Raw genomic sequence first — 202802 nt, 5'->3', positions numbered from 1 at the left:
ACTGGGAAAAGCGTAGTCGTCGACTGTTCCACCTCGCCGCTGAAGCCATGCAAGCAAACTTGCCCTGACGTCGGCCGTGATCTCGAACTGCACAGGGCGACCGGTCTTTTGCTGGATCACAATGGCGCGAGCTCGAATTTCTTGACCTGTGACGAGGGTTCCGATTTTGATCTTAACAAGATCGCAGCCGCGGAGCTTGCTGTCGATCGCGAGATCAAACAGCGCGCTGGAAATGCCATTTCTGCCGTAACTTCGACCGGGTGGAACTGGCCATCGCGCGCTCCCTGGCTTGCTGAATGAGAAGTGCTATGGCCTGTCGCAGTCCGCCGGGCTGCCCTTTTGCCTCGCGACGTCACGCCTTTCCGCTGCGTGGCGGCGCGCTAAGGCAAGAAATTCCTTCATGCCAACTGCGGGGTTCCGACGGTTGGGATAGTAGAGACAAAGACCGGGGAAGGCCGGTGTCCAGTCATCCAACACACGGGTCAGACGACCTGCTTCCAGGTCGGCCATCACGTTCTGCTCCATGAAGTAGCCAATGCCCACGTTCTCCATCACGGCAGCACGCGCGAGATTTGCCTCGTCCAGAATGACGGGGCCTTCGACGTCGAGCTGCACCGTCTCGCCGTCCTTTTCGAAACGCCATTTGAACAATGCGCCGCCTGGAAGACGGACCTGGATGCAATTGTGATTGAGCAGGTCCGGAGGCACCAAGGGCTTCGGGTGACTGGCGAAATAGTCGGGAGAGCCCACGACCGCATATCGTTGCGGCCGACCGAGCGACACCGAAATCATGTCGCTCGGAACCAATCCCGCCACGCGTACACCCAGATCGAAACCATCGGCCACGATATCGACGAGCCGCCCTTCGGTGACCAGGTCCACCGTCATGTCTGGATAGCGGCGAAGAAACTCGAACACGAGCGTGGCGATCTCTTGCGCTGCAAAAGGGGCTGCATTGATACGCAACGTGCCGGAGGGGGTGTCGCGCTCGGATCGAACAGCGTCCAATGCGCCGCGAACGTCTTGAAGAGCCGGCCCCACCTGCTCGACGAAGATTTTTCCGGCACTCGTCAACGAGAGGCTGCGGGTTGTCCGGTTGAACAATCGCACCCCCAGGTACGCCTCCAGCCGTGCGATCGTGTGGCTGAGGGCTGTCGTCGACATGTTGAGCTCAACCGCTGCGGCTCGGAAGGTCCCTTTACGCGCGATGGTTATAACGGCGGTCAGATCTGCCAGCGAGGCGCGTTCCATTGTCCCGATTTCCGACATGCGTCATGCAAATTTGTCCCGGTTATTTTCATTATCGTCAAGCGCTAAATTGGCTGGACAACATAAAGAGAAGGACGAAACCGATGAATTTGCCAGATGCTGTAAGAGCCTATTTCGATGCCGATCAGTCCGCCGATGCCAAGGCTTTGATCGGTGCATTCTCCGAGACCGCTGTCGTGCGCGACGAAGGTGCCACATATGAAGGCCTGGAGCCGATCCGCCTTTGGTGGCTCGAGGCAAAGCGCAAGTACAGTCATAGGGCTGAGCCGATCAGTGTCACCGGCGATGGCAACGGGATCTCCGTGCTGGCCACTGTCAGCGGCAACTTTCCCAACAGTCCGGCTCAGCTTGGTTTCCGCTTCGTACTTGAAAAGGGCACGATCTCAGAACTGGAGATTGGCTGATGACCGGGTTTTTGACACTGGATGGAAAACGCGCGCTGGTCACCGGCGGGACCAAGGGTACCGGAGGGGCCACGGCGGAGCTGTTTCGCAGACTCGGGGCACGCGTGCTTGTCACAGCACGTTCGCGCCCCGACGCTTTGCCGGAGGAACAGTTCGTCGCCGCCGACCTGAAAACGGTGGGAGGTGCCATCGCAGTTTCGAACGCGGTACGCGATCGATTTGGTGGCGTCGACATTATCGTTCACATGTTGGGCGGCTCCTCAGCGCCCGGCGGTGGTTTTGCCGCACTCGATGATGCAGATTGGGAGAACGAGCTCAACTTGAACCTGTTTCCCGCCGTGCGCCTCGACAGAGAACTCGTGCCGCAGATGGTGGCTCAAGGGCATGGGGTCGTCATTCATGTGTCGTCCATCCAGCGAGTTCTTCCGCTGCCCGAATCGACGACTGCCTATGCAGCTGCCAAAGCTGCCCTTTCGACCTACAGCAAATCTCTTTCGAAGGAGGTCTCGCCGCGCGGTGTTCGGGTAGTGCGCGTCTCTCCAGGCTGGATCGAGACTGAAGGATCGGTGCATCTCGCGGAGCGCTTGGCCGCGCAGGCGAACACCGACTACGAAGGTGGCAAGAAGATCATCATGGACAGCCTCGGGGGCATACCCCTCGGCCGCCCCGCCAAACCGGAGGAAGTGGCCAACCTGATCGCCTTCCTTTCTTCGGACCTGGCGGCATCGATCACCGGCGCGGAATATCTGGTCGATGGCGGCACCGTTCCGACCGTATAAGAACCTGGCGGTAGCCGGTGCGAAGGCTCTTCCGTTGGGGGCTTCGTTCTACCGGCCTACAGAAACTTGCAGAACCTGGCGACTCCGTCGCCGGGCTAAAGTGCGAGCAGCCAAATGTGAAGAGCTGAAACCGAGGTCGTTAAACCTCGCGCCGGTATGTCGCTCGGTTCTCGCGTCCCGTCAGACAGAATTCCCGTCGGCGTTTCGACTTTAGGCGGCGTCACCTCAGCTTTCTGACCGGTCTCCGAGAGCGAGTGTTAGTCGCGTCCTTTGCGCTGCGCTGTTTCAGCGCCCGAACCCCGAACTTCCGAGCTTCGGGATATCGTGACCCGCCTCGTTGCGGACGCCCAACGAGCCGCCGGTGTCATCGCGCGTGTTCGCAACATGGCCTCCCGACCGCCTTCGTTCCATTCGTAAGCGGTTTCCCCTGTCCTGAAACAATCCTGCGCGATGCGCCACGCATCGTCGTGTCTAGTTCACCGGCAAGAGCCTATCCAACTGGATGCAAGTGCTATCAACGCGTGAGGCAGGGATGATCGAAAATCTGCGACAATTGCTTATTCGGCCGGCATACCGGCCAGGTGAAAATGTGTACAGGGGAGATTTCTTCGGCCGGTTTACCCGCTGGCGCCAGAAACGGAAGGAGATTGAGTTGCTCCTGAGCATGCCAGACTACCTCTTGAAGGATATCGGCATCTCCAGGGGCGAGATACTCCTCCACCGCCGTCTGCCAATGCGCTCATAGCGTCATCGACGAGCTCATCTGAGCGAATTCCGGGCGCGGCGCTTCCTGTAAGAATTGAATTGCGAATTTCCCTCGACCCCGTGTTGCGCGGCCACCGCTGCCGAGACGTCCTAGTTGGCTGATACCATCGGATGCCCGGGCGAGACGGAAAGGCCGATATCCGGCGCACGGGATGCCTGCAATTCTACAGATGCTGATTGACGGCCTCATGTCCCTCCCAAGCAGACTCCTTCAGCGACCTCCGGCCGGGCAACGGTTCTCCCGCCGGTTGCGCGGCATGGAGGCAGATTTCAACCGCCAACGAACAACCTAAAGAAGAACACGACCAGGGAACTGACCCAGCTCACCCTCACCGTGGCAAGCACGAGCACTATGGCGCTTGCGACCTTCACCCCTGCCATTGCCAATACTGCACCCGTGAAGAACGTCGTTCTTGTGCTTGGTGCCTTCGCCGACGGAGCCGGATGGCGCGGCGTCTACGAGGAACTCACAAAACGCGGCTATCACGTCCAGACCTGCTCACGTCGCTCGAAGACGACGTCGCTTCGACCAATCGGCTGCTCGACCTCCAGAGCGGCCCGACGATCCTTGTCGGCCACTCGTGGGACGGTACGGTGATCACGGAAGCCGGAGTGCTTCCCTAGGTGGCCTGGTCTATGTTTCGGCTCTGGCTCCAGACGCCGGCGAAACGACCGCTCAACAGTATGAAGGCTTTGCACCGACGCCGGAATTCGTGCTCGAAATCGGCGACGAGGGTTTCGGTTTCGTCAGGCCGGAGATGTTCAACAAGGCTTCAGCGACGAGCAGGCAGCCTTCGTGCGGGACTCCCAGGTCCCGATCAATATGTCGGCCTCCGGCACGAAGCTCAAGAATGCCGCATGGCGCAGCAAGCCCAGCTCGGCCGTGATCGCGACGGAAGACAAGGCTTTCGACCAGGCGATGCTGATGCATATGGCGGAACGCATGGGTGCCAAGATCACCAAGGTTTCAGGCAGCCACGCTCTCCTCATCACTCGCGCCAAGGAGATTGCGGACACCATCGACGAAGCGGCCAAGACGCTGGCCGCCACGTGACACGACGTCCTGCAGCGGGATAGCGACGCGACAGTCCCGCTGCAGCGGTTACGTTCTCGAAACGCCCTCGGCCCCATGCCAGGTGCAGCCTGGCATGGGGCCGAGGGCGGCTCACTGAACGCTGCGATCGAACCGTCCTTCTCAAATTGGTTTCGCTTCTTGCAAATTTTCTAATTTTTACTACATTTGTTCCCACTGTCGTGGGGCGAATAATGAAAGATATCCTAACGACGGCGAATGCCGCAGAATTGCTTGGCGTTTCCATCCGCACGGCCCAGCTATGGGTCGAAAGCGGTCGACTCCCTTCGTGGAAGACACCGGGTGGGCATCGAAGAATTCCACGACAGGCCGTCCTCGATCTCATCGAAGAGACGGTACAGGAGCCGGTGGATCTCGGTGCAAACGCCGTCATTCTCGCCGGCAAGGGGCGGGCTTCGGATTGGGTCGAGGTCGGTCTTCCCGGCTCTGGCTTGCTCATTGATGCCGCGGAAGACGTGGGCACATTGCGGAAGCTTCTTGAACCTGCACCGCCTACGTTGCTGATCGTGGAGAACGCCGAGGATGCTGAGCGAAAGAAGTTCGTGACCGCCATCAGCGGCGATCCCCGCTACAGACAGACTCTGGTCTTCACGATGACGGAGAAGGGAGCAGGCTCGCCGGCTGCGCGGGGCGACAAGCGCATCCAGATGCAGATGCTTGCCAGCGTGTCGGCCATGAGTGCGGCGGTCATCGACCATCTGAAAGCGCGACTGCTCGATAACGGCGACGGCCCATCTTTCGCTAGGCCATTGAACGAGAAGGCACGTCTGGAAGCCGTCCGGCGATCTGCGCTGGTCGGGTCCGGCGCGGACAGCCGCTTCGACCGTCTCGTGCGTCTCGCTGCCTATGTCACCCGTGCTCCAATCGCGATGTTCACCCTTATTACGAAGGATCAGCAGTGGTTCAAATCCCGAGTGGGTTTCGACGGTGAAGGTACATCTCGGGACTGGGCTTTCTGCAACGAGACGCTCGTTGCGAACGAGATAACTGTCATTGAGGATCTGAGCCGAGACAAAACATTCGAGACCAACCCTACCTTGGAAGAACCTTACGGTTTCCGATTCTATGCCGGCGCTCCGGTTCGGGATCCGCTGGGTTTCGCTCTAGGATCGGTGTGCGTTATCGACACCGTGCCGCGGTCTCTGGAACGCGAGGAACGTGACGCCTTGATCACGATCGCGGAAGCGATCTCCAACTTGATCCGTCTGACTCTGACGGGGAAGCAGGATCCGTCAAAATCCCCGCCTGCATTGGAGCCGGCTCGGCTCGGGGGCTGAGCCCCGGGTCCGGCTCAGGCACCGATCGGCGCTCTGCGGTCTGTTCATCTCGGTTCCGATCCGGTGCCGGCAAGCGACCTGATGAAGTTGGCTTCAGCCAGGCGTGACCCCGGCCATGAGCGCTTCAGTTCGATTTGTAACGAAGCACGCTCGCTTTGAAATCAAGCAACCACCTCAACTGAATATCGAGGAAGGAGTAGTCCATAACTTAAAGGCTTCTCCTCATGACTTTGGTCCATGCCGATGCAATGCCGGTCCCGTTTCTTGGCCGTCCGGCTCATTCCACCGTCGCCTGTCGAGATTTGCGAGACTTAAGTCCATTCTGAGTGCTGCAGCACTCTACCTCGCATGTGGGTCAATGGGGACCTATGCGGCCGAGATTGGCGAGACGTTTGAAAAGCCCTGCCCGTTTGGCGATTGCTCCGCGGGGATCGCCTTCACCTATCTCGGTCAAACGGTGATCCCGACAGGCTATAGCGAAGCGGGTGTCGAGTTCGGCGGGATTTCCGGCCTCGATTTCGATACGGCGACCGGGCGCTTCATTGCGCTCAGCGACGATCGGGCAGAGCGGGGACCCGTGCGGGTCTACGAGCTCGACGTCGATGTCAGTGCACATGGCCTGCAAGGCGTGTCCGTTCTCCGGCACATTCCGTTGCGTGACGTCGGTGACAAGCCGTTCACCCCTCAGTCTGTTGATCCCGAGGCACTCCGGCTCGGCGCGGAAGGCCTCTACTGGACGAGCGAAGAGGGCGGGAAGGCGCGACTGCCGCCTTCCGTTCGCGTCAGCTCTTCCGACGGCGTCCATCTCAGGGAATTCTCCCTGCTGGATGATTTCGCCCCCACAGCCGACGGCTCCTCGGGCATCCGGGACCACCTGGCCTTCGAGTCTCTCGCAATTCTGCCATCCGGTGATGTCCTTGTTGCGCTGGAGGCTGCTCTCCAACAGGACGGCCCCAAGCCGAGCCTTACAGAGAGCAGCCCAGCACGGGTGGTTCAGTTCGACGCGATCTCCGGCAAGCCGAAGGCACAGTATGTCTATATGATCTCACCGATTCCCCAGGCCGGTGCCGAGGGAGAGAAGGCGATGACCGGGTTGTCGGAGATGCTGTCCCTGGGCGATGGCCGGGTTCTCATGATCGAGCGGAGTTTTGCTGAAGGCGCTGGCAACACAATCAAGATCTTCATGGTGGATCTCGCCAGTGGTACCGACGTCTCCGACATCGATTCCCTCGCCGAGCATGACGGGCATGTGGTTCCGTTTCTGAAGACTGAGGTTCTGGACCTCAATGGCATCGGCCTGAGCCCTGACAACATCGAGGCAATGGCGATCGGCAAGGCCCGCGACGGAACCGAGATCCTGTTGCTCGCCGCCGACAACAATTTTTCCCCGAGGCAGAAGACCCAATTTTTTGCCTTCAAGATTGTCCGGCGAGGACAGTAGACCCGCAGGGCACGGCATCGACACGGTTCTCGCTGGCGGTTCAGCGAGAACCGACGATGGTCAATCCGCAGGGAACATCCCACGCAGACCCACAGCCCGACGTTCGCAAGAGACATCGTCAGCTCTCGGTGAACTGGTCTGAATAAGCTCTCCATTAAGTCCCCGGTTGTCAGGAGCACTCGTTACATGCATTCGCAAAGGCAGGAAATACGCACCTCTCACGGCATCATGGCCGTTGAAATGACGGCGGGCGATGGACCTGACGTCGTCTTCATTCACGGGAATTCGTCGTCGCGACAGGTTTTCCATCGGCAGGTCAGCAATAAGACATTCAAGAATTATCGATTGATCAGCTTCGACTTGCCTGGGCACGGGGAGTCGAGCGACGCCTTGGAGAAGACTCGGACCTATCCGCTGCCTGGTCTCGCGGAAGCAACGATCGAACTTCTCGAACATGTCGTGGCCAACTCTCCCGTACTGGTCGGATGGTCTCTCGGCGGACATGTCGCCATGGAAATGCTGGCACAATCCTATGCCGCATCAGGTCTTTTCATCACAGGTGCGCCACCTGTCGGGCCGGTGATAGCTGAGGGCTTCCGTGGCAATCTGATGAGCGGGCTGGCCAGCCGTGGCAGGATGTCTGCCGAGGATGCAGCCGCCTTTGTCCAGAGCGTATTCGGAGCGTCTGCCGAACCGTTCATGGAACGAGCCGCTGCGCGGACCGACCATGAGTTCCGCAGCACACTGTTCTCCGCCCACCGCCTGGACGAGAAGAGCAACCAGCGTGACATCGTCAGTGATACGACGGTGAAAACCGCTGTCGTGAATGGCCGCGACGACCGTGTCGTCAATCTCGACTATGTCGATGGCGTGCCCTTCTCCCGGCTTTGGAGGGAAACATGCTTTCGAATTCCGGACGCTGGCCACGCCCCCTTCCTCCAGGCTCCGATCGCTTTCAACGCCCTTCTTTCGGCGTTTCTTGCCGATGTCGCCTGGGATGCCGCTCTCTAGGCGCTCTTCCTGCCTTTCCTAGGCAATTGTCGCCCGCGTCCGCGCTCATCGCTGAGCCGCGGGCCGTGCCTCTCATGCTGCGCCTCGACGGCGGTATCTGATTCACCGGATCTCCAGGCGCTCTGTTAGGCTTCCGCTGCCCATCCTGCCTTTTTGCGATCTCGTTGGCTGGGCTCAACCGGGCTTGCTCCCGCGTCGGAAGGCGAGAGACACAACCCTTGCCCCTAAACGAAAACAGCACCGGCGTTCCCACCGGCGCTGCAATCTCTAGGCTTTGCGCGAAATCAGGCAGCGCTCTTGGCGTAGTCATCCGTCGGCACTTCCGAGATCGTCTTCAGGACCTGCAAGGCGATCGCATAGGGGGCGCCCTGCGAGTTCGGACGGCGGTCTTCGAGGTGCCTCTTGTAGCCGTTGTTGACGAAGGAGTGCGGAACGCGAATCGAGGCGCCACGGTCGGCAACGCCGTAGGAGAACTTGTTCCACGGAGCCGTCCCGTGCTTGCCGGTCAGGCGCAGGTGGTTCTCCGGACCGTAGACGTCGATGTGCTCCTTCCAGTTCTTCGCAAACACCGCCATGCCCGCGCTTCCTGGTCGCGCCTAATCCAACGAACTACCATCGCAGTCAGCCCACTGCCGTTTCCTGTCAGTGGGTATATCAGGGTTTGGTCAGGGCGGGTTCTCGTCCGGATCCCAAGTATTACAATCGCAATCGTAGCGGGTCGCCGCGAAATTCTGAGGAAATGCCAGCCCCGCATCCATTCGGGAAATCAAATGGTTGCAATCATGATTGATTACAAAGAAGAAGAGTCCTCGCCGATTTTGAACAATATCGAAGACGGACCGCGAAACCGTGGTGTCGTCGTGTGTCTGTCTTCACACCGTCGATGGCGATCCCGCAACCTGTGGGATCGTACCTGTGATCTCGCGGACGAGGCTGACCCGCTCCGCGGCGAGGAGAGTTGGTCACCTCGGCCGGCGGTCGTGGAGAACGAAACGGAGATCTTGCCGATTGGGGAGCCCAGCCTTTGGCTAGCGGGATTGGTCGCGCTCATATCGTTTGCATCGATCATCGGTTTTTACTGGGCGCTCACGGCGACGATCAAAGTGGGGATCACACTCTCCCTCGCTCATTTTTGAATTCAAATTGTCCCACGCAACTGCTGGCGCCACATCGAAAAAGGTTGGTGGCTCTGCCCTCGTGTCGGCGGGGACGTCGGGGTTTTACACCGAACTCCCACAGTCACGCGTTGTTGACGAAATAGATAATTGATAAATATGATATTTATGATGAAAATATAACCTACATGGGCGGCCCGTATGGGTTGCTCGCAATCACCACATGCACAGGCAGGGGCTTGATGGGACGGACGACAGGCATCTCGCTGGTGCCGGGAAACAAGATTGGGGCAATCCTGCTGATCGCTGCGATTGCATGGGTCAGCATCGCCTTTGCCGGCGATGGCGCCTTGCCAAAGTCTGCCTCTGGATCCGCGCTCTCGCCTTTGCCGCCGCCCGCAAGTCTTCCGCCTGCCAAAGTTGCGCTGGGAGAGCGCCTATTCCACGATCCTATGCTCTCGGGTCGGGAGAAGCTCTCCTGCAGCGCCTGCCACAACCTTGAGACAGGAGGAACGGTCCCATTGCCGAGAACGATCGGCTATGACGGTCAGGTCCATGCCTTCAACGCGCCCACGATCTTTAACGTCGGTAACAATTACCGGCTCGGATGGCGAGGAAGGTTCACATCGCTGGCGGTGCAAAACGAGGCCGTCCTGAATGATCGCGGTCTGATGGCTGCGAACTGGACAATGCTTCTGTCGCGCTTGACCCGCGACCAAAGTTACCTTGCTGCATTCAGGCGACTCTATGGGGCGCCCCCTAGTCGAGAGACCGTGTTAGATGCCCTGGTCACCTTTCAAATGTCGCTGACGACGCCCAACGCGCCATTCGATCGCTTTCTCATGGGTGACAAGGCTGCACTCACTCCGGTGGAGAAAGACGGATTCCGGCTGTTCATCGAGTATGGCTGCGTCTCATGCCACCAGGGTGCAAACATTGGGGGAAACATGTTCCAGATCTTCGGCGTGTTCGGTTCACCCGACGCCGAAGGGCTGCCAAAACCGTCGGACCTCGACAAACGTCTGCAGGCAACGGAGGGTGAAGATTCGGTCTTCCGGGTCCCTAGCCTCCGGAATGTCGAGGTGACGGCACCCTACTTTCACGATGGGAGCGCAGCCACGCTCCGAGATGCCATTGCGGTCATGGGCCGAAGCCAGTTGGGCCGCGAACTCTCTCAAAGCGACATCGCCAATCTTGAAGCTTTCTTGAAAAGTCTGACCGGGGAATACAATGGGAAGCGTCTTTTGGCGGTTGTCACTGAAACGGCTCGGTGAAGCCCTGCCGCTTGCTGCACTGATCGTATTTGCCGTCGTCGTGGCGTTCGTCGCAGCGAGAAAGGACCTGGATCGATCGGTTCATGAAGCCATCATGATGAACCTTAGGGCGGTCGACGTGAACCACGCGGCATTGCAGCGTGACGTCCTTCGGGCGCGAGCCGGCCTCCTTCCTTCCTATGATGGCCTCGTCACTTCCGTCGTCAATCTTCGCAGTGCCCTTAACGGCTTGAGCGACCTGTTTGATGGTCCCCAGTTTGCCGGAGAATTCAACCTGAACAAGCTTCTCACTGAACTCAGGACCGCAATTGATCGGGACGAGATGCTGGTGGAAAGTTTCAAGACAAGAAACGCTCTCTTGCAGAACTCCATCGGGGTCTTTGGGCAGACACTGACCTCACTCCACGAAACCGAGGATCTGGGTGTCGCTCGCGCTTTGGCGCGTGTAGGTGATCTGAGCAATCTGATGATGCGCTTCTCCATCAGCCACGACGACCTACTGAAAAGCAAGATTCTCAGTAAGCTTGAGCAACTCGGGCGATACGATACGCAAGCGCAAAGACTTGAAAGCTTCGGAACGGTTATCATCCATGCGAAGATGGTCCTTGCGGTCTTGCCGCGGGTCGATTCGAAGATTTCGGCCATCCAGGCCTCGGCCACGCCGACGCGGGCCGGAGAATTGCAGTCGGAATATCTGAGGCTTGCTGCGGATGCTGCCTCGCTCGCGCATTTTAGCCGGGTCGTGTTGGGCATCACCGCGGCGCTGCTCTCCATCTACATCTGCATCTTGATCTATCGGCTGCGCCAACAAACGCAGCGTCTCAAGCGACGACTGCACTACGAGCAGATTGTCGCCGACATGAAGGCGGATCTCGTTGCCTGGGGCCTGGACAATTTTCCGACCTTCATGAGCAATGCGCTGCAGACAGCTTCCTGCTTTTTCGGAGCCCGCTGCAGCGGTTTCGTGATGTATGACGCCCATGAGGAACTGAAGGATGCCTACCGGGTCGAGGGCGGAGACCTGTTGATGCAGCGTCTTATCGTCTTCGCACAGGATCTCTATCGCGAGAAGGAACCGGCACCCACTGGCGTGCTCGGAGGACCGGCCCGTTGCGCCGCGATCCGCCACTGCAATTTAATGGATGCACACGGGACCTGTCCCAGTCTGCTGGTTGGGGCAAAGTTGGCATGTGGAGATGTCGCCGCTCTCGTTCTGCAATTCGACACCTACCAGCCAAAGGTAAGCTCCGACGAAACGCAGTTGCTTCAATCCATTCTCAAGACATTCATCGAGTTCGTCGAAGCCGACAAAGGTCGCCAGGAGAAACATGGGCTAGAACGACGGCTGGAACATGCGCAGCGCCTGGAAGCAGTCGGCACGCTTGCGGGCGGTATCGCACATGAATTCAACAATGTGCTTGGGGCAATACTCGGTTACGGCGAAATGGCAGTCCAGCTGCTTCGGAAACCCACACCGATCCGCCATTATGTCGAAGAGATTCTGAAGAGCGGTGCCCGCGCTAAACACATCGTCGACCAGATTCTCACCTTCAGCCGCAAGCGAGAGCGGATCGTCAAGCCGTTCGATGTCAGAGATGCCGTTGCAGATATCCTGCCCCTTTTGCAGGTTACGCTCGGCAATCACGTCGTGATCGAATCCAGCCTCTGTCGAGGACCAGCCGTTGTGGAAGGCAATCCGGTCGAGGTGCACCAGCTGGCAATGAACCTCTGCAAGAATGCGAGCCAGGCGTCGGCCCGCGGCCAGGCGGTGAAGATTGAGGTTAATGCCATCCATGTTCAGCGCCGGAGAGTTCTCTCTCATGGTGAAATCTCCCCTGGCTCACACGTCCGCCTCGCCGTTACGGACGAAGGCCCCGGCATTCCGCCTCATATCCTGCCGCACATCTTCGAGCCGTTCTTCACCACAAATTCTCGGGCAGGTGGGTCGGGATTGGGCTTGTCCGCAGTCCATGGCATCGTCAGTTCCTTGAACGGCGGCATCAATGTCAGAAGTGCTCCAGCCGTGGGCACGACGTTCGAGATCTTCCTCCCCTCCACCAATCTGGCACCGCTGCCGATCGACAGCTTCTTCAACGAAAGAGCAGTAGCGACGGGGAACGGCCAATGCATCATGATCGTGGAAAATGACAAGACACTGCTGGAGCTCTACGAGGAGAAGGTTGCTGCACTCGGTTACGAGCCGATCGGCTGCAGAAGCATTGGGTGCCTGCGGGAATTGCTCGGCTCGGAGCGTGATGCCGACATGTTGATTGTTAACCGGAAGTGCTTGGGTTCAACGGAGGATCTCGCTGTTGTCGAGGACATGTTCGGGCAGCAGAAGATGCTGCTGCTGTCCGAGCGCAGCTCCGATCTTCAACCCGCCTTCCTGCCGTCTGGCGCCCGAGTCCTCAGGACGCCTTTCAGTTCGGCAGCGTTGGCGAACGCGATCTTCGACAATCTGAACAGGCCCTCACTGGTCCGCACGGAGGTTGTCTCGTTTACACCGGTTGCCTGATCGGAACTCCGGGAGCCTCCGATGCCGGGGTTTATCTGCACTCTGGCCGTGCGCGTCGAGATGCCGAGCGCCGCCGTCAGCGATCATGGGCCGCCTGGACCCGGGAGAGACCGTTTTCTCAATCAACCTTCCGATGACTTGTTGCAGGCCCTTTCACATGTCCCGGGCACTTCTGCGCCCATTCCACGAGAGAAGCGAGGCTTGGTCTCAACGCTCGACCCCAGTCCGTTAGCTGATACTCGACCCGCGTTGCGGTACCGTCCAAAATGAGGCGACGGACCAGACCGTCGGCCTGCATCTGCTTCAGCTGCTGGGTAAGCATCCTCTTCGAAATGTTGGGTATCGAGCGAGCAAGGTCTGAGAATCGCATTGCTCCCGACCTGCTCAGTTGAAGAAGAATGGGAAGTTTCCATCGTCCTTCAAGAACCTTGATCATATGGTCCGGACTCGCGGCTATCGCGTCTAGCGCAGGTCTCATTTTCTGGTTCATAGCCTGTACCTCAATGTGTGAAGCTGTTGCAGGGACCGCCAGCTGGTCCGCCAACTCGTGTTCTCCCCTCCTCAAAGCGCCTTTTCGTGCATTGGCGCGTCGCCTGGCCCAGCCCACGTGACGAAGCGCAGAACGTCAATCGGACCGTCAAGTTAACGAAGATTTTCAGCTTCGCCCGCCGTGGCTACGGTTGAAACGACTGGTGCTTTCTGGTGCCGGAGTACGACCGACAGCGCCCGGCGGCTGCCGGCGCAGGAGTATTGTTGGCGCCCACGTCCTCGGCCAGACTGCTGGCCTACATAAGTGCGGGCTCCGTCCCCACGGCCATGCGATCATAAAAAAATGATAAAATTGATAAAAATATTGCAAAATGGAATTTTGAAAGCTAAGAGCTCGTGCCTCAGTAACAGTTCAAAGAGGTATCCCCATGCGACCAACTCCGCACGAAACAGACATTCGCGAAGGGCACATCCCGGTCGGTCGGGTTGGCGAGGAATTCGATTTCATTATCTGCGGTGCCGGCTCCAGCGGGTCTGTCGTGGCGGGCCGACTCGCCGAGTGCGGTGGCGCGCGCGTCCTGCTGCTCGAAGCAGGAGAGCACGATAATGCCGACAGCGTGCGGGAGCCGGCGCAGTGGCCGCTCAATCTCGGTTCGCCGCGTGACTGGGGCTTCGTTGGACAGCCTGCCGCCAACCTCGAAGGTCGGCGGCTACCCTTGAGCATGGGGAAAGGTCTAGGAGGTGGCTCGAGCATCAATGTCATGGTCTGGGCCAGGGGGCACAGGGAGGACTGGAACCATTTCGCGGCAGAAGCCGGCGACGATGCCTGGGGCTATGAATCGGTTCTCGGCTACTATCGTCGTATCGAAGACTGGCGCGGGGCGCCTGATCCGATCCGTCGAGGCGTAGGAGGCCCGGCCCACGTCGCTCAACCCGATGCGCCGCAGCCGGTTGCACAGGCTATGCTCCAGTCGGCTGAGGCGCTCGGCATTCCGGTGTTCGACAGTCCGAATGGCGCGATGATGGAAGGCGACGGCGGCGCGGCGATCGCCGAGCTCAGGATCCTCAACGGCAAGCGGCAATCCGTTTTCCAGTCCTACGTCACGCCTCTTACAGCCAGACGTAACCTGACCATCATCACGGGTGCGCTGGTTTCCCGCCTGCTCTTCGATGGCAAGAGGGTGATCGGCGTTGAGGTTCTGCTCGACGGACAACGCCGGCAGTTCAAGGCCCAGTTCGAGACGATCCTTTCGCTTGGAGCCGTCAACACGCCGAAGGTCCTGATGCAGTCAGGCATCGGTCCGGAGGACGAGCTCTCTGCACATGGCATTTCTGTCGTCCAGCATCTTTCTGGCGTAGGAAGAAATCACCAGGACCATCTCGCCTTCGGCTGCACCTGGGCGTACCGGAAGCCCGAAGGCGTGGGAGGCGGAGGCTGCGAGGCCACACTCTACTGGAAGAGCGATTCCCGTCTGCCGCAGCCGGACATCCTTCAGTGCCAGCTGGAATTCCCGGTTCCGTCACCCGCTGAAACCGGATTGGAAACGCCCGAACATGGTTGGACCATGTTTGCAGGACTGGCGCAGCCGAAAAGCCGGGGGCGTCTGAGGCTTTCTGGGCCGGGCGTGAACGATGCCGTTCTGATCGAGCCCAATTCCCTGAGCGAGCCGGAGGATATGGCGACGGCCATTGCGGCTGTCGAACTCTGCCGGGAGCTGGGCAATGGTGCAGCTTTCACGCCGCTCGTGAGTGGCGAGACCGCGCCTGGAGCACGGGGTCGGAACGGCCTTGTCGACTTCATCCGCCGGTCGGCGGCCACCTATTGGCACCAGTCCTGTACGGCAAAAATGGGCCGAGACAGCATGTCGGTCGTCGACCACGAACTGAAGGTCTACGGCATCAAGGGTCTGCGTATCGCGGATGCGTCCATCATGCCACGGATCACCACGGGCAACACCATGGCGCCGTGCGTCGTGATCGGCGAAAGGGCGGCAGACATGATCCGCGCCCAGCATGAATTCTGAAACGGTTGTCGCCGGGTCCACCGATCGATGCCGCTCGATATCGCAGTCAGCGCCAGTCTGCGGGAGGCCAATGCCTCTCGCAGCTGAAGTCAAAGACGGCGCTTGAGTGGGGCGGTCGAGCTCTCGCCGGGCAATCCCAGCGAGGGGCCGCGTCCCATCCCACTGATTTTGTGATCCCTATGAAGGAATTTCACATGTTGGATAGCATTCGCACTGTCCCTGTCGTTGCATCGTCCGGTCTGGACGCGGACGTCCACGCCACTTTTGCTCGATATCGCCAGGCCTTTCCCTTCATTGCCCTCGATACAGGCGGCTACGTCGTTCTGCGGCATGACGATGTCGTGCGGCTGATGAGTGATCCGCGATTGCAGGCAACGGAAATCGCGATGCCGGCGCAGGCTGGGGTCACGGAGGGCGCGCTCTTTGACATCTTCGCGCATGGGATGCTGACGGCCAATGGCGAGGTTCATGTTCGCCGCCGGTCTGCAATATCCGGAGCGCTCGCAAACCAGGTGTCGGAGCCGTTTCGACAGCATCTGAGGCAGGCGGCTATCGCGTTGATCGACGCGAGCTATGACAGCGGCAGGCTTGAACTCGCCTCCGGTTATGCGGCGAAGCTCCCCATACTCGCCTTGGCCCGCCTTTTTGAAATTCCCGAGGCGGACATCCCGCCTTTCGCCCAGGATGTCCATGCCATGAACGCATTCTTCCGGCCGGATCCAACGGAAGATGCCGTCGCAAATGCCGAGACGGCAGCGCTTCGGGTCCGAAACTACCTTGATGGCCTTCTCACAGAGGCCGAGGCCGGTCGGTCACACGGGTTTCTCGCGCAATATCTGCGGTTCGCCGAAGAGAACGAACTGGCCAGGGTGGAAGTGCTCGTCCAGATCATCCAGCTGATCATCGGTGGAACGGAATCGGTGCGGACCGCGCTGATTGCGCAGGCGGCGCAGTTGCTCTCACATCCCGAACAATGGCGAGCTGTCTGTGCAGATCCGACACTGGTCACAAACGCCGTTGCCGAAGGCATGCGCTTTGAACCGGGCATCGCGGGCGTCATCCGGGTCTCCCTTCAAGACATCGAGATCGACGGCTGGACTTTGCCGGCAGGCCAACCGGTTCTGCTGTCGTTTATATCCGCGTTGCGGGATGAACGTGTTTTCGATCAGCCGAATGTCTTCGACATATCGCGTTCAAACCTGAACCTGGCGCGACTGGCCTTTGGTGGCGGCGCGCATAAATGTGTCGCCGACGCGATGGGGCGGGCCGAGCTCGAGGAGGGGCTCTCGGTCCTCGTCGAGCGTCTCCCAAAGCTTCAACTCGAAAATCTACCGGCATTCCACGGGCATTTATTTGTCCGGAAGACCGGCGAGTGCTGGGTGAGGTGGGAACGGTGAGACGGACAAAAAGGGCATGGCGAAACTCTGGGCGTGCAGCTCAGGCGATCAGTCCTGAAGGTGCAAACAATGGTTTCAACGAAAGACAGGTCGTTCCATGCGCGTTCTCATCGTAGGGGCCGGCGTCGCGGGTCTGGCAGCCCGACGGGCTTTGGTCCGACGCGGTTTCACCGTCAAGGTTATTGAACGAAACCGCTCGGCCGGAGCGGGCGGGGCAGGGCTGTTCCTGCCCGGAAATGGCGTCAGAGCGCTCTGCGACCTTGGGCTGCGGGAAGGCCTGTTCCGGCTGTCCCATGCCGTCAACTCCCAACGGTTCTATAATGAGAGGGGACGGCTGCTTTTATCGGTCGACACCAATGAGTACTGGCGCGATGTCGCGTCGTGCCGGTCGATCAGGAGATCCGACCTGTGGCAATTGCTCAACGACGGCATGGATCCCGACGACATCGAGTTCCGCCAGATTGTCGATATCTCGAGCAACAACCAAGGTTGCCATGTCTACTTCGCAGACGGATGCATGGACGATTTCGACCTCGTGATCGGAGCCGACGGGGTCAATTCCGCTGTGCGAGGATTGACCTTCAAGCAGGCGGCCAGTCCTGAATATGTCGGGAATGTCTGCTGGCGTTTCATCGTTCCAAATACCTGCTCCGTTGACGAATGGTCCGTCATGCTGGGAGCCGATCGCAGCCTGTTGGCGAAGCCGATTTCGAAGACTGAACTCTACATCTACGCGGACATGTCCGTCGACCAGGCCTCGGCTGGGGACTATTCTTACGAGACGCCATTGCTGCCGCTGTTTGAGGCGATAGCAGGTCCGCTGCGACCTGCTCTCGAGCTGTCGTCTGAAGCCGTCGTCCATTTTGCAGAGTTGGTGCGACTGTGGATGGGGACATGGTATCAGAACCGTGTCGCGTTGGTGGGAGACGCTGCCCATGCATCTCCTCCGAGCATGGCACAGGGCGCTTGCCTGGCAATCGAGGATGCTCTTGTTCTCGCCGAGGAACTTGCCGCAACGCCCGGCATCGAGATTGCATTGGGTCGCTATCAGAGCAGACAAAAAGTCAGGGCGGACTGGGTTCACAGGCAATGCGCGGCACGCGACAAGATGCGCCGTTTGCCACCGGCGGTCAGAAATGGGCTTCTGCGGTTTGCCGGAGGAGCGATCTATCGCAGATCCTACAGCCTCCTGAAAAAACCGCTTTGAACGCTGCCGTCTTACAGTTGAAATCGTATCCCCCGATCCTGAAAGAATGGTGCCGCTAGCATGAAGGATAACGGAGTCACTCAACAAGAGAGGCTTCCGTACCATGTCGCTGCCAGGCAAGACTTCCATTTCCCCGCCGACGCTGAGCTTTGCATCGCTCAACGCGGCACCACACGAATTCTACAGGGAACTTCGTCCCGAGTTCCCTTTCGCGCGAAGGGAAGATGGCGCGTTTCTCGTTCTGCGCGCCAATGACGTGCAGACGCTGGTCAGCGACCCGAGGACCCGGCAGATCGAAACCGAACTGGTCAGGGCCCGCGGGATTTTCGGTGGTCCCGTGATGGATCTTGTCTCGAATAGCCTGCTCTTCTCGAATGGCGATACCCATCGCCGTCGCCGGCAGCCCCTTTCGCGATGCTTCGCCTTCCGAATGATGGAGAGCCTTCGTCCCAATGTCCGATCTCTGGCGGAGGAGCTGGTGACGCTCAAGCTGGGGGATGGGGTGATGAAGCTGCGTGATGACTATGCTGCTGCCATCCCTGCCATCACCATTGCGGGTATCCTCGGGATCCCGCGTTGCGATGTGCCGCTCTTCACCTCCCTGGCCTACAGGGTCTCGAAGGTCCTCACCACGTCCTGGACGCAGGACGACCTGCCCGATATCGAAGCGGCGATTAACGAGCTCTCCTCCTATGTATCGAGCGTTATCGACGATCGTCGAAAGCGCCCGCGGGCGGATTTTCTGTCCGACTATGTCGCAAGCGGCGACGAGGCCGCCGGAATGTCTGCCCTCGAAGCCGTCATGCAGATCGTCTCGGTCGTGCTGGGCGGCACGGACACTACGCGAGCGGCAATCGTCATCATGGTCGGCTTGCTCCTCGATCGGCAGGACGGCCTGTGGCGCGCGCTGCGCCATCAGCCTGCGATGGTAGCCGCGGCCGTGTCGGAATCCTTGAGGTTTGAGCCGGCCGTCGCCTCGATCCCGCGCCTGGCGGTCGAGGACATCAGCCTGGACGGATATGTGATCCCGAGGGGCAGTCCGGTGCTCCTGTCCACCATGTCGGCTCTGAGGGACCCTGAGGTTTTCGTGGATCCCGACCATTTCAACCTCACACGGCCGCTGGGCAAGTGGCACCCCGTGTTCGGTGGCGGCGAGCACAGGTGTCTGGGGGAGGCTCTGGCACGGATCGAGATGGAAGAAGCCCTCGCAGCTCTCCTCAGTTCGCCTCTGTCCCTGGAGCTGGGCGATCAGCAGCTCAGTATCTACGGGCATGCAGGAATTCGCCAGGTCGACGAGCTCCTCGTCCGGTGGCGATAGGGCAATCGCGGTCTTTTGCCTGGGATCGTGGCAAGGGTCGACGGCGCAAGACGGCAACAGACGGGCCGTTCAAACTGCGCCGCTTCTGCCGATGTCCTTGCCGCGCCCAATGCGACCCCCGCGGGAGCGGCCGTCGGTATTTCGAGACCGCGCCCCTCGCTCCTCACCTGAAAAATAAAACTACAATGGATGCCATGTCATGTTTCGATTGATTGTCTGCGTGTTCCGGTTGCCTGTCGTCATCTACAACAAGTTCAGCGAACTTGATTGTAGAGGCGCAGCGTCCACTCTTTTACAGGCCTTTGGATCGGCTACAGCGGCTTCCATCTATTGCTCTCCCTATTATCCTCTGCCGGAGGACCTTGTGTTGATGGAGAAAGAGCAATTCGACGAGGAACGTGGGAGGGCGAGTTCGTACCTCGACGGCTCTGTCTCGGCGCAAGTCGCTGGAGTCGCCAAAAAATGATATAATTGATAAAAATGCTTCTTGTGGTAGATTGGCCTGCCGCTTATGATCCGCCTTCTTCGGATGAAAGAAGGAAGGTTTCAATGAGTGAAGCGCTCGCAGACCCAGCCTGTTTACGTTGCCATCTCCAGGCAATGAGAAGGCAAACAGGCACTCGCAAAGCCAGTATGCGAATTCTTGGCGTTCAAGTTTCGTCAAAGGCAGGCCCCGGTCTGCGGTCAGGGGACCTGCCCGGTGGGCATTCGATCGGTCGTCGCGCACATGTCGGGGCGCCGTCGTGAAGCATGTTCTGGTCATCGATGACGACCTCGCCATCCGCAGCTTGCTGACGGACTATCTTTCCCAGCATGCCCTGAGAGTGACCGGGCTGAGCGGCAGCCAGGACCTGCAGAGGGTGCTCAGCACGGACGAGGTCGACCTTCTGATCGTCGATCTCAATCTGGGGCGCGAGGACGGTCTCGACATTGTCAGGAAGCTTTCCAGCACCTCGGATTGTCCGATCATCATCATCAGTGGAGATCGCCTCGAGGAGGCGGACAAGGTTGTGGGTCTGGAACTCGGTGCCGTCGACTACATAACCAAGCCCTTCGGAACGAGGGAATTGCTGGCCCGCGTCCGCTCCTCACTGCGCGAACGTCCCATTATCAGCACGAAAAAAGACAAGACCATCTACGGCTTTGATGACTGGGAGCTCAACATCAAGCTCCGAAGGCTGGTTCACGACGGCCAGGAGGTGAAGCTGACCGCTGGCGAGTTCAACCTGCTGACAGCATTCCTTCGTTCTCCACGCCAGATCTTGTCACGAGAGCAGCTTCTTTCGGCAAGTCGCGTCCACGATGAGGAAGTCTTTGATCGAAGCATAGATGTGCTCATCCTTCGCTTGCGAAGAAAGCTCGAGACCGATCCCTCCAAGCCGTCCCTGATCAAGACGGAGAGGGGAGCCGGCTACCTGTTCGATGCCGACGTCAAGGTCATCCATCGGAACAAGGGCTGAGGAACGCGTCCCATGCCTTCGCCGTGGTCCGATACGGCGACGGTCTGCCTTCGGGAATTTGGTGGGAGCCCTCGGGGCGCAGCCGCGCCGGTCGTGCATGCGGCGTCCGGTATCGTTTCAAACGCAACCAAATTCGTTTCCCTGAAATCCGGGCAGAAAACCAATGCCCCATAGATGAGCTCGGCACGCGTGCTGTCGTCATCATGGAGAAGCGCTTTGGCAAGACTCGTCGCGACCCTCGCATCCACCCACCATCCGTTTTACCTCAAGGCGACAACGGCTCCGCCCGAGGAGCAAATGCCGCAGGCGCCCGAGTGGAAGCGAAAGGTAGAGGCCTATCGCGAAACACTGACCGGCGCGCGACCGGATATCCTGGTGATGATCGGTTCGGATCATTTCCATCAGATCTTCCTGGACAACTATCCGCAGTTCCTGATCGGAAAGGCATCCTGGTACGATGCCACCTTCTACAACGAGGAACGTGAGTTCGGCATTCCGAGCTACAAGCTCTCCGGCGACGAGGACATGTCACGCTTCCTGCATCAATCGCTTCTGGCGCAGGATTTCGACCTCGCGTTCTCGAACGAGTTGAAGATCGATCACTCGATCGTTTGTCCGATCATCACAGTTCGGCCGCAAAACGATCTGCCGATCGTGCCGATTTACACCAATATCTTTGCCCCGCCCCTGCCGTCTCCAAGACGCTTCCTCGAATTGGGACGCGCGATCCGCAAAGCGATCGAGGACTATCCGTCCGACAAGAGGGTTGCGGCCATCGGGACAGGCCATCTGTCGCTCGAGCTTGGTGGCCCTCGACAATTCATGGAAGCCGGCCCGGACCCCGAATTCGATCGACAGGCGATCGATTGGCTGCGAACCGGAAACATCGGGGCCATCCTCGCTTCGGTCACGCATGAGAGCCTGGAGGCCAGCGGCAATGCAACGCACGGCTTTCTGAATTTCATACTCATGCTCGGCGTGGCCGGAGCGGCCGAGGCCGACTACGTCGATTACCTCGATCTCTTTCACACGATGGAAGCGTATTTCACCTGGTTCCCGAAGGAGGCGGTGCGATGAGCAAGTACTACGTCAACAAGTTCCTCTTCACCGTGGATCGCGATCCTCGCCTGCTCGCGCGCTATACCGAAGAGCCTCGCAGCTTCGTCTCGGTATGGGAGCAATCCATCGGACCCAAGCTGATCGGAAACGAGGTCGAAGCGTCGACGGCGCACGCCTTCACGGATGCAGAGCGCAAGGCGCTGGTCGAGCATGACTTCGTCAGCCTGTTCGAGATGGGTGCTCACTTCTTTCTCAACCTCACCCTCTTCATCGGCATCTATGACGAGCCGTACAGGCAAAGACTCGGTCCCTTGGCCTTTCAGAGAGAGTTCGCCGAGAAGCTGCGGCACTGGCGCGGCAGGGACTACCCTTCGATCATGACCTAGACGCCAATCGTCAGATGTCCAAGCGCCCCATCCCCCCACAATCGAGAGTGTCCCAATGAGCGTTTCCCAGCCCGCCGTCAACCACGACTTGCCAGCCGATGTCACGGAATGGCGGAGGCATCTCCATCAAAATCCCGAGCTTCTTTACGAGGTCCACGAGACGGCAAGATTCGTGGCCGACAAGCTGTCCGCTTTTGGCTGCGATCTCGTCGAGACCGGTATTGGCAGAACTGGCGTCGTTGCGCTGATCAGGGGCGATCTCGGCCAAGGTCCGGTCATAGGCTTGCGTGCCGACATGGATGCCCTGCCCATATTAGAGAGCGGAAGCCGTGCCTGGGTTTCAAAGGTGGACGGCAGAGCCCATTCCTGCGGTCATGACGGGCACATGGCGATGCTGCTCGGCGCCGCGCGACTGTTGGCGCAGACTCGCAAATTCCGGGGCACCGTCGCAGTCATTTTCCAACCGGCAGAGGAGGGTGGTGCGGGCGCCCTGGCCATGGTCGAAGATGGATTGATGGAGCGGTTCGGCATTGCTCAGGTGTTCGGCATGCACAATGAGCCGGGGATCCCGATCGGCGAATTTGCGATCCGCGAGGGAGCAATTCTTGCGGCTGTGGATACATTCGAAATTACGATCAGGGGGCGAGGCAGTCACGCGGGGCAGCCTCACCTTTCGATTGACCCTGTCGTCGCGGCCTCGCATGTCGTCGTCGCGCTTCAAAGTCTAGTTGCTCGGGAAACCGACCCCCTGCAGTCGGTCGTGATAACGGTCGCGACGATCAACGGCGGCCATTCGCCCAACGTCATCCCGGCCGAAGTCCGGTTGTCTGGCACCGTGCGAACCCTGCGTCCCGATACGCGTGATTGGGCACAGCGCCGGCTCTTCGAGGTCGCAAGTTCAATCGCGTTGGCCCATGGGGCGGCCGCAACGGTCGATTACACGCGCGGCTATCCGGCCACCTTCAACCATCGTGAGCAGACCGGGCGCGCTATTGAGGTCGCGCAGTCGGTCGTTGGCCCCGAATTCGTTCGCGTGGGTATCGAGCCGCGAATGGCCGCAGAGGATTTCTCCTACATGCTGGAAGCCCGGCCCGGGGCCTTCATCATCATCGGGAACGGGAACACCGCGAATCTTCACAGCCCGAGTTATGATTTCAACGACGAGGCCATCCCCTATGGCATCGCCTATTGGGTCAAGCTCGCCGAGACACTTCTCGCCGATTAAGTTGCCGTTTGCTCTCTCCATCCCTCGATATCTGACAGAGGCGAGCACGGCTTCGGCACCGTTATGTCTGTAATCAGATTGTCGAGGATGAGATTGAAGAGAAATCGTGCGGGACGAGTAATGAAGACGGAAACAAAAACAGCGCCGGGTTGCGATTCCCCGTTCCCGCCAACGTGGTATTTGGAAGAGAAGAAACATGTCGTTCATCTCGGTTACCATCACCTCACGCTGAGCACCGACGCTGCGCAGGAAGACTATGATTTCTACACGAAGACACTCGGCCTGCTCGATCAAGCGCACGGTGTCTTTCGACGGGGTGATCCCGGTCTATCATCTCTACTACGGCGCCAAGAACGGCGATCCCTCGACCATCGTCACGACCTTCCTCTTCAAAAAGCCCGGCATCTGCGGCAAGCGCGGCACCAACCAGTCGAAGATCATCCAGCTTCCATCCCGGTTGGTGCGGCCGACTTCTGAGTCGATCGAGTAAAAACGGATTGAACGTCCGCTTTAGGCCATGCGCATGCGCCTTGCGAACGGCGGGAGCGGGGCGCAATGCTGCCTTCACAGCTTAAGCGTGAACGTCGCCTTGGGGGCGGACAGAATCGCGCTCCCGCGAGCCTTGCACGGCTTGTTGCTGTGATGTTCACCTCTTGGGCCACCCATGAGCTTGACGATACGCCCATGATGTTCCGCGATCTTCGGTCCAATCAGGTCAGTGCGCAGCGACTTGAGCGCCGCGAGTGTCCCGTCCTCATCAGTCCGGATCAGACGCGAGTAGCCAACTACGTCAGCGGCCATAATGGCGGCGAGGCGGCGTTCCAAACCGATTTCCTCCCGCCTGAGAGAGTAGTGGATCGCGAGCCGAGAATCCACGAAAGTATTGCGCCGGCACGTTCCGGAGACCCAAAGCGGCGCGTCTCGGTGAAGCGCTGCTCGTTGGCCCTGGGTGAAGGCCAAAGTCGACCCAGTGGGGTCACTCGTCGACAGCGAAGGGAATTTCCGGTGCTGACCCTACGACGTCGTCGCCCAAGCAACTGGCAAAGGCTGCAAAGCGCTTTCTTTATTAGTCGTCGGCTCTGCCTTCTATGTTTCGGTCAACCTTACGCCGAGCAGCGAAGCTCTTGCTTATCGGTGGGGCGTACGCAGGGACGCCGCGAGCCAATCAGTAGTGCGCGGCGCCAGGATGCGGCTGGCCGAGTTCCGTCCCTAGCTGTCGCTAACGCCTTCCAAATAGGGTTGGAGAGCGGCATGTATGCTGAAGAAGAGCCGCTCGCGGCCGGGTTTGTCGGCGAGACCGGGGCCCGGCCGTAGTCGAGCACATCCGGATTCAATCCTGCCAGCCACACCGTGATGCCCTGTGCGGTGAGGCGCCGTTCGCTCTCGATCATCATCTGAATGGCGGAATACTCGATGTCAAAGACGCCGCTCATATCGAGCGCGAGCACATGCGGCTTATGCTCAGGCACCAGCGACTGGATCTGATCCGCAACCTGCTGAATGTTAGCAAAGAAGAGCCGGCCGTCCGGACGGAGGATCAGCAAGCCCTCGAGCGTGTCATCGTCGGGATGCTCATGTGATAGCGGCCGGAGCACATCGGTGTCCCGCTGCGGCCGATGACGTGGACCCTCGGTTTTGCCGACTGACTGGCCAGCCCGATCAGCGAAAGGGCGATCGCGACCACGATGCCTTGAAGCGTGCCGAAGACCAGCACTCCGAGGAACGCCGCCAGCGCCCAGCGGAACTCCATCCGCCGAACCCTGCGGATGGACGCAAACTCGGCCGGGGCGATGAGTCCGACGGAGTAAATGATGGACGGGAGCTGCGGTACGCCAGAATTATCAAGAAACGCCGCTTGTTAAGTGTGCGAATACCAGAAAAGCTGTTCGGCGAAAAATAGGATTGCGGCGATTTAGTAAGGCCGGTAAAATAACCTGCGGCTAATGTATGTATAGCTAAAATTCGTTGCCTGCTGATCTTGAATCAGCAGAAAGAGGGAGGGGCGCGCTTGGTGGCATGAGGGGTCAACCTGAGGCCCGTCGGCGCGCTTGCCGTGAAATGTTGCACATCCAGAATAGCGCCAGGACGCACGGCACGATTGCGGCGCTCGTGTTCAAAATTCCCGGATACTTTGATTGACAGCTACTTGAGCACGGCAAGGCCTTCGGGTCGATGCGTGCAATCCGATTCGCGGGAGCTGGGGGTAGAGCGATGGCAGTGGGAGAACTCATTTCATCGGCTGGAACGGCCGTCCCGCCAACCGCCGTGGCAATTGCCAACCGGCACGAAATCGCGAGCGCCGGACTGGGGGCCTTATTGGAAGCGGGTGGCCATCGCGTCGTCGCGCGCTGCTCGTGCGAGAGTGACCTCCTGCATTCCGTGGAAACCTCTCGCCCGGACATCATCATTTTGGCGGATAACATCGTATGTCAGGAACCCGCCAAAACGGTCTTGCAACTGCGCGCGAGGTACCGTTCGGTGGCAATCATCTTAATGCTAGATGAGCACGACGCCGTCACGGCAGCGGGTCTGGTGAGTCTTGGCGTAGAGGGCATTCTGTTGAGCGCGGGTCGCGCCAGGAGCGTCATCGATTGTGTCGAGAGCGTGTATCGGGGCCGCAGGTGGATCGATCCCGACCTGTTGTGCCATCTCGCGGTCGCGGAACAGCGTACACAGAATGGGACGTGCCTCACATGTCGGGAAGCTGAAATAGCCCAGTTCGTGTCGCGAGGTCTGAGTAACAAGGAAATCGCGCGCGAACTCAATTTGTGTGAGGGCACAGTGAAGATGCATTTGCACCATATCTACGAAAGGCTTCATCTCAGCGGCAGAACGCATTTGGCGCGTCGGTGGCTGGAGGATGCGGAGATGGCCAGTTTGAAAGGACGGCGGAATAAGGAGGCGATCGGTTCCGACGCCGTGATCGGAGCACGGTTCGCGGCCGGGCACACCTGAAGAATTGCGGTGTCAAATCGGGTATTGGAGGCAGAGCGGCGGTAACATCTTTGGACACAGCTACATCCCGTTCGGGGGGCACTGAAGGTATTTGCCTGCGCGCTGTAGCACCTCGTCAAACGTCGGTTGTCCGATCAAGTGCGTTGAGCATCACACCGCAATCGCTGGGCCTAACGTGCTCGGCCATGCCCGCAGGAGAGGCTTCCATGCCGTCTCTGTTTTCACCCGACCGTTTGCGCAGGGACTCCCAAGTCGGCGCGTCGCCGCCGACCACGCCCGCCCATCAATGTCGAAGCGCGATGCCAACACGGCGACGGCCGGAACGGTATATCCATCGGTTACTATCGAATGAAACCTCAAACACTATCGAAGCGCAAATAGACACGCGCGCCCACTAGTCGGATACAGGAGGCTTAATTCTTCGGCCGCCGGACATTGCGACGATGGGAGAATCGTAAGGCGGCCGCAACGGCGGTTGCGTGGAAAATAGTGCTGCCGCATCCGCCATAGCTGGAGGAGTGAAGCAGATGAAGAAAATCCTACTCGCCGTTTCGATGTTCGCGGCCACAACCGGCGTCGCCTTTGCAGCTTGGGTACCAGTACAAATTGGTTCGGTGACAGAGACCCAATTCCGAGCACAGACTGCGGGCAACAGCGGTAATGTGAAAGCATGTTTCCAATCCACGGTAACCATCACCACTTTCCAGTGGACTCACACACAGACAGGAAACACCCGCGGTACATTCACTCAAACTACTACGACAGATGAAGTGCAGGTTGATGATAGCCTGTGTGAACCGGCGTAACACTGCGTAATACCCCGACGAGCGTTCAAATCGCCTCTCCTGTATTCGGGAGCAACTCATGGGGATGAACGAGTATGGGCAGATGGGTGTTGTTAGGCGCTTTCGTCTCGATCGGATCGTTGTCCGCTGCCGCCGTGGTGCCCAACGCAGGCGTCAGTGAGTGGATAACCGAGCAGCAATCTGCGGTTCAGGCCAGACTTGCACAAGTCTCTCCGGAGTGGGTCGCCGATGAGTTGTCGGCGGTCCACTCGAAGCTTGCGGCGGCGGCGGCATCCGTCACCCGGGTGTCCGATGCTTCGCGGACGCAAGAGGAGGTCTATCGTTTCGCCACCGTCGAACGCGGTGATCTTGTTTCCACCGTCACCGCCACCGGGCAGCTTACGCCTGTTGCCACGGTGGTCGTCAGTACGCAGATTTCCGGGCAGATCGATCAGATACAAGCCGATTTCAATGCGCCCGTCCGGCGCGGCGATGTCATCGCCACGTTGGACGCAACCACTTTCCGAATCGCTGTCGAGCAGGCCCGGGCGGAAGTCGATATGGCCGCCGCTGCGCTTCTGAAGGCAGAGGTCGCAGCTCAAGAATCCGCGGCGGAGCTCAAGCGCCGCGACAGTCTCCACCGGAGCGGGGCGGGCTCCCTTGTCGAACGCGACAAGGCGGAAACTGCGAAGCGCCTGGCGGACGCGCAATTGCTGGAAGCCCGTTCGGGTGTTCAACGGACGAATGCGGCGCTGAAACAAGCGCGAACCAATCTGGAGCGTACGCGCATCCACTCGCCCGTCGATGGGGTGGTCGTCGACAGAAGCATCGAAGTCGGCCAGATTGTCGCCGCGAGCCTGCAGGCTCCGACGCTGTTCACAATCGCCAAGGACCTGCGCGACATGCAGGTCAACATGCTGATCGACGAGTCGGCGATCGGCCGCATCAGCCCTGGCCTACGCGTCGAATTCACCGTCGATGCCTACCCTGGACGGAACTTCGGCGGCAGCGTGGAGCAGGTCCGTCTCTCTCCCACCACGTCGCAAAATGTGGTTACCTACACCGTTGTCGTGAAGGCACCGAATCCCGAACTCATGCTGCTGCCGGGCATGACCGCTACCGCCCGCGTCATCGTCACCGAGCGCAACGAAGTCCTCAAGACGCCGACCGCCGCCATCCGCTTCCGGCAGTCAGGACCAAGGCTTGTGCCGGACGCTGCGGTACTGTGGCTCGAAAGGGCCGGCGAGTTGAAGCCCGTTGACGTGAAGCTGGGGGTGACCGACGGCGACATGGTCGAAATCATCGGCGCGGAGGTTGCGCCGGGAGACCTGGTTGCGGTCGGTGTTCGCCCCGTCGCGCGCAAAGAGTCGGCGGCAAAACGCCTCATCGGGGTGTTCCAGTGAGGCCGCTGATCGCAACCTCCCGGTTGTCGCGACTGTACCCAATGGGAGGCAGCGATGTGAACGCGCTGATCGACATCACTCTCCGCGTGGAGCAGGGCGAAGCGGTCGCGATCATGGGGCCGTCCGGTTCCGGCAAATCGACGCTGCTGAACATCCTCGGCTGCCTCGACGTGCCGTCCTCAGGCACTTACATGCTGGACAACACCGACGTCAGCAGCCTGTCCATGTCGCAGTTGGCCGCCCTGCGCGGACAGGTCTTCGGTTTCGTCTTCCAGAATTTCAACCTCTTGGCGCGGGCGACAGCCTTCGAGAATGTTGAACTACCGCTGATCTATGCTGGCGGCTGGAGCCGCGCGGCCCGGCGCGACCGTGCCATGCAGTTGCTCGAACTCGTCGGCCTCATCCACAGGGCCAGTCACCTTCCCTCGCAGTTGTCTGGCGGCGAGCAACAGCGGGTCGCTATTGCCCGCGCGCTCGCCAACAAGCCGAAAATTGTCATGGCCGACGAGCCAACAGGCGCGCTCGACACCGCGGTCAGCCGAACGATCCTGAACATGCTCTACGAGATCAACGAAACTGGCGTGACGCTGCTGCTTGTCACGCATGACCCTGCGGTCGCCTCTTCCATGCACCGCATTATCACGTTGAAGGATGGACGGATCATCTCTGATGCGTCATCAACGAGCGGTCAGCTCGAGGCGGCCCAATGAGAACCACCCTCAATGTCCGCGAAGCCTGGCGCGCCATCCGAGCCAACACAATGCGCAGCATCCTGACGACGCTCGGGATCGTCTTTGGCACCGCCTCGGTGATTGTCATGATTGCGATCGGGGCCGGGACACAGCAGAGGATTAGGGAGGACATCGAAAAACTAGGCCCGACCAATTTCACCATCAACCCGGCTTCCGCTGTCGTCAGCGGCGTCAGCATGGGTGCCGGCACGAGGCTGTCGCTGACAGACGAAGACGCCGCTGCGCTCGCCCGCGAGTTCCCGCATATTAAGGCCACGCCTTTTGTCCGTTTGCGGGCGCAATTGGTGCAGGGCGGCCGGAACTGGTCGACTTCGGTGCTCGGGGTCACCGGCGATTTCGAGAACGTGAAGAATTGGGACATCGCCAGCGGTCGGTCGTTTGGCTTCGACGAAATGGAAGACGCCTCCAGAGCGGCCATCCTCGGTCACACCGTGGCGACCAAGCTTTTCTCCGGGATTGATCCGGTAGGCCACGACATCCGCGTCAATCATCTGAGCTTTCGAGTGATCGGTGTGCTCCAATCGAAGGGCGAGATGGTGGACGGCTCGGACCTTGACGACATTGTCCTCGTGCCGCTGAAGGCTGCGCGCAATCATCTGCTCGGCCGCCGAGCCGGTCGGTGGCAGTCTGTGAGCGGCATCGCCGTGAAGGTCGAACCCGAGATTGCGCTAGAGCCAGTAAAAGAAGAAATCAGCGAAGCTCTGCGGTTTCGCCACCGTTTGGCGGCCGGGCAGGAGGACAGTTTCCGCATAACTGACTTGGCGGAGTTCCGCAAACTGCAGGAGGCTTCCTCATCGGCACTTACGATCCTGCTCGCTTCTGTCGCGTCGATCTCGCTGCTGACCGGGGGCATCGGCATCATGAACATCATGCTCGTATCGGTCGCCGAGCGGACGCGCGAGATCGGCATTCGTGCCGCAATCGGAGCCGCGCCGAGGGATATCCTCTCGCAGTTTCTCGTGGAAGCGATGACGCTTGCGATGCTCGGCGGCATTATCGGCATTCTCGTAGGTGTCACGGGCGCGACCCTCGTCGACACCGTGTTCGGCGTGCGAACGGCGTTGAGGATCGAACCCATCCTGCTGGCTAGCGGCTTCGCGGCTCTGGTTGGTGTCTTGTTCGGGTTTTATCCGGCTCTCCAGGCGTCTCGACTGCCGCCCATTGATGCCCTCCGTTATGAATAAAGTTCGGGCGGTTTCCTTGGCGGAGAGGTCGCACTCGGTCGCAGGAAATTCGAGGCGAGACGGACTTGATTGAATACCTCACTAAGATAGCACGCTCATCAGCTCGATTGTCCGCTTGCTCCCCGTTGCTGACATTCATTCACAGCGTCCGAAACTACGGTGTCGGCCATTGCGGCACACCTTAACGAATTGAATCTCGCGAGGGGGAAGCCGCCTCGCGGATGAAATTCGCTTGGGCGCTACGTCACTGAATCCGGTGTTAGGGGTGGGTTTTTAACCGACGCAGGATATTGTCGGCCAACAGAGCTGCTTCCTCCGCGATTGCCAATATTGTGCCCGACCGTCGCGAGATCGCGAAAGGCAGGCCGGCAAAATACACACCAGGGACGCTCGACGACCCGTTTTCGTACGATGGCTGACCTTGCGCATTGAGCACATTGGGGACGCGCACCCACTCGAAGTCCCCTTTGAAACCGGTGCACCAGATCACGGCACCAGAATGGCTGGTATCTTCAGTGCCGAGACATTCAAGGTGAACAGCCTTCATCGGGAGGCAATCGTCGAAATGTCCAGTGACGTGGTTGTTACGGCCCGGGGGCCAGACGGAGTAGTCGAAGCGATAGAGCTGAGTTCGCGATCTTTTGCCATGGGCTTACAGTGGCATCCAGAACTGCTCGATGCCGAAAGCCACCCCGGCGCTCGAATATTCGACGCATTTGTGAAAGCTGCCGGCGACTGAACAGAATGCGCCATGAAGACCTCGGAGGGCGGCGGTAGCTGCGTTGTGTCGCATCTCTAAACTGCCGCTACAACAGAAGATCGCATAATCTATCTTATGGAACTGCAAGGCGTCGGCGCACCGGGCGCCTTCTTCAACCCGCTCTGTCCCGAAGCAGTCGACGCACGGTCGTCTCCACCGAAGGCTGCCAGGCACGCATGGTCCAGCCGAATGTCTCTGCGAATCTGGCGCAACACAAAGACGAATTAGCGGGACGACGCGCGGGCGCCGGGAAATCTGTTGTCGGAACGTTCCGCACGCGCGCCGACGGGCCGCCATGAGTGCCGCTCACGGAGAGAACATGGCGGGCAAGATCGGCGCGGCTTGCAATGCCGGTCCCCGACAAGTGGTAAATGCCGGATACTTGATCACGGTTGCGTTGGGTCATCAGACCGGCTGCGCTAAGGATCGCGTCCGCCAGATCCAGCGCCGAAGATGGGTTGCCCCATTGGTCGGCAACGACGGCGATCTCCTCGTGATCCTCGGCGAGCCGCAACATGGTTTTCACGAAATTCTTGCCAACGGGGCTATAGACCCAACCGGTCCGCAGGACGAGGTGGAAGGGATTCGCCGTGATCACGGCCCTCTCGCCAGCCAGTTTCGAAGCGCCGTAGAGGCTGAGTGGAGCAGCTGCGTCGTCTTCGCAATAGCTGCCTTCCTTTGTCCCGTCGAAGACATAGTCGGTGGAAAGGTGGATGACTGGCACATCGAGGGCTGCCGCCGCTTCGGCAACCGCCCCGGCGCCGAGGGCGTTGATCGCGAAGGCCTTTTCCGCCTCGCTCTCGGCCTGGTCCACGGCGGTGTACGCTGCAGCCGAAACGACCAAATCAGGCCGACAGCGTTCGATCGCGGGTAGGATCGTTTCCATGCGGGCCAAGTCGAGATCCGGCCTCCCGACCGCGACAATCTCGATATCCGGCCAGCCATGCGCCCGTTCGACGAGGCTCTGCGCCAGTTGCCCCTTGCAGCCTGTCACGACAATTCTCACGCAACGCTCCGATGGCGTCCACCAAGGCGTGCGCCGTTGTAGCGCTCGCGTCGGATTGGCTCCCACCACCAGCTGTTGGCAAGATACCAATCGATCGTGTCGCTCAGACCTGCCTCGAAACCCTGCTTTGGCCGCCAGCCGAGTTCGCGCTCGATCTTGGAGGGATCGATCGCATAGCGCCGGTCGTGGCCGGGCCGGTCGGCGACAAGCGTGATGAGGTCCCGATAACTTTTTCCCTCCTTGCGCGGCAGGCGGATGTCGAGCAGGTCGCAGATGCTCTCCACCACCGACAGATTGTTGCGCGCGGCCCGGGCACCGATGTTGTAGCTCTCCCCCGGCCTTCCCGCCCTCATCACCAGCTCCAGCGCGCGTGCATGGTCGTCGACGTGGAGCCAATCGCGAACGTTCGCACCCGATCCATAGAGCGGCAGCGGCCTTTCCTCGATCGCATTGACGATCGTCAGGGGGATCAGCTTCTCAGGAAAATGAAACGGTCCGTAGTTGTTGGACGAGTTCGAAAGCACCACCGGTAGCCCGTAGGTCTGGTGCCAGGAACGAACGAAATGGTCCGCTGCCGCCTTCGAGGCCGCATAAGGCGACGACGGCGCGTAGCGCGTCTCTTCGACGAAAACACCGCCGGAGAAAGGAAGATCCCCGAACACTTCGTCGGTGGAGACATGGTGAAAGCGAAACCGGTCGCGCGCTGTTGGGCCGAGCTCCGACCAATAGGCCAGCGCCGCGCAAAGCAGACGGACCGTGCCGAGAACGTTCGTTTCCGCAAATGCGCCAGGCCCGTCGATCGATCGATCGACATGGCTCTCGGCAGCGAGATGCATGACAGCGTCGACGCGCTCGAGGCGCATGATGTCCAGCAGAGATTGCTCGTTGCGGATATCCGCACGGTAGAAAGCATAGTTCGGGTGATTGTCCACCGCGCGCAGGGACTGAAGATTGCCGGCATAGGTGAGCTTGTCGACATTGACGACCCGCTCGGCGCCATTCGCAACCAGATGCCGGCAGACCGCAGAGCCGATGAAGCCCGCGCCACCTGTAACGAGAACACGCATGATTGCCCCTCACCCACGAGTTTCGAAGAGGCTGGCATCGGCCAGCAGCGGCGCGCCCCTGTCTTTCGCGGACAGCAGCAGATGGTCGACGGCCACGGGCCACCTTATGCCGATCTGTGGATCGTCGAAGCGGATCGCACGTTCATGTTCTGCGGAATAGTGCTCACTCACCTTGTATTGAACCTCCGTGTCCGGCTCGAGGGTGACAAAACCATGGGCGAATCCTGCGGGTACCAGAACCTGGTTCCACCTTTCGGCCGAGAGTTCGACCGCAATCCATTGCGCGAATGTCGGCGAACCCTTGCGGATATCGACGACCACATCGAACGCCCTCCCCCGAACGACGCGGACGAGCTTGACCTGAGCGCGTGGCGGAAGCTGGTAATGCAGGCCGCGTAGCGTGCCCGCCATTGCGGAATAGGAGTGGTTGTCCTGCACGAAGGTCAACGAGATGCCATGCGCAGAGAGAACCTCGGCATTGTAGGTATCCGAAAAGAAGCCCCGCTCGTCACCGAACTTGCGTGGCACGATTTCCAGGACGCCATCGAGGCCCAGGGCTCTTACCTCAAGCATCGGCAAGCTCCCTGATGCGCCGCTGCAGGTAGGTCGCGTACTCGTTCTTGCCGAGCAAGGCGGCGCGTTCGAGCACCTGTTCGGCAGAGACATAGCCGAGCTCGAAGGCGATCTCTTCCGGGCACATGATCTTTACGCCCTGGCGATGCTCGATCGTACGCACGAAGGAGGCGGCATCGTGCAGGCTGTCATGAGTGCCGGTATCGAGCCAGGCAAAACCCCGGCCAAGCCGGCAGACGTGAAGGTCGCCGCGGTCAAGATAGGCGCGGTTGACGTCGGTGATTTCCAGCTCGCCGCGGGCGGACGGTCTGATCGAGGCAGCGACATCGAGTACGCTGTTCTCGTAGAAATAGAGGCCCGTGACGGCCCAGCTCGAGTTCGGCCGTTGCGGCTTTTCCTCGATGGTCTCGGCGCGACCGTTGCGGCCATTGAAGCTCACCACGCCATAGCGCTCGGGATCGTCCACGCGATAGGCAAAGATCGTAGCGCCACTTTTGCGAGCTGCGGCCTCGCGGCAGAGTTCGGGAAGACCCGCGCCATAGAAGATATTGTCTCCAAGGATCAGCGCGACGGGACTGTTCCCGACAAATTCTCGGCCGATGATGAAAGCTTCCGCAAGGCCATTCGGCTCGGATTGCTCGGCATAGGAGATCGAAAGGCCGAGCTGACTTCCGTCGCCAAGCAGCTCTTCGAAAAGCGGCTTGTCCCTCGGCATGGTGATGACCAGAATGTCGCGAATTCCCGCCAGCATGAGCGTGCCGAGCGGGTAATAGATCATCGGCTTGTCGTGGACCGGAAGCAATTGCTTCGACACCGAGATCGTCACCGGGTAGAGCCTGGTCCCTCTGCCGCCTGCGAGAATGATTCCCTTCATGCGGTGCCTCCCGCCCCTGTCAAACTTCGCGCATGGCCGCTGAACGTCCCCCTCATCTCGCCCGCGCCCCTTGGTTTTCGGCCGGTCGGATCGCTGCAGCACCGGCGGGGCTCAACTTGCCGCAGCGCCAGAGGCTGTAGGACGGTTCAGAGTCCCAGTCGTAGTAATACGCTGCCGCCAGCCGCCCTGCCTCCATCTGTTCACCGAGGGTCGTGCGCATGAAGCGCACCGCTCCCTCTCGCGCCCGATCATCGACCGGGCAGGAACGTGCGGTATTGGCAATACCCCATTCCGTCACCCAGCACGGCGTGCCCTGATCGGCAGGTCGGCAGAGGTCGAGCAGGTTCCTTACATGAGTGGCTAATACGGCCGGCGTCTTCCGCCCGGGATAAAGGTGGACGCCGTAGGCATCGACGAGACTGTCGGCACCACGCTGGCGAAGAGCCGCGACGAACACGCGCGGATCGAGCCGCTCCATTCCGCGCTTGTCGGCCTCCTCGGCGCTCATATCGGAAAGGCCGGCGGAAACGACGGTTGCGTTGTGGCTGTGCACAGTGGCACGCACTTCGCCGCGGCTGATCTCCAGGACACGGACATACTTGTCCAGACCCCGCTCGAACGCCAGCTGGTCCTTGAGATCGGCGATGCCGCGCGGCGTCGAAGCGCCCGGCTTCCGGTAGACGGCAAGGTCGCCGTTGTAGCCGGCATGGTTGATCTCGTTTCCGGGTTCGATCGCTTCGAGGCGCACGCCGAGCGCATCGATGTGTTGAAGCGCCTCGCGCAAACCGTTGCGGTAGCGATCGAGATCGAGATCGGAGAGCCGATAGATGTCCCATATACGGCCGAAGCCTGTGCGCGGGCGGGCGCTCTCGGGGTAGTAGCTCTTATTCGCAAGCTGGATTTCGAGAAGGATCCTCAGACCGAGCCGACTGGCGATCGCCAGCGCCTCGATGCTCTTGTCCACCGGTCGCGACAGGGAGAGACGCACGTCGGTCGCTCCACTCGCGGCGATATCATTGAGTATTCTCTCCTGCTCGCCATGGGATAGCCATCCGAGGTTTACCCGGTTTATGCCGATGCGAGCAGCAGGAGCGTCATCGGGATAGGCAGGCTGGGCGAGCGCAAGCCATCCGCACAAGGCGACTGCCGCCGCCCCTTTCCACAGCCTAGAGGCCGACATGCGTGAGAGCAGTGCGGAAGTTGGCTTCACAAGCCGAATACCGGTCGATGACGGCCTGTGAGTCGATCTTGGAAAGGAAATTCGCGAGATAGGCCTTCCTGTCCGCCTCGCGGTTCCAGATCGCGGCCTCCATATAGGGGAAGCCGATGAACTCCAGCATCTCCCGCATGCGATCATCGACTGCAATCATGAGCGAGGGTACCCCCGCCTGCATACCGATGATGCAACCATGGAACCGGCGGCCGAAGCAGAGATCGCGGGAACTGACCCAGCTTCGCCAATGGTTCGTGTCGAAGAAGACCAGCAGTTCGTGCTTCCTCTGCCACTTCTCGGAATGCTTGTATTCGGTCTGCCCGGTGATGCGTCCGCTAGCCCGGTCGTAGACAGGCACGTCGTCCTCGCCGGGCAGAGAGAGATTATAGGCAACCACTTCGTCCTGGACGACGTAGCTTGCCACGCTGTCAGGCTTCAGGAGCGCATGCGCATCGACGATCGTATCGGCGACGCTGCCGAGGTAGCCGCCGAAGGCGATTTTCTGGGCCGTGGCCAACTCCGGATTGGCAAGAGCGGTGAGTGAGCGCTTCATCTCGTTCGGGGCAAAGAAAAGCGATGGGCAGCCCGTCGGCCTCACCGATTTCATGCCTTGCTCCCGTAGGAATTCGGCGGTGAAATAACCGCGCGTCAGGAAGAAGCTCTCTTTCTTTTTGAGCACGTCCAGGAATTTGAGAGTGCCGGCCGGAAGCTTTTCCTTCAGCCCCTCTCTCCGCTGTATGCCGATACCCATCACAACCACGGGCATCTTCAGTTTTTCGAATACCTCCGCTTCGAGGTCCGCGGAGTAACCGGGCCGCAACAGATTGGCCGAGGCGAAGACACAGATGTCGAACTCCTCGTTGAAGCGCGCGTAAACCTCGTCCGAGTTGCGGCTGTTGGCGAGATGCCAGAACGGCACATAGGTGACGTCATGTCCGCGCAGGGCGTGGGCGGCACCTTCGCCGATCAGATAGTTGCCCGTATTGGCGATCTTCCGCACCTGGTCGATGAGGTCTTTCTTTGTCCTCACCTCATCGAAATAGGGCCTGTGGCGGACCTCCGACCCGGATACGCCCGCTACGGTACGCTGCAGATACGACGGGATTCCTGTAAGCAAGACACGCATCGAAACACCTGATTTCTGAAGTGCGGGACCGCGCCCGCGAAGGATTATTGGCCGATGCCGATTTCGCGCAGCGCCGAGCGGAAGGTGCGCTCGCGATCGGAATATCTGTCGGTGAGTTCGGATGCGTTGAGCCCGGCCAGGTGATCGGCAACGAACTCGGCCCGGTTTTCCGCCTTGTCCACATCAGTCGCATCCACGGCGGGCAGGCCCGTATAGCCGAGCATTTCGCGCATCCGGTCGTCCACCGCCACCATCAGGCTTGGGACGCCCGCCTGCATGGCGATGATCGAGCCGTGGAAGCGCCGCCCGAAATTGAAGTCCATGGACGAAGCCCAGGCACGCCACTGGTTCGTATCGAAGAAGGTGCGGATGTCGAAGGCTGTCTTCAGCCGGTCCGTGCCCGGATAGCTGAGCTCGCCGAGCATCGAACCCGAGGCGGAATCATAGACGCGCCCGTCGCCACTCGCCTCCACCTTCATGTCGAAGTGCAGGAACTCGTCCTGGATCACGTATTGGGGGCGCGAGCCCTCGGGCGCCAGAGCATGGGCATCGACGATCGTGTCGTGATTGGCGCCGAGATAGCCGGAGAAGATCGTCCGCGCCTTGCCGACTTTCACATGCGGCAGCTTCTTCAGCGACGCGCGCATGTTGTGTGGCATGAAATAGACGGAGGGGCAGCCCGTCGGCTGGACGTAGGAAAATCCCTGGTCCTTCAGGAAGCCTGCCGTCTCGAACCCGCGCGTGAGGAAATAGTGCTCTCGCTGCTTGAGCACGTCCAGGAGCCGCTTCGTGCCCTCAGGCAGGCTGTTCTCGAGATCCCGGCGGTTCTGAAGACCGATGCCGAGCATGACGATCGGCATCTTCAGTTTGCTTAACACTTCGGCTTCCGCGTCGGCGGAGAGACCCTTGCGCAGAAGGTTCGCGCAAGTGAACACGCAGATGTCGAAATTGGCGTTGAACTCTTCCAGACCAACACCATTCTTGCTGCAGTTGTAAAGATGCCAGAACGGCACCTGCTTCGCATGCGGCGCGATCGCGCGGAGCGCCCCTTCGCCGATCAGGTAGTTTCCTGTATTGCTGATATTGCGAAGCTCTTGAAGAAACTCCTCTTTCGTCTCCGGCTGTTTCTGCCGCTCCGAATAGGACACCGACAGGCCGTGAGCGCCGTTGGCAAGGCGCGTGTAGTGGCCAGGAATTCCCGTCACGAGGATTCTTGGACGCATGCAATAGACCCTTCTTCTTGAAACCGGCGCGGACTTGTCAGCCCACCGCCGCAACTCCGGGATTGGACGTCTCGCGCCCGCGAATGACCGTCGCGCGCGAGAGGGATGAATTGTTCACTGAGCGGTCGCACCAACCGAGGAACTCGGAAAAGGAGGATGCCCACGAGCGGCGTGCAGCGGTTCTCAGGCACCCCTCCATGAGAGGCGCGAGCTTCTCGCGATTGTGAGCCACCTCGGCGATGACTTTCGCCATGTCCCGCACCACCTGTGGGTCGGCTGCGGCGTCGATCAGGATGCCGTCCTCCCCATCCGTTATGAGCTCGTCGACGGCGCCGACGGCTGTGGCGATTGGCACGCAACCGAGTTGCTGCGCCTCGGCGATCATCAATGGTGCCCCTTCCCAACGCGATGGCATCAGTAGGACATCCGCCCAACCAAGGGCCTTGACGAGATCCTTGCTCGCGAAGACCGGCGGGTGCACGTCAACACCGAGGTCCTTGAGCCGATCCGTCCACGATACGGTAGCGTCCGCAAGGATCTCGCCACCAATCGCCCGGGCGTCGAAGGGTACACGCGAGGCCCTGAGCTCCGCGATTGCGGCAGCCAGGCGGTCGATCCCCTTCTGCTGGTCGAGCCGGCCCATATAGAGCACCCGCAGCCGGTCGTCCTTGCGCTCTATCCGCCTGACTGAAAGCACTTCGGCCAAGATTTTGGGCGGTACGGAGAAGCTCGCGCCGTTGGGCACGGCAAAGGTCTTCTCGTGCGGGACGCCGAAGCTGTGCAGATAGATTTTGAGCTGTTCCGAGCAGGTGAGGAACGCGTCATAGCAATGTTCATGGGCGATTGCCGCGAACGGCTGTCCAGCCGGCCTTTTGAACCCCGTATTGTCGACGACGTGAAGATAGCATGCCGTACGGGTTCCCTCGGCTCGCAGGCGGGCGATGAGCGGATGCACCGCCATGACATGATTGTTGATTATGAGGTCGAAACCGGAAAGCTGCCCTTTGAGCGCCGCCCAATCGACCTCATGGCCCTCGGCTATGAAGTCCTGCCCCAGGAACGAGCCGGAACCGCCCCAGGCGGGAATGCCCTGCTCCCAGAAGTGAATATAGTCGAAGCTCGCATCGAACTCGTCGATCACGTCCATCCTCGACGTTCCGAGCACGAACAGGTGGGTCTCGTACCCGTTCGCCTTCAATTCACGCGCCGCCGCATAGACGACTTTTTCGGCGCCGCCGAACGATGCGTTCGGAACGAGCAGCGCCGCAGTGCGCTTGCCGCCCTCGCTATGCCCGAGCGGCAGGACGGGCGAGCCGCCGAGCTCGTGGCGAAGCGCCTTGTGGAGTTCCGCATAGGGCACGAGCCGCGCCGGGCGCCAGGTCCAGCGGCGGCCGGCCGTGCGCCGCAACGGGCTGGTCGCGATGGCGTTGATGCAGTTGATCATCACCTGCTGGGGCGTGATCAGCGAACGGCGCGGCAAGGTTCTCGGGAAGGGAAAGCGCACCTTCAGGACCGCCGATGTGGGCCATACCTGCTGGTTGCCGATCGAGGCGAACCAGTCGAGTGCATTGTTCTGGATCACGTCGCGCACGAGCGAGGTCGGCAGGAAGATGAGATCGGCGTGCCCGACATGCGCCCCCGCCTCATGAAAGACCGGCTCGATCTTGCGTTGCGCGGCATCATTGCCGAGCTGGACGAAGACCACATTGGCCCTCTCGCTCAAGCGCTCCAGATGCGCAAGCACATTCGGCAGCATGCGCGAGCGCAGCAGCAGGTCGAGGGTGGCGCCGCTTCCGGCGATCAGGAACGGCGGGAAATGCACGTTATCCGGCTCGCCGACGCTCGCCCAGAAGGCTGGAATGATATCGTCTAGACGAAGCTTGTGAGGTGTCTTTGTCGGATCGGTGAAGAAGGAGATCGCGGCATCTTCCGTCCGCGCGAAGAGATAGCGCGGGCATTCCTCATGCTCGAAATCAACGAGCATCGGACGCTGGAAAAGTGCCCTATGGCGTTTTCTGAGGAAGCTCACCGAGGCGGCACGGTCACGGTTGGCTTCCTTGAAGCGGCTTTCTGCCCGCAGCCGGTATTCGAACGTCGTGTCGTGGCACGGCGTTCCGACAAATCCATGCTCGATACAGGACAGCCAGAACTCCCAGTCTTCGAAGCCGTTCTGCCTGTCGTCGTTGAAGCGGACACCGGCGCGGAATACGTCGATCGAGATCATCGAGCCCGTGTCGCAGATATTGTCGGTAATGCAGTGGACAAGCCGCGAGTAGCGGTTGCCGTAGTGGGCACGCCAGCTCACCGAGAAAGTGTCGATATTGGTGTAGACCCAGCCACAGCCACTCAAGGCGAGCTGCCGATAGAGAGTTTCGATCGTGCCCGGCAGGACGCGGTTATCGGCATCGAGGAAGTAGACGGCTCGTGCCTCCGGCAGGTTTTCGAGCACATAGTCGATCGCGCGGTTGCGCGCGCCACCCGGCCCGGCATTCACTCCGAACAGGACATGAACCGCCGGATGTGCCGCGGCATAGAGGAGCAACTGGTCGAAGGTCTCCTGCCGAGGATCGCCGTCGACCGATACGACCACCGCAATCCTGCATTCGGAAACGGTCGATGCCAGCACCGATTCGATCGCCTCCAGGACGAGCGCGGCATGGCCGTAGAGCGGCATGGCGACTGCGATAAGGTCCGAAACGTCCCTATTGCCGGACATGTGACGCCCCTGCGGACTGCTTGACCAACCGGAAGCCGGACACCTTGAGCCACGAAAAATCGACCGTGTCCGTTACCGCGCGGCTGAGGATCATGAGATCCATGGGCTCGCGCACCGGTTTATCCAGTTGAAAGTTGATGTTGATCGCCTGCTGGGCGGTAACTTCACGCCAGCCGCTGAAGAATGCCGAAGGCTTGGCTGCTCCCTTGCGCGCCAGCTCCGCCACCTCGGATCGCGCATTCGAATTGGTCGGCGCGAGCAGAAAGCTCACGGCCGCGGGGGCGCCCTGCGGGTGGTCGATGACGGCGCTCGCCGAGAAGGAAATCGTGCCCGGCTCGACGGCGCGACCGATGGTGCCGGCCGAAATTCCGCTTGGCAGCGGATGACACACCACAGCATGCTCGTGTTCGAGGAAGCGGACGGTCTGGAACTCCGGAACCACAGGCGTGACGGACACATCGACAATCTGGCTCAAGAGCTCGACCGCCAGACGATAGTCTTCGATGAAATGCCCTTCGAGCAAGGTGGTCGGAGCGATCATGTTCGGCACGCGCGCCGGCCTGACGCCGGCCAGGCCCGTAAACACCCGGAATGCAAGGGGTCGGAGATCGAGATCTGCATGCGCGGCGTCGGACCGGGCCGTATAACGCTCGCTTGCAATCGGATAACCGAGCGAGAGCCCCACCGTTTCCGTACCCGTCGTGGAGACCCTGAGCCGCAGCGTCCTTGCCCCGCCTCCGCAAGCCCGCGGCAGCGCGAAGAAATTCCAGCCTGCGGCGACCTGTCCATAAGGCACGGTCCACTCGGCCACGCCCTCCCCGCTCTCGACATAGCCCAGCATCACGACCAGTTCACCGCCATCCCTTGGGACAGAGTGGATGTGCAGCGCGACGCCCGCCACGCCATGGCTGGAGACCGGCAGGAGTTGCTCGACATACCCGGTTGCAAGCAACTGCCCTATGCCCTCGTCCTTCGGATCGACATAAGGATCGTGTGCGAAAATTTCGGTGACCGGCTCCCAGTTGCGAGCCTGGAACGCGTCCTCGAGCGCGCGGTAGTTCTCAAGCAGCGCTTCGCGCTCGCGCCGGAGGATGGCGAGCTCGGACGTTACCGAGGCTGCGAAGCCGGCAAGCCGCCCCACCCCGCCTTCTACCAGCACACGAACGAGTGCCAGACTCTCCTCCCTGCTCGTCGCATCGACGCGTTGAAGAGGTATTTCGGGAACCGTTCCCAAGGCGCGCAGCGCCGCAAGCCTCTCGCTCAGGTCGGCCTCTCCTTCATTCGAGAAGGCCAGCGCAATCAGCGGGAATGCGTTTTGCAGAGGAGATTGGGATTGCGTACCCGTCTCCAGGAAATGGACCAGGTGCTCGATGTCGCTGCCTTCAACATCTGCCCGGTCCCGATTGGATGCCACAACCAATCTGCGCTTAGCCGGTATTTGCCTCACGCCAGCAGACATCAACTCTTGCACGCAGCAACCCCAGAAGAAATCGAATTATTCGGTAGATGGCCTCTAGGAGACTAACTATCTTCTCCAAAAAAACTCATCGCAAAAAACATATCTTCGATTTTTGCGGTGCACAACAATGAAATTTTGGGGCTTTGATCTTTAATTATACTTCAAAACTTGAAGCAACATCTGCGCTCGGCGCTTTTGGTGAAGAAATTGTCCGTTGCGCGGTCACATTTCCGATCAATGTCATTTGCCGTGCGAGACAATCGTCCAGCCGGAATCTCTGCTCGACTGTTCTACGCGCGGCGGCACGCATGACGCGGAAATTATCTGGACGCTCCAGCACGTCGAGAATGGCATCGGCAAGCGCAGCGGTATCGAAGAAGGGTACGAGAAGTCCGTTGCGGCCCGAGCGGATGACCTCTTGGACGGGAGGTGTGTCCGATCCGATAATGAAAGCACCGCACGCCATTGCCTCAAGAGCCGACCACGACAGGACGAAGGGATAGGTCAGGTAGAGGTGAGCGGCTGAGACCTGAAAAAGCTGGCGAAGTGTGGAATGCGCCACGACGCCCGGAAAAATAAGCCTGTCGCGTGGGACATCCAATGACGCGAGAAGGTGATCCTTCCACGATCCCCCACCGGGGGGTGGCGCTCCATAACTTACGCCATCGCCGCCGACAAAGACGAACAGCGCGTCCGGATGCCGCCGGACGACTGTTGCGGCCGCCTCGAGCGCCTGTGGAAAGCCACGATAAGGCTCGAGATCGCGGGCGACGAAGGTGATGACTGGGTCACCGGCTTTGAGCACGCGCCCATCGGGAAGCCTGAGCGAAGCTGCAGGGTCGGGACGAAAGCGTCGCGTGTCTATCCCCTCGTGGCAGACCGCAATGCGTTGCTGCGCGTCGGCCGGATAAAGGCTTCTCTGCCAATTGGTCGGGCTGATGCCGCCCTCGATCGCCTCCAGTGACAGGAGTTGCGCGACGTTGCGCAGACGCAATCGCTTGCGGGTTTCCGAATCGGGCTCGTCATCCGGCGCGAAGCCGACATCCGCCCCTTCGGCACGATAGAAGAACTCGCAATATCCAAGAGCGGGTACGCGTGGCAGCACATCCTTGACGAACATCATGCTGCCCCAGCCCGTGTGGCCGAGAATAACGTCGGGGACCTGACCGAGGCGTGCCATCGTGTCGAAGGTCTCCGCGACCCGATGGCCGATCCGCACATGGTGGTCGGGCGCGCTGAGGTGCCGCCCCATTTGCGGATATGTCCGCGGCCCCGGTTCCGCCCGATGCCGGACCACCCGGACCGAAGGGATCCGTTGATCCACGGTTTCGGTCACGAGGGTCACTTCGTTGCCCGCCTGCGCGAGATGGTGAGCGAGGGCCGCGAACTGGCCGAAGCCGCGCCGGTGCACAAATGCTACATGCATGTTCTCAAGCCAACCGCAAAACAGGGACCAGTCTTCTAAGGCGCGTCAAATGCCGTAACGAGCGGCATTTCCCCAGACCAATTCGAGACGGTGCAGGGTTTGGAACGCGGTCTCGAGGTTCTGCCGGTCCTGTTCGCCATGGGTGAGGGCGCGTTCATAGGACCTCGCCGCTTCGCGCAGGCTGGCGCAGAGCTTTCTGCCTTTTTCCGAAAGCCGGATGCGGGCCGACCGCTTGTCGCGCTGCGAAGCGATTCGGTCGATGTAATCGCCGTCGCCGAGTTGCTTCAGATAGTAGGAGATGTTGGACCCCATATAGTAGCCGCGGTCCAGGAGTTCCCCCACCGAGAGTTCCGCCTCTCCGATGGCGAGAAGCACCATCGCCTGCGCGGGCCCGATGTCATCCACACCGATTTTGGAAAGTTCCGTGCGCAACAGGCCGGAAAACCGTCGGCTGGCCCGCTCCATGACCCGAGCCAGCTCAAAATACGTGATCAGAGGACCGTCTGCGTCACGGTCACTCTCAGGGTTGTCGGGCATCCTCCTCATCGTGTCACTGGCGGGCAGGACTGCCACCGTGTCTGCGAAGTTTGCGAACGGATAGTGAATCTTATGATTCATCCCTCTCTCCATTGGGGAATTTACTTCAAAATTCGGGAATTTACTTCAAAAATTGAAGCAAATTTCGTGACGCCCCTGCCCCCGAATTCCTGATCTTGAGCAAGCGATCTTTATTGTGCCACACTGATCGCAGCAATACTGTGATTTGAGTGAATCTGACCCAGATCGCGACCTCGCATACACCTCTTATCCGGAAAATCGCCGATGCGTAATACTGTTCCGAATCAAATGATTAGCAAGGGCCAAATCAGTGCAAATCCGGTGCAAAACGGAACAATCAACCCAAGGCTGCTAGTCTTGCGAGCTCGTCGCGTTTTCGTTGTGACGCTTATTTATGCAGCTTTGCTAAGCGCCTGTATCAACCTCCTGCAACTAACGATGCCCCTCTACATGATGCAGGTACATGACAGGGTGTTGAATAGCCAGAGCATGGACTCGCTGGTGATGCTGACGATCCTGGCACTCGGCGCACTTGTCGTTCTCGGCGTGCTCGATTTTATCCGTGCCCTGACCTTTCAGGCCATGGGCAGTGCCGTGGTGCGCTGGCTCAACCTGCCGGTGCTCACCGCGGCGGTGCAAGCCTCTGCCGATCAAGGGCTTGCGCGGGCGACGCAGTCGCTTAGGGACCTGACCGAGCTGCGCGGTTTTCTGACCTCGTCGGCGGTCAGCGCTCCCCTGGACGCTGCCTGGTCACCCATATTTCTGGGCGTTCTTTTTCTGCTGCACCCACTCTTCGGGGTGGTTGGCGCGATTTCGGTGACGGTGCTTCTCTGCTGCGGCCTCCTGAACGACCTTCTGACCCGGCGGCTCATGAAAGAGGCAGGCCAGGCTAATATTGAGGCAGTCTCGAAGATAGGTGCGACATTACGCCACGCCGAGGCGATAGAGGCGATGGGGATGTTGCCAGCGCTCGCGAAAAAGTGGCGCTCCGCACAGCTGCACGCGCTCAGCGTGCTGGAAGCCAGCGGAATCAGAAGCAGGGCGATGGCCTCGATCACCCGTAGCCTGCGCTTTGCCATTCAGATGATATCGCTCGCCGCGGGCGCCCTGCTCGTGATGAAGCAGGAGATCTCCCCCGGCGCGATGATGGCGACCACCATTCTTGTCGGGCGCCTTCTCCTGCCTTTCGATTCCGTCATCGAGAACTGGCGACAATGGGTCCTGGCCATCGCCGGCTGGCGCCGGATCGAGGCTGCGCTCAATGAAAACCTCGCGATCCGCCAGACCATGCCGACGCCGCGCTCCGAAGGCGACCTGGTCGTGGACAAGTTGGTCTACGCCGCTCCCGGCATCGACGTGCCGATCATCAAGGGCATCTCCTTTGCGCTCTCACCCGGGGAGGTCCTGGGGATCGTTGGCCCCTCCGCCGCCGGCAAGTCCACCCTGGCGCGGCTGCTCGTCGGCATCCTGAGGCCCACGGCGGGTGGCGTCTTCCTGGACGGCAACAATGTCTATCTCTGGGAGCGCAGTTCATTTGGAAAGGTAGCGGGCTATCTTCCGCAGTCCGTTTCCCTCCTCGAGGGGACGATCCGGGAAAACATCGCCCGCATGGAAGAAAGTGATCCTTACAAGGTGCTGGAGGCGTCACGGCTCGCCGACGTCCACGACATGATCGGGCGCCTGCCGCTCGGCTATGATACGCCGGTGGGCGAAGGCCAGTTGACCCTTTCCGGAGGACAAAGGCAGCGCATCGCGCTCGCCCGGTGCCTTTACGGCCGCCCACGCCTCATCGTCCTCGACGAGCCCAATGCCAATCTCGATGCGATCGGCGAGCGGGCGCTCATCCGCGCGGTCGAAGACGCGCGCCGCGACGGCGCCATCGTCATCCTCATCGCTCACAGGCCGGCCATCATGCAGGTCGCCGACAAATTGCTGGTGCTGGAAGGCGGCCGGATCAGCCAGTTCGGCCCGCGCACCGACGTTGTCGCTTCCATGATGCCAGGCGAAACACGACGCGAAGGTACTGCCTGATGATGAAAGAACCGATCCTGCCCGTTCGCCTGGATGCGCAGTTCCCCGTCAAGACCGACAATCCGGAACGCCGCCTGCCGGTCCGCGCAGGCACGCCGCCTTCCCCGGCCGCGACGGAACCCGACCTGTCGGAGGACCATCCCCGTTCGCCCATTCGGCGCCTCGTCATTGCGGGGCTGACAACGATCCTGGTCGCGTTCGGCGGATTTTTCGGCTGGGCGTTCTCGACCGAGCTCAGCAGCGCCTCGGTGAGCAGCGGCACCATCGTCGTCGACTCCAAGCGCAAGACGATCAGCCATTTCGAAGGCGGCGTCCTGAGCCGCGTCCTGGTTCAGGAGGGCGATCACGTTGCTGCCGGGCAACCGGTCATCAAGCTCGAGGACACGCGTGCCCGCTCCGATCTCCAGGCGCTGCAAAGCCGGCGCGTCGGCCTGGTAGCAAAGCTCGCGCGCCTCCGGTCCGAGCAGGCGGAGGCAACGAAGATCAACTTCCCGGTCGAACTCGTCCGCACGGGCGACACGGCCGCCCACGACGCCGTCATGGCGGAAACAGCGTTCTTCGAGAAACGCCGCGAAGCCAAGAAGGGAAAGATAGAGATCCAGCGCAAGACCATCGAGGAATATTCCGAGAAGGCCAAGTCGCTCGCCGCGCAGCTCCAGGCGACCGAGCGCCAGATCGAGCTTATGAACGAGCAGCGCACAGCAATCGCAACCCTCGTCGATAAGGCATTTGCCCAGCGCTCGAAGCTCATCGAGATCGACGCAAGGCTCAGCGAACTTGCCGCAACGCGCGGCGAAGTTGCCGGTGACAAGGCCCAGGCGGAAAAAGCGATGGCCGGCGCCGAGCTCGCGCTGACCGGGATAGAAAGCGACTTCCAGGCGGAGATCGCCGGGGAGATCACCACGGCACGGCTCGAACTCGCGGACGTCGAGGAGCGAATGATCGCTGCGGAGGACGTCCTGCGCCGCCTCGAGATCCGCTCTCCCCAGCCAGGCGTCATTGCCAACATCCAACTGCGGACGCCCGGCAGCGCAGTCACCCCCGGCCAGCCCCTGCTCGACATCGTCCCCGAGGATGAGCCATTGCTTGTGGAAATGCACGTCAGCACGCGCGACATCGACAGCATAACCATCGGCTCGAAGACACAGATCCGCCTGACGGCCTATAATCAGCGTACCCATCTGCCGCTCGACGGCAAGATCACCTATATCGCGGCCGACCAATCGGTGGATGAGAAGTCCGACGTCTCCTACTTCGTGGCGCGTGCCGAGGTTGCGCCGGAGTCCCTCGCCGCCAATCCCGATATCCGCCTCTATCCCGGCATGCCCGCCGAGGTGCTGATCGTGCACAGGCCCCGTTCGGCAATCGACTATCTCGTTTCTCCGGTCACCGACAGCTTCAACCGGGCATTCCGGGAAGATTGACGGACATTCCGATCGCGACGATTGCATCGCACAAATTACTTGGAATTTTGAACCGATTTACAGGCATTGCGATAATAATAACTCCTAAAAATATATTGTGCCAATATTGGCACATGCTCCAACTCTTCAAAAAAAATACGAAAATAGTGTCGAAACCACATGGATTTATTGGTGTTCTGGATGTTGCCTTCCCGTTTTTTGCGATGCACACTCCGGCACGCAATCTCGGCTCCCTGCCGATGATGCATGCATCAAACGACGAAGAGGAGTAAGCAGATGGCCACTTTGGAAGGCGGCGCATACGACGACGCCCTGTTTGGCTCTCGCTTTGACGATTTCATTCGCGCCCACGGCGGTGATGATTTCGTCAACGGAGGCAAGGGGCACGACATCATCTTCGGTGACGGAGGTGACGACTTGCTGTTCGGCGGCGACGGAAACGACACAGTTTTCGGCGGCGAAGGCACAGATCTTCTCTATGGTGAGAAGGGCAACGACAACCTGGTAGGCGGAGCGGGCGACGACCTGCTCGACGGCGACAAGGGCAACGACATCCTTCTCGGCGGCGAAGGCAACGACTTCCTCGTCGGCGGCAAGGGCAGCGACCTGCTCTACGGTGGCGCCGGCAACGACATCATCAATGGCGGCGAAGGCAACGACCTCCTGGTCGGCGGTCAGGGCAGCGATGTCTTCGTTTTCGATGGCGGTGGCGGCAACGACGTCATCCTCGACTTCACCCCCGGCGAGGACGTGCTGCAGATCGCCAAGGGCATCAACGGGCTAGACGTCACCGCGCCCGAGGACCTGGCTTCGCGCATCACCCAGGTCGGCGGCAATGTCGTGATCGACCTCGGCCATGGCGACACGTTGACGCTGGTGAACGCGGACGCCGAAGACATTCAGGCTCATCCCGGAAACTATTTCACCATCCACTGAGTTTGAACGGGCGCGCCCTGCCTCCTCCCGCGGGGCGTGCCATCTTCTGCAATCCGTCCAGAGGAGTGGCGTGTGACGTTCGACGACCGCACGAAAGGCGCCAGCGTTGTTTACGACGACGCGAAGGCCTTTCGGCTCGGCTCCGATGTAGCCGTATTGATCCTTGATGTTCCTGCCAGGTTGCTGTCCGCAGCCAAGTGCACGCTCGTCATGCATGACCAACCGGTCCCGCTTGTGAGCACCACCCTTTCGCTTGTCACCGGCGGCCATCGCATCCTCTGGGCCATGCGCCCCGGCAAGCAACCGGCCCCCGCGCAGATCTCAACCGAGAGCGGCCGCCTTCAAACGGTTATGCTGAGGCCCATCGGTGAACTGCCCCCCTTCGACGTCGAGGCCCTTTTTGCCGACATTGCGCCGGAGGGCTGCATCAAGTTCCTGAGCAATCTTCTAACGGCCTGGCGAAGTGCGTTCCGACTTTCCGGGGACCCGCTTTTCGTCGGCGTCGTTGAGGACGCACTTCACGCGCTCGCCTCACGGCCGAGGCTCGCCAAGGTCGCCTGCCCCGTCGCTGAAGGCCGATACCTTGTCGAGACCGCAATCAGTCCTGATTTCGGCGAGATCAGCGCGGTCTATGGCTTGGGCCCGAACGCCGTGCTGCCGCTGACCTCGCAGTTTCTTGTCAGCGGCCGAGGGGACAAGAACCTGCGGCCGTGCCACTTGATCGTCGAATGTGCGAGGCTTCCCCACTCCTTGGTCCTGCAGGGCAAAAGGGGCATTGCGGTCCGGGAAGTGGCACGCGGCAACCCCCGCTATCCGAACCTCCAAGCCTGGTGGAGCGAAGGCGGCCGCGCACCCGATCTTCGGGAGTTTGTCGTACGCTCACTGTCAGGCATGCCGGAGGGCGGTGCGGCGATGGCAGTCGACCTGCAGCTTCGAGCCCCGCTGCCTTCGCGGCAGGTCGGCAAATCCCCGATGCATCCCGCCGCGGAGGTCGATCTTGCTCTCGCCCTTTCAGGCGGCCTGCTCGCGGGCGGCTGGTCACGAGACCCGACAGGTATTCTCGCCGGAGTCGATTACCTGAAAGAGGACGGCACGGTGATGCCGCTCGACGGCAATTGGTATGAGTTTCCCGCCTGGGCGCGTGGAACCGACGAGAACTCGAGAACCGACGTGACCGGTTTTGTCGCCTGGCTGCCGCTCAATGAGCCGTTGGGCGCCCTCCTCCAGCCGCGCTTCCAGATGCGCCTCGCCTCCGGCGCAGTGAAACCCCTCGTGCCGAAGCCACAGCCCTTCGAGCCTACGACGCAACGCAATCGCATCCTGCGCGCAGTCCCGCCGCAGCACGCCATCGACCAAGCCTTCCGCACGATACTTGCGCCCGCTCTGCAGGATGTGGAACGGAGGTTGGGCAGGACAATAGACGTCGACTACACGAAGGACTACGGCCTGCCGCAGCAGGCACCGATGGTCTCGATTGTCGTGCCGCTTTACCGGGTTCTCGATTTCCTGCGCTTTCAGCTCTCCGGCATGGCGACCGATCCCTGGCTCGCGCGCAACGCGGAAATCATCTACGTGCTGGATTCCCCCGAGATCCAGGACGAGACGGAACATCTGCTTGGCGGCTTCCATCTCCTCCACGGCCTACCGATGAAGCTCGTGGTCATGAACCGCAATGGCGGCTATGCACGAGCCTGCAACGCCGGTGCGCGCTTCGCGCGAGGCACGATGCTCGTGATGCTCAATTCCGACGTCGTGCCCACGGCAACCGGTTGGTTGCAGGCGCTCATACGGCCGCTCATGGAACAGAAAGGGCTCGGCGCCGTCGGTCCGAAGCTCCTCTTCGAGGACGGTTCGCTGCAGCATGCCGGGCTTTACTTTGCGCGCGACCGGCACGGCGTGTGGCTCAACCACCACTTCCACAAGGGCATGCCGGGTGACTATGCGCCGGCGCAGGTCCGCCGCTCCGTTCCCGGCGTTACCGGCGCGTGCCTGGTCACACGGCGGGATATCTACGAACGCGTTGGCGGATACACCGAGGACTATGTCATCGGCGATTACGAGGACAGCGATCTGTGCCTCAAGATCCGTCGGTGCGGCTACGACATCGGCTATGAGCCATCGGCGTGCCTTTATCATTTTGAGCGCCGCTCGATCCGCCGCAGCCAGGATTACATGCGCGGTGTCGCCAGCCAATACAATTCGTGGCTGCACACCGAGCGCTGGAACGACGACATCGCCGACCTGATGGCTGCCGGCAGCGGCAATGACACAATCGCGTCCCTCAGCGGCGACGCGGAAGCAAGGAGTGCCGCATGAGCGAGATCGCCCTACGTCGACAGAGCGTGCCGGCATCGGCGATTCCCGCCAGTGAGGATCGGGTTCAGTGGTTACTGGGCAGCATCCTCAGCAACCGCTTCCTGCCGCAACCGGCCCCCAACAGCGTCTTCGTCGGCGATGGTGACTTCAAGGCGGTGGGTGCCGAATTCCTGGGCCACTTCATCCGGATGGGCGGATTGCAACCGGAAAGCCGCGTGCTCGACATCGGTTGTGGTATCGGTCGGATGGCGGTTCCGCTCACCCAGTATCTGGACTTCGAGAAGGGGCGCTACAGCGGCATCGACCCCGTCGAAGGCGGTATCGCCTGGTGCCGGCGTTTCATCACTCCCGCCTATCCCAACTTCGTGTTCCAGCGGGTCGACATCGCGCATGACCTCTACAATCCGCAAGGCAAGATCAGCGGCAAGGCACTGAGACTACCCTACGCCGATCGTCACTTCGATTTCGTCATCATGACATCGATCGTGACTCACCTGCCACCGGACGAGGTCCTCGTCTATCTGAGCGAGATCGGCAGGCTCTTGCGGCCGGGCGGACGCCTGTTCATGACCGCCTTCGTTGTCGACTCGGTTGCCGCCGCGAATGAAACAGGCAGGCGCGATCCGCGCCTGGGGTTTCAGCGCGATGGCGACGGGCCCTGCTGGTTCGTGCCCGATCTGCCGCAGCTTGCCGCGGTGGGTTTCGACGACGGCTTCCTCGACGGTGCCCTCAGCCGGGCCGGCCTCACAGCCGTCACAAAATCGCTCGGCTCCTGGCGCGGGCAGGCAGCGGATCATTATCAGGACGTCTTCGTTGCCGAGCACCGGGGGAACGGCGCTTGAGCATGCGTGTTCTCGTTGCCGCCCATAACCATCCGGCACTCCATCCCGGAGGCACCGAGATCTTCGCGCACGACCTGTTCCGCGCCTATCGGCGGGCGGGCTGCGAAACGCTTTTTCTCGGCGCCACGAACCAGATCCATCGCCAAGCGCGTCCCGGTACGAGCTTTCAGGGGATCGGCCCGGCAGGCGATGAAGTGTTGTTGTGGTCCGGTCACTTCGACCGGCTCTTCATGAGCCAGATCGATCTCTATGGCGTGGTTCCCGATCTCGCGGAATTGCTGCGTGAGTTCCGGCCGGACGTGGTGCACATCCACCACCTGCTCCTGCTCGGCGCGGAGTTCCCGCATATCGTCCGCCGCACACTGCCTGAATGCCGGATCGTCATGACACTGCACGACTATTATCCCATCTGTCACCACGATGGCCTGATGGTGCGCACGTCCGGCAAGGAACTCTGCCACAAAGCAACCCCCGACCGCTGCCACGCCTGTTTCAAGGACATCGCCCTCGACCGGTTCGTGCTGCGCGAAAGTCATCTGAAGGCTCTGCTTCGCGAAGTGGACCGTTTCGTTGCACCGAGCCGCTTCCTTCGGCAGCGTTTCATTGAATGGGGGCTCGATGAAGATGCGATCAGCGTCATTCCGAACGGTTTGCCACGCAGAGACGCACGCGCCAGCGCGCCTCCGATCAATGGAGACCGACCCGTCTTCGGTTATTTCGGCAATCTCAATCCGTGGAAGGGCGTGCCGGCGCTGCTGGAGGCGGCGAGACAGCTCATTGCCGAACGCGTACCGTTCGAGCTGCGCGTTCACGGTGGTGCTCCCTTCCAGAGCGAAAGGTTCACGGAAGAGCTTGCACGCTTATTCGGCGAAACGGCACCGGTGGTGCAGCAGCGCGGTCCCTATCGCCGCGAAGATGTCGCCGACCTCATCGCCGCGGTCGACTGCACGATCGTTCCCTCGATCTGGTGGGAGAACGCGCCACTGGTCATCCAGGAGGCGCAGGCCCTTGGTCGTCCGGTCATCGTCAGCAACATCGGCGGCATGGCCGAGATGATCGAGGACGGCGTCAATGGTCTCACAGTCGCACCCAACGATCCGCGCGCGCTGGCATCCGCCATTCGACGCTTCGCGGAAGACCCGGCCCTGGGCCAGCGCCTTTCCGCAAACGCCCGCCAGCCCGACGACATCGATACGACGGCACGACGCTATCTCGAGCTGATCGACGCGATCGAGCCCGCGCGTATCGAAGCGGCATAGGGGAAAGTCGATGTCTGTTGTTGCCGAAAAATCAACTGCCGCCCCGGAACAGGACAATGCGAGGCCCATGAATGGCCGCGTGGACGCGATCGACCAGGGCCGCGTCTTCGGTTGGGCATTTGATCCGGCGGCGCCCAACCAGCGGCTCACCATCCGAGTGATCCTCGATGGCAGCGTGATTGCCGAGGCGGTCGCCGACCGCAATCGCCCCGACCTCAAGCGCAACGGCATCGGGGACGGCAGCCACGCCTTCGAGATCGCGCTGCCGGAGGCGGCTGCCGCGCGTACGGGCGACCTCGTCGTGACGGCCCTGGATGGGCGAGGCTCGGAGCAGAGGCTGCGTGTTCCCCGCCCCGACGAGCAGGCCGCCGAAGCTCTCATTGCCGCGCCGCTGACAAAGGTTCTCGACAAGCTCGACATCCTGATGGCAGCGCAGCGACAATTGCAGGTGTCACAACGCTCTCTTCTGCGCACGCCGAACGATGTGAGCGGCGAGATCGAGACACAGGGATTAACCGCCATCGGCGACGCCGTTGCAAACCTCCGCGCAGAGGTCGCGCAGCGGCTGGACGACCTCGATGTCCACCTCATGCGCCTCGACGGCGTCGTGGCGGCAATGGAGAAGAACCTCGGCGGCTTGCAGAAGCGTTCGAACACTGAGTTGAAACCCTTGCTGCTTTTGCTTTTCGTTCTCGTGGGCTTCGCCGCCGGCGCTGCCCTCGCGCTTTTCACCGGCGCGTAAGGGCTCGACATGGTCGCGGTAGAACAAGCACTTCCTTTGGCTTCGCAGCTTGCCACCAGGATCATGAAGGGCGGACGAGTCCTCGCTTGCCCCATCGACGAAGGATTTCTGCTCGTCATCGGTACCGGCGAACCAATGGCCGGAACACTGTTGGCGGAGATCAACGACGACGTCACCCGAGTGACTGCCTCTATCATCGGCTGGCGCTTGGCCTCGCCTGCGAGATCGGCAACGCATGGGTTCGCGGCGCTGCTGCAGATGCAAGACACCGATAGCCCGCTCACGACGCTTCGCCTCGGAGAGGACGAGGCCGGCAGCAAGCGATACATCTTCGCCCCGCGGCCAATCCCGGTGCGCGATGCCGCCGCGCTCCTGGCGGAGCTCGCCGGGGAGCAACTCGGAGGATTACTCGATTCGCTGGTCGACGGGCTTATGCAAGGACCCATAGGACCGCGAAGGCTCGCCGCGATAATCGCTCTTTTGCAGTCCCGCAAGGGGAGCGACGGTTTCGTAGAACTCGTTGGCGAAACCCACGACGGAGTTATTTTCGTCAAGGGATGGGGCCGCATCATCGAACCCGGCGTTTGCCGCGTGGCGGTGAACAGCGGCAAGCCTGTCGTTTGCGACTGTGGGATTGCAACCTTTCTCCGTCAGGACGTTCCGGCGGGAGGCTCGGGTTTCGTCGGACTGCTATCGACAAAAGAACCGCTTCGGGTCCGTGACATCGAGGGACTCGTCTATCGCGGGCGTGGAGGCTGGCGGTACGCGCCGCTTCATGAGCACCGCCAGATCGCCGGGCCTTCGGAGACACCCGGGCATATTCGCGCCCTGCTGCTTCAGACCCGCGGCTCGCCGCAGGTTCTCCTGCAACTGCGCTCGGCCGCAAACAGCTTTGAGGGCCGCGAAACGGTCTCCGCGCTTCCCGTCCCGGTTCGGATGGGAATAGACAGCGCCTTTCAGGTGAGCCGAGGCGCATTCCTGATCTCGGGCTGGCTGCTTGACCCCGAAGCGCACGTGCAAAGCGTCAAGCTCTGTGGCGAACGGGCAGCAACGCGGCTCGACGATCACTGGAGCCGGCTGGAGCGCTCCGACGTGACGGACGCGTTCACCGATGAGCCGGCGTTCCGGAGCGCATTCGGACATGGAAGCCATCCCCACGGGTTCATCGCCTTTGCGAGCGGTTGGGATTCGGCGACAGCCCTCCATCTGGAGCTGACGCTGACGGATTCTCGTCGCGCCTTCATGCCGCTCACACCGATCCGCGTTCCGCCCCGCTTGGCCGTCCTTCGCCAGATCAGTGCCATCGATCCGCAACACTGGGGGATCGCAGAAATTGTCGATCGCCAGATCGTTCCCTTCCTGTGCGCATCAGAGAGGACTTCTCCATCGATCGGTGCCTCCGTCGACGCGGGTCCGTTCGAGCAGGCAGGAGGTCCGCCGATCATCATAGCCCCTGAGGACTCCGAAGACGGAGATATGGCTCCCATCCTCGGACTCCTGGCCCTCGATCCCGAAACCCGCCTTGCGCCTATCGCGCTCGTCCTGCCCGCAGAACGCTTTCGGCGACAGGCCGGCCGCATCAAAGAACTCGCGCAATTCTACCGGCTGTCGCTCAAGCTTATGGCGGCTGAGGAGAGCGGCGATCTCTACGACCTTCTGGAAGCGGGGGTCCGGGCGCTGTCGCATGAGACGGTGGTTCTGCTTGCCGGCTCGCTGTTGCCGCTCCGGGCCGGATGGTACGGCAAGCTCGTCGCCGCCCATGGCACGCAGGGGGGCGTCATTTCCCCCACGCTTGCCTATGAGGATCACTCGGTTCGCTGGGCCGGAAGCTGGCCGGCCGAGCAATCCGAATATCCGGCGTCGAGCCGCTATGCCGGCTACCCCTTAAGCGCCGTGACCGGCCTCAACTTGACCCAGGTCGCGGCGGCATCTTTCGAGTGCTGCATCATGCCACGCGAGGCCTTCCTCATCGCCGGAGGCTTTTCCGGCGGCTACCTCGGTTCTCAGCAAAAGGGCCTGGATCTTGGCCTGAGGCTCAGCCGCTCCGGAATACCCTCGTACTGGCTGCCATTGGTGCAGATGCTGGGGGCTGATGAATCGTCCGGCGCAGCGACGGCGGCACTCGCTCCCCTCGTGGAGCGGATCGATCGAAGAATATTCGCTTCCCGCTGGGCTCCGGCTCGCCACGACAGTTGGTTCGAAGAGGTCTCCGCATGAGCGATCGGCTCCGTGTTCTCGTTGTTTCACATGGTCATCCGACAATGTCGCTTGGCGGGGCGGAGACGGCGTCCCATAGCCTTCACAAGGGCCTCAACACGTTGCCGGGGGTTGAATCGATCTATCTGGCGCGCGTCGGCCATCCTTTCCCGCGCCACGGTGCGTCGGCGCTCATGAGCCACCGTCTCGCGCCGGATGAAGTCCTCTTCCACGCCGACGACTACGACCACTTCTTCCTCTCCAACGGCGATACCGAAGCAATCCGTCGCGACCTCCTGCGCTTTGTCGGCGATCTCACCCCCCATGTGGTTCACTTCCATCACCTGATCGGCATGGGGGTGGAGGCCCTCTACGCCCTTCGCCAGGCACTGCCGGAAGCGATCATCGTGGTGACCTTCCACGAATATCTTTCGATCTGCCACAATCACGGGCAAATGGTGAAGCGGCCTTCCGGCCAACTCTGCAGCAGGGCTTCGCCCATCGGCTGCCACGGATGCTTTCCCGAAATCCCGGTGTCCCGTTTCCTGAAGCGCGAACAGTTCCTGCGCGGCATGCTCGGTCTTGCCGACGCCTTCGTCTCGCCCAGCATGTTCCTCGCCACGCGGTATGTCGAATGGGGAATCGACGCGGAGAAACTCTCCGTCGTCGACAACGGGATAGTGACTGGCGAGATCGCGCCGGTGCGAGACCTACCGGCCCAGACCGCCAGACGAAACCGCTTCGCCTATTTCGGGCAGATGACACCTTTCAAAGGCATCGATGTGCTCATCGATGCCGTTTCACGCGTGCCGCAGGAGGTTTGGGGCGAGGATTCCTGCCTGACGATATTCGGCGGCAACCTTGAACGCCAGCCAACCGAATTCCAGGACCGGGTCAAGAAGCTCATCGATGAGGCCGGCCGCAGGGTGCGCTTTTACGGTGCCTATCAAAACGGGGACATGCCGCGGCTGATGCGTTCCGTCGACTGGGTGGTACTGCCGTCCACCTGGTGGGAGAACTCGCCGATGGTCATCCAGGAAGCGTTGCACCACCGTCGGCCGATCATCTGCTCCGACATCGGCGGAATGGCCGAAAAAGTTCGGGACGGGAAGGACGGCCTGCATTTCCGCGCCGGCAGCGCGCAGGACCTGGCCGATCGCCTCATCGAAGCGGTGCGCGGGCCACAGGCTTGGGATCGGCTGCATGCAACCCTGCGGCCGCCGGCGAGCCATGTCGACGCCGCTCGCGCCCACGCGGACCTCTATCGCCGGCTACTCAGAGAAAAACGGAGCGCGATGAATGGCGGACACTACGATCCGGTCCCACTGACCGCCTGAAACCTTTGGGAGCAAGCGCGTCATGTTTCCCGAAGGGTGAAGCACAACGAGTTCGCGGAGCGGCCCAAATTGTCCCGGAGACTCCACATGCTCATCTATTCCGACGAAAACCTCGAGGTGATACATCGCCCCGGATCGTCGGCGTATCTTCTCGTCACCTTCAATGAAATGGAAATGCAGGCGAACGGCAGTCGCTTCTGGGGTCAGCGGTTCTGCGAAAAGGCAGACATCGCCGCGCTCGGTTTCATCAGCAGGCGACCGAACTGGTTCCCGGCGGCAAGCGTCGTGAAGGCGGCGAGCGCGGCGGCATCGATACTTCGCACAGCGTCGGAGCGCATCCTCTACGGCCATTCGCAAGGCGGCTATGCGGCACTGCGCTACCGGCGGCGCTTCAACGCCACGGTCGCCATCGCCTTTTGTCCGCAACTTTCGATAGACCCCACGTCTGTGCCTTTCGACAACCGGTTCACCCGCCATCACGTGCCCGACCTCCACGCCAACATGCCAATTGCCGCCGACCAAACCGCCGGCCGGGCCTATATTTTCTACGACCCCTTCCATGCCGTCGATCGCCGCCACGCGGAGCGGATTGCCACGCTGCAACGGGATACGCGCCTCATTCCCGTGCATATGACGGGACATGGCACTGTCCGGGCATTCACCGGAACGACGCGCGCCCTTTCGCTTATCGAGGCCTGCCGTGCCGACGACACCCCGGGCCTGCGCATCCTCGCTCGCTCGGCCCGGGTCGATGCGCCCATGCGTCCCTATCAGATAGCAGTCATGGCGATCGCCCGGCATCCCGCCTGGGCAGACCGGCTTCATCGGCGCTTCGGTAGCGGCTTTTCGCCTGTCGAACGGGTGAACTTTCTCTATCATCGCGCCAACCGCCATATCCGCGACGGCGAACTCAGCGTTGCACGCGACAAGCTGGCCGAGGTCGTCGCGCTGCGGCCGGGTGATCCAGGCTTCGCGTGGCGCCTACAGGAGCTCGAAAGCCGCATGGCTCGCGCACTCTAAGAACTCTCAAGTCGCTTCGGCTGCCGCAGCTCTTGAGCAGACGACAGGAACTTCAGGTCCTGCGGACTGCACACCCTTCCATCATCCGGCGCCCTTCGAACAGCTCGCGCTCGCGGGCCAGGCCCTCGCCAACAAGATCGAAGAAGGCGCGCACGCGGGCTGCGCCTTTGATATCGGCGTGCGTGACGATCCAAAGCTCGCCCGACAGGTCCGACAGTGGCTCGGACAGCGCATGCATGAGGCCGCGTTCGTTGTCGCCAAGGTAACAGGGCAGAAGCGCGAGACCGATGCCGGCCTTGGCAGCGACGAGCTGGTTGACGAGGCTGTTCGTGCGATAGACGAAGGCTTCAGGGGGCACTACGCGCCCAAGCCAATCGGCCGCTTCAATTCCCACCGTCGTCTCCTCCCAGCCGATAATGGCGTGACGACATAGATCGCCCGGCCCGGCGATGGCACCACCATGGGCTTCGAAATAGGTCGGCGCCCCATAGAGCGCCCATGCCACATCGGCGAGCTTGCGACCCCACAGATCGCCCTCCCTTGGCCGGATCGGCCTGAGCGCGATGTCGGCTTCGCGACGCGACAGGCTGAGCACGCGGTTGTCGATGACCAATTCGACGACGATGCCGGGATGGGCCCGCCGGAACACCGCGATGTGGCGTGTCAGCGCGCGGTAGGCGAGCGTTTCGGATGACGTTACGCGCAAGAGACCGGAAAGCCGGTGATCGCGGCCGGTTATGTCGCGGTCAAGCGAGAGTGCCTCATCCTCCATGCGCTCCGCCGCAGCGGCCATTCGCTCGCCGGCCATCGTCGGTCGATAGGCCCCGCCGGGCAGCCGCTCGAACAGCCGCACGCCGATGCTCGCCTCCAGCGCGTTAAGGCGCCGGAACGCGGTCGAATGATCGATGCCGAGCCTTTTCGCGACGGCCGTCAGGCTGCCTTCCCGCTGCAGGGCCAGCACCAGCCGGAGCGCATTCCAGTCATCCATGATCCATTTGTAACACTGGTGGTACTTGCGGTCACGCAAGCGCCATCGGCGAAATCACGGACCGGACGTCGCTGCCGCCTTAGAGACGACCTGCCAAGAGCTCGAAGCCGTCGGCCCCGTTAGCACGCGGCTATCGATCAGCGAGGAACTGCCCCTTCCCTCTTGCAATCCTGCAAGCGAGACTGGTGGAATACCAACGGGCTTTGCACCGATGTTGCGGCTATCCTCGTTGCGACAGGCAACTGAATTCGAACCAAAGGAGGCTTTCCATGGGCGCTCCCTCCCCTGAACTCTGCAATCTTTGGCTCGCTCGCGCCTTCAACGCGCAGGATGTCGAGGCTGCGGCAGCAATGTATCATCCGGACGCCTCGATCGTGCAGGTCGATGCGGTCCACGGCGGGACCAGGGTCGCTCGCGGGGCCGACGGCATCCGCGAGACAATGGCGGCCTATATAGGCCTCAAGCCACACATGGATGTGGTCACCCACCATACGACGGTCGCAGGCGATTTCGCGATGACCCGTTCTCAATGGCTGATCAAGGGGGTCGACAGGCACGGCCAACCGACCGAAGTGCATCACCACGGCATGGAGGTTCATCGCCGACTTCCCGATGGAACCTGGGTCTTTTTCATGGACCATCCGTCCGGAGCCGATCCTAGCTGGGCGATCGAGGCGCCCCCGCACACCGAGTAGCGATGCCGATTGAAGGCGAGTCGGTAACGGATCGCGCAGCAGGATAATCTCAGTAGTCCACCGGCTTCGCGACCAGGACCGCCGTGAAAGCGTTGGCGATCATTGCGACAGCGCGCCTTGGGCCAGGTCGTTGCGAATATGCGAAGAGCTTTCGCGAGGCGGCTCGCCTGTCGCCGGTGAAGCCGGGAGCCCTGCGGCACGCGTTCGATCTACCAGGCCCGCGGTTATCGCAGCATCCTCAAAAAGCTCCTGGTTGCGCAAATACTCGACGGAGAGCATCGGGTCGAGCGCAAGGGCCTGCGAGACGAGTTGCTTGGCCCGATCGAGGTCGGAACAGGCCATGCGCGCTGCAATCCGGTAGACATAGGTGCGTCGAGTCTGGAATGGCAGCTTGTGAGAGACCTCGAACATCTCCTGGTAACGTCCGAGCGCGTAAAGCGACGCGACGCGCTCCTCTGTTATCCAAACCGGAAGAAACGGGTCGAGTGTTTCCGCACGATCGAGCAGTTGCAGGGCTCGTTCGGGCTCGCCCGCAAAGAGATAAAACGCGGCGCATCGCCCGATCGTGTAAGCGTCGTTGGGCGCCATCTCGATGGCTTTCTCGTGATGAAAGCGCGAGGCAGCGAAATCGCCCCTCTTCATTTTGATCGCGCCCATGACGCGGTGCGCCTCCGGGTCCGTCGGGTCGAGTTCCAGCGCATGACCCGTCTGCAGTTCGCCGAGACGGAGATCGAAACTCGGCAGCGAACTCCAAGAGCAGACATGCATGGCGAAGGGCCGGCCGAAGCTCGGATCCGCCTTCATCGCCTTCTCGAACCAGTGCATCGCTTCGTGAAGGTGAAAGTCGGCTACTCCCGCTAGCCGATGGTGGTCGAGGCCGCGGAGATAATGTTCGTAGGCGGACATGCTTTCCGGCCGCTTCAGACGGGCCGCAGCGAGTTCGGACTGTTCGATCCGACCAGAAACGGTTGCTGCAACGCGGGCGGTGATCTCGTCCATGACGTCGAGAATTTCCTCGAAGGGGCGTTGAATGCGATCCGACCACATCAGATGCCCCTGCTCCGTCTCTGCGAGCGAGATGTTGAGCCGGATATAGCCGCCGGCCTTACGTACGGAGCCTGCCACAACATAGCGCACGCCAAGCGATCTACCGATTTCCACCGGATCGGTCGTTCGCAACACCGTCGAGGCTGAGCGCGAGGTGACGAAAAGGCTCTTCAGCCGGCTGAGTTCGAGCGTCAGATCATCGGTCATCCCTTCCGCGAGAAAGGTTTGGTTCTGATCTGCGATCGATGCGGTCGTGAACGGTGCGACCGCCACCGAGTTCGGCCTGACCAATGAAGGCGACGGTGCCTTGGTCGGCGCGACCTGGAAACGGTGGCGGTCCATGGCCGCGCCGACGCGGTAGATTTGGATCGGCTCCGACACGCCCTTCAGATGCCGTTCACCGATCGCTTCAAAAGCGCAGGGTGATACGCGGCGGACCTGATCGTAGAGCGCCTCTGAGACCTCGATCTCGCCCGGTTCGGCGGAGGCTTCGATACGCGAGGCAATATTCACACCGTCGCCACGCAAGTCGTCGCCGACGATCGCGACATCGGCGAGATGCAGGCCGAAGCGCATGTCATGCACGCAAGTGCGCGGCACCGACCCGATCGCCAGACGCGCTTCCATCGCCGCCCTCAGCGCATTCACGGGGCTCGAGAATTCGGCAAGGATCGCGTCTCCTGCGGTGCTGAAGACCCTGCCGCCAAAACTCGTCACGACTTCGCCGATGAGGCTCATGCAGTCCACGACACGCGCGATCGTCTGCTCCTCGTCGAGCTCCATCGCCGACGTGGAAGCCACAAAGTCCCCAACCAGAATTGCAGCCAGCTTCCGATGCATGCGCCGCCCGGCCTGATGAAACGCCGAATGGTACCACACGGATTCGCCGAAGGCATTATCGGCCTCAATCATGCGCGGCTACGCGTCGAGCCAGAACGGGGGAGACTCGGCGAAGCCTGGGTGGACTCGCCGAGCGACAACATCAACGGTTTCCCACAGTTGAACAAGGCGGCGCCAAGCGCGTATAAATATCATGGACTTCGGTTGGACGAACGCCTCATGTCCCGAAGGCCTGCGTTTCGGGAACGTCCGTGCGCCCGGAACGTTTCGGATATGCAGTATCCGGCGAGGCGCCGCCGAGCCGAGCATCCGGGAACAACCTGGAGTGAGGGCCATGGAACAAACAAACGCTTGCAAATTGGCAGAGGAATATCTGCGCCTTGGCGGTCATCGCCGCGTGGTGATCGACGATAATCAGACCTCGGTCAGAAACTGGGAGCCTGAGCCTGCGGCAGCCGAGGCGTTCTGGAGGAAAAACGTCGAAAGTCTCGGGCCGGAGAGACAGCGCGAGGTGCAACTCCTGCTGCCGACGATCAATCGCGCATAAGGCAAGGCCCGGCTGAGTCCGCACCAGTGCCAGCGTGTGCCGCTCCGGCGGGTGAATTTTTGCGCCCACGCGCGGAACAGAAAACTTCGTTTCTGAATTGTAGCCATGTCACCGATACGCGGAATGCGGCTGCGAAAGCGTCAAGATGAATAGATGGGATTGCCCCAGCAAGGTGTTGACGGCGTCTCTCGACGACGAATGGTGGACTCAGCATCGCGGTGACTCGCCGATTGTCGCCACGGCCATTCACAATGGCCACGCGGTGCGCGGCGAGGTCGAATGTCTTCTTGCTCTCTCGGCCGCGGAACGACAGCGCGAGGAGGATCCGTTCACCGAGTTCATCATCCGTGATTTCCCGAACCGGATTGTCGTTCATCGGTCGCGATTCGAGGTCGATATCAATCGCCCCCGCGATGGTGCGATATATGTGCGGCCGGAGCAGGCCTGGGGTCTCAATGTCTGGACCGTCAAGCCCCCGCAAGATTTGGTCGAAGCGTCGCTGGCGATGCATGACGAATATTACGCCATGCTGGAGGCCATGCTCGCGGGCGTCGAGCGGCGCCATGGACGCTTCGTCGTTCTCGACGTCCATAGCTACAACCACCGGCGCGGCGGTCCTCAAGCGGAAGCAATGCGGGCGGAAGCGGCGCCGGAGGTCAACATCGGCACATTTTCGATGGATCGCGTGAAATGGGCCCGGGTCGTGGATGCTTTCGTCGAGGCCTTGGGCACCGTTGACTGGCAAGGACGACGCCTCGACATACGCGAAAATATCGCGTTTCAGGGCAGAGGTGAACAAACGCGCTTCATCCATGAGCGCTTCCCCGACACAGGCTGCGCGATTGCCGTCGAATTCAAGAAGTTCTTCATGGACGAGTGGACGGGCGAACCGAACATGGAGGCGCTTGCGGCGCTGAGGGAGCTTGTCGCATCGACACTGCCGTCACTGATCAACGCTTTGGGAGCGGGCCGATGAAACGTTCCGCCGCGCCCGCCCCCAGGGATACGGCAGATACGCCCGACTGGCTCGCCGAGGCGCTGGCGAGCATCAAAGCCGACAAGGCTGTACGAAAAGACCTTCCGGATGGCGGACGGCTGCATATCGATCGCGCGCTGCCCTTTCTTTGCCTGCACATCTCCGGCGACGACGAAGGTCCGGTTGCCCGCGAGATCGCCCAGGCGAATGCCTCCTACCTCGTTGCGCCAGATGCCAACGTTGCTGCCTTGGTCATCGAAGCTGTCGGCGGGCTGCTCAAGCGGCGTCTTGGCGCATTCATGGTCCTCGAAATCGGCGAACTCGCCCGCGACGAACTGTTGACCGACGACGCGCCGTACCTTCCGCCGTTCAAGATCGAGGTCACGGCAACCCCGCAAGGACCGGCGCGGATTGCCGCCAAGGCATTCGCCAATGCCGCCGAGGCGACCGAAGCGAAGTTCCGTACGCCACGTGTCGAGATTCGTGAAGCCGAAGGACTGGACCTGCCGTTTCCCCGTCTTCGCGTGCGGTTTGCGCCGATCTATCGGCAGCGTGAGTCCGGCAACATCTATCCGCAGCTTCGTGAACGCCTGATCGCGAGCATCTTCGATGCCGGCCTGCAAGCCTTCGCGGCTTTCGTCAGGGCTACCAAAAGCATGAACATCTCGACGCATCGGGCGCTCGGCAGGAAGGCCTTCATCGACGCCGTGGTGCGCACAGACCGCAGTATCGACGAAGTTGCTTCGACCTTCGATTTCCTGCTCGCCGTGACCCCCATCAACGCCGAAGCAGCCTGGAGCGAGTTTGCCGCAAGCGAGTATCGGCGACCTCCGCGTTTTCTCTATCGGCCGTTGACGCTGCAGGTCGAGAAGGCAAAGAAAAAGCTCTTCTCGATCACCTTCGACCACCTCGAAGATCCGGTGCTTTATCATCTCTACCGCGAAAAGCAGCAGGAGCTCGACCTTCAGCTTTCGTTGCTCTCGGCCCGGGAGCGCGCAACATTCATCGAGTTCGGCCGCGCCCTCTACGGTCCCGTCGAGCCGGAACTGTTGCGGACAGCGCAGGATATCCTTGCACGAACCCGCGACGGCGCCACCGATACAGCCCCCGAATCGCGCGTTGCGGAGCGACATGCCGATTGTTATTCCGTCGAGCAACAGGCGCGCGCGATGATTGCCGAATACCGTCGCCGCTATGCCGGTTTCGACGCCACCGTCGAGGTGCGGGACGATCTTCCCACCGGCCTTCTGGTGTCGGGCAGCCGCCTCCTCATTGCACGCAGCACCGCCATGGACGCGGAGCGTGTCGAACCGATCTTGAGCCACGAGGTCGGCGTCCATCTGCTGACCTATTTCAATGGCTCGGCGCAAGGCTTGCGCCTGTTCCGCTCCGGCCTCGCCGGGTACGAAGGCATGCAAGAGGGATTGGCGGTCTTTGCGGAGTTTCTGACAGGTGGCATGAGCCACGAGCGGCTGCGCCTCATCGCAGCCCGCGTGGTTGCCTGCGCCGCAATGCTCGATGGCGCATCGCTGCCGGAAGCCTATAGACTGCTGGTTCAAGATCACGGGTTCTTGAAGGCCGATGCCTTCAACGTCGTCTTGCGCGTTTATCGCAGCGGGGGGCTCGCCAAGGATGCGATCTACCTGCGCGGCCTTCTGCAACTCCTCGCCCATTTGGCGGCTGATGGCGCCCTGGAGCCCTTCTGGATGGGAAAGATCGCCGCTTCGCATTTCGGCGTGATGCAGGAACTAAGCGCCCGCGGCCTGCTTGGTGTGCCAGCCGTGCGCCCTATATTTCTTGACAATCCGGAAGCGTCGTCGCGCCTGGCCAAGGCACGCGCGGGAATGTCACCACTCGACATGGTCGAACGTTAGGAGCCGGACATGCGCATCGCCTTTTTCGTCAATTCCATCGAAGGCGAGGCTACCTATTACGCGACGACCTGGCTTGCACTCGCGGCACTCGCCCGCGGTCACGATGTTTGCTACGTCGCCCCCGGGGACTTCGTGCTGCGTTCCGACGACAGCCTGATTGTTCGCGCGACGACCCTGCATGGCCCGAAACCAAAGAAGCCGGAGACGTTGCTCAATGCGCTCAAGGACGAGCGAGCGAAGGTCAGGACGATCGACATCAAGGAAATCGACGTGCTCTTGCTGCGCAACGATCCTTCGGAAGACGCCGAAAGGCGGTCTTGGGCAGCCTATGCCGGCGTGAATTTTGGCCATTTGGCGGCCGATCGTGGCGTGATCGTCGTCAACGATCCGGCCGGCTTGGCGGGAGCGCAGAACAAGCTCTATTTGCAAGGTTTTCCGGAAGTTGTTCGCCCCATCACGCTGATCTCCCGGAGCATCGAGGAAATCCGGGGCTTCATCGATGCGCATCCTGACGGCGTGATCCTAAAGCCTTTGCAGGGATCAGGCGGCAAGAACGTTTTCAAGATCAGCTCCCGGGAAGAAGCCAACCTCAATCAGATATTTGAAGCTGCCAGCGGCGAAGGGTATCTGATCGCCCAGACCTACCTGCCCGAAGCGACCGCCGGTGATATCCGCCTTTTTCTCATGAATGGACGACCTCTGGAGCGCGACGGTGTACATGCCGCTCTCCGCAGGGTGCCTGCCAAGGGTGATGTGCGCTCGAACATGCACGCGAGCGGTACGCCCGAAGCAGCAACGGTCACGCCGGAAATCCTGGCCCTGGCGGAAAAGCTCCGGCCGAAGCTGATTGAAGACGGCATGTTTTTGGTAGGCCTCGACATCGTCGGTGACAAGATACTGGAGATCAATGTCTTCAGTCCCGGAGCCCTCCCGGAGATCGCCGCGCTTTATGGCGTGGATTTCAGCGAGGACATCATCATCGCGCTGGAAAACAAGCAGAGCATTCGGCAACTCTATGGGGAAACATTGTCGAACCGCACGCTAGCGACGCTCTGACGTCATCACCGAAGCGACATGACCCGCCAATGAATTTGGCGCGAATTCGCTTAATGATCTCAAACGTGAGTTTACAAAAGTAATATTATATGATTTTTTCTCGGCAGCTGCATGGAGAGCAGCTTTCTTTGGGAGGAAATCATGAAATTTGCGAAGGCACTCGCGAGTGCAACGATCCTTGCTGCCTGCACCTTCGGCAGCGCATCGGCCGCGGACCTCGTCGTCGGCTTTTCCCAGATCGGATCGGAATCCGGCTGGCGGGCAGCTGAAACGACGCTGACGAAGCAGCAGGCCGAGCAGCGCGGAATCGACCTCAAATTCGCCGATGCGCAGCAGAAGCAGGAAAACCAGATCAAGGCTATCCGCTCCTTCATCGCGCAGGGCGTGAACGCAATCCTGGTTGCTCCGGTGGTCGCAACCGGCTGGGACGAAGTCCTGCAGGAGGCGAAGGATGCAGAGATTCCTGTCATCCTGCTCGACCGGACCGTGGATGCATCCGACGATCTCTATTTGACCGCCGTGACCTCCGACCTCGTTCACGAAGGCAATGTCGCCGGCAAGTGGCTTGCCGACACGGTTGCCGGCAAGCCCTGCAACGTCGTCGAGCTTCAGGGCACGACCGGTTCGTCTCCGGCGATCGACCGTAAGAAAGGCTTCGAACAGGCTCTCTCCGGTCACGACAACCTGAAGATTATTCGCAGCCAGACCGGCGATTTCACCCGCACCAAGGGCAAGGAAGTCATGGAAAGCTTCCTGAAGGCGGAAGGCGGTGGCAAGAACATCTGCGCGCTCTACGCCCATAACGACGACATGGCCGTCGGCGCGATCCAGGCCATCAAGGAAGCCGGCTTGAAGCCGGGTACGGACATCCTCGTCGTCTCGATCGATGCCGTTCCGGATATCTTCCAGGCCATGGCCGCCGGCGAAGCCAACGCCACGGTCGAACTGACCCCGAACATGGCCGGTCCCGCCTTCGACGCGCTTGCCGCCTACCTGAAGGATAAAAAGGCGCCGGGAAAATGGATCCAGACGGAATCGAAGCTTTATACCCAGGCTGACGATCCGATGAAGGTCTACGAGGAGAAGAAGGGCCTCGGCTACTGATCTCGCTTGCGGCCCGCCCGGCAGAACCGGTGCGGGCCGCTTCTGCCCTTCTGCAAAGAAGGTCCGATCGGAAACGGGAGCAGATGTCCCCAAAGCGCGGCATAGTCGTCTCCGGTCTCGACCTTCCTGAGACGGTATCCATGCAAGCCAGCAGCGACAACATTCTTTCGGCGGTCCGGATCGACAAGGGCTTTCCCGGAACCAAGGCCTTGGACAAGGTCGACTTCCATCTCCAGCGAGGCGAGGTTCACGCGCTTCTCGGAGAGAACGGCGCCGGCAAATCGACGCTCATCAAATGCCTGACCGGTGCCTACCGCCGGGATGGCGGCAGCATCCTGCTCGACGGGGTCGACGTTGACCCGCGCGACACCTTCGACGCCCAGCGAATGGGCATCGGGACCGTCTATCAGGAGGTGAACCTGTTGCCGAACCTCAGCGTCGCCGAGAACCTGTTCCTCGGACGGCAACCACGCCGCTTCGGCATGGTCGACAACCGAGCGATGAACCGCAAGGCACACGAGCTTCTATCGCAATACGAGCTCGAACTCGACGTCACCCGTGCGCTGGCAAGCTATTCGGTCGCCATCCAGCAGGTCGTGGCCATCGCCCGCGCCGTCGACCTTTCGGGCAAGGTGTTGATCCTCGACGAGCCGACTGCGAGCCTCGATGCGCATGAGGTCGCAATGCTCTTTCGCATCGTCAGGCGCCTCAAGGCGCGCGGCCTGGGCATCATCTTCATCACCCACTTCCTCGAGCAGGTCTACGAAATTTCTGACCGCATTACGGTGCTCAGGAACGGGCGGCTTGTCGGAACCCGCAGCACGGCCGACCTCGACCGCCGCGATCTGATCGCGATGATGATCGGCCGAGAACTTGCGGCCGAGATCCGTGCAGTCCAGCCTCACGCCGCGGAAGGCGAGCCACGGTACCGGTTCAGAAACTATGGCCGACGCGGGCGCATCGATCCCTTCGATCTCGACGTCAGGGCGGGAGAGGTCGTCGGTATCGCCGGCCTTCTTGGTTCGGGCCGTACGGAAACGGCGGAAGTCCTCTTCGGCGCCCATCGCGCCGACAGTGGCACCGTGGAAATCGACGGCCGCCGTGTCGAGCTATCGTCGCCTCGCGCCGCCATCCGCCAGAAATTCGGCTTTTGCCCAGAGGACCGCAAGACCGCCGGCATCGTCGGCGATCTTTCTGTGCGCGAAAACATCGTCCTTGCTCTGCAAGCCAGGCGCGGCTGGACGCGACCAATCTCGCGCGCCGAGCAGAACCGGCTGGCCGACCTTTATATCCGGGTCCTGGATATCCGAACGGCCGATAGGGAAAAGCCGATCAAGCTCCTTTCCGGCGGCAACCAGCAGAAAGCCATCCTCGCCCGCTGGCTGGCCACTGAACCCGAATTCCTGATCCTCGACGAACCGACGCGCGGCATCGATGTCGGCGCACATGCCGAGATCGTCAGGCTTATCGAAACGCTGCGTGAGAAAGGCATGTCCCTGATCGTCATTTCATCGGAGATCGAAGAACTGGTCGCCTACAGCACACGGATCATCGTTCTTCGCGACCGCGCCCACGTCGCCGAACTCGGAGGAGAGCGCCTTACCGCCGATCAGATCGTCGAGGCGATTGCCGCGGCCAACGAGCGGAGGGCATCATGACATCGATCCTCCGGACCTATCTCGCCCGTTTGCTGCCGCAACTGATTGCACTTGCCGCTATTCTCATTGCGATTTCAATGACCTTTCCCGGTTTTCTCAACCTGGAAATTCAGAACGGCCGCCTCTACGGCAGCCTGATCGACATCCTCAATCGGGGCGCTCCAGTCGTGCTGCTGGCGATCGGTATGACCGTCGTCATCGCAACCAAGGGCATCGACCTTTCCGTCGGCGCCGTCATGGCGATTTGCGGTGCCGTTGCCGCGTCCTTCATCACCTCCGGCCATTCGCTCCTCGAGACGCTCTTTGTCACGATCGCGGTCGGCATCCTTTGCGGCGTGTGGAACGGCATTCTCGTCGCCGTCCTCGACATTCAGCCGATCATTGCGACGCTTGTGCTGATGGTCGCCGGGCGAGGCATCGCCCAGCTCGTGACCGAGGGCGCAATCCTCACCTTCAATGATCCGGGCCTCATCTTCATCGGCAGCGGTTCCTTTGCCGGCTTGCCGATGCCTGTCGTGGTGTGGCTCGTCTTCGGAATCCTCGTCGCACTGCTCGTGCGGCAGAGCGCGCTCGGCATGCTGATCGAGGCGATCGGCGTCAACCGGCAGGCAAGCACGCTGTCGGGGGTTCTCACCCCGGTACTTCTGATTGCGGCCTATATGCTCTCCGGCCTCAGCGCCGCGATTGCCGGCATCATCGCTGCTGCCGATATCAGAGGGGCCGACGCCAACAATGCCGGGCTCTGGCTGGAGCTTGACGCCATTCTGGCGGTCGTCGTCGGCGGCACTTCCCTTCTCGGCGGCCGTTTCAGCATCGCCGCGTCGGTGCTTGGGGCGATCATCATCCAGGCGATCAACACTGGCATCCTGCTTTCCGGTTTCCCGCCGGAGTTCAACCTCATCATCAAGGCGGCAATCATCGTCTTCATTCTGGTGCTTCAGTCGCCGCGCTTCCGCACCGCCTTTGCCTTCCTCGCTGTCCCGCGGCGAGCAGCCAAAACGACCGAGCAGGAGGCGAAATGAAACAGAAATATCTGCCTCTTACGGCAACAATCTTAATCTTCGTCTTAAGTTATGCGCTCTGTGCCGCCCAATATCCGAACATTCTCTCCACCCGGGTTATCGGCAATCTGTTGACCGACAATGCCTTCCTCGGCATCGCCGCCGTCGGCATGACCTTCGTCATTCTCTCGGGGGGCATCGATCTCTCGGTGGGCTCTATCATCGCCTTCACCGGCGTCTTCCTCGCTGTGGTGCTGGAGCACACCAGCATGCACCCGCTCGTCGCCTTCGCGCTGGTCCTCGCCATAACCACGCTGTTCGGTGCGCTGATGGGGGTGATCATCCATTATCTCGAAATGCCGGCCTTCATCGTGACGCTGGCCGGAATGTTCCTCGCGCGCGGCATGGCCTTCGTGCTGTCGATCGATTCCATCCCGATCAAGCATCCGTTCTACGCAACATTGAAAGGGCTCTATTACAAGCTGCCAGGCGGGGGACGGATCACCCTCATCGGCGGCCTGATGCTGCTGGTCTTCGCCGTCGGCATCCTGATTGCTCACCGGACCCGGTTCGGTACGAACGTCTATGCGCTCGGCGGCGGCACGGCGACGGCAAAGCTCATGGGCGTGCCGGTCGCCAGCACAACGGTCAAGATCTATGCCTTCTCGGGGCTGCTCGCGGGGCTCTCCGGGATCGTCTTCTCGCTTTACACGTCGGCCGGCTATTCGCTCGCCGCAGTCGGTGTTGAGCTTGATGCGATCACCGCAGTCGTCATCGGCGGCACGCTGCTGACCGGTGGATCGGGCTTCGTTGCCGGAACGCTTGTCGGCCTCTTCATCCAGGGCCTCATCCAGACCTACATAACCTTCGACGGATCGCTCTCCAGTTGGTGGACGAAGATCCTGATCGGCGCGCTTCTCTTTGCCTTCATCCTCCTGCAGAAGGGGATCATCCATTTGTCGCGCGATGCCCGACAACGCGCTTGAGTGAGCAGAGGACCCTGTGAATGGCGCCGGAAACCTTCGCCAAACGACCACGAAAGCGCACAAGCCACCAGCTCGTCGTCGACGAGCTGGGCCAGGCGGTGGTCGGCGGCGAATTTGCCGTTGGCGACATACTGCCAGGCGACGTGGAGCTTGCGGCACGTTTCAATGTCTCGCGCACCGTCCTGCGCGAAGCGATGAAGACGCTTGCGGCGAAGGGGCTTGTCTTCCCGCGTGCGCGCATCGGAACGCGCGTCATGCCGCGGACGCATTGGAACCTGTTCGACGGCGATGTCCTCTCCTGGCATTTCAATGTCGGTGTGGACCAGGACTTCCTGCACCACCTGAGCGAGGTGAGACTGGCCCTCGAGCCCTATGCCGCCAGCCTTGCAGCCCGACGGGCGTCCGACGCGGACATCAGCCAGATGATGCGGCTTGCCGTCGCCATGGGCGATGCCGGGCACAGCGCCCAGACGCTGGCGCACGCCGACCTCGAATTCCACCTCCATCTGCTCGAAGCCTCGCTCAACCCCTTCATGCGGACGGTGGGAAGCCTGATCGAAGCAGCCTTGATCGGCGTCTTCAAACTCACGAGCCCAACCCGCGATGATACTGAAATCGACCGCGTTGCGATGGCGCATATCCGCATCGTCGAGGAGATCCAGCGCCGCGACGAGGACGGCGCCCGAAGCGCTATGGAAAACGTGATCCGTGTGGGTCAGGAACGGCTCATGCTTAACCTAACGGAAGGAAAGGCATCTCTCCGGAACGGATCGTAAAAACTCGAAACGTTTAGATGCATTAAATAACAAACGGTTATGCAGTTTCCTTAGACAAGGCGGCCGCGTTCAAACGGCCTCATGCAACGCGCTTTCGGTCTTTGTTTTCGTGCATGTCGCCCAACCAAAACCGCTGCACACTTTTTGGCGACATGTATTAGCTCGCATGACCCGCAAGATGGAGATGGATCGGCGGCTCGATGCCCACGCGACCGTTTTCCGATTCAATTCGCTTGCCCGTCGCGGTGTCAAAAAGATGCAATTGCGCCGGGTCTATCGCAAGGCCGATGATCTCACCGCTTCTTGCCCCGCCGCGCCCGGTCTCCACGATCGTCAATTCCGGCGTGGTCGCCGACGTGATGTAGGTCGCCGAGCCGGTCGACTCGACGATACCGACCGGGACGTCGAAAGCACCCTGCCCTTCGGCAACAACCTTGATGTGCTCTGGCCGTATACCTGCAGTAACGGACGTGCCTGACGCAAGGCGGCTGCCAAGTGCGAGTTTCGCCTGCGTCTTGCCGAAGTCGAGGACGATATGCGTACCATCTTCCGCGACGGTCGCCGATATGAAGTTCATCGCGGGCGAGCCTATGAAGCCCGCAACGAATTTGTTGGCGGGGCGGTCATAAAGATCGAGCGGTCGGCCCTGCTGCTCGATGATGCCGTCGCGCATGACGACGACATGGTCGGCCATGGTCATCGCCTCGATCTGGTCGTGCGTCACGTAGACGGATGTTGCCTTGAGGCGGTCATGCAGCGCGCGGATTTCCTTGCGCATGTGCACGCGAAGAGCCGCGTCGAGATTGGAGAGCGGCTCGTCGAACAGGAACGCTTTCGGGTGGCGGATGATCGCTCGGCTCATCGCGACACGTTGGCGCTGGCCGCCCGAGAGTTCACGCGGGTAGCGCTTCATCAAATGCGAGAGGCCGGTCGTTGCCGCCACTTCTTCCGCCGCCTTGCGCGCCTCGGCCTTCTTCACGCCGCGGATGCGCAGGCTGTAGGTCAGGTTCTCCTCGACTGTCATATGCGGATAGAGCGCGTAGGACTGGAAGACCATCGCGACATCGCGCTTGCGGGGCGGAACATCATTCATAAGCGCGCCGGCGATCTTCATCTGGCCGGTCGAGATCTTCTCAAGACCCGCGAGCGAACGCAGCAAAGTGGACTTGCCGCAGCCGGACGGGCCGACGAGGGCGACGAAGGTCCCCTCCTCTATCGCGAGATTGATGTCCTTCAGCGCGTGAAAGGCACCGTAGAACTTGTTGACGCCGTTGAGTTCGATCTGAAGGGTCATTTGAGGGCTCCCGAAGTGAGGCCGGAAACGATGCGGCGCTGCAAGAGAATGAAGGCTGCCAGAATCGGGGTCACATAGATCGTGGCGTAAGCCATGATGTTGTTCCATTCATTGGTGTTCGGCCCCATGAAAGAATTCAGGCCGACGCTGGCGGGCTGCAGTTCGACGGCCTGGATCATCGATTTCGAATAGACGAACTCGCCGAAGGCCTGCATGAAAATCAGGATTGCGCTTACCAGAATACCGTTGCGCGCCAGCGGCAGGACGATGTTGAAGAAGGCGCCGATGCGCGAATTGCCGTCGACGAGCGCCGCCTCCTCGAGTTCCATCGGCACGCTCATGAAGGTCGCCCGGACGAGCACCACGAAGAACGGCATGCTCTTGGCCGCGATCGCCAGGATGACGGCAAAGCGCGGAGTCTCGAGAAGCCCGAACTGCGAGAAGCCGACGAAGATGGGCGTGATCATCAGCGAGGCCGGCAGCACCTGCAGCATGAGGATAAGGAATAGGCCGATATCGACCCAGACATTGCGATAGCGCGCGAGAACATAGGCGCAGCCGACGCCGAGCACCGAGATCAGCGCCACCGCGCCGAATGCGATGACCAGCGAGTTCCAGAGGTAGCGCCCCATGTTCCGGCTTTGCCAGACGTCCGCGTAGATGCTCCATTGCGGCTCGCTCGGCCAAAACTTCGGTGGCGTCGCGAACATGGCCGAACCGGTCTTCAACGCGGTGATGTACATCCAGTAGAGCGGGAACAGATAGATGGCAGCGAGCACGAGTGCGACGGCCAGCATCAAGCGGTTGCGGACTTGCTCGCTCATCCTCTGACCTCATGACGAGTGGAGCGGACATAGACGACCGAGGCGAACATCACGAAGACGATCATGATCACCGAAATCGTCGCGCCCTTGGCAAAATCGTACTGGCGGAAGGAGAGGTCCCAGGCCCAATATTGCGTGACGTTGGACGTGTTGTTCGGCCCTCCCGATGTGATCGCGGCGAAGAGGTCGAACTGCTGCAGGGTGAAGATCAGTCCGAGTGCGATGATCGCGCCGATCGTCGAACGCATCATCGGCAGTGTAATCGTCCAGAAGCGCTGGGGGGCGTTGGCGCCGTCGAGTTCGGCCGCCTCGTAGAGATCCTTCGGTATACCTGAGAGCCCAACGGAAAGCAGGATCATGTTGAAGGACGTGCCGAGCCAGATGTTGGCGATGATGACGGCCCAGAGGGAATAATTAGGATCGGAACGCCAGAAGATATTGCCGTCGATGACACCCGTTTCCCTCAGGAGGAAATTGAGAACACCGAAGTCGCCGGAAAGGATCCAGTTCCAGATGGCGCCGACGACGAGACCCGGCATCACCCAGGAGACGAGGAAGAGCCCGCGTAGCCATGAGGCGCCAGGAAAATTGGTCCAGAAGAACAGCGCAAGGCCGAAGCCGATCGCGAATTGTCCGGCGATCGAAGCCACCACGAACAGAGCCGTGTTGAAGAGGATCGGCCGGGTTTCAGGCTGGGAGAACAGGTCGACATAGTTACGGAAACCGACGAAGGGTCGCGCGAAGCTGCCGAGACTGAACATGTCGACCTCCTGGAAGCTCATTACGACATTGTAGACGAGCGGCAGGCCGGACATGACGAACAGGAAGGCGAGCGGCAGCACGACGAGGCCGACGTCGAAACCCTTGCCGTCCGTAACACTGGATAGGATTCTCTTCATGGCGATCCCCTTCCCCTGAGGCGATCCCGGCCGAAGCCAAAGATCGCCTCCTCCGGGAGGAAACGAGGGGCGGATGCCGGATCCGCCGGTGAATGCCTACCGCCGCTGCGCGAGCGGCGGCATTTCTCAACCCTGAACCGCCTTGATCTTCTCGGCCGCCTGGTCAAGCGCGTCCTTGGAACTCATCTGACCAGTCAAAGCCGCCTGGATCGCGTCCTGGATTGCTTTGGAGATTTTTGGCCAAGCCGGATGCGGACCGCGGGGTTTGGCGTATTTCAGCTGCTCGACGAAGACCTTTAGCGCCGCATCCTTCAACGGTTCGCCAGTCGGCGGGATGGAGATGTCGGAACGGGCCGGCAATTGCCCGAAGTCCTTGAACATCCGGTTGTCCTGCGAGACGAAATATTCCAGAACCTTGAAGGCTTCCGCCGGGTGCTCGGTGTTGGCAAAAATCGCCCAGTTGAAATCACCCATGGCCGAGGAGCGTTCGGCGCCGGGCTCCGGCACGGGCAACAGGGCGACGCCCCAGTCGAATTTGGCTTCCTTGATCATCCGGTCCAGTTCCCACGGCCCGGAGATCGCCATCGCGGCATTGCCTGAGTTGAAGGTGCCGGTCGAATCCCATTGGCTTCGCGTCAGCGTGTCCGGAGACGCCAACTTCTCGTCTATGATCTTCTTCCAGACATCGAGCGCCTTGACCGCGCCGTCCGAGTTGATCGCATCATAGCTGCCGCCGGCCATCTGCGCCCAGGGCAAAAACTGGAACGTCCCCTCTTCGTTCGCCTTGGCCGAGAAGGTCAGGCCGTAGACGTTCGCGGCCGGGTCCGTCAGCTTGCGCGCCGCCTCTACCAGTTCATCCCAGGTCTGCGGCGGTTTGTTCGGGTCAAGGCCTTTCGCCTTGAACATGTCCTTGTTGTAGTAGAGCGCGATCGTATTGGTCGCCTTGGGAATCCCGTAATATTTTCCTTCCCAGGTCACCGAGGCGAGCGGCCCCGGAAAATAATTCTCGGCTTTGACGACCGACGATTTTGCGATCATGTCGGTGAGGTCGAGGAAAGCGCCGCGCGACGAAAAAAGCGCGTGCTCCGGATTGTCGACCGCAATGATGTCGGGTGCCTGTCCTGTCGAATAGGCGCGCATCGCCTCGCTGACCACGTCGTCGAACTGGATCTGGCGATATTCGACTTTAATTCCTGTGTTCAGTTTATTGAAATCGTTGATCAAGTTTGGCGCCGGCTGAATGTCTCGGTCCAGCGACCAAACACTGATCGTCACATCTTCGGCACTGGCGGCGAATGCCGCTAGCGAAGTGCCAAGGACGACCGTGCCCAGGATAGCAAATCTGCGAATACCCATAGTCTCCTCCTCTCATGGTTGTCCCGCGACCGGCATCCTCCACGCCGGTCGTCGGGCATGTCTCAGACCGGATCGATGACGAAATCGCCGCCCCGGCACGTTTTCAGGTGGTTGAGCGCGTGGACCTGGCCAGTCATTTCAAGCGCATCGCGATAGACCGGGTCGTGCCAGCCTTCGATGTCGATCGAACCGAACCAGCCGGCGAGCCTGAGTTCCGAGATGATGTCCGTCCAATTGCTGTCGCCGAAACCGGGCGTGCGCATGAAGACGAATTTCTCCTTGCCGAAGATGCCGTGCTCGCGGATGACGTCCCAGCGGATCGTCGCATCCTTGCCATGCACATGGAAAATCTTGTGCGCCCATTTGCGAATCTGCGGCAGAGGGTCGATCAGATAGACCATCTGGTGGCAGGGCTCCCATTCGAGGCCGATGTGGTCGTCCGGCGTCTCGTTGAACATCAGTTCCCAGGCGTCAGGATTGTGGGCGATGTTCCAGTCGCCCGTCGCCCAGTTCCCGTCCATGGCGCAGTTTTCGAAGGCGATCTTCACGCCCTTGTCCGCAGCGCGCTGGCCGAGCTCGCGCCAGATCTTCCTGTAGCGCGGCAGGCTGTCGGTCAGCGGGCGATTACGGATGCGGCCGGTGAATCCCGCGACGCAGGTCGCGCCGAAGTGATGCGCGTTGTCGATGCAATCTTTCCAGCCCTGCAGCGTCTGCAGGTCGATGTCGGTCTCCTCCAACGGATTGCCGAACATGCCGAGCGTCGAGATGGTGATGTCGCGATCGCCGATCGCCGCCCTGCAGCGCTTGCCAAGCTCGGCGAGGTCCTGCCCGTTGGTCGTCTGCCAGAAGAAAGGCTCGAAACTTTCGAAGCCCAAGCCGGCAATCTGTCCGATGCGTTTGGCGGCCTCGCCTTTCGTGGCGCTGACCATGGTGCCGATGCGGATGGATTTGGCTGGATTGCTCATCAGATACCTCAAATTGTCACGCGCTGCCGGGAGCGGGCGCTTTCGATCGCCGCAAAAACCATGGCAAGGCTGTTGATGTTGTCGTCACTTGCCGTTTCCGGTTTCTTGCCGGAGCGGATGGCCGCGACGAAATCTGCGATCACGCTGGCGTGGCCATGTGTCTCTGCCTGATCGGCCGGATCCGGGACCTCGATCGCGAGCAGGTCGCGCAGAAAGCCTTCGCTGCCGGCGACCTTGTTGGCCTGGAAGCTCTCGGCCCCATCCCAGAGCAATGTGCCCTCGGTGCCGATGATCCGCCATTGACTTTCCCAACTGGTGTTCGCGCCCTCGGCGCACCACGAGCCGCGATAGGTGAATGTGACGTCGTCCGACAGTTCGAAGATGGCGTTCGCGGCTGCGCCGTGCGCGTACCAGGAGCCGCGCGGATTGCTTTCGTGGCAATAGACCGCGAGCGGCGTCTTGTCGGCGATGAAGCGCGCCGCATCGAAGGTATGGATCGCCATGTCCAAGAGCAGAACGTTGTCCATCTCTTCACGGAAGCCGCCGAAATGCGCGCCGATGAAGAAGTCGCAATGAAGAGCGGTCAGTTTGCCGATCGCGCCACTTTCGACGAAGTGGCGGATACGGCGTACGCCGGAGATAAAGCGGCGGTTCTGGACGACGGCGTGGATCCTGCCGGCCTCACCGGCAAGGCGGATAAGCTCCCTGCCGGCGGCGAGCGAGGTCGCCATTGGTTTCTCGCTGAGCACGTGGCATCCATGCCTCAACCCGACAGCAACCACCTCGTGGCGGGCGGCGGGCACGACGATGTCGAAGAGCAGATCCGGCTTCGTTTCGCTCAACACGGCATCGAGATCGGAACCGACGATCGCGTCCGGGAGATCGAACTCTTTCGCCAGTGCCCGGGCTGCCTCGACGTTCACGTCGACGAGCCCGACGATGCGGATCGATGATTGAAGTTCGCGGTGTGTGACGATCGCCTTCAGCCAACCTTTGGCCATAGCTCCGCACCCGCACAGAACTGCGCGCAAAATCACGTTCCTCCTCCCACAAGTCTACGAAATCGCCTTGTCTTGGCTGCCGTAAACGTTTACGGAACTATGCGGAGTTTCCGAAACATGTCAATAGGGATTCGGAGACCGACCGATGAATGAGGAGGATCACACTCGGGATGAAGGGAATTCGGCGCCTTGCGCAACATCTCGATATTTCCATCGGAACGGTCTCGCGGGCGCTCAACGGCAAGCCTGACGTCAACGAAGAGACCCGCAGGCGCGTGCTTCAGGCTGCGACGGAACTCGGTTACGTTCCGAACCAGTCGGGCCGAAGCCTTCGGCAAGGCACGACCAATATTATCGGCTTCATGATGCAGACGGGCACGGAGATCACCGGCCAGGGCGATATATTCTTCATGAGTGTTTTCGACGGCGTTCAGGCGGTCTTTGCCAGACACAAGCTCGATCTCGTCGCCCTGCTCTGCTCGTCTGAGGAAGATCCGAACGACTACCTGCGCCGCGTCGTGGCGCGCGGCTTCGCCGACGCGCTGATCCTGTCGGCGACCCAGCGAGACGATCCCCGCATCGAATTCCTGGCCGAACGCAACATCCCCTTCGTCACCCTCGGCCGAAGCCTGACGGATGCAGGCCAGCCCTGGCTCGATCTCGATTTCGAGGGCATGGCGCAGGCATCGATCGACCGGCTGGTTGCCCGCGGGCATCGGCGCATCGCTATCACGCGACCGCACGACGACATCAACCTCGGCTACATCTTCGTCGATCGCTGCCGCCGGGCGCTGGCGGCGCACGGCCTAACTTTAGACGAGGATCTTATCTTCCGCTCGACGCCGAACGAAGCGGGCGGCTACCAGATCGCCCGTGACCTTCTCGCGCTCGAGGAACCGCCGACGGCGATCGTGCTGATCAACGAGACGATCGCGATCGGTTTCTACCAGGCGCTCTCCGAAGCGGGCATCAAGCCAGGGCGCGACATCGCCGTGGTCGGGCGCTACAGCCCGCACGCGCATTTCCTCTCGCCGCCGCTCACCTGCTTCCGCCTGTCGCTTCGCGATCTCGGCATCGCGCTCGCAGAAACCCTGCTTTCCGCCATGCCGGCCTTCAAAGATCAATATCCGGACGCCCCTCAGAACCAGGTCTGGCCCATGGAACTTGTCGAGGGCGAGAGCGATGCGTTCCTCGTCCCTCGGCGCTGACTTTCCGCAGACACTCCTACGGCTGGCGTGATTGTCGCCCGAATTTGAACCTGCCGACGGCCGCAAACGGGATCATTTCCCGAACTTCGGCGTTTGAAGCATAGGTCAAATATCGGCTCCGGCCAGTCTCCCAGTCGGAAGTTTGGCGGCCGCCCTCCTGAAAGGAGATCGTAATGCGCGGAATTTTCCTTGTCCTCGGTGTTCTCGGGTTGTCGACGACCGCCTTTGCCCATGACGCCCCTAGCGGATGGAAATACCCGAACTCCTGCTGTTCAAATATGGATTGTCGGCAGGTGACCCAGACGGCAATAAGCGAACGTCCGCAAGGCTATATCATCAAAGCGACCGGCGAAGTCTTACCCTACACCGACGGACGGGTGCGCATTTCGCCGGACGGTTACTACCACTGGTGCTCCGCCGCGGGTGAGGAGCACAGCAAGACAATTTGTCTGTTCGTGCCGCCGCGGGCCTATTGAACATTCTTAAAAACGGCCTGACCGTCGCAATTGGCACTTCGCCATGGCGAAGCCGGGGTGATCGACTATCATGGGGTCGTCGACACCTCGGTCGACGCGTGAGGTTATCGAAGAAGAACGCTGCCTATCGGCAGCCGGACGCGGGAGCGAGACGCGCATGGGTTGGTCTCTCAGGATTGGAACAATCGCTGGCACGGCGATACGGCTGCATGTCACCTTTGCGCTCCTGCTTGTCTGGATATGGCTGATGCATTACCGCATTGGCGGGGCGCCTGCCGCCTGGGAAGGGATCATCTTCATCATTGCCGTCTTCGTCTGCGTCGTGCTGCACGAGTTCGGGCACATCGCCGCGGCGCGCTATTTCGGAATCAACACACCGGATATCACGCTGCTGCCGATCGGCGGCGTGGCCCGCCTCGAGCGCATGCCCGAGGAACCTCGCGAGGAGTTTCTGATCGCCATAGCCGGTCCCCTCGTCAATGTCGTGATCGCCGGGCTCATCTTTCTTGCGCTCGGCGGCTCGGTCGGCATGGAGCAGATGGCCGAGGTCGAGGATCCCGGAAGGAGCTTTCTCGCAAGGCTTGCCGGGGTCAACGTCTTTCTCGTGCTTTTCAATATGATTCCGGCCTTTCCGATGGATGGGGGCCGCGTTCTGCGCGCAGCCCTCGCTTCGCGGCTCACCTGGGCAAGGGCGACGGAGATCGCCGCAGCAATCGGCCAGGGCCTTGCCTTCGTTTTCGGTTTCATCGGCCTGTTCTATAATCCGCTGCTGATCTTCATCGCCATCTTCGTCTATCTGGCCGCGACCGCCGAAGCACAGAATGCGCATATCCGTGCCGTGTCCGGCAGCGTCCTCATCGCCGATGTCATGGTCACCGAATTCGCAAGGCTCGACCGCTCGGCGACGATCGACGAGGCGATCGAGATGCTGCTTGCAACGACGCAACGCGAGTTCCCCGTCGTCGACGCCACCGGCCGCTTCGAGGGGCTGCTGACACGCGACGACATGATCCGGACTCTGAAGGAAAGAGGGGCCGAAACGCCGGTCGTCAGCGCGATGCGCCACGACATCCCGCGTATCCACTACCGCAAGCGCCTCGAAGAGAGTCTGAAACTGATGCAGCAGACAAGTTCTCCCGCCGTTGCGGTGGTCGATGGTGCGGACCATCTTGTCGGTCTCATGACCCATGAGACGATCGGCGAGATGATGATGGTGCGTGCGGCCGCATCGGGCAGCTTCCGTTTCGGCCACCTGCGCCGGGACAAGGGCGAATACACTCATTTTTGAGTCTTTCGGCGGTGAATGCATGGGAACTGAACATGGGGTGAAGCGTTCGACCCTGAAGCGGAAACAGGTTCGACCATGTTCCTTGCCTTGCAGGTTCTGACGATCACCGTCGTGGCTATTGCCATGGCGCTTGCGCTCGCGCATGCGCTCGAATTGCCCGGCAAGCTCAGATTGGCCAGGGAACAGTATTTCGCCATTCAACCGATCTACTATCCCGGCTTCACCATCGGAGGTGCGGCCGAGCCTCTCGGCCTGCTGTTCAGTGCCGTTCTGCTGTTCTTGACGCCTCCCGGCACACTGGCTTTCTGGCTGATAGCCTCGGCCTTCATCGGACTATTGGCCATGCAGGCGATCTACTGGACCCTGACGCATCCCGTGAACAATTTCTGGCTCAAGGATGTCGAATTGAGAGGCGTCAGCGCCGGTTTCTTTTCGCTGGCCGCTGCGCGCGATCCTGCTCATTCCGGCGATCCGGATTGGACCAATCTGCGTGATCAGTGGGAATTCTCACATGTCGCACGGGCGGTGTTTGGCTTGATCAGTTTCATCCTCCTCGTGATGGCTGTCGCGCTCTAGCCAATCACGGCAGTCGCGGCCCCAGCACTGCCGCACCTATCGAAGCGAAGGCCAGGAATTTTAATGCCGCGACCACCATATGTCCCGTTTCCCATTGCAACCGAATCGACGCGAAATCGCTCGGGATGGGACCAGGCGTCCAGCGATCCAACACGGCGTTCACCGGTGCAACGAGTGTGAACCACGCTCCGAGGCCTAGTACCAACAGGCAGGTGCCCGCCAAGGCAAACCAGACGGCGGGGCGCTCACCCGCGAGCAGATAAGTGAGCAACGCCGCCACCAATATTGCCGCGATGTCGATCGGGCCACCGATCTGGGCAAAGAGTTCGAACTGACCGTTGAAGACTGTCGCCTCTCGCCAGAGTTCAGGCGACCATACGATGAGCCGCGGCGGCGCCTCCAGCACATGGGCAAATGACGGGCCGAGACTGAGCGCGGTCAGCAAAAGCGAGGCAAGTGCAGTCAGATATAAGGGCATTGTTCGTCTTCCAGCCATGACAAATCACCGAACATTGCTCGCCTGGACGTTGTTCCCGGCTGCACTCACAAACCACCGGAAGCGCCACGACATCACGGAATGTTGTTTGCCGACGTCGCAATCCAGCCTCGGTTTCACCGATACTACGGCGCCGCACGTCCTGTTGGACGCGCAAAGGACACTGTAGCACGTTGAATTACTGCATGTTTTTTATCCCTAAATCGGCGACGTTCTAGGGAAACATGCAGCAGCCGAAACAGAAACGGAAATCGGCCCATGCGCGCAAGGACGGTCGGCTCCATCCCCCTCATACTTTTGCTATTTTTCACATCCGCGCGAGCCTTCGCCCTCGAGCCGCCCCGATCGGGACAGCCGGTCTTCGACCGGGCGGTCTCGCTCGCGGTCGACAATTTTCATGACGCATCGGCGCTCGACCGGTTCGTCGCGACGGTGCGCCGGGAGATTGACGATGTGCCGCTAACCGCCAAGAGTTCACGGGTTGAGGTCGACAAGGCAATCGATACTGTTCTCGCCAGCCTCGGTGCGTCGCATACCGCCCGCTTCAAACGCGATACGATCGACTATTTCGAGCTCATCGATATATTCCGCTTTGCCGTCCGCAACGACATGCGGCGATTGTTTCCGCCGGATGGGGAAGTGAACTATGCCGGCATCGGCATGGTCACGCAGAGCAATGGCCCGCGGTTCGTCACCGATGTATATGACGGCTCGCCTGCCGACCGCGCGGGAATTCTCGTCGGCGACGAGGTCCTCTCGGTGGATGGCGCCCCCTACAGCGAAGTCGAATCCTTTCGAGACAAGGTCGGGCGAAGCGTCGAAGTTCGGTTGCGGCGTCAGCCGGGCGCTGCACCGATCGCCGTCAAGGCTACTGTCGAGCGACTGAGGCCGCTACGGACATTCGAGCGGGCGATCGAGAGCAGCGTAAAAGTGACGGAGCATGACGGACGGCGGATCGGTTATCTTCGACTGTGGACGCTTTCGACGGAAGATGGGCTGGACATCGTCGCCCGCGAGCTTGCCACCGGGCGCCTCAAGGATGCCGACGGTGTGATCGTCGACCTGCGCGGCCGGTGGGGCGGCGGGCCGGCCGATGCGGCGGAGCTCTTTGTGGGCGACACGCCGACGTTTCGGCTGATCTCCCGAGGGGGAAAAGAGACACTCGCCAACGTGCGCTGGCGCCGGCCCGTGGTGGCGATCATCGACGAGGGTGCCAGGAGTGGATTAGAACTCTTCGCCTACGCCTTGAAACTGAACGGAATTCCGCTCGTCGGCACGCGAACGGCCGGCGCTCTGCTCGCCGGCCGCGCCTATCTGCTGCCTGACGACAGCCTGCTCGAACTGGCAGTCTCGGACGCTGTCATCGACGAGGGACTGCGGCTCGAAGGGCGAGGCGTCGATCCCGACATTCCGGTGCCATTCAGCCTGCCGTATGCGGCAGGAAAGGACCCGCAGTTCGACGCCGCGATCGAGGAGATGCGGCGAATTCTGGTGAAGGGCTGAGACGGATGCTTATTCGCTTTGCCGGAAGTTGCGGATCCGGTCGAATAGAACGGCGAGTACTGTGGCGCCGCCGATGAAAGTGCCCTGCCAAAAGGCGTTGATGCCGAGCAGTCCAAGGCTGTTACGGATCACTTCGATGAGCGCCGCGCCGATCAACGCTCCAGACGCCGTGCCGACGCCGCCGGCAAGATTAGCGCCGCCGATCACCGCCGCGGCAATAACCTGGAGTTCCATTCCCGCGCCGATGTTGGTGGTAACGGCACCGAGCCAGCCGGTCTGAATGATGCCGGCGACCCCGGCCGCGAGCGCGGAGATCATGTAGACGGCAACCTTGATCCTTCTGACCGGAACGCCCGTGAGAGTGGCCGCCTGCTCGTTGCCGCCGATGGCAAATACGTAGCGGCCGAACTTGGTCCAGCGCAGCACGAAACCGGTGAGGAGCGCCAGCGCGACCATGTAGAGCACGGGATTGGCGATGCCGAAGAACCATGCGCCGCCGCCGAGCGCCAGCAACTTGTCATGATCCGGTCCGAACTGAAAAACGACGGTGTTGTTCGACGCCACCATCGCCAGGCTGCGTGCGATCGACAGCATGCCGAGCGTGATCACGAAGGGTGGAAACCCGAGATAGGCGATCATGACCCCGTTGAAGGCGCCGATCAGAAGCGCGGTGCCGATCGAGGCGGCGATGCCGACCTCGATGCTGTAGCCGGCGTGCATGACGACCGCCAGCACCATGCTGCACAGGCAAAGCACGGATCCGACGGAGAGATCGATGCCGCCGGTAATGATGACCAGGGTCATTCCGAGAGCGATGATCGCAACGAACGTCACGTTGCGGGTGATGTTGTAGAGATTCTTCGCTGTGGCGAAGGAGTCGGTAGCGAAAGACAAGAATATGCAGGCGAAGATCACCGCAATCAGCACCCAGAACGTCTGGCTCGCGAGCAACGCCGCCGGCCAGGTTTGCTGCCTGTGTTCTATGGTCCGTTCCAGCGTTGCTGCCATCGTCGACCTTCGTCTCTCTCGCGGCGCTGTAGTGTCATCATACCTGTTCGATCGCGCCGGTAATTAGTCCGGTAACTTCTTCCGGTGAGCTTGCGGCAATCGGCTTGTCTGCAACCTTTCGGCCCCGCCGCATCACGATGACACGGTCGGCGACGTCGAAGACGTCGGGCATGCGGTGGCTGATCAGGATGACCGCAATGCCCCGGTCGCGCAGTTCCCGGATCAGGTTCAAGACTTCCGCCACCTGACGGACCGAGATCGCTGCGGTGGGTTCGTCCATGAGCACGATCTTTGCCTCGGAGAGCATCGTGCGGGCAATTGCCACCGCCTGCCGCTGACCGCCTGACATCTGCTTGACGAGATCACGCGGTCGCGTTTCCGATTTCAGCTCCCTGAAAATTTCGCCGGCACGCTTGTACATTCTCTTGTGGTCGAGAATGCGCAGCGGACCGAGACCGCGCCGCAGTTCGCGTCCGAGGAACACATTTGCCGCGGCCGTCAGGTTGTTGCAGAGCGCCAGATCCTGGTAGACGATCTCGATCCCGTATTTGCGCGCCTCCACGGGTCGATGAAGCACCAGTTCCTCGCCGTCGAGGCGCATGGTGCCGTGGCTTGGCCGAAAGTTGCCAGCTATCATCTTCACCAATGTGGACTTGCCGGCGCCGTTGTCGCCCATCAGGCCCACCACCTGCCCCGCGTCCAGCGCAAGCGAAACGTCGCTGACCGCCTGGATGGCGCCGAAATGTTTGGAAATGTTGGCGAGTTCGAGAACCGCCACGGCCTTCTATCCTCCCGATAGCCTTAGGCTTGCGGCCGCTCCAAACCCTCCACCCTGGATGCGGAGCCGTCGCGATCCCGCTTCTCCGATTTTCTCCCCCAGAGAGCGATTATGCGAATGTACGCAAAACCTTGCGACAGCGTCAATCGATTGTCCTGCGATTCAATCGCCGCACGCGGGCAAGAATCCATTTTGTATTACAAATACTCGTTGACGAGCGAAGCTCGCGGATATTAGCTTTGAAAAGGGGAGCAGGAGCATGCTGATCCTTGTCACCGGTGCAACGGGCAAGGTCGGGCGGCACTTCATTGCTGGGCTGCTTGACGATCCGCGATTTCCCAAGGCGCGCATCCGTGCGCTTTGTCATAATCGTCTGTGTCCGGAAACCGACCGGGTCGAGGTGGCGCGCGGATCGATCGCCGATCGGCGCGTCGTGTCTGAAGCGCTCACCGACATCACCCATGTGGTCCACCTCGCCACCTGCAAGGAAACACCCGACGACGTCATCGATGTCACGGTCAAGGGGCTTTTCTGGCTGCTGGAGGAGTTCCGCGCCAGCGCGACCGCGTCCCAGTTCATCCTCATCGGCGGCGACGCCGGTATCGGCCATTTCTACTACCGCCATGACGGGCCGATTACAGAGAAGGTGCCGCATCAGGCGTATCCCGGGTGCTACGCGTTGTCGAAGGTGCTCGAAGAGGTGATGCTGGAGCAGTTCGGCATTCAGTACGGCCTCAACGGCTGCTGTCTGCGCGCGCCTTGGATCATGGAGAAGGACGACTTCAAGTACACGCTGTCTTTCGGCGATGACGTCTTCGGCGGTCCGGTGTGGAAGAGCCTCGTTCCGCAGGCCGACGCAAAGCGCTACGCCGAAAACGGCACGGTGCCGCTGCTGCGCGATGCCGACGGGCGGCCGCTGAAACGTAATTTCGTGCATGTCGATGATCTGGTCTCCGCCATATTGGCGGCGATCGACAATCCACGCGCGACGCGGCAGCTCTTCAATATCTCAATGGACAGGCCGGTCGACTATGGCGAGGTCGCCGCTTATCTCGCCCGCACCCGCGGCCTCGCTTCTGTCGACATAGCAAGCCAGTTTCACTCGAACTGGATGGACAACAGCAAGGCGAAGTACCTGCTGAACTGGCGACCTGAGTATGACATGGAAAAGCTTATCGACTCGGCTTGGCAGTACGAGCGTTCGGGGGATGATCCGCGCGTCGTCTGGTACCCGGGTTGATTTGTGTGGCGGGCACGTGGGTGCCCGTTTGTTTCAAGGGAGGAAGGAATGAGGAAGGCACTATTGCTTGCCGTTGCCGTCTTGGCACTCAGCGCCGGAACGGCCATGGCCCAGAAGAAACAGCTCGTCATCGTCGTGAAGGGCCTCGACAACCCGTTCTTCGAAGCGATCAACCAGGGTTGCCAGAAGTGGAACAAGGAAAACCCGGATTCGGAATTTGAGTGCTTCTATACCGGACCGGCATCGACATCGGACGAGGCTGGCGAGGCGCAGATCGTCCAGGATATGCTCGGCAAGGCGGAAACGGCCGCTATCGCCATCTCGCCGTCAAACGCGAAACTCATAGCCCAGACGCTGAAGACGGCCAATCCGTCGATTCCGGTTATGACGCTGGATGCGGATCTTGCCGCAGAAGATTCGGCACTGCGCAAAACCTATCTTGGCACCGACAACTACCTGATGGGCGCGCGGATCGCCGAATACATCAAGAAGGCCAAACCCGATGGTGGCAAGATCTGCACGATCGAAGGCAACCCGGGTGCAGACAACATTCTGCGCCGGGCCCAGGGGATGCGCGACACTCTGACCGGCCAAAAGGGCCTGGCAGAGTTGAAGGGTGAAGGCGGCTGGACCGAAGTCGCCGGCTGCCCGGTGTTCACCAATGACGATGGCGCCAAGGGCGTCCAGGCCATGACCGATATCCTTGCGGCCAACCCCGACCTCGATGCCTTCGGCATCATGGGCGGCTGGCCGTTGTTCGGTGCACCGCAGCCTTATCGCGACCTCTTCAAGCCGATGGCCGACAAGATCGCCAAGAACGAGTTCGTCATCGGCGCCGCCGACACCATCGGCGACGAAGTCGCGATCGCGCGCGAGGGCCTCGTAACAGCGCTCGTCGGCCAGCGGCCATTCGAGATGGGTTACAAGGCGCCGGCGGTAATGCTGGACCTGATCGCCGGCAAGCCGGTCGAAGACCCGGTGTTCACCGGTCTCGACGAATGCACCAAGGACACCGTCGACACCTGCATTCAGAAATAACGCATTGCAGCGGAGGCCGCAGCCTTGCCGGCCTCCGCTTATGCGACTGCATCACTCAGATATGCCAGTCGGCGTCGAGCGAATAGGCCTTGATGTAGTCGATCTTCATTTCAGCCCCGTCGACAAGGCCGTCGGCGGGCGTGCCTGCAATGCCCCCGACGGCGAGATTCACGAGCATGTACATCGGCTCGTGCATGTCCGAAGGCGTGTCGGCGTGTGCGACCGCGACGTCATCGAAGTACCAGACGATCTCGTCTTCCGTCCAAAGCACCCCGTATTTGTGGAAGCCGCTGGTGTCGGCGACCTTGACGGCGCTTGCAATACTGGTCCGCGAGCCGGTTTCGTTGGAGTGAACGGTGGCGATCATGGTGTTCGGGTCCTGCCCGCGCATTTCCACGACATCCAGTTCGGGCGGCCACGAGCCGTCGGCCGGCAGAAGCCAGAAGGCCGGCCAGACACCTTGGTCGTCCGGCATGTCGGCGCGAATCTCGAAATAGCCGTAGGTCTGGGCAAAGGACGAATGGGTCGTGAGCAGGCCGGAGGTGTAGTCGAAACCGTTGATCTCAGCCTGAATGGCATCGGACGCCGGCGTCGCCGTGATCGTCAGGACACCGTTGTTGACGGAAAACGGATTAGCGGAAGCCGTGGGCTGATAGGCCGGGTTGATATACCATTGAAGCTCCCCGTTTCCGGAGAGTGTACTTCCCTTGTCGGGCGCCCACCAGAATTTTGCATCCCAGATGCCGCTTGCGCCGTCACGAAGCTGCAGGGTGTTGAAGTCGTCGGAAAAGGTCTGCGTCAGAACGGATCGGTCAAGGCTCAACTGGAACTGGCTTGCCTGCAGTTCGTCGACCGTCGTATCGGCGAAGACCAGGCTCTCGCCGTTGGCAAAGTTAAGGCGGAGATTGGCCCCCTCCTGCACCATATTGTCGAGCATCTGGTCGAACGAGGTTACACCGTAGCGGTTCAGCCGCACGACATCATTCGAACTGAAATCGGTAATCAGATCGCTGCCATTGCCCTTCGAAAAGACAAAGATGTCGGCACCGCCCGCCCCGATCAGGACGTCATTGCCGCCGTCGCCGTCGATGGTCTGGCTGCCGGAGCCACCGGTGATGATATTGTCGCCGTCATTGCCGAAAGCGAAACGTCCGTTGCCGGTGACGGTCAGGTTCTCGAAATTGGCCGGCAGCGTGTAGCTCATCCAGGTGTTGATTGTATCGACACCCTCGCCCGCCACCTCTTGCGCCCGATTAATCCCGGAATAGAGATAATAGATGTCGTCGCCCTTCCCGCCGATCATGGTGACATTGACGGAACTGTCGCCCCATATGGAATCGTTACCGGACGTCCCGTAAAGCGTGGGGCCCGATCCTGTCGCGGAAAACCATGCCGTCGAACCTCCGCTATAGTACAGCGTTTTGCCCACGGCATTCAGCACAGTTCTGCTCATAAAAACATCTCCGATTTATCTACTCGGTCTCCTCCACTGGGCCGCGCGGGCCCCACTCCACCCGCCGGGAACCTAACATCCGGTTTGCCGAGGATCTACCCATGTGACCTTGGGGGTTCGCAGGCGACGACCGATCCGGAACAAACCTGCCCGTACCGCGTTTCCCGGGGTCAGCGAGCGCTTGCGGAGGGACCTATGTGCAGCGCGGAGGCTCTGCCAAAAAAATTGGAGAGCAAGATCAGTGGGTTGGATTCACCGGATTTTCGGGCGGTGCTGGATGCATTGCCTGTGGCGGTCTACGCCACAGACCAAGCGGGGATCATTACCTACTTCAATCAGGCAGCCGCGGATCTCGCCGGCAGGCAGCCCGAACTCGGCAAGGATCGTTGGTGCGTCAGTTGGGAGCTGCGTCGCTCGGACGGGTCAATTCTGCCCCCTGACGAGTGTCCGCTGACCCAGACGCTCAAGCAAGGACGAGCGGTCAGAGGGAGCGAGATTGTGGCTGTGCGGCCGGATGGAACGATGGTTCCGATCCTTCCTTACCCCACGCCGATCTTTGACAAGTCGGGGATGATGACGGGCGCAATCAATGTCCTTGTCGATATCAGCGAACGAAAAGGCTCTGAGGTCGAAAGTCGTCGACAGGCTGAACTGGATTCCCGGTACCTCGCTGCAATCGTCGAGTCCTCCGACGACGCCATTGTCAGTAAAGATCTGAACGGCATTATCACGAGCTGGAACAAGGGAGCAGAACATCTGTTTGGCTACACCGCCAACGAAGTCGTCGGGAAGCCAATCACAATACTGATGCCGCCCGGCCATGAGGACGAGGAGCCCCATATTCTCGATCGTATCCGCAATGGTGTGCGCATCGATCACTACGAAACGAAGCGTCAGCGCAAGGACGGAAGCCTTGTGGATATCTCGCTCACGGTTTCGCCCGTTCGCAACGCCACAGGCCGCATAATCGGCGCCTCGAAAATCGCCCGCAACATCACCGAACAGAAGCGAGCCGAAGAGTTAATGCAAGCGCGGCTGCGCGAGCAGGCTTCGCTCTACCGCCTCACCGAAAAGCTTCACCGCGCCAAGGGCATTGAAGAGGTCTACGACGCGGCGTTGGATGCTATCAGAGCGGCGCTTAACTGCAGCCGCGCGTCGATTTTGTTGTTCGACCAGTCCGATACGATGCGCTTCGTCGCCTGGAGCGGATTGTCGGAACACTACCGTCACGCTGTCGACGGCCATTCTCCATGGACTTCGGACGCCCGCGATCCGGATCCCATCTTCGTTAAAGACGTCGCTGAAGCCGACTTTTCCGACGATCTCAAAGCGACAATCACATCGGAAGGCATTGCCGCACTCGGGTTCATTCCCTTGATTGCCGGAGGAAGGCTGATCGGCAAGTTCATGGCCTATTACGACAAGCCACATGTGTTCAGCGAGACGGAGATCTGCCTCGGGCTGACAATCGCCCGACAGCTCGGCTTCAGCATCCAGCGCATCCGGGCCGAACGCGCAAGGCAACTCGCGGAGGAGCAACTGCGGCGCAACGAGGCCAACGAACGGGCACGCGCGGCCGAACTGCAGGCCATTATGGAAGCGGTGCCGACCCCCATCTGGATAACACGAACGGCTGACTGCCGTGTCATCGAAGGTAACCGAAGCGCCTATGAGTTGCTCCACCTGCCGTCAGGATCGAATCTCTCGTTTTCGGCGCCCGCCGATGAGCGGCCCTCCGGGTTCCAGACCTTCTCGGCGGGCAGGATGCTGTCGGCCGATGAACTACCCGTGCAGCGCGCGGCACGCGGAGAAGAGGTCGAGAACTTCGAAGAGGAGATCCGGTTCGCTGATGGGAAATCGCGCCATCTCCTCGGCAACGCGACCCCGATGCGAAACGCACTCGGAGAAGTGACCGGCGCCGTGGCCGCGTTCATCGACATCACCGAACGCAAGCAGACGGAAGAAGCCCTTCGAGAAAGCGAGCGCCGGCTGAAAATGGCTCTCGATGCCGGGCGGATGGGCGCCTGGGAGTGGAACCTGCAGACAGGCAGAGTAATCTGGTCACCCGGGCTTGAGGTGCTTCATCATCTCGATCCGGGAACATTCGAGGAGACACTTTCAGATTTCAAGCGTGATATTCATCCGGCCGATCTTCCTGCCGTCGAACAGGCGATCGAGAAAGCCCTTGCCACCCGCGAGGACTATCATGTCGCCTACCGCATGCGCCTGCTCGACGGAACGATACGCTGGATGGAAGCCTTTGGCCGGTTCTCGCCCCCAGAGAGCGCGGCGGGTGAACGCCTGGTCGGCATCTGTATGGACATCACCGAGCGAAAGGAGGCTGAGGCGCAGAGGGACTTACTGGTCGCTGAACTCAGCCACCGCGTGAAGAACACGCTGGCCACCGTTAACTCGATCGCACGGCAGTCTTTTTCGACGAACCCGGACGCGCGCGATGCGCAGCGATCGTTCGATGCCCGCATCCGGGCGTTGGCACAAGCACATACCCGTCTTGCGGAAGCCAGATGGTCGGGGGTCTCTCTGCAGAGCATATTTTCCGATGAACTGGCTCCCTATCGCAACGAGGACGTGGACAACATCTCTCTCGACGGCCCACCAACGACTCTGCCACCCAAACATGCCCTGACCCTTGGTATGGCCGCGCATGAACTTGCCACCAATGCCGCCAAGCACGGCGCGTTGTCCGTAAAGGCCGGTCGCGTAAGTGTCGATTGGGCTGTCGACCCCGTTGAGAACCGGCTTTCCATCCGCTGGAACGAGACAGGAGGACCTCCCGTCTCGCCACCAAGCCACAACGGTTTCGGTCGCTTGCTTCTCGAACGGGTCCTCGCTTCCGATCTGGGTGGCGATGTCCGCCTGGAGTTTGCGTCGCACGGACTGAACTGCACAATCGACGTGCCCTATCTCAGGGGTGCCGAATGACGGAGTCCGAGGGATGTCGGGTTTTCGTCGTCGAAGACGAATTCCTGGTGGCATTGCAGATCGAAGACGACCTCGTTGCAGCCGGCTACGTCGTCCTGGGCCCTTTCACGACGTTGCAGGGATCGATCACCGCGTCACGCGAACAGAAGTTCGAAGTCGCCACGCTGGACCTGAATCTGCGCGGCGAGTTCGTCTATCCGCTCGTCGATGAACTGCTCGAGCGAGGCGTGCCCGTCTTGCTGCTGACGGGCTATACGGCGGCAGATTTACCGGAACGCTTTCGTGCATTGCCTCGCCTGGCAAAACCGTTCGACGGTCCCGAACTGATCAGGCAGGTCGAAAGCCTTCTGGCCGCGAGGTGACGGCCCCGCGCCCGGTCTCCGTGGATGCCGGCGCCTAAGGCGGGACATTCTGCTTCTATTAGAATGATGCCGTAAGGTTATCAGCTAGTCGGGCGCTTTCCTACTCTGCAGCGGGTTGAGGCAACGTCCCCGCAGCAGCTTCCGTTCTGCCTCCGGCCAGGGTCCGCTGACTCAAAGCGATGATCACCACGGACGCCGCTCCGGCGATTACGGATACGAAGAAGCCGTTTTGCGCGCCGAAATTATCGACTACCCAGCCCGCGACAAAGGCACCGAGCGCCATGCCGATTCCAATGCCGGTCATCACCCACGTAACGCCCTCGGTCAGCATTGAGTCCGGAACCCGGCGCTCGATCAAGCCAAAGGCTGTGATGAAGGTCGGCGAGATGGCGATGCCGCTCACGAAGACCGCGAGGGCCAGAAGCGGTACCGTATCGGCAACAGTGAGCGGCAGGGCCGTCACGGCAAGGATACTGACTGCGATCAGCAACTGCCTCTGCAGCGGCATGCTGGGATTGAGGGCCCCGATGACCAGCCCGACGACGAACGACCCGATCGCATAGACGCCAATGACGAGACTTGCGGCGTTTGGCTGCCCGAGCTCTTTCGTGATTGCAACCGCACTGACTTCCGCCGTAGCGAACATCGAGCCGACGAATACCAGGGCGAGCGTGATGATCTGCACCGGCCGCAACCGAATTGCCGATCCTTGGGAAACGCCGCGCTCCAAGTAACGCACCTTCGGTTCAGTCGACCGCTGCAGGACGAAAGCAGCCGTCCCGATCGCAAGGAAAATGGTGCTGACCAGCATCCCGGCTTCCGGAAACAGCGCGACCGCCAGCCCGACCGAGAGCGATGCGCCGGCGATGTAAACCAGTTCGTCCGCTGCCGACTCAAAGGCAAAGGCCGTGTTCAGCTCGGGACGGTCGCGGAATATCTCTGTCCAGCGCGCCCGCAACATCGCGGGAATGCTTGGCATCGCCGCCGCGAGAAAGGACGACGCGAACAGCGCCCACGCTGGCCAGTCCTGGTTCGCTCCCACGATGAGAGCAATAAAAGCCACGACCGAGACCGCCGTGGCCGGCGCTATGACCGCCGACTGGCCGAGCCGATCGACCAGGCGCGAAATTTGAGGAGAGACAAGCGCATTTGTAAGGGCGAATGTTGCTGAAACCGCTCCCGCGATCCAATACTCCCCACGCGTCTGCGACAGCATGGCGACGATGCCGATCGGTGCCATGGCTATCGGCAGGCGCGCGAAAAAGCCCGCGGCGGAGAAGCCTTTCGCGCCCCGCACACTGAAGATCTCTCTGTAAGGATTAGACATGAGGTGTTCCTTCGTCATCAGGACGCCCACTTACATACGTGGCGTATGTGGACGCTAGTTGCATACGCGCCGTATGTCAAATAAAATACGCACCGTATGCGAAGAAGGAGAATCCATGAGCAAGCCGCGCCCGGTCATGATCGCCGAGACACGCGCGAAGTTGCTTGCCGCTGCCCGGCACGCCTTCGGGACGGTAGGCTATGCCCAATCCTCGATGGATGATTTTACGGCAGGCGCGGGATTGACGCGTGGCGCGCTCTATCACCACTTCGGAGACAAAAAGGGGCTGTTGCAGGCGGTGATTCAAGAGCTGGATGCGGAGATGACGGCGCGGTTGCACAGCGTCTCGTCACGAGCACCAACGCGCTGGGAGGGCTTCGTCGACGAGTGTGTGGCCTATATCCAGATGGCGCTCGAGCCCGAAATTCAGCGAATCATGTTTCGCGACGGCCCCGCCGTCCTGGGAGACATATCTCAATGGCCAAGCACCAACGGCTGTATCGCAGCCCTCAGTCGGAGCCTGAGCCAACTCAAGGCGGACGGAGCGATTATCGACGTCGATGAAGAGGCGACCGCGCGCCTGATCAACGGTGCCAGCAGCCATGCTGCCTTGTGGATCGCCAACTCGGAGGCCCCGCAGGAAACGTCGCAAAGAGCGGTGGAGGCGTTCCGGGTGTTGCTCGAGCGACTAAAGAGGCCTGGCACAGACACTGCCAAAGCTCGCGCCACGATTTCAACAACAGGATCTTGAACGAGTTCCAACAGCCATCGACATCCGCGAGGCGCCTGCCGCCACTTATTGAGCCAAGCGACCCTCGAGCCAGCGTTTGAGGATCGCCGCAAGTTCCTCTGGTGCTTCCATCGGGATCATATGCCCGGCCTCGATCAACTCCATGACTGCGCCAGGAATGCCATCGCGCAGTTCCTCGACCTCCGCGATACTGCGGAGGCGGTCCCGTGTTCCCGCGACAATCAGCGTGGCACAGCGGATCTCGCCCAGGCGCTCAAGATCGCCATCCCGGCGAAACATCGTCTGCTGCTGAAAGACCTTGCCGCCGAGGCGAACGCTCATCGCGTGGATCCGTTCGATCAATTCAACGTCGTTCTCTCGATCCGGGTGAACGGAGGCGCGGAGGGAAGAAGGGCTAAGCCCCCGGAACGTGGCCGGATCGAATGCCGCGGCTGCCGCCCTGCGCCGAGCTTGAATTTCCCCGTCTCCCCGCGCGGAGGTGGCAATCAGCACCAGCGACGATACCCGCTGTGGTGCAAGCCGTACCATCTCGCGCGCGACGTAACCTCCCATGGAGAAACCGGCGAGCATGAACTGCTCCGGCGCGTCAATCAGTGCCTGTCTCGCCATTTCCTCAATCGACTGCGCCCGCGTCGGATCGACATGGACAATTTGGCTGCTGATATGCAACCGGGGGAGCATATCCGACCATAGCTCGCTGTCGGTCATGAAACCCGGGACAAGGACGATGTTCATCCGTTCGGTTCTCTCAATCGGTCGCACTGCTCGACCTGCCAAGCCTGCGGTCTTTTACCAAAGTCATCCGACAGGGCACTAGATCAGTGTTTCATTGAAACACTGAAATGATCTAACTCGTTGAAACTACGCAATTCCGGACGGAAAACCGTTACACACTTTTCCTGGAATTGCTCTAGCCGAGCAAGTCGCCGCAACGGCCTTATCCTTTAACCGGCCACGACTTAGAAAATATGCATTGGCGGGCGCGCAAGAAAGTGTGAGGAAGGCTGGCAAGGAAAGCTGGTGCTTGAACCACTCGGTCCGCCGCTTGAGCCCTGAAGGTCGGAATTACCTGAATAAAATCAACGTTGTGCAGAGAACCGCGAGACTTTCCGACCGGCCCGCGCGGCGGGACCGGTCGGCTTGTCCGTCAAACTTCCACGGTCAAGAAGTCCGAAAGCGGCAGTTGCAGCGCCGATGCGATACGCTTCAGCTTCGCTGGAGTTTTATCCAGACCACTTTCAATTTCACTGATCTCGACGTTGGCGAGGCCACAAGTAACAGCAAGGTCTTCGATGCTGTAGCCGACAGCCTCACGGGCGGCCCGAACGCGGGCAGCCACGTCGTTGCTGACGACGGCAGCGGCTTGCTGATTGTCAAAACTTTCGAGTGAAATGGACATAAATGTCTCCTTCTCTTGGCATTGAATTTTTTTAAATTCGATGTTGAGGGGGGTGACACGCGCCTTGGCGACGGCGGTAACGTTTTATGTCATCGATGTAACATAGACAAGCCACCATACCGCGAAACGCACTGCAACGGGCTCGCGCTACGCTACCAAAATCGAATGCAATGACGCTCTTGACTTCGTTGTGGGCGCTCACGGGATTTCTAACATCCGGAGGCGAGATCCCGCCCCTATACTCAAAACGCTGTTTCCAGCGGGCGCCGTTGGCCATAAACTGGATTCATGAGGGTTTCTAGTTTCACTGCATTTCAGCACCTCCGGATCTTCAGTGGCATATTCGCTTTGCATAGGCTGCTGCTCGACACGCGAACGCGACATCGCGACAGCAGCAATGAGGCCGGATGTCTCGGTTCTTCACAGAATAGACAGTTGCCGCCGACCCCTGTAACCGGCTCCGCCGGTTGTAGGCGGCACCCCGCGGAATTGTTTCCGTCGCCGGGCCAAGTGCGGCCGCAAGATCCCCCAATCCGATGGTGGTGCCCCGCTCTGGACGATAGTCCAGCCTGCCGCATCCGAACGACTTTGGCGGATTGCCCCTTCTGAAGGGAAGGAACCGAAGATGACGAATCAAGCCGGAGCGAACGCAGCACCCAAACCCGCGGGCGCGGAGGGCACGAGCCTCCGGGACCAGTTCGACATGATGCGCCATGCCTTCATGGCGTCACCGCTGCTGAAGACAATCCTCTGGCTTACGGCCGGCAGCTTCGCGATCATCATCGCGACAGCGATCGGGCAGATCATCCTCAACCGCTGGAACCGGCCCTTCTTTGACGCGATCGAGCGGCGCGATCTCGACGCCTTTTTCTATCAGCTCCTGTTGTTTGTCTTCATCGCCGGCGGCCTGCTGGTGCTCAATGTCACGCAGCAATGGCTCAACCAGATGGTGCGATTGAGGCTGCGCGAGGGGCTGACGCTCGACTTGATCAACGAATGGATGCGGCCGCTGCGCGCCTTCCGGCTTGCCAACTCCGGGGCAATGGGCATCAATCCGGACCAGAGAATGCAGGAAGATGCCGGCCATCTTGCCGATCTCACGACAGACCTCGGTTTCGGCCTTCTGCAGTCGTCCATCCTGCTTGCATCTTTCGTGAGCGTTCTCTGGGCGCTGTCAGCAGGTTTTGTTTTCCACATCGGCGGTTACGCCCTCGAGATCCCGGGCTATATGGTCTGGGCGGCGATCCTTTACGCCGGCTCGGCATCTTGGCTGAGTTGGCTTGTCGGGCGGCGTCTGATCGTCTTGAACGGCGATCGATACGCACGCGAAGCGGAACTGCGTTTCTCGCTGATGCATGTCAGCGAACATATCGATGCCATATCGCTTGCCGGGGGCGAGACTGGCGAGCGGCGTCGTCTGCAGCTCGATCTCGCCACCGTGCTCGGGGCCATGCGCAACATCTACCGTGCCCAGATCAATCTTGGCTGGGTCCAGGACGGCTATGGCTGGGTCACGGTTGTCGCGCCGATCCTGGTCGCCGCTCCCGTCTATTTCGCCGGCGAGATCAGCTTCGGCGGCCTGATGATGGCCGTTGGCGCCTTCAACCAAGTGCACACGTCGCTCAAATGGTTCGTCGCCAATATCAGCGCCATCGCCGACTGGCGGGCGACGCTTCTGCGCGTCGCCGCCTTCCGCCGCGCCATGATCATGACGGACGTCCTGCATGACGCGGAAAAACGGATCGAATTCGTCGAGAACGATACGAATAAGCTCACCTTCGACAATCTCGAGGTCGCGTCGTCGAGCGGACGCACCAGGCTTTCCGAACCGCATATCGAGATCAGCGCGGGTCAGCGCGTCGTCATCAGCGGCGACCCTCGCGCGGGAAAGACGCTGCTCTTCCGGGCACTCGCAAGGCTTTGGCCCTGGGGAAGCGGGCGCGTCGGGTTGCCGGCCGGCGAGATGGTCGCGTTCATCCCGCGCTCCCCGTATTTTCCGCGGGGCAAACTGCGCGACGCGCTTTCCTATCCGCGCGCTGGTGACTTCTCGGATGCGAGCCTTGTTGCCGCACTTTCGAAAGTCGGGCTTGATCAGCTGACCACGTTGCTCGATCGTGAAGCGCGCTGGGAACGCGAACTGAGCGATGACGAACAACGTTCACTCGCCTTCGCACGACTTGTTCTCCACCGGCCGCGCTGGGTGATCATCGATGAGGCACTCGAGACGATGGATGGGGAAGCGATGAGGCTGGCCCTATCCATCTTCGAGGACGACCTCCGCGATACTGCCGTCGTCAAAATTGGCCGCACGCCGCGGAATGGACCGCTGTTCTCCCGTGTCATCCATCTCGTGAAGGACGCGGAAGGTCCCGTCCTGAAACCCATTCACCTTGGCGGAGGTGCGCACGAGAAGGAACTCGCGGCCAGTGCACCTTGACGGCCCTATGGCTTCGGCCAGTGAAGCGCTTCGCCGCACGCCGGGGACTGCCTGCAGGGCGGCGCGTTTCCGGCTCACATCCCAAACTCATCATGCTCGATATCAAGGAACCGACATAACTCTTTGAAATAAAGGCAACTCCAGGCAACTGGGAATTGCTTCAGACGCCGCGCTTGTTGCCCCAGAGCAGGACATGCAGTTGCGGCAGGACGCGGGCCTCGAACCAGCGGTCCTCCGTAACCTTGGCGACCAGCCAGAGCATGCGCTCCATTATGCCGCCGATGTCGATCGCCGCATTGTCGTCATCGGCGGGCGGCGGTGTGTGATTGCCGGGTTGCAGATAGACGGGCAGTTGCGGATAACGCGCGGCCGCGCCCCGCGCATAGGCATAATCCGCCTCGTCGAACACGACGATCTTCAGCACCGTTTGCGGCCTGCCCTCAGCCATTCGCAGACATGCGTCGAATGCCTGCCAGTCCGTTTCCATCGAGCTTGACGGCGGCTTCGGGCTCAGCACCAACACGTCCAGATCGGCAAACCAGTCCCTGGCAACCGACCCCTGCGTTTCAAGGGCAAAGCGGTAACCGTGGCGATGGCCGCGGTCGATAAGCTCGCCAAGCGGCTGGATGGCCGGATTGCCGCCAGAGAGCGAGACCATAAGCGGCTTTCCGTCTGACAGCCGCGTGACCTCGCGCCATACATCCTCCGTGGACATCGCCTTCCATTCGTCGCGATAGCGGCTGTCGACCGCATGCATGCTGTCGCACCAGGAGCAGCGATAATCGCACCCACCGGTCCTGACGAAGACGGTCGGCAGGCCGATCAGCACGCCCTCACCTTGTATCGTCGGCCCAAAAATCTCGCTGACACGGATCTCGGCGGATCTGTCGGAGCTCATGGCCGGTATTCCGCCCAGGTCTTCGCCGTTTCGCTGACGCGCACCGCGGCCGTCTCCGGAAGCCGCGCCTTGCACCAGTCGTAGAAGTGCTGCGCCAGACATTCCGCCGTCACGCGGTCGTGGCCGAGAACGTCGTTGAGATGCCGGTGATCGAAGGTCTCGTCGATGTAGCGCTTCAACGGCGCGAGCTCATGATAGTCGCGGACGAAGCCGTGTTCGTTCAACGTTTCGGCCGAAAGCTCGATCTCGACGACATAGTTATGCCCGTGCAGCCGCGCGCACTGATGCTCGGGCGGCAGGCTCGTCAGCTGATGCGAGGCGGAGAAATGGAATTCCTTGGTGATGCGGAACATTATTTCACCTCCTCGGCGGAGAAGGCGCCTGTAGCCGAAGTCCAGAAATCCGGATCATCGTATTCCGTCGGATCCTCGACGCCCGCGAGATGAAAGGCTTCGCGTCGCTCGACGCAGGTGCCGCAACGGCCACAATGGCGCGCGCCACCCTTGTAGCACGACCAGGTCGCGGCGAAGGGCGTTCCATTCCTCGCCCCGTCCGCAACGATCTCGGCCTTGGAGACGTTGACGTACGGCGCATAGAGCGTGACGTCGGCATAGCCCTCCAGGGCGTGGGCCTGCATCGCCTGAAACGCGTCGATGAACCCCGGCCGACAGTCGGGATAGATGAAGTGATCGCCGCCATGCACGGCGGTCGCCACCGCATCGGCCTTGCGGGCCGCGGCAACGCCGAAGGCGATCGCGAGCATGATGGCGTTGCGGTTCGGCACGACCGTTACCTTCATGGTTTCCTCGGCGTAATGTCCATCCGGCACATCGACATCGTCGGTCAATGCCGAACCGCTCAAGTGGCGGCCGATCTCGCGAATGTCGATGATCTGGTGGGGGACGCCGAGACGTTCGGCGCAGGCGGCGGCGAAATCCAGTTCCTTGCGGTGCCTTTGGCCGTAGTCGAACGATAGCAGGCCGACAAGTTCGTATTCCGCTGCGACCTTATACGCAAGCGAGACGGAATCCAATCCGCCGGAGCAGATCACGATGGTTTTCATGACAGGTGTCCTTGTTTTGACCGGGTAGGCTGCGACCGGAGTTTTATCTGCGCGTTCTTTAGGCCAAACGGCCCGCCTTGTGAATACCAGGCTGTACGAAGGAGGCATTTTGTCCGACGGACATGCAGGCGTCATAGACTAGCTTCCTGTGACGCCCTCGCGCCAAAGAAGGAGGCCGTCGCGTCTCAGTCACTGCGGCACCGCCGCAACGCCCGTTCGCACTCAGAAGCTGTTGCGCTCATGATAGGTGCGCAGGAAGGACTGAATACGCGCGTCCTCGGGATGATGCAGGATGCGGTCGGGGCTGTCGACGCCGACCAGTTCGCCTTTCTCCATGAAGACGACCTGATCGGCGACATGGGCGGCGAAACCCATTTCATGCGTCACGACCACCATGGTCATCCCCTCGCCGGCCAGCGTTTTCATGACGTTCAGCACTTCGCCGACCAGCTCCGGGTCCAGCGCCGAGGTCGGCTCGTCGAATAGCATCAGCTTGGGTTCCATGGCGATCGCGCGGGCTATTGCAACGCGCTGCTGCTGGCCGCCGGAAAGCCGAGAGGGATGGTTCGCCATCTTATCCGCCAGCCCGACCTTGGCCAGCGCCTCGGCGGCGCGGCGCTCCGCCTCGGATTTCGACATCCCGCGCACGCGGATCAAACCTTCGGCGACGTTCTCCCTGGCAGTCATGTGCGGCCAGAGGTTGAACTGCTGGAACACCATGCCGATCGAGCGGCGCATCTCGCGCAGCTTGCGGCCCGGCATCCTCTTGCCCGGCGCGTCATAGCCGATCAGCTGGCCGTCGATGCGAACTTCGCCGGAATCATACTCCTCAAGGAAATTAATGCAGCGCAGGAGCGTCGACTTTCCCGAGCCCGAGGGGCCGATCAGGCAGGTGACCTTGCCCGGCAGGATCGACAGGTCGATATCCTTCAACGCCTGAAAGTCGCCGTAGTATTTGTTGACCTTGCGGATTTCGACGGATGACGCAGCAAGCATCTTACGTCCTTTCGATCAGATGTTTCGTGATGCGCGCTTCCATTCTGTGGCCGACACGCGAGATCGCCTCGACCAGCCCCCAGAAGAACAGCGCCAATACCAGGTTTGCTTCCAGGTAGCGGAAGGTTTCGGCCGACATGCGCTGCACCTGATACAGCAGTTCGGGAACGGTTATGATCGACAGGATCACCGTTTCCTTGGTGAGGATAATCGAGAAGTTCACCAACGCCGGCAGCGCGGAGACCAGCCCCAGCGGCAGCAGGATACGGCGCACGATATTGAGTTCGGACATGCCGATCGCACGGGCCGCCTCGATCTGGCCGAGCGGTACGGCGCGGAAGCCCGAGCGGAATATCTCGGCGAAATAGGGACTGCCATAGATCGTCAATCCCAGGAGGCCCGCGGGCAGCGCGTCAAGGCGCAGGCCGACGAGCGGGCCGCCGTAGTAGAGGACGAACAGCTGGACGAGGAATGGCGTGCCGCGGATCACTTCGATATAGGCCTGGACGATCCACGTGACCCAGCGCGGCGCATAGCGCTGAATGAGCGCGATGACGAGGCCAAGCGCCATGCCGAAGACCGTGCCCAGTGCCCAGCAGAGGACGGTATTGCCGAAGCCCTTCAGCAGCGAGGGGCCATATTGCTGCAGAATACTCCATTCCATCAGGCGGCCGTCCTGTGTTCGAGGTATCGTCCCAGCGCCGCCAAGCACAAGTTTATCAGCAGATAGATGCAAGCCGCCGCTATATAGACCTCAAGCGGACGGAAGGTGGTAGCGGCCTGCGCCTGGCTGGCGCGAGTGAGTTCGAGAATGCCGACGACCGAAACCAGCGACGACGCCTTCACGAGCAAGATAAGTTCGTTGATCAACGCCGGCAGCGAAAGCGTCACGGCCTGTGGAAGGATCACCCGGGTCCACACGTCGCGGGGGTTCATGCCAATGGCAACCGCGGCCTCGGTCTGGCCTTTCGGCAGAGCCGCGATCGCGCCGCGCCAGATTTCCGAGATATAAGCACTGGCGCAGATGCCCACGGTCACCACGGCGGCGACCATCGGTGGCACATCCAGGCCGATGACCGGCAAGGTGTAGTAGAACACCAGCAGTTGCACCAGGAGCGGCACGCCGCGCAGGAAACTGACCCAGATGGCGGCAAAGCGGCGCAGTGGCGGGTAAGGCGACAGGCGCGCAGCGCAGATGAGTGTACCAATCACCAGGCCCAGCCCGATGCCCAGAACGGAGATCAGCAGCGTGTATCGCGCCGCCCAGAACAGCGGCCAGAAGCTTTCAAGGAAAACCGCGAAGGAAAACATGCGCCCTCACCTTGCTACAAGGGAACGGGCGGAGGCGGCCTCCGCCCGCAAGCAACTTAATTCGCCGGGACTTCACTGGGCAATTCGGTATAGGTACCCAGCCACTTTTCCTGAATGGCCTTGACGCGGCCGTCAGCCGTCATCTTCAACAGCGCGTCGTTGATGGCCTTGGCAAAGCTCTCACTGTCGGCGTCCTTGCGCAGCACCCAGGCAAAATATTTCGGCTCACCGAACTGGGCGGGCGTGAAGAGGGCAAAGGTCTCGGCGCGGTTCTTCACCAGATAGGTGAGGTTCGGCAGCGAGCCAGCAACCGCATCCAGACGGCCGGCAGCGAGGTCGGCATAGGCTTCGTCCGTGGTGCCGTATTCCTTGATCGTCACATCGCCCAGCTTCTGGCCGTACGCCTCAAGCTGCTTGAATTGCGCGGTGCCCTGCTGGACGCCGACAGTCTTGCCCTTGATGTCTTCGGGTTTGGTAAGTTCATTGTTGCTCGCGGCCTTGACCAGCGAGACGGTCGCGTCAGCGATCGGCAAGGTGAACGTGTAGCGCTGAAGCCGCTCCGGCGTGATGGTCACCGGTGCGATCACGATGTCGAACTTCTTGACCTCAAGACCCGGCAGCTCGGCGGTCCAGGGAATATCCTGATAGACCGGCTCGACTCCGATCTCCTTGGCAACCGCATCGAACAGGTCCTTGGTCATGCCCTCATAGGTGCCGTTGTTCAGCATATCGAAGGGGGCGTAGTGCATGTCGGTCGCGGTAACGATCTTGCCCGCGGCCTTGATGTCGGCAAGCTGGTCGGCCTCGGCGGCGCTCGCGAGGCCAAGTGCGGCCAAGCCGAAAAGCGCGCCCTTGATGGTCATGTGAATGCTCATTGCAGTTGCTCCTTGTTGTGTATTGCGCTCTGGACTGTCTGCGGTTCCGCCCTACAGCGCCGCGCGCCTGACAAGATGCGCAAAGGACGCTGTAGCACTTTGAATGGCTGCACGTTTTTATCCTTAAATCGGCTACGATTTAAGGAAACCTGCAGTAGGTCAGTTCAGCATCTGGCCGGAAATGATGATGCGTTGAATTTCACTTGACCCTTCGTAGATTCGCATGATCCGCAAATCGCGGTTGATCCGTTCGATCGGAAAATCGCGAGTATATCCATAGCCGCCGTGCAGTTGCAGCGCGCAGTCCGCGATGCGGCCGGCAGCCTCGGATGCATGCAGCTTAGCCATGGAGGCCGCGAGAGAGAAGCGCCCGCCGCCTGCGTGCGCCAGGTCCCGTTGCCGCGCTGCGTCCTGAGCGACCAGCAAGGCCGAACGATAGGCCAATCCCATATCCGCGATCATCCAGCGTATGCCCTGCCGGTCACTCAACGGCTGGCCGCCGATGATGCGGTCCTTCGCATAGCCGATGGCCGCTTTCATCGCCGCCTCGGCCATTCCGAGACACTGAGCGGCCACTTCGATGCGGCCATTGTCGAGCACCTGCATCGCGGTGCGGAAGCCGCTGCCCTCCTCGCCCAGCAGGGCATCCGCAGGGAGATGGCAATCGATGTTCAGCGTGAAGACATGACCGCCCTTCAGCCCCATGGTCTTTTCCGCCGGCCCTGCTTCAAGGCCCGGCGTGCCCTTGGGCAGAAGGAAGGCCGAGATGCCGCGATGTCGCTTCTCCGGGTCGGTCACAGCATAAAGCACGATGAAATCCGCCACACCGCCATTCGAGATGAAGCATTTCGTACCCTTGAGATGCCAGCCAATGTCGGTGCGGCGTGCGCGGGTTTTCATGTCGGCCGGGTCAGATCCCGCAGTGGGTTCGGTCAGGCCGAATGCTCCCAAGGCTTCGCCCGTCGCGGCCCTGGTCAGCCATTCCTGCTTCTGCGTCTCCGTCCCGCCAAAGAGGATCGAGTCGGTCGCCAGATAATGTGCCGTCAGCGCCGAAGCCGTGGAGCCGCAGGCGCCGGCGACGATCGCCACTGCCCTCAGCAGCGCCGGGGCAGAGATGCCGCTGCCGCCATATGCCTCGGGCAGATTGGCGCCAAGCATCCCGGCCTCGGCCAAAATCGCCAGTTGGTCGTGAACGAAGGTCGAGGTGTCGTCGGTTTCGGCCGCCTTTGGAGCGATGCGCTCGGCGCAGATGCGGGTGAGCACGTTGCAGAACAGCCGCTCTTCCTCGGCCAGCATGTACCATTCGTCAGTCATGCGCGTTTCTCCAATCCGAATTCCCTGAGGATCGCGTCGCGATCGCCTCCAAGGCGCGGCGCCGAAGTCGTCGCCACCGGTTTCTCGCCGTCGAAGCGGACAGGTTGACCGACTGTGGGCGCCTCGCCCATCACCGGATGCTGCAGCAGGCTGACCAAACCGCGAGTGGCTGCGTGCTCGTTCGACATCGCCTGCGCGATATCCCAGATCGGTGCGGCCGGCAGGCCTGCAGCGAAAAGGGCGGCGACGGCTTGGTCTGTGGTCACGGTGCGAGACCAATTCTCAATCAGCGCCTTCAACGCCGGCTCATGCTCGGTGCGGCTTGTGTCCGTGGCGAAGCGCGGATCGTCGGCAGCCTCGGGCGCGCCGATGAGATCCGCGAGCACCGCGAATTGTCGGGCGTTCAGCACGGCGATCACCACTTGCCCATCCCTGGTGGCAAAACAACCAAAGGGCGTCGAGAGTGGATGGCGGTTGCCGACGCGTCGCGGCAGTTGTCCGGCATAGAGATGCAGCGCGTGGCTGGTGGTCAGCATGGAAAACAGCGCGTCGTACATGGCGACATCGAGCGTGGCGCCCTGCCCTGTGGTATTGCGCTGCACCAGCGCGGCCATGATCGACCAGCTGGCAAATAGACCGGACAACAGATCGGCAATGCTTTCGCCAGTCTTCAGCGGCGCACCGCTCTCTTCGCCGGTGCTGGCCATAAGCCCGGACATGGCTTGCACAACCAGGTCATAGGCCGGCAGATCCCTGAATGGACCCTCCTGGCCGAAGCCCGAGATCGAGCAATAGATGAGGCGCGGATTGGCTTTCCGCAGCGCCTCGGCGCCGAGCCCCAACCGTGCGGCTACGCCTGGGCGAAAATTCTCGACCACGACATCGACACGAGCCGCAAGCGCCTCAGCCAGCGCCAGGTCGTCCGCGTTCTTGAGGTCTAGAACAATGCTGCGCTTACCTCGATTGTTCAGCGTGAAGAGTGCGCTCTCACCCTGACTGAACGGGCCGATATGGCGATAATCATCGCCAGCGGGCGGCTCCAGCTTTATGATCTCGGCCCCGAGATCGGCGAGCAGTGCCGTGCAGTAAGGCCCCGCGAGCACACGGGACAGGTCCAGCACCTTGATCCCCGCAAGCGGCCGGCTCATACCCGCGTCTCCGACGCCGGGTGCGCTACCTGGTCACGAGTCATGGCATTGCTGAGAACGTGCATCCGCTCCTCCTCCCGATTGGTGCCGACACATGGATAATGTCTAAACATAACACAGCAGATATGTCTATACTTATTTTGAAGATGTGTCTAAACTTACCGGTGACGCTGTTCTGGCGGTGTGGAGGAGATGTGAGCGACAAACTGACAGGCCGGACCATGCCCAAGGCACAAAGCATCGCCGACGAGGTCCGTCGTCGGATCGTCGAACTGAAGTGGCGCCAGGGAGAGCGTATACCCGACGAGGCAGACCTGGCCGTCGAGTTCGACGCTGCGCGGGCGACGGTCAACAAGGCGTTGCAAGTGCTCGCGGATGAGGGCCTGCTGGATCGCAAGCGACGGGCCGGCACACGCGTGGCGATCAATCCGGTGAGCAAGGCAACCTTCTCAATTCCGATCGTGCGCGAGCAGGTCGAGGAGGCGGGAATGGCCTACAGCCATCGCGTCGTCGCGCAGCGGCTCAGCCCGATCCCAGCGCAGATCGCAGCGCGCCTGGGCCTTCCGGAAGGCGAGCTTCTGGTTCATCTCAGGGCCGTGCACTACGCGGACGGAAAGCCCTACCAACTGGAGGACCGCTGGCTTAATCCGCGTGCCGCGCCGGGGCTGCAGCAGGCCGGCTTCCGCGATCTGAATGCGAACGAATGGCTGGTACGCAACGCCCCCTATCTTCGGGCGGAATTTTCCTTTTCAGCCGAAAACGCCGACCGACGCGACGCAAGATTGTTGCAGACAAGGCAAGGTCAGGCACTGCTGATCCTCCATCGCACAACCTGGAATGACCTCGGCCCCATCACCACTGTCCGGGTGGCGTTCCAGCCCGGCCACCGTTTCGGCGCCGGCGAGGGCCGCGATCACGCGGGCTAGAGCAATTCCAGGAAAAGTGTGTGACGGTTTTCCGTCCGGAATTGCGTAGTTTCAAAGAGTTAGATCATTTCACTGTTTCAATGAAACAATGAAATGATCTTACGCCTGACTCAATCTTACGGAAGCGAATGCGCAGTTCGCTTCCGTAAGATTCGCGCCCGCTCCGAACAGCCGAAAACCGTTCAAACCGGCGCCACAGGCCGCGCGCTTCACCAGAGGCGCGGCCTGTGTACTTCTGCGTGAATGCGGGCCTCTCAGCCGTCGTTGAGGACAAGGCCCTTGGTGAGTTCCAGTGCCTGCCGCTCGAAGAGCCCGCGGTAAATGCCGCCCTTCAGACGAATGAGCGTGCCATGATCGCCCTCTTCCGCAATACGACCGCGGTTGAAGACCAGCAATCGGTCCAGCGCGCGCACCGTCGACAGCCGATGCGCGATTACCAGGGTCGTGCGCCCCATCATCAGCCGCTCCATCGCCTGCTGGATCAGCACCTCGGATTCGGAATCGAGGCTCGATGTCGCTTCGTCGAGGATCAGGATCGGTGCATCCGCGAGGAATGCCCGGGCGATGGCGACGCGCTGACGCTCGCCACCGGAGAGCTTGACGCCACGCTCGCCGACCAGGGTGCCGTAGCCTTTCGGCAGCGCCTCGATGAAATCGTGCGCGCTTGCAAGCCTTGCCGCCTCCTCGACCTCGCGCTGGGTCGCTCCCGGCCGCCCGTAGGCGATGTTTTCGGCAAGGGAACGATGGAACAGGATCGGCTCCTGCTGCACGATGGCGATCTGCTGGCGGAGCGACGCCTGCGTCACGCCGGCGATATCCTGCCCATCGATCCGGATCTCGCCCGCCTTCAGGTCGTGGAGGCGCTGGATCAGCTTGACGAAGGTGGTCTTGCCCGATCCGGAATGCCCGACAAGCCCGACCCGCTCGCCGGCGCGGATGGTCACCGAGAAGCCGTCATAGAGCGGTGCCCGGTGTGCGCCGTAGTGGAAGGTCACGTCCTTGAACTCGATCTTGCCGTCGGTGATGCGGATCGGCGTCGCACCGGCCCGGTCTTCGATGCCGAGCGGCTGGGCATGGATGTCGACAAGCTCCTCCATGTCGTTGATCGATCGCTGCAGGTTGCGAATGTGCATACCCACTTCGCGCAGATATCCCTGCAGGATGAAGAAGGAGGTCAGCACGAAGGTGATGTCGCCAGCGCTCGCCTGCCCCCTCGCCCACAGCACCAAGGCAAAACCGATCACCGCCGCGCGCAGAATGAGCAGCATGGTGCCTTGCGCGGTGCCGTTGACCGTTCCGCGAGTCCAGGTGCGCCGGGTCCGGTTCTGCCACTTGCCAAGAACCTTGGCGAGACGTTGATCTTCGCGCCGCTCGGCGCCGAACCCCTTGACGACGATGTTGCAACTGATCGCGTCAGCAAGCGCGCCGCCGAGCCTTGTATCCCAACTGTTGGCGAGGCTTGCCATCGGCGCCACATAGCCGAGCGAAAGGGCGACGGTGACCGCAATGAAGGCCACCGAGCCTAACCCGATGATCACGCCCATCATCGGCCAGTACCAGGCCATCAATGCCGTCGAACCGGCCAGCATGATCACCGACGGGAAAAGCGCCACCAGCAGCGTGTCGTTCAGGAGATCCAACGCCCACATGCCGCGGGTCACCTTGCGCACGGTCGAGCCGGCGAAGCTGTTGGCATGCCAGTCGCTGGAAAACCGCTGGATGTGAAAGAAGGCGCCCGAGGCGATGTCGGACATCATCTTCAGCGTCAGGGCGACGATGCCCATGAATGTCACGTGCCTGAGCACGATGGCGCCGAGCGAAAGGGCCATCAGCATGAGGAAGGCCGACACCGCCGCGTTCCAGGCAATTTCGTCGGTCGCTGCGCCTGAGACGACAGCGTCGACGAGCCTGCCGGAATAAAGCGGCGTCAACACGTCGGCAAGGGTGGAAAGAAGCACGGCGCCGAGGATCGCCAGGAGACGTGCCGGCTGTTTCTTCCAGTGAATCCAGCAAAAGCGGAAGACGCTACGGAACGCGCGGTCGCGCGCCACAAAACGAGTAAAAGCCATATGATTTGCCCGGTGACGGGTGCACCGGCCTCAAAATCCAGTAACGATAGGAATGCCGTCAGGAAAAGCGAACTGGCGCTGCGGCATCAATGAATCGGCGCGATCTCCGAGGCGGAGGGCACCGGACGAAGCCAATTCCGGGACTGCGATCAGAAGCGCAAGCGCCCTACGTCACACAAAGAATATTGGATCGCCCGATAGGGAGAAGGAAAAAACTGTCATCTTAGCCTCCCTGATTCTGATTGCCGGAAGACCCCTTATAGTTGAACACGGACGAAGCGCCAAGCGCGAATATTGCATTTTCGACGTCGTCGCTGGCTGGGTGAAGCCCGTTTGCAACAGTTGCCCGCCACCGTCGGCAAAGAATGGGCGCGTAGCCCAAAAATGCCGCCGGCTTCGCAGAACTTTTACAATCTGCTGGGAATTTCGCCGCTATTCGTTGCGAACCGTAGAGCGGTTCCTATTGAAACTAGATGCGAATCTCGAGGTTGACTGTGCAGAACAACAACATTCTTGTCGTCGGCGGCGCCGGTTATATCGGCTCCCATACATGTCTCCAACTGGCCGCCAAAGGCTACCAGCCCATCGTCTACGACAACCTCTCGAACGGTCACGAAGAATTCGTCAAATGGGGTGTTCTCGAAAAAGGTGACATTCGAGACCGCAAGCGTCTCGACGACGTTCTCGCCCGATACCGGCCGCGCGCGATCCTGCATTTTGCCGCCATGATCGAAGTCGGCGAGTCGGTGAAGGATCCGGCCGCATTCTACGACAACAATGTCATCGGCACGCTCACCTTGCTGTCGGCGGCGCTTGCTGCCGGGATCGACGCCTTCGTATTCTCGTCCACGTGTGCCACTTACGGCCTGCCCGATAGCGTGCCGATGGACGAAACCCACAAGCAGGCGCCGATCAACCCCTATGGGCGCACGAAGTGGGTCTGCGAGCAGGCGCTGAAGGACTATGGTCTTTACAAGGGCCTGCGTTCCGTGATTCTTCGCTACTTCAACGCCGCCGGCGCCGACTTCGAGGGACGGATCGGTGAATGGCATGAGCCGGAAACCCACGCGATACCGCTCGCTATCGACGCGGCACTTGGTCGCCGGGAAAGTTTCAGCGTGTTCGGCACCGACTACGACACCCGCGACGGCACCTGCGTGCGCGACTACATCCATGTGCTGGACCTTGCGGATGCCCATGTGCGGGCGGTCGACTACCTGCTGGAAGGCGGCGAAAGCGTCGAGCTCAATCTCGGTACCGGGACCGGTACGACGGTCAAGGAGCTCCTGAGCGCGATCGAAAAGGTTGCGAACCGGCCGTTCAATATCCGCTATGCCGATCGGCGCGAAGGCGACTCGACCACGCTGGTCGCCAACAACGACAAGGCGCGCGCAGTGCTCGGCTGGGAGCCGCAATACGACCTCGCGGCGATCACCGAGTCCGCCTGGAATTGGCATTCGCGCAGAAATCAGGGCGTCTGATTTCTGCGCTGCTGCGAATATCCTTAACTTCAGCAATATCAAAAACGCTACAGCGCTATGCCTTCGAAAAGGCGGGCGCTGTAGACGTGTGTCCACCCAAGAAACATGCCTCCCCTTAAACAGGAGGGCAAACACCCACGGTCACCGCGCCGACACAGGCAAGCGCTCCAATGCGGGCCTAGCCGGCCACGCTCTGGGCCGTAGGCCGCATGCGGCCTCGATAAAGCAACGGACGCTCCAGCATCGCATAGCCGGCAATGCCGATCACGGTGCCGAAAAGCACCGAAATAACCATCGCTATCCAGGCATCGATCCCGACCATCGAAGCGGCCTTGGCGACCACGGAAATCGCAAAGGTGTGCCAGATATAGATCGAATAGGAAGCGTTGCCGAGAAGGTTCGGCAACTGCAGCGAACGGATATGTCCGCCAGCCTCGACCGACAGGACGCCGACGACGAGCATAACCGCAAGCGGACCGATCGCGAGTTCGTCGAATGGCAGGTGCAGAAGTCCGATAAGCGAGAAGCCGCCGACCGAGCAAGCGATCAGCGCCACGCCGGCCATGAGCGGCAGCACCCTGCCCTTCAGCCACAACTCGCCGATGACCATACCAGCCACGAATTCGAGAATGACCGGGCGGGTGTACGTCAACATCAAGGGATTGTCGAAGCTGGTCGCTGATCCGGCCACGACCAGGAAGAAGAACAGACCGGCGATCGAAGGCAGGCGCCAGTTTCGCGGCAGCAACAACGAGACCGCGAACACAGCGTAAAAGAGCATCTCGAAATTGAGCGTCCAGCCCTGCACCAGAACGGGCCATATCTCGCCGTTGCTCGGAGAGCGCATTGGCATGAAGAACAGCGAGGCGAGCACATGCTCGACGGATAGGACCATGTTAGGGAACAGCCCCGCGATCCCTCCGGCGACCATGACCATGGCCGCCAGCCAATAGATGGGCACGATGCGGCGGATGCGATCGGCCATGAACCGCGCCGGCGTAACAGGCCGGCGATCGCTGATCACCCACATGATGAAGCCGCTGATGACGAAGAAGACGTCAACGCCGGCCGCGCCGATCGCGAAATGATGGCCGGTCTTTTCTGCGGCATGAAATATCACGACCGCCAGCGCTGCCACAGCGCGCAGGTATTGGATCCCGTGGATCGTTTTCATCAAGCGCCCCCACGACGCAGTACTATGCGCTGAAACGAACTCTGTAGGCTGCAGAACGCCTGACTTCCGGCCATAGCCAGTTCATGGTCGGTCGCGTGCGCCTGATCGTCAGCTTGCCCGCCGAAAAATACAGCAAGAACGACCCGACATGATACGGGTTAAGAATGTCGACCTCGACGAAAGATCGGATGAGAAGCAGTATTGCTATACCGAAGAGCACCATCGAATCCGGATCGCGATCCTCGGAAAGCAACCGTTTCAGGTGACCGAAGACCGTTATGACCAATACCATGGTCAGCAACAGGAGGCCGATCATCCCCGTTTCCACGATTGCCTCGATATAGGTGTTATGAAAATGGAAGCCGGAGCGCGCGGTGATATAAAACTCTTCCCATAGCCGTTCCGCCTCCGAAAACCCCTGGATCCAATAGGCCTGGTAGCCGACCCCGACGATCGGGGAAGCGCTTGCCGCCTCAATGCCCTGCTGCCACAGATAGGTGCGGCCTGTAAGGGTCGAATTCTTGCCGAATGCGCCGAGTACCACGTCGATCCCGCCGCTATAGGCGATCGCAACGGCGGCGACCACACCGAACATTGCCGCGGCGAGGAAGAGGCCCTTGCGGTTCGACGGCCGCAGGGCGGATATCACCCGCATTCCGAGCGAGAGGCCGATGATTGCGGCGGTCGTCAGGACCGAAGTCGCCGACTGCGAGGCCAGCAGCGAGTAGGCCGCGATCAACCCCGAGACGCCCGCCGCAGCCATCCAGATGCCGCGCTCGCCAAGGGTGAAGACGGCGACGAAGGCGAAATAGATGCCCAGCGAAGCGTAGAAGCCCAGTTGGTTCTTCGATGAGAAGGCGCCGACAAAGCTGAACGTGCCGTCCAGCGGATCATAGTGATACACGCCGAAAAGCAACGAATAGAGAAGGACAAGGGCGACGCCGGCAATCCCTCCGCGCGTGAGGGTCGGGATATCGATCGTCCGCATGGCGATCAGCGCACAGACGACGTGGCTGAGATATTGCACACCGGTGCGCATCGTCATCCCGGGCGCCGCCGACCAGAAGAAGGAAAGGCAGGCGAAGACAGTGAAGGCGAGGATCCAGAGATACTTGCCGTAGTTGCCGAGGACCTTGCGGTAGTCGACGAGGACCAGAGGCAGCCACAAAGCGTAATAAAGCAGAATCGAAACCTGTCCGAAGCGCGGCGAATAGGCGAAGACGAACAGCGACAGCGTCACGGCGAAAGTGCCGTAAAGCTGATTCGTTCCGGGGCTGACGAGGCTCGCCTTCGAAATCCGCATACTGGAACTCACCGCATCGCCAGCGCAGCGCTTACCTTGATGACGTCTCCGGGCAGCACTTCGGTGTTCTCATTCGCCGCGATTTCCGCCGGCTTGCCATCCTTTTCACGGATGATCGAGAAGGTGATGTTCGCCTCGGATTTTTGGTCTTCCAGTCGTGCCGCTTCGGCCGATTGCAACAGAGCCTCGGCCATGAGGTCGCGATTGGTGCCGACCTTCAGCGAAAGCGTGTCGAGCTCGGCCTCGGTATTTTGCAGTTCCTGAGCGAGTTGCTCGTCCCAATCGTTGCGGAGATTGGTCTCGTCCTGCGTCGCCTTGTTGTAATCCTGCTTGGCCTTGAGCGTATTGGTATCGATATCGAGCAGCGACGACTGCACGTCCGCAACCCTTTGTTCAAGCGCGAGTTTGCGCTGGCTCAGCGCCAACCCCTTTTCGGCGAGGCTGTCGACCTTCTCTCGATCTTCCTTGACGAGTTCGAGCTGGCGGGCTTGCGTCTCTGATTTTTTCCCGAGCGACTCGATTTCGCCCTGAAGAAGAGATTTAAGATCCGCAAGAGCGGCCAGTTGGCGTTCCTGCCGCTTGTCGCGCGACGCCATCAAAGCCGCCTCGTCGGCGAGCAGCTCGTCGACGCCCTCGACCTTCTTGAGTTCGTCGGGCAATTCGATGTTGTTGCGCTTGCCGATTTCAGCCTGGAGCCGGGCGCGGCGAATGAGCAGCCTGTTGCGCTCCGCGACCTGTACGGCGGATTCGCCGCTGGCCGTGATGTAGTCCCGGACAAAACGCCCGCCGCTTTCGGCCCGGCGCAATCCGCCACCGAGGCTGACGGCCTTGAGTACCGTCATCTTCGGGACATAGGGATATTCGCCCGGAGTCTCCACTTCGCCGGTGAGGTAAACGGGACGGTATTGCGCCATTTCGACGGAGGCCGAGGGCCGGTCGCGCAGGCCAAAAAGCTTCTGCATCTGGATGCCGATCTCGGCAGCGACTTCCGTCGTCGTCTTGCCTGAGGCAGGCAGGTCGCCGACAAAGGGCAGCGAGAGATTACCCGACGCGCCGATCGTGTACTCGCCACTGACGGCCGACCAGTCGCGCACGGCGCCCTCGGCCGTCTGCCACTCGGCAACGCGCACGCGCAGCTTGTCCATCACGCCGAGCCGATATTCGTCGGCTTGTGCCGCGCTCACCCCCGACGCGGCAATGACCGCGATCAGCGCGACGCGGGCGAAACAGGAAAGCTTTTTGGAGACGTCAAGCGTCCCCGAAGGTTTGATAGGTTGCATTTTCGTGATTTCCTGATGCCTGACACTGTTTCGACCCTGAGGGTCAGCGCCAGGGTTTCAATAGCTGCCGCGGGAGAAGCAGACGGCAGGAATCGTCTTGACGACGATGGCAAGGTCGGCGAGGAGCGACCAGTTCTGGACGTATTGCGTGTCGAAGGCCACTCTGGCGGCGTAGGATACGTCGTTACGGCCACTGATCTGCCAAAGGCCGGTCAGACCGGGCCGGGAGCGCAGGTAATAGACGGCAGCCGAATCATAAAGCTCGAGCTCGTCCTCTACGACCGGGCGCGGACCGACCACGCTCATTTCGCCGCGAATGATGTTGAGGAGCTGCGGCAGCTCGTCGAGGCTGAGCTTGCGCAACACGGCTCCGACCGCAGTTACCCGTGGGTCGTCCTGCAGCTTGCGAGTCGTGCGCCACTCTTCGTAGGCGTCAGGATTCTCCTTGAAATAATCTTGCAGCACGCGCTCGCCATTCTGCATCATCGTCCGGAATTTCAGGCACTTGAAGGCCTGTCCGTTGTGGCCGATGCGGCGGTGTCCATAGAAAACACTGCCTCCGTCGGAGAACTTCACGAGAGCCATGATGAGCAGGAAGAGCGGGCTGAAGAACACGAGAGCCAAGGATGCGGCGGCAATGTCAAAACTTCGTTTCGATATACCCCCTATCGGCCGGAACATTCCGGTCTCTTTGGCGATGAAAAACGGCGAACTGGCCGAGCGAGTCGCGGACTTCATAGAGGTGACTCCATTTACGTTTTGCGATTGTCGGTCCCGCAGGACGCGGGTCATCTAGCGCGAGTGTATGGTGAGAATTTGTTTTTTGAAGGCGAAATCAAGGCCGCTTCGGCGCGCTCCGTCACCAATGCGTTTTGACCAACCGGACGCAGGCACTATTACTAAAATTTAATTATAAAGACTGGAAATTTATAACTAAGATATTTTGTTGCGCGGTTGTCACGCTCAAACATCCGCGGGATTTAATGCTTTCGGATCGCGAAGTATTACAGGAAACGTATCATTGTTTCACTCGGCCGGCCGGGGGCGGCACCGGTGCGAAATTGACAAGGGGTAATTCCGGCTCAGCTTTTTGCATCGCATCATCGTTTTGCAGCGCACATTTTCCTAGAGCCTTTTGCAATCAACTTGTAACAAAAGTTGATCGGGAAAAGGCATTCCGCTTAAGCCGAAAGATGCAGCAATCAGAATGAGTTCGCATTTACCCCTCTCAATTTAGGGGCCGGCAAACGAGCCATTTTGGAATCCGATTTCCCGAGTGTTTGTTGTATTTTTCCTAGCTGCTCTATCTTTAATTGCATTTCCGCACATGATCACTCCGAAGTGATTTGTCTCCGGTCGCGGCTCAAGCTGGCGGAAAGGTTCCCGCGGTAAAAGCAGCAGCGACAAAGTTGCGGCTTGCATGTTGAAGAGAAAAGCGACCACTAATATAGTGGGGAAGCGGGAGGAGAGGGCTAAGAGTCCAATGACGGTACCAGTCGAAAATCCGAAGGGCGGAAACGCGATGTTCGCGCCGCGCGTCCTCGCCAGCATGATCGGCGCGTTGGTGGCCTTTGCCATAGCAACCTATCTTCTGAACGGCTCGCTGGTTTCGACCGCGATACAGACACTGCTCTGCGCCGTACTGTTGCAAGTCGGATATTTCATCGCAGTCGTGTTCCTGGTCTGGAAGGAAGCCAGTGGCCGGCGCAAACTGTCTCCCGGCAAGGTGTCGATGGAATCGACATCCGACGACAAACAATCGGGCAAGGTCTCCATTGGCCCTTTGAATCGCCCGGGCCACTCCAACCCCTAAATTGTTGGGTCCCTCGCGTAGCGTGCATGTCGTGAAGGCAGCCCTTTGACCAAAGCCTTGGCCGGCTTTTTTCCCGCACCGCAAAAAAATTTGCGCTTGACGCGTTTGCGACACGATCACCGGACATGTTTTGCAGGTCCGGTGGGAACTTGATTACACCGACGCATCTCGATCACCTGCTGGAGCCCAGTATGACCGTAGCCGCGCCGACGAATGTCTGCATTATCATTGCCGCAAAGAACGCCGCCGACACAATCACCAGAGCGATCGCCTCGGCCCTTGCCGAACCCGAGGCTGCGGAAGTCATCGTCATTGACGATGGTTCGACCGATGACACGGCCCGCACGGCACGCGCCGCAGATGACGGAAGCGGCCGGTTGAACGTGGTCCGCTTCGAAGAAAACCGCGGCCCCGCCGCCGCGCGCAATCATGCGATCGCGATCTCGCAGTCCCCTCTTCTTGGCGTACTCGATGCCGATGACTTCTTTCTTCCGGGTCGACTTCGCCAGATGCTTTCAGAGGATGGCTGGGACTTCATTGCAGACAACATCGCGTTCATCGACGCAAGCCAGGCGGAAACCGCCCACGGCCGGATCGGCCGCTTCACGGCGAGTCCGCGCCTGCTCGATCTGGTCGGTTTCGTCGAAGGCAATATCTCCCGGCGCGGCGTTCGCCGCGGTGAGATCGGCTTCCTCAAGCCGCTGATGCGGCGCTCGTTCCTCGAAAACCATCGGCTCCGTTACAATGAAGACCTGCGCCTCGGCGAAGACTACGATCTCTATACCAGAGCGCTTGCGAAGGGCGCACGCTACAAGATCATCCACAGCTGCGGCTATGCGGCCATTGTCCGAGGCAATTCGTTGAGCGGCAGCCACCGTACGGCCGATCTGAGGCGGCTCTACGAGGCGGACCAGGCGATCCTTACCGAAAGCCCATTGAGCGCCGATGCCGCCAGCGCCATCCGGCGCCATGAGCGCCACATCCGGGACCGCTATGAACTGCGGCATTTTCTCGATCTCAAGAACCAGACGGGCTACATAAGCGCGATCGGCTATGGTCTCACAAATCCCGGTGCGCTTCCGGCAATCGTCGGCGGGATCCTTGCCGACAAGACTGAACGTTTTCGCCCCCGTCAACCCTCTGCACCGGTCGCGCTCGGAGGCTCGGGCGCCATCCGCTATCTGCTTGAAGCGCCGGCGGCCGAGCCGGGGGAATAGCCGGAGCTCGAGAGCTCGCAGGAGTCGCGCGACGATCTCTCGTTTGCGCATCAGGCGGTGGCTTTGACACCACTCGCTGTTGCGGAAACTCCGTGAATTGGCGAGCGGCCGTCAGCCGGCGCACAGGACAGCGGCTTCCGCCGAATAGTATCGGAAAGGACTGCGCGCCTGCTCTTGCAATCGCTCCGTGGAATTCCCACATCTCCGTCATCAAATTACCTGTTCAGATGTCGGCGAGATCGCCTGACCTGCAGGTAGACTTCGCGCTCGATACGCTGACCACGGATGTACTGGCAGGTAGAGCAGCGGAGAGGAAAAGGTCGGGACATCCCGGCCTTTTTTGTTGCCTTGAAACTGAGTCAGGAACGCTTCTTCGGTCCTTCGCGTTACCACCTCAACAGTAACGACATGGAGGTAACGGCATGAAAGGCGTCATTCTCTGGCTGATGGGTGTTCCCCTGATCGTCATTATTCTACTTTACATGTTTGTCTTCTGACCGCCTCAGCCGGCTGCCTGCGCTCCACATCGCGGCCTCGCCCCGACGGGCTCAATCACCGGTAATACGCCTTATACCGCCATTCACCCCAAGTTTTGCGGGATGCGAACGGCGGGCCACTTGCGTTACGCTAATAACGACTGAGGCTGTGTGGGAACTGCGCATGATCGGCATAGGGATGGCCGCCGCAACGGCTTTCGGCAACAGACTTCCTTGCCGTCAACCCCGAACGAAATCGAGTTGCAACATCGCCTGGTCTCCAGTAACGAAGGGGAAAATTAAACTTTTCCTGGTTCTGCTGATGACGGCGAACAGCGCGCAAGGGGCCGAGCCGATTGTCGGTGACGCGTCGGTCGTTGACGGCGATACCATTGAAATCGCTGGCGAACGGATCCAGTTCAGTGGCGTCGACGCACCGGAAGGCTGGCAAGTCTGCTTGGATGAGAAGGGCCTGGATTACCGATGCGGCAAGGAAGCGGCTTCCGCCTTGGATGCGTTTCTGGCGGCTTCCCGTCCCACGCGCTGCGAGCTCGTCAAGCGCGATCGCTATGGCCGTTTTGTAGGCACCTGCTTTCGCGCCGACGGCAAAGACGTGAACCGCTGGCTGGTGGAGACCGGTAATGCAATCGACCGGCAAGAGCACAATAAGGGCGTCTATGCTGAGGCGCAGGCGACCGCCCGTTCGGCCGGCGCCGGCATTTGGCGCAGTCAGTTCGGACAGTCATGCCCGGCACCGCCCGGACGCGTCAACCGAAAGCCGATGTGTTGAAGGCAGCAAGCGAATCGATGATCGTTGAAATCTGGATCTTATGCAGCATCGTGACCGCGGTCGTGGCCGCGCTCCGGGGTGGACACAGTCTTCGCTGGTTGCTGATCGGTTGTGTACTCGGCCCGATAGGCATCATTGTTGCGCTTTTGATGCCCTCGGTGAAATCTGAAGACAAGGCGGTCGCCGAGAAGCGCAAGGACGAAGCGGAGGAGATCGCGAGACCGCTGCTGGAGAGCGAGACGCCAACCGTTTCCGCAAAGCACGACAAGGACTGACGCACCGGGCGCCTGCGCGGTGAGCTGGCAACAAGGCCGGCCGGCTGACGGCGGCGCTGGGTTACTGCTCAATGATTGAAATCCAGTCGTGCTCAGGGGCCGCTATCAACAACGCGGCCAGTCAAGCCGGCTTGGCGCGGCGCCAAATATCCGAGCATGTTCAACGGCTTTGCCGTTTGCCGACCCTATCCTCGATCGAACGCCGAAAAGCTGCCCCAACCTTGCCGCAATTCGTCGCGTCTTGGCTCCGACGCCCGATCAGCCGTCGAAAAACACAATCGATTAAAAAAATCATATTTTTGTAACTCAACCTCTGCTTGCCCCAGAATTTTGCGGGGCACAATTTCTGCAACATGCGACGAAACCGAGGTTTTTCAAAGAAGCACGGCATGGAGCGGCCACCGCCGGTTTCTCACGGGTTCGCCACTTAGGTGCAGCGCAGCATGATTCGTTTCATTTTTCTGCTGCACTGCCATATTTTTTCTTCGCCGATGCTCTAGTTTACTTCCTACGGGCTCAAGACTGCTCTGTTGAGACGGCTGCCGCCGAGGCGCTGCCAGATAGGGAGTGACTGACATCGTGGGTATGGACGCGAGTGTTTCGTCGCGGATCGATCTGATGCGCATTGTGCTGGTTTCCGGCATCGTGTTCGCGCGCATGCGCACCGGCTTCGGCGAGCGACTGACCCGAACCGGCGGCCTAAGCTTCTGGATTTTCTGCGCTCACTATCCGTTGCTTGTCCTGTTCTGGATGCTCTGGAACCGCAGCGGGCTGACCTACTACCCCCTCTTCTACTTCACGATGCCGATCCTGGTGATCGCGATCCTGGTCGCTTCCCACAATCTCATGAGGCGACAGGCACCCGACCTGCTCGACGCCCTCACCGGGAGCCGGGCGGGGAAAGGGCGAATGGCGCTTCCGGCACAAGGTGGCGGACATGCGAGCTATTCGCCGCAACAAAGGTAATGACAATGATATCCGACTGTTATGCGCGCCTGCGCAACCTCGCCCTCGTCATACTTCCGCTTGCGGGCCTCGCTGGAACGGCGGTCGCCCAACCGGGCGCCAGTGGCGCGTCCTTCATGGACGATTTCGACAGCTTGAACACCGGCTTCTGGTACGTGTCGGACGGATGGAACAATGGCGCACACCAGAACTGCACCTGGTCCAAGAAACAGGTGAAGATAAACAACGGCATTCTGGAACTTGCCTTCGAGCATCGAAAGGAGGGCGAGCGCAATTTCGCCTGCGGTGAAATTCAGACCCGCAAGCGTTTCGGCTACGGCACGTACGAGGCGCGGATCAAGACGGCGGACGGGTCTGGCCTGAACTCGGCCTTCTTCACCTACATCGGTCCGGCCGACAAGAAGCCGCACGACGAGATCGATTTCGAAGTGCTCGGCAAGAATCCGGCGAAAGTCCAGGTCAATCAATATGTTTCGGCCAAGGGCGGCAACGAGCATCTTGCCGATGTTCCCGGCGGAGCCAACCAGGGCTTCAACGACTACGCCTTTGTCTGGGAGAAGGACCGGATCCGCTACTACGTCAACGGCGAACTGGTCCATGAGGTCACGGATCCGGCGAAGATTCCGTCGAACGCGCAGAAGATCTTCTTCAGCCTTTGGGGAACGGACACCCTCAGCGACTGGATGGGCACATTTTCCTACACGGAGCCGACGATGCTTCAAGTCGATCGTGTCGCCTTCACGGCTCCTGGCGACGAGTGCCAGTTCGCCGAGTCAGTCGCCTGCCGCATGGATTAAGCGGATTCCGAGCATTTGACCAACATTTGAGCAAATGCAGCATCTTGTTGCGATGCACAAAAAACTGAACTAAGCTCGGCTGGGGCTGAGCACGGAAACGGACGTTTTCATGCTGCAGATACTTTATTTGGCACAGGACCTTGCCGATCCTGCCGTACGCCGTCGGATCCTGACGCTTGTCGCCGGCGGAGCGAATGTGACGCTTGCCGGCTTTCGCCGGGACGCCAATGCGCTCGCCGTCATGCATGGCATCGAGCCGATCGAGCTGGGGGTTACGGCCGACGGTCGCTTTGCGCAGCGCATCGGCGCGGTAGCCGCCGCCTGCCTTTCGCTGAAGACCAAGCTGGCGCATGTCGGCAAACCCGACCTGATCATCGCACGCAATCTCGAGATGCTGGCGGTCGCCAAACGGGCCGTGACGCTTTTCGGCGGCCAGGTCCCGATTGTCTACGAGTGCCTCGACATACACCGCTTGCTCCTGCGCAAGGACGTCGTCGGGCGCGCGCTGCGTGCCACCGAGGCTCGTCTCGGACGCGACGCGCGCTGGCTGATCACCAGTTCACCAGCCTTCATCGAACACTATTTTCGCCCGCTCTCGGGGCTCGACGCGCCGGCGCTGCTTCTCGAAAACAAGGTTCTGGAGATCGATGGTCCTGCGGATCGGATCGCCGATTCCGCGCAATGCCCGGTGCCCGGTCCTCCATGGAAGATCGGCTGGTTCGGAGCCTTGCGCTGCGCCAAGTCCCTCGCACTGCTCGCCGAGTTCTCCCGGAAGATGGAGGGCCGCTTCGAAATCGTCTTGCGAGGCAGGCCCGCCTACTCGGAATTCGAGGATTTCGACGCGTTCGTCCGCAATGAACCCTTCATGCGCTTCGATGGCGCCTACCGCAATCCGGAAGACCTCGCCGACATTTATGGTGGTGTCCACTTCACATGGGCGATCGATTTCTTCGAGGAGGGCCAGAATTCCGCATGGCTGCTGCCGAACCGCCTCTATGAGGGATGCCGCTACGGACGCGTGCCGATCGCCATGAAGGGCACCGAGACGGCACGTTTCCTCTCGGTGCGTGGCATCGGACTGGTCCTGGAAGAGGCTGAACCAGAAAGCCTGGCCACTCTGATCGGATCGATGACGCCGGATCGGTACATCGAAGCGGCTAATGGCGTCGCCCAGTGCAATCCCGGAACCTGGGTGTTCGACCGCGCGGACTGCGAGGCGCTGGTGCGGCGCCTCGCGGCACTCGCTGTCGAAACGCCGCAAACCATGCCGACTCCGGCCGTACCGGAGCCCCGCCACAACGAGGGTGGATTGCTATGAGCCCGAACCGTTTGACCTCCAGCCTGATCATCATTCCTTGCCTCAATGAGGCCGAGCACATCGAGGGGCTGGTCGCAAAGCTGCGCCCGTCGCTGGAGCCCCTGAACGCAAAGATTGCGATCGTCGACGGCGGCAGCATCGACGGCACGCGCAAGATCGCGAGCCGTCTTGCTGCCGAGGACGAACGTGTCCTTTTCCTCGACAACCCGAAACGCATACAGAGCTCCGCGATCAACCGGGCCGTTTCGGAACTTGGGTCGTCCTTCGACTACCTGATCCGCATCGACGCGCATGGCAGCTACCCGGACGACTATTGCCAGCGTCTCGTCGACGAGGCCGTGGCGACCGACGCCGACTCGGTGGTCGTGGCGATGCAGACGGTCGGCTTCAGCGCCTTTCAGAAGGCAACGGCCTTCGCCCAGAACTCAACGCTTGGCAACGGCGGCTCCAAACACCGGGCCGGTGCGGCCGGTCACTGGGCCGACCACGGACACCACGCGCTCATGCGCATCGCCGCTTTCCAGGCGGTCGGCGGTTACGACGAGACCTTCAGTCACAATGAAGATGCCGAACTCGATTACCGCTTGGCGAAAGCCGGGTACCGCATCTGGATGACCGACAAGACGAACATGGTCTACTACCCGCGCGCGAAGGTCGGCCCGCTCTTCCGGCAGTACTTCGGTTATGGCCGTGGCCGTGCAAAGAACTTCCTCAAGCATCGCGCCATGCCCGGCTTGCGGCAGATGCTGCCGCTGGCGGTCGCGCCCGTTGCCGTCGGGGCACTACTCGCGGTCGTCAACTGGGTCGCCGCCATTCCGTTCGGCGTCTGGGCTCTCGCGTGCCTTGGCTATGGCGCATGGATGGCGCTCGGCCAGCGAAATCCCTATGGGCCGCTCGCGGCCGTTTCGGCAATGGTCATGCACCTCGCCTGGTCGGCCGGCTTCTGGCGCGAGCTTCTCGACTTGCGACGGTTTCGGGTGATCCCATGACGGCCGCGACCAACGAAGCATCGCAGAAGGCGATGCGGATCGATATCGCCGTATGCACCTTTCGGCGGCCGGAACTCGTCCAGACGCTTCGTTCGCTCGCCGAGATCACGGCGCCCGCGAACGCGGTGATCCGTATCATCGTAGCGGACAACGACGTCGAACCTACCGCAAGGCCTCTTGTGGAGGCTCTCCGCACGGAGATCCCCTTCGACATTACCTATGTCCATTGCCCGGCATCGAACATCTCGCTCGCGCGCAACGCATGCCTCGACGAGAGCACAGGCGATTTTCTCGCCTTCATCGACGACGATGAGACCGCTTCGAAAGAGTGGTTGGCAGCCCTCCTGGAAGCCGCGCGAACGACTGGTGCCGATGCAGTCCTCGGGCCCGTCCGTGCGGCCTACGGCACGTCGGCGCCCGCCTGGATGCGTCGCGGCGATTTTCATTCGACGCGGCCGGTCTGGGTCGGTGGTGAAATTCGCACCGGCTACACCTGCAACGTCATGCTGAACGTCGGAGCCCCGGCGCTCATCGGTCGTCGCTTCAAGCTCGCGCTTGGCAAAAGCGGCGGTGAGGACACGGACTTCTTCGCCGCCATGCATGACGCCGGAGGAACAATCGCTTTCGCCTCTGAAGCCTGGGTTCACGAACCGGTGCCGGAAAACCGGGCCTCGCTCGCGTGGCTTTCGAAGCGTCGCTTTCGCTCCGGCCAGACGCACGGGCGCCTGCTGTCGGAGCAATCGAACCGGTCGCGGCAGCCGTGGAACCTCGCCCTGGCATCGGCCAAATCGGCCTATTGCTCGCTGGCGACCCTGCTTTTCCTGCCTTCGCCCGTACACCGCTATCGGTTTGCGCTGCGGGCGATCATGCACGCCGGCGTCGTGAGCGGGCTCCTGGGCCACAAGGAACTTGAACAATACGGAGCAACGGGGGTGACATCGCCATGAGCGGGTTCGTTCCGGACGTCACCTTTGTCGTGGCTGCCTACAATGCCGCGGAGACGATCGTGCGAGCCGTCGAAAGCGCGCTTCGTCAGGAAGGCGTTACCGTCGAGGTGGTGATCGTCGACGATCAGTCGTCGGACGGGACGGTGGAGATCGTTTCCACCATCGCCGACCCGAGGGTGCGCCTGATTGCCCTCGAGCAGAACCGCGGCCCCGGCGGGGCCCGCAATGCCGGCTTGGCGGCGGCACGCGGCAACTGGATCGCGGTTCTCGATTCCGACGACACCGTGAGGCCGGAGCGGCTGGCGCGCATGATCGAACGCGCCGAGAAGACCGGAGCGCAGGTCGTCGTCGACAACCTCGACGTCGTCTCGCTCGACGGGCAGAGCATCAGAATGTTCCCGGAGGCCGAACTCGCTCGCCAGCCGCTTCTGACGCTTCCCGCCTTCATCGAGTCGAACGTGATCTTCCGCTCGCGGCACAACTTCGGCTACATGAAGCCCGTGTTCGAGCGGCGTTTCCTCGAAAGGCACGACCTTCGTTTCGACGAAGCGCTCCGGATCGGCGAGGACTACATTCTGCTTGCCTCCGCCCTTGCCTCCGGCGCCCGCTGCGCCATCGAGCCTTCGGCCGGCTATGTCTACCATATCCGCGAGGGGTCCATCTCTCGCGTGCTCAAGCTCGACCATATCGACGCCATGATGTCCGCGGACGAGGCATTCCTGCGCCGCTTTCCACTTGATATCCTGTCCGAGAGAATGCAGCGCAAGCGTACCCGCGGCTTCCATCAGGCGCGCTCGTTCCTCGTCCTCGTCGATCAGTTGAAAACCAGATCGTTGGCCGGCGCGCTGAAGACCGCGCTCGCCGACCCCCTTGCGCTTCGGCATTTGCACATGCCGATCGCCGTACGACTGCGCCGCCTTGCGGCGCGCTCAAGCACCGCCCCCATCACGGTGGCGACCGAACAATCCCCGCCGGGCGACAGCCCTTTTACAAGCAAAGGACGATAGAATGGACCGTATCAGGACCGTCAGGAAAGCCGTAATTCCCGTTGCCGGAAATGGAACGCGTTTCCTTCCCGCAACGAAGGCCGTGCCGAAGGAAATGTTGACGATCGTCGATCGGCCCGTGGTTCAATACGCTGTGGACGAGGCCCGTCAGGCCGGCATCGAGCACATCGTTTTCGTCACCAGCCGCAACAAGCAGGCGATCGAAGACCACTTCGACGATACGCCGGAACTCATCTCGTCGCTGTCACGTTCGGGCAAGAGCGCGCAGATTTCCGAACTCGAAAGCATGCTGCCGACAGCCGGTTCCGTCAGCTTTACGCGCCAGCAGGCCCCGCTCGGCCTTGGCCACGCGGTGTGGTGCGCGCGCGATCTTATCGGCGACGAGCCCTTCGCGCTGCTGCTTCCCGACATGGTTTCATTCGGCGCGCGCGGCTGCATGGCCGGTCTGATGGATCTCTACCAGGAGGTCGGAGGCAACGTCGTCGCCGTCGAGCAATGCGCCCCCGAAGACGCCTCCAAATACGGCATCGTCGGCAAGGGCGAAACGGTACGGCACGGCTTTGCGGTAACAGAGATGGTGGAAAAGCCCGCCGCGGGCGAGGCTCCGTCGAACTACTATCTCAACGGGCGCTACATCCTCCAGCCGGAGATCTTTTCCATCCTCGCGCACCAGCAACGCGGCGCGGGCAACGAAATCCAGTTGACGGACGGGATGCTGAAGCTTTCGGGAAATCAGCCCTTCCACGCCCATCCCTACGAGGGCAGGACCTTCGACTGCGGTTCGAAGCAAGGCTTCATCGAGGCAAACGTCGCCTTCGCGCTTAACCGGGCGGATATCGGCGACATGGTCTTCGAATCCGTTCGCGAGATCGTCCTGTCTCACGAAAGCCGCATCCGAGCGGCATAAGCAAATGTTTCCCGGCGGCTCCTACAGCGCCGTGCGTCTCATCAGACGCACAAAGGTCGCTGTAGCGGTTTGAGTTGCTGCCTGTTTTCATCCTTAAATCGGCTACGATTTTAAGGAAACATGCAGCAGGAGCCGCCGGCGCACGGACCGGAGAAAAAAATGAACAGAGCGGCCCCCATGAAACAGAGAAGTGTCCCCTTGAGCATCGTGCCCCGCGAAGAAGAATCCGACGGCTTTATCGATCTTGATCGGCTTCTGGCGATTGCCGCCCGCAGGGCCAGGCTGGTTGCGGCCTTTGTCGTCCTCTTCATCATGCTGGGTGTTGCCTACCTGCTGTTTGCGACACCGACATACACGTCCATGACGCAAATTCTGCTCGACGAAAATCTGTCCAAATTTGCAGAGGAAGAGCCGACACCGGTAAACAGCCAGATGCTGGACACGCAGATCGCGAGTGCCGTGGAGATCCTGAAGTCCGGCGAGCTTGCATTGCGGGTCGTCGATAAGCTCAATCTTTCCGAGAACGAAACGATCATGAACCCGCCGCTTTCGCCAGTGGCCTACGTCAAGGATTGGGTGAGAACAGCGACCGGCCTGTTTTCGTCCGCTCCTGCCGTTTCGGAGGAGGCAATACGCAAGAATCGGCGACTGGCGGCCGCAGCGTCGATCCAGCAGGCCCTGACGGTCGAGCGCGTATCGCGAAGCTCCGTGGTGGCCCTTTCCTATAAGTCGAACGACCGCCAGCTTGCCGCAACCGTCGTGCGTGGCTATGCGGAGGCCTACCTCACCGATCAGTTGAACGCCAATTTCGAAGCGACGGAACGTGCTTCCGTCTGGCTGCAGGAACGCCTAACGGATTTGCGGCAGCGCTCTCTGGCAGCAGCACTCGAGGTTGAGCAGTTCAGAAGCGAAAACGGTCTGACTGCCGCACGCGGCGAGTTGATGTCCGAACAGCAATTGTCGGATCTCAACAGCCAGCTCATCGTCGCACAGGCCGACACGGCAAGCGCCTCGGCGCGCTACAACCAGTTCAAGTCGATTGTCGACCAGGGGCCGGAGACCGCCGTCAACAACGCGACTATTTCTCCCAAAGAGGGAGACAACATGGTTATCCGCGACCTCAGGGCGCGCTATCTCGCTGTCGTGAAGCGCGAGCAGGAGGTCGCCCGAAGCTTTGGCGAGGACCACCCTCAGGCTGTATCACTGAGGGCCGAGCAGGCCGACATGGGACGGCAGATCTACCAGGAACTGCAGCAACTGACGGCAAGCTACAAGAATGAATATGAGGTCGCCCGCTCGCGCGAGCAGTCGCTGCGTGAAAGCATCGAAGGAGTGGTGGGGAAAAACACGAATGCCAACAAGTCGCTCGTTCAGTTGAGGGACCTAGAGCAGAAGGCGGCGGCGCTGAAAACGCTTTATGAGTCCTATCTCGGCCGCTACGAGCAGGCCGCGCAGCAACGCTCCTTCCCGATTGCCAAGGCTCGGGTCATCTCCGAAGCCGGCGTTCCCACCGCCCCGTCGAGCCCGAAGAAGACCCTGACGCTTGCACTTTCAGCCGTGCTCGGATTGATGGCCGGCGGCGCCTTCGCCGCGTTCCAGGAGTTCCGCGAGAGAACCTTCCGGCTTGAAGACGATGTGCGCACAATCCTCGGTCACAAGTCACTCGGTTATGTGCCGCTGATCGGTTCACGGATAAGGAAGAGTGCGGAACTCGTACGCACGCGCTTTGCCTCCGACAGGCAACCGGAAGTACTCGGCGAGGAGACGGTGGCCTTCCAACGCCTGTCGCGCATGGTCCTCGAAGCGCCACAATCCTCCTTTGCCGAGACCTTCCGGAATGCCAAGCTTGCCTGCGACCACATGTTGCACGGCAACGACAGCCGCGTGATCGGGATCGTGTCAGCGGTTCCGGACGAAGGAAAATCCGTCATCGCCGCAAACTTCGCGGCGCAGTTGGCCGCCAGCGGAAAGCGGACGCTCTTGATCGATGGCGATATCCGCAAGCCCGGCCTCACCCAGATGATCACGCCCGCCCCTCGCACGGGGCTCGTCGAGACGCTGATGGGTGAAGCCACTTGGCCCGCCGGCATCAAGGTCGACCAGCGCACCAAACTTGCGATCTTCCCTGTCGGCGGCGGGGCGTCCAACCATCAACCCCATCAGAGCCACGAACTGCTCGCCTCGGCTGCCATGGCAAACCTGATCGAGAATGCGCGCAGTTCGTTCGACTACGTGGTCGTCGACCTCGCTCCGCTGGCGCCCGTGGTAGATGCGAAAGCCTTTGCCCCGCTTGCAGATGGTTTCATCTTCGTCGTCGAATGGGGAAAGACACCGTCCCGACTGGTGCGCGACGTGCTGCATTCCGAGCCGCAAATCAATTCCAAGGTACTCGGGGTCATCCTCAACAAGACCGACATGGATGAGCTTTCGAAGTACAGCGACTTCGGTGGTGTCGAGAAATATCGACACCGTTACGGCAAATACTATGTCGAGCATTCGATCAGCGGGGACCGGCCCGCAGCGTGAGCTGATGGGCGTCCGCATCTGCCATGCAGCGTCGCGCGTCTTACCAGACGCGCGACGCTGCATGTTTTATCCTTAAAGCCGGCTCCTTAGATCATTTCATTGTTTCATTGAAACAGCGAAATGATCTAACTCTTTGAAACTACGCAATTCCGGACGGAAAACCGTTACACACTTCTCCTGGAATTGCTCTAAGGAAACGTGCGGTAGTAGCCACGTACGCCGCAAGGCCCATCATTTCGTTATTTTGTTGGATCAATAAAATGATCTAACTCTCTGAAATTTCTCGCCTGGCCGAAACGTCCCTACGACGACTTTCGATCGACCCTGAAGATCCAGGCCAGCGCCATCAGTGCCACTACGCCCGCGAGGATGGCGAACGCCAGGACATAGAACAGGAAAAATTCCAAGAGGCTCGGAACGAGTCGCAGCGCGCGACCCAGCACCGTCGGCGACCGACGCCAATCCGGCAATTCGTCTCGGTTGAAAGCTTCCAAACGACGAGCAAGGAACTGCATATATCGCTGCCTTCGTGGAACCGAATACAGCGCCGCGCGTCCCTAAGATGCGCGAAGGCCGCTGTAGCACTTTGGACTGCTGCATGTTTCCTTAAATCGGCTACGATTTGAAGAAACATGCAGCAGTCCAAGAAGCATGGACGAAAGCATGTTGCGTCGCAACAGTGGCGACACCGAGGCGGCGGCTCGCAGCCGACAGTGAGACACAGTGCGTTGGGATGCGGTGTCGATGACGCCCCGCCATTCCCACATCACCACCAGCGGTGGAAGTGGTGCACAGGCCCACGTCCTTCGCCCACAGACAGGGCATTCGCTGCGGAAAGCGCAGCATGCAGGTAGGCCTTCGCCTCGCGCACCGCGTCAATCAACGGCCGTCCGAGCGCGAGGCCGGCAGCGACGGCCGCCGAAAGCGTACAGCCCGTGCCGTGATCGTTGCTCGTCTCGATCCTGGCCGCGGGGAGGCGGATAAGCGTCGTGCCGTCAAAGAAGAGGTCGGTTGCCTCGCTGCCCTTCCGATGGCCGCCCTTGAGCAGCACCGAACGGGCACCGGTCTTGAGAATGACTTCGGCCTGCCGCGCCATCTCCGTTTCATCCTCGGCGATCGAACGGCCTGTCAGCAATGCGGCTTCCGGCAGGTTCGGAGTAGCCACCAGCGCCAGCGGCAAGAGGTCCTCTGTCAGCGCTGCCACCGCATCCGGCCGCAGCAGCCGGTCGCCGGAGGTCGCCACCATGACCGGATCGATAACTGCCTGCTTGCCGAAGCGGCGCAGCCCGCCGGCGATGGCGGCTATCGTCTCCTCGCGCGAGACCATGCCGATCTTGACGGCGGCGACGTCGAGATCGGAAAAGACCGCGTTGATCTGTGCCGTGACGATTTCCGGTGAAAGGTCGGCGACGGCGGTTACGCCCTTCGTATTTTGAGCCGTCACGGCGGTGATGACGCTAGCGCCATAGACACCGAGCGCGGAGAAAGTCTTGAGGTCAGCCTGAATGCCTGCCCCGCCGCCGGAATCAGAACCGGCTATGGTCAGCGCGATCGCCGTCATCGGACTTGCACCTCGACAACAGGCAGAAACGAAAGATAGCGCATCATTGTCGGTCTCCAGATTGGAACATCACCGAGATCCAGGAAATCGCGAAGAAGTGGCGAGAGCGCCTTCAAGGGTGCCGTTCCCGTTCCTACGCCGGCATGACCCGGATCAGGTTCAAGGGTCCGGCTCACCGCCGTCTCAGCACCGTCCGGTGCTCCCCTCGGAATGTCGGCACTGTATCGGACAGCGGCGCCGGTCTGTCAACAAAGTAGCAGGCCTTCTCAACCTCGTTGCCCGCGAGCTCGGCGAGCGCTTGATCACCGCGATGCAGGTCGAGCACGACTGACGGCGAAGTGCCTATGTCCCGTCGTGCCTAAAGGCCAGCGACGCCCTGCGCCCGATCGCGCGCAGGCGGTCAACGTCGAGACCGTCACGCGCACTTGCCGAGATGCCGGCCAGCACCGCCAGCACATAATCAGCGATCTCGTCCGCGTGGCCGGTCTCGCGGCGGGCGATCGCATCGCGCACCCGCTGACGGCTCTGACGCCAGAGCGTCTTTGCCTTATCGCAGGCGATGGCATCCGTTCCGCCGCGCGCGCCTTCGATCACCAGACAGCCGGTGGCGCCAGGATCTGCCGTATAGGCCACCGCTGCGGCCTCGAACAGCGCCGCCAGCGCTTCGTCAAACGCCTTTTCCGGCGTGAGCAGGCGCTCGAAGTCCAGGCCCTCCGTCTTCGCGTAGCGCTCCAGCGCACGCCCATAGAGATCCGCCTTGCTGCCGAACGCGGCATAGAAGCTCGGCGGATTGATTCCGAGCGCCCCCGTCAAGTCCGCGAGGCTGACGGCGTCGTACCCCCGTTGATGGAACAGCGCCTGCGCCTTGCCGACGGCTTCGTCGGCGTCAAAGGCGCGGGGCCGACCGCGCGGTTTCGCATTTTTTGTATCGCTCACTACAAAAATCCTTGCGCTCGCCTCTTGCTTATATTATGTAGCGATTACTACATTTTTTCTCAAGGAGAGAGCAATGGCAAATTTCAGCGGAAAGAAGGTCTTCGTCATCGGCGGCAGCCGTGGGATCGGTGCGGCAATTGTCCGGCGCTTCGCCAATGAAGGCGCGACCGTTGCCTTCACCTATGCCGGGGCAACCGAGACGGCAAAAGCGCTGGCCTTGGAAACGGGCTCGACTGCGATCCAATCCGATGCCTCGGACCGGGATGCTGTCATCAAGGTCGTGAACGACCAAGGTGCGCTTGATGTGCTCGTTGTGAACGCGGGAACGCTGGTGCTCGGCGATCCGTTGGAAGTGGATGCGAATGCTGTCGACCGGATGATCGACGTGAATGTGCGCGCGCCCTATCACGCGGCAGTCGAGGCCGCGCGCCAGATGCCCGAAGGCGGGCGCATCATCATCGTCGGCTCGGTAAACGGTGACCGAATGCCCTTTGCCGGCGGAGCCGCTTATGCGCTGACCAAGTCGGCCGTGCAGGGCATGGCCCGTGGTCTTGCTCGTGATTTTGGCGCCAAGGGCATAACGGTCAACGTCATCCAGCCCGGCCCGACATCGACCGACATGAACCCGGAAGACGGTCCGATGAGCGAATTCATGCACAGCTTCATGGCGATCAAGCGCCATGGCCGCCCGGAGGAAGTCGCCGGTCTTGCGGCCTATCTCGCCGGCCCCGAAGCCGGCTTTACGACGGGAGCGCTTCATACCATCGACGGCGGCTTTGGCGCCTAGGACGCCGCCAGATCCGACCCCGTGCAGCGGTTGCGGCCGGGCACGGGGTTGCGGCCTGTCGGAAATATCCCCGGACAAGCGCAAAACGAGAGCCGCAAGAAGGCCACGCCGTTGCGAAAGCTGCACATTTTGGTGAAAGCGGGCCTCCACGACAGATCGTGATTGGACTTCGGCACGCGCAAGAGTCACTTTTATAGCGGGCTGAATTCGGAACTGGGGCGGAGCAACTATCGTCTGAATGGAGGCCAAAATGAAGCACCATGCACTCGAGCAACTGCAGATCGTCGCAGAGGTCAAACAGGACTTCCCGCGCCGGCTTACAACGCGCGCAGAGCGTCTGGAACGCTGGGCGGAACTCCTCGAACAAATCCCGCACAGACACCTTTCGACGCTGCACGAGACCGAGTATCAGCCGGCCAGAGTGCGTGCGACCATGCGCGGCGACGACTCGCCGATCTCGGTCGCATTCAAGGACCCCGTCCTGCGCGCGGCCGGAATGGAAAATGACACTTATGGCGAAGCAAAGCGGTTCTTCGAACTGAGCGACGAGCAACTGCACAGGGTTATCTGCTATTGCCACTTCGGTGCTACGGTGAGCGCTGCGACGGCGGCCCGTCACATCCGCTCGGCGATAGCCGGCAAGCAGACAGGCCTGTTCGCGCGTTTGCGCGCCATATTTGTCGGTTGAGGCCAGCCGGCCACGCTCTGCGGCCTGATGGTTGAAGCGGTTGGCCGCTTGGCCTGACCGCAAAGCAGATGCTTATGGCTGGCTTATCTACATCAACCCGACCGCTTCGGCCGGGATGAGAACGTTTGGTCTCCTGGGTTCGGGGCCCGCCTGTGGCCCCGCCTCTTCATGCGCGCGAGATTTCGTCAATCGCGGCCGCCCCTATGGGTAGGAATTGGCCGCCGTGGTCCCTGCGAGATAAGCCAACATCCTTCGCGACAGAAAACCGCTCGTACGGCCATCAAAACAGCGTCATGTCGAGATCGCGCGCCTGCTGTGCCATTGTCTCAGTCCCCTGCCCCTTCCACGTCGCGACCGGTTTTCGCAACCGCCTCCAGTCGGGTGGCAAACTCACGCCTCAGCGTCCGGCGCAACTCGGCCGCACGATGTCGGCGTTGATCCGCTGCCGTCTCGGGGCACCACTGCGGCACCTCCACCGGGCGGCCCCCACTGTCCACGGCGACCATGGTGAAATAGCAGGAGTTCGTATGCCGCCGGGTACCGGCACGGATATCTTCCGCCTCCACGCGGATGCCAACCTCCATGGACGTCCGGCCGGCATAATTGATCGAGGCGCGGAAGGTCACCAGTTCGCCCACATGGATGGGCTCCTTGAAGATCACCTGGTCGACGGACAACGTCACCGCATATTGCTTGGAAAAGCGCGAGGCACAGGAAAAGGCTACCCGATCGAGCAGATTCAGAAGCGCACCGCCGTGCACTTTGCCACTGAAGTTGGCCATGTCCGGCGTCATCAGAACCGTCATTTCAAGGCGTCGCGCATCCTGTTCCGTCGATGTCATCGGCCCTATCCTTTCGTTTTCGCCCTATAGCGCCACGCTTCCAATCCGATGTGCAAGGGACGCAGCACCTTGAATCGCTGACTGTTTCTATCCTTAAACCGGCTTAAGGATACACATAGATAGCACCTGTCTGGCTGTTGACGCGACCGTCCCAACGGCTGAGCGGCGAACGCTGCAAATTGTCGCCCCGCCCGGTAACACCACGACCTCCCTGCTCCCCGATCGCGACATAGTCTCCGGTCACCAAGCCACCGTGACACTCTGACTTGTTCCCCAGCAGCGAAAGTGCTTCGCCGAACACGAGCATTCTCACTTTCGCTTGTCCCTGTAGGCTCGTGGCGAACAAGGAGAAAACAATGGCGAATTACAAAGAGACAATCAGTCTTGCCCACGAAGGCGCAATCAATGCCCTGGCGACGGCCGTGCGCCACGCGGAAACCATGGGCGTCCCGCAATGCGTCTTCATCGTCGATGCGAGCGGCGAGACGATCGCCAGCATCCGCATGGACGGCGCGAAATACCTGAGCATGCATACGGCTCGCGCAAAGGCCCGCACCGCAGCCTCGATCAACGGGCCGACAGGCGCAATGGCGGTCGAATTCGGCGTTGCCGCGGGGATCGCATCGCAGGGAGGCGTGACGCATCTTGCAGGCGGCCTTCCCATTCGCTTCGGCGGCAAACTCGCCGGCGCTATCGGCGTCGGTTCCGGCACGAGCGAGCAGGATTTCGAGGTGGCTCGCGCCGCGCTGAAGGCAATCGACGCCGATCCGGTCTAAGGGTCAAAACTCAATCAGCCTATTGATGGCATTTGATTTCCATGATTCTATTCCGAGATAACGGAGTTGAAGCATGGGAAGCGAATTCTGGCTGAGCGATCAGCAATGGTCGGTTATCGAACCACTGCTGCCGAAGAACCGGCCCGGTGCGCGCCGGGTCGATGACCGCCGCGTCATCAGCGGCATTGTCCATGTGTTGCGTGTCGGCTGCCGTTGGCAGGATTGCCCGGCCGTCTATGGCCCGCCAACCACGATTTACAACCGCTTTCATCGTTGGGCCGGCCGCGGCCTGTGGCAGAAGCTGTTCTCGGCCCTGGTCGCGGCCAGTCCCTGCGACATGCAGATGATCGACAGTACCACCGCGAAGGTCCATCGCTCGGCCGCTGGTGGAAAAGGGGGGCGCAGACGCAGGCGATTGGTCGCTCCCGCGGCGGCCGGACGACGAAAATCCACGCCGTCGTAGACGGTCGCGGCCGGCCGCTCGGTCTGCAGATCTCGCCGGGGCAGATGGGCGATGTGCGCGCCGCCGGGCCGTTGCTCCAGCACCTGCCACCCGCCTATTTCCTCGCTGCCGACACCGCCTACGACAGCGATGCCCTGCGCCAGTATCTGACCGGACGCGGCACCATTCCGGTCATTCCCAACAACCCGACCAGAAAGCGCCGCCATCCCTTCGATGCAAGGGCCTATCGCCAGCGCAACGTCATCGAGCGGATGTTCTGCCGTCTCAAGGATTGGCGGCGGATCGCCACCCGCTACGACAAGCTCGCCACAAACTTCCAGGCCGCCGTCCACATCGCCGCTATCGTCATCTGGTGGACCAATTGAGTCTGGAGCCTAGAGCAATTCCAGGAAAAGTGTGTAACGGTTTTCCGTCCGGAATTGCGTAGTTTCAAAGAGTTAGATTATTTCGCTGTTTCAATGAAACAATGAAATGATCTAAGCAGCAGTCGCCGGCCTAACCCTTCACTGCACCCGCGGTCAAAGACGCCGAGATCTGCCGGTACATCAACAGGCCCAGCAACGCGGGGGGCAGTGCCCCGAGCACCATGACGGCTGAGGCGGTGCCCCATTGCACGCCTCCCCCGCTCGCGGCGAAGAAGAATGACGCTCCGACCGTCATCGGCACCGCCCGGCTCGTCGTCAGCATCAGGCCGAAAAGGAATTCGTTCCAGGCCGTGATGAACCCGAAGATGAAGGTCGTGACGAGCGCCGGGCGCACCACCGGACGGATGATGATCAGCATGACCTGCCGGGAGCTGGCGCCGTCCATCTTTGCCGCCTCGTCCAGCTCGGCCGGCACGTCGGAGATCGCATTGACGAGGATGACGAGCGCCAGCGGCGTGTTGACGATCGTCAGGATCAGGCCGAGGCCGAGCTGCGTGTCGAGCAGCCCCAACCACTGGTACATCATATAGAGCGGGATCGCGAAAATGATGAGCGGCACAGCACGCAAATTGATGATGAGCGGCAGCAGCGTGCGCTTCCCCGCTTCGCTCCGGGCGATGGCGTAGGCGGCCGGAAAGGCGAGCGCGATCGCCAGTCCCGTACCGATCAGCGAAGCGACGGTGCTGTTGAAGAGATAGCTGTAGATGTTGAATCGGTCGGTCTCGCCAAGCACCCGCATGTAATTTTCAAGCGTCGGTTCGCCGATCCAGAACCCGGGATTGAACGACAGTTCGCGCGCGCTCTTGAGGGACGTGATCACCGTGACAATGACGGGAAAGTTCATCGCGAGCACGGCGATCGAGAAGACAAGCCAGCGCAGCAGGTTGAGCATCGATCAGCGCCTCCCGCGGCCGGTTATCCAGTTGAGGCCGTAAAGCACGGCGAGCGACGCCAGGAAAAGGACGACGGATGCCGCAACAGCCTTGCCGATCGCCCCGCCCTTGAAGAAGGCCTGGTAGATGTAGATCGAGAGCGACGTCGTCGATCCGCCCGCCCCGCTGCCGGTGAGTGCATAGACGTTGTCGAAGACACGGAAGCCATCGATGAAGCGGATGAAGAAGGCAATCACCAGCGTCGGCAGCATCAGCGGCAATTCGATCCACCAGAGCGCCTTCAGGGCCGACGCGCCATCGAGCGAGGCGGCCTCGCGTACCTCGAGCGGTATCGCCGCATAGGCCATGTAAAAGAGCAGGAAGGCGAATGGCGTCCACTGCAGGATTTCGACAACGAGCAGCGTGCGGAAGGCGTTGTCGACGTCGAGGAAGGCCGGGCTGTCACCGAACCATTCGAACAGATAATAGGGCACCGGGCCAGCGAACTCGTGCAGGACGAGCCGGTACATGAGGCCGATCATCGCCGGGGCCACCATCAGCGGCAGCATCAACGGCGCCATCAGGTAGGAACGCCTCGCCAGCAGCGGCGTGAGGAAGACCGCAAGAAAGAGTCCGATCAAGCACTCTGCGAGAGCCGTCAGAACACCGAAGCGCATGGAAAAGGAGACGGCGCCCCAGAATTCGCGGTCGGCAAGCACCGCGGCGTAATTGCCGAAGCCGGTGAGGCTCGGACTGCGCAATGTCTCGAATGAGACCGTCGAGATCGAATAGACGAGATTGACCGCCGCAGGAAAACCCAGAAAAAACAGTAGGAAACCCACGAGCGGTGTGAGATAGGCTCTGCCTTCGGCGCGGTTTACGATAGCCATTTCCATCCGCCAGATGCGCCGGACGCCACGCTGTTGCCCAGCGTCCGGCTCAAATTATTTCTTCAGCAGATCCTGCATGCCGGTCTTGGTGTGCGCCAGCGCATCTTCCAGACTTTGCTGACCAGCCCAGTAGCCGGTGAATTCCTTTGCCTGCAGTTCGTAGATCGAAAGCGCGTTTGCCGAGGTGGCGCCGTTCATCACGTAGCCGTATTGGCTGGCGAATTCCCCGAGCTTGACGAGGTCCGGTCGCTCGTTTGAAACCTTGGCCGCAACGTCGGGGGCAAGCGCGGGCGAACCGCCGCTGCGGGCATAAAGCAGAGCGGCATCTTCGGTGGCCAGCCATTTCAGGAACTTGACGGCACCTTCCTTGTTCTTGGCATTCTTGTTAAGGCCGAGACCGAGGCCGTGGATATGGTCGGCGCGGCCATTCGGGCCTGCCGGAGGCGCGACGATGCCGGTGACAGCAGCAACCGCAGGGGTCTTCTCCGCATTGGTCAAATCAGCGGCCGCGGCGTTCCATTGCAGCGCTGTCGCCGCCTGGCCGGCGCCAAAGGCCGCGTTTGTCTCCGCATATTCGTAGCTGAGCGAATCTTTCGGCGAGGCACCGGCGTCGTAGAGCTTCCTGTAAAGCTCCAGCCCGGTCTTGTAGGCGTCGGAATCGACCGTGACGTTGCCGTCCTTGTCCGTCCAGTCCGCACCGTAGGAACGCGGCAGCGACTGGAAGACCATCATGTTGAAAAGCAGGTTCTTCATCTGCAGCACCGTGCCGTAGCGCACCGGGCTGTCGGAATTCACCTGCTTGCTGAAATAAAGCGTCGTCGCCGCCCAATCGTCCCAGGTCCAGCTGTCCGGATCCTTCGGCTGCAGATCCTTGCCGAGATGCTCCTTGGCGATTTCCGCATATTTCTTCTTGGCGGCATCGTCCTGCATCAGCGCGTCGACGAGGTCCTTGCGGTAATACATGAAATGCAGAGACAGGTCGGTCGGCACACCATACTGTTTGCCGTCGAACTGCATCGTCTTCAGGACGGACTCGCCGAACACCTTGCCAGCATCGGCGCCGAGATCGACCGGTTCCATGTAAGGCGCGTAGCGGCCGATCGAATAGGTCGCGACGAGATTGACATCGAAGGCGTTGGAGCCGGCCGCCATGTCCGCCTGCAATTTGTCGTAGAAACCGTCGCGGTTGAAGAAGAGCAGCTCGACCTTGTCTGCGTCGGCAATGCCCGACTGGGCGTTATAGGCCTCGACGGTCGCACGCAAGGCGGTCTCCTCCGAACCGCCCGGCCAACCAAGGACTGTGACGGTTGCATGGGAAATGCCCGGCAGGGCAACGCTTGCGAGAAGAATGGCCGCAGCCGAAAAAGACGTCCTGTTCAGTTTCATCGTTGTTCCCTTTCTTAGTCTTTTGACGGTTCGAATGCATGCGAAGCAGCGTCGCTACCCGCCCTCTCCCGCGAGGTCGGCGACGCCGATGATGCCGGCGCGGCTGCCGAGCTTGGCCGCGACGAGACGTGGGGCGAGACGCGGCGCAACGTCCTTCAGATGTTCGCGCATCTCATCGATGTAGCCGGCAGCAAGGCCGATGCCGCCACCGATGACGATCTGGTTCGGATCGAGCATCAATTGAATGTCGCGACAGAGCGTTGCCGCGCGCAGCGCAGATTGCGAAACGATCGCCCGCGCCCATGGCGCGCCCTGCCTCGCACTTTCGAAAACCTTGGCGGCTTCCGCTTCGTGGCCGGCCTTCAGCGCCTCCACTGTAATCCACCGCCCGGACGTCTCGTCCTCCAAGGGAGACCGGCCCTGGGACGGGCCGCGAATGAGACCGAAATGACCTGCAAGCCCCGGCAGCGGCCGTCCGTTGATGACGATCCCGCCGCCAATCCCAGTCGAGATGGTCAGAAAGACGAGGTTTTCACCGGAGCCGGCGCCGAATTTATATTCGCCCCAGGCGGCTGCCTGCGCGTCGTTCATGGCGAAGACCGGCTTGCCGAACAGACGTGTCGCCCTCTCGACCAGCGAATAGCCGTGGGGAATGCCGAGTGTCGCCGGATTGAGCGCCGACCAACGCCCGTCCTGAACGAGACCGGTGACCGCAAAGCCGATACGGGCATAACGGCCGCGCCATTGCGCGGTACGCTCGGCAACGGCTTCGAGCCATGCGTCGGGCCCCGCCTCGCGTGCCGTCGGAACGAGAATCTCATCGGCAATAACGGCGCCTTTGACCAGCGCCGCCATCGTCTTGGTGCCGCCGATGTCGACCGCGAGCACGGATTCCGCCGACCTTCCATCCTGCCTGGTGTAGGCTTTCGCCAAGGCTTCATGAAACCACGCCGTTACGTGCTCCGTGCGGGTGATAGCCGACCCCACCACGACGGCGTAGGCGCCGGCTTTGACGGCGGCGGCCGCCTGTTCCGGCGAGCGGATGCGTCCCTCGGCAATGACGTAAGGAGTGAGCCTCCGCATCGCCGCAATGAGATCTATGTCCGGATCGACCGGTTCGGGGCCGCCCACATATCCCGAGAGCGTCGTGCCGACAAAGTCCACCCCGGCGGCGAGCGCGTGCGCGGCATCCTCCAGCGAGGAGCAATCGGCCATCGTCAGCTTGCCCTTCGCCTTTACGGCCCGCACGAGCGCCTCGATACCGGCCGGGCGCACCCGGTCTGTTGCATCGAAAGCAACGACGTCCGCACCGGCATCCGCAAGAGCCTCGGCATCGGAGACATAGGGCGTGATGCGCACCGGGCTGTCGGAAAGATCGCGTTTGACGATACCGATGATCGGCACTGTGACGGCGGAACGTACAGCCCTGACATAGGCGACGGATTCAATCCGCAGCGCCCGAGCGCCGGCATCGATCGCCGCCTTGGCAAACCCCTTCACGAATTCGGCGTTGTCCATCGGGCCGGCCGGAACCGGCTGGCATGAGACGATCAGGCCGTTCCTTATGTCTGCGCGCTGCAATCGTGACACTCCCTCTCCGGCATCACGATAGATAGAAAATACCAGAATACAACCAGTTTATGACTGGTATCATCGTTGCAGCTCGAACACGAAATCGTAGACATCGCCCTTGTAGCGCGTCTCGCAGTATTCGACGATCTGACCATCACCGAGAAAACAGCGCCGCTCGGTGATCAGCAGCGGCGCGCCGGGGTCGCAATTGAGGTGCTGGGCATCCTCCTCGCTAGCTGCTCTCGATCGCATTCTCTGGATCGCGCGCTGAGGCAGAAAGCCACGCGCCTCCAATGCCTCGTAGAGGGAATCGCCGACGAGATCCGGAGACGGCAAGAAGCGAGCCGGTACCGCGGAAATCTCGACTGCGATCGGCGCGGAATCGGCGGTTCGAACCCGTTTCATGCGAACGACATTGGTGTTTCCGGCAACACCCAATGCCATCATCTCGGCCGGCGAAGGCCGGCTTATCTGCTTGGAAAGCCAGATACATCCGGGCGTCAGTCCGCGTGCGCGTATGTCCTCGGAAAAGCTCGTCAGCGTCGACAGGGATTTTTCAACGCGCGACCCAACTTCCGTGCGGAAGCCATGCCGGCGATTGAGCAATCCCTCCTCTTCAAGCAAGGCGAGCGCTTTTCGCACGGTCACGCGGGAGAGCGAAAATGCATCGGCAATAACGCGCTCGCCCGGTAGGGCTGCACCCGCTCTCAAAGCGTTGGAGCGGATTGCGGCCTCGATCGCCGACTTCAGTCGCTTGTAGAGCGGCGAACCGGGAGCCGCGCCGGTAAGTTCCCTGCCGACCAGTTCGATGAAGATATCGGTTTCCATTGCCGCTCCATGCAAATTGAACCGCCTGCGGATTTCATCCACAAACGCCAGCTGGAGCTATACTGGTATTATCCTCCTAGCGCAATTCCAGGAAATGTGTGTAACGGTTTTCGGTCCGGAATTGCGTAGTTTGAACGAGTTAGATCATTTCAGCGTTTCAATGAAACAATGAAATGATCTAGCGCAAATCCGCCGATGCGCCGGCGCGGAATTCACTGCTGCGCCGCCACGTCTTTTCCGCGGGAGATCATCGATCCGAAAAAAGCGCTCTGCCCGTCATGGCCTCTGGCTGCCGGATCCCCATAAGCGTCAAAGTGGTGGGGGCGACGTCGGCGAGAATACCATCGCGCAGGCGCACGTCACTTGACGAACCAGATAGCAGGACCGGCACCGGATTAGTGGTATGAGCCGTGTGCGGCTCCCCGTTTTCGGGATCAATCATCATCTCGCAGTTGCCGTGATCGGCGATGACCAGCATCGACCCGCCCGCGCGCGCAACGGTCGCGTCGATTTCGCCGAGCGCGCCGTCGACCATCTCCACGGCGAGAATGGCCGCATCGAGCTTGCCGGTATGACCAACCATATCGGGATTGGCGAAGTTGACGACCACCAGGTCGTAGTCCCCGCTCTCGATCGCGGCAACGACCTTCGTCGTCAGTTCCGGGGCCGACATGGTGGGCTGCAGGTCGTAGGTGGCCACCTTGGGCGAAGGTACGAGCGTCCGCTCCTCCCCTTCATGCGGAGCCTCGCGCCCACCGTTCAGAAAATACGTGACGTGAGGGTATTTTTCCGTTTCGGCGAGATGGATTTGCGTCTTCCCCGCTTTCGCGACAGTCTCGCTCAATCCCTCGTCGAGGCGTTGCGGTGGAAACAGCGTCCCCATAGAGGCGTCGAGTTCTGATCCGTACGAGACCATTCCGACGGAGATCGACAGATCCGGCCTCCTGCCCCGATCAAAGCCATCAAAATCGGGAAGCGTCAGGGCCGCAAGAATCTCACGCACGCGATCCGATCGGAAATTCGCACAAAGAACCGCGTCGCCGTCGCGAATGCCGGCATAATCGCCGACGACGCTCGGCGGAATGAATTCGTCCGTCTTTTCCTCGGCCGCGGCAAGCGCGATCGCCTGCTCTGCCGTGCCGGCACGCACCCCCTTGCCTAGAGCGATCGCCTCGTAGGCGAGCCTGACCCGATCCCAGCGGCTGTCCCTGTCCATTGCAAAGAAGCGGCCGCTGACCGTGGCAACGACAGCACTGTCCGGAAGCTTCCAAGCGAGTTGGCGGAGATACGGCGCCGCCTGCCCCGGTTGCGTATCACGGCCGTCGGTAAAGGCATGAATAACCGGGCGCACGCCGAGGCTCGCGAGCTCCCGGGCGGCCGCCGCGACATGGTCCATGTGGGAATGCACGCCGCCTGGAGACACGAGGCCGAGGATATGGCATGCGCCCCCCGTCCGCCTGAGCGCATCCGGCAGCCCGCTTTCGGCGAGCAGATCGCGCAGGGTGCCGTCTGCGATCGCGGCATCGATGCGCGGCAGCTCCTGCATCACGATGCGCCCCGCTCCGATGTTCAGATGTCCCACTTCGGAATTGCCCATCTGCCCCTCGGGCAAGCCGACAGCGGGGCCATGCGTCGTGAGAAACGCATGCGGACAGGTCGCCCACAAACGATCGAAGTTCGGCGTGTTCGCGAGCAGGACGGCATTGCCCTCCGCTTCTTCGCGCCAGCCCCATCCGTCCATGATCATCAGGACAGTCGGTTTCTTCTTAGCCAAGGTAACCCCCTATCGCTTAAGTCCCGGGATCATTCCGCGCCCGGCCGCATCGCGTCCTTCAGCCGCGCCTCCAGGATCGCCAGGAAAGCCCGAAGCTTCTTCGGGACAAAACGGCTGCGCGGATAAAACGCCTTGATCACGCGGCGCGAGACGATCTCGCCGTCGAATACGGAAAGAAGTCTTCCGGCCCGGATTTCCTCGACCACGCTGTAAAGCGGAAGCCGGGCAATGCCGGCCCCCTGGAGAGCCGCAAGGACGATCGCGCTCTCGAAATTCGAATGAAATGTGCCGTCCACCTGCACGGTGATCTCCTCGTCGTCGAAGCGTGCGCTCCAGGTACGCGGATCGGGCTTCTGCGTCGTATGGATCAGGCAGTTGTGTTCTCGAAGGTCGGCCGGCTTGTGCGGTCTCGGCCGCTCGGAGAAGTAGGAAGGCGCGGCGCAAATGACATAGGCCGCGGGACCGAGCTTGCGCTCGAAAAGACCGGTGTGAAAGGATTCGTCGTCATCGAAATCGCGGCTGCCGATCACGACGTCCACGCCGCGTTCCATGAGATTCACCGAGTAGGCGCTGACGGTGAGCTCGACCTTGATCGAAGGATATCGCGCGTTGAAATCGACGATTGCCGGTGCGACGAGCGCCTGGCCGACGCCCGGCGTGCTGTGAACCCGCAGCGTGCCGATCAATTCGCTGCTGAGCCCGCTCGCATCCGCCTTCGCGGCGTCGATCTCGGCAAGGATGCGCGTGCAATGGTCGAAGAAGACACTCCCCGCATCGGTCAGGAAGACGGCATGGGTCGAGCGGTTAAGCAGGGTGAGCTTCAGCGCCTCCTCGAGTTGGGAGACGTGCTTGCTCATATAGGACGGCGACTTCCCAAAGATCTTTGCGGCGGTGGTGAAGCTGCCATGCTGCACCACGCGCGTGAAGATCACGATGTCGTTGAGATCGAGCCCGTCAAAGCTCGATCTCGGCATGTCGGAAGACTTGATCATCTCCGGCGTCTTGGCACAACTCTGCGCCGGGGACAATTCAAGAAAAGAGCAGCGACTTGATAACAACGGGAATAACCCCCGGCGGGTTCATAAACTCGCCGAGATCGACGAAATCCAGATCCTTGAGCCGCACGCCGTCGATGGAAATCAGGTGTGACCGGACGCCGAGCTCCCGATCGAGAATCCGGCCTATCGTCTGACCAACGTCGCCATCGATCATCAGCACCAACAACTCCTTGCGCTCGCCCTCTGGCGCGGCAACCATCTTGATCGCTTTGGCCATGGCGAGCAGGCGCGGGTAGTCCGGCGACCCGGTCCAGGAAAAAGCAAGGGCCGTCATCGCCGAAACATCGTGATCCTGCCTGGCAGCGCTCTCACGGAATGCAGCGGCGATTTCCTCCGGATCGAGCTCTTCGGAAAGCGCCTTTCCTAGATGGACCACAGGGATATTGTGTTTCGGCAAAGCGTCGGCGCCGTTCATATAGAGCGTCTTGCCGCTCACCTGCACGGTGAACTGCGAGGCGCCGATGACGGTCGCCCGGATGCGCTGCCCGGCATCGACGATCGGTATCTCGATGCGCGGCTTCAACTGCGCCACGATCTCGTCGGCGAGATCCCGCGCTATATCGCCATGATCATTCGGCTCGTAGTCGAAAATGTATTCCGAGACGCCACCGGAAAAGGTGATGTAAGTGGGCTGGACCGGGCGTTCGAGAGGTTCCGTCAGCAGGAGGCGCTGGCCGAGCGCGTCGAGCGGCTCGCCGAGAATTTCATCGACTGCGATCGCGGCCAGGCGCTTTGCAATGGCGCGGCGGTTCTCGGGGTTGGCAATCGTCGCGGGATCCGTGCCGAGCCCGAGTTCGTCGGCAACGATCCGGGCCGAATCGTCAATGCGCGACCAGGTGCCTTGGGCATCCTGCGCCAGCAGCCGTCCGCCAACGGCAAAGGCGGCAACGCTTATGATTTCTCCCTTGTCGATCAAGGCAAGCTTTGTCGTGCCGCCACCGATATCGACATGCAGGCCGCAGGCGTCCCTTTTCTTCGAGAGAGCGGTTGCGCCCGAACCATGGGCCGCGAGCATGCATTCGAGCTTGTGGCCGGCGGTCGCACAGACGAAGCGTCCGGATTCGTTTGCAAAGATCTCGTCAATCGCCCGCGCGTTCTTTCGCTTGATCGCCTCGCCGGTCAGAATGACGGCGCCGGTGTCAATGTGGCTGCGCTTGTAACCCGCGTCGTGATAGCAGTGCTGAAAGAAGTGCCTCAACTCGTGCGCATCGATCGTCCCGTCCGGCAAAAACGGCGTCAGCAGGATCGGCGAGCGCCAGACCACGCGCCGATCGACGACGACGAAACGGCTGGAAAGATCGTCCGTCTCCCGCCGCAGGACGACATTCGCAAACAAGAGGTGAGACGTGGAGCTGCCGATATCGATGCCGACCGTCAACAGATCGACGGTTTCCTGTTTCCACAGCCAGTCCGCGATCTGCTGACGTTCGCTGTCAGACAGATTGTCATGCTCGTGGTCGAAATCGAGATCGTGCACGCAACTCCTCCTTCCGCTACAGCGCCGCGCACATCGAACGCGCAAAGACGCTGTAGCACCATGAACTGCTGCATGATTTTGTCCTTAAGGCGGTTCCGATTTAAGGAATCATGCAGTGAAGCCGGGCCTCCTGCCCGGCTGGTCCCGCCTGCCGCGCCTTACGTCGCCGGACCGGCAAGGATCGGCGTCTGGATGACGCCCGTCAGGCTTTCCTTCGGCAGGGCCATGATCGCCGGCTCATCGAAGATGTCGCCCATCGCCGACGGCACACCGGTCTTCTGCAACTCCTCGAGGAACTTGCGGTGTACGCGCGGATCCTGATCCTCGTATTCGATCTGCCGTCCGCCGTCCTTGACCGAAGTCGCACCGCCGCCTTCCGCACTCTTGCGGCGCAGCGAGATGAACGGGTAGCGCCGGCTGCCGAGGCTGCAGGCGACGTAGCGCGCCGGCTGATCGCAGGTGTTGAAATGCTGATGGTACATCCAGAACGGCGGCGTATACATGAAGCCGTGGCGCCACGGAATTTCCTTGAACTCGGAGTCTCCCTCGTACCACATCAGCGAGTATCCCTCGCCGTCGACGGCGTGCACGTGCGTTCCGGCGGCGTGGCGGTGGGCCTTCTTGTAGCGGCCGACCGGCATCTGCGAAACGTGGGAATGCATCGTTCCGTCAGCCAGCACGAAATTGACGTTGAGCGATCCCTTGCCGCGTCCCTCGAATTCATAGAGCTTGAAGCTCGTCAGATCGTGGACGAAGTTGGTTTCCCAGATGTTCTGCACCTTGCGCGCCGATTCCAAGCCATAGGAATAAAGTGCGCCTTCGCCTTCGAAATGCTTGGCCTGGCCGATGCGGTCCTTGAAGGCGAAGTCGTTGTCGAAGACGAAATCGAGGTTGTGGTAGAGATTGATGGTCAGCGGGGCATTGTTCGTGCAGGAGAGGCGCACCGTGTCGACACCGGAACCGTTGTTGAACTGGTAGAGGCAGTTCAACGGGATCGCAAAGAGCGCCTTCGGCCCCCACTCGAAGGTGCGGACCTCGCCGTTCGGAAGCCATACGGTCGTCGAACCATAGCCTGACAGGACATAGAAGAAGGCTTCGTAGAGGTGCTTGACGGGGCGCGTCTTGCGGCCAGCCAAGACTTCGATGACATAGTTCGCCATGAAGTCGCCCATGCCATGCGTATGTGCGAAGCAGCCGCGTGCGTCGTAGCGATCCCATGGCCCTGTTTCGAGCGCAAGCAGATCGTGCCCGAGATCGAAATGGATCGGGATTCCCTCGCCCTTGGACCAATCCTTATAGGGGTCGACAAGGAACTTGGTGTTGCCGGGATCCGGAACCGCAACCGGTTCACCACTGAGCGGCGTTGTATCGACTGTACTGGCCATCTGGTTCACTTTCATTTCGCTTTGTCGTTCCGCATTCGGCGCGAACTATGAGTCTTTTGTGCCGGCATCGGTAGTGTGTTTTCGGAAAAGGCGTTTTCCCGACACACTATACGTCACGCCTCTTCTCGGGCATGAAAGAGCCATGCAACACTTTGAATTGCCGACAAATTTTTTCCTTGAATCGGCTCCGATTCCAGGAATGGCGCCGGCATCACGCGAGGCGTCGATGGCGCGCAACTTCTGGCGCCGCCAGGTGAACGGGCGGCGGCAAGACCGCCGCCCGCAAAGCCGCTAGGCTCAGTTCCGCGACAGGAGGGCCTCTTTCAGAAACTCAACGATCTCGGGCGTCTGGTCCAGTGCCGCCTTGACCGTTACTGCCACGTCGTCGCCGACCTTCGGATCCACCGGCAGGCTGAGAGACTTGGCTTTCTCCAGGAATTCCGGATCGGACGTGGCGGCATTATAGGCGTCGCGCAGCGCCTTCAACCGGTCTTCCGGAATGCCGTTCGGACCCGCCGTCAGGCGAGAAATGTTGCTTTGCGAGGCTACCAGCGCAATGACCTTCTTGGCATCTGCATCATCGACCAGCGAGGCGAGCTGCGGCACGTCCGTCTCCGAACCGCCGATCTGGGCGATGATGCGGCCATTGCCCTCATCCACGAACTGTTGGAACGAGGAACGCGAGGCAATGATCCCCTGCACTTCGCCCCGTCGCAAGGCAAGTTGGTCGTCGCTGCCGTTGTATCCGGACACGATCTGGATCGGCAGATGGAGCGCATTGACCAGCATCGTGGTCTCGATCGTCGAGGCGCTGCCAACACCGGCAGAAGCAAAGCGGATCGGCTCCTTCAGCGCCTTGAGCTGCTCGTAGCTCTCGATGCCGGAATCCTTGCTCACGACGATGACGCGCGGGTCGGAGGCGACCTTTCCGATCCAGGACATGTCCGCGAGGTCGAACTTGATGCCGGGGTCACCGCCGAGCTGGCCGTAGATGAGCCCGGTGTTGAAGGTACCGAAAGTCAGCCCATCCGGCTCGGAAGCGTAAATATAGTTCGCTCCAATGAGGTGGCCGGCGCCGGGCATGTTCTGGACGACGAAGGTCGACCCCGGCAGGTACTTCTGCATGAACTGCGCCACGAGACGACCATTGGTGTCGTAGCCGCCGCCAGGGCCGGTCGCGACGATGTAGTTGACCGTCTTGCCGTTGAAGAACTCCTTGCCTTCCTGCGCCCAAGCGGCGGCCGTCGAGATCGTAAGCAAAGCCGCAGTCGCGCAAGCGGCCATGCGAATTGAATGCCATTTCATTGATTTTCCTCCCAGTTGAAGCTTGAAAATTCGATAGAGCGGGATGAGGAAAAGTGTGCGCGGTTTTCCGCCCGCATCCCGCTCTAACTTATTAGAATCGATCACGTTTTATGACTTTGGGTCGATTCGACCCAAAGTCATTGTGATCTGGTGCGCATCAGCCTTCGCTGAGCGCCTCTTTCAATACGTTGATGACCTCCGGAGCCTGGTCCAAAGCCTTCTCGACCCGCGTTCCGACCTCGTCGCCGACTGCCGGATCGACGGGAAGGCCGAGTGCACGCGCTTTCTCGACGAATTCCGGGTCGGTCGTAGCAGCCTTATAGGCGTCGCGAAGGGCCTTCAGGCGCTCCTCCGGGATCCCGGCCGGGCCGGCGGAAAGCCGCGAGATCCCGCTCTGCGACTCGATCAGGCCGACGACTTGCTTTGCCGTGGCGTCGTCGACCATCGAAGAGAGTTGCGGTACGTCCGTTTCGGTGCCGCCGACTTGCGCGATGAAACGCCCCTTGCCCTCATCGACGAACTGCTGAAATTCCGACCGGGATCCGATCACGCCCTGGACCTCGCCGCGCATCATCGCGAGCTGGTCCTCGTTGCCGTTATAGCCCGAAACCACCTGGATCGGCAGTTTGAGCGCCTTGACGAACATCGTCGCCTCGATCATCGAGGCGCTTCCCTTTCCGGCGGTAGCGAATTTGACCGGCTCCTTCAGCGCTTTCAGCTGTTCGTAGCTTTCGATCCCGGATTCCTTGGTGACGAGAATGATGCGCGGGTCGGATGCAACCTTTCCGATCCAGGACATCTTCGTCAGGTCGAACTTGATGTTCTGGTCGCCGCTGAGCTGACCGTAGAGGAGCCCGGTGTTGAAGGTGCCGAAGGTCAGACCGTCTGGTTCGGAGGCATAGATGTAGTTCGTGCCCAGCAGATGGCCGGCTCCAGGCATGTTCTGCACGACGAAGGTCGAGCCTGGCAGGTATTTCTGCATGTATTGCGCAACAAGACGTCCGTTGGTGTCGTAAACGCCACCGGGCGCCGTCGCGACGATGTAGTTGACGGTCTTGCCGTTGAAGAACTCGACGCCGTCCTCGGCCAAGCCGAGACCGGGCCACAGTGCCGACAGGATCGCGGCACCCGATACCGCGATGCGAAGTGTTTGAATTCCCATTAATTCCTCCCTTTGCCTTGCGGCGTAAGCTGCCCGCTCTTGCGGACACCCGGTTTCCGATAATGTCTGCAAGCGGCAAACCAACCCCGCTCACGGCGGCGCTGCCAACGTGAATCCATCCTTGCAGTGCGTTTGGTGTTTCTTTTTGGGCGCGCGCCCCGCAAGGCGCGCATTTTTTCGAACCGCCTCCTCGCGGATCCTGATCAGGCTGCCCCGATCCCGATTATTTGCACCAGCCAGGGTGTTACGAAGCCGGGATGGAGCTGGATGTGCAGGAGTGCGCCGAACATCAGGTAGAGCACCAGCGTCGCTGCTGCCGCCAACGAGAAGGCGAACCGCCACGAGGCCTCGGCTTCCCGACGGAGGAAGGTCAACAGCAACACGGGCACGCTCACATAAAACCCGACGGTGAGGATCCCGGCGACAAAGGCCACGAAATAGATCCACATCAGGATCTCCTGCGAGACCGTGTGCGGCCCGAACTCCGGCAGCTCCGGCTCCAGACCGGCCTGTTGTGCCAGACCGGCGCGGGGTGCACCGTGGTATGCGCTCTTCGAGGACGGCATCAAATCGATGCCGAGTTGGACGAGGCAGAGTGCGATAGCCGGCAGACCGACGATCAGGGGCATGAAGCGCGCCTTAGCTGGAAATTCCATCGAGAGGGCCACCATGACGACGAAGAAGGCGAGCATGACGATGGTGAGCCATGTGCTGAAGGAAAGATTCTTCACGTGTTGATCTCCACGCTAGGCTGGCGATTGCCGGGCCGGAAATTGCGGTAGAAGGCGTAGACCATCAGCGCGACGATCATGCCGATCAGGACCAGCGACATCGGGCGCAGGAAGAAGGAGTAACCCCACAACTGAAGCGCCTGGTGCAGCGACGCTTCCGCCTGGCCGCCGAGAACGAGGCCGATGACGAAGGGCGAGCGCGGCCAGCCGGCCCGCTGGAAGCCGTAGCCGATCGCGCTGAAGAGCACGAGGACCACGAGGTTCTGCCACTGCACATCGCTGACGAAGCAGCCTATCGTCACGAAGACGAGGATGAAGGGCGCCAGCATGCGACCATTGACGAAGGTCAGAACCGCGAGCCAACGACAGACGACGAGCAGCATGGCGACGGCAATGAGGTTGCCCACGACCAGCGCCCAGATCAGCGTCCAGACCAGATCGAGATGCTTGGTGACCATCATCGCGCCGGGCTGGATGCCCAGGATGAGGAAGGCGCCAAGCAGCACGGCCATGCCGGAACTGCCCGGGATGCCGAAGAAGAGGGTCGGTAGCAGCGAGCCGCCTTCCTTGCCGTTGCTCGCGGTCTCCGGGGCGATGACGCCCTCGATCGCGCCCTTGCCAAAGCGCTCCGGCGTCTTCGAGCTTTGCACCGCATGGCCATAGCAGAGCCATGCCGCAGTCGAGCCGCCGAGACCGGGAACCATCCCGATGACGGAGCCGATGACCGAGGTGCGGACCACGAGCCACCAGTGACGCGGGACCTCCATGACGCCTGAAAACAGCTGCCTATAGGAGAAGGCCTTGTCCATCGGCACGGCCGAGATCGAACCACCCTTGGTGGCAAGAGCAAGCATTTCCGGTACGGCGAACATGGCGAGCACCGCGGTGACGAGGCTGACGCCGTCCCACAGGAAAAGCATGTCGCCGGCATAGCGCGGCGTACCAGTGATCGGATCCATGCCGATCGTCGACAGCATGAGACCGTAGAAGCCGACGATCAGGCCTTTGACGATCTTGCTGCCGCTCGCCAGGAAGGCGATGAAACTGATGCCGAGAAGGGCAATCAGGAAGAACTCGGCGGGGCTGAACATCAGGATGACCGGTTCCAGCACCGGAATCATGATCGCGAAAACGACCGCACCGATGATGCCGCCGACACCGGAGGCGGTAATACTGGCACCGAGCGCGCGCGCCGCCTGTCCCTGCTTGGCGAGTGGATAGCCGTCAAGCGTGGTTGCCGCATCATCACCATCGCCTGGGATGCCGAACATGATGCTCGATATCTGGCCGCTGGTGCCGTTGACGGCGTGCATGGTCAACAGGAAAACAGCGCCTGCCACCATGTCCATGCCATAGACGAAGGGAATCGCCATGGCGATGGAGAGCTTGCCTCCGATGCCGGGCGTCACGCCGACGAGCAGTCCAAAGACGACCGCGATCAGCATGAGACCCATGGTGTGGGGGGTGCTCACAAGATTAAAGAGCGCCCCGAACATAGTCTCGATCATTTCTGGTTCCAATCCTCCCGTAGAATGGAGTTCCCGCCGATCAGATCGCGGCTCCATCGGGCAATCACTTGCGAACTCCTCCTGCAGACAGGGCGATTGCCATCATTCGCGCTGGCCCCCTGCCTGTCGCGTGGTTTCATTAGTGCCATCGCTGTGACCTTTGTCCAAAGCAAAAAATTATGCTTAGTCCAACAGTTTTCGCGCGGACAGAATTTGGAACGGCGATCAAGGTTTCCGCGGCAGGCACGCGCAACCATACGTTTATGCTTTTGATATCACGGTTATTTCCTTTGTTTAGAAAGTAATAATTCGCATTGGACCGGCCATCCCGCCGTCTCTTTGGTTGTGACGCGGTCCAGGCGAGCCAGGCTTAACGGGACCATTCGGCCGACATGTTTTGCACACACGGATCGCACCGATAAATTTTTCTTACTACGCAGCTAAGACGAAATGGCATGGACTTTCCGCGGCTTACGCCACTAGCATGCCGATGCTCACAGGCGCGCAGGGCAAGCGCGCCGCGCCAATCGCACCTCTATTCAATTGCTCTCCCCACGGCTTCGGACTGCCGAGGGGAGCTTGCGGCTATCGGAGTACCAATGGACAAACCTGTCGGCGACATCGGCATGGAGAGGGACGAGAATGTGACCTCTCTTGCGCTGCTCGCTTCGTTTCTGCGGCTCGGCGCCTCCTCTTTCGGAGGCGGCATGGCCGGCTGGACCCATCGCGAGATCGTCGAACGGCGCGGCTGGTTGACCGACGACGAGTTCCTCAAGACATTGACGGTGGCCCAGGTCATGCCGGGCGCCAATCCGGTCAACCTCGCCGTCTATATCGGCCTCAAATTGCGTGGCGTTGCCGGTGCCTGCATCGCGCTCTTCGGCATGGTGCTGCCTGCCTTCGCGGTGATCCTAGCTATGAGCTTCATCTATCAGCAGCTGAGGTCCCATCCCGAGGCGCAGGCGGTGCTGCGGGGGCTCGCCTGTGTTGGCATCGCCTCTTCATTGACAATGGGGATCAAAACCGCCCGCCGACTCAAAGCAAATGCACTGCCTATACTTATGGCGCTGGCCGTCTTCCTGATGGTTGGCGTTTTGCGCTGGCCACTCGTCGCCGTCGTCGCGGGCAGCATTCCCGTCAGTGTTGCCGCAACATTCTGGATCGAACGGGAGAAATCACGTGATTGACGACAAGCTGCTCAATCTGATTCTCCTCTGCATCCCGCTGTCCCTGGTTTCCTTCGGTGGTGGCCAGACGATCGTGGCGAGCCTCCAGCATGAGACCGTCGATGTCCTGCATCTGCTGAGCGGCCCGCAGTTTACCGATCTTTACGCCATTTCGCGCGCAGCCCCTGGCCCCGGCACTTTGATCGTGGCGCTGATCGGGTGGGAGGTCAACGGCCTGTTGGGGGCGGTCCTCGCGACACTCGCGATATTCATTCCCTCGTCCATCCTGCTCTGCATCCTGGGCAGCTATTGGCAGCGCCATCGTCGCTCCGCCTGGGCGATTGCCGCGGAAAAGGGGCTCGCGCCCGTCGCTGTCGGCCTGATTTTCGCCGGCGTTTTCGCGGTCGCCCAGTCGGCCAGGTTCACGCCGCTCGAAATGGCAACGTCCCTTGGCGCGATTGCGGTCTTGATGACGACGAAGACCGGCCCCTATCCTCTCCTTGGATTTGTCGGCGTCAGCTATTTTCTGCTGAGCCTCGCCGGAATGGCCTGATCCTATCGAAAGCCCGTGCGTTTCGCGTGCGGCGGCCTCACCGGCCGCGGTCGAGGCCGTGCGTCGTCCGGATTGGCTGCCGCTGCATCACCCCCGAACCTGATGAAAGATAAAAATCTACTGGGGCGCGATTGACCCGAGGGTGATTCACAGTATGATACTTAAATCAGAACATCGTTCCGCATAAAGGAACGCTAATTGAGGGGGTAAGAACGCAAATGGCCGAACCACTGGTTTTGCGGACCGCCGTCGGCAAACACGACCACGTCAAGCCTCTGAAGGATGGCAGGGTGCGATCGAGCCGGGTAACGCTCGAGTTCCAGGAATTCGACCCGCTGCCCAAGGCCTTCCGCACGATGGTGCGCGGCGGCGACCTCGATCTTTCGGAAATGGCGATCGTCACGCATCTCCTGGCGCATCACTACGGGAAGCCGATCACCGGCCTTGCTGTGCCGCTCTGGAGCCGGCTGCCGCATACCAACCTCGTCTGTCCCGTCGAATCGAAGGTCGAAGGGCCGCGTGACCTGGAAAACACAAAGGTCGGCGTGCGCGCCTATGCGCAGACCTCCGGCGTCTGGGTCCGCGGCATCCTGCAGCATGAATACGGCGTCGACCTCAACAGCATCACCTGGGTCACCATGGAGGATGCGCATTTGAGCGAATACGACGACCCGGCCATCGCGGTACGCAATCAATCGGAGATGGCCCTGCGACCGCTGATGCTTGCAGGCGAGCTTTCCGCGATCATGGGTGAACGCGAGGTCGATCCGGCAGGGATCCGCAGTGCCATCCCCGATGCCGAGAAGGCTGCGAAGGACTGGATTGCCGCAACCGGCATCGTTCCGATCAACCACGTGCTGACGGTCAAGACTGCGCTGACGGAAGAGCACCCGTGGCTCGCCGGCGAGTTGATGGAGTTGTTCGACGAGGCGCGGCGCGTCGCCGAAGCCGACGGCGCGGCACCGCCTCCGCCTTACGGGCTGGAGGAAAACCGCCGATCGCTGCAACTCGCCTTTGCCTATTCGGCCGAGCAGCAGATCACGCCCCGCGTCTATGACGTGGATGAACTTTTCCCTTCGATTTGAGGCTTGAGGACGTGGCGGACAAACTCCGCCCTCGCCCTTAGCAGCATAAGGATGCCGCCATGATCATCGACATTCACGGACACTACACGACGGAGCCGCAGGCGCTCCACCAGTTCAGGGACAAGCAGCTCGCCGGCCTTGCAGACCCGATGCGCCGCCCGCTCACGTCGGACCTCGGGATCACCGACGAGGTGCTGCTGAAATCGGTCGAACCGCAGCTCAAGTTCCAGAAGGAGCGCGGAAGCGACCTGACGATCTTCTCGCCGCGCGCCGCCGGCATGGCCCACCACGTCGGAACCGAAGCCATCAGCAAGCAATGGTCGGCGATGTCGAACGACCTGATCTATCGGATCTGCAGCCTGCTGCCCGACAATTTCGCCGCCGTCGGGCAATTGCCGCAGCATCCCGGTGCGCCACCAAAGAACTGCATTCCCGAGCTTGAGCGCATCGTCAACGAACTCGGTTTCGTCGGCGTCAATCTCAATCCCGATCCGTCGGGCGGCTACTGGACCGATCCGCCGCTCACCGACCGGCAGTGGTACCCTCTTTACGAGAAGCTCTGCGAGCTCGAGGTACCGGCGATGATCCATGTCACATCGTCGTGCAATCCGTGTTTCCACCACACCGGCGCGCATTACATCAACGGCGATACCACCGCCTTCATGCAGTTGATCCAGGGCGATCTCTTCAAGGATTTCCCGACGCTGAAGTTCGTCATTCCGCACGGAGGCGGCGCGGTGCCGTTCCATTGGGGGCGCTATCGCGGGCTTGCCCAGGAGATGAAGAAACCGCTCCTCTCGGAGCACCTTCTGAACAACGTCTTTTTCGACACCTGCGTCTATCACTATCCGGGCATCGAGCTGATGGCCAAGGTCATCCCGGTCGACAACATTCTCTTTGCGTCCGAGATGCTCGGCGCGGTCAAGGGCATCGATCCGGAAACCGGCCATCACTACGACGACACGAAACGCTACATCGACCAGCTTGAAGCGCTCGACGAGGACAGCCGCTACAAGATCTTCGAAGGCAACGCCCGCCGCGTCTATCCGCGGCTCGATGCCCAGCTCGCAAAGCGCGGGCGGCCTTCGCGGGCAGCGTGACACGTCATGGGAGGCGTCTCACCCATCATCGACCGCTGTCCGCTGGCCCAAAGCTCGGTCGCTTCAGCAGCAGGACCCGTCGTCGTCCGAGATGATCGCGTTCTTCATCCAGAACGGCGGCAGGTCGTCCTCCCGAACTTCGACGGCACGTTTGAAAACCTTGAACTGGTGGCGCCGGTCGGGCGCCGTCCAGAAGGCGACCACCGTTTCGAGCGGCGGGCATCCCGGCAGGCCGCAGGCGATCTCCGACACCATGATCGCGACATCGTCGGGAAGCGCGAAGCGCTCGCGCGTCCAGGCCTTCACCTGGCGGATGGCGGCGAGATGTTCGGGTTTCGAAGCAGCGGTCTTCAGCATGATTTTGAACCAGTCGCGCCGGCGCCAAGGCCTGGGGCGATCCCTCTCTACATAGGGCGCCGCGGTCGCGCCTGTCAAAAACGAATTCGGAAAAACCAGCCGGACCGGAACGCCATGCCATGCATCCGGCCGGATCGACAGTACTCGAAAGGAACAAAGATATGACGGAACAGGTCCTCGCGGCGGTCCGCACCGGTCCGGGCAAAATGGAGATGCGGGAATTCCCCATGCCCGACATCCCGGAGGATGCGGCACTCCTGAAGATGGAAGTGGCCGGCATCTGCGGCACGGACGTGAAGCTCTTCAAGAGCCCGCCCAATAATGCGCCCACCATCATGGGCCACGAGAACATCGGCTATATCGCCAAGGCCGGCCGCGAGTTCACCCGTCGCAAGGGCTTCAAGGAAGGCGACCTTGTGTTCGTCGAGCACTACGTCATGTGCGGCAAGTGCCAATGGTGTCACCAGGGACAGTATCGCCATTGCGAAAACACCGACTGGCGCAACAATCCGGATGGCATCCGTTACGGCTATACCTCGGCCGAGCGCGCACCGCATCTGTGGGGCGGTTTTGCGCAATATGTCTACCTGCCGTGGAACGCTGTCGTCCACCGCGTGCCGAAGGGCGTGACGCCGGAACTCGCTGGTCTCGTCACGCCGATGGCGAACGGTGTGGAGTGGTCGCTCTTCGACGCAGGCGTCGGCTACAACTCCACCGTCCTCATTCAAGGGCCGGGCCAGCAGGGTCTGTCGCAGACAGTTGTCTGCAAGCAGGCAGGCGCATCGCTGATCATCGTTACGGGGACCTCCAAGGACGCCGCCCGCCTCGAGGTCGCGAAGACCCTTGGCGCTGACTACGTCATCGACGTGCAGAAGGAGGATCCGCTTCAACGCATCATGGAGATCACCGGCGGCAAGGGCGTCGACATCTCGCTGGACTGCACGGCCGGCGCCGGCACGATCCCGATCCTCCTCGGTGTCGAGGCACTGAAGCGCAAGGCCGGCACGATCCTCGTGCAGGGCGAGATGAAGGAGTTCCCGAATTTTCCGCTCGAGAAGGTGACGACGAAGGCGATCACCATCAAGAGTGCACGCGGTCACAGCTATCTCGCCTGCGAACTGGCGCTCGAGCAGATCGCATCGAACCGCTTCCCGCTCGAGAAGATCACCACGCACCGCTTCGGCCTCAAGGACGCCGACCTGGCAATCAAGTCCGTCGGCGGACAGGGCGTGCCGGACGTCATTCACGCATCGCTGATGCCGTGGATGTGAGCCGTGGCGATCAAGGGAGGAACAGGCAGATGACACTCGGATTCAGGATCGTTGAGCGCCGACGGCGCGTCAGTGCGGCAATGGTCGAAAAGTTTCTCGACTTGCCGGTAGCCAACGTCAGCGACGTCATGTCCCGCATGACGGCGGGCGGGGCGGCCCTCAGGCCGCTCCACGCCTCTAGCGTGCTTGCCGGCGCGGCCTTCACAGTGAAGACGCGGCCGGGCGATAATCTGATGATTCACAAGGCGCTGCTGATGGCCGGCCCCGGCGACGTCATCGTGGTCGATGCGGGCGGCGATCTCACCAACGCTCTCGTCGGCGAGCTCATGCTCTCCCACGCAAGGGCGATCGGGGTCACGGGCGTCGTGATCAATGGCGCCGTCAGGGACTACGGCTGGATCAAGACCAATACCTTCCCGGTCTTCGCCGCCGGCATCACCCATCGAGGCCCCTACAAGGATGGACCGGGCGAGATCAACGTTCCGATCTCCCTTGGCGGAATGATCATCGAACCGGGCGATCTGATGCTCGGCGATGACGACGGCCTCGTCTGCATACCGTTCGACCAGGTCGAGGAAGTCTACGCCCAGGCAAAAGCCAAGAATGAAGCGGAAGCGAAAACGCTAGCGAACACGCTCGCCGGCAAGCTCGACCCGAAGCTCTGGGTGGATGAAAGCCTGAAGAAGCTCGGCTGCGAAGGCGTTTGATGCGCCCTGCCGGGCGCAACACGTTCAGGAGCCGCTTGGTCCGACGCGTCACCGTGCCTTCCAAGGCACGGTCCGGAGGCTCGCGTATGCCAAGCGGCTTTGAAAAGTATGATGCGCCGTTTCGAGGAGGAATGAACATGGCAATAACAACGATCGACGGCATCGCGACACGCTACGAGGTACTGGGCTCGGGCCCACCGCTGCTGATGTATTCGCCCGGAGGTTTCGATGCGACTATCGAGAAATGGCGGACGCAGGGCATCTATGCCGAGATCCAGTTCCTGGAACAACTGCCTCAGCATTTTACCTGCATCACTTTCGACCGGCGCGAGACCGGCCAGTCCGGCGGCCGCGTCGAGCGGGTGACCTGGTCGGACTACGTCAGACAGGGCAAGGGCCTGCTCGACCATCTCGGTATCGACAAGGCCTATCTGATGGGCGGCTGCATGGGCTGCAGCGTCGTCGCCGCCTTTGCGGCCGAGCTTCCCCAATCCGTGCTCGGCATAGTGCTCTTCTGGCCGGTCGGCGGCGCGCGTTACCGCATTGCGGGCCATCAGCGCTTCGCCGAGCACCTGGCTTTCGTCCACCAGAACGGACTGGAGGCGGTCGTCGCACTGGCGAAAGAGAGCAACAAGGCCTTTGGCGCCGATCCTCGCGGCGGGCCCTGGGTCTCGGTTCTCAGGCACGATCCGGAGTTCACGGAGCGTTATGTCCGGCAGAACGTCGATCACTACAAGGCGATCCTCGCGAGCATGCCGAGAACGCTGCTCGATAGAGACACCTCGCCCGGTGCCGAACCGGAGGACCTGTTGCGCCTGAATATCCCGACCCTGATCATCCCCGGGGCGGACGCTTCCCACGCGACATCGGCCGCGCGGTACCTCCAGGAATGCATCCCCGGATCGCAATATTGGGACGTTCCCGTCTCTGAGCAAACATCCGCCGCCACCAACGCGCGCGTGATCGAATTCCTCCGCAAGACGGAAGAGTCGCGCAATGCAGCGCCGCGCGTCTAATCAGACCCGCAAGGGTCGCTATAAAACTTCCAATTGCTGGCTGGTGTAGGCGATAAGCAGCGAGCAAGCGGTCCCCAACGATCAGGGGGCCGCATCCTCCGCGGCCAAGAGGTCCGGCAGGAATTCCTTCCCCTGGGTCGCGAGAAAGTCCTCGAAGGCGGCAATGACCGGCGTCATGGCACGATCGGTCCGGCTGACAGCAAACCATTGCCGGCGGATCGGCAGACCGACGACATCGAGGATCGTCAGTTCGCCGGCCTGAACCTCGGCGGCGACGCTGTGCGCCGCAAGAAAGGCGACGCTGGTATCCGCCATCACCGCCCGTTTGATATCCTCGATCGATTCCATCTCCGTGTTGGGGCCATCGGCCCTTCCGGGAATTTCGCTCATGAACCGGTCAAAGAAGTTGCGTGTGGCGGAGTCCGGGCTGCGCAGGAAGAAATGCTCACGCGCAATTTCCGCCTTCGAGATAGCCTGCCGCTTGGCAAGCGGATGATTGGGCGCGCTGACGACGACCAGCGAATGCTCCCCGAAAACCGCCGCGCGCACCGAGAATTCCCGCGGCGGGCGCCCGAGCAGCGCGACGTCGATCGTTCTATTCTTCAAGCGCTCGACCGTTTCAGCGCGGCGGTCGATGAAAAGCTCGAGGTCGATGTCGGGATAGGCGCTCGAAAAGGCGGCGACCATCGGTTTTGCGAAGTACTTGACCGTCGAGACCGCCCCAACGGCGATGTGCCCGCGCTTCACACCCTTGAAGGCGTCGAGCTCTGTTTCCAGCAATGAAAGCCGATCTTCGATGTCGCGTGCGGCGGCCAGAACCGCGTGCCCGGCTTCCGTCGGAAACATCCCATGGGCCATGCGCTCGAACAGCTGCACGCCGGCTTCCGCCTCGATCTGCTTCAACTGCAAGGTGACGGCCGGAGCGGTCAATCCGAGCGCTTTCGCAGCGCCGACGATCTTGCCGTGCACCTCGATCGCTCGTATCGACTTCAACTGCCGAAACGTGATATTTTTCATGCGGGGAGCATAAAAAAACTTAACGCGCACGTAAAGAGATTAAAATTTACTTTCGTGCGTAGATGGTTGATTTTCAACGTAGCAGGTTCGCCCCAATGAGATCCGCACAGGTACCGAGCGGTTGGCATCTGCAAAATCGTTCGCAACATCAAGGGAACTGAAAGATGAAAGCAGCAATCAAAAGCGGTCTGCTGGCATTGGCTGCCGTAGCGCTACCGGCCGTAGCCCATGCTCACACCGGCGTCGGCGCGGCAGGCGGCCTGGCACACGGCTTCATGCACCCGGTCGGCGGCCTGGACCATATCCTCGCCATGGTCGCCGTCGGCACATTCGCCTCCATTCTCGGCGGTCGCGCCCTCTGGCTCGTCCCGGCAAGCTTCGTGCTGATGATGGCCGCGGGCGGCATCCTGGGGATCGAAGGCATCGCCGTGCCGTTTGTCGAGATCGGCATCGCGGCGTCTGTAATCGTACTTGGCCTTGCGGTCGCGCTTCGCTGGAACCCGCCGACCGCCGTTGCAATGGGCGTCGTCAGCCTCTTCGCTGTCTTCCACGGCCATGCCCACGGCGCTGAAATGCCGATGGATGCGTCCGGTGTCCAATACGCGCTCGGCTTCATGGGTGCAACCGCATTGCTGCATGTCGCCGGCATCGCACTAGGTCTCGCCCTTGCACGCGTCGGGGCCAAGTCCCATGTCGCAACGCGGCTCGGCGGCAGTGCCATGGCGCTTGCCGGCCTCGGCATCATGACCGGCGTCCTCTAAGGACGGCTTCTGCAAAGGCCCATCGTAATCGGGGCTAGAAACAACAAACGGGCTGCTCGAGGAGCCGCCCGTTTTTCATGTATTCGGAACAATATGTGCGGCGCCACGTGACCTGTTCGCCGGAATCACTTCCCCGCTGCAGTCGTTCATCGCAAGGCAAGCGCTGGTTCGTAAACCGGGACGCCCTTAGCGGCGCTTGAGCGTGCGGCCGAAGGCGGCCTCGTCGATCCCGAGCGTCTGCAGGGCGCCGACGGACGGTTGGCGGCGCTCTCTGGTCGCCATCGCGCATTCATGCGCGGCACTGACCAGGCTCATGCCCTCCATGAACCCGCCGAACATGCTGCGAACCCACTGTGCGTTTGCGGGACGACGTGCTGCGAGCGTTGTCATTTCAATCATCTCTCCGTTGCATACGGAGTAGATATAATGCTGCTTTGCAACAACAAGAAGATCAACGCGAACAGCCCTGCCATGCAGCAACCGCATGGCAGGGCAAGCTCCTCCAGGTCCCCCCGCTAACACCTTAAACGGGTTCAACAAATCTGTGTTCGGCCTGTTTCACCAACCGACGTCGTCTCGGGTCCTAGATGACGAAGCTCTCCATCGTCTCCGGCGCGAAAATCTCCTCCGCGCAAAGCTTCCGCTTCGATAGCCCCTGCTCGTAGGAGTAGCGGAGGAACGTTTCGAGCGTCTCCCGATTCTCTTTGAAGCCGTAGCTCCAGTAGTCGTCACCCATGAGCCGACGCGCTTCCTCGACGTGCGCATTCAGCCACGGCAGCATGACCTTCAGCGCGGCGGTCTCTTCGAGTTCGCGGTAGACGCGCGACTGCGCCTCGGCAAAGGCCTTGTAGAGCGATTGCGCGATCCAGCGGTGTGCCTCGTACACCTCCCGCCGGATGACGATCGTGTGCATGATCGGAAAGATGCTGGTCCGCTTGAAATAAGCACGCTCGATCTCGACGAAGTTCTCGAAGAGACGACGGACACGACCTGTCGGTCCCTCATAGGACGAGGGCTTTCTCGCCGTGTAGAGCGCGTCGATCTCTCCGTCGCGCAGCATCGCCGAGAGTGTTTGCGTCGGACCGATGCGGTTGACACGGATGTGGCCCGGAAGGTCGAGCGGCAGCTTTTCCGGCCGGTTCGGCTGCTCTTCGCCGCCGGCGTAATAGGTGACGTCGTCGACCTTCACGCCATATTCGTCGGAAAGGATGCCGCGTATCCAGACCGGCGCGGTCATCTGATACTCGGGCGTCCCGACGCGTTTGCCGATAAGATCCTTCGGCTCTCGAATGCCCGACGCGGCGTTCACATAGATCGACGAATGCCTGAAGTACCGGGACGGAAAGACCGGAATCGCCACGAAAGGACGCGTCTCGGAGAAGCAGGACATGACGTAGGAGGAAAGCGACATCTCGGCGATGTCGAATTCCCGATGGCGCAGCATGCGAAAGAAAGTCTCTTCCACCGGCATGTTGAGATAAACGAGATCGATCCCGTCGGGCGCGACCGTTCTGTCCATGAGGGGGCGTGTCCGGTCGTAGTTCCAACAACCGAACGACAAACGAAGCGACGAAGTCAGAATAGTCTCCCTAGCACTACCGGGGGGTCAGGAAAGCCTGGGCTAGTCGAGCGCAAGTCCGCGACTTACAAGCGAAAATCCTGGACGGCTCCTCCGCCGTTTCCCGCCGTTTCACATCTCCAATCTGCTGCGATCATCGAATGCGAGATCCCAAATGTCCAAGATAAAACCTATTGGCTTGCTCAAAGAGAATCCGCTTGCTCCATGGGAACCAGGCGATCGATCGGGTGCGCGTAAGGCCCAACTTCGGCCATCAGCCGGTCGACCATCTTGTCGATGAACGTAAGGAACGGCTTTTCATCCCCGACCCCCCTATGGGCCGGATGAGCGAGAAACAGCGTCCGCTTGACGCCGGGCCGGTCCACGCGCCGCCCGATGATCTGACCCGTCTTGATCTCTTCCGCGACGATCCCGTAGGGCATGATGCTTTGCGCGACCCCATGCAGCACCAGCGCCTTGATCGCCTCGTTCGATTGAACCTGATAGGTAATCTTGACGTCGACGGAGAGGCGCGAGGCTGTCTCGTGCACCCGCCGCCAGATGATGTCACGGTTCGAAACCAGAGCGAGATCGCCGGCGACCGCTTGCCGGAAGGAAATATCGCCGCCCTGCTCCGCCCCGTTCGCCGCCGACACATGGAGAAGGTCCTCCTCCATCAGAGCAACGCGCCGGATACCAGGGTTTTCCTCTATGTCGTAGGCGAGCACATAGTCGAGTTCGCCGCGCTCAAGGGCATCGGCCAGCACGAAGCTCAATTCCTCTACGACATGAAGCGCGATTCCCGGCAACTGCGCGTTGGCGGCAACGAGCAGTTCCGTCCCGATCAGCTTGAGAATGCTCGGCGTTGCGCCAAACCGGATGCGCACCCGCTCTCCGCCGAGCGCGATCAGGTCCCGGCGCGTTTCCTCGAGCCGCTGCAGAATTTCAATGGAGCGTTCATATAGCAGCATCCCTGCTGGCGTCGCGCTCACGCCGCGCGAATGGCGGTCCAGCAACTGGATCTGCAGAGCGTCCTCGAGATTGCGGATCTGGATGCCAAGCGCGGTCTGGGCGAGGTTGAGCTGCTCGGCCGCCCGCGTAATGTTGCCCACTTCGACGACTTTGACGAAGTAGGCAAGCTGGCGGAGCTTCATCGCATGTCCAAGCATTTCTGATGCGCGCCTTTCACCGGTCAGTAGAATTGGTCGAAGTGAACCTGGGCCGGCGGAACGCCGAGGTCAATCAGCATCTTCTGGATCGCCTGTCCCATCATCGGAGGACCGGCAAAATAGACCTCGCATTCAGGAAGGCGATCGGAGAAGAGCTTTCCCGCCAGCTCGTGCACGAAGCCGGAATGGCCGCCCCAGCCGTCGCCGTCCGCGGAGGAGACGACCGGATGGTAGTGGATGTTGGAGCCGAACCCGGGAAGTTCGGCCAGCATGTCCTCGCCGCAGATATCGCGTGCCGTCCGCCCGCCGTAAACGAAGTCGATCCGGCGTTTGGCCAAGAGCGGCGTCGCCGCGGCGGCGCGCGTGACCGATATCATCGGCGAAAGGCCGGAACCACCGGCAAGACAGATGATATCGCGATCCGACTCGGCTCTGAGATAAGCCATGCCGTAGGGGCCGTCGACGCCGATACGATCACCGACCGACAGCCCATCGAACAGTTTTCCTGTCGCCGCCCCGTTCGGTACGCGACGGATCTGGAAGTGCCATTCACCCGCGTCGTTTTCCACATTAGCCATGGAATAGGCCCGGTTGCCCACAACACCCGGAAGGTCCAGCAAGGCATACTGACCCGCGAGAAAGCGGACCGGCTTGTCCAGCCGGAAACGAAACTCGCGGATATCATGCGTGATGTCGCGCACTTCGATCAGTTCCGCCTGCTGCCGCACGGGCGGGAAGCGGCTTTCATATTGCGGCATCAGCCGGAGCTTTACGAGGCAATCCGTCAGCGGACGAGACTGGCAGCCGAGGCGCCGTCCGCGCTCGCGATCACGATCGCTGAGACCGGGCGCATCGGGGCGCAATTCCTCGATCTCTCCCTCCAGGAGATCGAAACGGCAGTTGCCGCAGGAGCCGACATTGCATTCATAGGGAAAGCCGAGGCCCGTGCGCAACGCCGAGCGCATGATGGTGTCGTCATCTCCGCAAGTCCATTGGACGTCGCTTCCCTTGAGTGCAATTGCCGGCATGTTCAACTCCCTAAGTCGTATCTCTCTCGAAAGGCCGCCGTGTAACCGAGGCGGGATGAAATGGCCGCGACCGCTTCAAGAAGCGCGGGCGAATAGCCCTCAAGCGCCTCCAGCGACAGCCGCTGCAATGGGCCTGCGATGCCGACGGCGCCAACGACGGCACCGGTCGAATCGCGTACCGGGGCAGCGATGCCCCGGATTCCGGGTTCGCTCTCCTCGTCTTCGATGGCGAAGCCCCGTTGCCGGGTCTCGGCCAGCATCTCTCTCAGGCGCGCCGGATCGGTGACGGTCTTTGCCGTTCGCCGCTGCAGCGGCCCGGCCAGCAACCGCTCGATCGCCTGTTCAGGGGCAAAGGCGAAGATCGCGCGTCCAACGGCACTGCAATGGGCGGGCTTGCGCGCACCGAGGTCGGATTTCATCGCGAGAGCCTGCGGACTTTCCAGATCGTAGACGTGCATCACCTCTCCATCGGAAGGGACGCCCAGAATGATCGTTTCGCCCGTCAGCTTGCGGAGGTCGAACAGATAGGGTCTCGCCTCGTTGGAAAGATCCATGCGCCGGCGCACAAGCGTACCGAGGGCAAAGAGGCCGACCCCGAGGCGATAGCGCTCGGTCTGCGGGTTCTGCTCGAGCAGCCCTTCGGTCACGAGCGTCACCGCCAGACGGTGGACCGTGCTCTTCGCAACCTTCAGCCTTTGCGCCAGCGCACTGACGCCGATCTCGGCCTCGTCCTCGGAAAAAGCCTTCAGGAGACGGATCGCCGTCGTGACCGAAGAGAGGCGGTTGCGCTTGCCGGCGGGGCCTTTTCCTCCGCGCGCGGGTGGTTTGGTGGGTGCGTTCATGGCGTGATTGTCCGTTTCATCGCGAGAGTTACGGCTCGTCCATAACACAGTTGCCATGGTCTCACATCACCACCCTGCCTGCCTCAAACCCTGAGCGCGCTCAGCATTTCGCCGACATATTCGTCGCCGTTGGAGATGACGAGCATCGCCGCGAAGGGCCGCATGGTCGTCAGCGTACGCGCAAGATCTTCCGCAGAGACACCTTCGGCGTTGCGCACCAGGCCGGTTGTCAGCTTGTTGCAGACGAAACAGGCATTGCCGATCACTTCGGCAGCATCCGCGGCAGTGCCGGCTGTCGTTATCATGACGATGATGTCTGCGTCGGCGATCTCGTCGGCGAGGCTGACCGTCTTGCCTTCCAGGTCCTCCAAAACCGCGTCGACCGGCAGCATGTGCAGTGAATCGGTGGCTCCCCTTGCGCTCACGTAGCGCAGAAAATGCGCACCGCTCCAGGGCATGTCGGCAAGCGTGCGCAGTAGCCCCAGGCTCGGCTCATCCAAGGCGATGACACGCGACCTACGCGGGCTGGAATTCGGGTATTCGACACGGAAACGTGCTTCCTCCGCGCTGGCGAAGCGCGCACTTTCGCTCAGTCCGAGCTGCATGACATTTCTCCTCATTAAGCGGCTGCCAAGGTGGTCCCCGACGCACAGTGCCGGGGCCACCGTGGTGACTGCAGCGTCAGACGCTGGTTGGCGCCTTGCCTTCGATCACGGTCAATGCCTCTTCGGCGACATCGACATAAGACTTGTCGACCGGCAGCACGATCGCCGCGGAACGGACGCGGTGATGTGCCGGATCGACGCCAGGAGGAACGACGCCCTTGTCACGCAGCGCGCGGGCGGCCTTTAACAGGCGGTGACGCGCCATGATGATGCCGTTGTCGGTCGACACCAGGTTTTCCTTGCTGCGATCGACGATCGGACCCATGCTTTCCTGCAGTGAGGCGTCCTGCATGGCGATGCCTTCGACGCCTGAATAGGTGATGCCCTTGCGCTGGGCCTCGCGGTCCATGAGGTAGTCATTGTCCTTGTTGGCGAGCGGCCGGTAGGTTCCCGGTACATAGGCGACATGGATGCCCTTGCCGGCAATCATCGCCTGGCGTTCCTCCGTCGTCAGCGCACGAACCGGGTGGTAGTCGAAGCTCCAGGCCCAGCAGTTTTCGTCGTCGATCGGGATCCAGAAGTGGCCGTGAACCGGATGGTCGCCACGCGGCGGGACCATGGTGAAGGACGGCATGACCCAGGGCGTGACCCGCCAATAGTAATGGCCTTCCTCGGCGTTGCGTCGTGCGCCGATGAAAAGGCCGCCCACGTTGTCGGTTACCTCGAAGAACGGTCTTGCATCGGACATGTTGTATTTGTTGCCGCGCGCGCCCTTGAAGAGCGGGTCGCTGTTGAGATTGCCGCTGTGGAGCCAGGACACGTGGCTGGAATCGATGCCGCCTTCCATGGCCTGCAACCAGTTGCACTCCTGCCAGCGCTTCGACGTGAAGGTCTGTTCCGAGGGAACGAGCGCGAATTCCCATTCGGGATGCGGCGGCTGCTTTTCCGCCGGCCCCATATAGGTCCAGAGGATGTCGCCGATCTTGATCAGCGGATAGGACTTCAGCTTGATCTTGCCGCAGTAGCCGCTTTCCTTCGGCTCGGACGGCACCTCGGTGCACTGGCCGGTGTGATCGTATTTCCAGCCGTGATAGGGGCAGCGCAGACCGCCCTGTTCGTTGCGGCCGAACCACAGCGAGACACCGCGGTGGGCGCAGAATTCGTCGATCAGGCCGTAGCGGCCTTCGCTGTCGCGGAAGGCGAGCAGGCGCTCGCTCAGGAGCTTCACACGGACCGGGGCGCAATCGTTGTCCGGCAGTTCCTCCGCAAGCAGCGCCGGGATCCAATAACAGCGAAACATGTCGCCCATCGGCGTGCCCGGGCCTGTCTGCGTTAGAAGATCGTTCTGTTCCTTCCTGAGCATTTCACTTCCTCCATGTTGCGGACCGCTTGCGCAGTGCGCCGATTTGCATCGCCACGCCCTTTTTCCGACCGCTGCGCGGCTTTTCCGAATTCCGGGTTGACGTTCTCGACCGATCAGGTATTTTCTCTGTGTTCCTTTATACGGAACGCTGTTTCTTTTTAAGCAACGTACAATCTGATGACCGTCCCGTCAAGCGGGCCTGCAACGCAACGAAGGAGGAGCCAGGAATGGCCGAGGCAAGCACCAGAATAAGGCTGTGTTCCACAAGTGACGTCGACTGGGACAGTGCGATACGGGTAGAGGAGGGCGACCTCACCCTCGCCGTCTTCAACGTCAACGGCGTGTTCTACGTTACCGACGACCTGTGCACGCACGGCCCAGGATCGCTTTCCGAGGGCTATCTCGACGGCCACACCATCGAGTGCGACTTCCACAATGGTGCGTTCGACATACGCACGGGCGAAGTGGTCACGCCCCCCTGCATGATCCCGATCAAGACCTACAAGGTGGTGATCGAGGACGAGCACGTGACGATCGAGGTTTGACGAGTCTCAGGCGCGGCCGGGCGACCCGGCGCTTGCGGAAACGAAAAAGTCGTATAATGTGAGATTTATTCATTCTCACGGAGGAACGCATGCAGGTTCATGGAAAAAGCGACAGCGCGGCGGCTGTGGAGGCAGCGGACGTGCCATCCGAGGCGTCCTCGCGCCTCGACGTGGCGATGAGCACGCGGCTGCTCAACAGCCTGAAAATACTGGCGTATAGTGGCCATGTCAGTGCCCGATTGCCGGGAGGCGTGACCTTTCTGATCCAGCCGCAGGAGAAGAGCCGCGCGGAGGTGTCTCCCGACGATCTCCTGGTCTGCGACCTCGACGGCAAGGTCGTATCCGGCCCGTCAGGCGTCAAGCCTCCGTCCGAGGTATTCCTTCATTGTGAGATTTATCGCGCAAGGACGGACGTCAACTCGATCGCTCACTTCCATCACGATGTGACCAACGTCTTCACGCTTGTCGAGGACGTGCCGCTGCTGCCCTTCAAGAACCACGCGATCCGCTGGAAGAGCGGCATACCGGTTCATGCCGATCCGGCCCATGTGGACGACGCCGAGAGGGGACGGGGTATTGTCGCGACGCTCGGACCGCATCACGCCATGCAGATCCGCGCGCACGGGCAGATCGTCACCGCCGAAACGGTTCGCGGCGTCTTCATCGATTCGGTTCATCTCGTCGAAAACGCCGAGGCCGCCTATCGCGCCGCCGCAATCGGCCAGGTGAAGCCACTGACGGAAGCGGAAATCGAGTCGTTCTCCCACGGTTTCAGGCGCGGGCATCACATCCGCAAGCTCTGGAATTATTATGCGCGCGGCGCCATCCGGGATGGCATCTTCCCCGAAACCTGGAACGCGGCCACCTGAAACAACCGCCGCTGACGAACGTCAACGAGGCCGGGAGACCGGCCTCTGAAATTTGCTGCTTGATGGAAGCGATGGGCTGGCACAAGATATGCGCGAATCCCACATTGACGGACCGGCAAACTCCGCTCCGTTGCGCAGAACGAGCCACCCGCGCCCTTAAGCTTCGAGTACACGTATCGATGTCGCCATCAACCGGCCTGTCTTCGCGATCTCCCCTCTTTGTCGCTTTACATACAACTGAACGACGGGGAGTCGTCGCGTGAACAGTCACGAAAAGATGCTCGGCATCCTCGATCTCTTCGACAGCGGCGAGGACGCGGTCGCGGTGACGTTCGACGAGATGCATGAACGGCTGGGCTACACCCGTTCGACACTCTATCGCTACCTGAAGACACTGACGGATGCGGGCCTTCTCACCTCGCTGCCTTCGGTCGGCTACATGCTCGGCCCTCGGATCGTCGAACTGGATTACAAGATCCGGACGGGCGACGTGCTGATCCGGGCGGCGCGACCGGTGATGGAAGAGCTCGCCAGCCAGTTCCGCGGCATCGCCCTCCTCTGCCGGCGATATCGGTTCGATGTCCTTTGCGTCCATCAGGAAAGCGGCACGGATGCGATCCACAGCAACTATGAGCGCGGGCGCAGGCGCTCGCTCCTTCATGGCGCCGCATCGCTCGGAATCCTCGCCTACCTGCCCGACCACCAACTGCGCAAGTTCTATGGCCTGGTACCCGAACAGTTCGGCGCTGCCGGCCTCGGCGCGACACTGAAGGAAGTCAAGGCGACGCTAAGGGAGCACCGGCAACGGGGCTGGGTGAGCACCACAGGAGACGTGACCCCTGGGGTAACCGGCGTGGCGGCGCCCGTCTTCGACAGCCGCTCGGAAATTCTCGGCAGCCTCAGCCTGACGCTCCGGGATTCCCGCACCAACTCGAAAATGATCGAGGATGTCGCCGAGCGTGTCGTGTTCTGCGCCGGCATCATCACCAAGACTGTCGCGCGCAGCTGAGCAACGAGGCTCTTCGCGCCGTTGGGGGCCTGCAGATCGTTCGCCGAGTTGCGATCGGATCGGAAAGGAGGCCTTTCCGAAAACGCACTACCGTCATTCCCTGCGTCTGTTAGCGTTTGGCTGAAACGGGCAACGGAGAGCGGACACGCTCCCGCGGCGCGAGCGCGGCTCGCCCTGCCCGACTGAGACCAAGCGAGAGGAGACAGGAATGCATCAGGACCCACTTGGCGGCGGCACCGGTACACATTGGCACGAGCCCGCCGGCACCAAGAAGGCTGGCTTCGGCGAGTTCAAGAAGCAGCCGACGCCCTATGACCAGTTCATGGAAGAAGAAGGCATTCCGGTCTTTCGCGATCTCGGCGTTTCGAGCGTGAAGAACCTGCCGTTGAAGCCGTGGAAGCGGACGGGCGGCAACGGCACCTACATCCAGCTCTACGGCACCGAAACCAAGTGGGGCTGCCACCTCGTCGAGGTTCCCGCCGCTGGCGCGCTCAACCCCGAAAAGCACATGTACGAGGAAATCTACATCGTGGTCGAGGGACGCGGCTCCACCGAGGTCTGGCTCGAAGGCGAGGGTCGAAAGCATGTCTTCGAGTGGCAGGAGGGCTCCATGTTCTCCATCCCGATGAATGCCTGGCACCGCATCGTCAACGCCACCAACAGCCCGGCGCTGCTGCTCGGCGGCACGACGGCGCCGAACGTGCTCAACCAGCTCCAGAACGCTGACGCCGTCTTCAACAACCCTTACGTCTTCCGCGACCGCTTTTCGGGCGCCGACGACTTCTACAAATATCGCGAAGAGATCGAGCCCGATCCGGTGCGCGGTCTCGCCATGCGGCGGACGAACTTCCTGCCGGACGCTGTTAACTGCGAACTGCCGCTCGACAACCGGCGCTCCCCCGGTTACCGCCGCGTCGAGCCCTTCATGACCAACAACACCTTCTATTACTGGATCGGTCAACACGAGAACGGACGCTATTCCAAAGCGCACGCCCACACCTCGGCCGCGATCCTGATCTGCTTGAAGGGCGAAGGCTATACCTACACCTGGCCGGAGCAATATGGCGTCAACCCGTGGAAGGACGGCCACGCGGACAAGGTACGTCGCCTCGACTACGGCCCGTTCGGCATGGTGACGGCGGCACCCGGCGGCGCCCGCTGGTACCACCAGCACTTCAGCGTCTCCAAGGAGCCCTTCCGCCTGATGGCCTGGTTCGGCCCGCATAATCCGGGCCGCGACCCCGGTGCACCCGGCGAAAAACACACCGACTACACTGCAATCGACGTCAATGAAGGCGGCACCGCCATCCCCTACTGGATGGAAGATCCCTTCATCCGCAACGAATACGAGGCGCATCTCAAGCGGAACGGCGTGGAGATCCGGATGAAGCCGGAATGGTACGAGAAGCCGGCCGATACGACCAAGAAGATGTCGACGGTCGTCTGATTGGCGGAGCGATGTCAGAGGAAGAACAACAGGGCGGCCGGATATTCTTTTCGAATGTCGGCCGCAGCATGGAACTAGAGGACGAGATCCGGCTGACCAGCGTCGGTATCGACATCGGTTCGTCGACATCTCACCTTGCCTTTTCGCGTATCGTGCTCGAGCGGCTCGATACGCGCTACATGGTCGTGGAGCGCACGCTGCTGCATCAGTCCGAGGTCCTGCTGACGCCTTATGCAGGCGACAACGAGATCGATGCCGAGGCGCTCGGCGCCTTCATTGCCGAGCAATACGAGGCTGCCGGTCTCAAGCCGGAGGCGATCGACACCGGCGCGCTTATCCTAACCGGCGTCGCTGTCCGCCGCCGCAACGCGCGGGCGATCGGCGAGATTTTTTCCGCCCAGACCGGAAAGTTCGTCGTCGTCAGCGCCGGAGACGGACTCGAAACGACACTTGCCGCTTTCGGCTCGGGCGCGGTCGCGCGTTCGGGCAAAGGCGGGCGGGTAATGAACGTCGATATCGGCGGCGGCACGTCCAAACTCGCCCTTTGCGAAGAAGGCGCGATCCGGCATATCAGCGCCATCGATATCGGCGCACGCGTCATCGCCTTCGACGCTAACCGTCGCATTACCCGGATCGAAGAGGCAGGCTATTACTTTGCGCGTCGCGCAGGTGTCGCGATCGAACTCGGCGCGTTGTTGACGGCCGACGATGCCCGCCGCATCGCCGCCTCGATGGTCGAGGTGCTGTTCGAGGCCATGCAGGGCGGGGAGATGCGGCGGGAAACTGCCGATCTCCATCGCTTGCCCCCTTTGCCGGCCGGTCCAGCGCCCGACGTCGTGACGATCTCAGGCGGCGTTTCGGAATTCCTCTACGCGGATGCAGAACAGGATTTCAGCGATCTCGGTCCCCTTCTCGCCGTCGAACTTCGACAGCGCCTGGCGAACTGGTCACCGCGTCTGGAGCGCCCGCAGCAGGGCATCCGCGCGACTGTCGTCGGCGCCTCGCAATACACGGTGCAAGTGAGCGGCAGCACGATCTTCGTCGATCCGCTCGACATGCTGCCGGTGCGCAACGTGCCGGTCATCAAGCCAGCGCTCGCCTTCGATGAGGAGATCGATGCGGCCACCATCGCGCAAGCGGTGCGGGAAAGCCTGGCACGGCTCGATCTCAGCAATGGCGAGAGTGCGGTCGCCGTCTGCTACGAATGGGACGGCTCGGCAAGCTATCGACGCCTCGACGCTTTCTGTCGCGGTATTGTCGATGGGCTCGCTCCAATCCTTCACAACGGTCATCCACTGATCCTTGTCGGCGACGGTGATATCGGCGGCCTCATCGGAATGCACTGCAAACAGGAAGCCGGCATCGCGAAACTCGTCTCCATCGATGGCATCAAGCTCGACGAGTTCGATTTCATCGACATCGGCTCCATGCTCGAGACGTCCGGCGCGGTGCCGGTGGTGATCAAATCGCTGGTCTTCCCGAGCCTCGGTCTCGGCCATGAAGCTTTCGATCGCGATTGACAGCAACAATCGACCGCTTTTCGTACCTGCCGCGAAGCCTCGGAGGCTTCGCGGCATTTCTCGTTCAGTGGCCTGTCACCATGGCAGCGAGCGAGGCCGCATCGTCCGGAGCCTGGTTGCCCCGCCAGACGACATGCATATCGGGGCGCATGAGGATGAGATTGTAGCCGTAGATGTCGCGCGCCCTCTGCTCGGCAATATCGACCGCCGCGAAGGGGACGCCAAGGGCGCGAAAAGCCTTACCGAGAGCGCCGTCGTCGGCGCCGGTGCCACCGAGCCGCAGCAACGTATAGCCTTGGCCGATGCGGTCTTGCACCGGCTGTCCATTGTCCAGCCAGAGATGCGGCAGCCGGGCACCCGGCCAGGTCGTCGGGTGGTATTCCCGGAAAAGATGCTCCGGCCCACCGGGTTCGTCGGTGATCACCGGAGAGCCGACATAGCGATAACCGAGCTCGGCGCCGATCATTTCGTTGGTCTTGCGCTGCTCGACGTCTGCGACACGCGCAAGATTGTCGCGTGTCGCCTGCCCTGCCGGCGTCGCGTCGCGGATGTCTGGCCGGTATTGCGAGCGCCACTTGCGTCGCCCGAGCGAGGCATAGCGCGACGCACCGACGTTCCGGTCGCCCACCTGTCGCCGCTCGATCTCGTAGGAGCGCAGGAGGTTGGGTCCGCCCCAGCCCTCAAGCACCGCCGCAAGCTTCCAGCCGAGATCGACGGCGTCGCCGACGCCGGTATTCATGCCAAGTCCACCCGTCGGGATCACGAGATGCGCCGCATCGCCCGCGAGGAAGACCCGTCCGGCGCCATAGTGATCCGCCAGAAGCAGGTTCTGCTTCCACTGCCCGACATAGAGCATCGTATAGTCGACCGGCGCTCCGACGGCCCTCTCGAACTGTTGCGCCATGTCCTCGTCACTTTCGACCACAGCGTGAAGCGTCCAGTGTTTGGTCGAGTCCTGCATGATGAGGAATGTCGCCTGTCCGTCGGCGACATGATAGTGTCGCCCACGCCCGGGACCGTCCCCGATCGGAATGCGGTCATACAGCGTCTCGCTGTAATAGAGCGCCTGACGCAGGTGCAGGAGGTTGCCCTCGCCGCGCAGTTTGATGCCGAGTTGCTTGCGCACCGGGCTCGCGCCACCGTCGCAACCGACAAGGTACTTGGCGCGGAAAAGCTCGGTCGTCCCCTTCGCATCAGCGGTCCGTACCGTCACGCCACCTTCGTCCTGTTCGAGCGACAGAAACTCGCACCCATAGCGCACCGTGACGCTGGGCAGGTTTTCGGCGACCGATTTCAGCAGCGGTTCCAACGTATACTGCGAGATGAGTTGATAGGCTTCGAGCGGCTGCGAAGCGTCGGTGCTCTGCGCGATCTCCGCCAACGATTCGGCGACCGACGGGTAAGGCAGCCGCAACAGCGGCGGCTCGTTCATCGCAAGCACGACATAGACGTCCATCGGGATCGACGCGCCCAGGCCGGCCGCCCTGATCCGCTCGGAAAGTCCCATCCGCCGGAATATCTCCATTGTTCGCGCATTGCAGCGCTCCATCTTCGGCAGGAACTCCGGCGCCGCTTTCTTCTCGATCAGCGTGCAGCGCACACCCCTTTGGCCGAGATCGATCGCCAGCGTCAGCCCGACAGGTCCGGCACCGACAATAAGGACATCCATTTCGCGCATGCTAAGATTCCATCACAATCTGTTGACGACCCAACCGGACCTAGCGAACTTGCCTCGCTCACAGCCACATCGCTGAAGCGCTGTTCAATAGGGATGCCGAACTTGTACTGTCAGATCATTTCATTCGTCAAACGGAAAATCATGAAATCTCATATTCCGAGAAATTGTGAGATTTTTACTAGACATACCAATCGCGTTTGGCGCATGGTGCGTTCGCAGATGCCGCAGGGCGGCTCGCATGAGGTGGGAGGAACGGGTGACGAAAAAGATTGAGCTGACGCTCGCCTGCGGCGATTACGAGATCGTCCGGGCGCTGAAGGAGGGAGACGTGCGACCGGACGGGATCGAACTGACGATCCTGACCGAGATGGATTCGACCACGCGTCACTGGCGCTTCCTGAGAAACAGCGAGTTCGATGTCGCCGAAGTCTCCCTGTCTTCCTACATGGCCGCGAAGACGCGCGGACTGCCCTTCGCCGCCATCCCGGTCTTTCTGCACCGCCGCTTTCGCCACGGCTTCATCTTCACCAACACCCAAAGCGGAATCCGCGAACCGAAAGATCTGATCGGTCGCAAGGTCGGCGTGAAGAGCTATCTCGTCACCGCGACGCTCTGGCTGCGCGGGCTGCTCGAAAGCGAGTACGGCGTCCCGCACAAGTCGATCGACTGGTATGCCGAGCTGGACGAGGATGTCGATTTCACGCCGCCGGAAGGGCTCCGGCTTCATCGGCTTCCCGACGACAAGTCGGTCGAGCAGATGCTGCTCGATGGCGAGATCGACGCGCTCCTTCATCCCGACCTGATCGAGCCCATCGTCAGGCGCGATCCCCGCGTCGGTCGGCTCTTTCCCGACTACAAGCAAGAGGAGGTCGCCTATTACAAGCGAACCGGCATTTTCCCCATCATGCACGTTCTCGGCATCCGTCTGGAGATTGTCGAGCGTCATCCCTGGGTGGCGATCAATCTCTTTCAGGCGTTCAACGAGGCGAAGCGCATCGCCATGCGGCGCATGGAAAACCCGCGCATCGTGCCGCTCGCCTGGTACCGCGAAGCCTGGGAGGAGCAGCAGGAAATTCTCGGCGACGACCCGTGGGCCTACGGCCTCGACGGCCAGAACCGCAAGACACTCGAAACCGTCGTCGGCTATGCGCACGAACAGGGCCTGATCGATCGCAAGGTCCCGCTCTCCGAAATTTTCCTCGACGTGTCGCAGGGCCGCAAGCGGGGGGACAAGCACCGTGTGTAGCGCCTGCGACCTGCAAGACTCGGGCGCAGCAGCCCTCCCGAGCGGCAATCCTTTCCTGTGCAATGAGCCATCGGAGCTAAAGACAATGCATGAGGACGTGAAACAGAGAATGGTCGAGGCCGGCAAGATTCTCGAACAGGCCGGACAGGGCGACTGGACGCGCGGCCATATATCCGTGCGCGTGCCGGATGCGCCGGATCGCTTCTACATGAAGGCCTCAAAGATCGGCCTTGAGGAAATCACGCTCGACAATCTCATCACCGTCGGTCTCGACGGCGAGAAGATCGCCGGCGATCTCGGCCGCCACAACGAGGTCTACATCCATTCCGAGGTGCTGAAGGCGCGACCCGACGTCAATGCCGTCGTGCACACGCATGCGCCCTACGCAGTCAGTTTCTCGGCCCTCGGCAAGCCGTTGCAGGCCATCGGTCACGCCGGATCGATCTTCTCCGAAGGACTGCCGGTCTTTTCCGAGACGACCGAACTGATCACCACGACCGAACGCGGCCGCGCGGTCGCCGCAACGCTCGGCGGTCATGGCGCCATGCTGCTGCAGAACCACGGCATTGTCACCGCCGCCGCCAGCATCGAGCAGGCGATCTATCTGGCACTTTCGCTCGAAACCGCCTGCATGATGCAGCTTTGGGTCGAGGCCGCAGGCGGGGCCAAGGCACTCGGCAAGCCGGAGGATATCAAGGCGAAGCGCCGGCACATGTTCCGCGAAGAAATGTTCAAGGCCACTTTCGCCTATCTCGTCCGGCGCCTGACGCGCGGCTGACCATCGGCACAACAACCAAATCGCACCAAGAGGAAGACGATGCACTATATCGATGCGTTCAATCACTTTTTCCCGAAGGCGCTGTGGCAACGGATCCAAGAGCTCGACGGGGCCGGCAAGGATATCGGCCGCAGAATGCAGGGCATTCCCTGCATCTACGACCTGGAAGCTCGCTTCCGCGTCATGGACGAGTTCAGGGACTATTCGCAGATCCTCTCACTCGGGATGCCGCCGCTCGAGGCCATGGGCGGTCCGGAACTGTCGACGGAGTTTGCCAAGCTCGGCAACGATGGCCTGGCGGAGCTCGTCGAGAAACACCCGCAGCGGTTCGCCGGCTTCGTCGCCGCACTGCCGATGAACGCTCCCGAAGCGGCGGTCAGGGAAGCCGAGCGCGCCTTCACCGAACTCGGCGCAAACGGCCTGCAGATCCACACCAACGTCAACGGTGCGCCGCTCGACGAGGAGCGCTTCTTCCCGATCTTCGAAGCCGCTGCACGCCACGGTAAGCCGGTGCTGCTGCACCCGTCACGGAACTCGTCCATGCCGGACTACGCGACGGAGGACAAATCGAAATACGAGATCTGGTGGACCTTCGGCTGGCCATATGAGACCAGTGCTGCCATGGCCCGCCTCGTCTTTTCCGGCTTCATGGACCGGCTTCCGACGCTCAAGGTGCTCGCCCATCACATGGGGGCGATGGTCCCCTATTTCGAAGGGCGTGTCGGCCCCGGTTGGGATCAACTCGGCAAGCGGACCTCCGACGAGGATCTGTCGCTGGTGCTCAAGCGGCTGAAGAAGCGCCCGCTGGACTATTTCAAGGATTTCTACGCCGATACCGCCGTTTTCGGCTCGCGCGCCGCGACACTCTGCGGCCTCGAATTCTACGGCAGCGACCGCATCCTCTTTGCGTCCGACTCTCCTTTCGATCCGGAAAGAGGGCCTGGCTATATCCGCGATACGCTGGCGATCCTGAACAGCCTCGACCTGCCCAAAGAGGATCTCGAAAAGATCTGCTTCCGCAATGCTGAGGCGCTCTTCGGGTTGTCGGCGCACTGACTTCGGGGGACGCGGCCGACGCTGGTCAAGGAGCGATTGCTCCCTCGGCGTCGGCCGCGCACATTACGGTCCTAAGCCTTTTAGGGTGCTTCGAAGTGCAACAAGTTCACCAATACGGTGAGGCCCCATTTACTTCTACCAGAATGCGCAGAATATTAGCACCTTGGCAAATGGGAGGAAGCTTTTCGGACCCTCTCGTTACATCCGCCCGAACGGCTTCCGACCCTTGACCATAAGGGAGGACCAACATGAGGCGAGTTTTATTGTACGCGGCATCGGTCGCGGCGTTATCTCTTTGCGCGCAGAACAGCTTTGCCCAATCCGGCAGTGTCGAAAAGGCAGTCGGCGGCTACAACTTCGATGAAGCCGCCAAGGAAGCACCCGAAACGAAGAACTTCCATTCGGCCGATGGCCATCTCACTTTTGCTATCGTGACCCACACGGCCGGCAACGGCTTCTTCGATCCGGTCTATGTGGGGGCCAAGGTCGCCGGCAACATGATCGGCGCCAACATCCTGCTGCTCGGCTCGGAATCGCCGGTGGACGATCCCGCCCGCGAGATCGAGATCCTGAACCAGATCGTGCAGGATCCGACGATCGACGGGATCATCATGACGACGCCGCAGTCCGGGGCATACAACGACATCGTCAAAGCCGCCGAGGCCTCCGGCATTCCGGTCGCCACGACCAATTCCTTCGACGGGGCGATCCTTAACCGCAGCAGCATCAGCCATACCGGCCAGGACGCTTCGGCTGCGGCGATCGGCGGTGAGGCGCTCGCCAAATGCGTTCTCGCAAGCGGGGCCACTTCGGGCTCGATCCTGCTGCCGTCGTCGACGGCGATGGGCAACATCGAGGTCAACAACCGCGTTACCGCCGCCTTCAACGCAATCGTCAAGACGCTGAAGGATGCCGGCAAGCTTGATGCCTTCAAGGTCGATGCGGGTCCGGAAAACGTCGGCATCGACACGAACCCGAACGATCCGGTCAACGCGCTCGTGTCGCTGTTCGAGTCGCGCGGGGACGTGGTCGGCGCCTTTACCGCCAACAACGTCTTCACGCCGCCGCTGGTCAAGGCCGTTGAACAGAAGGGGTGGACGAACAAGTTCTGCGCCTATGGTTTCGACCTCGGGCCGGCCCAGCAGGAAGGCATCGCTGCCGGCAACCTGACCGGCTCGCTCGGGCAGCAACCGTTCCTGCAGGGCTTCTGGCCGGTGATGCAGCTCTACCTGCAGATCGACCGTGGCATCTCGGCCGCCAATCTCGACACGCGCGCGCAGCTCGTGACGAAGGATACGGTCGCCAAGGTCGGCAAGCGCTTCGAGAACTGAGTTCGTACTGCATGTCCTCAAATCGAGTCGGATCTAAGGGTAAAAACATGCGGCGTTTCAAAGTGCTACAGCAATCTTTTCTCGCGTCTGATTAGGCGCGCGGGCTGTAGGTGCATTCAAGCATAGGCGGGAGGGCGTGCCTCTCCCGCCTCCGTTGGCAAGGACCGAACGGTAGGAACTCTATGGCGCTCACGACGACGACATCGCTCGGCCGTGCTCCACCGCAGCTTGTCGGCGGTTGGGAGGCCGGCCTCCTGATCTTCCTCGCTCTGCTCTATTTCGCTGGGGCGCTTGTCAATCCGGCCTTCTTCGGTTCGACAGGGGCCCTTCACGCGCTTTTGCGTGACACGTCCCGCGTCGGGATCATTGCCGTCGGCATGACCTTCGTCATCGCCAACAAGGATCTCGACCTTTCTGTCGGCTCGACATACGGGCTGATTGCCGTGATTTTTGCCCGGCTGTTCGCGCCGAGCTTCCTTGATCTCGATATCGCGACCTCGGTCATCCTCTGCGTGCTCCTCGGCACCCTGATCGGTCTCGTCAACGGCACACTCGTCACACTCCTGAAGGTGCCGGCATTCATCGCCACATTGACGATGCTTTTCATCGGCCGCGGCTTCGTGCTCGCGCTTACGCACGGCCAGGCGATCTATTATTCAGGAAAAGCAAAGGATTACCAGCTCTTCTTCCACCTTGGTGAGAGCAATGCCCTCGGCTTCAACAACCAGATCGTCATCTTCGCTGTCGTCGCCACTATCGGGGCCTTCGTGCTCGCCAAGACCCGCTGGGGCTACGAGACCTTCGCCACGGGAGGCAATGAGCAGGCGGCGATCTATGCCGGCATCCCGACGAACTGGGTGCGGATCCGCGCCTATCTGATCTCATCGCTCTCGGCGACCCTTGCGGCACTCCTGTCGGCCGCCCAGGACAAGGGCGTGACTCCCCTCTACGGCGTTACCTGGGAGCTTACTGTCATCGCCTCCGTCATTATCGGTGGGGCGTCGATCCTTGGCGGCCGCGGCCGTGTGATCGGCTCCTGCCTCGGCACCGCCGTTGTCGTCCTGATCGACAAGGTGCTGCGCGAGGGCTGGTCGATCACGCGCACCGTCGTGATCGACGGCGAGAGCATCGCCGTCAACGCCCGATACACCTTGCCGGCGGGCGCCGTCCTTGTGTTCCTCGGCCTCCTCCTCGTCATCGCCGTGCTGATCGAGCCGCATCTCATTCGTCGTCAGCTGGCGGCCCGCTTCTGGGCGTGGCTGCGCGGCCAGCCACCGCCGCCGGCCTACGAGATTGGCGGCGTGGCATTGGAGGGCGTCCAGACCAAGGGCGCGATGGCGACGGACATCGACGTGTCGGCGACGGCGTTCGGCCGGTTCTTCTCCCGCCGCGATGCGCTCGCCATCACCCTCGCCGTACTCCTGTGGCTGACGGGCCTTGCCCTGCGCCCCGACTACTGGTGGAACCTCTCCAACACCTTCGCGATCCTGCTCAACTATACCGAGCTGGCACTGATCACGGTCGGGCTCGTCTATGTCATCGCCGCCGGCGATATCGATCTTTCCGTCGGCGCCGTGCTCGCGCTCGCCGGCAGCACGGCGGCCTATTTTCTGAAGGTGCTGGGCGCCGATCCCTTCACGGCTGTTACGATGGGGCTCATGGCGGGGATGGCTGCCGGCCTCGTCAATGCCGTCGTCACCGTCGGCTTCAAGCTGCCGGCCTTCATTGCCACGCTCGGCATGTTCTACATCGCCCGCGGCCTGGCCGCCTGGTTCGTCGCCGGCCAGCAACTGACCGGCTGGCCCGAAGGCTACAACCTCATCGGCCGCAAGGTGAACGACATCCTCCTCCACATGGATATCGTGTTGCCGGACGGACTCTCGCGCGCCGTCGCCCAGGTCGTGAGCGTGCAGACGATCTGGATGCTCCTCGTTGCGCTCGTCGCCGGTATCGTCCTTGCCTATACGCCGTTCGGCCAGAAGGTCTACGCCACCGGTGGCAACGTCCGCGCCGCGGCCTATGCCGGCATCAACACCAACCGCGTGCGCTTCCTCTCGCTGCTATTGGCGGCTCTCTGCGCGACCATGGCCGGGATCATCAACGTCGCCTATTTCCGCAGCTTCAACCCGGTGGCCGGCCAGTTCCGCGAGCTCGACGCGATCGCCGCGGTCATCATCGGTGGCGGTTCAATCTTCGGCGGCTACGGCACGATGATCGGAGCGCTTGCCGGCGCTGGCGTCATTACGCTCGTTCGGGCGCTGTTGCAGCTGAATGTGCAGGGCTTCAGCATGCCGCAGCACTGGATCAACGTCTTCATCGGCGGCATCCTCATCGTCGCGGTGCTGGTCGACATCTGGGTTCGCCAGGCCAATCTGTTTGGCCGGTTGCGCGAGCGTAGAGTCCGCCAGCGAGCCCCGGAGACAAGCCATGCCAGATAGCCCCGCAAGTGCCCCGATCGTAGAGATGCGCGGCATCGAAAAGGCCTTCGGGGCGGTGCAGGCGCTCCGCAGCGTCGACCTCGTGCTCTACCCTGGCGAAATCCTCGGCCTCGTCGGCGACAACTCGGCCGGCAAGTCGACGCTGATGAAGATCATGACCGGCGCCTACCAGCGCGACGCCGGCGAGATCTTCGTTGCCGGACAGCCGGTATACTTCAAGAGCCCGCATGAAAGCCGCGCGGCGGGCATCGAGATGATCTATCAGGACTTCGCCCTTTGCGGAAACATGGACGTCGGCCAGAACATCTTTCTCGGCCGCTGGCCGCGCCGCGGCTTCTTCGTCGACCGGCGGCGCATGTATGCGGAAGCCGATAGCGTGTTGAAGCGCCTCAAGGTGGATGTGAACTCGGTCTACCAGAAAGTCGAGAGCCTGTCGGGTGGCCGCCAGCAATCGGTGGCGATCGCCCGTGCAATCTCGTTCGAGCCGCGCGTGGTAATACTCGACGAACCGACAGCAAACCTCTCGGTGATGGCGACCGAGCGGCTCCTCGAAACCATGCTGGAACTCAAGCGGCAAGGCGTCGCCCAGATCATCATCTCGCACCGCCTCGTCGATATCTTCGCCGTCGGTGATCGCGTCATGGTGCTGAAGCGCGGCGAATATGTCGGCGACCGCTACATCAAGAACACCGACGAGCACGAAGTGCTGGAGATCATCGTCTCCGGCACGCGCGAGCAGGCGCTGACCGCCGATCAGGCAAGAAAGGCCTGAACGCTCGATAACGTCACGGTGTCGGTTCCCGTGTCAGGAAATGGAGATTGCCGGCGAGTTCGGAAACGACGAGCCGCCGTTCGTCCCATACGAGGACGGCGACCGGCCGTGTCAGCCGATCGAGAACCACCTGCCGGGCACCCGTCGTCTTATCGATTTTGAGCAATCGGCCGCTGCCCTTCAGAAAACCTTCCTTCTGGTCGTAGCGACCATGCTCGAGTACGAGCATCCCGCCGTCCGCGTCGAAGGCGATCGCGACCGGCGCGTTCAGACCATCGACATCGGCCCGCGGCGGCGCAGTTCCGCCCGTCTCTGGAGCTGAAACGATCTTTCCAGCACCGTCGAGGAAAGGAAATCCGCCGAACAACGCGACATGGATGCGCCCGTCGCGAAGGGCGATGCCAGTCGGGACCGCGTCGACTTCGTAACCGCCCTCTTCGGTGAACTCCGTCGGCGAAAGTTGTCGCAGCGCCGTCGTTTCCTGCTTCATGCGGCGAAAGGTCATGATCGTTTGCTTGCGACCGTCCGCCTCAATGCGCTCGACACTGTTTCGTGCGGAGTCGATCACGTAATAGGTTCCATTGGCGACGGCGAAGTCGAACGGATTCCAGAAATCGCTGCTGATCACACGGGTGTTGCCGTCGTCGCCGACCGCCACGAGGGCATGGTCAAGCGGGCCTTCGCCGGCATCGACCGGCGTCCACCCTTGAGCCGCGACAGAAGCATCGCCAACGCGCACGACGCGATAGGGCCCGGTCGGGTCGCCAATGACGTCGAGGCCGTGAGGAAACACCGGGCCGAAGGCGACAAGCTCACCGTCTGCCTCGCGCCGGAAGAGCCGGCCGCTGGCAAGATCGGTGATGAGCAGCGCCTCCCCGTCACGCGAAAGGCCGGAGAAGGCCGCACCCGGTTTGCTGACGGTTTCCAGCCGGTAGCCGGGAGCGGCCACCGGGTCGGCGGCAGCGCCATCTGCGAGGAACAGAAGACCGGTGGCGATGATCAAGGTTCGGAGCGAACGCATCGGAAGCCGCCATTGGCTGCAAAACGGAATTCCGGATCATATGCGAGACGATAGGTCGTGGTAAGGTGGCTCGGATCGCTGTTCCAGGAGCCGCCGCGAAGCACGCGGTATCGCCCGGCGCTCTCCGCCGCAGCCTGGCCCTCGTAAGGCGCGTAGAGGTCGCTCGTCCATTCCCAGACGTTGCCAACGAGATTGAGGACGCCTTCCCCGCTCGCGCCCTCGGCAAAGGCGTCGGCCGGCGCAGTCATCGGGTAGCCGTCACGCGCGTCGCCGGAACAGCAGCTGTCCGTGCCAAAATTCGCCGGCACGATCTTGCCGCCGTGCTCGCCCCAAGGAAACGCGGCCCCATTCGAGCCTCGCGCGGCCCTCTCATATTGCTGCTCCGACGGCAGCGACAGGCCGTAGTGACGGCAAAAGGCCACCGCATCTCCCCAGCTGACGCCGACCACCGGCCGATCATCCAGGCCGAGCGCAGGGTGATTTGCATAGAACGCCGCGCGATGACCGGTTGCCTCGACGAAACGGCGATATTGGTGGTTCGTGATCTCGGTGCGGTTGATGGCGAAGGATTGTCCGTCGAGCACGCGGCGCGGGCGCTCGTTTTCGGGACCATCATCGCGGCCGAAGACAAACGGACCGGCGGGGATGTCGATCAGCGGATTGTCGGCGATCGGTCCGGTATCGCCGGCAGCCGCGTGAGATGTGAGAGCAATGAGGATCGCCGCTGCGCAAAGGTCAGACATCGACACGGGCTTGTGTCTCCCCGTCGAACAGGAACACGCGATCCACCGCAACCTTGACGCCGATCCGCTGGTCGATCTGGCCGGCGAAATTCTTGTCGGCCCGCAAGGTCATCAGTTGTGCGCCGAGCCGCAGGCTGACGAGCGTACTGTCGCCGGTGAGTTCGACCGAATAGATCGGCGCGACCAAATTGACGTCGGGGTCGTCTACGCGGGCGGCGTGGACGTCCTCCGGACGGATGCCGAGAACGGCGCGGGAAATGCTGACCCGGCCGAGCCCACCGACCCTGAGACCAGCACTCGCGAACACGCCATCCCGCACTTCCCCCGGAATGAGGTTCATCGAAGGCGAACCGATGAAACCGGCCACGAAAAGCGTGCGCGGATCGTTGTAGATTTCCCTCGGCGTGCCGAGCTGCTCGATCACACCCTTGTTCATCACCGCGACGCGATCGGCAAGCGTCATCGCCTCTATCTGGTCATGGGTGACATAGATCGTCGTGACCTTGAGTTCATGCTGCAGGTGCTTCAGCTCCGAGCGCATCTGGGTGCGCAGCTTGGCGTCGAGATTGGAGAGCGGCTCGTCCATCAGGAAGACACGCGGCGTGCGCACGATGGCGCGGGCGAGCGCCACGCGCTGTCGCTGGCCGCCCGAGAGCTCCCTCGGAAGACGGGACAACAGGCTGTCGAGCTCCACGCGCCGCGCCACGTCGACAATCCGCTGCTTGCTTTCGGCCGGCGGCACTTTGCGGATTTTCAGGGGATAGCCGATATTCTGCTCGACAGTCAGATGCGGATAGAGCGCATAGGACTGAAAGACCATCGCCACGTCACGATATTTGGGCAGCACGCCATTAATGCGGTCCGCGTCGATGTAGATATCGCCGGACGTCGCCTCCTCGAGCCCCGCAACCATGCGCATGGTCGTCGTCTTGCCGCAGCCGGAAGGGCCGAGGAGGACGAGGAATTCCTTGTCCCTGATCTCAAGGTTGAAATCCGTGATCGCGACGAATTCGCCGAACTTCTTCGAGACGTTCTTGAAACTGACCGACGCCATGGCTCAACCCTTGACAGCCCCAAGGGAGAGCCCCCGGACAAGATGCTTTTGAACGATGAAAGCGAAGATGACGATCGGAACGCAGGCCATGAACCCGGCGGCGCTGATCTCGCCCCAATAGGTGTTGTACTGCGTCACCCGCCCGGCAATGCCGATCGGCAGCGTCTGCGACTGCTCGGTCAGTGTGATGATGAGTGACAACAGGAACTCGTTCCACGAAATGATCAGGCAGAAGATCGCCGTTGCCGCAAGCCCCGGCCGGGCAAGCGGCAAGGCCACATGCAGGAAGGCGCCCCAACGGGTATCGCCGTCGACGACCGCAGCCTCCTCCAGTTCGACCGGCAGGTCCTGGAAATAGCTTTTCATCATCCAGGTCGCGAAAGGCAGGTTGAAGGCGGTGTAGGCGATCACGAGCGCCGACTTCGTGTTCAGCATTTGGAAGTAGTTGAAGAACAGGTAGAGCGGAATGATGCTGACGATCGGCGGCATCATGCGTGTCGAAAGAATCCAGAACGAAACCTGCTTGCGCCACTGCCACGGGTAGTGGAACCGTGCCAGGGCATAACCCGCCATCGTGCCGAAAACCACGGAGACGATCGTCGTCCCGACCGCGACGAGGAAACTGTTCAGCGCGTAGCGCAGGAAAGGACGCTGGATGAAGGCTTCCTGGTAATGCTTCAATGTCGGGTTTCTGGGCAGCCATTCCGGCGGCACGGCGAAGATGTCGATATCGAACTTGAACGAATTGGCAGCAATCCAATAGATCGGGAAAAGCGTCAGGATCAACGCGACGAGGATCGCCAGGTAGGCCAAAAGGCGTGTGAGCACCTCTTTGGTGCGGCTGCGTCTGTGGAGGGTCCTTGTCGCCATCGTCTTCAATCCGCCAGCCGCATGCGCTTCATGAACCAGGTGCTGAGAACGATCGTCACGAACAGCACGAACAGCGATATCGCCGCCGCGTAGCCGGGATCGGCGAAACGGTAAGCGACCTGGTAGATGTAGAGACTCAACACCTTGGTGCGATCGGCGGGGCCGCCGCCGGTGAGGATGAATACCAGGTCGAAAAGGCGCAGGGCGTCCATCACCCGCAGCAGCAGCGCGATTGCGATGACCGGCTTCAGGAAGGGGATCGTCAGGTCCCAGAATTGTCGCCAGGACGAGGCGCCATCGAGCGCGGCCGCCTCATAAGGTTCCACCGGCAGGCTCGCGAGCCCCGCCAGCATCAGCAGGAATATGAAGGGTGTCCACTGCCAGACATCGGCAACGATGATCGAGAACATCGCGAGGTTCACGTCGCCTGCCCATGCCTGCAGGGGAAGACCGAGGCGGTACATGATTTCGTTGAGCACGCCGAATTGAGGCTCGTAGATCAGCTTCCAGGTGATGGCGACGGCAATCGGCGGCAGCATCATCGGGATCATCAGCACGGTCTTCAGAAATGTCAGCCGGCGGATGAATTTATCAAGAAGCAGGGCCAGGCCGAGACCGAGAAGAAATTCGACCGTGACTGCCACCACGGTGAAGACGATGGTGTTGCGGAGCGCGACATGAAACTGCGCATCCGACAGGAGCCGCGCAAAATTGCCGGCACCGACGAACTCCCACGGCAGGTCGGGGTTCGGGCTGATCCTGTGAACCGCCGCGTAAAACATGTAGAGGCTCGGGAAGATCGTCAGCGCCAGCAATATCAGGACCGTCGGCGCAAGCATCAGGTAGCGCAGGTGACGCTCCGCCCACCGCTCCAGCCAGCCACCTGGCCGAGACTGCGCGGTCGATGTGCCGTCGCTCGCGGACTTCAACATCCGTCTCTCCCTGCAGACCTTCTGTCGATCTCGGTTCCTGTCGCGAACGGGGCCGAAGGCCCCGTTCGTGCAGAATTTCCCGCTATTTAAGGCCGGTGATCTGCTCGACCGCCGCCTGCGCGTTCTTCAGCGCCTCCTCCGGCGTGATCGTGCCCGCAACGGCCTTGGAGAGTTCGATGCCAAAGGCATTTTCGATCTCCGGCCATTTCGGATGGCGCGGACGCGGGGTCGAAGCCTGGATCGCCTCCATCAGCACGGGATAGTGCCGGAACTTCTCCTGCTTGGTCAGTTCCGGATCGGTGAAGACCGAGGCCCGGACGGGCGGGTTGCCGCGCTCGGCGGAAATCTTGATCTGCTCGGGCGAGGTTGCCCAGAGCATGAAGTCGAAGGCTTCCTGCTTGTTCTTCGACGCCGACATGATGCCCATGGTCCAGTGGCCGATTTCCGAACTGCCCGGCTTCGTTCCGGCTGGAATGGCGGTGTAGGAGATCTTGCCGACCATCTTCGACTGGCTCGGGTCCTCAAAGGTCGCGACCCAGTTCGGCCAGTTGATCGACGAAGCCGAGGTGCCCGCAGCGAGCGCCGTGCCGACCTCGTTGGCGTTGTAGCTCTCGACTCCTTTCGGCGAGACGTCGCGCAGTGCCATGAACGTCTTCATGGCGGCAGCACCTTCCGGCGTGTCGATCGTGACCTTGCTCCGGTCGGCATTGAAGAGATCGGCGCCATAAGACCAGAAGATCGGCATGAAATCGGCAACGACCGGGTTGCCCTGGCCGCCGCGGAAGACATAGCCGAAATAGCGGCCGCCGCCTCCTTCGGTCAGCGCCTTGCTCGCCTTCAGCACGTCATCCCAGGTTTTCGGAGCCTCGACGCCCGCTTCCTTGTACTTGGCAGCGTCATAGAAGAACATCTGCGCATTTCCCACATAGGGCAGGCAGACGTAAGGCCCGGAGTTATAGGGATTGCGGCAGATCGCCAGCGACTTCGACAGGAAATCGTTGTCGGGTCCTTCCAACCCGGCCTTCTTGAAGTAGGGCGTCAGGTCCTCCAGGTGCCCGTTTTCGGCAAAGAACGGAATCCACGGATCATCCATCAGGACGATATCGAAGACGCCTGACTTGGTGGCGCCGGCATTGGCGCCTTGTTCGAAGACGTTGGCATAGGGCGCCTGGACGGTCTCTACCTTGGTGCCCTTCAGCTTTGCGTAGTCTGCGGCCGCGGCTCTGAGGCCGTCGCCTTCGCTGCCGGATGGCACGAGGACCGTGATATCGGCCCATGCGGCTCCGCTGATCGCGAGCGCGGACGCTGCGGCAGCCAAGGTGAGAAACAGTTTACGAACCATCATACACCTCCCATTCCGAGTTGTTATTCAGAGGCCGCTTTTTCGAAAGGAGGACCTCACCCTATCCGGCATGGCGGAGACGCTGCTTCGCAGCGCGTAACGAGAAACTGAAATTTTCCGGCGCCTCCCTAGGCCGGAATTGCTCCCAGAGCCGCGATTTTATCACACTGCGCGCATTCCTCATAAGCGCAACATTAGCGACAACTTAGATGACGTCTTACACAATCAGGAGGTCGCGGGAGCCAATCTTTGGGTTTACTGCCCTTCTACCCTGGGCATCCCGATCAGCAGTTCGGCAAACGGCGAAAGCGCCCCGCCCCCGACGCCTAGCGGCGCCAATTATCTGGGGAATTTCGTGGCTGTGGGATCGGTCGGGCGGCGAGGAAGATCGAGCCTGAGATGCCCGCGTGCTCAGTTCAGCGGCAGCTCGCGCGCATTCCATTCGCTTTTCGGAACTGCGCCACCGATCGCGAAGCTGAAAGAAGTCACGGCCGTCGCATCAGCATCGACCTCGCACTTGAAGTCGACATTGTACCACTTCGCCTTGCTTCGGTAGGCGCTGCCGATGGCGGTGACCGCCGAAGTCGAAATGGTACCGGCGCGGGCTAGCATATCCGGGAAAGCGTCCGGCCTCTGGTTACGGATCTGCTCCAGCGCCTCGATGCTGCAGATCTGCGCGATGCGCTTCTTGACGGGGAGCTTCCCGAGCGCCTGCTTGATGCGCGGGTTCGACAGCGCATTTGGCGAAAAGAGTTCTTTTGCCGGAACGAGCGCGTCGGATTTCTGTTCGACTTTGGCGCCTGCCGGCTCCGAGGGCTGCTGTTTCTCCGCTGTTTCCGGCGGCGGCCTTTGCGCGGGAACCGGCACGCCTTCAGGGGAGGCCGCTTCCGCCTCGCCCTGCTGGATCGCCGCGTCCGGTTGCGGCATTGCCAGCACCGGCGGCGCCGGTTTGGGTTCCGGCGTTTCGCGCGCAGCGGTCTCTGTCTTGGATGGCGTCGGTTCCGGCTGTTCGACGGCTTTCGGAGCTTGTTGCGCCTCGCCCTGCTTCGGCGGAGGCTGCTGCTCTTCGTTTACATCCGCGCGTGCTGAAGCGGATTCGAAGGCCTGCGGCTGCGCGGCTGATGGTTTGGCGCCGGATTTCGCCGGTTCTGCCGGCGGCTTTTGTGCCTTCGGGCGCGGTGGCGGAACCAGTTCGACGTTGACGCTCTGCTCCTTCGCCGGTTCCGGCGGTGCTTCGGGCAGCCGAAAGAGCAACAGGAACGCCACGGCCAGATGCAGGGCAACCGACGTCGGCATGCCCCATGCGATCTCTCTCTTCGGCTCCTTGGCGAACTGTTGCATTGCTCAAAAGACAGCGGGCTGCGCGGGCAAAGGCCGTACCGCAAGACGAAGCAGTTTTGCCCCACCCCGCTCCAGCCTGTGACGGTCAACGTCAAATAAGGGCTTGAACGGCTCTGAACAAGCGGAAAGTCCCGACGCGGCCACCGTCTCTCGCATCACGACTTCGCAGTTTCATGCCGGTGCCATAGCACTTCATGATCTCGCCGGATCTAACGGGTATAATTTCCTTTGTCCTCTTGCCATGCGCGGAAAGGAGGTGCCCCCGATGAGGTTCACACGGCGAAGCGTCCTTCAGGGATTTGCATTGGCTGCGACCTTGCCGGTGGTGCGGCACTCCGCGCATGCCCAAGTCGCCGGCGTCACCCGGAGAGCAATCCCGTCAAGCGGCGAGGAAATACCGGCGATTGGCCTCGGCACCTGGATCACCTTCAACGTCGGCGACGATCCGGTGCTTAAGGACGAGTGCGCCGCCGTGATGGCGGCCTTCTTCGAAGGCGGCGGGCGCATGGTCGATTCCTCTCCCATGTACGGCTCCTCGCAGCCGACCATCGGCTATGGCCTTCAGAAGCTGAAATACCCCGATCGCCTGTTTTCAGCCGAGAAGGTCTGGATTTCCGATCCGGCAAGCGGGGCGGAGCAGATCGAGGCCTCCCGCGCCTACTGGGGCGTTGAGAAGTTCGATCTCATGCAGGTCCACAATCTCGTTTCCTGGCAAGACCATCTGCCAATGCTGTTCGAGATGAAGGCAAAGGCGCAATTGCGTTACGTCGGCATCACTACGTCGGAAGGGCGGCGGCATCGGGAAATCGAGAGCATCATGGCGAGCCAGCCGATTGATTTCGTTCAGCTTACCTACAACATCCTCGACCGTGAGGCGGAGGAGCGCATCCTGCCCCTGGCGCAGGAGAAGGGCATCGCGGTCATTGTCAACCGCCCGTTCCGCCAGGGCAGCCTGATCCGGCAGCTCGATGACGAACCTCTGCCCGAATGGGTCGCCGAGACGGGCGCGCGCAACTGGGCGCAGTTCCTGCTCAAGTTCATCGTCTCACATCCGGCGGTCACCTGCGCCATACCCGCGACGACCCGCATCGACCATGTGCGCGAGAATCTCGAAGCCGGCGGCGGCGTCCTGCCTGACGAGGCGACGCGGCGGCGTATGGCCGACTACGTGGAGGCGTTGTGACCGCCCGCCTTGCCCGATCTGCCTAACGCGCGAGCTGTGAGGTCGGCGAATGTCGGAGTGGTGGACCTATACGCCTGGCGATTTCCTGATGTTCTCGCCGCGCGTCTACGTTCGCCTCATCGAGCGCTACAATCTGGATTTCTGGCCGCTTCAGCTCGTCTTCGTGATCGGCATGTTGGCGGTCATCGTTTTCGCGGTCATGCATGTGCGGTTGGCGAAGATTGCGCTTCTGCCGGCATTTGCCGTGGCCTGGGCCTTTTGCGCATGGCAGTTCCTCTGGCTTCGCTATGCAACCATAAACTGGGGCGCGACCTATGCCGCGATGGCCTTCTTTCTTCAGGCCGGGCTTCTGGCGATTCTCAGCTTTGATACGGACCACCGCATCGCCGTGAGCCGATGGCGCCGCTACGGTGGGACTGTTCTTGTCCTATTCGGGCTCCTGGTTCACCCGCTTCTCGACTTGCTTTCGACGCGTTCGCTGGCCGCCGCAGAAACCTTCGGCATGATGCCGGATCCAACCGCGATCACGACGCTCGGCACGGTGCTGGCGATCAGAGGAAGACGCCCCTTGCTGCTTCTGCCGATCCCGCTCCTGTGGTGCGCGTTCAGTAGCCTGACTCTGCTGGCGATGGAGGATCGCGGTGCAATCGTCCCGCTTGCCTCGATCGTCTTTGTCGCGATCTTGCTGCTGACGCCTACCCGGCCCTGAACCTCTCAGCGACCGACGATGAGAAAACCTTTTTTCTGTTGACAGATGACATGAGAAAAGGTTTTCTCTCCTTGAACACGGGAGGGTGCGCTGGACAATCCGACCAACAGACGCGTGACCATTCATGACGTGGCTGCGGCAGCCGGCGTCAGTATTTCAACGGCCTCGAAGGCGTTGAACAATACTGGCCGCATGGGAGCCGAGACGCGCGAGAGGGTGAAGCGCATCGCGGGCGAAATCGGCTTCAGGCCGAACGCGCTTGCGCGCGGACTGCTCAGCAAGCGCAGCTTTACCATCGGCCTTCTGACGAACGACACCTATGGACGTTTTACCTTGCCGGTTATGGCGGGAATTTCGGAAGCGCTGGTCGATCACGGTGTCTCGGTCTTCCTGTGCGCAATCGAAGACGACCCGGCGCTGGGGCAGATCCATGTCGATGCCATGCTCGACAAGCAGGTCGACGGCATCATCGCCTCCGGAAAGCGCCTGGACCGACGCTTGCCGGTCGATCTGTCGAGCCTCCCAGTACCAGTCGTTTACGCCTTTACCGAAGGCACCGAGACGAGTGTCACGCTGCGCTCCGATGATGCGCAGGGCGCGCGTCTTGCGGTCGAATGGCTGGCGAAGCTCGGACGCCGCCGGATCGCACATATCACCGGGCCTGAGGATTTCTTCTCGGTCCGCGAGCGCGCCAGCGCCTACCGGGAGGTCGCCGGCGATGTCGAGCCGATCCTTTACGGCGTCTGGGCCGAGAGCTGGGGTCATGAGGCCGTCGGGTCGATCTGGGATCGGCCCGGCGAAAAGCCCGATGCCATCTTCTGCGGCAACGACCAGATCGCCCGCGGCGTGGTCGACGCCTTGCGAGAGCGTGACGTTCGGGTGCCTGAAGACGTGTCGGTCGTCGGCTTCGACAACTGGGAGATCCTGGCGGCGCAAACGCGGCCGCCGCTGACCTCCATCGACATGGGGTTGAAAGAGCTTGGCCGTGAGGCCGGCCTGACTGTGCTCGCGCTCGCAGAGGGGCGACGCGTCGAGCCGGGCGTGAGGAAATTGCCGTGCCGGTTGGTTGTCCGGCAATCGTGCGGGGGCATGAGCCCCACGGAATAACGAAACGGCGCGAGGAGGCGCCACAACGGGAGGAGTGCCATGATCAAGCGTCTATTGGCAGCAACGAGCATCATTACCTTGTGCCTGGCGTCCGGTGCGTCGGCCGCCGAGAAAATCGAAATGTGGGTTCGTTCCGGCATCGGCGAATCCTTCAAGAAGGTCGTCGAGGCCTACAATGCCAGCCACGAGAACCAGGTCGCCATGACCGAAGTGCCGTTCTCCGAACTGGTGCAAAAATATGCGACCGCGATTGCGGGCGGGCAGGCCCCGGACGCGCTTTCGCTCGACCTCATCTACACCCCGGCCTTTGCCGCCGCCGGCCAGCTCGAGGACCTGACCGATTGGGCGAAGGCACTGCCCTACTTCAATTCGCTCTCGCCATCCCACGTGAAGCTCGGAACCTATCAGGATCGCATCTACGGCCTGCCGCTTTCGGTCGAGACGTCGATTTTTGCCTGGAACAAGGACCTCTACAAGAAGGCCGGCCTCGACCCGGAAAAGGCGCCGACCACTTGGGAGGAGATCGAAGCCAATGCCGAAAAGATCCGCGCCCTCGGTGACGATATCTACGGCTTCTACTTCTCCGGCGGCGGCTGCGGCGGCTGCATGATCTTCACCTTCACCCCGCTTGTCTGGGGTTCGGGCGCCGACATTCTCTCCAGCGACGGCAAGAAGGCGACACTCGACACGCCGGAAATGCGTAAGGCGGTCGATATCTACCGTTCGATGGTCAAGAAGGACCTCGTGCCGGCGAGTTCGGCCAGCGACAACGGCGTAAACTTCCTGACCTTCACGAATGGCAAGATCGGCCAGCAAAGCATCGGCGCCTTTGCCATCGGCACGCTGGTCACCGAAAACCCCGACATCAACTTCGGCGTGACGCTGATCCCCGGCGTCAACGGCGGTACCTCGTCATTTGCTGGCGGCGATAATTTCGTCATAACCAAGGGCACGAAGAAGATCGACGCGGTGAAGGAGTTCCTCGAATACACCTATTCGATGGACGGCCAGAAGGTGATGGCGAAATACGGCAGCTTGCCGACCCGCGGCGATATCGCCGACAAGGTGCTTGAAGGCCTCGACCCGCGCATGCAGGTGGGTATCAAGGCGATCGAGGTCGCCAAGACGCCCTACACGCTGCAGTTCAACGATCTGATCAACAGCGCCAACGGCCCCTGGGCGACCTTCACCAATGCGGCAATCTATGGCGACGATGTCGACGGGGCATTCTCCAACGCCCAGTCGGAAATGCAGTCGATCATCGACACCGGCCAGTGATTGCAGGCTAGAACCGGGGCCGAAGGCGATCCTCCGGCCCCTCTTTCTTCAACAGGCGGAGAATTGCGATGGCCGGCTCTGGCCCAGGAAAAGCATTGCCCGTGCGCAGGAGACGGCGGCGCCACTCGCAATGGCGCGGGCTTCTTTACATCGCCCCGGCGATGGCCCTCGTCATCGTCTTCTTCGTCATGCCGGTGCTGTTTACCGGGTGGATGAGCCTGCACAACTGGCCGCTGCTCGGTTCGCCGCGCTGGATCGGTTTCAACAACTATTTCCGCATGGCGAACGACGGGCGCTTCGTCTCGGCCCTGCGCTTCACCACCTACTACACGGTGATCGTGACGATCGCGATCTTCGCTGTCGCCTTCCCATTGGCGATCTTCGTCGAGAGGCACCGACGCTTCGTCGGCGCCTACCGCACCATCATCTTCCTGCCCGTCGTCGTCGGGCTCGCCTCGGCGTCGTTGCTCTGGGTCTGGCTCGCGAACGTCGACAGCGGCTTCATCGGCCCCGCATTGAAGGCACTCGGACTCGTCGAGAAGAGCCCCAATCTGCTCGCCACTTTCGATAGCGCCTTTTTCACCATCATCGTCATGGTCGTCTGGAAGATCGCCGGCTTTACGATGATCATCCTGCTCACCGGGCTACAGGCAATTCCATCCGAATTGACCGAGGCGGCCCGCATCGACGGCGCCGGCCGGTGGCAGCGGTTCCGCTATCTCACCTTGCCACTGATGCGCCGGACGATCGCGCTGGCGCTGATCATTTCGGTGACCGGCTCGATCCTCGCCTTCGACCAGTTCTACATCATGACGAGCGGCGGCCCACAGAACCGCATGATCTCCGTGGTCTACTACATCTTCAACCAGTCCTTCGTGTCCTTCAATCTCGGTTACGGTGCGGCTCTCTCGATCGCACTCCTCGCCATCCTGGTCATTATCAGCGTCATGCAACTGCGGCTGCTTCGCGTCGGGGAGGATCGCCCATGACCCTTTCCAAGATGAACCGCTCCAACATGAGTCTCTCCAGCCGGCGCCGGGCACGCAAAGCGTTCCGGGCAGAATCGACCTATCACGCGACAGGCGTGGCAATCGCGCTCTTCTTCCTGGCGCCTTTCGCCATCACCCTGCTCGCGTCGTTCCGACACGGCACCGAAGCGCGCCTTCCACCGCTGCCGCCATGGCCGGCGAACGGCATCAGCCTTGATTCCTATCGCTCGCTCGACACCTTCGGCGCCGGCGTCTGGCAGCACACGTTCAACTCGTTGCTCGTGTCGCTCGCAACCGTCGCGCTGACCGTGGCCGTCAGCGTGCTCGCGGGTTACGGCTTCTCGCGCTACCGCTTTCCGTTGAAGAACGTGCTGTTCGTGCTGATCATCGCCACGCTGATGATCCCGTTCCAGTCGATCCTCACGCCGCTCTTCATCATTCTTGCCAGGCTCGGGCTGAACAATTCGCTGTTCGGACTGACGCTCGTCTATGTGACGCTGCAGCTTCCCTTCTCGGTCTTCATGATGCGCAATGCCTTCGATGCGGTGCCGAAGGAGATCGAGGAGGCGGCACGCATCGACGGCGCCCGCGACCTGAAACTCCTCTTCCGGGTGCTGATGCCGCTGGTGCTGCCCGGCATCGCCACGGTCGCGATCTTCGCTTTCCTCAATGCCTGGAACGAATTCCTGGCGGCACTCGTACTCTTGTCGAGCAACGAGAAATACACGCTGCCGGTGCTGATGATGGCTGTGCGCGCCGGTCGCCTCGGCGCCGTCAACTGGGGCGCGGTTCAGGCCGGCGTCGCCGTCATGACCCTGCCCTGCCTCGTCGTCTTCCTGCTTCTGCAACGCTACTACATGCGCGGGCTGATGGCCGGCGCCGTGAAATGAACTCCAAGAAACGGATGAAGCCATGAACAAACCCCGACACGATCGCCAGTTCCGCCCCCTCCCCGTTCCGAGTGTTGAAGTGCACGGCCTTTTCGGCGACCGCCAGGACGCAATCTGCGAATCCACCGCCGAAGTCCTGCTCGACCGCTGTGTCGAGGCCGGCATGCTCAGGGCGATCGACGTCGACCAGCCGAGCCCCGGCATCGTCATCCCGTTGCAGGCCTGGTCGGGCTCGACCCAGATGTTCTGGGACAGCGATCTCGGAAAATCGATCGAGACCATCGCCTATTCGCTCTACCGCAAGCCCAACCCCAGGCTCGAAGCGCGTGTCGATGCCATCGTCGACATGTATGAAAAGCTGCAGGACAAGGACGGCTACCTGAACGCCTGGTTCCAGCGGGTACAACCCGGCCGGCGCTGGACCAATCTTCGCGATCACCACGAACTCTATTGCGCCGGCCATCTGATCGAGGGCGCCGTCGCCTATTACCAGGCGACGGGAAAGCGCAAACTGCTCGACGTCATGTGCCGCTTTGCCGACTATATGATCGAAGTGTTCGGCCATGGCGAAGGGCAGTTGCCGGGCTACTGCGGCCATGAAGAAATCGAGCTCGCGCTGGTAAAGCTTGCCCGCGTCACGGGCCAGAAGAAATATCTCGATCTCGCCAAGTTCTTCATCGACGAGCGCGGCAGAGAGCCCCACTTCTTCACCGAAGAAGCGATCCGCGACGGTCGCGATCCGAAGCAGTTCATCCAGAAGACCTACGAATACAATCAGGCGCATCTGCCCGTCAGAGAGCAGAAGAAAGTCGTCGGTCATGCCGTTCGCGCCATGTATCTCTACTCCGGCATGGCGGACATCGCGACCGAGTACAACGACGACAGTCTCACCTCGGCGCTCGAAACCCTTTGGGACGACCTGACGACCAAGCAGATGTATGTCACCGGCGGTATCGGACCGGCAGCGTCGAACGAAGGCTTTACGGACTACTACGATCTTCCGAACGAGAGCGCCTATGCCGAGACCTGCGCCTCTGTCGGCCTCGTCTTCTGGGCAAGCCGCATGCTCGGGCGCGGCCCGAACCGGCGCTATGCGGACATCATGGAGCAAGCGCTCTACAATGGCGCCATGGCCGGTCTTTCGCTCGACGGAAAGACATTCTTCTACGAGAACCCGCTGGAAAGCGCCGGCAAGCATCATCGCTGGGTCTGGCACCATTGCCCCTGCTGCCCGCCGAACATCTCGCGCCTGCTCGCCTCCATCGGCTCCTATATGTACGCCGTCGCTGACGACGAAATCGCCGTCCATCTCTACGGCGAGAGCAAGGGCCACTTCGAGATCGGCGGCAAGAAGGTCGAGCTTGTGCAGAAGACCCGCTATCCCTGGAACGGCGCCATCCGCTTCGACGTCACGACGCAGGACCCGGTGCGGTTCTCTCTGTCGTTGCGCATTCCCGAATGGGCAGAGGGCGCCGCGCTGAAACTGAACGGCGAGACCGTCGATCTTTCGGACGTAACAACCGACGGCTACGCGCGCATCGAGCGTGAATGGCGAAGCGACGACCGGGTCGAGCTCGATATTCCTCTGACGCCGCGCGCGCTCTGGGCAAATCCCCAGGTGCGGCAGGATACCGGCCGTGTCGCGCTCATGCGCGGGCCGCTCGTCTATTGCGCAGAGGCAACCGACAACGGCGCGGGCTTGAACGGAATCGTGCTTGGCGGCGGTGTTTCGAACGCGAAGACTGCAGAAATCGCTGAACTTCAAGGCGCAGTCGCGCTCGACATTTCCGTCGCCCGCGATAAAGCGGATGATTGGGGCGCCACACTCTATCGCACGTCACCGCCGAAGGTGAACCGGGCGACGGCCCGCTTCGTTCCCTATCACCTGTGGGACAATCGCACGCCCGGCGAGATGCTCGTCTGGGTTCGCGCCGGTGAAGTCGGGCGGTGACGGCATGCATGAAACCGGAGTTGTGTTGACGGACATTCGCAAGAGCTTCGGCAGCCTGGAGGTCATCCATGGCATCGACCTCAGGATTGCGGAAGGCTCGTTCGTCGTCTTCGTCGGGCCGTCCGGCTGCGGAAAGTCCACCTTGCTGCGCATGATTGCGGGCCTCGAGGAGGTCACCGACGGCGAGATCGAGATCAAGGGACGCAACGTCACCGATCTCGATCCGTCAGATCGCGGCATCGCGATGGTCTTTCAATCCTATGCCCTCTATCCGCATATGAGCGTGCGCGAAAATCTCGCCTTCGGCCTCAAAATGGCCCGCACCGAGACGGCCGAGATCGAGGCGCGCGTGAAAGCCGCCTCGGCGATCCTGAAGATCGACCATCTGCTCGACCGTCGCCCGGGTCAGCTTTCCGGCGGCCAGCGCCAGCGCGTTGCGATTGGGCGGGCGATCGTGCGCAAGCCCGATGTCTTTCTTTTCGACGAGCCGCTTTCCAACCTCGATGCGGAGCTGCGCGTCTCGATGCGCATCGAGATCGCCAGACTCCATCGCGAGCTCGGCAATACGATGATCTACGTGACCCACGACCAGACCGAGGCGATGACGCTGGCCGACAAGATCGTCGTACTGCGCGACGGCCGCATCGAGCAGGCAGGAACGCCGCGCGAGGTCTACGAAAATCCCGCCAATATCTTCGTCGCGGGCTTCATCGGCTCCCCACGAATGAACCTGCTCGACGCTGTCTGGTTAGGCAACGGACGCGTCCGCGTTGCGGGAAGCGAGATGTCGGTACCCGTCACCGGCGAGGGTTTACAGATTGGAGAAAAGGTTTCCTTCGGGGCAAGACCGGAACATCTCTTCGTCACCGACGGCGGAGCGGGATGCATACCGGCAAAAGTCGATTTTGCCGAATATCTCGGCGGCACCCAGTATCTCTATTGCCAGCTTGCCGATGGCCAGCCGCTCATTGCCGAATATCGCTCGGGACCGGAAATCAATGCCGGCAGCACGATTGCCCTTTCGGTCAACGACAATCAGCGGCGGCTGTTCGGGGCGGACGGCCGAAGGCTGACCTGATCGACAGCGGCAAGCCGCTCCGCACGGCTTGCCGCGCCACCCTCATCGTCCTCTTTCGCCGGTGCGCGCCAGCACGAAATCGTGCTCCACCTCCCAGAAGTCGCCTTCGAAGTTGTATTCCTTCGCACGCACCGGGTCGTGCGTCCGCTTGAACTCAGCGAGCAGGCTTTCCTTCACACCGAAGACCGCGTCGGAATTGATGTAGGGATCGTCCGGATCGAAGATGTGGGTGATCAGTGTCTCAAAGCCGTCGGCCTTGATAATGTAGTGGAGATGCGCCGGACGGTTGGGGTGTCGACCGAGATGGTCGAGCATCTGGCCCACCGGACCGTCGTTCGGGATCGGATAATATTTCGGCTTCACCGCGCGAAACCAATAGCGCCCGTCGGGCCCGGTCCGGAAGACGCCGCGCAAATTAAAGTCAGGCTGGATGCCCTGCTGCTGGACGTCGTAAAAGCCCTCGTCATTTGCCTGCCAGACATCGAGCACAGCGCCGGCGATCGGGTTGCCGCTCGTATCGAGAATCCGCCCCTGGATAAACAGGTCCTCGCCCTTCTGGTCGAGGCAGATATTGGCGCCCATCTCCAGCTCTGGCGCTCCCTTGACGTGGAAGGGGCCGAGCACGGTGCTTTCGGAGGCGCCTGATGGTTTGCGATTGTTGATGGCGTCCACCAGCATCGAGACACCGAGCGTGTCGGACAGCAGGATGAACTCCTGCCGCCACTCGTTGCACATCTGCCCCGTCCTGGTCAGGAAAAGGATCGCTTGCAGCCACTCCTCCTGGGTCGGCTCGATTTCCTTCACGGCCTCGTGCAGCTTGCGGATGACGACCTCCATCACCTGCTTCAGCCGCGCATCCTTGGCATTCCTGTTGCGGCCCGTGACGACTTCGACGGAGTTCTCTTCGGTGAAAAAGCCTCTTTCATGCGCTTCCATGGTGTCCTCACTTGTCGAGAATTGTCGTCATGACGCGATAGAGTTCCGCTGCCGGATCCGCAGCTATCACGTCGCTCCGCCAACAGACGTGATGATCCGGGCGGACGAGCACGATGCCGCTGTCGCGCACCTCGCGCGCGTTCGCCCAATCGCCGGAAAAATCCTGCCAATGCTGGCGCGGTCCGATCACGTGGGCGGCGATCTCGATGCCGAGCTCGCGACCGACCGCGCGGGCGGCCTCGACCCAGCCCTCCCCGCCGATGCCGGTCAGTACTGTGAATTTGCCTTGGCCGGTCAGGTCCAGGGTCGAGGCCTTGGTCCCGTCGCCGGAGAACACCCATGCATGCGGCAACCGGGCGCCCGGCCATGTCGTCGGGTGATAATGCAGTTCCGCATCCTTGGTGAAGGCGGGCTCGCTCTGCCCATCGGTCACGATCGCATCGGAACGATAACGCTGGTTCATCTCGACGCCGTGGGCGTCGAACTCATAGACCTTGTCGGCGATCGATTTGCGGATCGCTGCGCGCTGCTCCTCCGCGGCCGGCGTGTTGTCGCAGCGTGCATCCATGTTCTGCTGCATCTTCACCGGGTCGATCGAGTCGAGCAGGCCGAGCGCCTTGAAGATCGGCCCGAATTCTTCGATCGACTTGTTGGCCCGGGTAACGATCTGCTTGGCGACCGGCGCGCGCTCGGTCCCGTAGCTTTCGAGCAGCTTCGAGCCGGCCTTGCCCTTGAGCACAAAAGCAAGCTTCCAGGCGAGATTGAATGCGTCCTGGATGGACGTGTTCGAGCCGAGGCCATTCGAAGGCGGGTGGCGGTGCGCCGCATCGCCCATGCAGAACACGCGGCCGTTGGACATGGTCGTCGCATACATGTTGTTGACGGTCCAGGTGGAGACCTGCTTGATCCGCGGCTCCAGATCCGGCACGCCGATAAGATCGCGCACCACCTTCTTGGCATGTGCCTCGTCCACCGCCGGCGCCGGCTGGTTGATGTCGTAGCCCCAGACGATCAGCCATTCGTGCCAGGGCCGCACCATCCGCACGAGGCCCATGCCGATGCCGCCGACGTCGGCGCCCGGCTGCAGCACCCAATAGAGCACCGACGGGCGATGCGCGACATAACGCGAGAGATCGGCCTCGAACAGGATGTTCATCGAGCCCGCGACGCCCATCTTGCCCTCGAAGGCAAGACCCGCGTGCTCGGCGACACGCGAATTGCCACCGTCGGCGCCGATCAGATACTTCGAGCGAATTGTGAATTCCCTGCCGGTCAGCCGGTCGACGCACGTGGTCGTGACGCCGTCGGCATCCTGCACATGGCCTATGTATTCCGTCGACATCCGCGCTTGAGTGCCGCGGGAACATGCGGTCTTGAACAACAGCGGCTCCATGAAGGTCTGCGGCAGGTCGTTCATGTGGCTCGGCGAGGACAGTTGGTGCTCGGCGCGGCTCAGCGGGTGTTTGCCCCAGCTCTTCATGCGACCGATCTCTTCGCCGGCAAGCGACGTGCAGAACACGTTCTCGCCCATCAGGTCCTGCTCGGCGGCGAACATGTAGGCCTCGTCCTCGACGTCCCGGCCGAGATCGCGCAGAACCTCCATGGTGCGCTGGTTGGTGATGTGCGCGCGTGGCGTGTTGGCGAGCCAGCGATAGCGGTTGATCACCAGGTTTTCGACACCATAGGTCGAAAGCAGCGCCGCCGTCGCCGATCCCGCAGGCCCGGTGCCGATGATGAGTACGTCCGTAGTGATGTCAGCCATGAGGCCCTCCCTTATGCGTGCGATTGAGTGATCCGCCCCTCAAAAGGCGGCGAACCGGAAAAAGCTGGATGCCGGTGCGGTCCGAGAAGAGGCCCCAGAGACCGCGCGGCGCGAAAAGCATGACGAGGATGCCGATCAGGCCCAGTATCAGGAGATACCAGGAGCCGTAGCCAGCAAGGAGATTCTGCAGGAAAAAGAATAGGATGACGCCGATGATAGGTCCCTCGACCGTGCCGATGCCGCCGATCACGACGATGAAGATCACATAGGCCGTCCAGTCGATCACCGAAAAGGCGGCGTCGGGCGAGATGCGTGCCTTCTGCACGTAGATCAGCGCCCCGGCGATACCGGTAATGAACGAGGCGGCGAGATAGACGAAAGCCTTCATCCGTCTCGCATTCACGCCGACAGCGCGCGCTGCCTGCTCGTTGTCGCGTACCGCCGCCAGGCCGAGACCCTGCTTACTGCGCAGCAGCCCGTAGACGAATCCGATGGTCGACACCATCAGGACCAGCGCCAGCCAATAGGTCAGCGTATCTCCGGCCGCGGACGCCTTCATCCCGAAGACGTCGCGCATCAACCCGACACCGACCATGTCGCGGATGGCCTCACGCGGCAGCGATGTCCCGGTGCCGCCGCCGAGCGCCTTCCATTGCGCCAGCAGCAGGCGGACAACCTCGGCGATGACCCAGGTGCCGATCGCGAAATAGGGTCCCTGAAGCCGGAAGGTGAAGAAAGCGGTCGGGATCGCGAGCAGCATCGAAAGCACACCTGCAATCAAGACGGCTGCGAGCGGGTCGACGCCGAGCAGGATGACGCAGGCGAACATCGCATAGGCGCCGAAGCCGACAAATGCCTGCTGACCTACGGAGATCAGACCCGCGTAACCGGCGAGCAAATTCCAGTTCTGCGCGAGCACAAGCATCGTCAGGATGAAGAACAGATCCTGGACGACGCCGCGCGAGACGAGGAACGGTACCGCAAAGGCGAGCAGCAACGTAGCGCCCGCGGAAAGAGCGAACGGTGCCGACGTCTTTTTTCGGGTTTCGACCTGCCAGGATGGAATGACGAGCGACATGAATGCACCTCAATCCATTGCGCGCGGGAAAAGGCCGCGCGGTTTAAAAAGAAGAACCAGCAGAAAGGCGAGATGCCCGGTGAGGATCTGCCATTCCGGGTTGATCGCGGCACCGACGGTCTGCGCGACCCCAAGAATGACGCCGCCGGCGAGTGTGCCCCAAAGCGAGCCGAGCCCGCCGATGATGACCGCCTCGAAGGCGTAGATCAGCCGCGCCGGTCCCGATGTCGGTTCGAAATTGGCGCGGGTGCCGAGATAAAGTGCTGCGATCGTCACGACCACCATCGCCAGACCGGTTGCGAGCGCGAATATCCGTTGCGGGCGGATGCCCATCAGACCGGCTGTCACCGGATCGTCCGAAGTGGCGCGAAAGGCGCGGCCGACGGCAGTGCGATAGATAAGCTGGTTGAGGCAGACGATAACGGCAACGGCGGAAAGAAAGGTCATCAGCGGCATGATGCCGGCGTTGACCGGACCAAGCGCGATCGATGCCGATTCAAGGCTGCCTGCGGAGACCCGGCGGCTATCAGCCGAAAATCCTTCCAGCAGTCCGTTCTGGAGCACGATCGACAGGCCGAAGGTCACGAGCAAGGGCGGCAGGATATCCTTGCCCAGTGTGCGGTTGAGCAGAAAATATTGCAGCGCCCAACCGGCGGCAAACATCAGCGGGGCGGCCATGAGCGCGCCGACGAAGGGACTGACGCCGAGCGTGGTGACAAGCGCGAGGATGACAAAGGCGGCGAGCACGATCAGGTCGCCATGAGCGAGGTTCACGAGCCGCATGATGCCGAAGACCAGGCTTAATCCGGCAGCGAAAAGCGCGTAGAGCCCGCCGAGCAACACGCCTTGAAGGATGGTATCAAGCCAGTTCATGGCGCTCCGCTCCGAAGTAAGCCTTGTGGATCTCATCATGGCCAAGCTCCGACGCATGGCCGGACAGCGTGATCCTTCCCTCCATCATGCAGTAGACGCGGTCGGCCACCTTCAGCGCCTGACCGATATCCTGCTCGACGATGACGATGGAGGCACCACTCGCGCGGATACGCGGAAAGGCAGCGTAAATGGCGCGAACGACCGCCGGCGCGAGACCGAGGCGGA

183 protein-coding genes, 5 pseudogenes and 1 riboswitch are annotated in these 202802 nt (G+C 61.2%); of the genes and pseudogenes, 102 read left to right on the top strand and 86 right to left on the bottom strand.

Annotation, left to right across the window (positions count from 1 at the left end):
• Together QN222_RS09730 and QN222_RS09725 are read right to left on the bottom strand one after the other, a co-directional pair.
• Positions 1-234 (bottom strand): annotated as a pseudogene (locus QN222_RS09730) (integrase); the annotation flags it as partial.
• A gap of 72 nt (positions 235-306) precedes the next feature.
• Entirely contained in the window at positions 307-1251 is a 945-nt protein-coding gene (locus QN222_RS09725) for a LysR family transcriptional regulator (protein ID WP_283962274.1), read from the bottom strand.
• Between the two features lie 101 nt (positions 1252-1352).
• Here QN222_RS09725 and QN222_RS09720 point away from each other — a divergent pair, with 101 nt between their 5' ends.
• The 7 genes and pseudogenes from QN222_RS09720 to QN222_RS09695 all read left to right on the top strand — a co-directional run bounded on the left by QN222_RS09720 (position 1353) and on the right by QN222_RS09695 (position 8039).
• The gene (locus QN222_RS09720) at positions 1353-1673 is read left to right on the top strand and encodes a nuclear transport factor 2 family protein (protein ID WP_283962275.1); all 321 of its coding nucleotides are present in this window, start codon (positions 1353-1355) and stop codon (positions 1671-1673) included.
• Entirely contained in the window at positions 1673-2452 is a 780-nt protein-coding gene (locus tag QN222_RS09715; RefSeq protein WP_283962276.1) for an SDR family oxidoreductase, read from the top strand. The genes QN222_RS09720 and QN222_RS09715 overlap by 1 nt, the downstream gene beginning before the upstream one ends.
• Before the next feature lie 502 nt (positions 2453-2954).
• Entirely contained in the window at positions 2955-3197 is a 243-nt protein-coding gene (locus QN222_RS30400) for a DUF1127 domain-containing protein (protein WP_369291919.1), read from the top strand.
• Between the two features lie 372 nt (positions 3198-3569).
• Positions 3570-4271, top strand: a pseudogene (locus QN222_RS09710) (alpha/beta hydrolase).
• Positions 4272-4417: 146 nt separating this feature from the next.
• Positions 4418-5587, top strand: a complete 1170-nt coding sequence (locus QN222_RS09705) for a helix-turn-helix domain-containing protein (protein WP_283962277.1) — start codon at positions 4418-4420, stop codon at positions 5585-5587.
• 358 nt (positions 5588-5945) lie between these two features.
• Positions 5946-7028 carry an esterase-like activity of phytase family protein gene (locus QN222_RS09700; RefSeq protein WP_283962328.1) on the top strand — a complete coding sequence of 361 codons (1083 nt, stop codon included), beginning with the start codon at positions 5946-5948 and terminating at the stop codon, positions 7026-7028.
• A gap of 186 nt (positions 7029-7214) precedes the next feature.
• Entirely contained in the window at positions 7215-8039 is an 825-nt protein-coding gene (locus tag QN222_RS09695) for an alpha/beta hydrolase (RefSeq protein ID WP_283962278.1), read from the top strand.
• A gap of 284 nt (positions 8040-8323) precedes the next feature.
• Here QN222_RS09695 and QN222_RS09690 read toward each other — a convergent pair.
• Positions 8324-8614, bottom strand: a pseudogene (locus tag QN222_RS09690) (glutamine synthetase); the annotation flags it as partial.
• 195 nt (positions 8615-8809) lie between these two features.
• On the opposite strand from QN222_RS09690, the gene QN222_RS09685 reads away from it, so the two are divergent.
• The 3 genes from QN222_RS09685 to QN222_RS09675 all read left to right on the top strand — a co-directional run bounded on the left by QN222_RS09685 (position 8810) and on the right by QN222_RS09675 (position 12943).
• Positions 8810-9175: a hypothetical protein gene (locus QN222_RS09685; RefSeq protein WP_283962279.1), complete on the top strand. Its 366-nt coding sequence runs from the start codon at positions 8810-8812 to the stop codon at positions 9173-9175.
• 221 nt (positions 9176-9396) lie between these two features.
• Positions 9397-10428 (top strand): cytochrome-c peroxidase, encoded by a 1032-nt coding sequence (locus tag QN222_RS09680; protein WP_283962280.1) that lies wholly within the window; start codon positions 9397-9399, stop codon positions 10426-10428.
• Entirely contained in the window at positions 10385-12943 is a 2559-nt protein-coding gene (locus tag QN222_RS09675) for a two-component system VirA-like sensor kinase (RefSeq protein ID WP_283962281.1), read from the top strand. The genes QN222_RS09680 and QN222_RS09675 overlap by 44 nt, the downstream gene beginning before the upstream one ends.
• Before the next feature lie 118 nt (positions 12944-13061).
• On the opposite strand, the gene QN222_RS09670 is transcribed toward QN222_RS09675, so the two are convergent.
• Positions 13062-13379, bottom strand: a complete 318-nt coding sequence (locus tag QN222_RS09670) for a helix-turn-helix domain-containing protein (protein ID WP_283962282.1) — start codon at positions 13377-13379, stop codon at positions 13062-13064.
• Between the two features lie 481 nt (positions 13380-13860).
• Between QN222_RS09670 and QN222_RS09665 the strand changes: the two genes are divergently transcribed.
• The 9 genes from QN222_RS09665 to QN222_RS09625 all read left to right on the top strand — a co-directional run bounded on the left by QN222_RS09665 (position 13861) and on the right by QN222_RS09625 (position 23998).
• Positions 13861-15456, top strand: coding sequence for a GMC family oxidoreductase (locus QN222_RS09665; protein ID WP_283962283.1), 1596 nt, complete (start codon positions 13861-13863; stop codon positions 15454-15456).
• 194 nt (positions 15457-15650) lie between these two features.
• Positions 15651-16853 carry a cytochrome P450 gene (locus QN222_RS09660; RefSeq protein WP_283962284.1) on the top strand — a complete coding sequence of 401 codons (1203 nt, stop codon included), beginning with the start codon at positions 15651-15653 and terminating at the stop codon, positions 16851-16853.
• A gap of 97 nt (positions 16854-16950) precedes the next feature.
• On the top strand, positions 16951-18060 hold the full coding sequence (locus tag QN222_RS09655; RefSeq protein WP_283962285.1) for an FAD-dependent oxidoreductase: 1110 nt from the start codon (positions 16951-16953) through the stop codon (positions 18058-18060).
• Between the two features lie 103 nt (positions 18061-18163).
• Positions 18164-19378 carry a cytochrome P450 gene (locus QN222_RS09650; RefSeq protein WP_283962286.1) on the top strand — a complete coding sequence of 405 codons (1215 nt, stop codon included), beginning with the start codon at positions 18164-18166 and terminating at the stop codon, positions 19376-19378.
• Between the two features lie 743 nt (positions 19379-20121).
• A complete protein-coding gene (locus QN222_RS09645) occupies positions 20122-20838 on the top strand; it encodes a winged helix-turn-helix domain-containing protein (RefSeq protein WP_283962287.1) in 717 nt (238 codons plus the stop codon).
• 216 nt (positions 20839-21054) lie between these two features.
• A complete protein-coding gene (locus QN222_RS09640) occupies positions 21055-21915 on the top strand; it encodes an extradiol ring-cleavage dioxygenase (RefSeq protein ID WP_283962288.1) in 861 nt (286 codons plus the stop codon).
• Positions 21912-22283 (top strand): hypothetical protein, encoded by a 372-nt coding sequence (locus QN222_RS09635; RefSeq protein WP_283962289.1) that lies wholly within the window; start codon positions 21912-21914, stop codon positions 22281-22283. The genes QN222_RS09640 and QN222_RS09635 overlap by 4 nt, the downstream gene beginning before the upstream one ends.
• Before the next feature lie 55 nt (positions 22284-22338).
• Complete coding sequence (locus tag QN222_RS09630) at positions 22339-23508, top strand: M20 aminoacylase family protein (protein ID WP_283962290.1); 1170 nt, start codon at positions 22339-22341, stop codon at positions 23506-23508.
• Positions 23509-23764: 256 nt separating this feature from the next.
• Positions 23765-23998, top strand: a complete 234-nt coding sequence (locus QN222_RS09625) for a hypothetical protein (protein WP_283962291.1) — start codon at positions 23765-23767, stop codon at positions 23996-23998.
• A 74-nt stretch (positions 23999-24072) separates the two neighbouring features.
• Here the strand turns inward: QN222_RS09625 and QN222_RS09620 are convergent, their stop codons facing one another.
• The 3 genes from QN222_RS09620 to QN222_RS30315 all read right to left on the bottom strand — a co-directional run bounded on the left by QN222_RS09620 (position 24073) and on the right by QN222_RS30315 (position 25258).
• Positions 24073-24333 carry a hypothetical protein gene (locus tag QN222_RS09620; protein WP_284005393.1) on the bottom strand — a complete coding sequence of 87 codons (261 nt, stop codon included), beginning with the start codon at positions 24331-24333 and terminating at the stop codon, positions 24073-24075.
• 278 nt (positions 24334-24611) lie between these two features.
• Positions 24612-25052 carry a sodium-independent anion transporter gene (locus QN222_RS30320; protein ID WP_336621018.1) on the bottom strand — a complete coding sequence of 147 codons (441 nt, stop codon included), beginning with the start codon at positions 25050-25052 and terminating at the stop codon, positions 24612-24614.
• Positions 25046-25258 (bottom strand): hypothetical protein, encoded by a 213-nt coding sequence (locus QN222_RS30315; RefSeq protein WP_336621017.1) that lies wholly within the window; start codon positions 25256-25258, stop codon positions 25046-25048. The genes QN222_RS30320 and QN222_RS30315 overlap by 7 nt, the downstream gene beginning before the upstream one ends.
• A gap of 461 nt (positions 25259-25719) precedes the next feature.
• On the opposite strand from QN222_RS30315, the gene QN222_RS09610 reads away from it, so the two are divergent.
• The 6 genes from QN222_RS09610 to QN222_RS09585 all read left to right on the top strand — a co-directional run bounded on the left by QN222_RS09610 (position 25720) and on the right by QN222_RS09585 (position 31326).
• A complete protein-coding gene (locus QN222_RS09610) occupies positions 25720-26463 on the top strand; it encodes a response regulator transcription factor (RefSeq protein ID WP_283962292.1) in 744 nt (247 codons plus the stop codon).
• A gap of 527 nt (positions 26464-26990) precedes the next feature.
• Positions 26991-27269, top strand: a complete 279-nt coding sequence (locus tag QN222_RS09605) for a hypothetical protein (protein WP_283962293.1) — start codon at positions 26991-26993, stop codon at positions 27267-27269.
• Positions 27270-27343: 74 nt separating this feature from the next.
• On the top strand, positions 27344-28651 hold the full coding sequence (locus QN222_RS09600) for an efflux RND transporter periplasmic adaptor subunit (protein WP_283962294.1): 1308 nt from the start codon (positions 27344-27346) through the stop codon (positions 28649-28651).
• 56 nt (positions 28652-28707) lie between these two features.
• Complete coding sequence (locus QN222_RS09595) at positions 28708-29361, top strand: ABC transporter ATP-binding protein (protein WP_283962295.1); 654 nt, start codon at positions 28708-28710, stop codon at positions 29359-29361.
• Positions 29358-30587, top strand: a complete 1230-nt coding sequence (locus QN222_RS09590; RefSeq protein WP_283962296.1) for an ABC transporter permease — start codon at positions 29358-29360, stop codon at positions 30585-30587. Before QN222_RS09595 ends, QN222_RS09590 begins: the two co-directional genes overlap by 4 nt.
• A 499-nt stretch (positions 30588-31086) precedes the next feature.
• On the top strand, positions 31087-31326 hold the full coding sequence (locus QN222_RS09585; protein WP_283962297.1) for a gamma-glutamyl-gamma-aminobutyrate hydrolase family protein: 240 nt from the start codon (positions 31087-31089) through the stop codon (positions 31324-31326).
• Between the two features lie 133 nt (positions 31327-31459).
• Here QN222_RS09585 and rfbD read toward each other — a convergent pair whose 3' ends face one another.
• From rfbD to QN222_RS09530, 11 genes are all read right to left on the bottom strand, one after another.
• A complete protein-coding gene (gene rfbD, locus QN222_RS09580; protein WP_283962298.1) occupies positions 31460-32353 on the bottom strand; it encodes a dTDP-4-dehydrorhamnose reductase in 894 nt (297 codons plus the stop codon).
• The gene (gene rfbB, locus QN222_RS09575) at positions 32350-33420 is read right to left on the bottom strand and encodes a dTDP-glucose 4,6-dehydratase (protein WP_283962299.1); all 1071 of its coding nucleotides are present in this window, start codon (positions 33418-33420) and stop codon (positions 32350-32352) included. Before rfbB ends, rfbD begins: the two co-directional genes overlap by 4 nt.
• A gap of 9 nt (positions 33421-33429) precedes the next feature.
• Positions 33430-33993: a dTDP-4-dehydrorhamnose 3,5-epimerase gene (gene rfbC / locus QN222_RS09570; RefSeq protein WP_283962300.1), complete on the bottom strand. Its 564-nt coding sequence runs from the start codon at positions 33991-33993 to the stop codon at positions 33430-33432.
• Entirely contained in the window at positions 33986-34867 is an 882-nt protein-coding gene (gene rfbA / locus QN222_RS09565; protein ID WP_283962301.1) for a glucose-1-phosphate thymidylyltransferase RfbA, read from the bottom strand. The genes rfbC and rfbA overlap by 8 nt, the downstream gene beginning before the upstream one ends.
• 52 nt (positions 34868-34919) lie before the next feature.
• Entirely contained in the window at positions 34920-36005 is a 1086-nt protein-coding gene (locus QN222_RS09560) for a glycoside hydrolase (RefSeq protein ID WP_283962302.1), read from the bottom strand.
• A 28-nt stretch (positions 36006-36033) separates the two neighbouring features.
• Positions 36034-37206, bottom strand: coding sequence for a polysaccharide pyruvyl transferase family protein (locus tag QN222_RS09555; protein ID WP_283962303.1), 1173 nt, complete (start codon positions 37204-37206; stop codon positions 36034-36036).
• A gap of 44 nt (positions 37207-37250) precedes the next feature.
• On the bottom strand, positions 37251-38429 hold the full coding sequence (locus tag QN222_RS09550) for a polysaccharide pyruvyl transferase family protein (protein ID WP_283962304.1): 1179 nt from the start codon (positions 38427-38429) through the stop codon (positions 37251-37253).
• Positions 38430-38466: 37 nt separating this feature from the next.
• Positions 38467-41145: a glycosyltransferase gene (locus tag QN222_RS09545; protein WP_283962305.1), complete on the bottom strand. Its 2679-nt coding sequence runs from the start codon at positions 41143-41145 to the stop codon at positions 38467-38469.
• Positions 41132-42604 (bottom strand): DUF6212 domain-containing protein, encoded by a 1473-nt coding sequence (locus tag QN222_RS09540; RefSeq protein WP_283962306.1) that lies wholly within the window; start codon positions 42602-42604, stop codon positions 41132-41134. Before QN222_RS09540 ends, QN222_RS09545 begins: the two co-directional genes overlap by 14 nt.
• Positions 42605-42758: 154 nt before the next feature.
• Positions 42759-44030 (bottom strand): glycosyltransferase family 4 protein, encoded by a 1272-nt coding sequence (locus tag QN222_RS09535; RefSeq protein ID WP_283962307.1) that lies wholly within the window; start codon positions 44028-44030, stop codon positions 42759-42761.
• 45 nt (positions 44031-44075) lie between these two features.
• Positions 44076-44648, bottom strand: a complete 573-nt coding sequence (locus tag QN222_RS09530) for a MarR family transcriptional regulator (RefSeq protein WP_283962308.1) — start codon at positions 44646-44648, stop codon at positions 44076-44078.
• 204 nt (positions 44649-44852) lie between these two features.
• Between QN222_RS09530 and QN222_RS09525 the strand changes: the two genes are divergently transcribed.
• The 11 genes from QN222_RS09525 (at position 44853) to QN222_RS09475 (ending at position 58691) form a co-directional block, all read left to right on the top strand.
• Positions 44853-46619 (top strand): type I secretion system permease/ATPase, encoded by a 1767-nt coding sequence (locus QN222_RS09525; protein WP_283962309.1) that lies wholly within the window; start codon positions 44853-44855, stop codon positions 46617-46619.
• Complete coding sequence (locus QN222_RS09520; RefSeq protein WP_283962310.1) at positions 46619-48043, top strand: HlyD family type I secretion periplasmic adaptor subunit; 1425 nt, start codon at positions 46619-46621, stop codon at positions 48041-48043. Before QN222_RS09525 ends, QN222_RS09520 begins: the two co-directional genes overlap by 1 nt.
• Positions 48040-48315 (top strand): hypothetical protein, encoded by a 276-nt coding sequence (locus QN222_RS09515; RefSeq protein ID WP_284005387.1) that lies wholly within the window; start codon positions 48040-48042, stop codon positions 48313-48315. Before QN222_RS09520 ends, QN222_RS09515 begins: the two co-directional genes overlap by 4 nt.
• Before the next feature lie 4 nt (positions 48316-48319).
• Positions 48320-48979: a calcium-binding protein gene (locus QN222_RS09510; RefSeq protein WP_283962311.1), complete on the top strand. Its 660-nt coding sequence runs from the start codon at positions 48320-48322 to the stop codon at positions 48977-48979.
• Between the two features lie 72 nt (positions 48980-49051).
• Positions 49052-51295, top strand: a complete 2244-nt coding sequence (locus QN222_RS09505) for a glycosyltransferase family 2 protein (RefSeq protein WP_283962312.1) — start codon at positions 49052-49054, stop codon at positions 51293-51295.
• The gene (locus tag QN222_RS09500) at positions 51292-52137 is read left to right on the top strand and encodes a class I SAM-dependent methyltransferase (protein WP_283962313.1); all 846 of its coding nucleotides are present in this window, start codon (positions 51292-51294) and stop codon (positions 52135-52137) included. The genes QN222_RS09505 and QN222_RS09500 overlap by 4 nt, the downstream gene beginning before the upstream one ends.
• On the top strand, positions 52134-53396 hold the full coding sequence (locus QN222_RS09495) for a glycosyltransferase family 4 protein (RefSeq protein WP_283962314.1): 1263 nt from the start codon (positions 52134-52136) through the stop codon (positions 53394-53396). Before QN222_RS09500 ends, QN222_RS09495 begins: the two co-directional genes overlap by 4 nt.
• Before the next feature lie 10 nt (positions 53397-53406).
• Positions 53407-54138, top strand: coding sequence for a hypothetical protein (locus tag QN222_RS09490; RefSeq protein ID WP_283962315.1), 732 nt, complete (start codon positions 53407-53409; stop codon positions 54136-54138).
• Positions 54139-54147: 9 nt separating this feature from the next.
• Complete coding sequence (locus QN222_RS09485) at positions 54148-56355, top strand: hypothetical protein (RefSeq protein ID WP_283962316.1); 2208 nt, start codon at positions 54148-54150, stop codon at positions 56353-56355.
• Complete coding sequence (locus QN222_RS09480; RefSeq protein WP_283962317.1) at positions 56352-57671, top strand: glycosyltransferase family 4 protein; 1320 nt, start codon at positions 56352-56354, stop codon at positions 57669-57671. Before QN222_RS09485 ends, QN222_RS09480 begins: the two co-directional genes overlap by 4 nt.
• 87 nt (positions 57672-57758) lie before the next feature.
• Positions 57759-58691 carry a hypothetical protein gene (locus tag QN222_RS09475; RefSeq protein ID WP_283962318.1) on the top strand — a complete coding sequence of 311 codons (933 nt, stop codon included), beginning with the start codon at positions 57759-57761 and terminating at the stop codon, positions 58689-58691.
• A 52-nt stretch (positions 58692-58743) separates the two neighbouring features.
• Here the strand turns inward: QN222_RS09475 and QN222_RS09470 are convergent, their stop codons facing one another.
• Entirely contained in the window at positions 58744-59679 is a 936-nt protein-coding gene (locus QN222_RS09470; protein WP_284005385.1) for a LysR family transcriptional regulator, read from the bottom strand.
• Between the two features lie 269 nt (positions 59680-59948).
• Between QN222_RS09470 and QN222_RS09465 the strand changes: the two genes are divergently transcribed.
• The gene (locus tag QN222_RS09465; RefSeq protein WP_283962320.1) at positions 59949-60374 is read left to right on the top strand and encodes a nuclear transport factor 2 family protein; all 426 of its coding nucleotides are present in this window, start codon (positions 59949-59951) and stop codon (positions 60372-60374) included.
• A 99-nt stretch (positions 60375-60473) separates the two neighbouring features.
• On the opposite strand, the gene QN222_RS09460 is transcribed toward QN222_RS09465, so the two are convergent.
• Complete coding sequence (locus tag QN222_RS09460) at positions 60474-62333, bottom strand: adenylate/guanylate cyclase domain-containing protein (protein ID WP_283962321.1); 1860 nt, start codon at positions 62331-62333, stop codon at positions 60474-60476.
• A gap of 262 nt (positions 62334-62595) precedes the next feature.
• On the opposite strand from QN222_RS09460, the gene QN222_RS09455 reads away from it, so the two are divergent.
• The 9 genes from QN222_RS09455 (at position 62596) to QN222_RS09415 (ending at position 72239) form a co-directional block, all read left to right on the top strand.
• Positions 62596-62808: a hypothetical protein gene (locus QN222_RS09455; protein WP_283962322.1), complete on the top strand. Its 213-nt coding sequence runs from the start codon at positions 62596-62598 to the stop codon at positions 62806-62808.
• Between the two features lie 145 nt (positions 62809-62953).
• Positions 62954-63784 carry an N-formylglutamate amidohydrolase gene (locus tag QN222_RS09450; RefSeq protein ID WP_283962323.1) on the top strand — a complete coding sequence of 277 codons (831 nt, stop codon included), beginning with the start codon at positions 62954-62956 and terminating at the stop codon, positions 63782-63784.
• Positions 63781-65658 (top strand): flavohemoglobin expression-modulating QEGLA motif protein, encoded by a 1878-nt coding sequence (locus QN222_RS09445; RefSeq protein ID WP_283962324.1) that lies wholly within the window; start codon positions 63781-63783, stop codon positions 65656-65658. Before QN222_RS09450 ends, QN222_RS09445 begins: the two co-directional genes overlap by 4 nt.
• Positions 65659-65667: 9 nt before the next feature.
• Positions 65668-66714 carry a glutathione synthase gene (locus tag QN222_RS09440; RefSeq protein ID WP_283962325.1) on the top strand — a complete coding sequence of 349 codons (1047 nt, stop codon included), beginning with the start codon at positions 65668-65670 and terminating at the stop codon, positions 66712-66714.
• Between the two features lie 141 nt (positions 66715-66855).
• Positions 66856-67818 carry a galactofuranose ABC transporter, galactofuranose-binding protein YtfQ gene (gene ytfQ, locus QN222_RS09435; protein WP_283962326.1) on the top strand — a complete coding sequence of 321 codons (963 nt, stop codon included), beginning with the start codon at positions 66856-66858 and terminating at the stop codon, positions 67816-67818.
• 140 nt (positions 67819-67958) lie between these two features.
• Positions 67959-69476 (top strand): galactofuranose ABC transporter, ATP-binding protein YtfR, encoded by a 1518-nt coding sequence (ytfR, locus tag QN222_RS09430; protein WP_283962329.1) that lies wholly within the window; start codon positions 67959-67961, stop codon positions 69474-69476.
• Positions 69473-70498 (top strand): ABC transporter permease, encoded by a 1026-nt coding sequence (locus QN222_RS09425; RefSeq protein WP_283962327.1) that lies wholly within the window; start codon positions 69473-69475, stop codon positions 70496-70498. Before ytfR ends, QN222_RS09425 begins: the two co-directional genes overlap by 4 nt.
• Entirely contained in the window at positions 70495-71463 is a 969-nt protein-coding gene (gene yjfF, locus QN222_RS09420; protein WP_284005383.1) for a galactofuranose ABC transporter, permease protein YjfF, read from the top strand. Before QN222_RS09425 ends, yjfF begins: the two co-directional genes overlap by 4 nt.
• A gap of 20 nt (positions 71464-71483) precedes the next feature.
• Positions 71484-72239, top strand: coding sequence for a FadR/GntR family transcriptional regulator (locus QN222_RS09415; protein WP_283964161.1), 756 nt, complete (start codon positions 71484-71486; stop codon positions 72237-72239).
• Between the two features lie 157 nt (positions 72240-72396).
• Here QN222_RS09415 and QN222_RS09410 read toward each other — a convergent pair whose 3' ends face one another.
• The 6 genes from QN222_RS09410 to QN222_RS09385 all read right to left on the bottom strand — a co-directional run bounded on the left by QN222_RS09410 (position 72397) and on the right by QN222_RS09385 (position 78614).
• A complete protein-coding gene (locus QN222_RS09410; protein WP_283964162.1) occupies positions 72397-73533 on the bottom strand; it encodes an ABC transporter ATP-binding protein in 1137 nt (378 codons plus the stop codon).
• A complete protein-coding gene (locus tag QN222_RS09405) occupies positions 73530-74357 on the bottom strand; it encodes a carbohydrate ABC transporter permease (protein WP_283964163.1) in 828 nt (275 codons plus the stop codon). Before QN222_RS09405 ends, QN222_RS09410 begins: the two co-directional genes overlap by 4 nt.
• Positions 74354-75256, bottom strand: a complete 903-nt coding sequence (locus QN222_RS09400; protein ID WP_283964164.1) for a sugar ABC transporter permease — start codon at positions 75254-75256, stop codon at positions 74354-74356. The genes QN222_RS09405 and QN222_RS09400 overlap by 4 nt, the downstream gene beginning before the upstream one ends.
• A gap of 126 nt (positions 75257-75382) precedes the next feature.
• A complete protein-coding gene (locus QN222_RS09395; RefSeq protein ID WP_283964165.1) occupies positions 75383-76612 on the bottom strand; it encodes a sugar ABC transporter substrate-binding protein in 1230 nt (409 codons plus the stop codon).
• Positions 76613-76674: 62 nt separating this feature from the next.
• Positions 76675-77577, bottom strand: coding sequence for a sugar phosphate isomerase/epimerase (locus QN222_RS09390; protein ID WP_283964166.1), 903 nt, complete (start codon positions 77575-77577; stop codon positions 76675-76677).
• A gap of 8 nt (positions 77578-77585) precedes the next feature.
• A complete protein-coding gene (locus tag QN222_RS09385; RefSeq protein WP_283964167.1) occupies positions 77586-78614 on the bottom strand; it encodes a Gfo/Idh/MocA family oxidoreductase in 1029 nt (342 codons plus the stop codon).
• Between the two features lie 134 nt (positions 78615-78748).
• Here QN222_RS09385 and QN222_RS09380 point away from each other — a divergent pair, with 134 nt between their 5' ends.
• The 4 genes from QN222_RS09380 to QN222_RS09365 all read left to right on the top strand — a co-directional run bounded on the left by QN222_RS09380 (position 78749) and on the right by QN222_RS09365 (position 82126).
• Positions 78749-79786, top strand: coding sequence for a LacI family DNA-binding transcriptional regulator (locus QN222_RS09380; RefSeq protein WP_283964189.1), 1038 nt, complete (start codon positions 78749-78751; stop codon positions 79784-79786).
• Between the two features lie 173 nt (positions 79787-79959).
• Positions 79960-80262, top strand: coding sequence for a hypothetical protein (locus QN222_RS09375; RefSeq protein ID WP_283964168.1), 303 nt, complete (start codon positions 79960-79962; stop codon positions 80260-80262).
• Between the two features lie 157 nt (positions 80263-80419).
• Positions 80420-81550: a site-2 protease family protein gene (locus QN222_RS09370; protein ID WP_283964169.1), complete on the top strand. Its 1131-nt coding sequence runs from the start codon at positions 80420-80422 to the stop codon at positions 81548-81550.
• A 75-nt stretch (positions 81551-81625) separates the two neighbouring features.
• Positions 81626-82126, top strand: coding sequence for a DUF1772 domain-containing protein (locus QN222_RS09365; protein ID WP_283964170.1), 501 nt, complete (start codon positions 81626-81628; stop codon positions 82124-82126).
• A gap of 4 nt (positions 82127-82130) precedes the next feature.
• Here the strand turns inward: QN222_RS09365 and QN222_RS09360 are convergent, their stop codons facing one another.
• Complete coding sequence (locus tag QN222_RS09360) at positions 82131-82604, bottom strand: DUF1772 domain-containing protein (protein ID WP_283964171.1); 474 nt, start codon at positions 82602-82604, stop codon at positions 82131-82133.
• Between the two features lie 276 nt (positions 82605-82880).
• Between QN222_RS09360 and QN222_RS09355 the strand changes: the two genes are divergently transcribed.
• Entirely contained in the window at positions 82881-84125 is a 1245-nt protein-coding gene (locus QN222_RS09355) for a S41 family peptidase (protein ID WP_283964172.1), read from the top strand.
• A 9-nt stretch (positions 84126-84134) separates the two neighbouring features.
• Here QN222_RS09355 and QN222_RS09350 read toward each other — a convergent pair whose 3' ends face one another.
• Together QN222_RS09350 and QN222_RS09345 are read right to left on the bottom strand one after the other, a co-directional pair.
• Positions 84135-85133: an ABC transporter permease gene (locus QN222_RS09350; protein ID WP_283964173.1), complete on the bottom strand. Its 999-nt coding sequence runs from the start codon at positions 85131-85133 to the stop codon at positions 84135-84137.
• Between the two features lie 37 nt (positions 85134-85170).
• Entirely contained in the window at positions 85171-85911 is a 741-nt protein-coding gene (locus QN222_RS09345) for an ATP-binding cassette domain-containing protein (protein ID WP_283964174.1), read from the bottom strand.
• A 259-nt stretch (positions 85912-86170) separates the two neighbouring features.
• Here QN222_RS09345 and QN222_RS09340 point away from each other — a divergent pair, with 259 nt between their 5' ends.
• A complete protein-coding gene (locus QN222_RS09340) occupies positions 86171-87151 on the top strand; it encodes an NAD(P)-dependent oxidoreductase (protein ID WP_283964175.1) in 981 nt (326 codons plus the stop codon).
• A 48-nt stretch (positions 87152-87199) separates the two neighbouring features.
• Positions 87200-88189, top strand: a complete 990-nt coding sequence (locus QN222_RS09335) for a sugar-binding protein (RefSeq protein ID WP_283964176.1) — start codon at positions 87200-87202, stop codon at positions 88187-88189.
• Positions 88190-88244: 55 nt separating this feature from the next.
• On the opposite strand, the gene QN222_RS09330 is transcribed toward QN222_RS09335, so the two are convergent.
• On the bottom strand, positions 88245-89642 hold the full coding sequence (locus QN222_RS09330; RefSeq protein ID WP_283964177.1) for a family 16 glycosylhydrolase: 1398 nt from the start codon (positions 89640-89642) through the stop codon (positions 88245-88247).
• A gap of 195 nt (positions 89643-89837) precedes the next feature.
• Between QN222_RS09330 and QN222_RS09325 the strand changes: the two genes are divergently transcribed.
• The gene (locus QN222_RS09325) at positions 89838-92585 is read left to right on the top strand and encodes a PAS domain S-box protein (RefSeq protein WP_284005379.1); all 2748 of its coding nucleotides are present in this window, start codon (positions 89838-89840) and stop codon (positions 92583-92585) included.
• Positions 92582-92947: a response regulator gene (locus QN222_RS09320; protein WP_283964179.1), complete on the top strand. Its 366-nt coding sequence runs from the start codon at positions 92582-92584 to the stop codon at positions 92945-92947. The genes QN222_RS09325 and QN222_RS09320 overlap by 4 nt, the downstream gene beginning before the upstream one ends.
• A gap of 100 nt (positions 92948-93047) precedes the next feature.
• On the opposite strand, the gene QN222_RS09315 is transcribed toward QN222_RS09320, so the two are convergent.
• The gene (locus QN222_RS09315; RefSeq protein WP_283964180.1) at positions 93048-94274 is read right to left on the bottom strand and encodes an MFS transporter; all 1227 of its coding nucleotides are present in this window, start codon (positions 94272-94274) and stop codon (positions 93048-93050) included.
• A gap of 115 nt (positions 94275-94389) precedes the next feature.
• Between QN222_RS09315 and QN222_RS09310 the strand changes: the two genes are divergently transcribed.
• Complete coding sequence (locus QN222_RS09310; RefSeq protein WP_283964181.1) at positions 94390-95025, top strand: TetR/AcrR family transcriptional regulator; 636 nt, start codon at positions 94390-94392, stop codon at positions 95023-95025.
• Between the two features lie 45 nt (positions 95026-95070).
• Here QN222_RS09310 and QN222_RS09305 read toward each other — a convergent pair whose 3' ends face one another.
• Both QN222_RS09305 and QN222_RS09300 read right to left on the bottom strand, forming a co-directional pair.
• Positions 95071-95760, bottom strand: coding sequence for an alpha/beta hydrolase (locus QN222_RS09305; protein WP_283964182.1), 690 nt, complete (start codon positions 95758-95760; stop codon positions 95071-95073).
• 412 nt (positions 95761-96172) lie between these two features.
• Positions 96173-96424 (bottom strand): helix-turn-helix transcriptional regulator, encoded by a 252-nt coding sequence (locus QN222_RS09300; RefSeq protein ID WP_283964183.1) that lies wholly within the window; start codon positions 96422-96424, stop codon positions 96173-96175.
• 625 nt (positions 96425-97049) lie between these two features.
• On the opposite strand from QN222_RS09300, the gene QN222_RS09295 reads away from it, so the two are divergent.
• Positions 97050-98861: an ABC transporter ATP-binding protein/permease gene (locus tag QN222_RS09295; RefSeq protein WP_283964184.1), complete on the top strand. Its 1812-nt coding sequence runs from the start codon at positions 97050-97052 to the stop codon at positions 98859-98861.
• Positions 98862-99021: 160 nt separating this feature from the next.
• Here QN222_RS09295 and queE read toward each other — a convergent pair whose 3' ends face one another.
• The 9 genes from queE to QN222_RS09250 all read right to left on the bottom strand — a co-directional run bounded on the left by queE (position 99022) and on the right by QN222_RS09250 (position 106466).
• On the bottom strand, positions 99022-99759 hold the full coding sequence (gene queE, locus QN222_RS09290) for a 7-carboxy-7-deazaguanine synthase QueE (RefSeq protein WP_283964185.1): 738 nt from the start codon (positions 99757-99759) through the stop codon (positions 99022-99024).
• Complete coding sequence (queD, locus tag QN222_RS09285; RefSeq protein WP_283964186.1) at positions 99756-100112, bottom strand: 6-carboxytetrahydropterin synthase QueD; 357 nt, start codon at positions 100110-100112, stop codon at positions 99756-99758. The genes queE and queD overlap by 4 nt, the downstream gene beginning before the upstream one ends.
• A complete protein-coding gene (queC, locus tag QN222_RS09280) occupies positions 100112-100822 on the bottom strand; it encodes a 7-cyano-7-deazaguanine synthase QueC (RefSeq protein WP_283964187.1) in 711 nt (236 codons plus the stop codon). Before queC ends, queD begins: the two co-directional genes overlap by 1 nt.
• A gap of 222 nt (positions 100823-101044) precedes the next feature.
• Positions 101045-101818, bottom strand: coding sequence for an amino acid ABC transporter ATP-binding protein (locus QN222_RS09275; protein ID WP_284005377.1), 774 nt, complete (start codon positions 101816-101818; stop codon positions 101045-101047).
• Position 101819: 1 nt separating this feature from the next.
• On the bottom strand, positions 101820-102482 hold the full coding sequence (locus tag QN222_RS09270; protein WP_283963817.1) for an amino acid ABC transporter permease: 663 nt from the start codon (positions 102480-102482) through the stop codon (positions 101820-101822).
• Entirely contained in the window at positions 102482-103129 is a 648-nt protein-coding gene (locus QN222_RS09265; RefSeq protein WP_283963816.1) for an amino acid ABC transporter permease, read from the bottom strand. The genes QN222_RS09270 and QN222_RS09265 overlap by 1 nt, the downstream gene beginning before the upstream one ends.
• A 56-nt stretch (positions 103130-103185) precedes the next feature.
• On the bottom strand, positions 103186-104004 hold the full coding sequence (locus tag QN222_RS09260) for a transporter substrate-binding domain-containing protein (protein WP_283963815.1): 819 nt from the start codon (positions 104002-104004) through the stop codon (positions 103186-103188).
• A gap of 159 nt (positions 104005-104163) precedes the next feature.
• A complete protein-coding gene (locus QN222_RS09255) occupies positions 104164-105318 on the bottom strand; it encodes an acyl-CoA dehydrogenase family protein (protein WP_283963814.1) in 1155 nt (384 codons plus the stop codon).
• On the bottom strand, positions 105315-106466 hold the full coding sequence (locus QN222_RS09250) for a CoA transferase (RefSeq protein ID WP_283963813.1): 1152 nt from the start codon (positions 106464-106466) through the stop codon (positions 105315-105317). The genes QN222_RS09255 and QN222_RS09250 overlap by 4 nt, the downstream gene beginning before the upstream one ends.
• Positions 106467-106660: 194 nt before the next feature.
• Between QN222_RS09250 and QN222_RS09245 the strand changes: the two genes are divergently transcribed.
• Positions 106661-107392 carry a GntR family transcriptional regulator gene (locus QN222_RS09245; protein ID WP_283963812.1) on the top strand — a complete coding sequence of 244 codons (732 nt, stop codon included), beginning with the start codon at positions 106661-106663 and terminating at the stop codon, positions 107390-107392.
• A 254-nt stretch (positions 107393-107646) separates the two neighbouring features.
• On the opposite strand, the gene QN222_RS09240 is transcribed toward QN222_RS09245, so the two are convergent.
• A complete protein-coding gene (locus QN222_RS09240; RefSeq protein WP_283963811.1) occupies positions 107647-109461 on the bottom strand; it encodes an ABC transporter ATP-binding protein in 1815 nt (604 codons plus the stop codon).
• Positions 109462-109934: 473 nt separating this feature from the next.
• Here QN222_RS09240 and galE point away from each other — a divergent pair, with 473 nt between their 5' ends.
• The gene (gene galE / locus QN222_RS09235; protein WP_283963810.1) at positions 109935-110942 is read left to right on the top strand and encodes a UDP-glucose 4-epimerase GalE; all 1008 of its coding nucleotides are present in this window, start codon (positions 109935-109937) and stop codon (positions 110940-110942) included.
• Positions 110943-111120: 178 nt separating this feature from the next.
• Here the strand turns inward: galE and QN222_RS09230 are convergent, their stop codons facing one another.
• The 4 genes from QN222_RS09230 to QN222_RS09215 are packed head-to-tail and all read right to left on the bottom strand — an operon-like array spanning position 111121 to position 115437.
• The gene (locus QN222_RS09230) at positions 111121-112116 is read right to left on the bottom strand and encodes an acyltransferase (RefSeq protein ID WP_283963809.1); all 996 of its coding nucleotides are present in this window, start codon (positions 112114-112116) and stop codon (positions 111121-111123) included.
• Positions 112117-112138: 22 nt separating this feature from the next.
• The gene (locus QN222_RS09225) at positions 112139-113419 is read right to left on the bottom strand and encodes an O-antigen ligase (RefSeq protein ID WP_283963820.1); all 1281 of its coding nucleotides are present in this window, start codon (positions 113417-113419) and stop codon (positions 112139-112141) included.
• Positions 113420-113427: 8 nt separating this feature from the next.
• Positions 113428-114699, bottom strand: a complete 1272-nt coding sequence (locus tag QN222_RS09220; RefSeq protein WP_283963808.1) for a polysaccharide biosynthesis/export family protein — start codon at positions 114697-114699, stop codon at positions 113428-113430.
• Between the two features lie 57 nt (positions 114700-114756).
• Complete coding sequence (locus QN222_RS09215) at positions 114757-115437, bottom strand: sugar transferase (RefSeq protein ID WP_283963807.1); 681 nt, start codon at positions 115435-115437, stop codon at positions 114757-114759.
• 784 nt (positions 115438-116221) lie between these two features.
• Between QN222_RS09215 and QN222_RS09210 the strand changes: the two genes are divergently transcribed.
• From QN222_RS09210 to QN222_RS09155, 12 genes are all read left to right on the top strand, one after another.
• Complete coding sequence (locus tag QN222_RS09210) at positions 116222-116512, top strand: exopolysaccharide production repressor protein (RefSeq protein WP_283963819.1); 291 nt, start codon at positions 116222-116224, stop codon at positions 116510-116512.
• A gap of 191 nt (positions 116513-116703) precedes the next feature.
• Positions 116704-117729: a glycosyltransferase family 2 protein gene (locus tag QN222_RS09205; protein WP_283963806.1), complete on the top strand. Its 1026-nt coding sequence runs from the start codon at positions 116704-116706 to the stop codon at positions 117727-117729.
• A 798-nt stretch (positions 117730-118527) separates the two neighbouring features.
• Positions 118528-118995 (top strand): thermonuclease family protein, encoded by a 468-nt coding sequence (locus tag QN222_RS09200; protein WP_283963818.1) that lies wholly within the window; start codon positions 118528-118530, stop codon positions 118993-118995.
• Between the two features lie 17 nt (positions 118996-119012).
• Entirely contained in the window at positions 119013-119270 is a 258-nt protein-coding gene (locus QN222_RS09195; RefSeq protein ID WP_283963805.1) for a hypothetical protein, read from the top strand.
• 567 nt (positions 119271-119837) lie between these two features.
• The gene (locus tag QN222_RS09190; RefSeq protein WP_283963804.1) at positions 119838-120236 is read left to right on the top strand and encodes a hypothetical protein; all 399 of its coding nucleotides are present in this window, start codon (positions 119838-119840) and stop codon (positions 120234-120236) included.
• 5 nt (positions 120237-120241) lie between these two features.
• On the top strand, positions 120242-121033 hold the full coding sequence (locus QN222_RS09185; RefSeq protein WP_283963803.1) for a glycoside hydrolase family 16 protein: 792 nt from the start codon (positions 120242-120244) through the stop codon (positions 121031-121033).
• 109 nt (positions 121034-121142) lie between these two features.
• Positions 121143-122351: a glycosyl transferase family 1 gene (locus QN222_RS09180; protein WP_283963802.1), complete on the top strand. Its 1209-nt coding sequence runs from the start codon at positions 121143-121145 to the stop codon at positions 122349-122351.
• On the top strand, positions 122348-123340 hold the full coding sequence (locus QN222_RS09175) for a glycosyltransferase family 2 protein (RefSeq protein ID WP_283963801.1): 993 nt from the start codon (positions 122348-122350) through the stop codon (positions 123338-123340). The genes QN222_RS09180 and QN222_RS09175 overlap by 4 nt, the downstream gene beginning before the upstream one ends.
• On the top strand, positions 123337-124287 hold the full coding sequence (locus tag QN222_RS09170) for a glycosyltransferase family 2 protein (RefSeq protein WP_283963800.1): 951 nt from the start codon (positions 123337-123339) through the stop codon (positions 124285-124287). The genes QN222_RS09175 and QN222_RS09170 overlap by 4 nt, the downstream gene beginning before the upstream one ends.
• Positions 124284-125294, top strand: a complete 1011-nt coding sequence (locus QN222_RS09165; protein WP_283963799.1) for a glycosyltransferase family 2 protein — start codon at positions 124284-124286, stop codon at positions 125292-125294. The genes QN222_RS09170 and QN222_RS09165 overlap by 4 nt, the downstream gene beginning before the upstream one ends.
• A gap of 1 nt (position 125295) precedes the next feature.
• On the top strand, positions 125296-126201 hold the full coding sequence (locus QN222_RS09160; protein ID WP_283963798.1) for a UTP--glucose-1-phosphate uridylyltransferase: 906 nt from the start codon (positions 125296-125298) through the stop codon (positions 126199-126201).
• Positions 126202-126360: 159 nt separating this feature from the next.
• Complete coding sequence (locus tag QN222_RS09155; RefSeq protein WP_283963797.1) at positions 126361-128727, top strand: polysaccharide biosynthesis tyrosine autokinase; 2367 nt, start codon at positions 126361-126363, stop codon at positions 128725-128727.
• A 302-nt stretch (positions 128728-129029) separates the two neighbouring features.
• Here QN222_RS09155 and QN222_RS09150 read toward each other — a convergent pair whose 3' ends face one another.
• From QN222_RS09150 to QN222_RS09140, 3 genes are all read right to left on the bottom strand, one after another.
• The gene (locus QN222_RS09150) at positions 129030-129242 is read right to left on the bottom strand and encodes a hypothetical protein (RefSeq protein ID WP_283963796.1); all 213 of its coding nucleotides are present in this window, start codon (positions 129240-129242) and stop codon (positions 129030-129032) included.
• A gap of 251 nt (positions 129243-129493) precedes the next feature.
• Positions 129494-130288 (bottom strand): bifunctional hydroxymethylpyrimidine kinase/phosphomethylpyrimidine kinase, encoded by a 795-nt coding sequence (gene thiD / locus QN222_RS09145; RefSeq protein WP_283963795.1) that lies wholly within the window; start codon positions 130286-130288, stop codon positions 129494-129496.
• 113 nt (positions 130289-130401) lie between these two features.
• Positions 130402-130504: riboswitch (TPP riboswitch) on the bottom strand.
• A 126-nt stretch (positions 130505-130630) separates the two neighbouring features.
• A complete protein-coding gene (locus QN222_RS09140) occupies positions 130631-131224 on the bottom strand; it encodes a TetR/AcrR family transcriptional regulator (RefSeq protein WP_283963794.1) in 594 nt (197 codons plus the stop codon).
• Between the two features lie 73 nt (positions 131225-131297).
• Between QN222_RS09140 and bdcA the strand changes: the two genes are divergently transcribed.
• Both bdcA and QN222_RS09130 read left to right on the top strand, forming a co-directional pair.
• Positions 131298-132011, top strand: coding sequence for an SDR family oxidoreductase (gene bdcA / locus QN222_RS09135; RefSeq protein ID WP_283963793.1), 714 nt, complete (start codon positions 131298-131300; stop codon positions 132009-132011).
• Between the two features lie 250 nt (positions 132012-132261).
• Positions 132262-132699 carry a hypothetical protein gene (locus QN222_RS09130; RefSeq protein WP_153437222.1) on the top strand — a complete coding sequence of 146 codons (438 nt, stop codon included), beginning with the start codon at positions 132262-132264 and terminating at the stop codon, positions 132697-132699.
• Positions 132700-133025: 326 nt separating this feature from the next.
• On the opposite strand, the gene QN222_RS09125 is transcribed toward QN222_RS09130, so the two are convergent.
• Positions 133026-133541 carry an acyl-CoA thioesterase gene (locus tag QN222_RS09125; RefSeq protein ID WP_283963792.1) on the bottom strand — a complete coding sequence of 172 codons (516 nt, stop codon included), beginning with the start codon at positions 133539-133541 and terminating at the stop codon, positions 133026-133028.
• A 356-nt stretch (positions 133542-133897) separates the two neighbouring features.
• Between QN222_RS09125 and QN222_RS09120 the strand changes: the two genes are divergently transcribed.
• Positions 133898-134317, top strand: a complete 420-nt coding sequence (locus tag QN222_RS09120; protein ID WP_180942449.1) for a heme-binding protein — start codon at positions 133898-133900, stop codon at positions 134315-134317.
• A 73-nt stretch (positions 134318-134390) separates the two neighbouring features.
• Positions 134391-135145: pseudogene (locus QN222_RS09115) on the top strand (IS5 family transposase).
• 130 nt (positions 135146-135275) lie between these two features.
• Here QN222_RS09115 and QN222_RS09110 read toward each other — a convergent pair.
• From QN222_RS09110 to QN222_RS09050, 13 genes are all read right to left on the bottom strand, one after another.
• On the bottom strand, positions 135276-136097 hold the full coding sequence (locus QN222_RS09110; RefSeq protein ID WP_283963790.1) for a carbohydrate ABC transporter permease: 822 nt from the start codon (positions 136095-136097) through the stop codon (positions 135276-135278).
• A 3-nt stretch (positions 136098-136100) separates the two neighbouring features.
• On the bottom strand, positions 136101-136967 hold the full coding sequence (locus QN222_RS09105) for a sugar ABC transporter permease (RefSeq protein ID WP_284005376.1): 867 nt from the start codon (positions 136965-136967) through the stop codon (positions 136101-136103).
• A gap of 54 nt (positions 136968-137021) precedes the next feature.
• Entirely contained in the window at positions 137022-138353 is a 1332-nt protein-coding gene (locus tag QN222_RS09100) for an extracellular solute-binding protein (RefSeq protein ID WP_283964952.1), read from the bottom strand.
• A 54-nt stretch (positions 138354-138407) separates the two neighbouring features.
• Positions 138408-139934: a putative N-acetylmannosamine-6-phosphate 2-epimerase gene (locus QN222_RS09095; protein ID WP_283964953.1), complete on the bottom strand. Its 1527-nt coding sequence runs from the start codon at positions 139932-139934 to the stop codon at positions 138408-138410.
• A 69-nt stretch (positions 139935-140003) separates the two neighbouring features.
• Positions 140004-140753: a GntR family transcriptional regulator gene (locus QN222_RS09090; protein ID WP_283964951.1), complete on the bottom strand. Its 750-nt coding sequence runs from the start codon at positions 140751-140753 to the stop codon at positions 140004-140006.
• A gap of 247 nt (positions 140754-141000) precedes the next feature.
• The gene (gene gpmI, locus QN222_RS09085) at positions 141001-142527 is read right to left on the bottom strand and encodes a 2,3-bisphosphoglycerate-independent phosphoglycerate mutase (RefSeq protein WP_283964950.1); all 1527 of its coding nucleotides are present in this window, start codon (positions 142525-142527) and stop codon (positions 141001-141003) included.
• A 29-nt stretch (positions 142528-142556) separates the two neighbouring features.
• The gene (locus tag QN222_RS09080; protein WP_283964949.1) at positions 142557-143519 is read right to left on the bottom strand and encodes a LysR family transcriptional regulator; all 963 of its coding nucleotides are present in this window, start codon (positions 143517-143519) and stop codon (positions 142557-142559) included.
• Positions 143520-143556: 37 nt separating this feature from the next.
• Positions 143557-145062, bottom strand: a complete 1506-nt coding sequence (locus tag QN222_RS09075) for an ethanolamine ammonia-lyase reactivating factor EutA (protein WP_284005375.1) — start codon at positions 145060-145062, stop codon at positions 143557-143559.
• A 158-nt stretch (positions 145063-145220) separates the two neighbouring features.
• The gene (locus QN222_RS09070) at positions 145221-146447 is read right to left on the bottom strand and encodes a hypothetical protein (protein WP_283964948.1); all 1227 of its coding nucleotides are present in this window, start codon (positions 146445-146447) and stop codon (positions 145221-145223) included.
• A 297-nt stretch (positions 146448-146744) separates the two neighbouring features.
• On the bottom strand, positions 146745-147752 hold the full coding sequence (locus QN222_RS09065; protein ID WP_283964947.1) for a tripartite tricarboxylate transporter substrate binding protein: 1008 nt from the start codon (positions 147750-147752) through the stop codon (positions 146745-146747).
• A gap of 157 nt (positions 147753-147909) precedes the next feature.
• Positions 147910-148914: a tripartite tricarboxylate transporter substrate binding protein gene (locus tag QN222_RS09060; RefSeq protein ID WP_283964946.1), complete on the bottom strand. Its 1005-nt coding sequence runs from the start codon at positions 148912-148914 to the stop codon at positions 147910-147912.
• 203 nt (positions 148915-149117) lie between these two features.
• Positions 149118-149645 (bottom strand): tripartite tricarboxylate transporter TctB family protein, encoded by a 528-nt coding sequence (locus QN222_RS09055; protein ID WP_283964945.1) that lies wholly within the window; start codon positions 149643-149645, stop codon positions 149118-149120.
• Positions 149642-151153: a tripartite tricarboxylate transporter permease gene (locus QN222_RS09050; protein ID WP_283964944.1), complete on the bottom strand. Its 1512-nt coding sequence runs from the start codon at positions 151151-151153 to the stop codon at positions 149642-149644. Before QN222_RS09050 ends, QN222_RS09055 begins: the two co-directional genes overlap by 4 nt.
• 599 nt (positions 151154-151752) lie before the next feature.
• Here QN222_RS09050 and QN222_RS09045 point away from each other — a divergent pair.
• The 4 genes from QN222_RS09045 to QN222_RS09030 all read left to right on the top strand — a co-directional run bounded on the left by QN222_RS09045 (position 151753) and on the right by QN222_RS09030 (position 155057).
• Positions 151753-152340: a chromate transporter gene (locus QN222_RS09045; protein ID WP_283964943.1), complete on the top strand. Its 588-nt coding sequence runs from the start codon at positions 151753-151755 to the stop codon at positions 152338-152340.
• Complete coding sequence (locus QN222_RS09040) at positions 152333-152872, top strand: chromate transporter (protein ID WP_283964942.1); 540 nt, start codon at positions 152333-152335, stop codon at positions 152870-152872. Before QN222_RS09045 ends, QN222_RS09040 begins: the two co-directional genes overlap by 8 nt.
• Before the next feature lie 218 nt (positions 152873-153090).
• Positions 153091-153957 (top strand): phosphate ABC transporter substrate-binding protein, encoded by an 867-nt coding sequence (locus QN222_RS09035; RefSeq protein WP_283964941.1) that lies wholly within the window; start codon positions 153091-153093, stop codon positions 153955-153957.
• Positions 153958-154016: 59 nt separating this feature from the next.
• Positions 154017-155057 (top strand): amidohydrolase family protein, encoded by a 1041-nt coding sequence (locus QN222_RS09030; RefSeq protein WP_283964940.1) that lies wholly within the window; start codon positions 154017-154019, stop codon positions 155055-155057.
• 63 nt (positions 155058-155120) lie between these two features.
• Here the strand turns inward: QN222_RS09030 and QN222_RS09025 are convergent, their stop codons facing one another.
• On the bottom strand, positions 155121-155414 hold the full coding sequence (locus tag QN222_RS09025; protein WP_284005373.1) for a hypothetical protein: 294 nt from the start codon (positions 155412-155414) through the stop codon (positions 155121-155123).
• Between the two features lie 161 nt (positions 155415-155575).
• Here QN222_RS09025 and QN222_RS09020 point away from each other — a divergent pair, with 161 nt between their 5' ends.
• The 3 genes from QN222_RS09020 to QN222_RS09010 all read left to right on the top strand — a co-directional run bounded on the left by QN222_RS09020 (position 155576) and on the right by QN222_RS09010 (position 158408).
• Complete coding sequence (locus tag QN222_RS09020; protein WP_180942466.1) at positions 155576-156685, top strand: zinc-binding dehydrogenase; 1110 nt, start codon at positions 155576-155578, stop codon at positions 156683-156685.
• A 29-nt stretch (positions 156686-156714) separates the two neighbouring features.
• A complete protein-coding gene (locus tag QN222_RS09015) occupies positions 156715-157392 on the top strand; it encodes an RraA family protein (protein WP_283961450.1) in 678 nt (225 codons plus the stop codon).
• 137 nt (positions 157393-157529) lie between these two features.
• The gene (locus QN222_RS09010; protein ID WP_283961451.1) at positions 157530-158408 is read left to right on the top strand and encodes an alpha/beta hydrolase; all 879 of its coding nucleotides are present in this window, start codon (positions 157530-157532) and stop codon (positions 158406-158408) included.
• 81 nt (positions 158409-158489) lie between these two features.
• Here QN222_RS09010 and QN222_RS09005 read toward each other — a convergent pair whose 3' ends face one another.
• Entirely contained in the window at positions 158490-159425 is a 936-nt protein-coding gene (locus QN222_RS09005) for a LysR family transcriptional regulator (protein ID WP_283961452.1), read from the bottom strand.
• 164 nt (positions 159426-159589) lie between these two features.
• Between QN222_RS09005 and QN222_RS09000 the strand changes: the two genes are divergently transcribed.
• Complete coding sequence (locus tag QN222_RS09000; protein ID WP_283961453.1) at positions 159590-160186, top strand: HupE/UreJ family protein; 597 nt, start codon at positions 159590-159592, stop codon at positions 160184-160186.
• 186 nt (positions 160187-160372) lie between these two features.
• On the opposite strand, the gene QN222_RS08995 is transcribed toward QN222_RS09000, so the two are convergent.
• The 7 genes from QN222_RS08995 to QN222_RS08965 form a co-directional block, all read right to left on the bottom strand.
• Positions 160373-160576, bottom strand: a complete 204-nt coding sequence (locus QN222_RS08995) for a hypothetical protein (RefSeq protein WP_283961454.1) — start codon at positions 160574-160576, stop codon at positions 160373-160375.
• Positions 160577-160769: 193 nt separating this feature from the next.
• The gene (locus tag QN222_RS08990; RefSeq protein ID WP_180942472.1) at positions 160770-161705 is read right to left on the bottom strand and encodes an ABC transporter substrate-binding protein; all 936 of its coding nucleotides are present in this window, start codon (positions 161703-161705) and stop codon (positions 160770-160772) included.
• A gap of 242 nt (positions 161706-161947) precedes the next feature.
• Positions 161948-162898: a LysR family transcriptional regulator gene (locus QN222_RS08985; protein ID WP_283961455.1), complete on the bottom strand. Its 951-nt coding sequence runs from the start codon at positions 162896-162898 to the stop codon at positions 161948-161950.
• Between the two features lie 38 nt (positions 162899-162936).
• Entirely contained in the window at positions 162937-163941 is a 1005-nt protein-coding gene (locus QN222_RS08980; protein ID WP_283961456.1) for an FAD-binding oxidoreductase, read from the bottom strand.
• Between the two features lie 2 nt (positions 163942-163943).
• The gene (locus QN222_RS08975; RefSeq protein ID WP_245181493.1) at positions 163944-164783 is read right to left on the bottom strand and encodes an IclR family transcriptional regulator; all 840 of its coding nucleotides are present in this window, start codon (positions 164781-164783) and stop codon (positions 163944-163946) included.
• An 83-nt stretch (positions 164784-164866) separates the two neighbouring features.
• Positions 164867-165388 carry a hypothetical protein gene (locus tag QN222_RS08970; RefSeq protein ID WP_283961457.1) on the bottom strand — a complete coding sequence of 174 codons (522 nt, stop codon included), beginning with the start codon at positions 165386-165388 and terminating at the stop codon, positions 164867-164869.
• 76 nt (positions 165389-165464) lie between these two features.
• Positions 165465-166751, bottom strand: a complete 1287-nt coding sequence (locus QN222_RS08965) for a Rieske 2Fe-2S domain-containing protein (protein ID WP_283961458.1) — start codon at positions 166749-166751, stop codon at positions 165465-165467.
• Between the two features lie 227 nt (positions 166752-166978).
• Here QN222_RS08965 and QN222_RS08960 point away from each other — a divergent pair, with 227 nt between their 5' ends.
• The 5 genes from QN222_RS08960 (at position 166979) to QN222_RS08940 (ending at position 172141) form a co-directional block, all read left to right on the top strand.
• Positions 166979-167296, top strand: a complete 318-nt coding sequence (locus QN222_RS08960) for a non-heme iron oxygenase ferredoxin subunit (protein WP_283961459.1) — start codon at positions 166979-166981, stop codon at positions 167294-167296.
• Positions 167297-167385: 89 nt separating this feature from the next.
• The gene (locus QN222_RS08955; RefSeq protein ID WP_283961460.1) at positions 167386-168165 is read left to right on the top strand and encodes a class II aldolase/adducin family protein; all 780 of its coding nucleotides are present in this window, start codon (positions 167386-167388) and stop codon (positions 168163-168165) included.
• A 259-nt stretch (positions 168166-168424) separates the two neighbouring features.
• Complete coding sequence (locus QN222_RS08950; RefSeq protein ID WP_283961461.1) at positions 168425-169174, top strand: IclR family transcriptional regulator; 750 nt, start codon at positions 168425-168427, stop codon at positions 169172-169174.
• A gap of 208 nt (positions 169175-169382) precedes the next feature.
• Positions 169383-170621 (top strand): cupin domain-containing protein, encoded by a 1239-nt coding sequence (locus QN222_RS08945; protein WP_283961462.1) that lies wholly within the window; start codon positions 169383-169385, stop codon positions 170619-170621.
• Entirely contained in the window at positions 170570-172141 is a 1572-nt protein-coding gene (locus QN222_RS08940; RefSeq protein ID WP_284005371.1) for an ethanolamine ammonia-lyase reactivating factor EutA, read from the top strand. The genes QN222_RS08945 and QN222_RS08940 overlap by 52 nt, the downstream gene beginning before the upstream one ends.
• 64 nt (positions 172142-172205) lie before the next feature.
• Here QN222_RS08940 and QN222_RS08935 read toward each other — a convergent pair whose 3' ends face one another.
• Positions 172206-173819 carry an FAD-dependent monooxygenase gene (locus QN222_RS08935; RefSeq protein WP_283961464.1) on the bottom strand — a complete coding sequence of 538 codons (1614 nt, stop codon included), beginning with the start codon at positions 173817-173819 and terminating at the stop codon, positions 172206-172208.
• 256 nt (positions 173820-174075) lie between these two features.
• On the opposite strand from QN222_RS08935, the gene QN222_RS08930 reads away from it, so the two are divergent.
• From QN222_RS08930 to QN222_RS08905, 6 genes are all read left to right on the top strand, one after another.
• Positions 174076-175065, top strand: coding sequence for an ABC transporter substrate-binding protein (locus tag QN222_RS08930; protein WP_283961465.1), 990 nt, complete (start codon positions 174076-174078; stop codon positions 175063-175065).
• Between the two features lie 85 nt (positions 175066-175150).
• Entirely contained in the window at positions 175151-175843 is a 693-nt protein-coding gene (locus QN222_RS08925) for a class II aldolase/adducin family protein (RefSeq protein ID WP_283961466.1), read from the top strand.
• A 39-nt stretch (positions 175844-175882) separates the two neighbouring features.
• Positions 175883-176899 (top strand): amidohydrolase family protein, encoded by a 1017-nt coding sequence (locus QN222_RS08920; protein WP_283961467.1) that lies wholly within the window; start codon positions 175883-175885, stop codon positions 176897-176899.
• Positions 176900-177147: 248 nt separating this feature from the next.
• Entirely contained in the window at positions 177148-178230 is a 1083-nt protein-coding gene (locus QN222_RS08915; protein ID WP_283961468.1) for a substrate-binding domain-containing protein, read from the top strand.
• A gap of 182 nt (positions 178231-178412) precedes the next feature.
• The gene (locus QN222_RS08910) at positions 178413-180668 is read left to right on the top strand and encodes an ABC transporter permease (RefSeq protein ID WP_283961469.1); all 2256 of its coding nucleotides are present in this window, start codon (positions 178413-178415) and stop codon (positions 180666-180668) included.
• Complete coding sequence (locus QN222_RS08905; protein WP_180942487.1) at positions 180658-181440, top strand: ATP-binding cassette domain-containing protein; 783 nt, start codon at positions 180658-180660, stop codon at positions 181438-181440. The genes QN222_RS08910 and QN222_RS08905 overlap by 11 nt, the downstream gene beginning before the upstream one ends.
• Positions 181441-181453: 13 nt before the next feature.
• Here QN222_RS08905 and QN222_RS08900 read toward each other — a convergent pair whose 3' ends face one another.
• The 7 genes from QN222_RS08900 to QN222_RS08870 form a co-directional block, all read right to left on the bottom strand.
• The gene (locus QN222_RS08900) at positions 181454-182461 is read right to left on the bottom strand and encodes a ScyD/ScyE family protein (RefSeq protein WP_283961470.1); all 1008 of its coding nucleotides are present in this window, start codon (positions 182459-182461) and stop codon (positions 181454-181456) included.
• On the bottom strand, positions 182440-183204 hold the full coding sequence (locus QN222_RS08895; protein WP_283961528.1) for an SUMF1/EgtB/PvdO family nonheme iron enzyme: 765 nt from the start codon (positions 183202-183204) through the stop codon (positions 182440-182442). Before QN222_RS08895 ends, QN222_RS08900 begins: the two co-directional genes overlap by 22 nt.
• Complete coding sequence (locus QN222_RS08890; RefSeq protein ID WP_283961471.1) at positions 183197-184258, bottom strand: sn-glycerol-3-phosphate ABC transporter ATP-binding protein UgpC; 1062 nt, start codon at positions 184256-184258, stop codon at positions 183197-183199. The genes QN222_RS08895 and QN222_RS08890 overlap by 8 nt, the downstream gene beginning before the upstream one ends.
• Before the next feature lie 3 nt (positions 184259-184261).
• Positions 184262-185128, bottom strand: a complete 867-nt coding sequence (locus tag QN222_RS08885) for a carbohydrate ABC transporter permease (RefSeq protein WP_180942490.1) — start codon at positions 185126-185128, stop codon at positions 184262-184264.
• 5 nt (positions 185129-185133) lie between these two features.
• Positions 185134-186060, bottom strand: a complete 927-nt coding sequence (locus tag QN222_RS08880) for a sugar ABC transporter permease (protein ID WP_283961472.1) — start codon at positions 186058-186060, stop codon at positions 185134-185136.
• An 82-nt stretch (positions 186061-186142) separates the two neighbouring features.
• Positions 186143-187402: an ABC transporter substrate-binding protein gene (locus QN222_RS08875; RefSeq protein WP_284005370.1), complete on the bottom strand. Its 1260-nt coding sequence runs from the start codon at positions 187400-187402 to the stop codon at positions 186143-186145.
• A gap of 411 nt (positions 187403-187813) precedes the next feature.
• Positions 187814-188743, bottom strand: a complete 930-nt coding sequence (locus tag QN222_RS08870) for a DUF930 domain-containing protein (protein WP_283961474.1) — start codon at positions 188741-188743, stop codon at positions 187814-187816.
• A gap of 265 nt (positions 188744-189008) precedes the next feature.
• Between QN222_RS08870 and QN222_RS08865 the strand changes: the two genes are divergently transcribed.
• From QN222_RS08865 to QN222_RS08830, 8 genes are all read left to right on the top strand, one after another.
• Complete coding sequence (locus QN222_RS08865; RefSeq protein ID WP_283961475.1) at positions 189009-189926, top strand: aldo/keto reductase; 918 nt, start codon at positions 189009-189011, stop codon at positions 189924-189926.
• Positions 189927-189975: 49 nt separating this feature from the next.
• Positions 189976-190635, top strand: coding sequence for a DUF6064 family protein (locus QN222_RS08860; protein ID WP_283961476.1), 660 nt, complete (start codon positions 189976-189978; stop codon positions 190633-190635).
• Between the two features lie 114 nt (positions 190636-190749).
• Complete coding sequence (locus QN222_RS08855) at positions 190750-191742, top strand: LacI family DNA-binding transcriptional regulator (protein ID WP_283961477.1); 993 nt, start codon at positions 190750-190752, stop codon at positions 191740-191742.
• A 39-nt stretch (positions 191743-191781) separates the two neighbouring features.
• Positions 191782-193020 carry a sugar ABC transporter substrate-binding protein gene (locus tag QN222_RS08850; protein WP_283961478.1) on the top strand — a complete coding sequence of 413 codons (1239 nt, stop codon included), beginning with the start codon at positions 191782-191784 and terminating at the stop codon, positions 193018-193020.
• A gap of 68 nt (positions 193021-193088) precedes the next feature.
• Complete coding sequence (locus QN222_RS08845) at positions 193089-194009, top strand: sugar ABC transporter permease (protein WP_283961479.1); 921 nt, start codon at positions 193089-193091, stop codon at positions 194007-194009.
• A gap of 26 nt (positions 194010-194035) precedes the next feature.
• Positions 194036-194899, top strand: coding sequence for a carbohydrate ABC transporter permease (locus QN222_RS08840; RefSeq protein WP_283961529.1), 864 nt, complete (start codon positions 194036-194038; stop codon positions 194897-194899).
• Positions 194900-194921: 22 nt separating this feature from the next.
• A complete protein-coding gene (locus QN222_RS08835; RefSeq protein WP_283961480.1) occupies positions 194922-196850 on the top strand; it encodes a glycoside hydrolase family 127 protein in 1929 nt (642 codons plus the stop codon).
• Positions 196851-196854: 4 nt separating this feature from the next.
• Positions 196855-197928 carry a sn-glycerol-3-phosphate ABC transporter ATP-binding protein UgpC gene (locus QN222_RS08830; RefSeq protein ID WP_283961481.1) on the top strand — a complete coding sequence of 358 codons (1074 nt, stop codon included), beginning with the start codon at positions 196855-196857 and terminating at the stop codon, positions 197926-197928.
• Between the two features lie 42 nt (positions 197929-197970).
• Here the strand turns inward: QN222_RS08830 and QN222_RS08825 are convergent, their stop codons facing one another.
• The 5 genes and pseudogenes from QN222_RS08825 to QN222_RS08805 form a co-directional block, all read right to left on the bottom strand.
• Complete coding sequence (locus QN222_RS08825; RefSeq protein ID WP_283961482.1) at positions 197971-198864, bottom strand: intradiol ring-cleavage dioxygenase; 894 nt, start codon at positions 198862-198864, stop codon at positions 197971-197973.
• Positions 198865-198871: 7 nt separating this feature from the next.
• Positions 198872-200626: an FAD-dependent monooxygenase gene (locus QN222_RS08820; protein ID WP_283961483.1), complete on the bottom strand. Its 1755-nt coding sequence runs from the start codon at positions 200624-200626 to the stop codon at positions 198872-198874.
• A complete protein-coding gene (locus tag QN222_RS08815) occupies positions 200619-201704 on the bottom strand; it encodes a branched-chain amino acid ABC transporter permease (protein ID WP_283961484.1) in 1086 nt (361 codons plus the stop codon). Before QN222_RS08815 ends, QN222_RS08820 begins: the two co-directional genes overlap by 8 nt.
• A 9-nt stretch (positions 201705-201713) precedes the next feature.
• Positions 201714-202577, bottom strand: coding sequence for a branched-chain amino acid ABC transporter permease (locus tag QN222_RS08810; protein WP_284005369.1), 864 nt, complete (start codon positions 202575-202577; stop codon positions 201714-201716).
• Positions 202564-202802 (bottom strand): annotated as a pseudogene (locus QN222_RS08805) (ABC transporter ATP-binding protein); the annotation flags it as partial. The pseudogene QN222_RS08805 and the gene QN222_RS08810, both read right to left, overlap by 14 nt.

It is taken from the genome of Sinorhizobium sp. 6-70, assembly GCF_030124375.1.
Lineage (GTDB): Bacteria > Pseudomonadota > Alphaproteobacteria > Rhizobiales > Rhizobiaceae > Sinorhizobium.
The sequence above is the reverse complement of the archived record's forward strand: the minus strand, read 5'-3'. Positions and strand labels throughout refer to the sequence as shown.

Bases quoted from the DNA above. Each gene is read 5' to 3' on its own strand.
- QN222_RS09725 (WP_283962274.1), bottom strand. From the start codon at position 1,251: ATGGAACGCGCCTCGCTGGCAGATCTGACCGCCGTTATAACCATCGCG.
- QN222_RS09720 (WP_283962275.1), top strand. From the start codon at position 1,353: ATGAATTTGCCAGATGCTGTAAGAGCCTATTTCGATGCCGATCAGTCC.
- QN222_RS09715 (WP_283962276.1), top strand. From the start codon at position 1,673: ATGACCGGGTTTTTGACACTGGATGGAAAACGCGCGCTGGTCACCGGC.
- QN222_RS30400 (WP_369291919.1), top strand. From the start codon at position 2,955: ATGCAAGTGCTATCAACGCGTGAGGCAGGGATGATCGAAAATCTGCGA.
- QN222_RS09700 (WP_283962328.1), top strand. From the start codon at position 5,946: ATGGGGACCTATGCGGCCGAGATTGGCGAGACGTTTGAAAAGCCCTGC.
- QN222_RS09695 (WP_283962278.1), top strand. From the start codon at position 7,215: ATGCATTCGCAAAGGCAGGAAATACGCACCTCTCACGGCATCATGGCC.
- QN222_RS09685 (WP_283962279.1), top strand. From the start codon at position 8,810: ATGGTTGCAATCATGATTGATTACAAAGAAGAAGAGTCCTCGCCGATT.
- QN222_RS09680 (WP_283962280.1), top strand. From the start codon at position 9,397: ATGGGACGGACGACAGGCATCTCGCTGGTGCCGGGAAACAAGATTGGG.
- QN222_RS09675 (WP_283962281.1), top strand. From the start codon at position 10,385: ATGGGAAGCGTCTTTTGGCGGTTGTCACTGAAACGGCTCGGTGAAGCC.
- QN222_RS09670 (WP_283962282.1), bottom strand. From the start codon at position 13,379: ATGATCAAGGTTCTTGAAGGACGATGGAAACTTCCCATTCTTCTTCAA.
- QN222_RS09665 (WP_283962283.1), top strand. From the start codon at position 13,861: ATGCGACCAACTCCGCACGAAACAGACATTCGCGAAGGGCACATCCCG.
- QN222_RS09660 (WP_283962284.1), top strand. From the start codon at position 15,651: ATGTTGGATAGCATTCGCACTGTCCCTGTCGTTGCATCGTCCGGTCTG.
- QN222_RS09655 (WP_283962285.1), top strand. From the start codon at position 16,951: ATGCGCGTTCTCATCGTAGGGGCCGGCGTCGCGGGTCTGGCAGCCCGA.
- QN222_RS09650 (WP_283962286.1), top strand. From the start codon at position 18,164: ATGTCGCTGCCAGGCAAGACTTCCATTTCCCCGCCGACGCTGAGCTTT.
- QN222_RS09635 (WP_283962289.1), top strand. From the start codon at position 21,912: ATGAGCAAGTACTACGTCAACAAGTTCCTCTTCACCGTGGATCGCGAT.
- QN222_RS09630 (WP_283962290.1), top strand. From the start codon at position 22,339: ATGAGCGTTTCCCAGCCCGCCGTCAACCACGACTTGCCAGCCGATGTC.
- QN222_RS09625 (WP_283962291.1), top strand. From the start codon at position 23,765: ATGATTTCTACACGAAGACACTCGGCCTGCTCGATCAAGCGCACGGTG.
- QN222_RS30315 (WP_336621017.1), bottom strand. From the start codon at position 25,258: ATGGAGTTCCGCTGGGCGCTGGCGGCGTTCCTCGGAGTGCTGGTCTTC.
- QN222_RS09610 (WP_283962292.1), top strand. From the start codon at position 25,720: ATGGCAGTGGGAGAACTCATTTCATCGGCTGGAACGGCCGTCCCGCCA.
- QN222_RS09605 (WP_283962293.1), top strand. From the start codon at position 26,991: ATGAAGAAAATCCTACTCGCCGTTTCGATGTTCGCGGCCACAACCGGC.
- QN222_RS09600 (WP_283962294.1), top strand. From the start codon at position 27,344: ATGGGCAGATGGGTGTTGTTAGGCGCTTTCGTCTCGATCGGATCGTTG.
- QN222_RS09590 (WP_283962296.1), top strand. From the start codon at position 29,358: ATGAGAACCACCCTCAATGTCCGCGAAGCCTGGCGCGCCATCCGAGCC.
- QN222_RS09585 (WP_283962297.1), top strand. From the start codon at position 31,087: ATGGCTGGTATCTTCAGTGCCGAGACATTCAAGGTGAACAGCCTTCAT.
- rfbB (WP_283962299.1), bottom strand. From the start codon at position 33,420: ATGCGTGTTCTCGTTACAGGTGGCGCGGGCTTCATCGGCTCTGCGGTC.
- rfbC (WP_283962300.1), bottom strand. From the start codon at position 33,993: ATGCTTGAGGTAAGAGCCCTGGGCCTCGATGGCGTCCTGGAAATCGTG.
- rfbA (WP_283962301.1), bottom strand. From the start codon at position 34,867: ATGAAGGGAATCATTCTCGCAGGCGGCAGAGGGACCAGGCTCTACCCG.
- QN222_RS09555 (WP_283962303.1), bottom strand. From the start codon at position 37,206: ATGCGTGTCTTGCTTACAGGAATCCCGTCGTATCTGCAGCGTACCGTA.
- QN222_RS09550 (WP_283962304.1), bottom strand. From the start codon at position 38,429: ATGCGTCCAAGAATCCTCGTGACGGGAATTCCTGGCCACTACACGCGC.
- QN222_RS09545 (WP_283962305.1), bottom strand. From the start codon at position 41,145: ATGTCCGGCAATAGGGACGTTTCGGACCTTATCGCAGTCGCCATGCCG.
- QN222_RS09540 (WP_283962306.1), bottom strand. From the start codon at position 42,604: ATGTCTGCTGGCGTGAGGCAAATACCGGCTAAGCGCAGATTGGTTGTG.
- QN222_RS09535 (WP_283962307.1), bottom strand. From the start codon at position 44,030: ATGCATGTAGCATTTGTGCACCGGCGCGGCTTCGGCCAGTTCGCGGCC.
- QN222_RS09530 (WP_283962308.1), bottom strand. From the start codon at position 44,648: ATGAATCATAAGATTCACTATCCGTTCGCAAACTTCGCAGACACGGTG.
- QN222_RS09525 (WP_283962309.1), top strand. From the start codon at position 44,853: ATGCGTAATACTGTTCCGAATCAAATGATTAGCAAGGGCCAAATCAGT.
- QN222_RS09520 (WP_283962310.1), top strand. From the start codon at position 46,619: ATGATGAAAGAACCGATCCTGCCCGTTCGCCTGGATGCGCAGTTCCCC.
- QN222_RS09510 (WP_283962311.1), top strand. From the start codon at position 48,320: ATGGCCACTTTGGAAGGCGGCGCATACGACGACGCCCTGTTTGGCTCT.
- QN222_RS09500 (WP_283962313.1), top strand. From the start codon at position 51,292: ATGAGCGAGATCGCCCTACGTCGACAGAGCGTGCCGGCATCGGCGATT.
- QN222_RS09490 (WP_283962315.1), top strand. From the start codon at position 53,407: ATGTCTGTTGTTGCCGAAAAATCAACTGCCGCCCCGGAACAGGACAAT.
- QN222_RS09485 (WP_283962316.1), top strand. From the start codon at position 54,148: ATGGTCGCGGTAGAACAAGCACTTCCTTTGGCTTCGCAGCTTGCCACC.
- QN222_RS09480 (WP_283962317.1), top strand. From the start codon at position 56,352: ATGAGCGATCGGCTCCGTGTTCTCGTTGTTTCACATGGTCATCCGACA.
- QN222_RS09475 (WP_283962318.1), top strand. From the start codon at position 57,759: ATGCTCATCTATTCCGACGAAAACCTCGAGGTGATACATCGCCCCGGA.
- QN222_RS09470 (WP_284005385.1), bottom strand. From the start codon at position 59,679: ATGGATGACTGGAATGCGCTCCGGCTGGTGCTGGCCCTGCAGCGGGAA.
- QN222_RS09465 (WP_283962320.1), top strand. From the start codon at position 59,949: ATGGGCGCTCCCTCCCCTGAACTCTGCAATCTTTGGCTCGCTCGCGCC.
- QN222_RS09460 (WP_283962321.1), bottom strand. From the start codon at position 62,333: ATGATTGAGGCCGATAATGCCTTCGGCGAATCCGTGTGGTACCATTCG.
- QN222_RS09455 (WP_283962322.1), top strand. From the start codon at position 62,596: ATGGAACAAACAAACGCTTGCAAATTGGCAGAGGAATATCTGCGCCTT.
- QN222_RS09450 (WP_283962323.1), top strand. From the start codon at position 62,954: ATGAATAGATGGGATTGCCCCAGCAAGGTGTTGACGGCGTCTCTCGAC.
- QN222_RS09445 (WP_283962324.1), top strand. From the start codon at position 63,781: ATGAAACGTTCCGCCGCGCCCGCCCCCAGGGATACGGCAGATACGCCC.
- QN222_RS09440 (WP_283962325.1), top strand. From the start codon at position 65,668: ATGCGCATCGCCTTTTTCGTCAATTCCATCGAAGGCGAGGCTACCTAT.
- ytfQ (WP_283962326.1), top strand. From the start codon at position 66,856: ATGAAATTTGCGAAGGCACTCGCGAGTGCAACGATCCTTGCTGCCTGC.
- ytfR (WP_283962329.1), top strand. From the start codon at position 67,959: ATGCAAGCCAGCAGCGACAACATTCTTTCGGCGGTCCGGATCGACAAG.
- QN222_RS09425 (WP_283962327.1), top strand. From the start codon at position 69,473: ATGACATCGATCCTCCGGACCTATCTCGCCCGTTTGCTGCCGCAACTG.
- yjfF (WP_284005383.1), top strand. From the start codon at position 70,495: ATGAAACAGAAATATCTGCCTCTTACGGCAACAATCTTAATCTTCGTC.
- QN222_RS09415 (WP_283964161.1), top strand. From the start codon at position 71,484: ATGGCGCCGGAAACCTTCGCCAAACGACCACGAAAGCGCACAAGCCAC.
- QN222_RS09410 (WP_283964162.1), bottom strand. From the start codon at position 73,533: ATGACCCTTCAGATCGAACTCAACGGCGTCAACAAGTTCTACGGTGCC.
- QN222_RS09405 (WP_283964163.1), bottom strand. From the start codon at position 74,357: ATGAGCGAGCAAGTCCGCAACCGCTTGATGCTGGCCGTCGCACTCGTG.
- QN222_RS09400 (WP_283964164.1), bottom strand. From the start codon at position 75,256: ATGAAGAGAATCCTATCCAGTGTTACGGACGGCAAGGGTTTCGACGTC.
- QN222_RS09395 (WP_283964165.1), bottom strand. From the start codon at position 76,612: ATGGGTATTCGCAGATTTGCTATCCTGGGCACGGTCGTCCTTGGCACT.
- QN222_RS09390 (WP_283964166.1), bottom strand. From the start codon at position 77,577: ATGAGCAATCCAGCCAAATCCATCCGCATCGGCACCATGGTCAGCGCC.
- QN222_RS09380 (WP_283964189.1), top strand. From the start codon at position 78,749: ATGAAGGGAATTCGGCGCCTTGCGCAACATCTCGATATTTCCATCGGA.
- QN222_RS09375 (WP_283964168.1), top strand. From the start codon at position 79,960: ATGCGCGGAATTTTCCTTGTCCTCGGTGTTCTCGGGTTGTCGACGACC.
- QN222_RS09370 (WP_283964169.1), top strand. From the start codon at position 80,420: ATGGGTTGGTCTCTCAGGATTGGAACAATCGCTGGCACGGCGATACGG.
- QN222_RS09365 (WP_283964170.1), top strand. From the start codon at position 81,626: ATGTTCCTTGCCTTGCAGGTTCTGACGATCACCGTCGTGGCTATTGCC.
- QN222_RS09360 (WP_283964171.1), bottom strand. From the start codon at position 82,604: ATGCCCTTATATCTGACTGCACTTGCCTCGCTTTTGCTGACCGCGCTC.
- QN222_RS09355 (WP_283964172.1), top strand. From the start codon at position 82,881: ATGCGCGCAAGGACGGTCGGCTCCATCCCCCTCATACTTTTGCTATTT.
- QN222_RS09350 (WP_283964173.1), bottom strand. From the start codon at position 85,133: ATGGCAGCAACGCTGGAACGGACCATAGAACACAGGCAGCAAACCTGG.
- QN222_RS09340 (WP_283964175.1), top strand. From the start codon at position 86,171: ATGCTGATCCTTGTCACCGGTGCAACGGGCAAGGTCGGGCGGCACTTC.
- QN222_RS09335 (WP_283964176.1), top strand. From the start codon at position 87,200: ATGAGGAAGGCACTATTGCTTGCCGTTGCCGTCTTGGCACTCAGCGCC.
- QN222_RS09330 (WP_283964177.1), bottom strand. From the start codon at position 89,642: ATGAGCAGAACTGTGCTGAATGCCGTGGGCAAAACGCTGTACTATAGC.
- QN222_RS09325 (WP_284005379.1), top strand. From the start codon at position 89,838: ATGTGCAGCGCGGAGGCTCTGCCAAAAAAATTGGAGAGCAAGATCAGT.
- QN222_RS09320 (WP_283964179.1), top strand. From the start codon at position 92,582: ATGACGGAGTCCGAGGGATGTCGGGTTTTCGTCGTCGAAGACGAATTC.
- QN222_RS09315 (WP_283964180.1), bottom strand. From the start codon at position 94,274: ATGTCTAATCCTTACAGAGAGATCTTCAGTGTGCGGGGCGCGAAAGGC.
- QN222_RS09310 (WP_283964181.1), top strand. From the start codon at position 94,390: ATGAGCAAGCCGCGCCCGGTCATGATCGCCGAGACACGCGCGAAGTTG.
- QN222_RS09305 (WP_283964182.1), bottom strand. From the start codon at position 95,760: ATGAACATCGTCCTTGTCCCGGGTTTCATGACCGACAGCGAGCTATGG.
- QN222_RS09300 (WP_283964183.1), bottom strand. From the start codon at position 96,424: ATGTCCATTTCACTCGAAAGTTTTGACAATCAGCAAGCCGCTGCCGTC.
- QN222_RS09295 (WP_283964184.1), top strand. From the start codon at position 97,050: ATGACGAATCAAGCCGGAGCGAACGCAGCACCCAAACCCGCGGGCGCG.
- queE (WP_283964185.1), bottom strand. From the start codon at position 99,759: ATGAGCTCCGACAGATCCGCCGAGATCCGTGTCAGCGAGATTTTTGGG.
- queD (WP_283964186.1), bottom strand. From the start codon at position 100,112: ATGTTCCGCATCACCAAGGAATTCCATTTCTCCGCCTCGCATCAGCTG.
- queC (WP_283964187.1), bottom strand. From the start codon at position 100,822: ATGAAAACCATCGTGATCTGCTCCGGCGGATTGGATTCCGTCTCGCTT.
- QN222_RS09275 (WP_284005377.1), bottom strand. From the start codon at position 101,818: ATGCTTGCTGCGTCATCCGTCGAAATCCGCAAGGTCAACAAATACTAC.
- QN222_RS09270 (WP_283963817.1), bottom strand. From the start codon at position 102,482: ATGGAATGGAGTATTCTGCAGCAATATGGCCCCTCGCTGCTGAAGGGC.
- QN222_RS09265 (WP_283963816.1), bottom strand. From the start codon at position 103,129: ATGTTTTCCTTCGCGGTTTTCCTTGAAAGCTTCTGGCCGCTGTTCTGG.
- QN222_RS09260 (WP_283963815.1), bottom strand. From the start codon at position 104,004: ATGAGCATTCACATGACCATCAAGGGCGCGCTTTTCGGCTTGGCCGCA.
- QN222_RS09255 (WP_283963814.1), bottom strand. From the start codon at position 105,318: ATGACTGACGAATGGTACATGCTGGCCGAGGAAGAGCGGCTGTTCTGC.
- QN222_RS09250 (WP_283963813.1), bottom strand. From the start codon at position 106,466: ATGAGCCGGCCGCTTGCGGGGATCAAGGTGCTGGACCTGTCCCGTGTG.
- QN222_RS09240 (WP_283963811.1), bottom strand. From the start codon at position 109,461: ATGGCTTTTACTCGTTTTGTGGCGCGCGACCGCGCGTTCCGTAGCGTC.
- galE (WP_283963810.1), top strand. From the start codon at position 109,935: ATGCGAATCTCGAGGTTGACTGTGCAGAACAACAACATTCTTGTCGTC.
- QN222_RS09230 (WP_283963809.1), bottom strand. From the start codon at position 112,116: ATGAAAACGATCCACGGGATCCAATACCTGCGCGCTGTGGCAGCGCTG.
- QN222_RS09225 (WP_283963820.1), bottom strand. From the start codon at position 113,419: ATGCGGATTTCGAAGGCGAGCCTCGTCAGCCCCGGAACGAATCAGCTT.
- QN222_RS09220 (WP_283963808.1), bottom strand. From the start codon at position 114,699: ATGCAACCTATCAAACCTTCGGGGACGCTTGACGTCTCCAAAAAGCTT.
- QN222_RS09215 (WP_283963807.1), bottom strand. From the start codon at position 115,437: ATGAAGTCCGCGACTCGCTCGGCCAGTTCGCCGTTTTTCATCGCCAAA.
- QN222_RS09210 (WP_283963819.1), top strand. From the start codon at position 116,222: ATGTTCGCGCCGCGCGTCCTCGCCAGCATGATCGGCGCGTTGGTGGCC.
- QN222_RS09205 (WP_283963806.1), top strand. From the start codon at position 116,704: ATGACCGTAGCCGCGCCGACGAATGTCTGCATTATCATTGCCGCAAAG.
- QN222_RS09200 (WP_283963818.1), top strand. From the start codon at position 118,528: ATGACGGCGAACAGCGCGCAAGGGGCCGAGCCGATTGTCGGTGACGCG.
- QN222_RS09195 (WP_283963805.1), top strand. From the start codon at position 119,013: ATGATCGTTGAAATCTGGATCTTATGCAGCATCGTGACCGCGGTCGTG.
- QN222_RS09185 (WP_283963803.1), top strand. From the start codon at position 120,242: ATGATATCCGACTGTTATGCGCGCCTGCGCAACCTCGCCCTCGTCATA.
- QN222_RS09180 (WP_283963802.1), top strand. From the start codon at position 121,143: ATGCTGCAGATACTTTATTTGGCACAGGACCTTGCCGATCCTGCCGTA.
- QN222_RS09175 (WP_283963801.1), top strand. From the start codon at position 122,348: ATGAGCCCGAACCGTTTGACCTCCAGCCTGATCATCATTCCTTGCCTC.
- QN222_RS09170 (WP_283963800.1), top strand. From the start codon at position 123,337: ATGACGGCCGCGACCAACGAAGCATCGCAGAAGGCGATGCGGATCGAT.
- QN222_RS09165 (WP_283963799.1), top strand. From the start codon at position 124,284: ATGAGCGGGTTCGTTCCGGACGTCACCTTTGTCGTGGCTGCCTACAAT.
- QN222_RS09160 (WP_283963798.1), top strand. From the start codon at position 125,296: ATGGACCGTATCAGGACCGTCAGGAAAGCCGTAATTCCCGTTGCCGGA.
- QN222_RS09155 (WP_283963797.1), top strand. From the start codon at position 126,361: ATGAACAGAGCGGCCCCCATGAAACAGAGAAGTGTCCCCTTGAGCATC.
- QN222_RS09150 (WP_283963796.1), bottom strand. From the start codon at position 129,242: ATGCAGTTCCTTGCTCGTCGTTTGGAAGCTTTCAACCGAGACGAATTG.
- thiD (WP_283963795.1), bottom strand. From the start codon at position 130,288: ATGACGGCGATCGCGCTGACCATAGCCGGTTCTGATTCCGGCGGCGGG.
- bdcA (WP_283963793.1), top strand. From the start codon at position 131,298: ATGGCAAATTTCAGCGGAAAGAAGGTCTTCGTCATCGGCGGCAGCCGT.
- QN222_RS09130 (WP_153437222.1), top strand. From the start codon at position 132,262: ATGAAGCACCATGCACTCGAGCAACTGCAGATCGTCGCAGAGGTCAAA.
- QN222_RS09125 (WP_283963792.1), bottom strand. From the start codon at position 133,541: ATGACATCGACGGAACAGGATGCGCGACGCCTTGAAATGACGGTTCTG.
- QN222_RS09120 (WP_180942449.1), top strand. From the start codon at position 133,898: ATGGCGAATTACAAAGAGACAATCAGTCTTGCCCACGAAGGCGCAATC.
- QN222_RS09110 (WP_283963790.1), bottom strand. From the start codon at position 136,097: ATGCTCAACCTGCTGCGCTGGCTTGTCTTCTCGATCGCCGTGCTCGCG.
- QN222_RS09105 (WP_284005376.1), bottom strand. From the start codon at position 136,967: ATGGCTATCGTAAACCGCGCCGAAGGCAGAGCCTATCTCACACCGCTC.
- QN222_RS09100 (WP_283964952.1), bottom strand. From the start codon at position 138,353: ATGAAACTGAACAGGACGTCTTTTTCGGCTGCGGCCATTCTTCTCGCA.
- QN222_RS09090 (WP_283964951.1), bottom strand. From the start codon at position 140,753: ATGGAAACCGATATCTTCATCGAACTGGTCGGCAGGGAACTTACCGGC.
- QN222_RS09080 (WP_283964949.1), bottom strand. From the start codon at position 143,519: ATGATCAAGTCTTCCGACATGCCGAGATCGAGCTTTGACGGGCTCGAT.
- QN222_RS09070 (WP_283964948.1), bottom strand. From the start codon at position 146,447: ATGGCCAGTACAGTCGATACAACGCCGCTCAGTGGTGAACCGGTTGCG.
- QN222_RS09065 (WP_283964947.1), bottom strand. From the start codon at position 147,752: ATGAAATGGCATTCAATTCGCATGGCCGCTTGCGCGACTGCGGCTTTG.
- QN222_RS09060 (WP_283964946.1), bottom strand. From the start codon at position 148,914: ATGGGAATTCAAACACTTCGCATCGCGGTATCGGGTGCCGCGATCCTG.
- QN222_RS09050 (WP_283964944.1), bottom strand. From the start codon at position 151,153: ATGATCGAGACTATGTTCGGGGCGCTCTTTAATCTTGTGAGCACCCCC.
- QN222_RS09045 (WP_283964943.1), top strand. From the start codon at position 151,753: ATGGACAAACCTGTCGGCGACATCGGCATGGAGAGGGACGAGAATGTG.
- QN222_RS09035 (WP_283964941.1), top strand. From the start codon at position 153,091: ATGGCCGAACCACTGGTTTTGCGGACCGCCGTCGGCAAACACGACCAC.
- QN222_RS09030 (WP_283964940.1), top strand. From the start codon at position 154,017: ATGATCATCGACATTCACGGACACTACACGACGGAGCCGCAGGCGCTC.
- QN222_RS09025 (WP_284005373.1), bottom strand. From the start codon at position 155,414: ATGCTGAAGACCGCTGCTTCGAAACCCGAACATCTCGCCGCCATCCGC.
- QN222_RS09020 (WP_180942466.1), top strand. From the start codon at position 155,576: ATGACGGAACAGGTCCTCGCGGCGGTCCGCACCGGTCCGGGCAAAATG.
- QN222_RS09015 (WP_283961450.1), top strand. From the start codon at position 156,715: ATGACACTCGGATTCAGGATCGTTGAGCGCCGACGGCGCGTCAGTGCG.
- QN222_RS09010 (WP_283961451.1), top strand. From the start codon at position 157,530: ATGGCAATAACAACGATCGACGGCATCGCGACACGCTACGAGGTACTG.
- QN222_RS09005 (WP_283961452.1), bottom strand. From the start codon at position 159,425: ATGAAAAATATCACGTTTCGGCAGTTGAAGTCGATACGAGCGATCGAG.
- QN222_RS09000 (WP_283961453.1), top strand. From the start codon at position 159,590: ATGAAAGCAGCAATCAAAAGCGGTCTGCTGGCATTGGCTGCCGTAGCG.
- QN222_RS08995 (WP_283961454.1), bottom strand. From the start codon at position 160,576: ATGACAACGCTCGCAGCACGTCGTCCCGCAAACGCACAGTGGGTTCGC.
- QN222_RS08990 (WP_180942472.1), bottom strand. From the start codon at position 161,705: ATGGACAGAACGGTCGCGCCCGACGGGATCGATCTCGTTTATCTCAAC.
- QN222_RS08985 (WP_283961455.1), bottom strand. From the start codon at position 162,898: ATGAAGCTCCGCCAGCTTGCCTACTTCGTCAAAGTCGTCGAAGTGGGC.
- QN222_RS08980 (WP_283961456.1), bottom strand. From the start codon at position 163,941: ATGCCGGCAATTGCACTCAAGGGAAGCGACGTCCAATGGACTTGCGGA.
- QN222_RS08975 (WP_245181493.1), bottom strand. From the start codon at position 164,783: ATGAACGCACCCACCAAACCACCCGCGCGCGGAGGAAAAGGCCCCGCC.
- QN222_RS08970 (WP_283961457.1), bottom strand. From the start codon at position 165,388: ATGCAGCTCGGACTGAGCGAAAGTGCGCGCTTCGCCAGCGCGGAGGAA.
- QN222_RS08965 (WP_283961458.1), bottom strand. From the start codon at position 166,751: ATGCTCAGGAAGGAACAGAACGATCTTCTAACGCAGACAGGCCCGGGC.
- QN222_RS08960 (WP_283961459.1), top strand. From the start codon at position 166,979: ATGGCCGAGGCAAGCACCAGAATAAGGCTGTGTTCCACAAGTGACGTC.
- QN222_RS08955 (WP_283961460.1), top strand. From the start codon at position 167,386: ATGCAGGTTCATGGAAAAAGCGACAGCGCGGCGGCTGTGGAGGCAGCG.
- QN222_RS08945 (WP_283961462.1), top strand. From the start codon at position 169,383: ATGCATCAGGACCCACTTGGCGGCGGCACCGGTACACATTGGCACGAG.
- QN222_RS08940 (WP_284005371.1), top strand. From the start codon at position 170,570: ATGGTACGAGAAGCCGGCCGATACGACCAAGAAGATGTCGACGGTCGT.
- QN222_RS08935 (WP_283961464.1), bottom strand. From the start codon at position 173,819: ATGCGCGAAATGGATGTCCTTATTGTCGGTGCCGGACCTGTCGGGCTG.
- QN222_RS08925 (WP_283961466.1), top strand. From the start codon at position 175,151: ATGCATGAGGACGTGAAACAGAGAATGGTCGAGGCCGGCAAGATTCTC.
- QN222_RS08920 (WP_283961467.1), top strand. From the start codon at position 175,883: ATGCACTATATCGATGCGTTCAATCACTTTTTCCCGAAGGCGCTGTGG.
- QN222_RS08915 (WP_283961468.1), top strand. From the start codon at position 177,148: ATGAGGCGAGTTTTATTGTACGCGGCATCGGTCGCGGCGTTATCTCTT.
- QN222_RS08910 (WP_283961469.1), top strand. From the start codon at position 178,413: ATGGCGCTCACGACGACGACATCGCTCGGCCGTGCTCCACCGCAGCTT.
- QN222_RS08905 (WP_180942487.1), top strand. From the start codon at position 180,658: ATGCCAGATAGCCCCGCAAGTGCCCCGATCGTAGAGATGCGCGGCATC.
- QN222_RS08900 (WP_283961470.1), bottom strand. From the start codon at position 182,461: ATGCGTTCGCTCCGAACCTTGATCATCGCCACCGGTCTTCTGTTCCTC.
- QN222_RS08895 (WP_283961528.1), bottom strand. From the start codon at position 183,204: ATGTCTGACCTTTGCGCAGCGGCGATCCTCATTGCTCTCACATCTCAC.
- QN222_RS08890 (WP_283961471.1), bottom strand. From the start codon at position 184,258: ATGGCGTCGGTCAGTTTCAAGAACGTCTCGAAGAAGTTCGGCGAATTC.
- QN222_RS08885 (WP_180942490.1), bottom strand. From the start codon at position 185,128: ATGGCGACAAGGACCCTCCACAGACGCAGCCGCACCAAAGAGGTGCTC.
- QN222_RS08880 (WP_283961472.1), bottom strand. From the start codon at position 186,060: ATGTTGAAGTCCGCGAGCGACGGCACATCGACCGCGCAGTCTCGGCCA.
- QN222_RS08875 (WP_284005370.1), bottom strand. From the start codon at position 187,402: ATGGTTCGTAAACTGTTTCTCACCTTGGCTGCCGCAGCGTCCGCGCTC.
- QN222_RS08870 (WP_283961474.1), bottom strand. From the start codon at position 188,743: ATGCAACAGTTCGCCAAGGAGCCGAAGAGAGAGATCGCATGGGGCATG.
- QN222_RS08865 (WP_283961475.1), top strand. From the start codon at position 189,009: ATGAGGTTCACACGGCGAAGCGTCCTTCAGGGATTTGCATTGGCTGCG.
- QN222_RS08860 (WP_283961476.1), top strand. From the start codon at position 189,976: ATGTCGGAGTGGTGGACCTATACGCCTGGCGATTTCCTGATGTTCTCG.
- QN222_RS08850 (WP_283961478.1), top strand. From the start codon at position 191,782: ATGATCAAGCGTCTATTGGCAGCAACGAGCATCATTACCTTGTGCCTG.
- QN222_RS08845 (WP_283961479.1), top strand. From the start codon at position 193,089: ATGGCCGGCTCTGGCCCAGGAAAAGCATTGCCCGTGCGCAGGAGACGG.
- QN222_RS08840 (WP_283961529.1), top strand. From the start codon at position 194,036: ATGAGTCTCTCCAGCCGGCGCCGGGCACGCAAAGCGTTCCGGGCAGAA.
- QN222_RS08835 (WP_283961480.1), top strand. From the start codon at position 194,922: ATGAACAAACCCCGACACGATCGCCAGTTCCGCCCCCTCCCCGTTCCG.
- QN222_RS08830 (WP_283961481.1), top strand. From the start codon at position 196,855: ATGCATGAAACCGGAGTTGTGTTGACGGACATTCGCAAGAGCTTCGGC.
- QN222_RS08825 (WP_283961482.1), bottom strand. From the start codon at position 198,864: ATGGAAGCGCATGAAAGAGGCTTTTTCACCGAAGAGAACTCCGTCGAA.
- QN222_RS08820 (WP_283961483.1), bottom strand. From the start codon at position 200,626: ATGGCTGACATCACTACGGACGTACTCATCATCGGCACCGGGCCTGCG.
- QN222_RS08815 (WP_283961484.1), bottom strand. From the start codon at position 201,704: ATGTCGCTCGTCATTCCATCCTGGCAGGTCGAAACCCGAAAAAAGACG.
- QN222_RS08810 (WP_284005369.1), bottom strand. From the start codon at position 202,577: ATGAACTGGCTTGATACCATCCTTCAAGGCGTGTTGCTCGGCGGGCTC.